At 41.4% G+C, this 230,686-nt stretch carries 190 protein-coding genes and 3 pseudogenes (2 of these 193 cut by a window edge); 73 read left to right on the plus strand and 120 right to left on the minus strand.

The window, feature by feature from the left end:
* The 6 genes from OCV50_RS20610 to OCV50_RS20635 all read right to left on the minus strand — a co-directional run.
* Window positions 1–1,308, minus strand: the 5' portion of a protein-coding gene (locus OCV50_RS20610; protein ID WP_261904484.1) for a hypothetical protein. 180 nt of this gene lie to the left of the window's left edge; only the first 1,308 of its 1,488 coding nucleotides appear in the window; its start codon is at window positions 1,306–1,308; the stop codon falls past the left edge of the window.
* 259 nt (window positions 1,309–1,567) lie between these two features.
* Window positions 1,568–1,750: a hypothetical protein gene (locus OCV50_RS20615; protein WP_261904485.1), complete on the minus strand. Its 183-nt coding sequence runs from the start codon at window positions 1,748–1,750 to the stop codon at window positions 1,568–1,570.
* Window positions 1,751–1,778: 28 nt separating this feature from the next.
* Window positions 1,779–2,393, minus strand: a complete 615-nt coding sequence (locus OCV50_RS20620) for a LysE family translocator (protein ID WP_261905247.1) — start codon at window positions 2,391–2,393, stop codon at window positions 1,779–1,781.
* A gap of 54 nt (window positions 2,394–2,447) precedes the next feature.
* Entirely contained in the window at window positions 2,448–2,744 is a 297-nt protein-coding gene (locus OCV50_RS20625; RefSeq protein WP_261904486.1) for an antibiotic biosynthesis monooxygenase family protein, read from the minus strand.
* A 183-nt stretch (window positions 2,745–2,927) separates the two neighbouring features.
* Complete coding sequence (locus OCV50_RS20630; RefSeq protein WP_261904487.1) at window positions 2,928–3,848, minus strand: alpha/beta hydrolase; 921 nt, start codon at window positions 3,846–3,848, stop codon at window positions 2,928–2,930.
* Window positions 3,849–4,080: 232 nt separating this feature from the next.
* Window positions 4,081–4,581: an opioid growth factor receptor-related protein gene (locus tag OCV50_RS20635; RefSeq protein ID WP_261904488.1), complete on the minus strand. Its 501-nt coding sequence runs from the start codon at window positions 4,579–4,581 to the stop codon at window positions 4,081–4,083.
* Between the two features lie 42 nt (window positions 4,582–4,623).
* On the opposite strand from OCV50_RS20635, the pseudogene OCV50_RS20640 reads away from it, so the two are divergent.
* Window positions 4,624–4,928 (plus strand): annotated as a pseudogene (locus OCV50_RS20640) (transposase); the annotation flags it as partial.
* 33 nt (window positions 4,929–4,961) lie between these two features.
* Here OCV50_RS20640 and OCV50_RS20645 read toward each other — a convergent pair.
* Complete coding sequence (locus OCV50_RS20645) at window positions 4,962–5,918, minus strand: hypothetical protein (protein ID WP_261904489.1); 957 nt, start codon at window positions 5,916–5,918, stop codon at window positions 4,962–4,964.
* Window positions 5,919–6,142: 224 nt separating this feature from the next.
* Complete coding sequence (locus tag OCV50_RS20655; protein WP_140071054.1) at window positions 6,143–6,610, minus strand: NUDIX domain-containing protein; 468 nt, start codon at window positions 6,608–6,610, stop codon at window positions 6,143–6,145.
* A 268-nt stretch (window positions 6,611–6,878) separates the two neighbouring features.
* Here OCV50_RS20655 and OCV50_RS20665 point away from each other — a divergent pair, with 268 nt between their 5' ends.
* A complete protein-coding gene (locus OCV50_RS20665; protein WP_261904491.1) occupies window positions 6,879–7,703 on the plus strand; it encodes a hypothetical protein in 825 nt (274 codons plus the stop codon).
* Window positions 7,704–7,936: 233 nt separating this feature from the next.
* On the opposite strand, the gene OCV50_RS20675 is transcribed toward OCV50_RS20665, so the two are convergent.
* From OCV50_RS20675 to OCV50_RS20690, 4 genes are all read right to left on the minus strand, one after another.
* Window positions 7,937–8,362 (minus strand): hypothetical protein, encoded by a 426-nt coding sequence (locus OCV50_RS20675; protein ID WP_261904492.1) that lies wholly within the window; start codon window positions 8,360–8,362, stop codon window positions 7,937–7,939.
* 779 nt (window positions 8,363–9,141) lie between these two features.
* The gene (locus tag OCV50_RS20680) at window positions 9,142–9,738 is read right to left on the minus strand and encodes a hypothetical protein (RefSeq protein WP_261904493.1); all 597 of its coding nucleotides are present in this window, start codon (window positions 9,736–9,738) and stop codon (window positions 9,142–9,144) included.
* Between the two features lie 199 nt (window positions 9,739–9,937).
* Complete coding sequence (gene rarD, locus OCV50_RS20685) at window positions 9,938–10,897, minus strand: EamA family transporter RarD (protein ID WP_261904494.1); 960 nt, start codon at window positions 10,895–10,897, stop codon at window positions 9,938–9,940.
* 348 nt (window positions 10,898–11,245) lie between these two features.
* A complete protein-coding gene (locus tag OCV50_RS20690) occupies window positions 11,246–13,810 on the minus strand; it encodes a molybdopterin oxidoreductase family protein (protein ID WP_390905160.1) in 2,565 nt (854 codons plus the stop codon).
* 527 nt (window positions 13,811–14,337) lie between these two features.
* On the opposite strand from OCV50_RS20690, the gene nirB reads away from it, so the two are divergent.
* The 4 genes from nirB (at window position 14,338) to OCV50_RS20710 (ending at window position 20,927) form a co-directional block, all read left to right on the plus strand.
* A complete protein-coding gene (gene nirB / locus OCV50_RS20695) occupies window positions 14,338–16,920 on the plus strand; it encodes a nitrite reductase large subunit NirB (protein WP_261904495.1) in 2,583 nt (860 codons plus the stop codon).
* Window positions 16,921–17,027: 107 nt separating this feature from the next.
* Window positions 17,028–17,372 (plus strand): nitrite reductase small subunit NirD, encoded by a 345-nt coding sequence (gene nirD / locus OCV50_RS20700; RefSeq protein ID WP_239840216.1) that lies wholly within the window; start codon window positions 17,028–17,030, stop codon window positions 17,370–17,372.
* 138 nt (window positions 17,373–17,510) lie between these two features.
* Complete coding sequence (locus OCV50_RS20705; protein WP_239840217.1) at window positions 17,511–18,980, plus strand: NarK family nitrate/nitrite MFS transporter; 1,470 nt, start codon at window positions 17,511–17,513, stop codon at window positions 18,978–18,980.
* Between the two features lie 138 nt (window positions 18,981–19,118).
* Window positions 19,119–20,927 (plus strand): bifunctional protein-serine/threonine kinase/phosphatase, encoded by a 1,809-nt coding sequence (locus tag OCV50_RS20710; protein WP_261904496.1) that lies wholly within the window; start codon window positions 19,119–19,121, stop codon window positions 20,925–20,927.
* Between the two features lie 90 nt (window positions 20,928–21,017).
* Here the strand turns inward: OCV50_RS20710 and cra are convergent, their stop codons facing one another.
* Window positions 21,018–22,022, minus strand: coding sequence for a catabolite repressor/activator (gene cra / locus OCV50_RS20715; protein WP_239840219.1), 1,005 nt, complete (start codon window positions 22,020–22,022; stop codon window positions 21,018–21,020).
* A gap of 384 nt (window positions 22,023–22,406) precedes the next feature.
* On the opposite strand from cra, the gene fruB reads away from it, so the two are divergent.
* From fruB to fruA, 3 genes are read left to right on the plus strand one after another with little or no spacing between them, the layout of a single operon-like run.
* Entirely contained in the window at window positions 22,407–23,540 is a 1,134-nt protein-coding gene (gene fruB, locus OCV50_RS20720; protein WP_261904497.1) for a fused PTS fructose transporter subunit IIA/HPr protein, read from the plus strand.
* A gap of 9 nt (window positions 23,541–23,549) precedes the next feature.
* Window positions 23,550–24,530, plus strand: coding sequence for a 1-phosphofructokinase (pfkB, locus tag OCV50_RS20725; protein ID WP_261904498.1), 981 nt, complete (start codon window positions 23,550–23,552; stop codon window positions 24,528–24,530).
* 14 nt (window positions 24,531–24,544) lie between these two features.
* On the plus strand, window positions 24,545–26,281 hold the full coding sequence (fruA, locus tag OCV50_RS20730; protein WP_261904499.1) for a PTS fructose transporter subunit IIBC: 1,737 nt from the start codon (window positions 24,545–24,547) through the stop codon (window positions 26,279–26,281).
* A 76-nt stretch (window positions 26,282–26,357) separates the two neighbouring features.
* Here the strand turns inward: fruA and OCV50_RS20735 are convergent, their stop codons facing one another.
* The 4 genes from OCV50_RS20735 to OCV50_RS20750 form a co-directional block, all read right to left on the minus strand.
* Entirely contained in the window at window positions 26,358–27,308 is a 951-nt protein-coding gene (locus OCV50_RS20735) for a helix-turn-helix transcriptional regulator (protein WP_261904500.1), read from the minus strand.
* Window positions 27,309–27,415: 107 nt separating this feature from the next.
* Window positions 27,416–30,517, minus strand: coding sequence for an efflux RND transporter permease subunit (locus tag OCV50_RS20740; protein ID WP_261904501.1), 3,102 nt, complete (start codon window positions 30,515–30,517; stop codon window positions 27,416–27,418).
* Window positions 30,514–31,704, minus strand: a complete 1,191-nt coding sequence (locus OCV50_RS20745; RefSeq protein ID WP_261904502.1) for an efflux RND transporter periplasmic adaptor subunit — start codon at window positions 31,702–31,704, stop codon at window positions 30,514–30,516. The genes OCV50_RS20740 and OCV50_RS20745 overlap by 4 nt, the downstream gene beginning before the upstream one ends.
* Entirely contained in the window at window positions 31,694–32,581 is an 888-nt protein-coding gene (locus OCV50_RS20750) for an ABC transporter six-transmembrane domain-containing protein (protein WP_261904503.1), read from the minus strand. The genes OCV50_RS20745 and OCV50_RS20750 overlap by 11 nt, the downstream gene beginning before the upstream one ends.
* Before the next feature lie 189 nt (window positions 32,582–32,770).
* On the opposite strand from OCV50_RS20750, the gene OCV50_RS20755 reads away from it, so the two are divergent.
* The 5 genes from OCV50_RS20755 (at window position 32,771) to OCV50_RS20775 (ending at window position 36,484) form a co-directional block, all read left to right on the plus strand.
* Window positions 32,771–33,364 (plus strand): hypothetical protein, encoded by a 594-nt coding sequence (locus tag OCV50_RS20755; protein WP_261904504.1) that lies wholly within the window; start codon window positions 32,771–32,773, stop codon window positions 33,362–33,364.
* A gap of 20 nt (window positions 33,365–33,384) precedes the next feature.
* Window positions 33,385–34,305 carry a sterol desaturase family protein gene (locus tag OCV50_RS20760; protein WP_239840228.1) on the plus strand — a complete coding sequence of 307 codons (921 nt, stop codon included), beginning with the start codon at window positions 33,385–33,387 and terminating at the stop codon, window positions 34,303–34,305.
* Entirely contained in the window at window positions 34,280–34,951 is a 672-nt protein-coding gene (locus OCV50_RS20765; protein ID WP_261904505.1) for a response regulator transcription factor, read from the plus strand. Before OCV50_RS20760 ends, OCV50_RS20765 begins: the two co-directional genes overlap by 26 nt.
* On the plus strand, window positions 34,951–36,246 hold the full coding sequence (locus OCV50_RS20770) for a sensor histidine kinase (RefSeq protein WP_261904506.1): 1,296 nt from the start codon (window positions 34,951–34,953) through the stop codon (window positions 36,244–36,246). The genes OCV50_RS20765 and OCV50_RS20770 overlap by 1 nt, the downstream gene beginning before the upstream one ends.
* An 85-nt stretch (window positions 36,247–36,331) precedes the next feature.
* A complete protein-coding gene (locus OCV50_RS20775; RefSeq protein ID WP_239840231.1) occupies window positions 36,332–36,484 on the plus strand; it encodes a hypothetical protein in 153 nt (50 codons plus the stop codon).
* Between the two features lie 154 nt (window positions 36,485–36,638).
* Here OCV50_RS20775 and OCV50_RS20780 read toward each other — a convergent pair whose 3' ends face one another.
* From OCV50_RS20780 to yghU, 3 genes are all read right to left on the minus strand, one after another.
* Window positions 36,639–36,962 carry a DOPA 4,5-dioxygenase family protein gene (locus tag OCV50_RS20780; protein ID WP_239840232.1) on the minus strand — a complete coding sequence of 108 codons (324 nt, stop codon included), beginning with the start codon at window positions 36,960–36,962 and terminating at the stop codon, window positions 36,639–36,641.
* 159 nt (window positions 36,963–37,121) lie between these two features.
* Window positions 37,122–41,555 carry an SslE/AcfD family lipoprotein zinc metalloprotease gene (locus tag OCV50_RS20785; protein WP_261904507.1) on the minus strand — a complete coding sequence of 1,478 codons (4,434 nt, stop codon included), beginning with the start codon at window positions 41,553–41,555 and terminating at the stop codon, window positions 37,122–37,124.
* A 267-nt stretch (window positions 41,556–41,822) separates the two neighbouring features.
* Entirely contained in the window at window positions 41,823–42,680 is an 858-nt protein-coding gene (yghU, locus tag OCV50_RS20790; protein ID WP_239840234.1) for a glutathione-dependent disulfide-bond oxidoreductase, read from the minus strand.
* 274 nt (window positions 42,681–42,954) lie between these two features.
* Here yghU and OCV50_RS20795 point away from each other — a divergent pair, with 274 nt between their 5' ends.
* Window positions 42,955–43,299 carry a YajD family HNH nuclease gene (locus OCV50_RS20795; protein ID WP_261904508.1) on the plus strand — a complete coding sequence of 115 codons (345 nt, stop codon included), beginning with the start codon at window positions 42,955–42,957 and terminating at the stop codon, window positions 43,297–43,299.
* Window positions 43,300–43,433: 134 nt separating this feature from the next.
* Here OCV50_RS20795 and OCV50_RS20800 read toward each other — a convergent pair whose 3' ends face one another.
* The gene (locus OCV50_RS20800) at window positions 43,434–43,814 is read right to left on the minus strand and encodes an NADH:ubiquinone oxidoreductase (protein ID WP_239840236.1); all 381 of its coding nucleotides are present in this window, start codon (window positions 43,812–43,814) and stop codon (window positions 43,434–43,436) included.
* A gap of 593 nt (window positions 43,815–44,407) precedes the next feature.
* On the opposite strand from OCV50_RS20800, the gene OCV50_RS20805 reads away from it, so the two are divergent.
* The 3 genes from OCV50_RS20805 to OCV50_RS20815 all read left to right on the plus strand — a co-directional run bounded on the left by OCV50_RS20805 (window position 44,408) and on the right by OCV50_RS20815 (window position 49,891).
* Entirely contained in the window at window positions 44,408–45,643 is a 1,236-nt protein-coding gene (locus tag OCV50_RS20805; RefSeq protein WP_032552300.1) for an L-lactate MFS transporter, read from the plus strand.
* A 136-nt stretch (window positions 45,644–45,779) separates the two neighbouring features.
* Entirely contained in the window at window positions 45,780–47,420 is a 1,641-nt protein-coding gene (locus OCV50_RS20810; RefSeq protein WP_261904509.1) for a VRR-NUC domain-containing protein, read from the plus strand.
* Between the two features lie 116 nt (window positions 47,421–47,536).
* Window positions 47,537–49,891, plus strand: a complete 2,355-nt coding sequence (locus OCV50_RS20815; RefSeq protein WP_261904510.1) for a fatty acid cis/trans isomerase — start codon at window positions 47,537–47,539, stop codon at window positions 49,889–49,891.
* Window positions 49,892–50,086: 195 nt separating this feature from the next.
* Here the strand turns inward: OCV50_RS20815 and torS are convergent, their stop codons facing one another.
* Window positions 50,087–53,050, minus strand: coding sequence for a TMAO reductase system sensor histidine kinase/response regulator TorS (torS, locus tag OCV50_RS20820; RefSeq protein WP_261904511.1), 2,964 nt, complete (start codon window positions 53,048–53,050; stop codon window positions 50,087–50,089).
* A gap of 92 nt (window positions 53,051–53,142) precedes the next feature.
* On the opposite strand from torS, the gene torT reads away from it, so the two are divergent.
* Window positions 53,143–54,192 carry a TMAO reductase system periplasmic protein TorT gene (gene torT, locus OCV50_RS20825; RefSeq protein ID WP_261904512.1) on the plus strand — a complete coding sequence of 350 codons (1,050 nt, stop codon included), beginning with the start codon at window positions 53,143–53,145 and terminating at the stop codon, window positions 54,190–54,192.
* A 65-nt stretch (window positions 54,193–54,257) separates the two neighbouring features.
* Window positions 54,258–54,713 carry a methylglyoxal synthase gene (locus OCV50_RS20830; RefSeq protein ID WP_032552293.1) on the plus strand — a complete coding sequence of 152 codons (456 nt, stop codon included), beginning with the start codon at window positions 54,258–54,260 and terminating at the stop codon, window positions 54,711–54,713.
* A gap of 123 nt (window positions 54,714–54,836) precedes the next feature.
* On the opposite strand, the gene OCV50_RS20835 is transcribed toward OCV50_RS20830, so the two are convergent.
* Entirely contained in the window at window positions 54,837–55,187 is a 351-nt protein-coding gene (locus tag OCV50_RS20835; protein WP_239840241.1) for a VOC family protein, read from the minus strand.
* Window positions 55,188–55,225: 38 nt separating this feature from the next.
* Entirely contained in the window at window positions 55,226–57,301 is a 2,076-nt protein-coding gene (gene helD / locus OCV50_RS20840) for a DNA helicase IV (protein ID WP_261904513.1), read from the minus strand.
* 176 nt (window positions 57,302–57,477) lie between these two features.
* Here helD and yccS point away from each other — a divergent pair, with 176 nt between their 5' ends.
* From yccS to OCV50_RS20870, 6 genes and pseudogenes are all read left to right on the plus strand, one after another.
* Complete coding sequence (yccS, locus tag OCV50_RS20845; RefSeq protein WP_261904514.1) at window positions 57,478–59,640, plus strand: YccS family putative transporter; 2,163 nt, start codon at window positions 57,478–57,480, stop codon at window positions 59,638–59,640.
* A 378-nt stretch (window positions 59,641–60,018) separates the two neighbouring features.
* A complete protein-coding gene (locus tag OCV50_RS20850) occupies window positions 60,019–60,192 on the plus strand; it encodes a hypothetical protein (protein WP_261904515.1) in 174 nt (57 codons plus the stop codon).
* A 289-nt stretch (window positions 60,193–60,481) separates the two neighbouring features.
* Window positions 60,482–60,802 carry a hypothetical protein gene (locus tag OCV50_RS20855; protein ID WP_261904516.1) on the plus strand — a complete coding sequence of 107 codons (321 nt, stop codon included), beginning with the start codon at window positions 60,482–60,484 and terminating at the stop codon, window positions 60,800–60,802.
* Window positions 60,803–60,968: 166 nt separating this feature from the next.
* The gene (locus tag OCV50_RS20860) at window positions 60,969–62,228 is read left to right on the plus strand and encodes a hydroxymethylglutaryl-CoA reductase (RefSeq protein WP_261904517.1); all 1,260 of its coding nucleotides are present in this window, start codon (window positions 60,969–60,971) and stop codon (window positions 62,226–62,228) included.
* Between the two features lie 33 nt (window positions 62,229–62,261).
* Window positions 62,262–63,185, plus strand: coding sequence for a LysR family transcriptional regulator (locus OCV50_RS20865; protein ID WP_261904518.1), 924 nt, complete (start codon window positions 62,262–62,264; stop codon window positions 63,183–63,185).
* Between the two features lie 234 nt (window positions 63,186–63,419).
* Window positions 63,420–63,530: pseudogene (locus tag OCV50_RS20870) on the plus strand (regulator); the annotation flags it as partial.
* Window positions 63,531–63,604: 74 nt separating this feature from the next.
* Here the strand turns inward: OCV50_RS20870 and OCV50_RS20875 are convergent.
* From OCV50_RS20875 to OCV50_RS20895, 5 genes are all read right to left on the minus strand, one after another.
* Window positions 63,605–64,009: a hypothetical protein gene (locus OCV50_RS20875; protein ID WP_261904519.1), complete on the minus strand. Its 405-nt coding sequence runs from the start codon at window positions 64,007–64,009 to the stop codon at window positions 63,605–63,607.
* Window positions 63,988–64,404 (minus strand): hypothetical protein, encoded by a 417-nt coding sequence (locus OCV50_RS20880; protein WP_261904520.1) that lies wholly within the window; start codon window positions 64,402–64,404, stop codon window positions 63,988–63,990. Before OCV50_RS20880 ends, OCV50_RS20875 begins: the two co-directional genes overlap by 22 nt.
* A gap of 339 nt (window positions 64,405–64,743) precedes the next feature.
* Window positions 64,744–65,649, minus strand: a complete 906-nt coding sequence (locus OCV50_RS20885; RefSeq protein WP_261904521.1) for a YjjW family glycine radical enzyme activase — start codon at window positions 65,647–65,649, stop codon at window positions 64,744–64,746.
* Between the two features lie 16 nt (window positions 65,650–65,665).
* Window positions 65,666–67,222 (minus strand): YjjI family glycine radical enzyme, encoded by a 1,557-nt coding sequence (locus OCV50_RS20890; RefSeq protein ID WP_261904522.1) that lies wholly within the window; start codon window positions 67,220–67,222, stop codon window positions 65,666–65,668.
* A 187-nt stretch (window positions 67,223–67,409) separates the two neighbouring features.
* Window positions 67,410–68,009, minus strand: a complete 600-nt coding sequence (locus tag OCV50_RS20895; protein WP_261904523.1) for a class I SAM-dependent DNA methyltransferase — start codon at window positions 68,007–68,009, stop codon at window positions 67,410–67,412.
* Between the two features lie 162 nt (window positions 68,010–68,171).
* Here OCV50_RS20895 and OCV50_RS20900 point away from each other — a divergent pair, with 162 nt between their 5' ends.
* Together OCV50_RS20900 and OCV50_RS20905 are read left to right on the plus strand one after the other, a co-directional pair.
* A complete protein-coding gene (locus tag OCV50_RS20900) occupies window positions 68,172–69,050 on the plus strand; it encodes a LysR family transcriptional regulator (RefSeq protein ID WP_239840253.1) in 879 nt (292 codons plus the stop codon).
* Window positions 69,051–69,380: 330 nt separating this feature from the next.
* A complete protein-coding gene (locus OCV50_RS20905) occupies window positions 69,381–70,277 on the plus strand; it encodes a cation diffusion facilitator family transporter (RefSeq protein ID WP_261904524.1) in 897 nt (298 codons plus the stop codon).
* 18 nt (window positions 70,278–70,295) lie between these two features.
* Here the strand turns inward: OCV50_RS20905 and yddG are convergent, their stop codons facing one another.
* Window positions 70,296–71,237, minus strand: coding sequence for an aromatic amino acid DMT transporter YddG (gene yddG / locus OCV50_RS20910; RefSeq protein ID WP_261904525.1), 942 nt, complete (start codon window positions 71,235–71,237; stop codon window positions 70,296–70,298).
* A gap of 156 nt (window positions 71,238–71,393) precedes the next feature.
* Between yddG and OCV50_RS20915 the strand changes: the two genes are divergently transcribed.
* On the plus strand, window positions 71,394–73,562 hold the full coding sequence (locus OCV50_RS20915; RefSeq protein ID WP_261904526.1) for a diguanylate cyclase: 2,169 nt from the start codon (window positions 71,394–71,396) through the stop codon (window positions 73,560–73,562).
* 137 nt (window positions 73,563–73,699) lie between these two features.
* On the opposite strand, the gene yjjG is transcribed toward OCV50_RS20915, so the two are convergent.
* The gene (yjjG, locus tag OCV50_RS20920) at window positions 73,700–74,374 is read right to left on the minus strand and encodes a pyrimidine 5'-nucleotidase (RefSeq protein WP_261904527.1); all 675 of its coding nucleotides are present in this window, start codon (window positions 74,372–74,374) and stop codon (window positions 73,700–73,702) included.
* Window positions 74,375–74,569: 195 nt separating this feature from the next.
* Here yjjG and OCV50_RS20925 point away from each other — a divergent pair, with 195 nt between their 5' ends.
* The 3 genes from OCV50_RS20925 (at window position 74,570) to OCV50_RS20935 (ending at window position 80,284) form a co-directional block, all read left to right on the plus strand.
* Complete coding sequence (locus tag OCV50_RS20925; protein ID WP_239840258.1) at window positions 74,570–74,731, plus strand: hypothetical protein; 162 nt, start codon at window positions 74,570–74,572, stop codon at window positions 74,729–74,731.
* Window positions 74,732–74,985: 254 nt separating this feature from the next.
* Window positions 74,986–76,134: an L-threonine dehydrogenase gene (gene yiaY / locus OCV50_RS20930; protein ID WP_261904528.1), complete on the plus strand. Its 1,149-nt coding sequence runs from the start codon at window positions 74,986–74,988 to the stop codon at window positions 76,132–76,134.
* Between the two features lie 403 nt (window positions 76,135–76,537).
* Complete coding sequence (locus OCV50_RS20935; RefSeq protein WP_261904529.1) at window positions 76,538–80,284, plus strand: hypothetical protein; 3,747 nt, start codon at window positions 76,538–76,540, stop codon at window positions 80,282–80,284.
* Between the two features lie 52 nt (window positions 80,285–80,336).
* On the opposite strand, the gene OCV50_RS20940 is transcribed toward OCV50_RS20935, so the two are convergent.
* Complete coding sequence (locus OCV50_RS20940; protein ID WP_261904530.1) at window positions 80,337–80,771, minus strand: YccF domain-containing protein; 435 nt, start codon at window positions 80,769–80,771, stop codon at window positions 80,337–80,339.
* Between the two features lie 435 nt (window positions 80,772–81,206).
* Window positions 81,207–82,283: a threonine aldolase family protein gene (locus tag OCV50_RS20945; protein ID WP_261904531.1), complete on the minus strand. Its 1,077-nt coding sequence runs from the start codon at window positions 82,281–82,283 to the stop codon at window positions 81,207–81,209.
* 283 nt (window positions 82,284–82,566) lie between these two features.
* On the opposite strand from OCV50_RS20945, the gene OCV50_RS20950 reads away from it, so the two are divergent.
* The 3 genes from OCV50_RS20950 (at window position 82,567) to OCV50_RS20960 (ending at window position 86,861) form a co-directional block, all read left to right on the plus strand.
* A complete protein-coding gene (locus OCV50_RS20950; protein WP_261904532.1) occupies window positions 82,567–83,181 on the plus strand; it encodes an NAD(P)H-dependent oxidoreductase in 615 nt (204 codons plus the stop codon).
* A gap of 3 nt (window positions 83,182–83,184) precedes the next feature.
* The gene (locus OCV50_RS20955; RefSeq protein WP_261904533.1) at window positions 83,185–85,110 is read left to right on the plus strand and encodes a monovalent cation:proton antiporter-2 (CPA2) family protein; all 1,926 of its coding nucleotides are present in this window, start codon (window positions 83,185–83,187) and stop codon (window positions 85,108–85,110) included.
* Between the two features lie 527 nt (window positions 85,111–85,637).
* The gene (locus OCV50_RS20960; RefSeq protein ID WP_261904534.1) at window positions 85,638–86,861 is read left to right on the plus strand and encodes a DUF819 family protein; all 1,224 of its coding nucleotides are present in this window, start codon (window positions 85,638–85,640) and stop codon (window positions 86,859–86,861) included.
* 260 nt (window positions 86,862–87,121) lie between these two features.
* On the opposite strand, the gene OCV50_RS20965 is transcribed toward OCV50_RS20960, so the two are convergent.
* From OCV50_RS20965 to OCV50_RS20975, 3 genes are read right to left on the minus strand one after another with little or no spacing between them, the layout of a single operon-like run.
* Window positions 87,122–89,785, minus strand: a complete 2,664-nt coding sequence (locus tag OCV50_RS20965; RefSeq protein ID WP_261904535.1) for a DEAD/DEAH box helicase — start codon at window positions 89,783–89,785, stop codon at window positions 87,122–87,124.
* Entirely contained in the window at window positions 89,772–91,775 is a 2,004-nt protein-coding gene (locus OCV50_RS20970; RefSeq protein ID WP_261904536.1) for a phospholipase D-like domain-containing protein, read from the minus strand. The genes OCV50_RS20965 and OCV50_RS20970 overlap by 14 nt, the downstream gene beginning before the upstream one ends.
* The gene (locus OCV50_RS20975; RefSeq protein ID WP_261904537.1) at window positions 91,768–93,159 is read right to left on the minus strand and encodes a hypothetical protein; all 1,392 of its coding nucleotides are present in this window, start codon (window positions 93,157–93,159) and stop codon (window positions 91,768–91,770) included. Before OCV50_RS20975 ends, OCV50_RS20970 begins: the two co-directional genes overlap by 8 nt.
* Window positions 93,160–93,423: 264 nt before the next feature.
* On the opposite strand from OCV50_RS20975, the gene OCV50_RS20980 reads away from it, so the two are divergent.
* Window positions 93,424–93,744, plus strand: coding sequence for a hypothetical protein (locus tag OCV50_RS20980; protein ID WP_261904538.1), 321 nt, complete (start codon window positions 93,424–93,426; stop codon window positions 93,742–93,744).
* The gene (locus OCV50_RS20985) at window positions 93,722–94,303 is read left to right on the plus strand and encodes a hypothetical protein (RefSeq protein ID WP_261904539.1); all 582 of its coding nucleotides are present in this window, start codon (window positions 93,722–93,724) and stop codon (window positions 94,301–94,303) included. The genes OCV50_RS20980 and OCV50_RS20985 overlap by 23 nt, the downstream gene beginning before the upstream one ends.
* Here OCV50_RS20985 and OCV50_RS20990 read toward each other — a convergent pair.
* Window positions 94,287–95,129, minus strand: a complete 843-nt coding sequence (locus tag OCV50_RS20990) for a WYL domain-containing protein (protein ID WP_261904540.1) — start codon at window positions 95,127–95,129, stop codon at window positions 94,287–94,289. The genes OCV50_RS20985 and OCV50_RS20990 overlap by 17 nt on opposite strands.
* Window positions 95,130–95,243: 114 nt before the next feature.
* Between OCV50_RS20990 and OCV50_RS20995 the strand changes: the two genes are divergently transcribed.
* From OCV50_RS20995 to OCV50_RS21010, 4 genes are all read left to right on the plus strand, one after another.
* Entirely contained in the window at window positions 95,244–96,722 is a 1,479-nt protein-coding gene (locus OCV50_RS20995) for an ADP-ribosylglycohydrolase family protein (RefSeq protein ID WP_261904541.1), read from the plus strand.
* 125 nt (window positions 96,723–96,847) lie between these two features.
* On the plus strand, window positions 96,848–97,711 hold the full coding sequence (locus OCV50_RS21000; RefSeq protein ID WP_261904542.1) for a hypothetical protein: 864 nt from the start codon (window positions 96,848–96,850) through the stop codon (window positions 97,709–97,711).
* Entirely contained in the window at window positions 97,711–98,421 is a 711-nt protein-coding gene (locus OCV50_RS21005) for a hypothetical protein (protein ID WP_261904543.1), read from the plus strand. Before OCV50_RS21000 ends, OCV50_RS21005 begins: the two co-directional genes overlap by 1 nt.
* A 196-nt stretch (window positions 98,422–98,617) precedes the next feature.
* On the plus strand, window positions 98,618–99,070 hold the full coding sequence (locus OCV50_RS21010) for a DUF4236 domain-containing protein (RefSeq protein ID WP_261904544.1): 453 nt from the start codon (window positions 98,618–98,620) through the stop codon (window positions 99,068–99,070).
* A 94-nt stretch (window positions 99,071–99,164) separates the two neighbouring features.
* Here OCV50_RS21010 and tdh read toward each other — a convergent pair whose 3' ends face one another.
* Window positions 99,165–100,196, minus strand: a complete 1,032-nt coding sequence (gene tdh, locus OCV50_RS21015) for an L-threonine 3-dehydrogenase (protein WP_032550347.1) — start codon at window positions 100,194–100,196, stop codon at window positions 99,165–99,167.
* Window positions 100,197–100,279: 83 nt separating this feature from the next.
* Window positions 100,280–101,473, minus strand: a complete 1,194-nt coding sequence (locus OCV50_RS21020; protein ID WP_032550346.1) for a glycine C-acetyltransferase — start codon at window positions 101,471–101,473, stop codon at window positions 100,280–100,282.
* Window positions 101,474–101,830: 357 nt separating this feature from the next.
* Here OCV50_RS21020 and OCV50_RS21025 point away from each other — a divergent pair, with 357 nt between their 5' ends.
* Entirely contained in the window at window positions 101,831–102,580 is a 750-nt protein-coding gene (locus OCV50_RS21025; RefSeq protein WP_261904545.1) for an EAL domain-containing protein, read from the plus strand.
* Window positions 102,581–102,593: 13 nt separating this feature from the next.
* On the opposite strand, the gene OCV50_RS21030 is transcribed toward OCV50_RS21025, so the two are convergent.
* Together OCV50_RS21030 and OCV50_RS21035 are read right to left on the minus strand one after the other, a co-directional pair.
* A complete protein-coding gene (locus OCV50_RS21030) occupies window positions 102,594–103,406 on the minus strand; it encodes a helix-turn-helix transcriptional regulator (RefSeq protein ID WP_261904546.1) in 813 nt (270 codons plus the stop codon).
* 53 nt (window positions 103,407–103,459) lie between these two features.
* Entirely contained in the window at window positions 103,460–104,704 is a 1,245-nt protein-coding gene (locus OCV50_RS21035) for an MDR family MFS transporter (protein WP_261904547.1), read from the minus strand.
* A gap of 240 nt (window positions 104,705–104,944) precedes the next feature.
* Here OCV50_RS21035 and OCV50_RS21040 point away from each other — a divergent pair, with 240 nt between their 5' ends.
* Together OCV50_RS21040 and gloA2 are read left to right on the plus strand one after the other, a co-directional pair.
* Entirely contained in the window at window positions 104,945–105,877 is a 933-nt protein-coding gene (locus OCV50_RS21040; protein ID WP_261904548.1) for a LysR family transcriptional regulator, read from the plus strand.
* Window positions 105,877–106,260: an SMU1112c/YaeR family gloxylase I-like metalloprotein gene (gloA2, locus tag OCV50_RS21045; RefSeq protein ID WP_261904549.1), complete on the plus strand. Its 384-nt coding sequence runs from the start codon at window positions 105,877–105,879 to the stop codon at window positions 106,258–106,260. Before OCV50_RS21040 ends, gloA2 begins: the two co-directional genes overlap by 1 nt.
* 99 nt (window positions 106,261–106,359) lie before the next feature.
* Here gloA2 and OCV50_RS21050 read toward each other — a convergent pair whose 3' ends face one another.
* The 4 genes from OCV50_RS21050 to OCV50_RS21065 form a co-directional block, all read right to left on the minus strand.
* Complete coding sequence (locus OCV50_RS21050; protein WP_261904550.1) at window positions 106,360–107,784, minus strand: PepSY-associated TM helix domain-containing protein; 1,425 nt, start codon at window positions 107,782–107,784, stop codon at window positions 106,360–106,362.
* Between the two features lie 114 nt (window positions 107,785–107,898).
* Window positions 107,899–108,249: a hypothetical protein gene (locus OCV50_RS21055; protein ID WP_239840272.1), complete on the minus strand. Its 351-nt coding sequence runs from the start codon at window positions 108,247–108,249 to the stop codon at window positions 107,899–107,901.
* Between the two features lie 233 nt (window positions 108,250–108,482).
* Window positions 108,483–108,878 (minus strand): cytochrome b562, encoded by a 396-nt coding sequence (locus tag OCV50_RS21060; RefSeq protein WP_261904551.1) that lies wholly within the window; start codon window positions 108,876–108,878, stop codon window positions 108,483–108,485.
* 131 nt (window positions 108,879–109,009) lie between these two features.
* On the minus strand, window positions 109,010–109,756 hold the full coding sequence (locus OCV50_RS21065; RefSeq protein ID WP_261904552.1) for a phosphatase: 747 nt from the start codon (window positions 109,754–109,756) through the stop codon (window positions 109,010–109,012).
* Between the two features lie 158 nt (window positions 109,757–109,914).
* On the opposite strand from OCV50_RS21065, the gene OCV50_RS21070 reads away from it, so the two are divergent.
* On the plus strand, window positions 109,915–112,818 hold the full coding sequence (locus OCV50_RS21070; RefSeq protein ID WP_261904553.1) for an HD domain-containing phosphohydrolase: 2,904 nt from the start codon (window positions 109,915–109,917) through the stop codon (window positions 112,816–112,818).
* On the opposite strand, the gene OCV50_RS21075 is transcribed toward OCV50_RS21070, so the two are convergent.
* Window positions 112,790–113,764 carry a DMT family transporter gene (locus tag OCV50_RS21075; protein WP_261904554.1) on the minus strand — a complete coding sequence of 325 codons (975 nt, stop codon included), beginning with the start codon at window positions 113,762–113,764 and terminating at the stop codon, window positions 112,790–112,792. The genes OCV50_RS21070 and OCV50_RS21075 overlap by 29 nt on opposite strands.
* Window positions 113,765–113,855: 91 nt before the next feature.
* On the opposite strand from OCV50_RS21075, the gene OCV50_RS21080 reads away from it, so the two are divergent.
* Window positions 113,856–114,779 carry a LysR substrate-binding domain-containing protein gene (locus OCV50_RS21080; protein ID WP_261904555.1) on the plus strand — a complete coding sequence of 308 codons (924 nt, stop codon included), beginning with the start codon at window positions 113,856–113,858 and terminating at the stop codon, window positions 114,777–114,779.
* A 158-nt stretch (window positions 114,780–114,937) separates the two neighbouring features.
* Window positions 114,938–115,135: a hypothetical protein gene (locus tag OCV50_RS21085; protein ID WP_261904556.1), complete on the plus strand. Its 198-nt coding sequence runs from the start codon at window positions 114,938–114,940 to the stop codon at window positions 115,133–115,135.
* A gap of 37 nt (window positions 115,136–115,172) precedes the next feature.
* On the opposite strand, the gene OCV50_RS21090 is transcribed toward OCV50_RS21085, so the two are convergent.
* The 5 genes from OCV50_RS21090 to OCV50_RS21110 form a co-directional block, all read right to left on the minus strand.
* Entirely contained in the window at window positions 115,173–115,793 is a 621-nt protein-coding gene (locus tag OCV50_RS21090) for a Crp/Fnr family transcriptional regulator (RefSeq protein WP_261904557.1), read from the minus strand.
* A gap of 429 nt (window positions 115,794–116,222) precedes the next feature.
* On the minus strand, window positions 116,223–117,488 hold the full coding sequence (locus tag OCV50_RS21095) for a peptidoglycan DD-metalloendopeptidase family protein (protein WP_261904558.1): 1,266 nt from the start codon (window positions 117,486–117,488) through the stop codon (window positions 116,223–116,225).
* Window positions 117,489–117,625: 137 nt separating this feature from the next.
* Window positions 117,626–118,441, minus strand: a complete 816-nt coding sequence (locus OCV50_RS21100) for a tetratricopeptide repeat protein (RefSeq protein ID WP_390905161.1) — start codon at window positions 118,439–118,441, stop codon at window positions 117,626–117,628.
* Window positions 118,442–118,668: 227 nt separating this feature from the next.
* Window positions 118,669–119,091 carry a hypothetical protein gene (locus tag OCV50_RS21105; protein ID WP_261904560.1) on the minus strand — a complete coding sequence of 141 codons (423 nt, stop codon included), beginning with the start codon at window positions 119,089–119,091 and terminating at the stop codon, window positions 118,669–118,671.
* Window positions 119,092–119,142: 51 nt separating this feature from the next.
* A complete protein-coding gene (locus OCV50_RS21110; protein WP_239840282.1) occupies window positions 119,143–119,427 on the minus strand; it encodes a hypothetical protein in 285 nt (94 codons plus the stop codon).
* A gap of 343 nt (window positions 119,428–119,770) precedes the next feature.
* On the opposite strand from OCV50_RS21110, the gene OCV50_RS21115 reads away from it, so the two are divergent.
* A complete protein-coding gene (locus OCV50_RS21115) occupies window positions 119,771–121,288 on the plus strand; it encodes an arylsulfatase (protein ID WP_239840475.1) in 1,518 nt (505 codons plus the stop codon).
* 55 nt (window positions 121,289–121,343) lie between these two features.
* Here the strand turns inward: OCV50_RS21115 and OCV50_RS21120 are convergent, their stop codons facing one another.
* The 3 genes from OCV50_RS21120 to OCV50_RS21130 all read right to left on the minus strand — a co-directional run bounded on the left by OCV50_RS21120 (window position 121,344) and on the right by OCV50_RS21130 (window position 126,103).
* On the minus strand, window positions 121,344–122,258 hold the full coding sequence (locus tag OCV50_RS21120) for a LysR family transcriptional regulator (protein WP_261904561.1): 915 nt from the start codon (window positions 122,256–122,258) through the stop codon (window positions 121,344–121,346).
* A 303-nt stretch (window positions 122,259–122,561) separates the two neighbouring features.
* Entirely contained in the window at window positions 122,562–124,346 is a 1,785-nt protein-coding gene (locus tag OCV50_RS21125; RefSeq protein ID WP_261904562.1) for an ABC transporter ATP-binding protein, read from the minus strand.
* Complete coding sequence (locus OCV50_RS21130; protein ID WP_261904563.1) at window positions 124,340–126,103, minus strand: ABC transporter ATP-binding protein; 1,764 nt, start codon at window positions 126,101–126,103, stop codon at window positions 124,340–124,342. The genes OCV50_RS21125 and OCV50_RS21130 overlap by 7 nt, the downstream gene beginning before the upstream one ends.
* 444 nt (window positions 126,104–126,547) lie before the next feature.
* Here OCV50_RS21130 and OCV50_RS21135 point away from each other — a divergent pair, with 444 nt between their 5' ends.
* The gene (locus tag OCV50_RS21135; protein WP_261904564.1) at window positions 126,548–127,597 is read left to right on the plus strand and encodes a polysaccharide lyase family 7 protein; all 1,050 of its coding nucleotides are present in this window, start codon (window positions 126,548–126,550) and stop codon (window positions 127,595–127,597) included.
* Window positions 127,598–127,673: 76 nt separating this feature from the next.
* On the opposite strand, the gene OCV50_RS21140 is transcribed toward OCV50_RS21135, so the two are convergent.
* The 4 genes from OCV50_RS21140 to OCV50_RS21155 all read right to left on the minus strand — a co-directional run bounded on the left by OCV50_RS21140 (window position 127,674) and on the right by OCV50_RS21155 (window position 130,849).
* On the minus strand, window positions 127,674–128,267 hold the full coding sequence (locus tag OCV50_RS21140; protein ID WP_261904565.1) for a glutathione S-transferase family protein: 594 nt from the start codon (window positions 128,265–128,267) through the stop codon (window positions 127,674–127,676).
* Window positions 128,268–128,351: 84 nt separating this feature from the next.
* A complete protein-coding gene (locus OCV50_RS21145; protein WP_261904566.1) occupies window positions 128,352–128,858 on the minus strand; it encodes a DUF2059 domain-containing protein in 507 nt (168 codons plus the stop codon).
* Between the two features lie 332 nt (window positions 128,859–129,190).
* Window positions 129,191–129,709, minus strand: coding sequence for an NUDIX hydrolase (locus OCV50_RS21150; RefSeq protein ID WP_261904567.1), 519 nt, complete (start codon window positions 129,707–129,709; stop codon window positions 129,191–129,193).
* A 207-nt stretch (window positions 129,710–129,916) separates the two neighbouring features.
* Window positions 129,917–130,849, minus strand: coding sequence for an exopolyphosphatase (locus tag OCV50_RS21155; protein ID WP_239840290.1), 933 nt, complete (start codon window positions 130,847–130,849; stop codon window positions 129,917–129,919).
* Window positions 130,850–131,088: 239 nt separating this feature from the next.
* Between OCV50_RS21155 and OCV50_RS21160 the strand changes: the two genes are divergently transcribed.
* Window positions 131,089–131,343, plus strand: a complete 255-nt coding sequence (locus OCV50_RS21160; RefSeq protein ID WP_261904568.1) for a putative hemolysin — start codon at window positions 131,089–131,091, stop codon at window positions 131,341–131,343.
* Window positions 131,344–131,570: 227 nt separating this feature from the next.
* Window positions 131,571–132,260 carry a hypothetical protein gene (locus tag OCV50_RS21165; RefSeq protein WP_261904569.1) on the plus strand — a complete coding sequence of 230 codons (690 nt, stop codon included), beginning with the start codon at window positions 131,571–131,573 and terminating at the stop codon, window positions 132,258–132,260.
* Window positions 132,261–132,264: 4 nt separating this feature from the next.
* On the opposite strand, the gene OCV50_RS21170 is transcribed toward OCV50_RS21165, so the two are convergent.
* Window positions 132,265–133,128, minus strand: coding sequence for an ElyC/SanA/YdcF family protein (locus tag OCV50_RS21170; RefSeq protein ID WP_261904570.1), 864 nt, complete (start codon window positions 133,126–133,128; stop codon window positions 132,265–132,267).
* Between the two features lie 253 nt (window positions 133,129–133,381).
* On the opposite strand from OCV50_RS21170, the gene OCV50_RS21175 reads away from it, so the two are divergent.
* The 3 genes from OCV50_RS21175 to OCV50_RS21185 all read left to right on the plus strand — a co-directional run bounded on the left by OCV50_RS21175 (window position 133,382) and on the right by OCV50_RS21185 (window position 137,654).
* Window positions 133,382–134,752, plus strand: a complete 1,371-nt coding sequence (locus tag OCV50_RS21175) for an L-serine ammonia-lyase (protein ID WP_261904571.1) — start codon at window positions 133,382–133,384, stop codon at window positions 134,750–134,752.
* Between the two features lie 409 nt (window positions 134,753–135,161).
* Window positions 135,162–136,640, plus strand: a complete 1,479-nt coding sequence (locus OCV50_RS21180) for a peptide MFS transporter (protein ID WP_239840295.1) — start codon at window positions 135,162–135,164, stop codon at window positions 136,638–136,640.
* A gap of 228 nt (window positions 136,641–136,868) precedes the next feature.
* The gene (locus OCV50_RS21185; protein ID WP_261904572.1) at window positions 136,869–137,654 is read left to right on the plus strand and encodes a siderophore-interacting protein; all 786 of its coding nucleotides are present in this window, start codon (window positions 136,869–136,871) and stop codon (window positions 137,652–137,654) included.
* An 82-nt stretch (window positions 137,655–137,736) separates the two neighbouring features.
* Here OCV50_RS21185 and gntR read toward each other — a convergent pair whose 3' ends face one another.
* The 10 genes from gntR to OCV50_RS21235 all read right to left on the minus strand — a co-directional run bounded on the left by gntR (window position 137,737) and on the right by OCV50_RS21235 (window position 148,820).
* Window positions 137,737–138,738, minus strand: a complete 1,002-nt coding sequence (gntR, locus tag OCV50_RS21190; protein WP_261904573.1) for a gluconate operon transcriptional repressor GntR — start codon at window positions 138,736–138,738, stop codon at window positions 137,737–137,739.
* A 146-nt stretch (window positions 138,739–138,884) separates the two neighbouring features.
* Window positions 138,885–140,423, minus strand: coding sequence for an NADP-dependent phosphogluconate dehydrogenase (gene gndA / locus OCV50_RS21195; protein ID WP_261904574.1), 1,539 nt, complete (start codon window positions 140,421–140,423; stop codon window positions 138,885–138,887).
* Window positions 140,420–140,929: a gluconokinase gene (locus OCV50_RS21200; protein WP_261904575.1), complete on the minus strand. Its 510-nt coding sequence runs from the start codon at window positions 140,927–140,929 to the stop codon at window positions 140,420–140,422. Before OCV50_RS21200 ends, gndA begins: the two co-directional genes overlap by 4 nt.
* Window positions 140,930–141,014: 85 nt before the next feature.
* On the minus strand, window positions 141,015–142,337 hold the full coding sequence (locus tag OCV50_RS21205) for a TRAP transporter large permease (protein ID WP_239840300.1): 1,323 nt from the start codon (window positions 142,335–142,337) through the stop codon (window positions 141,015–141,017).
* Window positions 142,330–142,887, minus strand: a complete 558-nt coding sequence (locus tag OCV50_RS21210; RefSeq protein WP_261904576.1) for a TRAP transporter small permease subunit — start codon at window positions 142,885–142,887, stop codon at window positions 142,330–142,332. The genes OCV50_RS21205 and OCV50_RS21210 overlap by 8 nt, the downstream gene beginning before the upstream one ends.
* An 85-nt stretch (window positions 142,888–142,972) precedes the next feature.
* Complete coding sequence (locus tag OCV50_RS21215; RefSeq protein ID WP_239840301.1) at window positions 142,973–143,989, minus strand: TRAP transporter substrate-binding protein; 1,017 nt, start codon at window positions 143,987–143,989, stop codon at window positions 142,973–142,975.
* A 202-nt stretch (window positions 143,990–144,191) separates the two neighbouring features.
* On the minus strand, window positions 144,192–145,094 hold the full coding sequence (locus OCV50_RS21220; RefSeq protein WP_261904577.1) for an EamA family transporter: 903 nt from the start codon (window positions 145,092–145,094) through the stop codon (window positions 144,192–144,194).
* A gap of 104 nt (window positions 145,095–145,198) precedes the next feature.
* On the minus strand, window positions 145,199–145,903 hold the full coding sequence (phnR, locus tag OCV50_RS21225) for a phosphonate utilization transcriptional regulator PhnR (RefSeq protein ID WP_261904578.1): 705 nt from the start codon (window positions 145,901–145,903) through the stop codon (window positions 145,199–145,201).
* A gap of 77 nt (window positions 145,904–145,980) precedes the next feature.
* Window positions 145,981–147,690 carry a putative 2-aminoethylphosphonate ABC transporter permease subunit gene (locus OCV50_RS21230; protein WP_261904579.1) on the minus strand — a complete coding sequence of 570 codons (1,710 nt, stop codon included), beginning with the start codon at window positions 147,688–147,690 and terminating at the stop codon, window positions 145,981–145,983.
* 20 nt (window positions 147,691–147,710) lie between these two features.
* The gene (locus OCV50_RS21235; protein WP_261904580.1) at window positions 147,711–148,820 is read right to left on the minus strand and encodes a putative 2-aminoethylphosphonate ABC transporter ATP-binding protein; all 1,110 of its coding nucleotides are present in this window, start codon (window positions 148,818–148,820) and stop codon (window positions 147,711–147,713) included.
* Between the two features lie 388 nt (window positions 148,821–149,208).
* Here OCV50_RS21235 and OCV50_RS21240 point away from each other — a divergent pair, with 388 nt between their 5' ends.
* Window positions 149,209–151,392: a TonB-dependent receptor domain-containing protein gene (locus OCV50_RS21240; protein ID WP_261904581.1), complete on the plus strand. Its 2,184-nt coding sequence runs from the start codon at window positions 149,209–149,211 to the stop codon at window positions 151,390–151,392.
* Between the two features lie 126 nt (window positions 151,393–151,518).
* Here the strand turns inward: OCV50_RS21240 and OCV50_RS21245 are convergent, their stop codons facing one another.
* The gene (locus OCV50_RS21245; RefSeq protein WP_261904582.1) at window positions 151,519–152,940 is read right to left on the minus strand and encodes an FAD-dependent oxidoreductase; all 1,422 of its coding nucleotides are present in this window, start codon (window positions 152,938–152,940) and stop codon (window positions 151,519–151,521) included.
* 143 nt (window positions 152,941–153,083) lie between these two features.
* On the minus strand, window positions 153,084–154,094 hold the full coding sequence (locus tag OCV50_RS21250; protein ID WP_261904583.1) for a putative 2-aminoethylphosphonate ABC transporter substrate-binding protein: 1,011 nt from the start codon (window positions 154,092–154,094) through the stop codon (window positions 153,084–153,086).
* Between the two features lie 299 nt (window positions 154,095–154,393).
* Here OCV50_RS21250 and phnW point away from each other — a divergent pair, with 299 nt between their 5' ends.
* The 4 genes from phnW to OCV50_RS21270 all read left to right on the plus strand — a co-directional run bounded on the left by phnW (window position 154,394) and on the right by OCV50_RS21270 (window position 159,266).
* Complete coding sequence (gene phnW, locus OCV50_RS21255) at window positions 154,394–155,500, plus strand: 2-aminoethylphosphonate--pyruvate transaminase (RefSeq protein WP_261904584.1); 1,107 nt, start codon at window positions 154,394–154,396, stop codon at window positions 155,498–155,500.
* Window positions 155,497–156,909 (plus strand): aspartate aminotransferase family protein, encoded by a 1,413-nt coding sequence (locus tag OCV50_RS21260; RefSeq protein ID WP_261904585.1) that lies wholly within the window; start codon window positions 155,497–155,499, stop codon window positions 156,907–156,909. Before phnW ends, OCV50_RS21260 begins: the two co-directional genes overlap by 4 nt.
* 64 nt (window positions 156,910–156,973) lie before the next feature.
* The gene (gene phnX, locus OCV50_RS21265) at window positions 156,974–157,792 is read left to right on the plus strand and encodes a phosphonoacetaldehyde hydrolase (protein WP_261904586.1); all 819 of its coding nucleotides are present in this window, start codon (window positions 156,974–156,976) and stop codon (window positions 157,790–157,792) included.
* Between the two features lie 400 nt (window positions 157,793–158,192).
* Window positions 158,193–159,266 carry an OmpA family protein gene (locus tag OCV50_RS21270; RefSeq protein WP_261904587.1) on the plus strand — a complete coding sequence of 358 codons (1,074 nt, stop codon included), beginning with the start codon at window positions 158,193–158,195 and terminating at the stop codon, window positions 159,264–159,266.
* Between the two features lie 85 nt (window positions 159,267–159,351).
* Here OCV50_RS21270 and OCV50_RS21275 read toward each other — a convergent pair whose 3' ends face one another.
* The 3 genes from OCV50_RS21275 to OCV50_RS21285 all read right to left on the minus strand — a co-directional run bounded on the left by OCV50_RS21275 (window position 159,352) and on the right by OCV50_RS21285 (window position 162,405).
* Window positions 159,352–159,747, minus strand: a complete 396-nt coding sequence (locus OCV50_RS21275; protein WP_261904588.1) for an OsmC family protein — start codon at window positions 159,745–159,747, stop codon at window positions 159,352–159,354.
* 116 nt (window positions 159,748–159,863) lie between these two features.
* Window positions 159,864–160,022, minus strand: a complete 159-nt coding sequence (locus OCV50_RS21280) for a hypothetical protein (RefSeq protein ID WP_261904589.1) — start codon at window positions 160,020–160,022, stop codon at window positions 159,864–159,866.
* Window positions 160,023–160,248: 226 nt separating this feature from the next.
* Window positions 160,249–162,405: an AAA family ATPase gene (locus OCV50_RS21285; protein WP_261904590.1), complete on the minus strand. Its 2,157-nt coding sequence runs from the start codon at window positions 162,403–162,405 to the stop codon at window positions 160,249–160,251.
* Window positions 162,406–162,571: 166 nt separating this feature from the next.
* Here OCV50_RS21285 and OCV50_RS21290 point away from each other — a divergent pair, with 166 nt between their 5' ends.
* The 3 genes from OCV50_RS21290 to OCV50_RS21300 are packed head-to-tail and all read left to right on the plus strand — an operon-like array spanning window position 162,572 to window position 168,507.
* On the plus strand, window positions 162,572–165,259 hold the full coding sequence (locus tag OCV50_RS21290; protein WP_261904591.1) for a class I SAM-dependent DNA methyltransferase: 2,688 nt from the start codon (window positions 162,572–162,574) through the stop codon (window positions 165,257–165,259).
* Between the two features lie 4 nt (window positions 165,260–165,263).
* Window positions 165,264–167,285, plus strand: a complete 2,022-nt coding sequence (locus OCV50_RS21295; RefSeq protein WP_261904592.1) for a DEAD/DEAH box helicase — start codon at window positions 165,264–165,266, stop codon at window positions 167,283–167,285.
* Complete coding sequence (locus OCV50_RS21300) at window positions 167,278–168,507, plus strand: GIY-YIG nuclease family protein (protein ID WP_224067585.1); 1,230 nt, start codon at window positions 167,278–167,280, stop codon at window positions 168,505–168,507. Before OCV50_RS21295 ends, OCV50_RS21300 begins: the two co-directional genes overlap by 8 nt.
* Window positions 168,508–168,554: 47 nt before the next feature.
* Here the strand turns inward: OCV50_RS21300 and OCV50_RS21305 are convergent, their stop codons facing one another.
* The 8 genes from OCV50_RS21305 to OCV50_RS21340 form a co-directional block, all read right to left on the minus strand.
* Window positions 168,555–169,817, minus strand: a complete 1,263-nt coding sequence (locus tag OCV50_RS21305) for a Y-family DNA polymerase (RefSeq protein ID WP_261904593.1) — start codon at window positions 169,815–169,817, stop codon at window positions 168,555–168,557.
* 1 nt (window position 169,818) lies between these two features.
* The gene (locus OCV50_RS21310; protein ID WP_224067419.1) at window positions 169,819–170,226 is read right to left on the minus strand and encodes a LexA family protein; all 408 of its coding nucleotides are present in this window, start codon (window positions 170,224–170,226) and stop codon (window positions 169,819–169,821) included.
* 168 nt (window positions 170,227–170,394) lie between these two features.
* Window positions 170,395–171,339: a BspA family leucine-rich repeat surface protein gene (locus tag OCV50_RS21315; protein WP_261904594.1), complete on the minus strand. Its 945-nt coding sequence runs from the start codon at window positions 171,337–171,339 to the stop codon at window positions 170,395–170,397.
* Window positions 171,340–171,501: 162 nt separating this feature from the next.
* Complete coding sequence (locus tag OCV50_RS21320) at window positions 171,502–172,002, minus strand: hypothetical protein (RefSeq protein WP_261904595.1); 501 nt, start codon at window positions 172,000–172,002, stop codon at window positions 171,502–171,504.
* A 9-nt stretch (window positions 172,003–172,011) separates the two neighbouring features.
* The gene (locus OCV50_RS21325) at window positions 172,012–172,344 is read right to left on the minus strand and encodes a hypothetical protein (RefSeq protein ID WP_261904596.1); all 333 of its coding nucleotides are present in this window, start codon (window positions 172,342–172,344) and stop codon (window positions 172,012–172,014) included.
* A 129-nt stretch (window positions 172,345–172,473) separates the two neighbouring features.
* Complete coding sequence (locus OCV50_RS21330) at window positions 172,474–173,238, minus strand: hypothetical protein (protein WP_261904597.1); 765 nt, start codon at window positions 173,236–173,238, stop codon at window positions 172,474–172,476.
* Window positions 173,235–173,789, minus strand: coding sequence for a hypothetical protein (locus OCV50_RS21335; RefSeq protein ID WP_261904598.1), 555 nt, complete (start codon window positions 173,787–173,789; stop codon window positions 173,235–173,237). The genes OCV50_RS21330 and OCV50_RS21335 overlap by 4 nt, the downstream gene beginning before the upstream one ends.
* Window positions 173,790–173,804: 15 nt before the next feature.
* Entirely contained in the window at window positions 173,805–174,329 is a 525-nt protein-coding gene (locus tag OCV50_RS21340; protein WP_261904599.1) for a hypothetical protein, read from the minus strand.
* Between the two features lie 257 nt (window positions 174,330–174,586).
* Here OCV50_RS21340 and OCV50_RS21345 point away from each other — a divergent pair, with 257 nt between their 5' ends.
* Complete coding sequence (locus tag OCV50_RS21345) at window positions 174,587–176,020, plus strand: hypothetical protein (RefSeq protein WP_261904600.1); 1,434 nt, start codon at window positions 174,587–174,589, stop codon at window positions 176,018–176,020.
* Between the two features lie 52 nt (window positions 176,021–176,072).
* Here OCV50_RS21345 and OCV50_RS21350 read toward each other — a convergent pair whose 3' ends face one another.
* The 6 genes from OCV50_RS21350 to OCV50_RS21375 all read right to left on the minus strand — a co-directional run bounded on the left by OCV50_RS21350 (window position 176,073) and on the right by OCV50_RS21375 (window position 186,020).
* Complete coding sequence (locus OCV50_RS21350; RefSeq protein WP_261904601.1) at window positions 176,073–176,720, minus strand: hypothetical protein; 648 nt, start codon at window positions 176,718–176,720, stop codon at window positions 176,073–176,075.
* A gap of 81 nt (window positions 176,721–176,801) precedes the next feature.
* Window positions 176,802–177,755 carry a hypothetical protein gene (locus tag OCV50_RS21355; RefSeq protein ID WP_261904602.1) on the minus strand — a complete coding sequence of 318 codons (954 nt, stop codon included), beginning with the start codon at window positions 177,753–177,755 and terminating at the stop codon, window positions 176,802–176,804.
* Between the two features lie 128 nt (window positions 177,756–177,883).
* On the minus strand, window positions 177,884–178,843 hold the full coding sequence (locus OCV50_RS21360; RefSeq protein WP_261904603.1) for a hypothetical protein: 960 nt from the start codon (window positions 178,841–178,843) through the stop codon (window positions 177,884–177,886).
* Between the two features lie 684 nt (window positions 178,844–179,527).
* Window positions 179,528–180,064 (minus strand): hypothetical protein, encoded by a 537-nt coding sequence (locus tag OCV50_RS21365; RefSeq protein WP_261904604.1) that lies wholly within the window; start codon window positions 180,062–180,064, stop codon window positions 179,528–179,530.
* A 116-nt stretch (window positions 180,065–180,180) separates the two neighbouring features.
* Window positions 180,181–182,298, minus strand: coding sequence for a hypothetical protein (locus tag OCV50_RS21370; RefSeq protein ID WP_261904605.1), 2,118 nt, complete (start codon window positions 182,296–182,298; stop codon window positions 180,181–180,183).
* Window positions 182,299–182,867: 569 nt separating this feature from the next.
* A complete protein-coding gene (locus OCV50_RS21375) occupies window positions 182,868–186,020 on the minus strand; it encodes a hypothetical protein (RefSeq protein WP_261904606.1) in 3,153 nt (1,050 codons plus the stop codon).
* A 590-nt stretch (window positions 186,021–186,610) separates the two neighbouring features.
* Here OCV50_RS21375 and OCV50_RS21380 point away from each other — a divergent pair.
* The 4 genes from OCV50_RS21380 to OCV50_RS21395 are packed head-to-tail and all read left to right on the plus strand — an operon-like array spanning window position 186,611 to window position 189,759.
* Complete coding sequence (locus OCV50_RS21380) at window positions 186,611–187,204, plus strand: hypothetical protein (RefSeq protein WP_261904607.1); 594 nt, start codon at window positions 186,611–186,613, stop codon at window positions 187,202–187,204.
* 30 nt (window positions 187,205–187,234) lie between these two features.
* Complete coding sequence (locus OCV50_RS21385) at window positions 187,235–188,362, plus strand: hypothetical protein (RefSeq protein WP_261904608.1); 1,128 nt, start codon at window positions 187,235–187,237, stop codon at window positions 188,360–188,362.
* Between the two features lie 50 nt (window positions 188,363–188,412).
* Entirely contained in the window at window positions 188,413–188,931 is a 519-nt protein-coding gene (locus OCV50_RS21390) for a hypothetical protein (protein ID WP_261904609.1), read from the plus strand.
* Between the two features lie 51 nt (window positions 188,932–188,982).
* Window positions 188,983–189,759, plus strand: a complete 777-nt coding sequence (locus OCV50_RS21395) for a hypothetical protein (RefSeq protein ID WP_261904610.1) — start codon at window positions 188,983–188,985, stop codon at window positions 189,757–189,759.
* Window positions 189,760–189,790: 31 nt separating this feature from the next.
* On the opposite strand, the gene OCV50_RS21400 is transcribed toward OCV50_RS21395, so the two are convergent.
* The 3 genes from OCV50_RS21400 to OCV50_RS21410 form a co-directional block, all read right to left on the minus strand.
* A complete protein-coding gene (locus tag OCV50_RS21400) occupies window positions 189,791–190,081 on the minus strand; it encodes a hypothetical protein (protein ID WP_261904611.1) in 291 nt (96 codons plus the stop codon).
* A 157-nt stretch (window positions 190,082–190,238) separates the two neighbouring features.
* Window positions 190,239–191,003 carry a hypothetical protein gene (locus OCV50_RS21405; RefSeq protein ID WP_261904612.1) on the minus strand — a complete coding sequence of 255 codons (765 nt, stop codon included), beginning with the start codon at window positions 191,001–191,003 and terminating at the stop codon, window positions 190,239–190,241.
* A 2-nt stretch (window positions 191,004–191,005) separates the two neighbouring features.
* On the minus strand, window positions 191,006–192,142 hold the full coding sequence (locus OCV50_RS21410; RefSeq protein ID WP_261904613.1) for a hypothetical protein: 1,137 nt from the start codon (window positions 192,140–192,142) through the stop codon (window positions 191,006–191,008).
* 242 nt (window positions 192,143–192,384) lie between these two features.
* On the opposite strand from OCV50_RS21410, the gene OCV50_RS21415 reads away from it, so the two are divergent.
* Window positions 192,385–194,775 (plus strand): hypothetical protein, encoded by a 2,391-nt coding sequence (locus OCV50_RS21415; protein ID WP_261904614.1) that lies wholly within the window; start codon window positions 192,385–192,387, stop codon window positions 194,773–194,775.
* A 32-nt stretch (window positions 194,776–194,807) separates the two neighbouring features.
* Here OCV50_RS21415 and OCV50_RS21420 read toward each other — a convergent pair whose 3' ends face one another.
* A complete protein-coding gene (locus OCV50_RS21420; protein WP_261904615.1) occupies window positions 194,808–196,130 on the minus strand; it encodes a hypothetical protein in 1,323 nt (440 codons plus the stop codon).
* Between the two features lie 99 nt (window positions 196,131–196,229).
* Between OCV50_RS21420 and OCV50_RS21425 the strand changes: the two genes are divergently transcribed.
* Both OCV50_RS21425 and OCV50_RS21430 read left to right on the plus strand, forming a co-directional pair.
* Window positions 196,230–196,625 carry a hypothetical protein gene (locus OCV50_RS21425; RefSeq protein WP_261904616.1) on the plus strand — a complete coding sequence of 132 codons (396 nt, stop codon included), beginning with the start codon at window positions 196,230–196,232 and terminating at the stop codon, window positions 196,623–196,625.
* Window positions 196,618–197,454, plus strand: coding sequence for a hypothetical protein (locus OCV50_RS21430; protein WP_261904617.1), 837 nt, complete (start codon window positions 196,618–196,620; stop codon window positions 197,452–197,454). The genes OCV50_RS21425 and OCV50_RS21430 overlap by 8 nt, the downstream gene beginning before the upstream one ends.
* A 10-nt stretch (window positions 197,455–197,464) precedes the next feature.
* On the opposite strand, the gene OCV50_RS21435 is transcribed toward OCV50_RS21430, so the two are convergent.
* Window positions 197,465–197,869, minus strand: a complete 405-nt coding sequence (locus tag OCV50_RS21435; protein WP_261904618.1) for a hypothetical protein — start codon at window positions 197,867–197,869, stop codon at window positions 197,465–197,467.
* Between the two features lie 142 nt (window positions 197,870–198,011).
* Between OCV50_RS21435 and OCV50_RS21440 the strand changes: the two genes are divergently transcribed.
* On the plus strand, window positions 198,012–199,265 hold the full coding sequence (locus OCV50_RS21440; RefSeq protein WP_261904619.1) for a zincin-like metallopeptidase domain-containing protein: 1,254 nt from the start codon (window positions 198,012–198,014) through the stop codon (window positions 199,263–199,265).
* Between the two features lie 37 nt (window positions 199,266–199,302).
* On the opposite strand, the gene OCV50_RS21445 is transcribed toward OCV50_RS21440, so the two are convergent.
* The 23 genes and pseudogenes from OCV50_RS21445 to OCV50_RS21555 form a co-directional block, all read right to left on the minus strand.
* On the minus strand, window positions 199,303–199,734 hold the full coding sequence (locus OCV50_RS21445) for a hypothetical protein (protein ID WP_261904620.1): 432 nt from the start codon (window positions 199,732–199,734) through the stop codon (window positions 199,303–199,305).
* Window positions 199,735–199,839: 105 nt separating this feature from the next.
* The gene (locus OCV50_RS21450; protein ID WP_261904621.1) at window positions 199,840–200,346 is read right to left on the minus strand and encodes a hypothetical protein; all 507 of its coding nucleotides are present in this window, start codon (window positions 200,344–200,346) and stop codon (window positions 199,840–199,842) included.
* A gap of 2 nt (window positions 200,347–200,348) precedes the next feature.
* Window positions 200,349–201,632: a hypothetical protein gene (locus tag OCV50_RS21455; RefSeq protein WP_261904622.1), complete on the minus strand. Its 1,284-nt coding sequence runs from the start codon at window positions 201,630–201,632 to the stop codon at window positions 200,349–200,351.
* Window positions 201,633–201,764: 132 nt separating this feature from the next.
* Complete coding sequence (locus OCV50_RS21460; RefSeq protein WP_261904623.1) at window positions 201,765–204,182, minus strand: hypothetical protein; 2,418 nt, start codon at window positions 204,180–204,182, stop codon at window positions 201,765–201,767.
* A gap of 112 nt (window positions 204,183–204,294) precedes the next feature.
* Window positions 204,295–207,189, minus strand: coding sequence for a hypothetical protein (locus OCV50_RS21465; RefSeq protein WP_261904624.1), 2,895 nt, complete (start codon window positions 207,187–207,189; stop codon window positions 204,295–204,297).
* Between the two features lie 185 nt (window positions 207,190–207,374).
* Window positions 207,375–207,653: a hypothetical protein gene (locus OCV50_RS21470; RefSeq protein ID WP_261904625.1), complete on the minus strand. Its 279-nt coding sequence runs from the start codon at window positions 207,651–207,653 to the stop codon at window positions 207,375–207,377.
* Window positions 207,654–208,029: 376 nt separating this feature from the next.
* Window positions 208,030–209,193 (minus strand): hypothetical protein, encoded by a 1,164-nt coding sequence (locus OCV50_RS21475; RefSeq protein ID WP_261904626.1) that lies wholly within the window; start codon window positions 209,191–209,193, stop codon window positions 208,030–208,032.
* Window positions 209,194–209,285: 92 nt separating this feature from the next.
* Window positions 209,286–210,356, minus strand: a complete 1,071-nt coding sequence (locus OCV50_RS21480; RefSeq protein WP_261904627.1) for a hypothetical protein — start codon at window positions 210,354–210,356, stop codon at window positions 209,286–209,288.
* 364 nt (window positions 210,357–210,720) lie between these two features.
* Complete coding sequence (locus OCV50_RS21485; protein WP_261904628.1) at window positions 210,721–210,978, minus strand: hypothetical protein; 258 nt, start codon at window positions 210,976–210,978, stop codon at window positions 210,721–210,723.
* The gene (locus OCV50_RS21490) at window positions 210,971–211,546 is read right to left on the minus strand and encodes a hypothetical protein (RefSeq protein WP_261904629.1); all 576 of its coding nucleotides are present in this window, start codon (window positions 211,544–211,546) and stop codon (window positions 210,971–210,973) included. The genes OCV50_RS21485 and OCV50_RS21490 overlap by 8 nt, the downstream gene beginning before the upstream one ends.
* Window positions 211,547–211,745: 199 nt before the next feature.
* Window positions 211,746–212,372, minus strand: coding sequence for a hypothetical protein (locus OCV50_RS21495; RefSeq protein WP_261904630.1), 627 nt, complete (start codon window positions 212,370–212,372; stop codon window positions 211,746–211,748).
* A 215-nt stretch (window positions 212,373–212,587) separates the two neighbouring features.
* The gene (locus OCV50_RS21500; protein ID WP_224067456.1) at window positions 212,588–212,929 is read right to left on the minus strand and encodes a hypothetical protein; all 342 of its coding nucleotides are present in this window, start codon (window positions 212,927–212,929) and stop codon (window positions 212,588–212,590) included.
* 176 nt (window positions 212,930–213,105) lie between these two features.
* Window positions 213,106–213,870, minus strand: a complete 765-nt coding sequence (locus tag OCV50_RS21505) for a hypothetical protein (protein ID WP_224067457.1) — start codon at window positions 213,868–213,870, stop codon at window positions 213,106–213,108.
* A 137-nt stretch (window positions 213,871–214,007) separates the two neighbouring features.
* Window positions 214,008–214,766 carry a hypothetical protein gene (locus tag OCV50_RS21510; RefSeq protein ID WP_261904631.1) on the minus strand — a complete coding sequence of 253 codons (759 nt, stop codon included), beginning with the start codon at window positions 214,764–214,766 and terminating at the stop codon, window positions 214,008–214,010.
* Between the two features lie 9 nt (window positions 214,767–214,775).
* The gene (locus OCV50_RS21515) at window positions 214,776–215,384 is read right to left on the minus strand and encodes a GNAT family N-acetyltransferase (RefSeq protein ID WP_261904632.1); all 609 of its coding nucleotides are present in this window, start codon (window positions 215,382–215,384) and stop codon (window positions 214,776–214,778) included.
* A 90-nt stretch (window positions 215,385–215,474) separates the two neighbouring features.
* Window positions 215,475–216,041 carry a GNAT family N-acetyltransferase gene (locus OCV50_RS21520; protein WP_261904633.1) on the minus strand — a complete coding sequence of 189 codons (567 nt, stop codon included), beginning with the start codon at window positions 216,039–216,041 and terminating at the stop codon, window positions 215,475–215,477.
* A gap of 85 nt (window positions 216,042–216,126) precedes the next feature.
* Entirely contained in the window at window positions 216,127–216,642 is a 516-nt protein-coding gene (locus tag OCV50_RS21525) for a hypothetical protein (RefSeq protein WP_261904634.1), read from the minus strand.
* A gap of 557 nt (window positions 216,643–217,199) precedes the next feature.
* A complete protein-coding gene (locus tag OCV50_RS21530; protein WP_261904635.1) occupies window positions 217,200–218,717 on the minus strand; it encodes a hypothetical protein in 1,518 nt (505 codons plus the stop codon).
* A 14-nt stretch (window positions 218,718–218,731) separates the two neighbouring features.
* Window positions 218,732–219,739, minus strand: coding sequence for an RCC1 domain-containing protein (locus OCV50_RS21535; RefSeq protein WP_261904636.1), 1,008 nt, complete (start codon window positions 219,737–219,739; stop codon window positions 218,732–218,734).
* Window positions 219,740–219,893: 154 nt separating this feature from the next.
* Window positions 219,894–221,210 carry a hypothetical protein gene (locus OCV50_RS21540; protein ID WP_261904637.1) on the minus strand — a complete coding sequence of 439 codons (1,317 nt, stop codon included), beginning with the start codon at window positions 221,208–221,210 and terminating at the stop codon, window positions 219,894–219,896.
* 186 nt (window positions 221,211–221,396) lie between these two features.
* Entirely contained in the window at window positions 221,397–222,137 is a 741-nt protein-coding gene (locus OCV50_RS21545; RefSeq protein ID WP_261904638.1) for a hypothetical protein, read from the minus strand.
* A gap of 14 nt (window positions 222,138–222,151) precedes the next feature.
* Window positions 222,152–224,119, minus strand: coding sequence for a recombinase family protein (locus OCV50_RS21550; RefSeq protein ID WP_261904639.1), 1,968 nt, complete (start codon window positions 224,117–224,119; stop codon window positions 222,152–222,154).
* 58 nt (window positions 224,120–224,177) lie between these two features.
* A pseudogene (locus OCV50_RS21555) lies at window positions 224,178–224,297 on the minus strand (OsmC family protein); the annotation flags it as partial.
* Window positions 224,298–224,515: 218 nt separating this feature from the next.
* Here OCV50_RS21555 and msrB point away from each other — a divergent pair.
* Window positions 224,516–225,658 (plus strand): peptide-methionine (R)-S-oxide reductase MsrB, encoded by a 1,143-nt coding sequence (gene msrB / locus OCV50_RS21560; RefSeq protein ID WP_261904640.1) that lies wholly within the window; start codon window positions 224,516–224,518, stop codon window positions 225,656–225,658.
* Between the two features lie 62 nt (window positions 225,659–225,720).
* Here the strand turns inward: msrB and OCV50_RS21565 are convergent, their stop codons facing one another.
* The gene (locus OCV50_RS21565) at window positions 225,721–227,088 is read right to left on the minus strand and encodes a TrkH family potassium uptake protein (protein ID WP_261904641.1); all 1,368 of its coding nucleotides are present in this window, start codon (window positions 227,086–227,088) and stop codon (window positions 225,721–225,723) included.
* A gap of 8 nt (window positions 227,089–227,096) precedes the next feature.
* Window positions 227,097–227,756 (minus strand): potassium channel family protein, encoded by a 660-nt coding sequence (locus OCV50_RS21570; protein ID WP_239840314.1) that lies wholly within the window; start codon window positions 227,754–227,756, stop codon window positions 227,097–227,099.
* 280 nt (window positions 227,757–228,036) lie between these two features.
* Between OCV50_RS21570 and OCV50_RS21575 the strand changes: the two genes are divergently transcribed.
* Complete coding sequence (locus tag OCV50_RS21575) at window positions 228,037–229,152, plus strand: mechanosensitive ion channel family protein (RefSeq protein ID WP_261904642.1); 1,116 nt, start codon at window positions 228,037–228,039, stop codon at window positions 229,150–229,152.
* Window positions 229,153–229,223: 71 nt separating this feature from the next.
* Here the strand turns inward: OCV50_RS21575 and OCV50_RS21580 are convergent, their stop codons facing one another.
* Together OCV50_RS21580 and aroG are read right to left on the minus strand one after the other, a co-directional pair.
* Window positions 229,224–229,637, minus strand: coding sequence for a hypothetical protein (locus tag OCV50_RS21580; protein ID WP_261904643.1), 414 nt, complete (start codon window positions 229,635–229,637; stop codon window positions 229,224–229,226).
* Between the two features lie 175 nt (window positions 229,638–229,812).
* Window positions 229,813–230,686, minus strand: partial view of a 3-deoxy-7-phosphoheptulonate synthase AroG gene (gene aroG / locus OCV50_RS21585; RefSeq protein ID WP_150868654.1) — the 3' portion only. It continues 179 nt past the right edge of the window; the window shows 874 of its 1,053 coding nt (coding positions 180–1,053); its start codon lies off the right edge, out of view; the stop codon is at window positions 229,813–229,815.

Raw genomic sequence — 230,686 nt, forward strand, 5'->3', positions numbered from 1 at the left:
GAATTTTTTTACCTTCATTTCGGCGTTCTCAGAGAACCTCACCATTTCTGGATGAAAGTATGCGAAGTTGAAATCAATCTCTAACTCCATCTTCGTCACCAACATTTGAGGAAGCCACAAAAACTGAGGTTCAGATAGCAGTCGGTACCGATTGGACATGTATTCATGTTTATTTGTTAGAAATATCAGCTTTTGTTTTTCTTTAATCCCCTCACTCAATTCATATATTGCCTTAATTTCATCATTGCTTTCGAGAACACGAGTGACTCTTGGTGAAAAACTTAAAGTTGTGGCAATAAAAATCAGAATGTAAAATTTGTTTTTTGAATGTATTTCATTGATAGAAAGCGCTAAAAAAACAGGAAAGAGAATCAGTAATCTATCAGAGAAAAAACCTGTAGAAAACAATCTATTAGGCATCGTAAAAAACAACATCACAGTTGCTAATGCAAACAATATATAGATATTAAAACTGGTTTTAACAATAGTTTTAGACCTAACAATAAAATACATCAATATCAGTTTTAAAAATCCTAAAACAATGTCATTTCCCATTAAGTTACCAACAAAGAAACTGGAAAACCTATAAATCAAAGGATAATAATTAAACAACTCAACTTCCGAAACTGAAGTTGCACTTATTTTAATTTGGTACATCCACACAGCAACAAACACAACAGGGAAGGATAGTTTTACAATGCCTTTTATAACATAATAGTTAATACCTTTACGTACAGAAAACAAGGTGATATATAGCATCACTATTCCCCATGCTATAGCATGCGAATAAATAATAAAAAAGGATAGAAATATATTTATGTAACTATTAGGGTTGTTATTGAAGCAAAGAAAATAATATATCCATATTATCCCAAACCCTACCGTAATCAGAAACGGTACGAACCCCCAGTTAAATGGAAAGCAATATAAAAACGGGATTGTAATTAACCTTAAGTCTACAGGCCTCCCTATTTTTTTTGCAATTAGTCCTGTAACTAAGGGGATTGAAATCAAATAAAATGTGACACCTAATTTAAGAGCGACTAAAGGAGAAAGAACAAAGGAGAAAATAAGCAAAATTAAATTACTTACAATATAAGGAGTGAACCAATTTATCTCATATAAAGCAGCGTAAAATTCATTTCCCAAAAAAATTGCCTTCAGTGCAGTCAATTGAGCAATATGTTGAGGAAAATCGACCATAGCCGGAGAGTCGCCTAACCACACAGGAAAAATAACCAACAGCAACAGGAAATAAAAAACGGCGTTGGATAAATTTAAACATGACTTACTTGAAGAACTTTCCATAATATTCCTGAAGTCAAATGGTTTAAAATGGCAAAGAATTAATCATGCCAATCAACATTGTCAGTAGTATTATGAATTATGGAACAAGACGAAAAATCTGCAAGAAACCCTACTTACTCTTCTACAAATCGACCAAGTCATTAGTGGTTTTCATGGATACTAGCAACCGTAGTTAAAGGTTAGCTTTACATCATAATTATGGAATTGAAACGAAAATGTGGGTAATGAAGTGCCCCATCATGAAGGGCACTGTAATTCATCACACTGACTCAATGACGAGGTTTACATCTGGATTAGCCGAGGAAAGCACCACATCTGAGCCCTCGCTTGTTTCCAATGTAAACTCAGCGCCAGATTCAACGTGAAAGCTCAGCTTAGTTTGATCTAATTGCACCGTGATTTCGCCAGATTCCGCACTGACATTTTTAAATGTCTTTTTCATTTCAAACTCCTTGTCATTAACAAATAAACTATTGGCGACTGATTAACAGATTCGCGCCAGACAACGCCAAAAAGGAGGCGCATGCCCTATTGAATCGTTTTGCCATTTGGGGCTTGGTGAACCATTGCCTTAAGTAAATACCGAATATGGCGTAGAGCGATATTGCCCCTAACTCCAAGACTAAAAACGTAAGCCCGAGAATCAAAAACTGCTCGTTTACATTGGCCGACACGTCGACAAACTGCGGAAGAAATGCCGTAAAGATGAGAATCGCTTTCGGGTTACCTGCTGCCAATAAAAACTCTTGTTTAGCTAACCCTAAACGGCTCTTAACACTGTCAATTTCGGATATAGGGCTTGCCTCAGAACGCCAGAGATTGAAGGCTATCCACAACAAGTACGCAGCACCTACAATTTTGATGGTAAGAAACAACGTTTGAGACGCATACAGAACCACGGCTAATCCCGATGCCGCTAATGCAATCATGACCGCGAACGCGGCAATTCGCCCAAGCCCAGCAACAAAGGCAGACTTAAAACCGTAACAGCGCGCATTGTTCATCGACAGCAGGTTGTTTGGGCCGGGCGTCATGTTCAGCGCAAAGCACGCGGGGATAAAAAATAGTAATTTCCAGATTTCCATCATGTTCCCTTCATAATATATACGACACACAATGTGTGAATGTAGGTGTTGAGGCTACTTAGTTCTGTCTTCCACTTCATCGAATGCTTCAACGGAAACACGCTCGGCGATATCACGCATCTTCTGCATTTTTTCTGGATTTCGATTTCCCCAAAATAGTTCCCAATCTTCACGATTTTTCCACTTAGCGATAGTGAGAACCTTTTCTGGGGTGTCCGACGATTGAAGCATAAAGCTACCAAGCGCACCTTCTACTGATTCATGAATCGATTCAGTCACAGAGCGCCATACATGTTGAAATTCATCCACTTTGTCAGCAGGCACACGCCACTCATAGATCACTCTAAACATACACGCTCCTGTTACTCTGTTTTGTTAAATTTGATAGACATAATGGCGAAGATCAAACGAACTTAACCGTGTTTCTTGAGCTAATAACTCGCTTTAACCTGCTGACAACAATAGCAAATATGCAACTCATTTGTATAATTTATAAATCACAAGAAACATATAAGCTTCACTCTCAAATAGGTGCTAAATCTGATTTTTTATCTGATTTGAAACTGCAGCGATACAACGTTTTGCCGAATTAGACACACCGGACAATTGAAAGAACCCATGAATGACACCCAAATAGCGTTCGCAATATGCGTCAACGCCTTGTGAGCGCATCAACTTGTATAGGAGCTCACCTTCATCGCGTAGCGGGTCAAACTCTGCTGTGATAATGGTCGTGGTAGGCAAACCGCTCAAGTCATCGCTTAAAAGGTTAAGTTCTGGTTCTGTAATGTCTTCAGAACTGCAGCTCGCGTATAACTCAAAGCCAGAAAGAAGCATATTTGCCGTAATAATGTAATCTGATCCATTTTCTCTGTAACTTTGAGTGTTACCTGTTGGATCAAGCATTGGGTAAATCAGAATCTGTTGACGAGGCAACCACTGCTCAAGCTTTTTTAACCTAAGCGTCGTAGCCAAAGCCAATTGCCCCCCAGCACTATCTCCCATAAACACGATGTGCTCTGAATCACCACCATGTTTATGCGCTTGCTCCTTAATACCAACTGCAGCTTGATATACATCGTCATGTGCTGCTGGATAAGCATGTTCAGGAGCTAACCTGTATTGTATGCAGATAACTATCGAGTTAGACAAAAGAGCAATTTGTCTTAACTGTGTATCATGAGTTTCAAAACCACCACTGATGAAACAACCTCCATGAAAATAGACGGTTACAGGTAAATTCACTTCATCTGTCGGTTTGTAGATCTTAACCGGAATACTATTAATTACATCGACGTATTCGCTTTCAATGCTAGGACTCTCGCCAGCTAACACTGTGCTACCGATATAGCCAGCCCGTCGATCCGCGATGGTTTGTGCCGAAGGGCAAGGTTTACCATTTGATTGAAATTCTTCGACTAGCTCTCTGATGCCAGCTTCTAGGTAATTGGTCATTCTATAACTCTACAACTAAAAAACCGGAGAATAATATACCAACACAAGAACATGTATATACATACAGTTAAGGTTTGTGACGGACATGAGATATCACGGCTTTTTGAAGGTGAGCCACGCAAACAAAAACCATGATCATATCGCCATAAACACAAAACCCAACGGTGGAATGAAAAATGCCATGCGTTGGGAATCATCTTAAACAGTTGATTAGTGAGCTTTCAGCGTGCGCCTAATCTTTTAGCGCATTACGCCAATACTCTACGGTTTTATCTGAAACCATGCCCGTTTCTCTGGCCGCCGCTACTAAAAAGTCACACAGATTACATGCTATCTGCTCATTACCGAGCAAATATAAACTACGAATTGCTCGGGTCAGGCGAAGTTGGTTGTGGTCATGACTTTTAAGCCAGACATGATTAATAGGGCTTAGCGTCAGTATTGAAGAAATTTCACACCCATCTCGCTGCAATCCCCAAAACTCAAGTAAAAGATCTAATGCTTTTAAGTGAGCAACACGCAATTCTTCTGAGTTAGCGAAAGCCTCTCGATCTGCTTGAGTTACCAAGGGAGCATGTTGATTGAACTTAGTACCCTCATCTATCGGGAAAAGAACTTGAATATACTTATGATCATGCTCAAGCCAGAAGTGATTATAAGCTAACAACTCCTCTATATTGCGACCAAACTTATCTGGCGCTTCGCCAGACATAAAGCTAGCAATTTCACTCATTTTAAATCCTGCTAATTGTAACTTTTATCTTTATGCACTGACGCTGCATCAATAATTAGCAACGTACCTAAGTTGGCTACATCACGAACAAACAAGCGGCACCACTGATTGGTATCGCTCCCATAACACGCGAAAGTGGTCGCTCCCAAGTGCGAACCGTTTTATACATGGCCATGATGTCAGCCATGCAATGTAACCCTATATTTAAAGCCACTTATGCTCGACTCCTAGCAGCCGGAAAACCTAAGAAAGTCGCAATAATCGCATGTGTAAGAAAGATGGTTGTGACCCTCAATTCGATGCTGAGAGATGGCGCCATGTGGGATGAGAACGCAGTCAAAAATTAATCATTGGCGCCATAGTCGTTTGTTAGGGCTCGTCTAATTGCTAGCAAATAAATCTTGCTGGGCGTCTTTTAATGCTTTTTGATGACGGTACTTTTTGCCCTGCATTGTCTCTTGAAAAACGCTTTCTTGACCGTTTTCAATTACCGTATCGACAGAATAACCAGTAACTACGACATCTCCAACCTCGTCTAGTTTTCGATGTATGTGCAAAACACACTTAATAGCAGCGCCATGAGTAAAGCTGATTTGCTCAGATAAAACATCACGCTTAAAGTTTTGATCGTTCATGGAGAAGCTAATGCTTTCGCCTTTATAAATACCTTTCCATTTGTGTCTCCCATTACGGAGAACCGGAGATATAATTTCTATGACAGCATTATCTTCGATTTGGACTGGCAATGAATTTGAGTGAAGAATAAAACGTTTAAAATCGCTACGTTGAACCATTGCTTCTTTAAAAGCTTCCTCTCCCTCTTTATCCAAGCCATTAATGCCAACCTTAGTAATTTTTGGAGTGTTATTTAATTGCTTATAAAAATTAGACTTACGGGTAACTACTTTGTAATTAGTATCAACAAGTGAAGCAACTTTCTCGACTGTATCTTGGGTAACTTTGTCTTCTTCTACTTCCTTTTGCAGCTTTGCTAAGTTTATACGACGCTCCAAAATACTGAGCTTTAGATCTTCTTTCTGAAGTTGCTCTAGTTCCGGATCAGTCGTGGGGATACGTGATATAACAATACCAGCAATGCTTACGATTACTGAAATCACGGCGGCATTTGCATTAGTAAATGCCCAGATATCTCTGAGTCCACCCTCTTTCCAAGCTTCAGCTTCAATGACTATTTGAGTGTTAAGTACTTTGGCTATTTCTTGGACTATTGCAAGAACTTCAGACTCGCATTTATTACGAGCAATTGCATCCATACTATGCGAGCCGTTCTCAAGATAGTAGTGCATTTGAAGTTTAGTTGAATGGGCGATTTGCATGGATTTACCTTATGTCTTACTCCACAAATAAAATGAGGGTAAAAATGAAAAACTCAAGAAGATAAATGCAACAAGGCTCACACTTTTGATATAGAGCCCTAACGCCTTGTTAAGGTGTGAGGCACGCAATGCCGATGCCTCCGCATACCACCTTAACCACTAAAACTAACGCATAGTAAAAATGCCACGCGTGCCGAATTACTCTTGAACAATTTGTTAGCTTTCTAGCCAACGAAGTACGCTGGATCATTTTCTGCAAATAAACAATCCAACGGGTAAGGCAGCTCAAGCCTTGGCATATTACCTTTTGAAAACCATTTAAGGCATACCGTTTCATCATCGAGTGCGGATTGAGAACAACTTTCTACTACACATTTGAACATGATAACTGTGTATTCAACTTGATCACCATTTGGGTATGTAAAACCAAAACCCTCACCGCCGAATACACCAAGTAGGCGATCTACTTTTACAGCCAAACCTGTTTCCTCGCGAACTTCCCTGATCAATGCTTGCACTGGCGACTCTTGAGGTTCAATCATTCCGGCAGGAAGGCTCCATGTGCCATCTGATTTTTGCTGAAGTAGTAGCTCTTTATTTTCATTTAAAATGACACCCGCAACGCCGGGGATAAGAAGTGGCATCGTTCCAATCTTAGAACGAACCTCTTTGATATAGTCACTTGCGCTCAATTTTCCTCCTTGAAAGCTAACGCCCTGCTAAGGGGTGAGCAACGCAATACCGATGCCTCCGCATACCACCTTAATCACTAAAATCAACGCATGATAAAAATGCCACGCGTTGCGAATCCCTCTTGAGCAGTTTGTTAGCTGAATGACTTTCATCCACCTTTCCACAACGACCTGCACAGATACGGCTCCATCATAATTCTGATATTATAGATAGAATCGAATGTGAAACACCATAAACAAAGATCATACATCAAGGTAGAAATTACATATGAAAACTCTGAAGATTCCAGAGAAGATGTCATTTGGACAAGCTAAAAAATATATTTATGAAACTTACCACTTTAACCAAGACCTAAGCATATCGGGTATAGAACGCATTAACAGTTATAAATGCAATGATATTGTTAAACTTTTAGCAAAAATGAGAACAACCACTCCACAAACGGTTATCGAGAATGTTCGTAATACCGGAGAAATCCCTCCACTTGATGTAAGACCACTTATTGGGACATATCAAGCATCTGGTTTTGATAACATTAGGACAGTTGATCCTACAACGGGTTCAGGCCCTACTATACAGGGGGATGCACTGTTAGTTGCCTCAGACTATCAAGATAAATTCAATAGCTCTGTTACTAATTTATTAAACACCGTACAAAAGCCAGAGCTGGATTCGTTACATACTGCCATTATAAAGTTATTTGCATCCTTTGATTCATATTTTAACTATAAAAGCCAGCAATTTAATCAAGGGAAAGCTCCGGGTGATCAGCTGAAAGATACAGGAAGCAACATAGTTGGTCTTGAAGATAAAATTAAAACTTGGATCCCTCTACTTTCTGACGGCAGTAGCATCAATACCAGAGGAAAAGAATATGCATCATTACTCGCATTGAAAGCAATACGAAATGATGAGGCAATACATTCAAAGCAAGCTACACCGACAATAAGCCTGAACGACTTTTTAACAGCAGTTAATCAGATTTTAGACGTATATACATTATTTTATGAAATCCATAAGATAATAGATAAACGTGCACCGCAACAAATAATTCGTGCATCATTTATCCCTGATGTAATACTTACAAGTTAAACCAACGCTCATCTAATTATGCCGTACATGCTTCACGACACTGCACGGCATTCACGAATGTAAACTACATTATAATTAGATAAACTTCAGTTATTAGACTAGGTCAGCTAACGCCTTGTTAAGGGGTCAGCAACGCAATACCAAAGCCGCCGCATACCGCCTTAAACACTAAAACCAACGCATAGTAAAAATGCCACGCGTTGCGAATCCCTCTTGAACAATTTGTTATGTGTTTACTCAAAGTAACCCTCGGAAGCAATTGCGACCGATTGAGAGAACAACCCTTCACCTTCTTCTAAGTCTGGAAGAGTTGGACGCCAGAAGGATAACTGAAGCTCTTTAAATACGTAGCTATAGCCTAACTCTGGATCAGAATGATCATAGTTACCTTCTAGCTGAATTCGTTCGAGCACATTAGTCGCTAATGTCCTATGTACGTCAAAGCCAAGCAATGTCGTTGAAAACAACTCAGAAGCAGCGGCTTCAATGAACTCAACTCTTCCTTCATTATCAAAATCTACCATGAGACCGTCTAAAAAATGATGGCGATGTCCATAGATGCAATCAGGAGCTCCGATAACATTGTTCACTTCAGTTTCTGTCATACCGAGTTTAACTGGACCGATTGAGTTTCCTAGTTTAATTTCGAAAATTTTCATTTTTATCCTAAAAACACATAACGCCTAGCTAAGTGGCTAACAAACTGACCACTCAACCTAATTGACCACCTTAAACACTGAACTCAACCAAACCAAAAATGCCAAGCGTTTGTTAGTCCGTCTTAAGCGTTTTGTTATGTGCGTGCTCAAAGTGTGAGATAGCAGCTTCCAAAGACAACTACCTCATTTTGTTTTCTTCCAAGACCTCGCACTGGTTTTCCCCGAAAGAGTAACAATGGTACTTTGATAATACTTGCCTGAACGAGCAGACGGATTATTAGTAGCGGACCACCCAGAATTTTCTTCTTCAAACTGAGCAATAAACCGTCTAACACTTTTCGTCGATTTTAATGATCGAAGCAACAGATCCCTTGCGACTAGATCTCCGTCAAGAGCTTTTCGAGCAAGGTCATTCAATACTTTAGAATTTTTTTTCATTATACTTCCGAAGCACATAACAGCTATATTAGACAGAAAAATTCTGCATTTTCTGTTTGAAACATTTCTATCTAGTTCCAGCCTTACGTAGAACACTGCTTAGTAAGTGTTTTAATAACAGTACCTTACTGGCTTCAACATTCAATAAACGTGACTAAATACAGAATTTTTCTATAAAACATCGGAAAAATATAGAAAACAAATGTGTTTGCTTATTTAATCGTCATCTTCTTGATTGATTTCTTCGCCGCAGCCTAGGCATTTCGGTTCTAAGTCTGTGGGTAGCATGATAATTAAGCCGCAGTGTGGGCATAGATCGCCTTGGTTATACATAGTCACTCCTAAGCTGCGCTGAATTCGCCGTTGTATGAGATAAGGCCAGTTTTTTTGCCTTTGAGAAGAATGGTCACGCCTTGCTCGTTTAATCCGGTGATCTGCCAGCCGAGCTTTTCTGCCTTGGCTAAGGTTGCAAGGGCTTTGGGTTTGCCTACTAGGCTCTCCATGATCGCGGTGACGTCTGTCTCTTCGCCAATCATGTCGATGAGTACTGAGTTATCGTAGTCAACTTCGGCAAGGGTTTTGCCCTGCTCGTTCACCGTTAGCGACACAATGCGAAACACCGCTTTGTCGTTGTAATCGACAATATGAGACTTTCCTGCATCATCAACGTAACCATCAATTGCGACAATGTAACCCGGTTTGCCTTGGGCAATGGTTTTGACATGTTTTGCGCGCTCTACACCGCCCGCTCTGGTTCTGCCGTCGTCGTCAGTTTCCATGCCACTACTGGCAATGTCGAACTTGTCGCCAACTTTGGTGCGATTCCATGCACGTAGGTAAACCCCTTTGGCGTTCTCACTTCCCCACGACCACACGGTGTTGTGAAGCGGTGCCTCCAGTTTTTGTTCAAAGAACTTAGAAATGGCTAATTTAGACATCAACTTACCTCTACTAAATAGAAACGCACTCATCAAATGTAAAACAAGTAAGGTATGAACCCAAACTTACAAAACATCGTACCAATTTCGAAATATAGTATGTAAACCTGATGTTTAATCAATCAGTATTTCATACTTAAAACGAAAAACGCCGACTAGAGCGTCGGCGTTTATGTTGAGAGTTGTTAAAGCTAAGTGGTTAAGAACGCGATTGTTTAGCGATCCTGCTGGCTTTCATTCGTTTGTAGCCGTCCATGACTAAAGCGATTAAGGCAAACGAAATAAACAGGTAGGTCGGGACTTCATGCAGCACAATGCTGTCGCCAATTAGTAGCCCGACAATAAAGATGAAACTCGGCTCTACGTAACCCATTAAGCCAAACAGAGACACCGGCAGCTTTGAGTAAGCGAAAAGATAGAGCAGCATTGGCGTAACCGACACTACTGCTAGCCCAAGGTAATACACGTACGACGTGGCTGGCAGGTTCATAAAATGCTCGGCTGGGTAAAGGTAGAACATCCCGAAGATAGCCAAAGGGAGCATCATAATGTGGTCAACGGCCAAGCCAATATCGGTCGGCATTGGGTTGGTTTTACGAAACATAAAATACACTGGGTAGCCAAGCGCGACGACCAATACCACCCAAGACAGGCCCGATGCCCAGACATAAGCATACAAAGTACCTGCCAACGCAAAGTAACACGCCACTTTTTGCAACTTAGAGAGGCTGTCTTTGTAATAAAAGCAGCCGATCAACACCATCACAATAGGCATGGTGAAATAGCCTAGCGCGAGGTTCAGGGTTTCTCCATTGGCCGGAGCCCAAACGAACAACCAATATTGTGGTGCGACAAGCACAGCGGAAGTCAGGTATTTCGGCCACTTACGCCACTGCTTCAATGCGTCCCACAGCAGTGGCAATCGCTTGGTGAAGAACAGTAAGATAAAGAACAGCATCGTACTCCAAACAATACGCTGCGTAGCCAGCCAGTGACTCTCGCCCCCTGCAATTAAGCTTGGCCCTATGTCCGGATGGATTTGTACATAAGCTGGAATGCAAGCAAACAGCATTGAACAAAGTATCGATGCAGCCACCCCTTTTGATTGATCAGACATCAAGTGGGTGTATTTATGAAATAAAGCCTTTAACTGACTCATGAATTCTACCTATCGTAACTGTGCTTACAGGCTACAAGACAACAACAAAAAAGCGCCGTCATGGTTTGACAGCGCTTCTCAGTATCCAATCGAAAACTCTATTGGATAACTCTGATTCTATAATTGGTTCGGCGCATTAAATATCACCGCTCATTAAAGAATGCAATCATTAGGTATCTAATTGCTTAAGATTTAGCATAGGTTGTTCACAAGATCACTACAATTAGAAGATTCCTCTACTTTTTAACTCATTAGTAAGTTATTAATCAATATTTAGCGTACTAAAAACACATTAATCATTGATTTATCATGCCAATATTACGTGCTAGAGATCATTCACCTCATCAACTATTTTGCCAATGTGCTCAAAAACTCCGCTTCAAACTCTTCATCCGCTTTTCGAGTTAAACACGCCACCAGCCAATCAATGCTGTCATTATCTAGCTTACTATTCACCACAAAGGCTTGTTTCACTCCAAATTGGTCTAGCTTCGCAGAGCCGTAGTTTTTAAATGACTTATTACCGTGATAGTGGAGCGACTTGATCGCTTCGGAGTCTGGCTCCGGTATAGATTCAAGAGTGTTGGCAAGCTGAATCACTAACTCCATTGGGTTCTTAGATGAAGAGATACGATACAAAAAACCGCCCTCCACTCTTTGGCGTACCCAATAATCAAACCCGCTGCAATCCATCACTTTGTCACTCACAAGTGCCGCCTCGCTACGATAGCCACATGACTCAACCATGACTGGGGTATGTTTGAATTCAGGCTGACCAGATGTCGCATCAGTGTGAGGTAAAATAAGATCACACGGTTTGCTGTCTTTTGCGGTTGGAGCGTTCCAGTGAATGGGCATGAAAACTTGTTCTCGGCGCATCTCTTTGGTGACCACTAAGCGAGCTTGGCACTCCCCTTGTGCGCTGCGTACTTTCACGACAGGGTTAACAGTAGCGTGGTTGAATGCGTCTAAGCCGAATTCATCCAGATCAAGTTCAGCCACCGTATCGGGGTGCATGGCAACGAACGGTTCTGGCGTGTGCTCGCCTAATCCTGCGGCTAAACCCGTTCGGCTCATGGTGTGCCATTGGTCACGGATTCGGCCAGTGTTCATGATAAGCGGGTACTCGACACTGGTATCGGCGATGGGTTTGTCGTGCTCAACCGCGACAAACTGCGCCTTGCCCGACTCGGTAAAGAACTCGCCTTTGGTAAACATGCGCTGCTCAATAATCTCTGGTTGATACTCAAGCACCGGCCACTGTTGTGGGGTGAGTTCACCGTAGCCTTTCTCATCCAATTTGGTTAATCCGATCAAACACAAATCCCGCGCTTTACCTCTCTCATTACCGAGTGCAGTCATCTCGCAGTACTCTTTAAATATCTCGCCTTCATGGCGGTAATCAAATTGGTCTTTGAATCCCATTTTTTGCGCTACTTCTTTTAGTATCCACCAGTCTGGCTTGGCTTCACCTGGGCTTGGCAATATGCGGCGCTGGCGCGAGATTCTGCGTTCAGAGTTGGTTACGGTACCAGACTTTTCGCTCCAACCTTGGGCGGGTAACACCACATCAGCCAAGCGTGTAGTTTCCGTATCGGCAATGCAGTCCGACACCACCACAAATGGGCACTTCTCTAACGCAGTTTTGATTTTCTCACTATCAGGTAGGCTCACCACGGGGTTGGTCGCCATGATCCACACCGCTTTGATTTTGCCGTCGTTCATTGCATCAAATAGATCAATGGCTTTTAACCCTGCGCGAGTGGCTAGGTTGTCTGTCTTCCAAAAATCACTCACGGTTTGGTGCGATTGTGGATCACCAAACTCAAAATGCGCTGCTAACGTATTGGCTAAGCCACCCACTTCACGGCCCCCCATCGCATTTGGTTGGCCTGTCACTGAGAATGGCCCCGTGCCCACCTTGCCGATTTTGCCTGTTGCTAAGTGGCAATTAATGATGGCATTCACCTTGTCACACCCTTGGGTAGATTGGTTTACACCTTGGGAGTAGATGGTTAGAACCTTGTCGTTAGATGCGAACAGCTTGTAGAACTGAGTCAATTGCTGCTCGGTAAGCCCTGTCAGCTCAGAAACGCTTTTATCGCCCCAACCATTATCGGTATAACGGTAACGGGTTGCGGTACGAATCGCTTCAGTAAAGCCTTGAGTGTGCTTTTCTATGTAGTCTGGGTCGAGCTTGTCATTGTCGTCGAGGTAGCCTAGCAAACCATTAAACAGCGCCACGTCTGAGCCGGATTCGAGCGCCAAATGCATATCGGCTATTTCACAGGTATCGGTGTAGCGCGGGTCAATCACCACCACTTTCATTGCGGGGTTAGCTTGTTTCGCCGCTCTCAATCGTTGAAATAATACAGGGTGACACCAAGCGAGGTTCGAGCCTGTGATCACCACCACCTCTGCTTGTTCGAGATCTTCATAACAAACAGGAACCGTATCGGTGCCGAATGCGCGCTTATGGCCGACAACGCTCGATGCCATACAAAGGCGAGAGTTACTGTCGATGTTGGCGCTACCAATAAAGCCTTTCATCAGTTTGTTGGCAACATAGTAGTCTTCTGTGAGTAATTGACCCGATACATAGAAGGCGACCGAGTCTGGCCCATGCTCTTTAATCGCTTGAGCGAACTTATCGGCCACCAGCTGTGATGCCTCGCTCCACGGAAGTAGCTGCTGTCCGCTCGCCACGCTTTTCATTGGTTGGGTTAAGCGACCTATTGGGGTCACAGTGTCGCCCAAGGCTGCGCCTTTAGTACATAACTTGCCATAATTCGATGGGTGCTCTTTGTCGCCACGCACTTCCAATTTCCCCGAAGCAGTTGGCCTTACTTCAATGCCACAACCCACGCCACAGTAAGCACACGTTGATTTGATCCAATCCTTGTTTGAACTCATCACTCTTCCCTCGTGCAGTGTTCTTTTTATTGCTTCCACCTAACGAATCAGAAAGCCGCTAATCCATCTCTTTCTGCGGTGAAAATTTCTCTTTTTTATTAAAGCAATTTACGCACCACTATTTGGCTCATTCTCACGCAATAAAAATAGTTAATAATTACAAAAACTTAAAACAAATAAAAATAGCAGAACTCATGTTAAGGGGATGAAAAAAAGCAAACATTGAGATATTTGCACCATGTTGATCAATTTTGCACCACAAAGGCTCATTTTCATAAATCTCCCACTTCAACAACCTACCACTTTAGGGGTAATTGAGTTATTTAACACTTACCTAAACAACTGAATATTAGAGATATTATTATTTTTCTCGATCTGCTTTTTTATCTGGCACCCTACTTGCTCCCTTAAATACCAACAACCCAAAATTCACAGTTTTTAAGTTCATTGGAAGAACAGCAAATTACCCACCATTGAGAGTGGTCTGTTTATAAAACGCTAGGAAGCCAGCAAAAAAGGAATTTACTATGAGCAAACAAAAGATTGTCGTCGTTGGTAATGGCATGGTTGGCCACAAATTTATCGACAACATCATTCAAGCAGATTCAGACCAATATGAGGTCATCAATTTCAGTGAGGAATCGCGTCTTGCCTACGACCGAGTTCAACTCACTGCGTACTTTAACGGTAAGTCCGCCGACGACTTAGCCTTAACCAGTGAAGCTTACTATCAAGAAAATGGCGTTAAGTATCTTATTAATGCCAAGGTCACTGAACTTGATACCGCAAGCAAGGCCGTCGTAACGGATAGCGGGCATCGCGAAAGCTACGACAAACTGATCCTTGCGACAGGCTCATTCCCGTTCGTCCCACCAATTCCTGGTAATGACCAAGAGCACTGCCATGTCTACCGCACGATTGAAGACTTAGATGCCATTGAATTGTCCAGCAAGCAAAGCAAATCAGGCGTGGTGATTGGTGGTGGCTTATTGGGCTTGGAAGCCGCAAACGCGGTGAAAAACCTCGGTTTAGAGACCCACGTTGTCGAGTTTGCCCCTCGCTTGATGGCAGTTCAGCTCGATGAAGGTGGCGGTGCGCTGCTAAGACGTAAGATTGAAGACTTGGGTGTACAAGTTCACACCGAAAAAGCGACCTCTGAGATTGTCGCAGGTGAAACGTCTCGTTATCGCATGAACTTTGCCGACGGCACTCACCTTGAGACCGATATGATTGTGTTCTCTGCAGGTATTCGACCGCAAGATGCATTAGCTCGCAGTTCTGATATCGCGATTGGTGAACGTGGCGGTATCGTGATTGACGATAACTGCCAAACCAACGTTGATGATGTCTACGCGATTGGTGAATGTGCGCTTTGGGATAACAAGATCTTCGGTTTGGTGGCTCCGGGCTACTCGATGGCAAAAGTGGCGGCTAGCCACATCCTTTCTAATGGCGAAGATGAGAGTAGCTTTACTGGCGCTGACATGAGCACCAAACTCAAGTTGCTAGGCGTAGATGTTGCCAGTATTGGTGAAGTGCATGGTAAAACCGAAGGTGCGCAATCTTACACCTACAACGATGAAATCGAACAAGTTTATAAACGTTTGATCGTCTCTGCCGATGGTAAGAAGATTGTCGGTGCGGTATTGGTTGGTGACGCTGAAGCCTATGGTTCGCTGCTTCAAATCAAGCAAAATGACATGCCGCTTCCAGAGAACCCATCGGTACTCATTCTTCCAAATCTGGCCGACGATTCTGGCAGCGCAATGGGTGTTGAAGCCTTACCAGACAGCGCGGTGATCTGTTCATGTTTTGATGTAACCAAAGGGGATATCAAAGAAGCCGTTTCCGCAGGCTGCACCACAATGGCGGCGCTTAAAGAATCGACCAACGCATCAACCGGTTGTGGTGGCTGTTCTGCCCTAGCTAAACAGGTACTTGATAGCGAACTGAGCAATCTCGGCGTCGAGGTTTCTAACGATATCTGTGAGCACTTTGCTTACTCTCGCCAAGAGCTGACCGACATTATCCGCGTCAACAAGATCAAAACCTTTGATGAGCTGCTTGAATCACACGGTCAAGGCTTAGGCTGCACTGTGTGTAAACCTGCCATCGGTTCAATTCTTGCCTCCTACTGGAACGATTACATCCTCAAAGATGAGCACATCGAGCTGCAAGACACTAACGACATCTACCTCGGCAACATGCAAAAAGATGGTACCTACTCTGTCGTTCCGCGTATCGCAGGCGGTGAGATCACACCAGACAGATTGATTGTCCTCGGCGAAGTCGCTAAAGAATACAACCTTTACACCAAGATCACGGGTGGCCAACGTGTCGACCTGTTCGGCGCACAACTTAACGAGTTGCCCGCTATTTGGAAAAAACTGATCGACGCAGGCTTTGAAACCGGCCACGCCTACGGCAAATCGGTGCGCACTGTGAAGTCTTGTGTAGGCAGCACTTGGTGTCGTTACGGCGTCAACGACAGCGTTGGTTTAGCGATTAAGTTAGAGAACCGCTACAAAGGTCTGCGTTCACCTCACAAGATAAAGTTTGCAGTGTCTGGCTGTACTCGTGAGTGTGCTGAAGCGCAATCAAAAGACATTGGCGTGATCGCCACCGACAAAGGTTGGAACCTGTATGTTTGTGGTAACGGCGGTATGCGTCCACGTCACGCTGACCTATTCGCAACCGACCTCGACGAACAGACTCTCATTCAATACATCGACCGCGTGTTGATGTTCTACACACGTACTGCAGACCGCCTACAACGTACCTCTGTTTGGATGGAGAACTTAGAGGGCGGCTTGGATTACCTCAAAGAGGTGGTGATTGAAGACAAACTCAACGTCGCGGCAGAGCTCGAAGCCGACATCGCACTCAACATTGAAAACTATCAGTGTGAATGGAAAACCACCATCGAAAACCCAGTCAAGATGAAGCGATTCCAGCACTACATCAACAGTGACGAGATGGACAACACGCTCTCTTTCATTACAGAGCGAGAACAACGCTTTCCAAAACCAACGATCAACACCGAGCACGACGCAGAACGCGCTCTCGCTTTGAATAGTTCAGAGCAAATAGAAATTACCGAAGTGTCGTAAGCCGTTTTGGCCGTTAGCAGGCCTCCGATTTTAACTCCACCTGCTAATGGCCCTCTTTACGAACTTCCCAAAAATCGACAACTCAACAATTTGACAAGGAGACTGTCATGGAAAACTGGACCACGGTTTGCTCCCAAGAGGACTTAACCCCTAACGCGGGTGTCTGTGCCAAAGTCGCTGACCATCAAGTCGCAATTTTTTACTGCAAGCGCAGTGACAAGATTTATGGTCTATCAAATTTCGACCCGATTGGTAAAGCCAATGTGATGTCACGTGGTATTATTGGCTCGTTAAGTGGAGAGCCGTACGTTGCTTCTCCTCTATACAAGCAGCATTACCATCTAGAGACAGGGGCCTGTTTGGAAGAGCCGGAACACGCTCTGATACGCTTCGAAGTACGTAGGCACGGTAACGACATTCAAGTACTGGCACCCGAAGCGCTAGCAAGCTAATCACACATTAGGTCGTATTTCAGATTCACCCATAACCATGCCTTAGCCGCCTATAATTAAGGTTCGCTACGGAGTTGGCATGTGAACGGCTAGATATTTAGAACTCTAGACACTTTCCATATTTAAAGGATTTAATACATGGATAACTCAAAATTTTCGCTGCTTTCATTTACAGGTAAGATGAAAATCTTGCACCTCAGCTGGATCGCCTTTTTCATCACCTTTGTAGTCTGGTTTAACTTCGCACCACTACTACAAATGGTAAAAACAAGCCTAGGTTTGACCACTGAAGAGATTAAAACCCTTCTGATTTTAAACGTTGCTCTGACCATTCCGGCGCGTGTCGCCATCGGTATGCTGACCGACCGTTATGGTCCAAGACTCGTCTACTCTGCCCTACTGGCGATCTGTTCGATTCCGTGTTTCATGTTCGCACTCGCTGACTCGTTCATTCAAGCAGCCATCGCGCGTTTCCTACTGGGCTTCATCGGTGCAGGCTTCGTGGTCGGTATTCGCTTGGTGTCTGAATGGTTCCCGCACAACGAACTTGGTACTGCAGAAGGCATCTACGGCGGTTGGGGTAACTTTGGTTCAGCCGCTGCGGCCTTTACTCTTCCTACACTGGCACTGGTTTTCGGTGGCGATGAAGGTTGGCGTTACGCGGTAGGTGTAACGGGCGCAATGAGCCTGCTGTTCTCCGTTGTCTTCTACAAAAACGTATCAGACACACCAAAAGGTTCTACCTACTTCAAGCCTGCGCAAGTAACCGCAATGGAAGTGACATCTAAGGGTGACTTTTTCTTTCTACTCATCATGAAGATCCCTATGTACGCGGCATTGGCTCTGCTGGCTTGGAAACTGTCACCATCAGGCATTGGCATGCTTTCAGATACAGCGGTTTATGGTGTATATGCCGTACTCGCAGCACTGTATGTGTACGAAATCACTCAAGTTTGGAAAGTGAACAAGAACGTCTTCAAAGAAGAAGTACCAGAGATTCACCAATACAAATTTAAGCAAGTGGCGGTATTGAACGTTCTGTACTTCGCAACCTTTGGTTCTGAGCTGGCTGTAGTTTCTATGCTACCTCTGTTCTTCTCTGAAACCTTCGAACTGACACCGGTTCTGGCGGGTATGGTAGCTTCGGCTTATGCCTTCATGAACTTAATGTCTCGCCCTGGTGGTGGTTGGATTTCAGATAAATTCGGTCGTAAACCGACACTACTTATCCTAACAGCAGGTCTAGCGGTAGGTTACTTTGCAATGGGCCAAGTAGACAGCACATGGCCTGTATGGCTGGCTGTCGTTGCGGCAATGGCGTGTTCGTTCTTCGTGCAAGCAGGTGAAGGTGCGGTATTCGCAACCGTTCCTCTAATTAAGCGCCGTATGACGGGTCAAATTGCTGGTATGACGGGCGCTTACGGTAACGTGGGTGCGGTGGTTTACCTAACGGTACTTTCTTTCGTGAGTTACCAAACATTCTTCCTAGTGATTGCGGCAACCGCAGTACTTGGCTTTGTTACTCTAATGTTCATGGAAGAGCCAAACGGCCAAATTGCGGAAGTGAATGATGATGGTAGCGTGACACTGATTAACGTATCGAGCTAGCCACTCATTGAATGATATCGGGAGAAGTAACCGAGACTGCAACACTCGGTTACTTCGTTCAAAAGCTCTTGTTTATGACCAGAGCTTTTGTTCTTTCCCTTCGTTTTCAAACAATGAGCAGATAGGAGCAAGGACGTTATGACTCTCTCATTTAGCCAAAGCCAAACCACAGTCGATCCAAAGACAGCGCAAGGCATTCTTCCACAAGCGAGCAATCAACTCAGACTCAACTTTGGTGGCTATTCACACCAAGGGGTAAGAAGCGAGAATCAAGATGCGATTATCGTTAAGCACCCTCAAACCCGAGCCGAACAAGAGTTCAAGGGCAGCGTGGCGTGTATTGCCGATGGTGTGAGTTGCAGTGAACAAGGGCAGAAAGCCAGTCACACTAGCGTGATGCAGTTCATTACGGATTATTACGCCACGCCTGAGAGTTGGAGCATTCAACGTTCTGCACAAAAGGTGCTTACTTCTCTCAACTCTTGGATGTTCAACGCCTCATTTTCAGAGCTGGATGATGACAAACAGCTTGCGCACAACACCATGGTGTCGACCTTTAGTGCGGTCATTCTCAAATCAAATACGGCGCATATCTTCCATGTCGGAGATAGCCGAATCTATTTAATCCGCGATGGCAAAATTAAGCAACTGACGCGCGATCATACCCGTAATAACATCGTCAACACCCATTATCTGACTCGGGCGCTCGGTATGGATAGTCAGCTGAATGTGGACTATCAAACTCTACCTATTCAAGCGAAAGACCGTTTTATCCTGACCACCGATGGCGTACATGAGTTTGTCGATGAAGAGGACCTGATTGAGGGTGCCGATAACCAAAACGATTTCGAACTGGCGACACAAGCGATCTGTAACAAGGCGCTGGCCATGCACAGTAAAGACAACGTCAGCTGCTTAATGATTGAGGTAACACAACTACCTAAGCCGTCGTTGATTGAGTTTCACGAGAAGCTGGCTACACGCGTTATTCCTCCGGTTCTCAAGCTCGGCCAGATGATTGATCAGTTTCAGGTGTTAGAGGTGCTCTATTCTGGGACACGCAGCCACGTGTATCGAGTAATACAAGCTCAAACACAAAAAGAGTTCGTGATTAAAGTCCCCTCCCTGCAATATCACGATGACCCTTCGCAATTAAAAGCATTCTACAACGAGCAGTGGGCTGGGATGCTGCTTAACAATAAACGAATTATGAAGGTCTATCCGACCGATGAGCACTCTCAGTTTCTTTATCAAGTGTGTGAGATGGTTGAGGGCGTGACGCTAAGGCAGTGGATGTACGACAACCCACAACCAAGCCTGCCAGAAGTACGTACTATTTTAGAGAAGATCATTCAGGGCATTCGAGTACTGCAGCGTGCAGATATGGTACACCGCGACCTCAAACCCGAAAACATCATGCTGCTCCCCAATGGCGATATTAAGCTCATCGACCTTGGTGCGGTTTTGATTCGTGGTATCGAAGAAGGGTTACCTGTTAAAGAAGATGCGATTCCCCTCGGCGCGGTCAACTACATTGCCCCAGAAACCATAAAGCAGAATATTGCGACCACACGTTCCGATCTATTCTCGGTGGCGGTGATCGGCTATGAAATGCTAACCGGACAACTGCCCTACCCAGAAATGACACCGCGTTCTCTGACTCAGTCTCGTCATCATCAATGGCATTATCAGCCAATCACGCAGCAGCGGACCGATCTTCCAGCTTGGTTTGATCTTGTATTGCAAAAAGCCTGTGCTGAACATCCAACAGAGCGCTATTCCGTACTGGGTGACTTTATCTCTGATCTCTATACACCTAACTCTAAGCTGGTGAAGCGCAAAACCAAACAACCTTTGTTGAACCGTAATCCAATTCAGTTTTGGAAGGTGCTGGCTTTGCTATTAGGTATTGTGGCACTGGTCGAGTTTGGCATCTTGATTCAATAAAAAAGCCTCCGCACCATTAAGGCGCCGAGGCTTCTGCAAGCAAATGAACAGTTCTGGAAGCGAATAGGTTCTTGTAGCTGTTTAGGCAAGCTAGCTTCGTTTTACTAGGCTTCGTGGCACCAGTTCAATACCTGACTGATAACGTTTTGCCGACGCATTTAGCGCCAAGGCGAAAGCGCTGTCGGCGATCACCTCAAACTGCTGAGGTAGTGAGTGTACTTTGAAGGGTAAGAAATCCAATAGTCGATTATCACCAAAGGTTGCTAACTTCACCTGGTTGACCAGCTCTGGCTTTTCGACCATCACATCCAGTACACCCTCTAGCAAGGTATAAGACATGGTCACAATCGCATCTGGAACCGTGCCCTTTGCAATCCACTCTTCAAACACTTCTCGACCTGACTCTCGGTCAAAGTGTTCGCCATAACCGACAACCGTGGGTTTGTTCTCTTGAAGCCCTGTCTGTTGAGTGTGCGCTTTGTTTGCAGCTTCGAAACCAAGGTGACGTTCGCGAGAGATGTTTAGATCAGGCAAGGCACCAATCAAACCAATGCTATGAATATTGTCATCAAGAATTGAATGGGTCAGTTCAAACGCTGCCTCAAAATCTTCACTGATGACACAAGCAAAATGCTCATCATCTAACGGACGGTCAATCGCAATCACGGGCGTACCAGAGTTTTGCAATTGCAGATAGAACTCATTGGCATCTGGCATTGAGCTCGCAACCAATAAAGCATCAATACGACGACTCACCAAAGCTTCAGCGACTTTTCGCTCGGTTTCGGCGTCATCATCTGAGCATCCAATTAAGATCTGATAACCCACTTTACGAGAGTTCTGCTCGATCAGTTTTGCTAAACGGGCGTAACTGCTGTTCTCTAGGTCTGGGATAATCAAACCAAACGAACGGCTGTTACCTGCTCTCAATGAAGATGCAGCGTGGTCTGGACGGTAGTTATGCTCGTTCACCACAGCCATCACTTTCTGCTGTGTTTTCTCGCTAATGCGGTACTTTTGAGCTTTACCATTAATCACATAACTTGCTGTGGTTTTTGATACACCCGCCAGTTTCGCTATTTCATCAAGTGTCATATCAAGGACCTGTATTTTGTGCGTAGGATCATATAACCAAAGTTCTGATCCTCGGAATAGTTGAATTATATGCTGAATCGATTCAGTATGAAAGCTGAAAGGATTCAGCAAAATCTGAAAAGTGACTCGAATCATCTTTTTTTAGCAACATTGAGATTGATGACTATCTTCTAAAGACAGCGAGACACAATAGTAGAAACAGATAACAGCAAATCAGTTTTAACAAGAGAACTGGGCTTTGCTGAATTTTTTTACTCTTTTTGCTGAACCGATTCAGCTTAACGTTCAGCAAGGTGTTCAGCACTGATTAAGCAGAACGCGAATCGGACATACAGCAACTATGAAGCGACACGCTCAAACAAAGCAATAAGCTAAAGAGGCAACATGCTTAAATTAACTAAATCTGACATTTCGCTTGGTCAATCTGCGCAAGATAAGTTCCAAGCTATTCGTAACATTGCCGGCAAACTAACTGAAAAAGGTCTGGTTGATGAAGGTTACGTAGAAGGAATGCTGAACCGTGAGAATCAAAACTCCACTTTCCTTGGAAACGGTATCGCTATTCCTCATGGCACGACTGACACCCGCGGTTTAGTAAAAGAGACTGGCGTTGCAGTACACCACTTTCCTGAAGGTATCGACTGGGCAGACGGCAACCGCGTTTATGTCGCGATCGGTATTGCGGCGAAATCAGACGAGCACTTAGGCATTCTCAAACAGCTAACCAAAGTTCTTTCTGCTGACGGCGTTGAGCAAAAGCTGCAACAAGCGAAAACAGAAGATGAAATCATCGCCCTACTTCACGGTGAAGTTCAACTTGAAGCAGATTTAGATGCTTCTTTAGTTCAACTTAAGTTCCCAGCAAGCGACATGGTGCAAATGTCTGCAGTGGCTGGCGGCCTACTGAAAAACACAGGTTGTGCAGACAACGCATTCGTTGCTGACCTAGTAACCAAAACGCCAACTCACCTTGGTCAAGGTCTATGGCTTCTTGGTAGCGACAAAGGCGTAACACGCACAGCCGTATCTTTTGTTTCTACGGCGAATGATTGCGAGTTTGAAGGTACTCAAGTGAAGGCACTGGTTGCGTTTGCCGCTTGTAATAGTGCTCACCAAAACATCCTAGCGAACCTAAGCCAACTGGTTTTCGAGGGCAAACAAAATGCGCTGATCGAATCAGACATCGAAGGCGTAATGGCTCAGCTGAAAGGCGAAGCACCGAGTACTTCTGCAGAAGGTTCAGATAACCAAGCGGTATTTAAGATTAAGAACGCTCACGGTCTGCATGCTCGTCCGGGTGCAATGTTGGTCGCAGAAGCGAAGAAGTTCGATTCGGCAATTCGAGTATCAAACCTAGATGGCGATGGCAAAGAAGTAAACGCGAAGAGCCTAATGAAAGTCATCGCGCTAGGCGTGAAACACGGCCACCAGCTTCAATTCACTGCAGAAGGTGACGACGCAGCACAAGCTATCGAAGCCATTGGTAAAGCTATCGCTTCTGGCCTTGGTGAAGGTTAAGGACTCGCTATGACTGAATTAAAGCAAATCAAAGCAGTAACCGTAACGCTGAACCCAGCTTTGGATCTAACGGGCAGCGTGAATACGCTCAATGTAGGTTCAGTGAGTTTGGTTAATACCGGCTCTCTGCATGCAGCAGGCAAAGGCGTTAACGTTGCAAAAGTGCTGTCAGAACTGGGTGCAAAAGTGACGGTAACAGGCTTCTTAGGTCGCAACAACGAAGAAGCGTTCTGCCAACTGTTCTCTGAAATGGGAGCAACCGACCGCTTCATTCGTGTCGACGGTGCAACGCGCATCAACGTAAAACTGGTTGAGAACTCAGGTCAAGTGAGCGACATCAACTTCCCGGGCGTACCCGTTGATCAAGATGCGATTGACGCGTTCGAGAAAACACTGATGGAACTGGCTGAAGACCACGATTACTTCGTGATTGCGGGCAGCCTGCCACAAGGGGTTTCCCCTGAGCAGTGTGCATCTTGGGTACAACGCCTGCATGACCTAGGCAAAAAAGTGCTATTCGACAGCAGTCGTGACGCATTAAAAGCCGGTATCGATGCTCAACCATGGCTTATCAAACCGAACGACGAAGAGCTTTCTCAGCTGTTCAACGCAGAACTGACTAACCGTGACCAATGCCAACTTGCAGGCCAAGCGCTGAGCGAGAAAGGGATTGAGAACATCGTGGTCTCATTAGGCGCTGATGGCGTGATGTGGCTCAACAACGGAGAGTGGATGCACGCTCAACCGCCACGCATGCAAGTTGTGAGCACAGTAGGCGCCGGTGACACCCTAGTGGCAGGCCTATGTTGGGGTCACATGCAACTGATGCCTAAAGCAGAACTTATTCAATTCGCTACCGCCCTTTCGGCACTTGCTGTGTCTCAAGTAGGCGTTGGTTTAACCAGCCAAGAAGAGCTGGACTCAGTACGACAAAATATCCAATTACAGGCGCTTAACACTCCAACTGGCCAGTTTGAGTCAAGCAAATAGAACAAAGGTTTACTATGAATATTACCATTATCACAGCATGCCCGAGTGGCGTTGCAAACAGCATCATCGCAGCAGGTCTACTTGAGAAGGCAGCTAAGGAACTAGGTTGGAGCGCAAACATCGAGTGCCAATCAACCGTTCTTCCAAGTGAAGCAGTTTCTGAGGAAGTGATCGCGAGCAGTGATGCCATTGTTATTGCGGCAAACACGGACGTAGACACACAGCGCTTTGTCGGCAAAAAAGTCTACCAAGCGCCAATCTCTGAGTGCACTGCAGACGCAAAAGCATTTCTAGAGAATGCGGTTGCGAACGCGAAAGAGCTAGACGCTTCACAAGTCACCACCGCGACAACAGAAGTTAAAGCAAGTGGTGCGAAGAAGATTGTCGCTATCACCGCTTGCCCGACAGGTGTTGCACACACCTTCATGGCCGCTGAAGCGCTAGAGAATGAAGGTCAACGTCTTGGTCACCAAATCAAGGTTGAAACGCGTGGTTCAGTGGGTGCGAAAAACCAACTGACTGACCAAGAAATTGCAGAAGCAGACCTAGTCATCATCGCCGCAGACATCGACGTTCCACTTGATCGTTTCAACGGCAAGCCGCTATACAAAACAACGACGGGTCCTGCACTTAAGAAAACGACTCAAGAATTTGAAAAAGCGTTCGCAGAAGCAACGCCATACCAACACACGGCATCGTCTTCACAAGCAGCACCTGCTGACGAGAAAAAAGGCGTATACAAGCACCTAATGACCGGTGTGTCTCACATGCTTCCAGTCGTGGTTGCGGGTGGTTTGATCATCGCACTCTCTTTCGTATTCGGTATCGAAGCGTTTAAAGAAGAAGGCACACTAGCAGCGGCACTGATGACCATTGGTGGTGGTTCGGCATTCGCTCTGATGATTCCGGTTCTCGCTGGTTTCATTGCATTCTCAATTGCTGACCGTCCGGGTCTGGCTCCGGGTCTGATCGGCGGTATGTTGGCGAGCTCAACAGGCGCAGGTTTCCTAGGTGGTATCGCAGCAGGTTTCATCGCAGGTTACTCAGCCAAGTTCATTGCTGACAAGGTTCAACTTCCACAATCTATGGAAGCCCTTAAACCGATTCTTATCATTCCATTTATCGCGAGCTTATTTACTGGCTTGGTAATGGTGTACATCGTAGGTGGTCCGGTTTCTGGCGTAATGAGCGCGATGACTGACTTCCTAAACAACATGGGTACGTCTAATGCGATTCTTCTTGGTGTGATTCTAGGCGCAATGATGTGTTTCGACCTTGGTGGCCCAGTAAACAAAGCGGCTTACACATTCGGTGTTGGTCTACTAGCTTCACAAACTTACGCACCAATGGCGGCTATCATGGCAGCGGGTATGGTTCCTGCTCTAGGTATGGGCCTTGCAACTTTCCTAGTGAAAGACAAGTTTGAAGCAGGCGAGCGTGAAGCGGGTAAAGCATCATTCGTACTTGGCTTATGTTTCATCTCTGAAGGTGCGATTCCATTCGCAGCGAAAGATCCAATGCGTGTTATCCCTGCATGTATGGCTGGTGGCGCACTGACTGGTGCTCTATCAATGCTGTTCGGCGCACAACTGATGGCTCCTCACGGTGGTCTGTTCGTACTATTGATTCCAGGTGCAATCTCTCCTGTGCTGATGTACCTAGTGGCGATTGCAGCAGGTACGGCGGTTACCGGTTTCGGTTACGCTGCTCTGAAAAAGATGAGCGACTCAAAAGTAACAGCAGAAGCTTAATCCCCCTATTCTGCTCAGCTCCGATAAAGTGACTTTATAAGCAAAGGCTCCTCAATTGAGGAGCCTTTTTGTTTCTTTAATTTGTAGCCGATTCGAGATCATCGACAATCACTGGTAACTGAAATGAGAAAGTCACACCTTCAACATCCGTTGTATCAATTTGACGAATCATCTCCACTAAGTGCCCTTGAGTATCGAGTCGGAGCTTTTGTTGCTCAGCACTTTGAAACAATGACTCCAACGCAGCGCTGTATGCTACATCTGATACCAAATAAACCTCACTACATAAGTAGTAACCCTCAGCAATGATCACATCATGCTGGCTAGGGTCCGCCTGCCAATTGCCGATACAGAGATCGATCTCATCCCATGTTTTGCGCATCTGCTTTAATGGTGTGGTGCTCATTAACTTAGTCGATTTTCTACCATACAACTCAAATACAGTGTCCCAATCAGGGTCATCTAGCTTTAAATTTTTCATGCTTCGTTGTGGGTACCAGACCAATTCGGTTGGAATCGACTGAGCAAGATGGCTCTCTATCGATCCACTTCCTGTCGGGTGTGCAAGCCGTTTAAGGAAATCTGCGGTTTCTCGTGGCGTCGCTTCGTATCCCATTTTACGAATTTGTTTGGCAGTCACGCCGAGGTCTCTTTTCAATGCTTTACCAAGCGCTTGAGACGAAGAGAAGCCGCAATATTGGGCTATCTCCATTGCACTCCACGGCTCATCGTTCAATAACAAACTCACCGCCACTTGTAGCCGGATTCGACCTAGGTATTGACCCGGTGTCTCATGGAACAATTCAGCAAACTGGCGATGAAAATGATACGGAGATATCGCAGCAGCAGTCGCGATCTCTTCCCAAGTACGTCGCTCTGCCCACTCTTCATGCATCATGGTGAGAGCTTGAGTGAAACGCTTCTTTTGATGATCCGGAAGGGATTTCAACAACGCCACCTCCGGCACCAATTGAAATGCCGGTCTAGGTTCCGACTTAGGTTGGTTCTTCTCGTCCTTGTTACTCATGCTCTTTCCAATATGGGTCAAACGATGCCCGAGTTCTAATGTAATATCCGTCACTATGCGTTCTCTATAAGCCATTCGTAATCTAAAGGCTATGCGTAATCTAAAGGCTATGCGTAATCTAAAGAAAGCGACGTTTGCTCGATTTTCGGCGCTTTGCGACAAAATAAACCGAGCAGCACCGGAATCAAAATTAAGGTGACCGCCGTAGCAAACAGTTCACCAAACACCAGCGAGACTGCGGCAGGTTTTAAGTACTGCGCCTGCTCTGCCGTTTCACTGAGCAGCGGTAACAAGCCACACACAGTAGTGATGGTCGTCAGGAATATTGCTCGTAGACGACTGGTTCCTGCAATCACCAACGCTTTCTGCAGCGGCACCCCACTTCGATACTCCGAGTTAAATCGAGTGATGAGAACCAATGAATCATTGATAACAATACCTGTCATCGCCATCATCCCAAACATAGAGAGCAAACTGATTGGCAGGTCCATGATGTAGTGGCCGAAGATCGCGCCGGCAAAGCCGAACGGAATCACCGCCATAATAATAAAGGGTTGCCAGTAAGATTTAAGCGGCACTGCCAACAAAATGTAAATCAGCAACAGAGTGAGGATCATGGCGGTTTTAAAGCCTGACGACACCTCGCCAATCTCTTCAAATTCGCCCCCTGCTCTTATCGTGACGTCAGGATATTGAGCTTCCAGTTCTGTAATGGTCTCATCCAGCTGCGCCATAGTTTGCTCTGGCGATTGAATATCACGATTCTGCTTCCAGTATAGGTTAAGCACTTGCTCGCGATTACGACGGTACACGACTTGTGGCTCCTGTTCGTATTGAAGGCTCGCAACATCGCCGAGTAACACCGAACCACCATCAGGCAGACGAATCATGGCTTGTTCTAACTGAGACAGTGTCTGACGGTGCTCTCTTGCATATTGCAGTAAAACCTTGGTCTCTTGCCCTTTTTCGAGCAGGCGATGTATTTCTCGCTCACCATAAGCCTCACCAACCAGTTTTGCGAGCTTCTCTTGTGTTAGCCCCAATTGTTCACCAAATCGATTTACCACAATACGCACCTGCGGCGAACCGGCTTGTCCATCGTCATACACATCTGAAACGCCGTTCAAGCTGGCAAGTTTTTCAGACAATAATTGGCTCACTTGTTTAGCCAGTGCCCTGTCATTTGCTGATACGGTAATGAAGGTACCACCTGCAGGTTCTTCTGCCGCACTAAACTGAGTCGAATACGCCCCTTCCACGGCTCCCGTGGCATCACGCCAACGGTCAATCAATAGATTACTTGGTAAAGTGCTGAGTGATTCAGTTGTTAGCTCCGCTGTTACTTCAATCTCACCAAAACCGTCTGACCACGCTAGTAGGTTAATCACTGGGGCTTCGCTTAAAGGAAAATCATCCATCAAGCTCTGCTCAACCTTCGCCATTGCTAACTCAACTTGTGACAGTGCTTGTTGCTGTAATGGTAGTGGCGCACCGTCTTCCAGTTCGATTTTTGCGGTAACGTAACGCCCTGGGATCTCAGGGAACAGTGCGCTACGGATCGCGCCATTCGACCACATTCCATAACCCAAGGTGATCATGGCAACAAACCCCAATAACGACGCGAACTTATAGTTCAACGCATGCTCCAGCACGGGCTTATAAACTCGCAGGTTAAACGCCTGAAGCATCTGCTGAGCCTTACCTTGGATTCGCGTAATGATGTTTCGACGCGGTTTAGATTCAATCTGCGCAAGGTGCGAAGGCAGGATGAACTTGCTCTCCACCAGCGAGAAGATCAATGCGAAGATCACCACTGCAGAGAAGCCCGCCAACACCTTAGCCAATTCATTGTTGATCCACAGCATCGGTGAAAAGGCAGCAATGGTAGTAAGCACCCCAAATACAGTTGCAACCGACACCGAGTGAACACCTTGCCACGCTGCAAGCTTGGGATCGATCGCCTTTCCCGCTGGCGATGGCGTCCGCTTTTCGTGGATTGCCTCCCCTACAACCACCGCATCATCCACTAAGATCCCGAGCACCAAAATGAAGCCAAACAGAGTTATATCATTAACGCTGTAATTCGTTAGCTGCATTGAAACCAACGTGCCTGCGAGCGCAACCGGAATGCCGACCGCGACCCAGAATGCCAGCTTGAGTTCAAGAAACAGCCCCAACAAGACAATAACAATCAATAGCCCTTGCCATGCGTTGTCACCTAAGCGAAATAGTTGTTCTTCGATGTAAGGTGCCATATCCGCCATGGTATCCAGCGAAATATCAGACGGCAGCTGTGCACGCTGCTCTTTAAGCACTTGTTGAACCGCCTCACTCACCTTAAGTAAGTTATCGGTTTGGCTCGTGCTGATCAAAAGGGCAATTGCATTCGAACCGTTATTTCGGACGATGGAACCGCTCTGTTCATAGCCTCGGCTAAGCTCGGCAATATCACTCAGTCGCACCTTGCCGTTTGCATTTGCGATCACAACCAAATCATTGAGCTTCTGCAAGTCATCAGCATAGCCGTCACCACGAATGATCACGCGGCCTTTACTGCTAAGAAGCTCACCAGTTCGAGACTCAAACGAGCGTTGCTCAATCAACTGTGCAAGCTCTTCTAACGTAATGCCCAAATTCTCAAGTTCTTGCGGCTTTGGTTCGATGATCAACTGAGGATTTCGAGAACCCCAATTCGATACCTTGGATATCTGAGCGTGCTTTTTTAATGCTTGCTCAACTTGCCTCGCGATCGGTTGAAGCTCTGCATCACTGCGATCTCCAGACACAATCACGAAAGCCGCTAGATTGGTAAACTCGTTGCGAACTACCTGTGGCTTTTCTGCCTGTACGGGAAACCCATTTATCGCATTGACTTGGTTGCGTACATCATCCAACAGCTTGTCTAAATCGGTTGAGCTGGTTTTGCGTACCACCACTCGCGACATACCTGCGCTTGATTGGCTGGTGATCTGCTTAATGCCTGCGATACCACTGATCGACTCTTCAATGCGCTGCGTGACACTTTCGTCAATCTGCTGCGCTGTACCTCCTGGGTACGCCACATTAATTACCACCGACGACGGTGCGATCTGAGGAAAAGACTCAACCCTAAGGTGCCCAAACGAGAGCACACCACTGACCACAATCGCCATCATCAGTAAGTTGGCAGCAACTGGATTATGGATAAACCACTTGGTTAACCAATTCATGGAGTCACCTCTTCCGATTGCGTTGCTTTAGAGGCGATAGCTGTGGTTAATTCAAGCTCCTCAACCGTGCGAATCGGGGCAACTTGCTTACCCGCTAACATTGAAGACAAAGGATACTTAACCACTGAGCGAGTTTTTTGTTGATGGTCAGAGAACTTCACATGCACTTGCTCTTGAGTCTCCTCTACCAGTGTCACTCGCTCTTTTTGCAATTGATCGTGACTATCTAACGTCCAGACATAGCCGTCGCGCGTTAAACTGCTCATCGGAAGCGAACTCACGTCAGTTTGTTCACCAAGGTTCACCTTCACCTCAACCTGTTGATTTGGGAACAAGCGTGGAACCTGATAAGGGTTTTGAACCGAGAGCACGACTTGTCGTTGGCGAGTAACCGGATCAACGTTTGGCGAAACATAGCGCACTGCGGCTGACCAACGCTGTCCAGAGCGGGCAACCACGGTTATCTCTGGCTGAGAAGCTTCTTGCCCTTTAAGTACCGCTTGCTGAACTCTTGCCCAATGTAACTCAGATACGGGTAGCGCAACGTCAATCGAATCGCTAGCAGCCAGATCAAATATGGCTTGTCCCGCTTCTATCCACTCTCCTGGACTCACATGACGATTCAAAATCACTGCATCAAAGGGAGCAACGATGGTGGCTTCTTTAAGTAATTTTGTCGCACTCTGATAAGCCTGTTTTGCTTGAGTTAACTCGGCTTTGGCCGCTGCAACCTGTGGTTCTTTGCGGGCAAACGCGGAACTTTTACTTGGATTGAGCATTTTGAGTGCCACGGTTTGTTCATGTTCTATTTGCTTTAGATTCAGTTCCGCTTGTTTAACCTGGCTCAGAGCCATCGCAACGTTGGAGCGCAGTGCACTGTTATCTAACTTAGCCAATACGTCGCCTTCTTTTATTAATGTTCCCGGCTCCATTGCCAAGTTAACCCAAGCTAGCTCGGCACTGCTTGATGCCTTGAGTTGAATTGGCCAGCGTGACTGTGTGACGGCCAACAAATTCAAAGAGGCTTCATAGGTAGTTGGCGTCACTTCAATTACAGACACAGGTGCAAGAACGGCCTCTTTCTCTTCCAGTGTGACCGGATCGGGTTCGAGTTCATCGACAAGAATTAAGGCAGCGAGAATCGCCACGCAGCCGAGGGCAATGGAAAGCGGCTTTTTAAACTTCATAAGGCTTCTCCTTCATAACCGGTTGTTTGTTTTTTTGATTAAGACGCTGGCTGATTTCACCAAGTCGAGAGAGGGTTTGTAGGGTAATCGGTAGTAGTACCGCTGTTTCAACGAACTCCAATGAGTAAGTCACAATCGAAAAGACCTGGCCCGGCGTCGGTGAATCCATGTAACTCACTAGCCATAAGTTACTCAGCACCGCAGAAAACAGCAGCGTGAAGATAAATCCATACACAATGGCTTCAGTGTCGGAAAGTTTCACTTCACACTGTTTGAGACGTTCAAAGTGATGTCGAATAGCAGACAATTTGGCCGCGCCGAGCAACCAGACTTGCTGTTCAACTTGATCATTAAATTCGCCATTCAAACGAGTAAAGGTGTGATGAAACAACCCATAGATGATCAGCATTGCAATGCCCGCACCCAACATGGAGAACGCCAGTGAATAATCGAAGGTTGCCAAGATCACCACAGTAGCAATCAGTTGAACTACCGCCGTCATCAAGGAAGGCAGGTCGTCTTCAAGGAAATCGACCAGTTCACGAGACATGGTCAAGCGCGCATCTTTGGCTGATAGCTCTAAACCTCGTAGGTTTCTCTCGACCAAATTCGCTAGCTTAACTCTAATAGAGCCATAAACACGGGTGTCGTAGAAACGACGAACAACGCTAACAATCACCAGTACAAACAAGCACAAGGCCAGCATCAATAAGGGTTGCAGATCCTGCTGTAGCACACCGTCTATTGCGAAACCGATAAACAGAGGCAATAGAATCAGCATAATGTTTTCGATAAGTACCATCAGCCACGTCAAGAGAACCTTCCAAAGATTCAAACGGATGATGGTGAACAGTGAGATGGGCTGTTTGAAGTTCATTATTGACCCCACAAATAATAATGGCGTCAGTATTACTAATTCGACGTTGGAAAAAGTGTCCCAAATTGCTGTATTGAGGCTTTTATCTTTGGTTACCTTTTGATTACCTCTCTCCCGTTATCTTGTTTAGCAACACGAGAATGCACACTCGCTATTCTCAATATCCAATAACCAACAGGGAGAGTGACAATGAAACTGTTCGCTTCAATACTCACAACAACGGCCATTACCGGCGCGATTTGGGCAGCTCTACATACCCAACCTGCGATTGCAGACGCAAAGACTCAAACCAATGCCGACGCCAGTAAAAACACTAACGCCAACGCGGCACTCGTTACAGCGTCTAACGACAAGACCGATATGACAAAATCAGGTTCTATTATTGGGGTAACCAAGACGGTTGCGCTCGATTCGGTCCCGCAAGTCTGGGCGCTCTTTTATGAGCAGGTTGAATCCAACAATAATCCGAACTTAAGTACGCCGAATGTTGTAGGCAATGAAGTGATTGTTCTTTACCAAGATATCACCAAAGATTTCAGCGAAGCTAAAGTCACCGTCGGCTTTGTACAAAACGCGACGTCTGATGACAAGCCTAATGCGAATTTTCCAAGCATCAAACAAGCCGTAACACTGCTTAATAAAGGGCAACATGACGATACGGAGCTAACAAACGCTTGGGAGATGATAGATTTTCGACGCGAAGTGAAGGCCGTACTCGAACGCCACTATCTAAATCAGCACGGGCTGCCTGATTCCAGTGAACTCTATGTCTACTATAAATAGAACCAACAAGGATAATCGTCATGGAATTTCTGTCTCAGATCTTTAGTGAAGGCCAAATCATATTCACCGAAACTTGGGTCGATGATAACTTTGTCATCGTTGCTCTAGCGTTGTTTATATTTGAATTGATTCGGTATGCATTCAAAAAGAAACTCTCTTGGAACATGTTAGGTGACAGCCTGACTAACTTCGTCACTCTATTTTTCTTATTAGTGATCGTGTTTTTCATAGGCCTTGCCTACGTAGGTGCCTTTGTTTTCGCTTATGAAAACTTCAGTTTGACTCAGCTACCCATTACCGGCTGGACGATTTTAGGTTGTTTGATCTTGGCGGATCTTGCCTATTACTGGGAGCATCGCTTCCTGCACAGCAATGGGTTCGCGTGGGGAACACACTCGGTGCACCACAGTTCACCCTACTTTAATATCTCTGTGGCATATCGTTTTGGGCCACTGGATTGGTTTTTCCCATTCTTCTTCCACTTGCCGTTGATTCTACTTGGATTCAACCCGTTTGTTGTGTTGATGTGTGAAACGTTTGTTCAGCTTTATCAAACGCTACTTCACACAGAGACAGTGAAGAAGTTGCCACGACCTATCGAAGCAGTGTTCAATACGCCCTCTCACCACAGGGTTCACCATGCGACCAACAAGCAATACCTCGACAAAAACTACGCAGGTATCTTGATCATCTGGGATCGCATGTTTGGTACCTTTGCGAGAGAAGAAGAAACCGTAAGTTATGGCGTTTTCCCAAGAATCAATTCGGTGAACCCATTAAAAGTATACTTCCACGGTTACGGAAAACTCCTCAGCCAAATGTGGCACGCACCCAATTGGACGTACCGCTTACAACTCTTGGTACAACCACCAATATGGGCTTGGAGAAGGGAACGAGAATCAAGAAAGGAAACCCATGACCATTCACGCACTTTTGATTGAAGATGACAGTGATCTTGCTGAAGCCATTGCTGATTACATGGAACTCGATGGCTTCGAGTTCGACTTTGCTTACAACGGAATGGCAGGGTTGAATCTCGCGCTAAGCGGTAGCTACGACTTGATTCTCACCGACATTAATATGCCGAAAATGGACGGGCTTGATGTATGCCAATCATTGAGAGCACAAGGGGTCACGACACCGATCTTAATGTTGACAGCCAGAGACACCTTAGAAGACAAAATCGCGGGCTTCGATGTGGGTTCTGATGACTATCTCGTCAAGCCTTTTGCGATGGAAGAACTCAAGGTACGTTTAATGGCGTTAGTACGCCGCTCACAAGGGGTGGTCTCTACCCTTTGTGCCGCTGACGTTGAGGTGAACCTTAATACCCATCAAGCCACTCGCAGTGGAGAGCCATTAAAGCTCTCCCCTGTGTGCTGGCGTATGCTGGTAACGCTAGTCAAAAATAGCCCCAATGTGGTGGCTCGTGCAAAATTAGAAGAGGCTTGGGAGGACGAACTCCCTACCCCAGACAGCTTTAAGGCCCAACTATTTAAGCTAAGACAAGTGGTTGACGCCCCTTTTGATTCGAAGCTGATTCATACTGTGCATGGCGTCGGAGTGGCATTGCGAGAGGAAGCATAATGAAACGCGTCAGCATCAAGAGAGACATCTATCTTTATCTGTTTGGTCTTTTACTGCTACTCACGGCAGCTTACGGTTTAATGGTTTCTCAGAGTTATCATATTGGTATCAACGAAAGCGCCAAATACGGCTTCCTGTATGAGTTAAAAGCAGCAGAGCAACACTACCTCACCACAGGGGAAGCGCCTCGTAGTGACAATCCAACCTTTCAGGTATTCCTTGAACCCTCTCAAATCCCAGCCAAGTTTCAGCAAGCATTCTCGTGGCAGGATTTTCAAGCCGACGAAATCTATGAAGCCTACATAAACCCGACTTCCAACTCAAATCAAGATTATGGGAAGTATCTTTATGCGGCCAAGCACCCTGTACCCGGTAGTGATCAGATCCTCTACATCGTTTCTGAATACGATGAAGCGCTGTATCTGGCGCTATTTGAGTTAAGCCCACCAGAATCAGTCACTCAGTTTAACTCAGCGTTTTTGGTGATTGGTGGTTTGTTGCTATTGGTGTTCTTGTCGATTCGAGTGCTCGTTTACCGCCTAACGAAACCAATCCTGACGCTATCAACTTGGTCAAAGACGCTCGATCTTGATGACGTCAGCCACCTAGAGAAGTTTCGTTACAGTGAGATTCAGACCTTAGCCGAGCAGTTAATTCGTAGTGTTGAAGGAGAACGCAGCGCTAATGATCGTGAGCGCTTCTTCCTGCGTGCAGCCAGTCATGAACTGCGTACCCCAATCACTACCATTTCTGCCAGTGGCGATATGCTAGAACGCCTTGCTGAACATATCCCAAACAGTGGCCAGCGCGCGGTTGCTCGTATTCAGCGATCTGTTCAAAGCATGCAGAGTCTTGTGATCACCCTTTTGTGGATGAGCCGCAATAGTAACCTTGAGACCCAGTATGAATCGATCCCTACAAAACCTTTGTTAACGCAGATCGTGAATAGTCAGCAATACCTACTCTCCCAAAAACAAGTCGAGGTAGATACACAAGTCAGCTGTGATGAGATCCACCAGCCCAAAGAGCTTCTCGAAGTCGTGCTGACCAATCTTGTCCGAAATGCATTTCAACATGGTGGTCACGGTAAAGTCACGATGAGATTAAATGACCAAGAATTTGAGATCAGTAACACCTCACCCGACCCAACTTTGGCTGCAGACAGTAACCGAGACACCTCTTTCGGTATAGGTTTAGAATTGGTTGAACGTGTCTGTAACAGCCAGGGGTGGCAGTTGGCACATAGGCAGCACCAAGAGGCCTTTATCGTCACGGTTCGCTTCAATAACTTGTAATTCGAGTGAATGAATCTGGCTGGTTACCAAGTGGTTACCTTTGTATCGGTATGCTACACCTATACACAGATAGAGGAGCCGACTCATGGGCACTTGGATACTAGAAACCTTATTATGGGCTATCGTCACTGTTGCAGTTTGCGTGGCAATTTGGGGATTAAACCTGACCAATATATTGATCGCACTAGGCGCATCAGTTGCGGTATCTCTGCTGTTAGGCAACAGTTGGCGCAGTTAGGCTTTCATAGCCACATAAAGCAACATTAATCATCACAATACGTCTAACGACACTGGCAAACCTAAAGATGCAGAATAATTAGAGTACTCAAAAGAAAACCCCGATGATCAATGACCATCGGGGTTTTGTGTTTGTTACGTATGTTGTATGCAGGCTAGCTTGATAATGTCTCTTCAAAGACACCTAACTCTCGACCAAGCCAAATCGCTCGCACAGTGTGATCAAGCGTCTCTTCCCCACCGGTTACTGGGTGAATCAGCACAGACATATCACCACGCTCTTGATCCAACCACTCCACAATGCCTGACTCTTTGTTAGCAAAGTGGATTTCAAACATTGGCATTTTATGAGGGCCAACGAGGCGCTGAACCAACGGGAAAACCTCCATCACATCGTTACGCTCCGAGAGGATTTTTTGACGTAAAGTTTCAGCTTGCTCTGCAAATCGCAGAGGAAAATAAACATGACCGTGGTACATATCACCGTCCTTTAGAATTATGATGAGGGCAGTGTAACCTGCTTTGTTGAACAATAACAGCTCACCTAATCTTCTTATTTAAATACAAAGTGTTATGCAATCACAACACCAATTTAAGCAAAGACTGCCCTCATAGTTCCTAGATAATCGTCAACACCTTCAATAGATTGAATCAATCTCTAATGGGCCTTTTTCTGGCTTATCTAGATTTAATTGCTCAACGACACGTAATGCATTGGCACTGATTCCACCGCTATACGATTTGGAGCCATCCGGATTTGTCATTGATGTTTCACCGATATTCCAAGCAACAAAGAAGTCACTCAAATCATAATTCGATACATATGAACTGCACACCATCATGAGATCTCCACCAGTAAGACCAGTTTCTGCACTACTACAATAGTTGCGAACCTCATCCCCAAAGTCATCACCTCGAGCTTTTCGGTGCATCAACTTAAACATATTCCAGCCTTCGTCTTCACCATAAACACTTGATTGGTTGGCGCCTTTTGCATACCAGTCGTCAATAGCAAAATGCGTTTTTGCCCAAATCTTCAACTGTCCAAACATCACCAAGCGTATCCCCGCATCACCATTCGCCCATGCATGCTGGTCATTCATCTCTAACCATTTCGGGGCTTTCTTGATATCCGTCTTGATACGATCCATCTCTGGTTTGTCGTTTCGTCCCTCTAACTCTTGCATGTACAGAGCCAATAAGTTGTTTGTAACTTCCGTACTGCCTTCAGCCAAGAATGGTGCAGATGCTAAGTTATGCCCAACTTCGTGCCACAATAGCCAATCATTGATTGGATTGGTCGGGATGGTGGTTCGGTCCGGATTAAAACTCGAGTTCATCACAGGGTAACCGGAGTGAGCTGCACCAATCGAGATCTGAACATCATTCACGAAACGATGTCGAAATGCTTCAAGATCAGCATACGTAAATCGGCGATGTAACCCGCCTACTTGCTCTTCATCTCGACCATAAAAATCACTAGCAGCATCAGCAAAGCGATTCATCTCTTTCGCGAATCTTTGTAGATCCGTTGACTGTAGATTTTTAACCGGTGTGGTGTAGATAAACGAACCCGTATCGACTTCTGCTATCGGAGCCTGAGCATTTTCAACGGAATTAAGCCACTTACCCTCTTTCCACCAAGCGGCTTTGATTACGCCCGAAACGTTAAATTGGGCCTCTCCACCATTATTATCTTTAGGTTGAATGTAGATCAGACCACCGTATGGCGATTTGAAGGTCAAGCTCGATCCATCATATGCATAAGTGGTTTGCATTCTCGGCGGGCGCTTTAAACTTGTTTCGTGATTTTGCTTACCGGTTAAATCGTCTGCCATCATCACAGTGATCCTCGCTGGAACACCATCACTGATGGTCACTTCCTGCAACTGCGGTGCCCATAAGCCAGTTGATTGGTTGTTTCCTGCTGAATAGGTCACCGCTTGACCCGTTGTTACAACCGGAACCGTCTCAGTTGTCGATGCAGCCATAGTTCGACCTGGATACAACGTCGTGTCTACAACAATGTCATGATCCCAATACGAACGACCCAACATGATACGCGTTAATGGTTTTTCCATATAATTCAATGGATAGCTAGGGTTCAATTGACCTGCTAACTCCCCTTCACTATGAATCATCTCATTTGCGACAAGTGACGCTTTAAGGTCAACGGGACACTGCGCCTCTTCCGTATCGGCTTGATGTTTGCCATCGGTGTAGCAGTTTAAGAACTGCACAGCTTGCTTGAAGCCTAATTCATCTTGCACACCTGACTCAAAACGGTATGCGTTGTCATTCCACATCCATACCGACAGGTTATCGAAACTCTGATTCAACTCACTGTTAGATAGGCGTTTTCCTGACTTACCCTGAGTTCGATAATAGATCTCGTGCTCGTAAAGAGAAGTGAAGTTTGAACCAAGGTTTGCAGCTTTGACCATGCTTTCAACCACACTTTTGCTCACATCGTAGCGATCAAAGTCTGCACGTTGGTAGGCACCACGTACTGTCACTCCATGCCCAGATCGTGTTTCGATACAGTTGAACTCGTATTCGTAATCATTGCGACAAAGAGGAGTACCGGTAAAGGCTGTTTGCAGTTCCTTAATCGCTTTAGCACGCTCTTCGTCCGTCTCGACAAATATCCGCGCCTGCTTAGTCACCATTATTGGTGATCCAGACTCATCAACTAACGGCTTACGTTCTGCATCTAGCTTCACTACTTCATAAGTTGGGATTTCAAACTTAATTTTGGACTCATCTTTAATCCACTCGACCGTACCATCTTGATTAATGGTAAACGGAGGCTCACCTTGGTTGTCTTGGAAACGCTCCAAAACCACCATCTCTTTCTGACTCTTCACATGCAGGTTTGGATAAGGAGCTTGGCAGTAATACGAGCTACCACAGAAAGCTTGATTCGTCGGTGTTACGTTTTCACCACCCACAGAAACACCAGCGGCATCGGCTAGACGCCCGATAGGTTCAGGGTTCGTAGTTTGAATTGCGTCCATAAACAGGATGTTACCGCCGTTATTTACGTAGTTAATAAGCGCAGTAATATCCTCTTGACTCAAATTAGGGTTGTCTAAGTCAGAAACAAACTGGTTAGTCATACCGTCTTGAATCAGCTTAGGTGGGTATGCCTGAAGAATCATAATTGGTGTTGTAGTCACATCAAGCCCATCAAACTCACCAGAACCCCGCTTTTCAACTGATGCAAAACCATATTGCGGACTCACAAAAAAGGTGTACTGCTTACCCATTGTAGAGTGGTGATACGCCGAATAAGCTTGGTCAATATTGGTAACGGCATTCAACCCAGCAATCGACGAACCGTTATTGAACCATTCAAATAAGTTCGAGAAAAACAGCCTCATACTGCCTTGATCATCATGCTGTAGGTTTTCGATCTCCGAAACGGTACACAGCTGCTTGTTACTATCGATATGCAGTGATCTATTGGCCCAATAGTTTTCTGGACACGACAAAATACTTGGGTATAAACCGTTGCCCATGAACACGACTTTACCTTTACCTATCTCCCCTGCGGTTACAAAAGGAAAACCGTAAGTTGCATTGTCTTCAGAAACCAGAGGGATTGGTAACATATCAATGTGAGGGTGCTCGGCAATGTAAGGTCTTCCTTCACGTGTCCAAGCTTGCTGTTCTCCAAAAGAGAGCTCTCGGTTGGTATCGGTTCTCGGCATCATCACAGGAAAAGCTCGGTTTGAGATGTTGAGTGCCCGCATACCACGCGTGTATCCCGAAGCGCCGTAAAAGCTGCCGTTATCATTAAACACATGGAAGGTGTTTACGTTGTGGAATATTTGTTGAAGCGACTCGGTAACATAATGACCTGAGTCCATAGATAAGGTCACAGGTTGGCGAACATAATCCATAAACAACGGCGTTTGTCGCAACTCTTCATCGATTTCTGCTGTCAATCCTTGATTAAATTGATCAGTAAATTCATTCGGGATCTCGAAACCTGAACCTTCAATCGCCCCACCATTCGGAAGCGTCAAATTGATCAACTCATTAATCACGTTCGGGTACTGTGAGAAAGTGCGCTGTACCTCTTCTGAAATCTCAAAGTGAGATGCATGTTCTACAGCGTAACGCTCAATGAGAGACTGAATATTGGCTTTAATCACCACATTGTCGGTCACATCAGAGAGCTTATAAGAGATTTGGTTGCCGTTAATGTGGCCAAATTCAAACGTATCAATACCAAATGTCAGCTTGTCTCCCCATAAGTACTCAAAGTGCCCCTGTTCATCAGTAATGCCCGTCGCGTTGGCTGAAAAGAAATGCATACCAGAGATGGCTTTACCGTTAGCGTCTGTCAATTTACTTTGAGTGAAGACCTTACCTTCAAGACTTGGTTTGTAGGCATAACTGGATTCTGCGTCGGCAGAAACAAAATCTGAGTTGAGGTTGTTATTAGCACTTGGATCCACAGCTGGAACAATGGTTGTATCCACATGAGAGCTTGGCGCTTTACCAACAGCATCGGTTGCTTCTTCTTCCTTAGTCGCTAAATAGGCTTCTACGGCTGCTAAATCATCCAGTTGGGAATACACTGCTTCAATGTCAAACGCATCCAATTCGTTGAGACAAATCGCGCTTTCCGTTGCACAAGCATCAATGGATTGAAGAACCTTAGTGACATTGACTCCATGCTGATGGGTCAAATCAAATGAAACGGTCAATTCACTGTTTGAAATCGCTTTTTCCGATGGTTCAGGGAAGGGAGCAGTAAAGTCACCCAAGTTGAGGTGTCCCAAATGACAGCCAAAGCTCACACCCTGCTTGATTTCAAACGTACCATTTTCTAGCTGAACACCATTGCAATACACGTCTCCCTTTACCAATGAGCCACTTGATAACAAAGAGGCGATATACGTAGCGGGCGGAATAATATCAGTCGGTGGAATGATGTCCGTAGGAGGCAAAATATCAGTTGGTGGAATTGTATCAGGACTCTCATTGTGACTTGTAGAGTCGTCATTACAACCAGAAAGGAACGCAGACAGTATCGCCAGCGCGAGCAAGTTTTTTTTCATTGAGTATGATTAACGGTAGTTTTAATTAGAGCGCTATTTTAGAGATTTACTCCGTCTTGATGACTATAGTTTTTTATCCTAACCACAACCCTATTTAGTCATAAATATATGAATTAAAGAGATTTAATCACCTTACTTTGTTGTGCCATTTTCAATTCATTGGTTTGATGACGCTAAAACACAAAACGCCATACCGCTTTCACGATATGGCGTTCAAATTGATGCGATGATTTAACTCAAAGCTTCATATTTACACTGCAGTAAAGGTTACGGCTTCAAGTTAAGCACAGCATCAATATCTTCTGCAGAGTGGCGCTCTGGTACTTGCTCCCACTCTTCTCCCCATGAGCGGTTTACAATACGCCCACGTTGGAAACCTTCGCGTGCTTCAAGCTGCTTCGCCCAGCGTACAACATGAGTGTACGACTCCACTTGTAAGAACTCTGCAGCATCGTACAGATTGCCAAGTACTAAGTTGCCATACCAAGGCCAAATCGCGATATCAGCAATTGTCAGCTCGTCACCTGAAACAAACTCGTTATTTGCTAATTGTTTATCAAGAACATCCAACTGACGCTTTGCTTCCATCGCAAAACGGTTAATTGGGTACTCTTGCTTTTCATCCGCGTATGCGTAGAAGTGGCCAAAGCCACCACCAAGGAATGGTGCTGAGCCTTGTGCCCAGAACAACCAGTTGATCGCTTGAGTGCGTGCTGCTCCCTCTTTTGGTAGGAAGTGACCGAACTTTTCAGCAAGGTGCATTAAAATTGAAGCCGACTCGAATACATTGACCTCTTCGTCACCAGACTTATCAACCAACGCTGGGATCTTTGAATTCGGGTTAACCCCAACAAAACCAGAAGAGAACTGATCCGACTCACCGATATTGATCAGGTAAGCATCGTACTCGGCTTCTTTCACGCCTTGTGCAAGCAACTCTTCCAGCATAATCGTAACTTTTTGACCATTCGGAGTGCCTAGCGAGTAAAGTTGCAGATCGTGTTTGCCAACAGGCAACTCACGTTCAAACCTCGCGCCAGATTCAGGGCTATTGATGTTTGCCCATTTATTTCCACCAGCAGTATCGTTAACCCAAACTTTCGGCGGAGTGTATTGTTCTGACATAGTATTTCCTTATTGATATTGGGTCTCACTCACTGATATTAGGTCACACACTCTCGGTTAAAACCCCTCAATACGATTTATTTTCAAACTGTTAAGCATGGCTTATTCCAGAATGACATAACTCGATTAAGGGTACAGTTGATGGCGAAAATCTGTCCCTAATCAAACTTCATTCAAATCTTGATCGATAGAGTCATGATTTCGCTATCACTCACCTATCGCTCGCGACAAGCTGTGATAACATCGCTTCAATACAAGAAATAGGAAACAAGCAATGTCGTCTGATTACAACGGTTCAAGTGCAGCGTATGCACGAAAAGAGAGTGGCTACCGCGAGAAAGCGCTCAAACTCTATCCTTGGGTTTGTGGTAAGTGTGCGCGTGAGTTTGTTTATTCAAACCTTCGTGAGCTAACCGTCCACCACGTCGACCACGACCACACCAACAATCCTGAAGATGGCAGCAACTGGGAACTTCTGTGCCTTTATTGTCACGACCATGAGCACTCAAAATACACCGACCATGAACGTTATGGGGTTGATGCTAAAGCTCAGCTAGATGATCACCAACACGCGACACATAACCCATTTGCGGATCTCGCAAAGATGATGAAGAAGTAATACGTTCTTCAAGCTTCAGTCGCAACAAACCCCTGTATGTCGCCATACTGGGGTTTGTTTTATCTAGTGCCACTATAAATAATGGCGAGATCAAAAAAGCCTTCCGAAGAAGGCTTTTTAAAGAAGAATCTGATTTACGCTGCTGCTTGTTTGCGAGCCTCTTCAATCTGCTTCTCACGTTTCTTTAGTGTTAGCTTATCGCGGTAAGAGAACCATACGTAAGACACAACCACTAAGAAGAACAGGTAAGACAACGAGAAGATAAACGGTGACTGGATAATGTCGTTCGAGATGCCCCAAGAGACACCGATAACCGTTACCGCAATTTTCGCGAAGAAGCCACATAGCAATAGTACCAGAGCCAGTTGTGGGAAACGCGTGCTGCGAAATGCCAACCAGTAGCAACTACCTACAGCTAGTGCCGCAATGTAGAAGCCGAACAAGAAAGAATGAATATGATCAGCAGCTGCAACACCACCAGTAATCGACATCAATAGAATTAAAAATAGTTTCATAATACTCGCCTCATGTAGACTAGAAACGCATCCTTTCAAATTTGGAATCTCAGTTTGCGTACTATTTTCCCACTTTTTTCGCACAAAACAAGCCCAAAAACTGAACAAATTGTAACCAAAATGGTCTGCAAACACCTGTGTTAACAACTGGTTAACATTAAGCTTTTCAAGAAACTAAGTCCCCTCTGGCCTTATGGCCAATATTGGTTAAATTGATTTATTTTGTTACACAAAATTAACCATCGAAATAAATTAAAATTAATTGCAATGATGTGATGGTCGCACGCTTTGTAGGGGTACTGTAGAAATGGCTTCGGTTAACGCTATGAATAGTGAAGGCTGAATGACCGTTTTGTACAAAAAAGAAAGGTGTTCACAACAACTACAACACCAAGAAAAAACAGTTCTTTAACAACTCAAGTTTTATTTTGATAAAAGGGTAAAAAGAGATTCCAATCACATTTTTATTGGTTATAATCCGCGCTCTTTTGCGCTATCTGTTGATAAACGCAAACTAATTTTGAATAAACCATCACAATAACCCGTTTTCTTTTGAGTTACCCGCTCAATGGATGACAGAAACGAGAATAAAAATGAGCAAGATTGATAAAGCTACACGTATCCTGCTAGCAGGCTTCTGTATCAACCTTTGTCTTGGCATCCTGTATGCTTGGAGTGTATTTAACAAAGCCCTACAAGGTGAAGGATGGTCTGCAGCTGAAGCATCAGCACCATACGCGACTGCAACAATCACATTCTCTATCTGTCTTCTGGTTGCTGGTATCCTGCAAGACCGCATGGGTCCACGTAAGATCCTTATCCTTGGTACTGCACTAACTGGCCTTGGTATGATCGCATCTGGCTTTGCGACTTCTCCACTGATGCTGAACATCACATTTGGTGTTGTAGCGGGTGCTGGTATCGGCTTCGGTTACGCTTGTCTATCTCCTTCTGCAATGAAATGGTTCCACCCTTCTAAGAAAGGTATGGTTAACGGTCTTATCGCGGCAGGTTTCGGTCTAGCAGCTATCTACCTAGCTCCTGTAACTGCAGCTCTTATCGAGAGCATGGGTATTCAAACAAGCTTTAAGATTCTTGGTGCAGGTGTACTAGCGATTGCAGTACCTCTAGCAGCAACAATCAACAACCCACCAGCGGGCTACTCTCCAGCTGAACCAAAAGTAAAAGCTGGTCAAGCTCCAAAAGCAGTTAAGAAGAGCGAAGACCTATCTTGGAAAGTAATGCTGAAGACTCCTCAATTCTACTCTCTATGGATCATGTACGCATTCGCAGCTTCTGTTGGTCTAATGATCATCGGTAACATCACAAGTATCGCAAGCGCGCAAGCAAACCTACCAAACGCGGTTTATCTTGCTTCTATCCTTGCTGTATTTAACTCAGGCGGTCGTGTTGCTGCTGGTATGCTTGCTGACAAAATCGGTGGCGTTCGTACTCTTCTACTTGCATTCATCCTGCAAGGCGCAAACATGGCACTATTCGCTACGTTTAACACTGAGTTCACGCTAATCATCGGTACAGCGGTTGCAGCGGTTGGTTACGGTACTCTACTTGCAGTATTCCCAACTCTAACTGCAGAGTTCTACGGCCTTAAGAACTACGGTACAAACTACGGCGTGCTATACACAGCATGGGGTATCGGTGGTGCAATCGGTACAGCGGTTGTTGGTTACTCAATGACTAACGGCGACAGCTACGGCCTTGCTTACACTATCTCTGCAGCAATGATGGCAGTGTGTATTGTTCTAGCAATCATCACTAAGCCAATGTCTGAAGCTAAAGTTGCTGAGCTAAAGGCATCTCAAGCTTAATCTGATAAAAGATTGAATTTGAAAAGAAAGAGCTTAACCTTAGGGTTAGGCTCTTTTTGTATCTGCTCCATTCACATTGATGGTAATGCAATTTAAAGGAAAGCCTTTTCAGATAACGGATTGATGAGACAAAACCTTGCTAGACAACACACCAGTACTACCACCTACTTATTATCTCGTTAACTTTCAACGCCTTATCGACCATGCTCAGCAGTGGTATTTCGATCTTCTCAATCCCCAAGAACAAGAATGGCTTGAGCGCTTCACAGCATTGCCCGCTCCCGCTCGTTGTGCACTCGTGAGAATGTTTAGCCGTAAGGGACACTGGTTTCGAAGCGACAAACTTAATTATCAAGAGATCGAAGATTTTGACCTTCAGTTAGAACGACTGAGCAAACACGGTTTTATTCGTTCGAGTAACGGCAACAAAAGCAACTGCCCTCAACTTACATGCGTCGAGCTGGCAAATGAGTTGCTCACTAAGCCTGAGATCATTCAAATCTTTCCTGAGCTAACCAAGCATCGCTCTGCCCGCAAAGACATCCTGCTTGGCATACTCCCTGAAGAAACCTTCACCGCTTTCGACCAGCTTCCATTTACCTGTGTTGAATTGCTGCACCCTGAGCTCATCGAGCTCCTACTCGTGCTATTTTTTGGCAATACCCACCAAGATCTTAGCCAATTTGTATTGAGTGATTTAGGTTTAAATACCTTTGAACCCGTCAATATTTCTCTTGAATCTCGATTCTTTCAAAACCGTAAGCAAGTCGATGAGCTGTTAGCGCTGCATAAGATTCAACATCAATATTATGAACTCACAACCAAAGACTCGGAATCTCTCACTACTCTGCTAAGTGACATTCCCACCAATAGCGACCACACTGCGTTAGTTCGTCGCCGTTCAAAACTGATCAACTTGATTGCCAGAGATCTTGAACGATTAGAAGAGTATCAACTCGCACTGCACTTTTTTGCTCAATCACACCTACCGCCAAGTCGTGAACGACAAGCTCGTATTCATGACAAGCTAAACCAAATCGAGACAATGAGTGACGTTGTCACTGAGATAGTTCAACATCCGATTGATATTGCTGAGTTGGAAGTCGCGCACAAGTTAGAACAGAGAGTGCAAAGGCTGCAAGGTCATAAAGTCCCACGTTCTAAAAAACCCAACTGTGTCAACGAACACATTGAACTCGACCTCAGCAAAATGCGTGTTGAAGAGGCAGTACGTACACATATGGAAGCACAGGGTTGGCATTGTTATTTCAGTGAGAACACCTTTTTGAACGGTTTGTTTGGTTTAGCATTTTGGAATGTAATATTTGCTGAAGTTGACGGTGCCTTTATTAACCAATATCAATACCGCCCTCTCGACCTGTACCACGACGACTTTGCTAGCAAAAGACAAGGCATGATCGAGCAAACCTTCAACGAGCTAAATCACAAAGGAATGCAGATCCTATTGGATACATTTGAAGACAAACAAGGTATTGCTAACCCATTTGTTCAATGGGCGTACTTTTCCAAAGAGCTTTTAGAGCAAGCGATTAAACATATTCCTCTGTCTGTTCTCTGTGAGCTGTTTAGAGTGTTACTCAAAGACCTCAAACTTTACCGAACCGGAATGCCTGACCTTATCGCTTTCAATGAACAAGGCTTTCGCTGGATAGAAGTGAAAGGGCCGGGAGATAAGCTCCAAGACAATCAATGGCGCTGGATTAAAGAGTTTGAAAGGTTACAGATCCCATTCTCCGTCTGTTGGGTCAACCACTAATCGACTCGATTGGTTTGGTGTTTTTCGAACCATTTCTATTCATCAAATCGCTAGAACATGAACATTTTCAATCATTTTCGATATACTTAAGAAAAATGATAAAACTATAAGTCTCTATGAATCTAAAAAGAATATGGATTGTCGCACTGGTCAGTCTCTTTTCTGGCTGTGCAATGTACGCTGGCTTAAACTTCGATGACCTATTTGGGGAACCCGAAGTGCGTGACCGCCAAGCACCTGTGGTCTCTGCTCAAGCACAACATTTCATCAATGAAGTCAAACCGATCATCGACAATCGATGCGTGGTTTGCCACGCCTGTTATGATGCCCCTTGTCAGCTAAAAATGTCCTCAGTGGAAGGAATAGACAGAGGTGCAAGTAAGGCATTGGTTTATCAAGGCACTCGATTAACCGCAACAGCACCGACCCGCTTGTTTGAAGACGCCCTGACCACTCAAGAGTGGCGTGAGGCTGACTTCCACCCTGTATTGAACGAGCGTATGCAAAATTCGACGGCCAACTTAGACGCTGGTTTAGTCGCTCGTATGTTGATTCAAAAAGAGAACCACCCTCTTCCCGATCAAAAACAGTTAGAAGGCTTTGATTTCGCTGTCGATCGCAATCAACAATGTCCAACCATTGAAGAGTACGCCCAATACGAAAAAGACTACCCTACTTGGGGAATGCCTTATGGGATGCCGAACCTCGACAAAGGTGAATATGCGACCTTGATGAGCTGGCTAGAAAACGGCGCGATTATGAACGCTCACATCCCTTTGACTGAAGGTGAGCAAGCGTTGGTTAACACCTACGAAAACTTCTTAAACAAAAGCTCGCGTAAGAGTCAGCTATCTGCTCGCTACATCTACGAGCACTTGTTCCTCTCTCACCTCTACTTTTCAGAGTTAGAGGGGCCAACTCGCTTCTTTACCTTAGTTCGCTCTGCAACGCCACCAGGCCAACCCGTTAAACGTATTACAACACGTCGCCCTTACGATGATCCTGAGGTGCCACGTGTCTACTACCGCATCATTCCTGAGCAAGGCACGATTGTAGATAAAACGCACATGCCGTTTGCGCTCAATAATCAGCGACTACAAGACTGGACAACCTGGTTCGTCAATACACCATACACGGTGAAAGAGCTGCCTAGCTACGAGGTAGATGTTGCTGCCAACCCGATGACAGCGTTTGAAGCCTTACCGGTGAATTCGCGCTTTAAGTTCATGCTCGACAATGCTCAGAACACCATCATGGCGTATATCAAAGGTCCCGTATGTCGTGGACAATTGGCATTAAACGTTATTAATGACCGCTTTTGGGTCGTCTTTGTCGACCCAGATAAAGCCGACCTTCCAGAGATCAACGACTTCTACGCCAGCCAAAAAGATAACCTTAAACTCCCTGGTGAGCTTGAAAGTAACACTCTGCCCGTCACCAACTGGGTTAAATATTCGAAGCAGCAAGCTCGTTATTTAGATGGTAAGTCAGAGTTCACCAACAAGTGGTTCAAAAACGGTGAAAACCTCACCATGAACGTTATTTGGGATGGTGGCGGTACGAACCCTAATGCTGCACTAACGGTGTTTAGACACTTCGACAGCGCCTCTGTGGTGCAAGGTTTGGTGGGCACACAACCAAAGACAGCATGGGTGCTTGATTACGCGCTCTTAGAGCGTATCCATTACCTGTTAGTGGCAGGCTTTGATGTCTATGGTAACTTTGGCCACCAGCTAATGACTCGCATGTTTATGGACTTCTTACGTTTAGAAGGTGAAAGTAACTTCCTGACCCTACTACCAAAAGATGTTCGCCACGAGGAGCACTCAAGCTGGTACCAAAACCAAAATACTCAGCTCAGTGACTTCTTGCAGCGCAATATCGCGCCATTCGATCAGCCGTCTAGTGTCGTCTACAAAACCGATAACCCGAAGGCGGAGTTGTTCGATATGCTCGAAGAGAAGCTAAAACCTATCCTCAATGATCGTTATAAGATCGTTGATACTGGGTTTGCACCAAAACATGAAGCATTGTTGCGACAGGTCGACTCGATCAAAGGTGAGGGGCTACAGTATGTTCCGCAACTCGTTATGATGATGATTAAAGCGCAAAGCGGTGAAGAGCAGTTGTTTACTATGATTCACAACAATTCTCACACCAACATCTCTAGCCTGTTTAACGAAGAGAGCAATCGTGACTACGAGAACGATGACCTAACACTGGTTAGAGGCGTTGTTGGTAGCTACCCTGCCGCGTTCCTAGATCTAGATGAAGAACAAATCCCTCAACTAGTTTCGATGTTACAAGCAATTGAAACTGAAGAGGACTATGTCGCTTTACTTGATAAGTTTGCGGTACGTAGAAGCTCAAGTGACTTTTGGCCGTTCAGTGACCGCGTTCACCGGTGGTATCAACAAAACCAACCTATTGAGTTTGGTCTATTGGACTACAATCGCTTTGAAAACCGTTAACTTTGAACACCATTAGCTATAAAAACCATGAGCTTTAAAACCCGTTAGCTTTAAAATTCATGGTATTTGTAAAGCAATTTGAACCACTCAAGTTCGATTGCGTTAAAACTAAAAATCCTCTGCCAGTGCAGAGGATTTTTTGTCGGTAAATTGGCAATTTGGTTGAACGCTTGATTGGTAACTTGAATATCGTTTCTAAAAGTAAGCTTTCAGAGCCTGATTTGATTCTTCTACTGTCTCAATCAATGAGCTTACGGTGTTTTCATATTCCGTCAAAGGCTCAGCTGCAGCTTCAATCGCTAAACAAACCTGATGTAACTTACCTAAACCCAAACTACCTGCCGAGCCTTTCAGTTTATGCGCCAGCGATTTTACTTCTCGTGAATTCTTCGCCTCGCTTGCCATCGCCATCTCATCGAGAATCACTTGAGAGCTCTCTTCAAATAGTCCGACAATCGACTGCATTTTTTCTTTACCAAGAATCGCCAAGTCACCCTCGATAACCTTAGGATCTATGATCAACACATCCACCTCCTGCTGTTGATTAATTGTTTCATCAACGTCATTGACTGAATCAACTTCGCCTTTTTGAGCACTGCACATGCGATCAGATGGGTCTGGTTGCGGTAATAACAGTCGACGCCCCGTCAACTGGGTAACAATCAGTCTCGCTAGTGCCTCTTTCTCAAGAGGTTTAGGCAAGAATCCATCAAAGCCGGAGGCTAAGTACTCTTCAACTTCTTCATTGAATACATGGGCTGACACCGCAATCATCGGCGGTTCAGTTCTTTGTTCTACTGCATGGCTATTAAGAGCTTTAAGATCATTTTTCAGCTCTTGAATAAGCTCCGTGCCGTCACAATCAGGAAGATTGATGTCTACCAGCGCTATATCGAAATCTTGCTCTTTAAACAACTCACGCGCTTGTGCGCCTGTGGTAGCAATGGCGACTTGATGCCCAAGATTATTCAAGAAACCCTCTGCGACAATACAGTTAACAGGGTTGTCTTCAATCAACAGCACTTTGGCTTTAACACATGTCTCTACCGCCTGAGTTTGAGCTTCGACTTTTTCACCAAGCTCAAGTGGAACAGAGAACCAGAACTGGCTGCCTTCGCCCTCTTCTGAGTGTACGCCAATATCGCCATTCATCGCGGTTAAAATGCTCTTACTGATCGCAAGGCCTAATCCTGTGCCGCCTTTCTTGTTGCGACCACTCTCGGTTTGGCTAAACGCATCAAACAAGCATTGCTGCTCTTCCGCTTTAATTCCTGCCCCCGTATCCGCGACCTCAAACATGACGCGATTTGGATCTTCGATATCCAAACTAATGTAGATATCAACAGAGCCGGTGTCGGTGAACTTAATGGCGTTGCCAACAAGATTATTTAAGATCTGGCTGAGACGCGTTACGTCACCGCGCCAGTAAGTCTGTACATCACTTTCAATGTTGAAGCTGAAATCGATTTTCTTTTCTGACGCTCTTCCTTCCATCAATTGATACGTATCTTCAACCATTTGATGAAGATTGAAAGAAGCAACGCGGATCTCTAAATGCCCAGCTTCGATTTTCGAGTAATCCAATACATCATTGAGTATCGCCAGTAAGTTCTTACCGCTGCGGTTGATGATGTCAGCATATCCCGATTGCAGTGGGTTAAGACCAGTGTCCTTTAACAACCTCGCCGTACCGAGCACACCATTCATTGGCGTACGAATCTCGTGACTCATCGTGGCTAGAAACGCAGATTTAGCTCGGCTTGCCTGCTCTGCAGCACGACGTGCTTTAGCGTGGTTCACTACCTCTACGTTTAACTTCTGGTTGGTTTGTTGCAACTGATAAGTCCGCTCAGTAATCAACTCTTCGAGGTGTTCTTTGTGCTCTTCAAGCTCTCGTTTGGCCTTCGCCTCGCCCACAGCCACTACTTGTAGCGCTTGAGCCGTGTTTCGAGCCGTGATGATCGCTTGTCCCATATGAGCGAGCTCATCGTTACCTTTAACCGATATATCTATATTCAAGCGACCTTGGGCAATCGACATCAAAGCAACGGAATATTCCGCAAGCCTTTTCACTACAGAGACATACACGACGCGCCATACAATAAAGGCCGCGATAAACAGACCAATCACCGAGATGACCGATAACGTCCATTGGGCATAATTCAGCGTCGTTGTCAGCTCATCAACCGCCTCTTTGGTACTAGCGTTGGAATCGTCGACTAGCACAGTGACTGTGGTATTCAGCTGGGAAAACAGCTCCAATGTTTTCTGCATTAAGAATTCTGACTTCTTAGCGTTTTCTGACTTCTCTAACGCTATTTCAAAAACGACTTGTCGACGTCTCAGCTCTTCTAGTAATTGCGACATCTGTTCTGAGCGAGTTGGGTCTTCCACCGCTTTTACGCGGCGAGCCATGATTTTTAGGTTGGATTCAAACTCACTCTGGATCTGGTTGATACGATCCACATCTGTGACGGTCGGTGTCTCTTCAATTTGATTAAGCATCTTAAAGGCAAGCAGGTGTAACTCGTGCAAGCGTTCAGAGAGATCCAAATCCACTTCTACCAATGCATCAAGCGCTTTGTATGCTCGATCCGTCTGCTGCTTTTCTAGAAGATCATAGATGTGGGTTACGTTGGCTACGGCAATGGTTGCGGTGTTCAATACTTGGGTACGGGTGAGTTGTTCAAGCTCTTCAGCCAATAAGCGCATCTCTTCCACGCGAGAGCCTAGCTCTTTAGTTAGCCACAACTTCCGCTCTACCGATACTCCGAGCTCAGCTAAGGTATTGATAACACTTTGAACGTTGTTTTCTAAGTTACTCAATAGTTCAGAGTCAAAACTGTCTGATCCAAGCTCTTTAATATGACGCAGCAAAGACTCCAATAATTCAAATAGCTCGGAACCAGCCTCTTTGCGTTGCTCTTCATTGCGTGCATTACTCAGGGTCTGAACTGAAGCAATGATGCGATTACTCAATTCTGAAACCTGACGTGCTTCAATCATGGCAGGTAGTGCCGAGTCGACAACGTTTCGTTCTGTTTTTGCCACGAAGCTAAAGCCTGACACACCAATCAAAGCCGACAAGACTACCAATAAGGCCATCACCAAAAATGCGGCGAGCAGCTTTCTACCTATACTTGCTGTGGCTAACAACATAAACCCATAACCCTAAAACGTTCTTCTTTACCCATGCAGAATACGCTATATTTTGCAGTGTTTCTTATCCAAAGCCAATAAACTGACAATTCATGCTATCTAAACGTTTAGTTTCAACTCTAGTTTCCTGTTTACTGAGTGCAACCAGCTACTCTGTAATCGCAAACGACCTGACAGTAAGCAATCAAACCGCTGTCGAACACCAGAGCTCTTCTGCTGTGCAAGAGAAAGAGAAAGTGTGCGCCATCTACCCACACCTAAAAGACTCCTACTGGTTGTCCGTTAATTACGGCATGATTTCAGAAGCAAAAGAGCAGAAGATTGAGCTGCGAGTGCTTGAAGCTGGCGGTTACCCAAACATTGGCAAACAAGCGTCACAGCTTGAGTTGTGTAACCAGTGGGGTGCTGATGCCATCATCTTGGGGACAGTTTCTCCCGATGCATTCTATGACAGTTTGACCAAATGGGTCGGCTCAACGCCGGTGTTCGCCACCGTAAACGAGCTGAACTTGAGTGAAACCCAAAAAGAGAAAGTGCTCAAAGGCACAGTCGGTGTCGATTGGTGGCAGATGGGTTACGAAGTTGGTGAATTCCTCAAGGCAAGACACCCTAAAGGTTCAGGAAATACGGATATTGCGTTGCTACTTGGCCCACAGGCAAGTGGTGGCACCAAGCCTGTCGCTATCGGTTTTTATGACGCAATCAAATCCAGTGATATTAATATTGCTGTAAGTTATTGGGCGGATAATGACAAAGAACTGCAGAGAAACCTCGTTCAGCAGGTGATCGATTTGCCGAATATCAAATACATCGTTGGCAGCGCTGTCGCAATTGAAGCCGCCATCAGTGAGGTAAGAGCTGCTAATAAAGAGAAAGAGATTGGGTTAGTTTCTAGTTACTTAAGTCATGGAGTGTATCGTGGATTACTTCGTAACAAGGTTCTATTTGCTCCAACAGATAAGATGGTTGAACAAGGGCGTCTGTCCGTGAACCAAGCGACACACTACCTGAGAAAACAGCCTTACGAGTTCCATCAAGTGCCTAAAATTGAGGCATTAACGCCTTCATCTCTCAAAAAAGAGGTGATTGCCGATTCGTTGTCACCTTCTGAGTTTCGTCCGGTATTCAGTGTCACACCTTAGTGATATATTGATAATTAGAAATTGAAAAAAATCAAAAATATAAGCCAATAATTTAGGAAACATTCATGCAAAAAACAACACGTACGATGCCTGCTCATAAGCACATCGCTTTAGTGGCACACGATAACTTTAAGCCAGAATTGCTGCGTTGGGTTAAAGAACATAAAGAAAAACTACAAGGGCACTTTCTGTACGCGACGGGAACAACAGGACACCTGCTAAGCAAAGAGACTGGCTTAGCGATTAAGAGCATGATCAGTGGCCCAATGGGTGGCGACCAACAACTTGGTGCGCTGATTTCTGAAGGTAAGATCGACATGATGATCTTCTTCTGGGATCCACTCAATGCGGTACCACACGACCCAGATGTGAAAGCACTGCTGCGTATTGCAAGTGTATGGAATATCCCAGTGGCAACTAACCGTGCGACTGCGAACTTCCTGTTCAACTCTTCAATGCTTGAAGAAGAGGTATCTATCGAGATCCCAGATTACGAAGCGTACCTAGCAGACCGCACTTAATTAAGCTTTTCAATACAGATACAAAAACAGCCTGCAGACTTGAACTTGCAGGCTGTTTTATTTGAGCGTTAGTGGATAGCGTTTATCGGATTTGATGCGCACAAACTTATCTAGATTTGCAAGCTACTTATCACTCCACACCGCCATCTCGTTGCCACTCGGTTCGCAGAAATGGAAACGTCGACCACCTGGAAAGGCGAAAATGTCACGCTTAATCATGCCACCCGCTTCCACAATATCTTGCTCGGTTTGTTCTAAACCTTGGCTATAAAACACCATCAGAGCTCCACCGGTATTGGCATCACAGGTCAAATCAGACTGATAAAAACCACCCATCAGGCCTTTCGCGGTAAAGGCCGTATATTCTGGTCCATAGTCTTCAAACTGCCACTGAAATACGGACTCGAAGAACGCTTTTGTCTTGTCTAAATCTTTTGCTGCAAACTCAATGTAATTGATTGAACCATGTTCCATTTCGGCCTCCTTACCAAAAATGTTGGCTTGGCTATGGGTTACTTTCTACGGACAACCGGATAATCCGATTGATGCAATTCTTGAACAAAGCCTGAACCATCTCCACTGTGAGTGATCCATACTTTTTCCTTCGCTCGTGTCATCGCGACATAAAACAGCCTTCTCTCTTCAGCATAAGGGAAAGTGTCTGATGACTCTGTTAACGCACCATCAATATGCAGCTGTTTTTTCTTCGCTGGAAATTGACCTTCATCTACACAAAGAATGATCACAAAGTCAGCTTCTTTACCCTTACTTGCGTGACAAGTCATAAAACTCATGTCCAGCGATGTGTAAATCTTCTGCCAATCAGCCAACAATTCGGGCTTATGATAATGGTTCCGACCAAGTAGCAATACTGACTTGGTACCCTTGCCTTTTACTTGTCGATTCAACTGATCGAGGATCTTCTCCACGTCTTTACTCGGAGCTGTGTAAACCGCCTTCTGCTTCTGTTGTTTAAAGCTATTGAGCTCTTTTGGCAGCTGAATCGGGTTTTCTTGCACAAACCGATTCGCTACTGCGCCCAATTGGTTATTAAAGCGATAAGTTGTGTTTAAATGATGAATCGTCGAACTTTCGAATCGGTCTTTAAAGCCCGTCGTTAAGTCAACATCTGCACCAGCGAATTGGTAAATAGATTGCCAATCATCTCCTACCGCGAAGATGGAAGCTTGATGCTCTGCTTTCGTTTGATTACACAAGGCTTCAACCAAAGCTAAGCGGTCGGGAGAGATATCTTGGTATTCATCGATCATGATGAACTTCCAAGGTGAAATAAATCGCCCCTTCTCGACGTATTGTGTCGCACGACTGATCATCATAGAAAAATCGATTTGATTCTGCTCTTTCAGATTCTTCTGCCAAGCGGTTACACACGGCCAGCACAGAGCCAACTCGCTGTTCAATCGAGTATAGTCAGGGTGATCGATAAGCTGCTGCTGAACCTCTTTCTTGGTTAAGCCTGAGCTATTGAGCTGTTCTAATTGCTTCTCTAACCATCCAATGAGCTTGAGGTTAGATACATGACTACCTAGCTCCTCATCGCCCTTTAAGTAAGCAATAGGCCATTTAGAGAGGTGCTTTTGCCAACGCTTAAAGTTGGTCGGGGTCATCCAATGCTTTTTCAACCAGTCGATACACCACGCTTGGCGCTGATTATTGTCCAATGCCAGTGGAGAGATGGTCACCGGCTCATTTTCAACGTGATTAAGAATTTTTAGCCCTAACTGGTGGAAAGTCTTCACCTGCACTTTCTCAGCCGAGAGACCAATCTTACTGTCTAGACGCTGTTTCATCTCATCTGCAGCCTCACGTCCAAACGCCAGCAATAGCATTTCTTCCGCTTGTGCTTGATGACTCTGCAGCAGATACGCAACTCGAGCAGTCAGAACACTGGTTTTACCCGACCCAGCTCCAGCTAAGATCAAGTTATGATCGTCGTTCATCAACACCGCATATTGCTGAGAGAGATTAAGCGGCGAAGATTCACATTGAGCAAATAGCACTTCCCAGTTTTGGCGCTCGCGATCAAGCCATAATCGGTTGCGCTCAGCTTGTTGATCTTCAGTATCAAGCAACCATGGAGACAGGCGTGCAATTCGCTTAGGCATACGCTGTGCAGCTTCATCAAGAGTCATCACCATCGACTCTAGGCCTTGATTGACCTTTTTAACCCACTGATCGACCTGGGAGTGTGGCAAGAATGCGGGTAATTGTTCGAGGCGAGTCAATTCCGCTTCCCAATCAGGCACATGCTCTGCTAATTGTTCGCATTGAGTGTCATGCCACTGTTGATAAGCATTCACAGCACTACGAGCAAATTGGCGGCATTCATCCCACGGCAAACCTTGAACCAACCAGCTACGTTGTTGACCTTCATGAGCATTGGCAAAAAACTGCAACGATCCCCAAAATAAACCACGCTTTATAGCGACTTTACCGCTCCATATCGTGAACGGGATACGTTCCTCACTACCGACAGATGAGAGAAGTAAACGTGAGCCATCCAGCTCAACTTGATGGTATTCATTTTGGATAAAAAACTGTGCAGTCTTATTTGCGCTTAGCTGCATTGGGCTTGCTCTTAAATGGGAGATAGTGAATTTATATCATGATGCAATAAGAAATAATAATATCCCATTTCTTATCGCCGTTTTCATGACCACCTGGGGTTAATTATGAATTAGTATCAAATTCTTGTGCTTGATTTCTGTTAGGATTACGTTTTTAGCTTGAATAGCGAGCGACTGTGAACTTTTCCAATAATTTACGCCTCTACTGGGCGAACAAAACCATAAATTACAGCGTCCTCATTCTGATCACCCTATTGGGTGTCGTGGTGCCCGCTTGGTACTACGAACAAAACACGTTAATCACCCCTCTGATTCTTGGCGTTATCGCTGCTGCACTGGCAGAAAGTGACGATAGCTTTACTGGGCGGCTCAAAGCCCTGACATTAACTTTTATCTGTTTTGCGATTGCCGCTTTTTCAATCGAACTGCTTTTTGATACGCCTTGGCTATTCGCGATTGGATTATTCACATCGACTTTCGCCTTCATCATGCTTGGAGCCATTGGTCCTAAGTACGCCAGTATCGCTTTTGGCTCATTGCTTGTCGCTATTTACACCATGCTTGGTGCCCACGAAAGCACCAATTTGTGGTTCCAACCGTTACTCCTTTTGACGGGTGCGGCTTGGTACTACTTTATGTCGATGATTTGGCAAATATTTTGGCCAATGCAGCCGGTACAACAGAACCTTGCGACCGTATTTGACCAGATAGGCAACTACATGGAGTCCAAGGCCGAGCTATTCTACCCCGTCACTGACCTAATTCCTCAACCGCACCGCATTATTGAAGCGAAACTGAACGCAAGCACGGTAAATGCGCTCAACATGTGTAAGGCGACGCTATTAAATCGTTCTAAACGTGGGCACATTGATGGCCCAAGTGACCGTTTTCTCAATACCTATTTCATCGCTCAAGATATTCATGAGCGAGTCAGTTCAACCCACTATCGCTACCAAGAACTTGCTAAGCACTTTGAGCGCTCAGATGTGTTGTTCCGTTTTAAGTACTTACTTGAAGCACAAGCGAAAGCCTGTCATGAAATCGCGAGTTCTTTGAAGGTGGGCGCAGAGTATCAACATAGTGATAGATCAGTACTTGCTTTGGATGAGCTGATGTCTTCTTTAAGTCACCTACATCAGCAAAACCGTCCAGAATGGAAACCGCTGCTTAGTCAGCTCGACTTTCTATTTAACAACTTAGCGACGGTAGAAAAACAGCTATCGAACATCAACAACCCTGACGCTGAGAAGCTTGAAGAAGATGTGTTGGATGACACCAACCCTCATACTTTGAAGGCGATGTGGCATAAGATCCGCGCTAACCTTAACAAGGACTCGATGCTATTTCGCCACGCTATACGCATGGCGGTGACGCTGACACTCGGTTACGGAATCATCCAAGGCTTTGAGATTGAACGTGGGTACTGGATCTTATTGACGACCCTGTTTGTGTGTCAGCCAAACTACAGTGCAACTCGACAGAAACTCACTGCACGTGTGATTGGTACAGTCGCTGGCCTACTGATTGGTGTCCCACTGCTGACCTTCTTCCCATCACAAGAGAGCCAGTTGGTGTTTATCGTGATCAGCGGTGTGATGTTCTTTGCGTTCCGTATTAATAACTACGGGTTTGCGACCGGCTTCATTACCCTATTAGTACTGTTCTGCTTCAACCAACTTGGCGAAGGTTATGCCGTAGTACTGCCTCGTCTTGCGGATACCTTTATTGGCTGTGCACTGGCCGTATTAGCGGTTATGTACCTATTCCCAGACTGGCAGTCGAAACGCTTACATAAGGTGATGGCCGATGCGCTCGATGCTAATAAATCCTATTTGGCGCAGATCATTGGTCAGTATCGTATTGGTAAGAAAGACAGTTTGAGTTATCGAATCGCTCGTCGCAGCGCGCACAACAACGACGCTAACTTAACGGTAGCGATCAGTAGCATGTTAGTTGAGCCTGGCAAATATCGAACTTCAGTCGATGAGAGCTTCCGTTTTCTGACTCTTAACCATGCTTTACTCAGTTACATTTCTGCGCTAGGTGCTCATAGAACGCGTATCGACGATGAAGCGACTCATAAGCTGGTATTGGATGCACATCGCGTTATTCACGAGCACCTAGACGCGTTGTACTCACAGCTACATAGCCATAGTGAGCAGTGTGAAATCAAAAATAGTTACGATCCAGAATTGGACAATCGCTTGAGTGAATGGCGAGAAGAAGACGAAAGTTCTGTCAGAATGGTCTTGCAGCAACTCCATTTGATCTACCGAATGCTACCTGAATTGCATACCTTGGCGACGAAATTCGCCGTTAAAGTAACGTTCAACAAATAGCTTCAATCGACAGCAAAAAACATACAAAAATTAAGTGGATAACAAACAAAAAGATAGCTCAAAACACCTTTCTTTTTTGGGCTATCTTAAGAGCGCCAACGCCATACTAAATAAATCAACCACTTACATAAAAAACCGATAGAGCCCCGCCATTACTAGCCTCATCATAAATTTACATTGCCAAAATTCTCTGACTTTGATTGACCAAGTGTTAACTTTGCCTGACATTTCTCGGACAAAATATAAACGCATAGACCTATAGTTGTCTTATAAATTGGAATCACGAATTATTTAGTGATTTTCCTATCATTTGACTGGATTTATGCTACTAACACACTATGCTCTTAGTAGCGTAATAGGATGACGCGAGGATGTTTCATGAACGCACTACAGTTTGAAGCTCTAAAACAGCAGATTCATCTATTGAGCAATCAACAGCTTATTGCTCTACAAGGTGAAATCGATGAGACGATCGACAACAAGGTCGATAATAAGCAAGATCCCTTGTTAACGGACGAAGAAATGAAAGCACTAAGCGAGTTGTTTAGTTAATGTATTAATCGACCAAACGGCTCCTCTTCTTTTTGTTGGTGCCTTGTTATCCACTTAACTGCCTATCCATATACTAGCCCAACTCTTGCCCTACACAAATCCAACTCTGTAATCTTGTTTATCTACGCAATGGATGCGTTTATAACACTGATGATCGAGCACTCCATTTTGTACCGTCTCTCTAGAGATAAGCTCGCTCCCATTAACCAGCTCAAAAATCACACATTTCTTCTTGCGTTCAATATTTAGCCAACCTAAACTCAGGTTAGGAATCAATTGAGGTCAATGAATGTCCATTTCAGGTATACATTCGGGTTACGCAATCATGCAGCAGTCTGCCAACATGGCGGAAGAAGCGGCTATGGAGCTCAATCAGCTCGCTCAGAATGAACCTCAATTAGAACAAGAAATGGAACCGAAAAGCGATCTCAGCTTTAATCAACTCCCTACAGCAGACCCACTTCAAAAAGAGACCGTTAGCGAGCCAATGCCTTCTCACACTGATGCTCTAGTTAAGCTTACACAAAGCGCGAGCTATAACCGTGTTGGTGCTTCTGTTGTTGAGCGCCAAAATGAAGCCATCGGAAGCCTGTTAGATATTCACATCTAATATGGTGATTAACAGCACGATCATAACCGCCCAACAAAGCGTGCCTTATATTTGCCGATTGCGGCACAAACTGTAACTCATTATATCTGGCGCTTGTTTCTCACTCATTACTCGGTAGAATCAGCGCAAAATATCTCTTGCTGTTCCAACTGTACCAATAATAATTATGCCAAAACTCAACCTGCACCGTCGCGACTATGTTTCAATCTTAGGTGGCGATATCACCGCAGAAGAATTAGAACAAAAGCTTCAACCTCATTTCGAAAAGCCGAGTAAAAAGCTGACACCTAGCCCTTACTTGACTGAGAAAAACCTGACCCGCCGTTGGACAGCACTTGATAACGCAGAGAGCCAAGCTCAATTGCTTGACGCTCACACCCTAGAACAATTTTCTGCCTACGAAAAAAACATCGAACACTTTATTGGCACCGTAAAAGTACCCGTTGGTATTTCAGGTCCACTTCGTGTCAATGGCCTGTTTGCCGAAGGCGATTATTTGGTACCATTGGCGACTACAGAAGCCGCTCTAGTCGCTTCATACAATCGTGGCTCTAAGCTCATCTCGGCCTGTGGTGGCGCAAGCGCCATGCTGCTTAATGAAGGCGTTACTCGTACCCCAGGGTTTGCTTTCGAGAACTTGGCACAAGCGGGACAGTTTGTTGCTTGGGTAGTGACACAATACGACCACTTTAAAGCACTAGCAGAATCTACGACATCGCACGGCAAACTCACTGACATCAGTTGCAACATCGAAGGCAACCACGTTTACCTCGTATTTGAATTTCTGACTGGCGATGCTTCTGGTCAAAACATGGTGACTATTGCGACAAATGCAGTGTTCGAATACATCATGGAACATACGCCAGTGAAGCCTGACCATGCGTTTCTCGATGGCAACCTATCTGGTGACAAGAAAGCCAATACACAGACACTGCGCAGTGTACGCGGCAAAAAAGTGACCGCAGAAGTGAATATCCCTGCGGAATTAGTTGAAAAGTACCTGCACACCACGCCTGAGAAAATGGTTCAATTTGGTCAAATGACCACTGTTGGCGGTGCGCTAAGTGGCACAATTGGCATCAACGCCCATTATGCAAATGCATTAGCTGCCCTCTATATCGCGTGTGGACAAGATGCGGCGTGTGTGGCTGAATCTGCGATTGGTATGACTCGTATGGAACTCAACAAGGAAGGCGGCTTATATGCAAGTGTAACCCTTCCAAACCTGATGCTCGGTACTGTGGGTGGCGGTACAGGTTTGCCTAGCCAAAAAGCGTGTCTGGACTTGTTAGGGCTGCATGGCAATGGTAACTCACAAGCTTTAGCAGAAGTGTGTGCTGCGCTCTGTCTGGCCGGAGAGCTTTCTATTGTCGGTGCATTCTGTGCTGGTCACTTTTCTCGTGCTCATCATAAGCTAGCACGTTAGAATCCAGTTTCATTATTTGATTCTGGAGTTGAGATGGATTATCTCCACCTATCGCGCGTTAGCCTTAAACACCTTACTGTTCTTCACGTTATGCTCAATACTCATAGCGTGACCCAAACTGCGGAACAGTTGTATGTAACGCCATCCAGCGTCAGTAAAACGCTCTCTCAACTTAGGGAAATCATTGATGATGAGCTTTTCTACCGTGACGGTACTAAGCTCATCCCTACTCCATTTGCGCTTCAAATCGCGCCAACCGTACACGCCATTCTATCGAGCATGAACGGTCTTCTACATCAAAAGACCTTCGTTCCAGAGACTTACAAAGGCAGTTTCACCTTATCGATGCGCGAAAGTACCTTTGAGGTGTTTTCGCCAACCATCAGTCAGATAACCACTCAGTTAGCTCCTAACGCAGCGCTAAAGGTGTACTCGAAGCAACAGTTCGGCTTTGACTCGCTTTTGAGCGGTAAAGTGAATGCCATTTTATTGCCACACGATATTTCTCAGCCGCCGACAGAAAACAAAGAGTTGGTTTGGAAGACAATATTGGCGGATGAGATGGTGTGTTTGATGGGAGCGGATCACCCACTCGCTGACGCGACGCTGACTATTGAAGACTACTTAAGCTATAAACACATCGGGATCTTTGATAATGAACTGTCTCAACCTTTCTTTGAGCAGAATTTAGCCCAATGCCACAAACCACGTGACGTCGCTATTTCGGTTGCTGACTTTGGCTCAGCCGCCGTGCTTTGCCATCAAACGCCATACTTGTTTACCTGTTCAAAGTTATGGTCACAGAAAGCCCTACAAGCCAAAGGGCTCATCGCGAAGCCATTGCCTTTCGATTATGGGAAAGTCGCGTACAGCTTGGTATGGAATCGACCAAACATGAATGACCAAGCAATGAAATGGCTATGTGATCAGTTCATCACGCCAGAGAAACCGCTTTGAACGTCGGTGGACAACTAAGATTGAAACTTTTGGGGAGTATGTACTGCTCCTGATGAAACAGGTTTTTGGACAAAAGCTTGTCAGTAGATTTCCTAAATTAGCAATTAATTACTTTTTATAAGGCAAATTTGCCAATTAGTAATTCTTCGCACAGTGCGCACTTTGTCTGATTGTGTTTAATGGTGCGTATTTTATAAAACTAAACATAATCTCTTATATTTAGAGGTTTTATCATTGCAGTGTCGCGAAATGAGTAAGAATTCCATTTTTCGAGAGTTATAGTGCCAAATGACCAAGGAAGAGGTTACTGAACTCTGTTTCAAACCTGTGAGAACTATCACAGGTTAGGATGAGGGAAATCTAATACCGCCAGAGTGTAAAAGGCTCCCAAAGGAGCCTTGTTTTTACTAGAATAAAGGTTATTGCATACGATAGATATACACATCATCAATGAAATGACCATTGATAGTGTTTTTAGAAAACCTTATACCGTTAATTGAATTATCAGTTCTTATCATAGTAGACAGTAGTTGAACTATTGGCTGTTCTGCTGTTGAAACACCGATGTCACTAATCGATACCTTAAGTGCAGTTTGAGGTAGGGACTTGTTCGCATCGATTATTCGTTTGTAATACTTACGAGGGCCTTCAGAAGCAACTTTGTTAGATACAAAAATGAGCTTCCAAACATTCTCTTCTGACATGTAGAACCAAAATGCACATTTAACATCAGCGCGATTTTTATCCATGCTTTCTACTAACTGAGCACCAGAATTGATCATGGCTTCAGAAAGAGTTTCATTTACCAGTAATTCTTTAACCATTTCAATACACCTGATTCTTCGTTTGTAATTGCCTCATAAAGATCATTTGCCTTAATTTGATCTATATCCGTCTCATACCTTGTTGTTTCAGACCAGTCTTTAGCAACTGCCCAATTCAACTTAAATTCTTCGTCAGCGTTTTCTTGCTCTGTTAACTTTTGTTTTAAACCAGCAACACCAATTAGTTCTTTTAGGTTATGAGTATGGCACGCAAGTGCTAATTTTTTATCTGGAAAATCATTTTCTCTAACTTGCTGACAAATTGAAGCCTTGAGGGCTGACTCCAACGCGTAGCCAGAAAGGTAATACGCGCCTTGGGGACATTGGTTGTCAAGCAAAAGCTTTGCTTCGGTAATCCTTATACCTACTAGATCTTCAAAATCCTGCTTATTCATAAATTTAGTTCCATGACTTAACTTACTGAGATTCTAAAATAAAAATAGAAACTACGTTGCGGTATTCTACAGCATAACATCAAATAGCATCACTATTCTTAAATAGCAACCATAGTCCTGAATGAGTTGATTTGTGTTGAATTTACCCCCGTTATACTACACGCGGTTTAACGACGAACAGCATTAGAAGAATGGATAACTTCTAGTAGGGCAAAAACCCATAACAGGATGTGAATGAGTAAAAGATCTATCCCACAATGGAGCAAAAGTGAGTTTCGAACTTTGTTGTCCACCCACTTAAAGAGAAACCAGGTTGTTAGGGTACTGAATCAAGTGAGTTTAGGTATAGACTTGCGGCGTCAGCATTGGTCGCTGGACATAAGCAAATAACTGGTCATGAAACTCATTCATTTGCTGCTTAGTGCATTTTGACCACTCCAAGGCTTCCCCTATCACACCATGATGCTGAAACGCATTAAGACGAATCGCAACGCTTTCTGGCAATGAGTTAAGGTAACGCCCTACCTGTTCGACTTCTGTATCTAAATCGCTTTTGCCAGGGATATGCAGTAAGCGAACTTCATGCAGCTTTTGGTGTTCCGCTAAGAAGCTAATTGAAGAGAGCACGCGATGATTCTCGCGGCCAACTAACCACTGGTGGGTTTCATTTTGCCATGACTTAAGATCGATCATTGCACCATCAAGGTATGGTAGCACTTTGTTCCAACCTTCTTGAGAAAGTGATCCATTGCTATCAATGAAACAGGTTAAGTAGCACAGCTCTGGGTCTGCCTTGATCGCTTTGAAAAGTTCGATAATAAACGGCAGCTGCATTGTCGCTTCACCGCCTGAGATGGTGATTCCACTCAAGAAGAACTGATTATCTCTCGCGATTTCAAGAACATCAGACACTGTCATCAGTGATATCTTCGGACTCGACTTATGACTACACACATCAATACACTTATCACAATGGGTGCACTTTTCAGGGTGCCAAGTCACCAATCCAGAGTCGCTATTTTTTGTTAACGCCTCACTTGGGCATTCAGGAACACAATCACCACAATGGTTGCAGTGATTAATCGTGTGAGGGTTGTGACAGGTAATGCAGTCAAAGTTGCAACCCTGTAGAAACAGAACCAAGCGATTTCCTGGCCCATCAACACAAGAGAAGGTCAGCACACGGCTGACCTTCGCTTGTTTTTCTGCCTTTATATTTTTATTAACCCTAGCCATTTGAGTCATTAGATCAGAAAACTTATTATTCGTAGGTTGGCGACATTTCTAGGCTTGCCACGCGTGGTTTACGCTCCAAAATACCGGTATTTTTTGCCGCTTCTGCGCCCAAGAAAGTGGTATTAGTGCGAGAACCCTCATCGTCATATTTCGCAATGTCAGACAGCTTAATCATGTAACCCGTTACACGAACCAAGTCGTTGGATGCCACGTTAGCAGTAAACTCGCGATAACCGGCTTGAATCGCACCTTTACATAGGTTGAACATAGCTTCTGGGTTCGATTTTACTGTTTCATCAATCGTTAAAATATCGCTAATACCCGATGTATAGAACTTATGATGACCTGCGGTTGCTCGTACGTAAGAGACCGGATCCGGCTCAGTTCCGTAAGGAATACGAACACCTGGGGTTACATCTTTATCAAGACTAATACCGCCTTGTGCGTGCAGCAGTGCTTTGCCATTTAATCCATATTGAACTGGTGAGGATTCAACGATCTCTGCGAGCTTTTCAGAGATGGTGTGACCGAGTGTGTTGGCTGCTTCATCGTGTCCGTACTTAGCTTCAGCACCCTCTTTCTCCATCAGGATATTGACGGCTTCTGCCATGCCATAGATACCAAACATAGGCGCAAAGCGTGCTTCTTCAATCAAGCCCTCTTTCGTCAAGAAGCCTTCGAAGAAATTCGACTCTTCATGAAGAAAACGACTACGCGCATCCATCAGTTCAACCATTATGCTCGCGTATGTTGGTAGCACTTGCTGCAGAAAATCAGAGCTGTCTTTAGACTTCAACGCCACCTCTTTTAAGTTCATACGTACTAAGGTGTTTGAACCACCAGCAAGCGGCAGAGAGTTATAGCAGCTTACAATACCAAAACGCTTGTCACCGTATGCACTGGCGTGTGCTGGATAGTTTGCGATATGAGGCTTACTGCACTCACAGATGTTACTCGCGGCCTGACGCAATAGGTCGTCTGGAGTCACAACTGGGTCGTACATAAAGGTCAAATTCGGAGCGATTTGCTTAAGTTCAGCGTCTACTCGCAAGATAGTGCGACAAATGATGTTATCTGCAGGGCCGATATTTACATGCATGAACGCATCTGGAAGCGTGCGATCCAGCATAATCCAGAACAGTTTTAATTTTTGATAGATTTGTTCGTCTGTTAAATCGCCAACAAATGGCATCAATACATCGTCTAGTTGACCAAGGTATACAGGGATAGAGGTCACTGATGGCACATGGTGATAGATGATCGTCAACATGTTGAGCGCTTCATCAAGATTAGTCGCCGCGCTGAGCTCTAAATACTCTGAGCCTTGATGTAAGTATTTAGAATAATCTGGCAAGACGTAGCGCGGCTTAAACGGCGCATGGCCTTCAAACATGTCACACAGGACCCCGTCTTTAAGTGCTTGTTCAGCGACTTGGCTGATTGGCATATACGGTAGGCTTGCTTCTGCTTCTAGCGCTAAATAGCTCGACTTCTGCTTAGGTGATAAGTTTGCATCCGAAATAATATTATGGAAACGTTGCTGAAGTTCAGGCATTGGTGATGACGTTGTTTGTTGGCTCATGATAAAACCCTTTGTATTTATATGGTCTTATTCTAAAAGAGTTATTACTTTTCCACTATTGAAATATAATCAATTAAACATTTCCATTATGGAAATAACAATCATCATGTTGTAGCCAAAAGAAAACCCACACTGCAAAACAGTGTGGGTTTATTCTATCTATTGAATATCAATACGTTAGCGTAACTTAGTACGGGTGGTAAGACTGCTTACGACCGACGCCCATTAATACTTTCAGTTCACCCTGAGGAGTATCAATCGAGAATGGTACTGACACTTCTACGTTTGAGAAACCTGCTGCAGTTAACACATTCTCTGAGCGACTCAGTGTTAAGCCGGACGTTTCTTCGTTGCTCTCTACACACCAATCCCAGTGAACAAACAGCCCTTCTTCTTCTAAAAGCGTGTAAATCAAACTCACCGTATCTTGTAGATTCGGAATAAAGCCACACACAGAAGACGCGACTACGACATCAAATTGCTTTCGAAATGCAGGGTGTTGAGCTGCTAAGCCACGAGAAAGAATATCAACAACGGGCTCTACATTGGGTAGCTCTTTTTTGTCGAGTTCTTCAATCATGGCTTCAGAGAAATCTAAAGCAATTATCTCTTTTGCAAAAGGGGACACTTTTTGGCTAAGCAGACCTGTGCCACAACCAAAATCAAGGACACGGGTTCCGTCTAGATCAACGAGCTGGCTTAACTGGTCAAATACGGCTTTTGCGAATTCAGCCGTTGCGGGTTCTTTATCCCAGTCTTTTGCGTACTCGTCCCATTGTTTCGCCATCATGGCCTCCATCTTTACTTCTTGTACGTTCGGAACCCTCTCAGATTAAACTAAATTAATCCATTCGTCATAGAGTTATCATGCAATGATGGACTATTTCTAAGAGAATCAGCACAATATTCACATATAAACCTTACGATTCTCGCTCATTCTGGAAAATCTATGAACTTGTCTCAAATCCAAGCTTTTTGTTCCGTTGCAGACCTCGGTTCGGTCTCAGAAGCTGCGCGCCAGCTCGAATGCAACCGAACTAAGCTCAGTATGTCGATCAAAGCTCTTGAGAAAGAACTGGATGTCGAACTGTTTATTCGTAGTGGTAATCACGTTGAATTGTCGGAAGCGGGAAAAGCGATCTACAAGGATTGCGAAGGCATGTTGGTGACGGCAGCTCGTATCAAACAAACCTGTCTACATGTTTCTGGTGAGTTTAACGCCGAAATTTGGATAGCACGCGACGACTCGCTGCCCGATGAAATGTGGCAAGATCTATCGCATAAACTGAACAACCGCTACCCTTCCACCTCATTCAACATTGTGCTGGCTTCCAGTGGTGATTTAGCCAACCTTGTGGAAACTCAGCAAGTCGACTTCGCCTTTGGGGTTGATTACGAGCGTGTCGATGACCCAAGAATCCTCTACAACCCACTTGGTAAAATCCGCATGATGTCTGTGTGCCAAAAAGGGCATGCTCTAAGCGAAATGCGTCGAGTGTCAGATGAAGTTTTACGTAATTCCATGCAAGCGACCATGGTTTATCTTAACGAGAAAGATAATCCTGTTCTCGACCCATTCTCGCGCCGCTATATTGGCTTTTCGAGCTTCGACTACATGCTCGATACCATCATGCGTGAAGACGCCTGGGGTGTAATGCCAGAGCCCTTAATTCGTCATCTACTCCGCGAACAGAAACTATCAGTTATCAAACACACCTACGGCTTGACCCAAGAAGATTACTGTATGTTTACGGCTGCTGGTATGGCGGAACACCCGGGAATGAACTGGTTGGCGGACAAGATCAGTGATTATCTATTTGATTTTTAGATATAAATTTTTATCTCGCTTCTCTAGAGTTCACTCATCCCCTCTCTAATTTCGATGAGCATTACTCCGTATTAATGCTCATCCAATTTAACAGTATTACGACTCTAACTACTGAGCGTATTTGTTATTTCAGACGCACTTCTCTCAAGTTTTCCTCATCGTTATCAGTCAGTGTCAAAAAAAATGACAGGTAAAATAACAACTAACTCAATGATTTAATTAAACAATTAATAAATCCTACAATTTTACCTTTACACCAAGACAGATTTAGTTTGTAAAACTTGCTCAGTATTAGAACAATGAAGGTATCGAAGACACTAGGATATCATTATGTGTGACAGGACAAACCAAAACGAAAATCGAGTATTAATGTTCTCAGCCCTTCTTGCATCTGGCTTTGCATTAGGTGGCTTGGCACTAGGCTTAATTGTTGGTTCCCTCGTCATCGTATTCGACGGTGTTTATTCGCTGATCAGTTTACTGTTAACTTTATTGTCACTAGCGGCATCGAAGTACATTAATCGCCCGTCAGATTCTAACTTCCCTTTTGGTCGAGCAATCATCGAGCCTATCGTTATTGCATTTAAAGCCACGGTTATTCTTATCGTTGTCGGTTACTCATTATATTCAGCAGTGGGTGCATTGATGACTGGTGGTCGAGAGGTTGACGCCTCTATCGCAACCATCTTTGGTGCTCTGAACGTACTAGGTTGTGGTTACGCTTGGTGGTACATCGCCAATAAGAGTAAGTCATTCTCTTCTGGTCTGATTGAAGCTGAATCGAAGCAGTGGCAGATGGATACATTGTTGAGTGTGGCGGTGACTGCAGGTTTCGTCGCAGCATGGTTCATCACCTTGTCACCATACGCTGAGTTTGCTGTTTATGCTGACCCTATGATGATGGTTCTGATGTCGTTCTACTTCATTAAAGTCCCATTCGATATGCTGAAACAAGCAATGCGTGAACTGTTAATGATGTCGGCAAACAAAGAGATTTGTGAAAAGGTTGATGAGAACGTCATCGCAGTCGATAAGGAAGCGCAACAAGATCTAGAACTGAAAGGTGTGACTAAAGTGGGTCAAGAGCTTCGTATTAACGTGGACATTCACACCAACGATCAAGCAACCATTGCAGTCAATGATATTGAAAAAACGCGCCGCCTACTCAAGCGACGCCTTTCTAAAATGCCTTATGAGCTGAAACTCAATTTGAGTATTGCAAGCTAAAGGGTAACCGATTAGCGACTAGGTGTTCGCTTGCTCGATATCACCACTTTCTGATTTAGCCGACGCTTTTTGTGTCGGCTTTTCTCTTGTTACCCACCAGCACGCCAGTGAGCCAATCGTCACCATGCACACACCTTGTAAGAAGGTCACAGTGAGTGAAAGGCCGAGCAGCATTGAAGAGAATAGAGTTGCGAAGATTGGCGTAAAGTATGACATGGTTGCAAGAAACACCATGTTGCCACCTAATATCGCAGTATTCCACAACGCATAACCCGCTCCCATCGCCGCCCCCGCCAACACAAGATCGATAGCAGCGCTCGTTGTCATGACCATCGCCGGTTCATCACTCAGCGCGTATTTAATCCAAAGGGTCACCGCAGTCGCAATAAAGAACAGCACAATTGCATTCTGACCTTTCGCCACACGCTGTGTGTAATTACAATACACAGCCCAGATGATCGCACCAAAGAAAGCCATGGAATAAGTTAGCGGGTTAGTCGCCACGTTTGCGGCAATCTGCTGTACCGAAAGACCTTGATCGCCACTGATACTCCATGCCACGCCGAAGAACGCCAGTACGATACTTGGGTAAACCAGTAAGTTGGTTGTCTTTTTACTGAGTAACACGGCAAACAGCACCGTTAATGCTGGCCAAAGATAGTTGATAACCGCCATTTCAATCGCTTGATGACGGCTGTTGGCCATACCAAGTGCAAGGGCCAAAAATATCTCATAGCAAACAAAAAGCGAGCCACCAATCAGAAGATATGACTTAGAGAAACGCGAAATTTTCGGTAAACCCATGGTAAACACCAGTAGGATCGAGCTCACCGTATAGAGACTGGCTGCCCCTCCAATCGGTCCTAACTGTTCAGATACGCTGCGTGAGAGTGCGATTAAGCAGCTCCACAATAGAATGGCCATTACGCCATAACAACTATAACGATGAGTCTTTAACACTTGATTACCTTTTTACAAAGCCAACTTAAGCAAATTCCTAAAAGGCGAGCATAAACCAGAAACTTGGCCAAATGATAGAAAAAACAAAATAAGACTTCCTAAAATAAACAACACTTCGTACAATATAATTATATTTATTTCATCATTGTTACCTTAATGAACTATACCGATAGCTTTACTCATTACCTAGATCTGCAACTAAAAGAAGTCATCGCTTCTCAAAGCGCAGAGGCTATCGGCCATGTCAAAAAAGCGATGGACGCCGAAGCCGTTCGATTAGATAAAACCATCCCAAGTTCTATAAAGTTATTTGTCGACGGTTTCTGTGTATTGAGAAAAGGTAAAGTAAAACAGGCTCTTGTTTATCTTAGTCAAGCTCTAAATAAAGCCGACGCTTCACCTTCTTTGATCCTCAAATACTACATCGAGTATGGTTTAGGTATCGCCATGATTCGCTCAGGCAACTTCACTGAAGCCATTGTCGAATTAACCAAGGCTTCGGAATGTAAACACATTGATAGCCCATACTTGCTTGCACGAATCTACGCGAATTTAGGTTATATATTTCTCGAGGCTGAAGACTTTCATAAAGCCCACTACTACTGTGAATTAGCCTGGGAAACCAGTACTCAGACACCTGAGCAGATGGTGATCTCACCTGTACTCACCAACCTTGCATTTACCAATAGTAAGCTGGGTCGGTTCGATATTGCTGTCCAACAGTTTGACCAGTACAGAGAGACGCTCACGTTACACGCAAGTCCACTTGGGGAGTTCTTCTATCACAACGCCTTTGGCGCCCATTTAGAGCTGCTAGGAGAATCTGAGCACGCACTCAAGCACTTTTGTAACGCGATTCAATGTGCAGAACAGCTGTCAGACGATTTCTATCTATTAGATGCCCTTCTTGAGTATTGCCGTTGTGCTATCGAGAACCAACATATTGCTCACCTCGATACTCATATTCAAAAAGCGCTGACTCTCGTTGAAGCATTCGGTAGTGCTAAGATGTTGGAGGCTTTCGCCACTATCTTGCATCAAGAGTCGAAGTTTAATAACAACGCCACACTAAAGAATGAACGCCTAGAACAAGCCTTCAATTTGCAGGCAAAGGCACTCAAGCTACATAGCGAAAGTAACAGTGAGTCCATCTCGCAACTGTATCAACTCCATTCTGAACGTCCTCAGTTAGAGAACGCGCAGTCGTTGGCAAAAAACTTGGAGTTAATCTCTTCGTTTGGCGAGTACCTTGGATCACACAACGATCTCACAGACATGGTATTTCGTCTGTATAACGACCTTTCAAAGCTCATGTCTGTCGACTGTCTGGCTTTGGGCTTGTATGACGAAGCGACTGAGAAATTGCATTACGAGCAGTTTATCGACCTTGGTAATCTACTACCGCCATTCACTATCGATTGTCGTGGTGAGTCGACATTAAGTACGTATTGCATCAAGAACAATCTGTCGTTCATGCACGGCAGTTTTTCTCCTGAGGTACTACAAAAGCTTGTTAATCAAGACCCAACCGCACACGCGTTTGTCGGTACGACGCAAGAGGACTACCCGTCCGTTATCATGATTCCGTTAACGCTCGATCATAAGACTCTAGGTGTGTTGACGATACAGACCCACCAGCCGCATGCTTACCAAGACTACCATATGTCTTTGATTAAGCACCTTGGCTCGTACATTGCGGTGGACTTGCAAAACAAGCAACACAAGAAACAGCTCGAAGCTCAAAAGAAAGAGCTTAACCGCTTGGTGAACTTAGACCCTTTAACAGGTCTCTATAATCGCGTCTCTCTTGGCTCCTCGATTCAAAAGCTACAAAAGTGTGCACGAGCGGCGAACAAGATCTCGGTGCTGCTCGTTGATGTGGATTACTACAAGCAGTACAACGACAGTTATGGTCACGTAAAAGGGGATGGCGTGTTAAAGGAGATCGCCAATCTACTCCGAATCCACTTTACTAATGAGCACTGTAAAGTATTCCGATTTGGAGGCGATGAGTTTCTTATTTTGACCGAATGCATGATGAAGTCTGAACTTGAGAAGAAGGCTCGTGACTTTATGTCAGATCTTCATCAGCATAACATCGAACATATCTCTTCTCCGTGCAGTGACAGGATCACCGTATCCATTGGTGGGGCGATATTTGACCACAGCACTAAGAGCCTGTTGCTCGATTTTGAGTTGATTCAAAAAGCGGATGAAGCTTTGTACACCATCAAGGACAAGGGTAGAAATGGCTCTCTCATCGTTAATGCCGAACACGTTAACAACCCCGAGCCTAGCGACGCTTTCCCGCTACCTTTTATGTAGTGCTCTCACTCAGATCAATAACTGCCAATTAAAAAGGTACCCAACATCTGTTTTAGGTACCTTCTCAATCAACTGTCTTTTGTCCAGCCAACGGCTGTTAACACGAAACTGCTGTTAACAGGAAACTATGGCCAACATCAAGCGAGAAGCAGTGCCTTTAACTCACTCAAAGACGCGACTTGATAGTGAGGTTCAATGCCACTTGGCTTTGGTTTACCTTCAACATTCAGCCAACATGTTTCGATACCAAAATCGATGCCGCCCAAAATATCTGAATGCGGGTTATCACCTACCATCAACATACGATCTTTAGCCGGTTCGCCAATGATGCGGTGTGTGTGATCAAAGATCGCAATGTCTGGTTTAGCCACGCCCACCTCTTCAGAGATCACCACATGGTCGAAGTAATCTGTCATCCCTGTGCGCTCCAAACGAATAGATTGCAGCTCGGTAAAGCCGTTGGTGATGATGCCCATTTTTACCTTACCTTGTAGTGCTTCCATCAACTCTTTTGCGCCCGGCAATAAGGTACAGATGTCTGCCATTGCGGTTAGGAAAGCGCTATTCAATACGGCGGTTGTGGTATCTAGCTTTTCCGCCCAGGACTCAAAGCGGGTGTGCTTTAATTGATCCGCAGTAATACGGCCATCTTGATAATCAACCCAAAGCGGTAAATTGACTTGTTGGTATGCCGCGTAGTCTTGCTCGTTAAACTCAACGCCGAAGCGAGAGAACATCAGCTTCATTCCTTTAAACGAGTCAAAGTGAAACAGCGTTTCATCCGCATCAAAAAATATCCAGTCGTACTTCATTACCTATCCTACTTGGGTTCGATCGTTCTAGAGAGGCTATGCCTCATGTCTTTTGCACACTTTCTACACAACTGTGAGCTCGTAGAAAGTTCTGACCTTTTATATAAATCACGCATCAACTTATGATGTATCGCAAATTTTGCCACATATTAAACTAATAACATACAAGAAACACATTTCAATACCGGAGGTATTATGAAGCACTTCTTACCGTCGTCTGTCATGCTTACACCGTTTCTTGTCAAAAACTACGACGCTTTTGTCGGCGACCAATCCGAACCAAAAACAGAGCAAGAAATGGTCTCTGGTGATGAATCCAAACAAGAGGCTATCGATATAGAAGAGACAAAAAGTTAATAAAATTAGAACTTTATGTAGATCTTTTTCATCAACACTATTTATTCTCATATGGATGGCGTACTGCTCACGCTACCTATTATTATTTAAATTATCATTAGAATCGAGCTAACCGTTTGCTTCATGAAGCACGTCACAATCCCTAACCAGAAAGTGGTAGTTAGGCGCGAAAATTGTCCCAGATCAATTGTTCCACAGACCTTTATCGCCAACATAGAGCTCAAGCAAAAATCATAATTTAACTGGAGCAACTCATGGCTAGTGCATTTTACATCCCTACAATTAACTTCATGGGCACAGGCTGTTTAAAAGACGCCGCTGACAGCATTCAATCACAAGGTTTCAAAAAAGGTTTGATCGTTACAGATAAAATCTTGAACCAAATCGGTGTTGTAAAACAAGTACAAAACCTACTAGAAGAGCGTGGTGTTAACACCGTTGTGTTCGACGGCACTCAACCAAACCCAACAACCTCTAACGTGACAGACGGCCTAGAACTACTAACAAACAACGAGTGTGACTTCGTTGTTTCTCTAGGCGGTGGTTCACCACACGACTGTGCGAAAGGTATTGCGCTGGTTGCTGCAAACGGCGGTAAGATTGGCGACTACGAAGGCGTAGACCAGTCTGAAAAACCAATGATGCCACTGATCGCTATCAACACGACTGCGGGTACGGCTTCTGAGATGACTCGTTTCTGTATCATCACTGACGAAGCTCGTCACATTAAAATGGCAATCGTAGATAAGCACACTACGCCACTTATCTCTGTGAACGATCCTGAGCTAATGCTTGCTAAGCCTGCATCACTAACTGCAGCGACAGGTATGGATGCACTGACTCACGCAATCGAAGCTTACGTATCTATCGCGGCAACGCCGATTACTGATGCAGTAGCAATCAAAGCAATTGAGCTTATCCAAGCACACCTACGCACTGCAGTAAGCAATGGCGACGACATTGAAGCTCGTGAACAAATGGCTTACGCACAGTTCATGGCTGGTATGGCGTTCAACAACGCATCTCTAGGCTACGTGCACGCTATGGCGCACCAGCTAGGTGGTTTCTACGACCTTCCACACGGTGTATGTAACGCGATTCTTCTTCCACACGTACAACGTTACAATGCTCAAGTATGTCCTGAGCGTCTCCGTGATGTGGCGAAAGCAATGGGTGTAAATGTTGAAGAGATGACAGCAGAGCAAGGTGCAGAAGCAGCTATCGCTTCTATCGTGGCTCTAGCTGCTGATGTGGGTATCCCAGCTGGTATCGCTCAACTAGGTGCAAAACTAGAAGACATCCCTACTCTGTCTGACAACGCACTGAAAGACGCTTGTGGTTTCACTAACCCGAAACAAGCGACTCACGAAGAAATTTCTGCGATTTTTGAAGCGGCAATGTAGTTCTTCAATTTATAAAACACCAAACTTTATATATTAGTTTGAAAGCGGGCTTGCCATAGGTGAGCCCGCTTTTTTATCGAGCAAAGTCACAATAATTGACAAGACGGAACCATATGTGTGCAGTGAAATAGATCACATATTAAAACAATGGTTATTTTTTATTTTGAAGCCAAAGCGAGTCTCTGCGAACAATGCAGCATAACCTAAAGAACACAATGCCATATATTATTCCTTATTTGCCTTAGTGTTACCAACACTAGAAATCATAAACCAGACAAATAAATGCCAAGTATAACTATTCATTTGGTCAAAAGTGCATTTTTATGCACCTTGCGCAAACCCAGTTCATTTCCTAGCTTTCTTATGCAACATAATCTATGCAACGTCAGTTTAGGATGAACTAATGAAAAAGAACCCACTCACTATTGTGCTAGGGTTAACTGCTAGTGTGGGTCTGGTCGGTTGTCTTGACGACTCCGATTCAGACTCGTCTAACGGTTCCGCGTCCAGCACATCTTATAGCGTAACGGCCATTGATGGATACTTGAATGGTGCCCAAGTTTGGTTAGACCTTAATGCTAACTTCCAGTTAGATTCTAACGAACCTTCTGCCACAACAGGAGAAGGAGGTAAAGCTAGCCTAGATATTACTGGTATTGATAATCCAGAAACCTACCCTCTTGTCGTTAGGTCGATAAAAGGTCAAACCGTTGATGAAGACACGGGCAATACCGTCGCATCCGACTACGTAATGTCCGCTCCTGCCGGAGAAAGAGACGTCACACCACTCTCCACTTTAGTACATGTCCAACTTGAATCAGGGCAAGCAGCCAGCAAAGAAGAAGCAATCACAAATGTTGCGACAGAAATGGGATTAGAAGAAGGTGAAGTTCTTGGTGATTACAAAGAAAACAATAACGAAAAAGCGGCCTTTGGTGCGAGAAGCCTAGTTGCATCAGGGAACTTACCAGAGAGCCCTGAAGAATTGTACACTGCTGCCAACGATGACGACGGCAGTAATGATCTGTTAGCTGCTATCAGTGTTGTAAACTCAAAAATCAAAGAAATTGTTGAAGACAACGAAGCAGATTTAGATTCCATTGTCTTCAACAAATCAGGTGTGGCAGACAAGGATACAGATAGAGATGGTGTCGCAGATGAAGACGATGCCTTTCCAAGCGACAGCAGTGAATGGCTAGATAGTGACAATGATGAAATTGGTGACAATGCCGATACTGATGACGATGGCGACGGCGTTTCTGATACAGAAGATGAAATGCCGTTAGACCCGAATGAAACTAAAGACTCAGATTCTGATGGCAAAGGTGATAATGCCGATCTAGATGACGATAATGACGGAGTTCCAGACACCGAAGACGCATTCGACTTCGACCCAACAGAGACACTAGACACTGATAATGATGGTATCGGCAATAATACTGATGAAGATGATGATGGCGATGAAGTCAATGACGAAGAAGACGCATTTCCACTTGACTCATCAGAGAGTGTTGACACCGACGAAGATAATATAGGAAACAACGCCGATACCGATGATGATGGTGATGGTGTTTCCGACGAAGAAGATGACTTCCCATTAGATAAAGACGAATCTCTCGACACCGATAAGGATGGAATCGGCAATAACGCAGATACCGATGACGATGGTGATGAAGTTAGTGACGAAGACGATGCGTTCCCACTAGACAGCTCCGAAACGGTTGATACTGACAAGGATAACATAGGCAACAATGCAGATACTGATGATGATGGTGACGGCGTTTCCGATGAAGAAGATGACTTTCCATTAGATAAGGACGAATCTGTCGACACCGACAAGGATGGCATTGGTAATAATGCAGACCCCGATGACGACAATGACGGAATCGACGATGAAAACGACCTCGATCCGACCGATCCAGATGTAGGTTTATCGGACACGGCAAAGGCAATCGAATTCATCAAATCAGAAGGCGCTATTTACTCTCTTTGGGAGGAAGATTACGACAAAATCACCCAACTCTTTGTCGACACCTTTACTCCAAATGGTGATGTTGCCCCATTAACCCAAATTCAGCGAATTAAATCTGACGGAACGTTAATCACAGTACCAAACGATTATGAGTCAGACACCCAACTCACTGAGCAAGGTTGGACATCAATCCCCGAAGAATATGTACTGGATATCAGCGATAGTAAAATAATGGCTTACCCAGTAGATCACCCGACGTTAACTTACAGTGCAACGGCAATATATAAAGATCTATCGGGCGTCTCTATTTCCTCTTACAACCTAGATTTAGACTTGTTGGAAGACAGTCAGGGTAGCTACCCTGATGGCTCAACGGCTGTAGTTCTTAACTTCACGCCAGTTAACGATGCGTACTATCTTTGGACTAACTGGACGCCATGGGTTTTTGATGGTCACAATGGCAAAGACAATGCAACATTGGACGAACTGATCGTAGACACAAGTGCAGGTGAAGTTGGCCAGACATCGATGTACTACGGTGTATCAATTGGATGGGATGTTAGTGCCGAACTAGTCTCTGACAATACAGTCAACTTTTATTCTTTAAATTGGAATGATGGAGAAGCTGTAAGGGTATCGTCAGCCACTTGGACTCGCTCAACGATGAACAATGAAGACATTATTATGTTTACTGTTCCCGAGGAAGCGATCGCAGAGTGGGGCGAAAGCTTCGATCAAGACTCTCCGCATGTCTTATTTAGCGTTGTTGACGGCCAACTCCATCAAGGTTCACTTGAAAAGGCAGGAGAACCAGAAGTTGATGAAAGCATCTACATCAATGCTATTGCTAGAGATGCTGCTTTAAACATTGTCGATGTACCTGTTTCTACATGTAGTACTGGAGACGACGAAGACGACACCGCAACAACACAAGAGTTTGAAGCCGCTGTTACAGCTTGTGGTGGTAGAATCACAATCACGGAACAGATGATCGTCGACCAAAATTTCCATCGTGTTAAGGGCAATGGTGACACCCGTGACTACTTCTTTAACGCAGATGGGACGGTAGACGTTTCTAAAAATGGTGAATACGGATATACAGACAATTGGAGCATAAACAATGGTCAAGTGGTTATATCATTCTCTGAGCCTGACTATGAATATGCTTGGACCTGGGCATTAGTCGAGCAATCAGATTCCGTATGGTCACTAAAATTTTATGAGTCTGAAGTTGACGGCGGACAAGAAAAGCAATGGATTTGGTCGGACACTGTGGAACTCATAGAAGGCAATGTCATTTGTAGCTTCCCCGAAAATTCTAACGCGTCATTAGATAGCTTTAAAAATGACCTCTCAGAATATTCAGATTGTGCTGGCGAGCCACTAACCTCTGAACTATCGGGGTTACAGCTTGGTAGAGTAAAAAGTAATGGGGAAACTCGTGGATATCAATTTAACGACGATGGCACGGCCATTAATTACCGTAACGGAATCCCTAGATATTGGGTATGGGAGTTCGACACAGATAACAACATGTATGTTGTTTACTATGACGAGGAAAAAACGGTGTTAGCTGAGTATATTACTGTTTTGTACAACAGAGAAGGCTCCGTGAGTCTCGCTTTCTACGAACCAGAAGCCTCTGAATCTTGGGCTTCAACCTACGAAGACCTATCGACTAGCAATGGCATTCTCTATTGTGATACAGGCAATACTGATTGGAATGACGAAGACAACGTGCCAAATTATGGCTCTTTCCAAGACTACAAAGATAGCGTGGAATCTTGTATAGAACTAAGTGACTCCAACGCAGCATTTAGTGCGGACTACTTCGACAGAAAAATCAGCTTCACAAGCAACTCAGATGAAAACGGTGAATTCGAAACTTTCGTATTTGAAGAAGATGGCACTGGCACCTATATAGTTTCACATGTAGATGACGGTGACCAAGAAAACTTAACCATGACTTGGTCTGTTAACGATGAAACAAACCTAGTAGACGTACTTATCGATGCTGGAGAAATCACAGCAAGAGATACTCTAGCTATTATTGACAGTAATAGTATCGAGTTTTACATCAAAGGCTTCTCAAGGGGAAGCGACTGGGATGGCGTGGGAGATGACGACGGAGGTGATATTTGGTCCCGAGTTTTCACTGCAGATCAACCCGATGACTAATTAACGATACTCATCCAGCAATCAATGCCCCCTTTATTGGGGGCATTTCTTTCTAGCCTTTATAGTTTCTCACACGTGCCGCTTCAGCTTCGCGCTTGTCAACGACCGTTTTGCCGATAGGTGCCAATGAAATCACAGCTAATTTAAGGTGCTGAATAGCAAATGGGATACCGATGATGGTCACGAAGCAGGCTACTGCTGATAAGATGTGGCCAATTGCAAGCCATACCCCTGCAAATACGAACCAGATAATATTGCCTATCATACCTAATGGACTGGTACCGATATCACCCTCGTTGGTTAGCTCATCACGCGCAATCGCTTCTTGACCAAACGGGAAGAATGAGAAATTACCCATAACAAAACAAGCTCGTCCCCAAGGAATACCGATAATGGTAATGAATGCCAACAGTCCGAAGAACCACCACGCTAATCCCATAAATACACCGCCGAACAAAAACCAAATGATATTGCCGATTGTTTTCATTGAGTGTTCTCCATAAATCTAAAGTGCAGCATTACAGATTGTAAGCCGTTGATAGGGTTATTATTCCAAAACAAATATGAACCGCCAATGAACCTTTTAAAATAAGGATCATTTGATACTCGCCACGATTCTCACACACAAATCCTAGCAAGTGTAAGCTTCTTTGTTACTATAGCCACAAGTTAGTCAACGAATAGACTGTTTAGGTATCACACCTAGTAAACAGCAAGATTAAAGGTCGGGCTTTATGAGCAACAACGAACAACCAAAAAAGAAGATGAAAAATTGGGTACCTATTGTTTTTTTCGCCGTACTCAGCACCATTCCGGTATTCATGTTTTTAGTTGATGTCTACATCAATCAATACATGTAGACACACGATACAAATAGAAAGGCAGTGGCTCAAACCACTGCCTTTTTACTGTCTACTCACTTCTAGTTTAACTCAGCAACCAGCATATCCAGTATGTCGATAAGTTCGTGATCGGGCAGGTTCAATAAATTGTCACCGACATACCATTCAATCTTACATTGATGCGATAACTCACAAGGACTTGGGTTCCCAATCCAAATCTTATCGCGCGCAGCAATCTTATCTCTTAACTCAATGCCTTCTTCAACACTTACAGGTAGGTACAGGTGCAGCATGTTGCTCTGTGGCTGCTTGGGATTAACGATAAACTGTGGGTAGTCCTGTAGAATTTGATAGACGTGTTTCGTTCGTTCAAACAGGGCTGGCATTTGAGCTAGGCGTTCATCAAATTGCATGGCTGCGGACACAATAAATGGCGTTCTACGGTAAACATTACCACCTTGTCGTTTCATCCATAATGATGCTTTCTTTATAAATGCCTTATTCCCTAGTAGCAACGAACCACCTAAGCCATTTAGTCCTTTGTAAAGAGAGACATAAGCAGAGTCAAAGCCATTGGCAATCTCTTGATAGTTTTTCTGGTAATAAGCTCCACATTCCCACAAACGCGCACCATCCATATGTAGATGAATGCCGTTGGTTTGACAGTAATCTTTGATCGATTCCAACTCATCCCACTCTGGAAGCTGACCACCAATTTCACGCATCGGTAATTCATAAAGCGCTGCCGCAATTTCATCTGGCCACGCCTTCAAATCATCGACATTCCAAGTGCGATGTACATTGCCCAGCGGCAACACATTGAACCGATTTTGAACCTGATAGCCTTGGCTTTCATGACGCATGATGTGGCTAGACTCGTGCATTGCAACGTTATGGCAACGCTTCTCATCACAAACGATCTGCAAAGCCGTAGGTTGGTTCATTGTCCCAGTAATAACAAACACCGCCGCTTCAAAACCCAACAGGTCTGCGACTTTCTGTTCAAACTCTTGAATAAACTCACCATCACCATACGTATCATGGGTTACACCACGCTCTTCAGACCATTGCGCCATTTGTGAAAAGAGTTGTGCCGGTGTTGGTTCGAAATGACCAGATAGAAAAAGTTTGCACTGCTGACGAAGATCCTTAGCCATAGGGTGTTTCCTTTATTGGGAGTTCAAATGATGTCGTCTTTGCGACTCTGTTTTCGTAGTAAAGGTAACATGAAATGATTCGATATTTTTCTACCTATTCACGCATATTTAGTTTTCTATTTCACAAGTCTTCGAGCTAAAACTCATAAAATCGCAAACGTTTCCACATCTATCAAATACTCGGACGTTATATCAATCAAACTCAAGCTAATTCATTGTTCTTCAACTACTCTTCTATTATTGTAACAAGTAGATGTTGTTCGAATTATATAAAGAGGGCCATATGTCGAAAAATCGAGTTCTGGTGTTGTTTGCACACCCATCTCAGCACCGCTCCGAAGCGAACAAACCGCTGTTTGACCAAGCAAAGAAAATTGAAAACGTCACGTGTGTCGATCTTTACGCTGAATATCCAACATTCAAAATCAACATTGACCGCGAACAGAAACGTCTTCTTGAGCACGACATTATCATCTTTCAGTTTCCACTCTATTGGTATTCCACCCCTGCCATTCTCAAAGAGTGGCAAGATTTGGTTCTAGAATATGGTTTTGCTTATGGCACGGATGGCCATGAGTTAGAAGGGAAAAAGTTCCTCTGCAGTATTACCGCGGGTGGTAAGGAAGATGCTTATCAAACCGATGGCTATAACCACTTTACTATTCGAGAACTGCTCCACCCTCTTGAGCAAACCGCGTCTTTATGTGGCATGGAATACTTAGCCCCTTATGCCCTTTTTGGCTCGCGTACCGCATTGGAAGAGAACCGTATCGTTGGGCACGTTGAGCGATACAAATTCTTATTAGAGTCACTGGTTGATGGAAACATTAATTATAAGAAGGCGAAAAAAGTCGCAAAGCTAAACCACTACCTCGATGAAATCATGAACAAGGACTAAAGAATGACGGGATATTTTCTACAAGCCTTTATCTACTTAGTCGCCGCAGTTATCGCGGTACCTATTGCTAAGCGCCTTGGTTTGGGCTCCGTACTAGGTTACCTAATCGCTGGTGTGGTTATTGGCCCTATCATCGGTCTGGTTGGTGAAGAAACAACGACCATCCAACACTTTGCCGAGTTTGGCGTGGTTATGATGCTGTTCTTGGTGGGCTTAGAGCTCGAACCGAAAATGCTGTGGGCAATGCGAAATCGTCTTATGGGCTTAGGCGGCTTGCAGGTCGGCGGTACTGCAGCGATTGTGATGGGAATTGCACTCGTATTTGAGCAACCATGGACTATCGCTTTGACCATCGGTCTTATCTTTGCGTTATCTTCTACAGCAATTGTTCTTCAAACCTTTAACGAAAAAGGGTTGTCAAAGACAGAAGGCGGCCAAAATGCCTTCTCTGTATTGCTATTCCAAGATATCGCAGTTATCCCAATGCTGGCATTTATCCCACTATTGGCATTACCGGAACTGGTGGAAGCAGCGCAAAACGCAGTATCAGCTGCGGCTGATCACCATGACGAGCTAAGTTTGGTTGCGGGATTACCGGGCTGGGCATACGGCCTTGTGATTACCGCTTCCATCGCGTTGGTCGTCGTTGGCGGTCACTTCTTAAGTCGCCCACTTTTCCGATTCGTAGCAAGCTCTGGACTGCGTGAGATCTTTACCGCGACTGCACTCATGCTGGTTATCGGCATCGCCGCGTTGATGAGTCTAGTGGGTCTATCTCCTGCCCTTGGGACGTTCCTTGCTGGTGTGGTACTTGCCAACAGTGAATTCCGCCATGAACTTGAATCCAACATCGACCCATTTAAAGGGCTTCTGCTTGGACTTTTCTTTATTACGGTTGGTGCAGGAATCAACTTCGATGTTCTATTCAATGATTTCGGTCTAATCATCGGATTAACACTAGGTGTGATGCTACTAAAAGCAGCTGTTCTATTTATCTTGGCGCTGATTTTCAAAATCAAAAATAGCGACCGTTGGCTATTTACATTGAGCTTGGCGCAAGCCGGTGAATTTGGTTTTGTACTTCTAAGCTTCTCTGCTCAGAACCACGTGTTGCCATCTGATGTTGTTCAAACTCTATCTCTTGTGGTTGCTCTATCAATGTTCTTAACACCGGGACTCTTCATTTTATTCGATAAAGTGATTCTTCCTCGTTACGAACAAAAATCTAACGACAGAGAAGAAGATACGATCGAAGAAAAAGGCACAGTGATCATCGCGGGTATTGGTCGTTTCGGTCAAATCGTTAACCGTCTGCTGGTATCTAACGGTGTGAACACTGTCGTACTTGATCACCAAGCCAACCAAGTTGACGTTCTTCGCTCAATCAATATCAAGTCATACTTTGGCGATGCAACTCGCCCCGATTTGCTACACACGGCAGGCATTGAAGATGCTGCGCTGTTTGTTGTCGCGATTGATAACCAAGACTCAAGCGTCGAACTGGTCAAGTATGTGAAACACACTTATCCAAAAGTGAAAATATTAGCTCGCGCCTTCGACCGTGGACACAGCTACCGACTAAGAGAAGCGGGAGCCGACTTTATCGAATCAGAGACATATCACTCAGCACTGGAGATGGGAGCAGAAGCCCTACGCTCTCTCGGCCATCATCCATTCTTTGTTGAGCAACAGAAATCGACCTATATGCGTGTTGAGAGTCGTAAGTCTGAAAAACTCTATCAAGCTTGGGCTGCAGCCGAGGATAACCCGCGTTATGACAACAACTATCGTCAAATCTTCATTCACCTAGAAGAAGCAATGAAAGAGGACATGAAGAAAGATCGCTCGGACAAGCATACTCGCTCTGAACGAGGCTGGACGCCACCACCGAAAGGATATGCGGACGATTTCGAGGAAGAAGAAGCATAAATTCTTTATAATTCGGTCTAAAACGCGGCTGAACAAGCCGCGTTTTTTGTATCTCAAGCGTTAGAAACACACAATCAAGCTCAATTTGAACAATAAAAGCCTCTCGACCACTCCTTACAATTCGACATTAATGTGATCTACATTTGATTTTCTATTTCGGACGAAATTGGTCTTCTTATGCATCTGTTTACATTTATGAAACATATCGTCGAGCATTCTCTTTGGCGAATTTATGCGCCCCTTTCTCAAACCAACAGAACACTGTCCGCATAAATCATTCTCAAGCGCCCATTTCATTGGCTTTGAATAACATTGCATACATCTTTATGCATAAATAATTAGCTACTAGAAAACATTCACACGCCCAATCTTTTGACCATCAAAATCACACGTAAAACCCATTAAATTTAACAAAAATATTTCAAAGTATTTCTATTGTTACAATTTGTAACGATTACAGCTTATGGGTATAGTCCTGCACTTCAAAAAGTGAGGCGTTTGCCATCACCTAAAGGAGGAAAACAATAATGATTACTAATGATGCTGTAATAATGGGCATGTTAGCCGTTATTCTTGGCGGTGTATTTATCACGGAAAGTAGCCAAAATAGCGCACTTAAAAAATTCTACTCGTTCGTTCCGGGTTTATTGCTCTGTTACTTCGTACCTTCACTACTTAACAGTTTTGGCATCATCGACGCTTCTAATTCAAAGCTTTACTTTGTAGCAAGCCGATACCTACTTCCAAGCGCACTTGTATTGCTGATCATTTCAGCAGACCTACGCAAAATCTTCGGGCTTGGCTCAAAAGCTGTGATCATGTTCCTTACCGGTACACTTGGCATCATCATTGGTGGTCCCGTTGCGATTCTGATTATCGATCAGGTTAACCCTGACCTCGTTTCTGGTGATGTATGGCGTGGACTCACGACAGTAGCCGGCTCTTGGATTGGCGGCGGCGCTAACCAAGCGGCAATGAAAGAAGTGTTTGATGTTGACGATCAACTCTTCTCAGCAATGATTACCGTTGACGTTATCTGTGCCAATATCTGGATGGCAGTGCTTCTGATTATGGCTGGCCGTCAGAAGAAAATTGACGCATGGTTAAAAGCCGATACGTCATCTATCGAAGAGCTAAAAGAGACCGTATCTAAATACCAAGAAGAGAACGCTCGCCCTACGACAACGACCGACCTAATGAAAATTGCAGCTATTGCCTTTGGTTTAACCGGTCTTGCGCACTTCTTTAGCGACATCATTGCACCATGGATTTCTACCAACGCACCTGAGCTTGCAAAATACAGCCTAACTTCAGGCTTCTTCTGGCTTATTGTAATGGTGACGACATTTGCACTGATTGCTTCATGCTTTAAGTCGACACGCAGCCTAGAGCACACTGGCGCATCTAAAATCGGTTCTGCATTTATCTACATTCTAGTTGCTACCATCGGTATGCAAATGGATGTAACGGCAATCTTCGATAACCCAGGTTACTTCTTCATTGGTATCACTTGGTTGTCTATCCACGCAATTCTTATGATTGTGATGGCAAAACTGATTCGTGCACCGCTATTCTTCATGGCGGTCGGTTCTCAAGCAAACGTCGGTGGCGCCGCTTCTGCCCCTGTGGTTGCTGCAGCATTCCACCCTGCTCTAGCACCTGTAGGTATCCTGATGGCCGTTCTAGGTTACGCACTGGGTACTTACGGCGCATACATTTGTGGATTGATTATGCAGGCTGCTGCGGGTTAATTTCAGACAAAAACATAGACCATACAAAGCCAGCAACTGAACATGCTGGCTTTGTGCTTACTACTAACAAAAAAGCGACAGCTTTCACCGTCGCCTTTCTAAATATTATCAATTAGTTAAGATTACTCACAATCAAGAATAACCTGCCAGACATACCAGTTCACATCATGTCGAAGCCGGCTTGGAAGTCATCCACTTTGTAGTGGTGAATCATCATGAACAAGTGAATCGACTAAATCCAATGGCGTCGCCATGATTATCTATGTTTTAGTAAACTTGGCTGGATATGGGTCTTGGACTTGGCTGTGCTCATCAAACTCTGGCTGTTTCAAATATTGTTGCCAATTAACTGCTTTCCCAGTACTAACTTGTGAATCATCACTATCTAGCAAACATTTATCCAATTTACTCTCCGCTTTAACCTTACGCTCTAGGAACGAAGCTAGCTGGTCCTCATCAAATGAATGCTCCAAATATGGAAAGCTGATCGTCAGTTCCGCTTGCTGACCATTTTGATATTGGCGATTCACCTTACTGAAGAGTCTATCCAATCGCCCAACTCGCTGCTCATGATCACCTGGGTTACCGGCAATGCCATAATGATGAACCTGATTACATTGTAAATGTAAGTTCACACCTTCCTGAAACACCGATGTCGCCACCAGCACGTTAGGATAAAATGGCGAGTTAAAGCTCAACTGTAAGCTGTCTCTATTTGAGGTCTCACCGCTTGCAAAAGCTGCAGGCGATGTATGGCCTTTCAGCACTCGCCACTCATTCGTATAGCCCCCTATCTCCACTCGCGCGATCTTCTTACATACATCCTCAAACGTATTGAGCGCAGCCTTGAAGTACCATAACAGCATTGACTGCGGCAGCTTTGGTAAAGTGTACTCAATAAAATGGATATACCTTGAATGGGCATTTGCTGTAGTGTGCGGCTGCTTATTAAATTCATAAAACCAGCAAAATAGTTCAACCATGACGGGGCTCGCAAACAGTGCCCCAGCTTTGAAGTAAGTGGCAAAGTTTTCTTTAGCCGCTGCGCTCCATTGAGATAGCTTACTTTGCTCAGTGTCATCAAGCAGATCTAATAAATGTTTCCAGATGGTCGGCAGAACTTCGCCTACTCGATGTTCATCAGACACATCGAGTTTATCAAGTTGGTGGGTTTGTACACGTTGATGCTGCGCAGCAGTGGAATATAACGCACGCTTACGTTCACCCGATTGATGCTCAAAATGGTAGCCATAGTCTTGATCAACATAATCTAGTGCTGGCTCAAGAAACATAGAAAAGATACTTTCAGGTTTTCTAAAGCGCAGGGCGACATTAGTACATTCGGTGTTGCGTGTTTCATCAATCGCAGACGGTATACGCTTTTTAACTACAAACAACTCCGTGATACGAGAGCGTAGATGATTTTCATCTCCATCAGACTCGTCTTGCTCTTCCTGATCATCCAGATCTAGAGTCTCTTCCGTGTCATTAAGGTAACGGTTCAACCACGCTCTGCTCCAATGGCTTTTCTGCCATGAATCTTGCTCTTGATCATTCAATTTAAGGGTACGAGAAATTTGCGAACCAAGCGCGTTGTCATAACGTGTATTCACCCGTTTTGTTAACTCTCGAACCGATGGTATCCGGCGCACAAACACAAGATGCTTAATATCATCTAGGTCGCTTGATGCAAACTCGCTTGGAACGAATTGATCAACCAATGCCTTATATTTAGGGTGCTCAGGAAACTGACCAAAGCAGCCGTAATACTCTTGGCTTAAACAGTGTAGCAGCTCTGTATCAGGCGCTTTACTAAATGCGTCTTTACCATGTTCAGAACCTTGATCAGAGCTCTGTTGCTCTTGGCTGATTTGATGCTCTTGTTCGCCAAAAGACTCAAAGCCTTCAAGATAACCGTACAAAAACTGTCTGTTTGAGGCCTTAGCTTGATGCTGTTTCACCAATTCACGTTGATATAACCCGAAGAACAGCTCTGCATTTTGATTTTCAGAAAATGAGACCGCATGTGCCACTTCCTTTCGATAATGCTGTTTTGCATAGTGTGCACCATTCACCCCTTGCAACAAGCGCAGGCGTCTTAGTCCATATTTCGTCAACAGCTCTGCGGCATCATATGATCTTTCCGTATCGCTATTTTTCAGTTCACTCGATGGCGCAAAATATTTGAGGATGTTCTCAACATCTCTGACTGACGAGTGGGTTGGTGTTGCCGTCATTAGCAAGACTCTCTTGGCCAATGGAGTATCTCCCTCACCAAAGAATGCTTTTGCCGCCTCGACTTTTTGAGAGCCTCCATCACGAGTGCGTAGGTAGTGCGCCTCATCAATAACCAACAAATCAAACCCTTGCTGATCAAGATACCCCATCACCTGCTCTTTCAATTCAAGCGCATTTTCACGAGCAAGATCTGCCTTATTGCTAGCTTCGCTGTCTTTGGTTAACCCACTTAGCGCGTGAATTGTCGTAAAGTAGACGTTATGGTTTCGCTGCTTAACGTTGGCGATCATTGCTTCTAATTTGGACTCAGGAGCCGCGACTGATAGTGAACCACTAAAACAACCGTGCCAGTGATCTTGTTCAAACGCGCCAAACTCTCCCTTCCATTGCGAGCAGATGTTCTTGTTAGGTGCAATAACCAGCACTTTTGCGTCCGGCTTTATCTGTTGCAATAAACGAATGATACCAATCGCTTGGAAGGTTTTACCCATGCCCACTTCATCAGCCAAAAGTGCCAAGCGATGCTGAGCAAGCAGTCGGCATAGGTATGCGACCCCTTCAGCTTGCTTTGCTGCCATTGAGTTTGCGTTATCAGCTTGGTAGCGCCAATCCATGTCACCTTCAACAAACGTCATCTGCTGAGATACCGCTTCAGGTGTCAATGTAAGCCAATCAGATAGAGACATACTTGCACTTCTCTTTAATTAATTTGCGGTACTCACTACTACCGATTTTATTTTGAAGACCTTGTGTACGGATGACACTGTCTGAGCTCTTAAAGCGCAATCCACTTAAGCGCGACTTCAATTCGCTATCCTTTGATTGCTTTTTCGCGACATCAACCAACAAGTTAAACTCTTGTTTCATATACCAATTAAATACATTGGCATTTTCTTGTAGCTCGCTGCGAATCTTTTCCCCAATCTCCACAAGGCAGCCCGGTATCACAAACGCATATTGCTCGATAAGCGCATCAGATTTTAGTTTGGTGATGCGCTGCTCTAGGTTATCCATCGCTTGGAACATTCGGAAATAGCTGAGTGTTGGAGACTGCTCTTTTTCAGAGATTGAACCTGCATCTTGCTCGTATAACCAATCTTGATCATCTCCTAAGATTTCGTTTCTCAGAGCTGAGTTAGCGTTGTTTTCAAGCGAACGACCATCAATCAAACTGCTGAAAATATCATCCAGAGAGTCGAACTGTTCAACGCGGCGCATTAAACTGTTGCGTTCTACAATAAAACCACGATGCTGTGAACCATCACTAAAATTCAGCTTATAGGCATGATCCACCAACAACTCTTTAGGTTCATCTGTCAGCGGATGCTCAAAAATCCACACAGAGTCTTTTCCTAGGTTGTTATTACTAATTGACTGCGCAAGGTCTGGCAATTGCAAATCAAACTCAGGCCACTCCCCGTTAACATCACATAGGCTTATTTCTACGTGGTAGGTTAATGTGCGCCAATCAAACACGACGTTTACATCAAGTGGTAGTAGTTCTGACACTTCTAAAGCATGTTCTTCAAGCTCTTTGCTCTGCATGAAGTTCGCTTCAGCAATATCTAACGGCTGATTAAACACCTTTTCAACTTGCTGCTTATTTTCAACAACAATACCCGCTTCAATGTTCACTTGACCGTCAATCTTATCTTCCAACAACACATTTGAGCCGGGTGTTGTAAAGTTCCACGAACCAATTGCCAATTTAGAATGAGTCATCCATACCTTGGCATGACACAAATCACTTCGCTCATCTTTTGCTATCGGATTGCGGTAAAAACTCACGCTTCCATCAGCCAATAAAGGCAATAATGCCGATGACCACTGAGTACGCAGCTTTTGGTTGTCAACTAGATCAGGAATGATGTGCAGCCTTAAATCATCGCGCTGGCTTACGCTTTTCAAACGCTGAATAAACCCCGCAAGATCGGCAGGAAAATATGGTGACCAAACCACAAGGTCATTCGTGTCTTCTGTTAAGTTGCCAAACATATGACTCAGTAATGTTTGGTGTTTACCATCACGACTGTTTTTGACAAACGTATGCACGAAACTCCAATCGCTTGGCTTGATTTCCGCTCGGAACCTGCGAGGAGTAAGGATCGCTTGAGGGTCAAGTTTGTGCGCTTCAAATAACGGTTTGAAGAAATTCTTTATCGCTTCGGCGTGATGCTTGCATTCCACCTTTTGAAAAGTAAATACCTCTTGGTTCGATGACCAACCACTTAGAGTTAGGTTCGCGCTACCTGCACCTAGAACTGCGTTGCCATTCACATCTTGTAGAAAGATAACCTTTGGGTGGAACAGCGAGTTAGTATCTAACTGCTTTTTACGTCCACCATTCAGTAGAGCCGGGTTGACACCGTAGATTTCAATTGCGGTTCGCTTAATATCGCTAGCTTGATACATGCGTTGGTCGGCAAACACTTTCACGTCAATATCTAACGTCACATCCCCTTTAGTGTTATTTTTGATTGAGCCGTTCAGCTTTTGCTGCATCAACTCAAAATCAACACGACTACGAGGATTGTCCATTTGCAACAAAGTCGACAGGACATGACGCTCAAAAAAATCGACATTAAGGTTAAAGCTGGTAAACCAAGCGTGTTGAAGCGGACCAAGTGATTGAACCTGTTTACTGAGAGCTTCTGCTAGTTTGAATGATTTAGTCATTGCTCTTGCCCTCCAAACCATGAATTAGATTCTTAAATTGGTCTAGGTAATAGCCATTAAACCAGGTCTTATATGGTCTTTGCTCTACCGTCGGCAAATTGCGCAATTTAACATGACAGCGATTCACCCCTTGGCTATCACACTCCACCCAAGGGCTTTGCCCGCGTTGATTCATGATGGTGCGATGATATTTAAGCAGCGCTTCAATCAACGCTGTCATATTCTCAAGAGACTCGGTGCTGTCTAACTTGCCAAACGCGAGCAAGGCTTCATAACGTGATTTAACAACGCCAACCTGGAACTTTTCTTTGATTCCAACTTCCACTTCCAGATCACGCGCGAGTTGAATGATAGAGCTAACGTTGCGCTCTAATTTCAGATAGCGTTGATACACTTCTTCATTGGATTGAAATCGTTGACTCATTAGCACAGTCAAAAGTAGCTCACACTCAGCAAGTAACGGCTCAACACGGCAAATGTCCTGCATCTTTCTTTTTTCGAGTTCGCTCTCTTCGCGTGCAATGGCCTGCTCAAAAAGAGATTGTGCAGATTCATTCTCTTGGGTGTTATTACTGATCACCTTATAAAGTGAGCCTGCGGCATTTTCATCAAGGTTGGTTGCGTTCAACCAAAACGCTTTGCTCTGTTTACCCACACATGCCGGTGTAGCAAAGTTCTGAGCATAAGCCAGCTTTATAACATCAGGAATGTCATGCCATTCAATTTGCGGCAACTTATTGTCTTGCGAGATGACCTTCGAGATATGCTCAACCAATTGTTGAACCAGTTCGCTAAACCTATGACAGCTTTGAATAAAGTTCTGTGCGCTACTCCATTGCTGCGCGCTTGTGGGTAGATGGTAGCGATATTCTTTGTCAAAAAAGGCCATTTCGGTAAATGGTGTTTTATATCGACCACTTGCCCCTAATGTAAGCTGTCTAACAAGTAATTGCCCAGATTGTTTATTGGTGAATTGGAGACTCGGCTTGCCTCTAGCGAGCAGTTGTCTCGCTTTAGATGTACCAAGAACACCTTGTGTTTGAACCTTAACTCGCTCTGTTTCTTCCGCCTCTAGCATGGAAAATACAAAAATATTCTCCATGTAAATCAAACACGCTTGCTTAAATGCCAACGTATCAACATGCCCAAACACCCCATGTAAGCTTCGGCTAAGTTCGATTTGACTATCAACTAACTGCTTAATCACATAATGGTGAACCAGATTCAGGGTGTAGTTACGCACGTCATTGGAGATAGAGCTAACGCGGTTATGAAAAATATCTTGGCCTAACCGAGACCAAATCATGGTCATTCCCAAAGGGTCGGTATTCAACGATTGAGTAAGAGTATCGTCGTATGTTGTAAAGAACTGGCTGAGGTGCATAGTTATATACTTATTAAACTGACGTGAAATCAATGAACAACTTTTTTGCTACAAATGTCTTGGGTTACATCCATACCAAGTGCTAAAACGTTGCGGCTTCTTTTAGTAATCCATATCAAAAACCATACTTGCAACACACGGAATATCATACCATAAATTTCCATTAAGAAACTGTCGTTTTATTCTACATGTTAACTAACTACGACTAGTGCTAGCGTGTTCTTGTTTTCGGAAGAGTCATCATTTCAAATATAAGGAGGACAAATGTGGGCCAAGAAAAAACAGAATAGAATACTACGTAATAGTGTTTCAGATAGAGATTCACCTATTCACCAACAACACTCAAACCTGTTCCCTGAAGAATACGATTGTATGTATGACTCAACTAGTGAGGCGAAAGCCAGGCGTCGTGGCATTAACCCCATGCGAGAAAGCTACCAAAAAGAGGTGAATCTGAGACGTCTTAAATTAGGAGTGGAGCCATACATGGGAAACGTGGGCGTGGAAAATATAGACACATCGAGCCTGATGACAAGCTTGGAGTATTGTAAAAAGGTTGAGCATGAGAAGAAAACTAACAAGTAAGAACAAAAAGAAGTTCACTCAGCGTAGGCAGCAAGCCATCAAGTTGGGTATGCCCACAAACCTAATGATGACAGGGCGACTTAAACTGGTGGTGGATTACTATCAGTACCTTCGAAATGCTCTTAATGCTAGTGCTTACGAGAAAAAATATATGGAAATTAGTTTTGGTGAGAGATTTAAAGAGAAACAAATATTGAGCGCGATCTTTCAAGATCTTCATCGCTGGCGTGCTGAGTCGCAAAATGCTCCCAGCGAAGTGCTTAAGTGTGGCCTTATCCAGTCACTAGCTAGACTCTTCCCTTCAATCAATTGCACTCCTGAGTTAGATAACATCGACTTAGGAACAACACTATGTAACGACATAAGGCATGCGACTGGGGATTACTCTCTCAATCGCATCGCGCACCCGCCTTATCAGCGATCATGCGATTTAGATTGCAGTGAGGATGACATTCCCTCGGCAGAGCTCTGCGAAATATGGGAGCAGTTTACTCGTAGAGCAGAAAATTATGATGAGATTCGTGAGCTACTTACATCCCCAATCAAACCAGATGTTTAAACACTTCATCTCTGTTTAATACAATCAATTGCTGACGACCCACCGGCGTATCTTCATATTCTAGGAATACATTCAGCGCAAACAAAGTGTAACGAACCAAAGCCGAGCGGCAGGCGATGACAAACTTCCCATCAGTCATATCATACTCATAACGAATCATATTTTGCTGTTCTTGAGAAAGGCGTGGGTCAGGTGCAAATTCTATATCAACAATATCATGCCATTTTGCATCTTGATCTTGTGTCTTGTCGGAGTTGCACAGCACCTCCAGTTCACCTTCAAATCGGCTCAATAAAAAGTCTCTAAACTCACCATTTTTCTCACAATATGCTCTAACGTGCCAGCGCAATGGGGTGCAAACAATTGAATGTGGGACAATCACCCTTCCCTCTGATTCCGGCTGACTCATGGAGCGATATCCAATATCTAAACGAGACTGGCTTTTTGCAGCGAGTAAAATTTTCCGTACATGCTCAGGATTCACATGTCGAGTAGGAATTGGCAATGAACATGCCGTACCCCCTGTAAACTCCATTGGAGAAAAGATGTTACTGTTAGATTCTTGGCTTGCCAGCAAGTTAAGGAACTCTTGAGCTTCTCCAGTGATGAAATGCGGCTTAAAAGAACTTGAAGGTACATACCCCTTGAGACTCTTATCGTATTCAAGGTTCGTTTGCGAGATATGTTGAATGTAGAAGTTAATATCCTTAGACGCTTGCTGACGGCCAATACCAAAGCTTTCACATAGGTGGTTAGTCGTTAACCTTCCCTCCCAGTATGCGATAAGTTCGATAAGTCTGAATCTCTGGTGTTGGTCCCACTTCACGGTAATGCCCTCTTTAACGCATAAGATGTGTCGCTTTTTACAACATATCATTTCACAAAGCCGTAATTTACCATAATTACGTACTGAAACACTGGTTTAATTGAGGGTTCATTTTTGACTGAAACTGAAGCATTTGTAAATCGCGCGCAGGGGGCACTTGTTGGACTGGCTCTAGGTGATGCATTAGGCACAACCCTAGAGTTTATTCCCAAGCATGCTGTAAATCCGATCTCTGATATCTGTGGTGGCGGCCCATTCGACCTAAAGGCGGGTCAATGGACAGACGATACCTCAATGGCTTTATGCCTAGCCGACTCTCTACTTGAATGTGGTAAACACAATGCAAAAGATCAGGTAGAGCGCTACCTCGATTGGCGTACACATGGTTGCAACGCGGTAAATGGTTACTGTTTTGATATTGGCTTTACCGTTTCTTCAGCGCTAAATGCTTATCTGAGAACGGGTGACCCAGAGTCGGGAGGCACGGAATCAAATTCCGCAGGAAATGGTAGCATCATGCGTCTTGCCCCTGTCGCGATATTCTATGCTCAGTCGAAAGGCCACACCGAGCATGATGTCCAGCATTACAGCGCTCAAAGCTCATTAACTACCCACAGAGAACCTAGATGTGTCGAAGCTTGCAAAATGCTTGGCCATTTACTCAGCCAAGCCATGCTTGGTCCTCAAACCAAAGCATCGTTAATTGAAAACCTAGTCGAAGAATTTACTCAGACTAATCCAAGCGAAGCCATACAAACTCTGCTTAATGCCATAAGCATCGCTGCAGACCCTACTACAAGTCGCGACGATATTTTCGGCCGAGGTTACGTTGTTGACTCACTTCAAGCGGCAATATGGTGCTTTCTACAGTCAGCTAGCTTCGAACAAGGCGCACTATTGGCAGCAAACTTAGGTGATGATGCGGATACGACCTGTGCTGTTTATGGGCAGATCGCAGGGGCTTATTATGGGTATGATGGCTTGCCTAAAAAGTGGCTTTCTAAATTAGCTTGGCAGGAAAAAATACGTGATAAGGCAACGGAACTCGCGTTATACAAACAAAACCCAGTTAAACTAGAGAACCGCTTTTATTTCAAACTTAAAAAACCAGAGCAGGTTCTTGGATTGGAGCATCTAGAACTCTCAGAAACTAAGCAAAAAAGTCTGACTTCAAAGTGCCCTACACTGGATATTACCAAGCTGCAAAGCCGTGCATCGTTATTGGAACACATTCAAAACTTTTTTCGATATTCATTTGATATGCCTGAACTGGTTATCAATGAATCAATGCACCTCTATGACGAACTGGAAAGGGTCTACTACGCCAAAATTGATGGTGTTGCTGTCTCTGATGTTAGCTACGGTAAAATATTTTGCGATCGAGAAGGAAATGGCGGCGTTTCAGATCGTGGGCTTGCCCTCTACTTCACTATATGTGAAGACCTACCCGATACGTTAGGTATTGATGGCTCTAATTCCCCATTTGAGGGATATGATTTCACCTTAGATAACTTTGAAATGGAATGGCAAACCATCGGTGACTTTATTAATGACTGCTTACGCATCACTGAGAGGACCCAAGACAAGTTGTAAGACCTCTATATATTCTCCGTTCTTTTACAGCATCAATCCTTCTGATAGCTAGTTTATGAAGAAAGTGCTGGCTATTTTTATTGCGTACGATAAAATCAACCAAAACCCGGAACGTCGTACTATATATGAACGAAATCTCTCAAGCTCTTGATCAACCACATCGCAACAAGCCTTCAAGTATTTCAAAACAGGCCTATTCCATCCTAATTATTACACTCGTAGCTTTAGCTTGTTCGACAATATTGGACCACGCAGCTCATGATGCAGTAAACGAATCACTGAGCTCAGCGCTAATTACTTTCGGCAGTGCATCGCTATTGGATTCTGTCGTTTCAATGTTCAAGAGCTTTGAAGTGTCTGTGGGTGTTGCATCATTTGATTTAGGCCAAATGCTTAACTCGATCAGTGACATGTTGGATCTTTTCAAACATACAATGGCACTCGCTTTAGCATCACTAAGCCTTCAAAAGTTTTTACTTATCACGATGTCGAGTAAGCTGTTCAATACACTTGTGCTTCTCTCTGGTGTTGGGCTACTCGCGACTATTTGGACGGGTAAGCTTGCTCCTTTCAAAGTGAGAGCGACTAAAGTTTTCAAAACACTGCTGATTGTTCGATTCGCTGTGATTGCATCAGTTTCTCTATCTCTTGCCGCCGATCACCTTTTCATCAACGAATCTGTTAAAGAAAATGAAGCACAAGCGACCGAACTTTCTCAATCAATCTCAAAGAAAGTAGAAAGCATCGCTTCACTGCAAACTAATGTGGAACAAGAAGACAAAGGATTCATTGACGGTATGTCCGATAAGTGGGACTCAATGAAAGCGAGTGTCATGACTCCGAAGGACATCATCGTAAACATTATGGAATCGATCGATAATGCAATGGTCAAGTTTATCAACCTTATGATGTTGTTTGTCTTGAAAACCATCATCCTTCCAATTTTGTTCTTGCTTGCATTTAAAAAGTTCGTTGTCGAGGTCTTCTAATGAGTAAAGGGACCGATTTTCTCTACACTCTATTGTTTGGGTGCATTGCCATATTCTTTATCACTGTAGTGATGCCAATATTAGCAAGTATTGTTGGAACTATGTTTGCTATAAATGCCTTTACTTATAGTCTATTACCAAAAGCAGATTTACCTAGAACAAACAAAGGGCTGTTTGTTGTAACGGCGGATAACTATGCAAATTGGCATACAATGGCAAGAATAGAAACTTCAAACGCAGAGTCAGCGCTACTGAAAGGAGACTATGTCGTTCGAGTATTTCCGGAAGTAAATTCAAGCTGCCATAAAGTAAAAAACTGTCAAAACTATGAGTCAAAATTTGTAAAACTAAGTTACAAAGACGCTGCCGTATATTTTATCAAGAAAACCGACGATACCTTGTTCACCAACGCAGTCACAGTATTAAAATCACGAGTACAGGCACACAATGAAAGGCTGAAGGGAAATTTTGATCTAAACATTACCTTTGAAGCCCCCTACGAACTCGATCAACTTGAAGATCAATTAACGTTCTTAGAGGAAGTAGATACCTTCTCCGCCCCTAAAGATCAGGAAAAAATAGCTCACAACAATACGGTCAACTTTGCGAGGAACAACTGTAAAAACAACGGTATAGGTTGTAAAGCAAATGCAACCATAATCTATGACTATTCCGTTTTTGGCGGACCAGAGCTTTTGTTAGTGAGGTAATTCAATGATAATTATTTTTAATACAGTACCTTGGCTTTTTTTCTGTTTTTTATTTTTTACTCAGGTTCTAGGGTTTGAGCAAGTCAATCGACCACCAAATACACCTCTGGAATGGACAAACCTCATACTAGTCAGCTTGTTAGCGCTTATTCCCGTTTTCCGCTTTGTGCTCAGAAGAATTTTATAAGGTTTAGTCATGGGATTAAGATTTCGCAAACGCGTAAAAGTAGCGCCAGGACTCACCTTCAACTTAAGTTGGTCCGAAAAGAAGGGGGTTACGACAAGCTCAACCGTGGGCGTTCCGGGAGCAAATATTAATGTTGGAACCAAGAAAAATGGATCTCTTGGGGTTAAGCGTGGCACCTTAGGAATTCCAGGTAGCGGGCTGTCATATCATGAAAATCTAGATGACTCAGTGTCAAAAAGAAGCTCATCTCAAAAAAACGATAGCTCTGGCGGTTCAGAGAATGAAGCTAATCTCCTATCCACCAACGAAAAAGGTGAGCTTGAAAGCTGCGAGTATTCACAGGAAAACCAAAAAGAACATAATTGTGATGTGACAATCCTAGATTGTTTCGCCTATAGCAAGACGATTAATTGGATCATTAACCTCATCATCTTAGGCAGCTTGTTATATCTAAATAATTGACGGGTATATAAAAAGTTTAACTCTACTAGGGTTAATCTTATGGGTTAAATACAAAAAACGCTCCTTTTGGAGCGTTTTATTAATCAGCGAAAGCTTATTCCCAATCTAGGATTACTTTACCAGACATACCAGAGCGCATCATGTCGAAGCCTGCTTGGAAGTCGTCCACTTTGTAGTGGTGAGTAATGATTGGTGTTAGATCTAGGCCAGATTGAATCAAGCTTGCCATCTTGTACCAAGTTTCGAACATCTCGCGACCGTAGATACCTTTGATTACCAAGCCCTTAAAGATTACTTGGTTCCAGTCTACTGCCATGTCTGATGGTGGAATACCTAGTAGAGAGATCTTACCGCCGTGGTTCATGTTAGTTAGCATGCTGTTGAACGCAGATGGTACACCAGACATTTCAAGACCTACGTCGAAGCCTTCTGTCATGCCTAGATCAGCCATAACATCTTCAAGCTTCTCTTCCATCACGTTTACAGCGCGTGTTACGCCCATCTTCTTAGCAAGGTCTAGGCGGTATTCGTTTACGTCAGTGATAACAACGTGACGCGCACCTACGTGCTTAGCAACCGCAGCCGCCATGATACCGATTGGACCAGCACCAGTGATTAGTACGTCTTCGCCTACTAGGTCGAAAGAAAGCGCTGTGTGTACTGCGTTACCAAACGGGTCGAAGATAGACGCTAGATCGTCAGAGATCTCTGCAGGGATCTTAAATGCGTTGAACGCAGGAATCACAAGGTATTCAGAGAATGCACCAGTGCGGTTAACACCAACACCTGTTGTGTTGCGACAAAGGTGAGTACGGCCGCCACGACAGTTACGACAGTGACCACATGTGATGTGACCTTCGCCAGATACACGGTCGCCGATTTCAAAACCACGAACTTCTTGGCCGATGCCAACAACTTCACCTACGTACTCGTGACCCACAACCATAGGTACTGGAATTGTGTTTTGTGACCACTCATCCCAGTTGTAGATGTGTACGTCTGTACCACAGATTGCGGTTTTCTTAATACGGATAAGAAGATCATTATGACCCATTTCAGGTTTCTCAACCTCGGTCATCCAAATGCCTTCTTCAGGCTTAAGCTTAGAAAGTGCTTTAATTTTCATAATGTTACCTAGTTCATCTCGCCTAACTATAAGGCGAGAATCAAAAATATTGCGTTATCTATATTCTGAGTAAAGCGTCAGAATTAGATGATTTCCATCTCTTTACCCACTTCGATGAATGCATCGATAGCGCGGTCTAGTTGCTCACGAGAGTGTGCAGCAGACATTTGAGTACGGATACGTGCTTGGCCTTTTGGTACTACTGGGAAAGAGAAACCTACAACGTAGATCCCTTTCTCTAGAGCGCGCTCTGCGAATTCAGCCGCTACTTTTGCATCGCCTAGCATGATTGGAATGATTGCGTGATCAGCACCACCCATAGTGAAACCAGCGTCTTCCATGCGAGTACGGAAGTGTGCAGCGTTTTCCCATAGACGGTCGCGAAGCTCACCGCTCTCTTTAAGTAGGTCAAGGACGCGGATAGATGCGTTAACGATCGCTGGAGCAACTGAGTTAGAGAATAGGTATGGACGAGAACGCTGACGTAGCCAGTCGATCACTTCTTTCTTACCAGATGTGTAACCGCCTGAAGCGCCGCCCATTGCTTTACCTAGCGTACCTGTGATGATGTCGATACGGTCAACAACGTTGTGGAACTCGTGAGTACCCGCGCCGTTTTCGCCCATGAAGCCCACAGCGTGAGAATCATCAACCATTACTAGTGCGCCGTATTTATCTGCTAGGTCACAGATAGCTGGGAGGTTTGCTACTACGCCGTCCATAGAGAATACGCCGTCAGTAACGATTAGCGTGTGACGAGCACCTGCTTCTTTAGCAGCGATAAGTTGTTGCTCTAGCTCTTCCATGTTGTTGTTCGCGTAACGGAAGCGCATTGCTTTACATAGACGAACACCATCGATGATTGAAGCGTGGTTTAGAGCATCAGAGATGATTGCATCTTCTTTGCCTAGGATAGTTTCGAAAAGACCTGCGTTCGCATCGAAACAAGATGTGTAAAGAATCGTGTCTTCTTTACCAAGGAATGTAGACAGTTTGTCTTCTAGCTCTTTGTGGATGTCTTGAGTACCACAGATGAAACGTACAGACGCCATACCAAAGCCGTGTTGATCCATACCCGCTTTACCAGCTTCGATAAGTTCAGGGTGGTTAGCTAGACCTAAGTAGTTGTTTGCACAGAAGTTAAGCACTTCTTCGCCTGTTGAAATTTTAACAGCCGCTTGCTGCTGAGAAGTGATTACACGCTCAGACTTGTAAAGACCTTCAGCCTTTACTTCTTCAATTTGTTTTTCAATCTGTTGGTAGAATGCAGAAGACATTGTCTAATTCCTTCCTAGTTATTATTCACAGCGTGCTGGCTGCTTATTTATAGGGGGAGTATAAACGGTGACGTGAGCGCCATTTACACTGTAAAACTTATGCCTACATTCTAGTAGAACATCTCGATTTCGATTATCCCTCTAGTTGGAAAAACATTAATGAACCTGAGGCACGAATCAAATACCTTAACTATGAAGGCAGTCACAATTCACTGTCCAACCTGATTAGAAAAAGAACTCACAAACACTAATAGTTCGATTTATGTCGAATTAAAAAATTTTCCCGCAAAACGATATAGTGACTAAACGCATATCCCCCCACAATGCGCCTCCTTTAATGAATGAGCGCACTGACCAATGAACTTATCTGACCAATTGATCAAGGAAGCTTTCGCCAATGAGTGGCACACATGCTTTTACCAACCAAAAGTAAAAACGGACTCTAGCGTCGGCTGTGACAATACGGATGTGATTGGAGTAGAAGCGCTTTTCCGACTGGATATCCCTGAACACGGTATCTTCGCACCCGGAACATTCATTGACCGTGCGTTTGCACTTGGCTATGAAGAAACCATCTTCTTTAACGTCTTAGAGCAAGCGCTCACAGAAATACGCGCCGTTTCTCCGTCTTTAAACTTGGCGGTAAACATCAGTAAACAAGTGTTGGCCAACCCAGATAATGTGGCGAGAGTCAGAGAAATGCTTTGGAACAGCTCTTTTCCCGCTAAGCAACTAACATTTGAGCTAAGTGAAAATGATGAGCTCAGCTCTTTGTTAGCGCGTCAGATGGAGAGCTACAAAGCACTTGGTATTAAATTTAGTGTCGATGATTTTGGTATCGGCTATTCAGATATCGATAAGATTCAAAAACTTAGTATTGATGAGGTTAAATTCGATCGCTCTTTGATTAACAAACCTGTAAGCGAAGCATCACAGCTGATCGAAACGGTGATTGAATACTGCCGAAATAGAGGGATTTCGACAGTGGCAGAGGGTGTAGAAGACCACACCACTCGAAACCGAGTTCAACAACTGGGATTTGATAGCTACCAAGGCTTTTTATACAGCCAACCAGTTGCTCTACCCGACCTGATGCTTCTAATGTAGGAGCAGGTAAGAGTTAAGTGAGTACAAACTCGACGCTTCTCTTTTTCTGTTTAAGATCTTGATATCTTAAATATTTGAAATAAACATCGTGCTTGTTTTGAATGGTTTGCGAAAACGGGTTACTCACTACTTTGGTGATCTCAGCCTTGAAGAACACCATGCCCATTTTAGTGGTGTAAGGTTCAAAATAGAGGTCATAGAGAAACTGGCACATTGCCGGGTCTATCGTTGGGAATCGAAACTCGGTACCTTTAAAGCGATTAGCGAGATCATCGAAGATTTTGCGTCGGATAGTGACACTGACCGCAGCCAAACTACATAACATTTTAGAAGCACCATCATAGATAACATGCCCAATAATGACACCGTTATATAGGAAACAGAGTGCTTTCATGTTGGCAAGTTCAATCCCAAGCTGACTCGAAACCTTGATAAAGTCTTGCCCGTACAGCTTTTGATGCATGTTCTTAATCGAGCTCAAACGCTCGTCAGACAACGCGCTGACGTCTGTCGATTCTACGCTAGTGATGTGATAGTCGTAACCAATATCAATATTAAAACGCGTATCCATCAGCTTAGAGGCACCTTTCACATGCACCATCTCATCTACCGAGAATTCATACTCTCGCTGAAAAAAACTGGCGATACCCAAACGACGAACGAAGCTTGGGAGTGTTTTACCTCGCTCCCACTGGCTAACCATCACTTGGTTAATCCCTGAAAAGGCTCGATGAGACGTCGATAAAATGTCAGCCAGCTCTTCTTGTGAAAGTGCTTTATCTTCACGCAGGCGCTTTAACTCTTGTGCAAAATTCGATTTATCCATAGCTCACGTTGCCTTAGTTATTATCTGTCGCTTAACACCCAAGGCTGCGCTCGTTAGCTCTGGGTAATCGGCTCTCTGTCGACACTGTCTTCTGTATGCTCTGCCAACCAGTACAACCAGATCATCACCAAACATAGAATGAAACAGAGCACAAATAGCCAGTAGGCGCTCAACATCTCTATCACTACACCACCAAGTAGAGGCGCAATAGCAAAGCCAAGAGAATAAAGCGCAGCCGCGCCAAAATAGGAACCTCTTAGATGTGGCGGTGCCATTCTATCGATTTGTACATTAAGGGTTGGGAAAGCAATCACTTCCCCTAAACTTAATATAAAACAAGCAATTCCCCAACCTAATGGCCAATCATTGGGTGTAAAAAGAAAACCAATTTGCGCAATCGCCATCAAAATCATACCAATGCGAGTTCTCACAAACAGCGGCACGTGCTCTAACCATTTCAGCATCGGAAATTGGAAAACTATAATGGTTAGGGTGTTGACTAACACCAACCCAGCAATGAGCTGTGCCGCATCAGTAATTGAAGAGCGCACAATGACTTGAGGAATCGATGACTCTACCTGCGCGTAGACAAACATCATGATAAAGTTGGCGACCATCAACTTAACGAAAATATTGTCTTTACGAATCACATTAAGCGTCGCAGCAAAATTAGGCAGTTGGGATGGGTCTGGCTTGGTGAAAGTGCCTTTACGCTCAATACCGAGCAACAGCCAAAAACCGTATACGACATAGGTCCCACCAGCGACAAAGAACAGGTTTTGTGGCTGAGAAAGAGCCAAAGTGATACCAATCAGTGGGCCTAGAGCACCACCCAAATTAAGTAAGAAATAACGAATATTGAGTGCTAATTCTCTGTCTTTCAAGTCACTGAGGTTATCACCTATCACCGCTTTAGCTGGCGCTTCGATCATCGGGCGCATCAAACCTGTCATCATGATCAGCACATAGAACTGCCACACTTCACTGGCCAATGCTATGCCGGTATAGGATACAGAGGCAATCCAACTACCCAGCACCATGACCCATTTACGCCCCAGCTTATCCGACAAGTAACCCGAGTAGAGCCCAGTTCCAGCTCCAACAACCGCAGATACCGCCAACATGGAGCCGACTTCAATCGCAGATGCACCATAATCTTCATAGAGAAAGACGATCAGAAAAGGCCATGCCATAAAGTAGCTTGTTCGGGCGAGTAACGTTCCAGTCAACACTGTCCATACTGAAAAGTTAAACCGTTTTATGCGCTGCTTTTGAAATAAGCTCTCCGATCTATCCATGAATACCGCTCCCTTAACCAACTGATTTAATTATGACTATTCAGCCAGTATATGTATTTGATTGAATAAATACATAGGCGAAAATTGTTTTTATAAAACACGGAATCTTCTGCTTAATTCGCCAGCATAATGTGACGCAAGCCACACAAAACACTGCGCTTAATATTGAATGGAGTTTGACGTATGATGCTGATTGTCGATTTCTAGAAATATCAGCCCACTGGCCGAGTACCCAACGTTATGATCAACCCAAAACTGATAGCCCTACTTCCTGATCTTGCCTCCTTTATTTTGGTGGTTAATGAGGGCAGCTTTACCGCCGCAGCCAAGCAGCTTGGTGTAACGCCATCAGCACTGAGTAAGCTCATCACCCGTTTGGAAAAAGCGCTGTCAGTGAAACTATTCGAGCGTACTACCCGAAGTCTGATCATTACGCAGGCAGGCCAGCTAGTGTACGACCAGAGCGTAGTGATGATTAATGCGGCACAACAGGCGGTTGAGCTATCAACGTCTGATCATACTGAGCCCTCTGGCTCTCTGATCGTGGCGGCTCCAGAAGCTTTTCTAAACTCTGTCTTGCAGCCCTTTGTTGTCCCTTTCCTTAACCAGTACCCAGAGATTCAACTCAAACTACGTGCTGCCGATGGAGACATCGATATTTTGCGTCAGGGGATTGATATCGCGTTTCGCCTTACCGATAAGCCCGATGAGAGCTTGGTACTGAAGGAGCTTGGCAAAACCAATCTAGTCTTGTGTGCAAGTCCAGATTATCTAGCGAATAAGGGAACGCCTTCACATCCCACAGATCTTAGCCAGCATGACTGTTTGTACCTTGCTGAGACAGACAAAGACCACATCTGGGATTTTCTCAAAGACGATGAATTCCACACGGTCTCAGTCAGTGGTCGCTACGCTGTAAACCACTCGCAAATGCGCTTAAAAGGGGTACAAGAAGGATTGGGAATCGGTATTTTCCACGACTTCGTGATTCAAGATGCTTTAGCTGAAGGGAGCGTAGTTCAAGTTCTCAATGATTGGACAATCAAAAGTAACTATCACGGTGCTATCGCAATGCAATTTGCTCAGACGAAATACATGCCAGCGCGTCTGCGTGTTTTCATTGACTACGCTATGGAGCATTTAAGCGACAAACTTGCAGGAGAGACAAGATAGTGCTGAAAGGAATCCACCATGCAGCAATCATCTGCTCCGATTATCAAGTCTCGAAACGCTTTTATACCGAGATTCTAAAACTGGAAATTGTTGCTGAAAACTATCGTGAAGCTCGTCAATCTTACAAGCTCGATTTAGCGCTACCCAATGGTGCTCAAATTGAACTATTTAGCTTCCCTAATGCACCAGAAAGACCAAGCTTTCCAGAAGCTCAAGGATTAAGACATTTAGCCTTGTGTGTCGATGATGTTCAACAAATGAAAGGCTACTTAGAAAGTAAAGGCGTGGAAGTCGAACCCATTCGAGTGGATGAGTTCACTGGTCGAGAGTTTACCTTTTTCGCAGACCCTGATGGGTTGCCACTGGAGCTTTATCAGGCGTAAAAACCATCGAATACATAGCATTAGTCGTTTAAATCAATATACCGCCTCTCGATGAGTAATACGCATCGAGGGGCGGCGTTCCATCTAGCTCAAAGTTATCTAGCTCAGCGCCATCTTCAATCTTTCAACGCGTGAGAACAATAGCCAGTCCAGTAGCATCGCGATGGCAATGGTCGCTCCGGCTAACGGGAACAGCACAGAGATTAAGACTACAGTCACCAAGCCCGCTTTCCAGATGCCTGAATCTTCAAACTTAGGTGGTACTCCTAACTTCCCTTTGCCAGTAGGGCGGCGCACCCACCACATGACTCCGCCAGTGATTGATACAACAATAAAGGCTAAGCAGAACAAAACGTTAAGGATTTTGTTCACCACGCTGATGTCCCCTTGGTGTAAAGAGATACCGACAGCCAGGGTTTTAGCCATCACATTGTAATCGTTCCATGTTACCTCACCGAGGATACGGCCTGAGTATTGGTCTAGATGGGTTGTTCTGTCTTTTCTCGGATCAACAATATCACCACCCATGGTATTAGCTGTGATGGTATAGACCCCTGTTTCAGAACGCGGAAAATTGACTCGATAGTAGGTGAAGCCCAATCTAGACGCGGTTTGAATGACTTCCTCAAGCGAAATGCTCTGTGCAGACACATCATGGTGACTATGCTCATCTGCCATTGTCGAATGGTCGTGCGATTCCGGTAGTGGCGTTTGCTCCAAGTTCCAAGGTAACTCCTCTTCGGAGCCATGATTTAAAGAAGCATGCGTTTTATCAGACAATGGTACATCATCCCACATTTGTGCAGGAAAGCTGCTCCAAGCCTGAACCATTTTCCCGCCCCAGAAACCAGCCCAAGCAAGACCAGATAGCAGGAACAGCAACAGAACCAGAGACAGAGTACCACCAAGATTCGCGTGTAAATCGCGCATCAAAATACGCGTTCCCGATGAGAAGCGAATCTTTAAGAATCCAGCTTTGGTTGCATTATCACGTGGCAGCCATAAATAGATACCTGAGACCAAAAGAAGGATAGAGAGACTGGTCGCCACTTCGATCAAATAGTCTCCCCAATCCCCTACTAGCAAGGTGCCGTGAATGTCATTGGCTAACTGATACCAACTCTCGCTGCGCGGGATCTCACCTACGACCTCACCCGAGAAAGGATCAACGGTAGCAAAAACCGAACGGCCATCAGATAGGTTGACCGAGAAACGATTCGGCAAGCTTTCCGACTTCGCGGTAATGAATTGAGTAACAGTCCCTTCGGGGTACAGAGCTTTAACCGCATTTAACTGTTCGCTAATCGATACTCTAGTGTCTGTTACGCCGCTTTGAACGATTAATGCTTCTGGATAAAGTGCGCTTTCTAGCTCGTCATCAAGTAGCATCACCAGCCCGGTTACACTGAGCATCAACATAAATGGGATAACGAACAGGCCTGCGTAGAAGTGCCATCGCCAAGTGAGAAAATAGAGGGTTTTACTTTGAGCCGGAGCGGCAGGTTGAGATGCAATTCTCGACATTGATATTTCCTTTTTGCACGCACCAAAACACCTTCTGAGGTCATCAGAAAGTGGGAAAAGGTGTGAGCAGATTAACTTTACTTATGTATGTTGTTTTATTTGTTGTTATTTAGGTTAGGAAATAGCTTGAGGCGGACCTCTAGGAGAGTGTCTCTTAAAAGCCTCGCTTAGAGCCAAAAAAGCGTAGCCGTCTGAGACAATCGAACTCAGTCGAGTTGTTAGTAGTGCAGTTGGAATTTCATCATGATGGAAGCTAGAAAAATGGCTGAAGGGACACGGTTTACCGTTGTGTGTTTGTGGCTCCCCTTCTTCAACTTGTACTAGCTCAAACCCATTTACGGTACAAAGCGTCGCCCACACGCCAGCGCTGTTACCATGAGCATTGATAACAGGCATCAGTGTAATGAGCGCCCAGCTTAAAGCGGTAGCCCATAACATGGAGTAATTGAACGACGTTTGACGCATCTAGTACGAATCTATAAATAGGGTTTATAAATTCCCAACATTATGAATCAGCTAAACAGTCGTTTAAACGGATTAATTAACATTATGTTAAAAACCTAAGCTAACGCACATTATTGATATCATTCACATAGTCAGTTTGTTCGAAATAAAAACGCCACACCAACAAAAGCCGGTGTGGCGTTTAGAATTCTCTATGTGCAATAGGATACTCTTAGGCTAGAGCATCGATAAGGTTAGCCGAATAGCTTGCTCCAGATACTCGGGTTACGCTTCTCGTGGTATTGCTCACGTAGGCCGTCGATCGTGCGTAGCTCCTGCTTCGCTTCTTCAAATTGACCTTGTTCTAGCTTCTGCTCAATTGAATCAATTGATGCTTGGATCTTAGAGAAACCTTCCATAAAGTTTTGCTCTTTCTCTGCAGGGTAAGAACCCGTTTTCAGCTCTGCAACCAAAGTGTCTAGACGTACCATTGGCTTTTGCATCTCTTCAATGCTTTGAGCTTCTGCAGCTTGTTTGAACGCAAGCTTCATTTCCTGCATGTTTTTCTTGAGATCTACGTTTGCAAACGCTGATGCCGACATCACCGAGGCCGCAATCAGGCCAGATAAAAGAATTGAGCGAGTTTTCATTGTTTCTCCAGTTGAAGACACACCTTTTTGTTTACGGTGCTTATGACTTTATTAGTGGTTGCTAGTTTATACAAAAATGCCGCACTCTCAAAAAAATGATTGTGACGAAATGCAAACCCGCCGACATTCTCTTAAACAAGATTTGAATATTCTGGGATTGCATTACGACCACGCAGTGCTAAAAAGCGCAGAAACTGGCTTGGCGAATGGGTAATGACTTTCTCTGATGGTATACCGACTTCATCAAGCAGTTGAGAAACGAGGTCTAAGCCCCCGACATCCGCACAGAAGTGTGCATCACTGCCAGTTGTGATGTATGCCCCTTTTGCCTTGGCAATTTTAGCAATTTCATAACAGCGCTCGACACTGCCTATGCGGCTATTGCCTTTCAGCGTGGTGTTATTAATCTCAATAGCCACATTATGCTCAACAGCGCAATCAATCACCGCCTCAAAATCAAAGTCAAAGTTTGGATTACCCAAATGCCCAAGCGCATCTGCGCGCCCTGCCTTGATTACGTTTATCAACGCCAATGTATGAGCGGCTTTGTCTGCAGGGCGAAAAACAGGTTCATGAAAGCTTGCGATAGCCCAATCGAGGTTTTTATCGACACTCGGGTGCACGTCAATCTCACCATCAGTATTCATGATATTGGATTCAACACCACGGATAATCGCCACACCTTCAATAAAACGAGGAAGAATGCGTTGGTTGCTGAAGAACCAGTAGTGAGGCGCACCCGGCATAGATTCTGAATGATCCGTCGTACAAAACATCGCAAGACCTCGCTCACTGGCCGCTTTGGCATTCTCAATTAAGGTGCTGTATGCGTGACCACTGGCGTAAGTATGGGTATGGGTATCAACTTGTAATTTCATCTGTGCGCTTTCACTCCGCTCTCTGCTCTGGATGCTTCAATCAGTCTATCAGCTCAAAATGACAATTAGCATACCGAGAATGCCTAAGTTGAGTCATTTTTTTGCAACCTTATCAGCTTCAACAATACTTAAACCAGTCACTTGATTGGTAAATAATAATGAGAAAAAAACGTTACCCCTTAAGCATACACATCACAACACTGTTTTTAATCATGACCAGCATTGTTGGAACTGTGCTGATTATGATGAGCTACAAGCACTCTCAACAACTGCTGTTAGGCACCATTGAAGAGGTCAGCCAGGAGCACAGCGATAAGCTTGAATTGGTGTTTAAGCAGTCAGTCGCCCCTGTGGTCACGGCTCTCAATGTATTAGCCGTTAGTCCCTTCATTAACGATGAAAGCACGCAGAACAAGTATCATGCTTGGTTGTCGTCATTAGACCTTATATTCCAACAAAGCCCGAGCCTCGTTGCACTATTCTACGGCTCTGAGAATGGTGACTTTAAGCTCTTCAGGCCCATTAAAACCAACAAACAGCGCCAGGAACACAGCGCACCCTCGAAAGCAACCATGATGGTCACGGAAACCTCGACCGATGGGCTAACACGAATCACTTTCCTTGATGGCGCGCATCAAGTCATCAGCCAACGAGAACAGGGGCAAGATCTTTTTGATCCAAGAACACGGCCTTGGTTTCTCAACGCTAAGAGAGACGGTTCGATTCAGCTATCAGAGCCTTACCAATTCTATTTTCTCAAAACTCCAGGGATTACGTTATCTCGCCGCTCTAGTGACCAGCAATATGTGTTAGGTGCAGATTTTACGCTCAACTCCCTATCTACTCAGATTGGCGATCTAGCTTTCTCTCCACAAAGCCGCTTGGCGCTGTTCGATCGTCATTTGAACCTACTTGGCCATCATCAACTCGACCTTGATGCCACTACTTCTATTACCAACTCCATGCGCATGAATTCACGAGAAGCCAACAATGCGCTTCAAGAGTCGGTTCTGGCTCCACTCTTACTCGGTAACAAAGCATCAAAGCAGAGTATTCAGAGTGTTGAGTACAACCTTAATGCTTGGGCTCTAACTTTGACACCGGTGCAGTTAACGGCCAACGTCACTCTATTTCTTGCGGAAGCGACACCTCATACCGACCTACTCTCGGATTTAATATCGATGAGGGATAGGCAAGTCACCGTTGCTGTTATTCTTCTGTTCATCTGTTTTGGGTTAGTGTGGCTTGTAGCCAATCGACTTTCTATGCCGCTTCAAAAACTGATGGAGTTAACTCACAACATCGCTCGCTTTGATTTTAAGCGCACTCACTACCCTAAGAGCATGATCAATGAAGTGGCCAACTTGGCACATTCCATTGAGCTTATGGAGCATACACTGCACGACCTAATTGCCCTACTGCGTGATACCGCAGGCAATCAGGACTTCTCGGTATTGGCTAAAACCATTGCTCACCAGAGCTACCTAATCACTAAAGCGGAAACCATCTTGTTGTATGCCTATGACAACAAACAAAAGCAGTTTGAGATTGCCGCCAACCACGCCATCATCCCATTTAAAGCCGATCTCAACGAATTTGTTAAAGATACACCTTGGTTACTCGCAAAATTGAAAATGGGAGAAGTGGTTCATTTAGACAGAAGTGAAAATGCACTGAACCAATACCACGATACGATTTTCAATTCAGATCTGTACTTCTTTCCGCTTCTTAACAGGGAGAAGCAACTCGTCGGAATTGTGATTATTGGCTATGAACGTGCGATATCAAAAATGCAATCGGACAAACACGCTTTTCTACGCGAACTGTTGAGTTTTGCCGAAATCGCCAAAGACAACATCGATCAAATGCAGCAGCAAAAAGAGATGCTCAACGCCTTTATTGAGCTGATTGCGTCCGCTATTGATACCAAATCACCATACACAGGAGGGCACTGTCAGCGCGTTCCAGAACTCACGCAATGGCTGACCGAAGCAGCAGTTAAAGATGATCGCTACTATCCACTGTTTTCGCTAGACAAAAAGCAGTGGGAAGCATTGAGCTTGGCTTCTTGGTTGCATGACTGCGGTAAAGTAACAACGCCTGAGTACGTGGTCGATAAAGCCACCAAACTCGAAACCCTTTATGACCGCATTCACGAGATAAGAATGCGTTTTGAGCTTCTTAAACAACAAGCCGAAACGGACTATTGGAAAGCGATCGCCAATGGCTCACTGCAAGAAAAAGAACTCGAGAAACTGAAAAGTAAACATCAACAACTCGACGACGACTTTGCTTTTGTCGCTCAATGCAACATCGGTTCAGAGCGAATGGAAGAAGAGAATCAAGCTCGCCTTGATGAAATCGCCAAATATCAATGGAAGCGAACACTTAGCGATCAAATCGGTATCGCTTGGACAGAAAAGATACGCTTTGAAGAAGAATCAGAGCTACCTATCATGGAGCCTCTACTCGCAGACAAACCTCAGCATTGTGTGCCGTGGGAGAAAGGTTTAAGCCCACAAGATTTATGGCAAGAAGACTATGTACTCAAGCCTGGAGAGCTAAAATACAACCGTGGGGAGCTTTACAACCTTAAGGTGCGTAGCGGTACGTTAACTCCTGAAGAGCGCTTTATGATTAACGATCATATTATCCAGACCTCGGTGATGCTCAATAAGCTTCCCTACCCTGAACACCTTAAAGAGATACCGAAAATCGCCAGTTATCACCATGAACGAATCGATGGTAAAGGCTACCCATTTGGGTTGGATGATGACGAACTCTCTATCCAAGCCAAAGTGGTTGCGATTGCTGATGTGTTCGAGGCATTAACGTCCAGTGATCGCCCATATAAACATGGAAAAAACCTAGAAGAGTCTTTAAACATTATGACTCGTATGGCAACCACTGGGCATATCGACCCTAAGCTCTATTTACTGTTCTTAGAGAAAGACATTTACAAACGCTATGCCGATGCTTTTCTTGAGCCTGAGCAACACAGTGACGTTGATACACCACAGCATATAGAGAAAGTTAAGGCCTACATTCGCTCACTGTTTTAGGGCTTTCCGTGTCTAACTTGGTAGCAAGCTTGTTTTTTCGATGAGACAGAAAAGTGTTGACCATACTGGCAAGAATAATCAGCCCGATGCCAAATAGTTTTTGATTCGAGAATGTGTCATCAAACAACAGAGCTTGCCAAATCGCACTAAACAAGAGTGTGGTGAAAATCAATGGAGCCAATTGAGAGCCGCTGCTGACGAGTCGGTAAGCTTTGGCACGACAGATTTGTGTATTGATGGTAAACGCCGCAAATATTGCCAACATCAACCCAACCCAATAAAAACTCGATAGCGTATGCCCTTCACCCACATTAGTAATGAGCACCTGGTCGAGTACCACAATATCGATCACGCTGTAAATCATAATCGGTAAAGCCAATAGAGCGGCGATCAAGAAAGTCCAAGCGTTCATCTCTGCTGCTGACAATTCGCCTTTTGATGCTCGGTATAAACTCACTTGTGAACCAGAGTTAAAGAAACCAGCCATCAAGCCAATTAAGATCGCCGACTTAAAGTCAAACTCAGATAGATTCCCCGCCATCAGTACAACACCGGTAAACGTCATTCCTAAACAAACTAAAATCCTTGGGTTGAATTTCACACCAAATATTAATTTTTCTAACACTGGGATAAACAAAGGACCAGTGCTAAACAGAACAATACTCTCAACTAAGGTTAAGCTCTGTAGCGATGATAAAAAACAGAGCTGACAAGCTGTCATGCATAAAGCTCGAGACACAATAGGTTTGAGTAGCGTACGGCTCGGTTTACGCAATCGAACGAAAACTAAGATCGACAGTAAAATCAAACCAGGAAAGAAGAATCTAGAAAAAACGAGCAAGGTTACTGGCATGATTTCAGCGAGATATTTCGCGGCAAGCCCGCCGACTGACAGGCTAAATGTAGACACCACCATAAACAGGGTGGCCTTGGTAATATCAGACATAATTATCACCTCCTATGCGCTTTATTCTAGAAGGCTGACACAACAAAAAATAGCGAGTAATATTAACCAGAACTGTAAGGAAAACTTACTTATGAAGAAACTGGTTCCATTAAAGTCAATCTACGCTTTTGTCGCGGTCGCTGAGACAGGCAGCATGACCGAAGCCGCTAAGGCACTGTTTGTTAGCCACTCCGCCGTGAGCCAAGCGATCAAATCTTTAGAGCAGCAAGTCAATAAGCCCCTATTCCAACGTGTGGGGCGACGCGTGGTTCTTAATGCCGATGGTAAGCGCTACTATCGCAAAGTCGCTCCTGCTCTAGAACAAATAGTCGACGCGACCGATCAATTAGCCAATACACCGAAAGAGAACCGTTTGACCGTCAATATGGTCAACTCTCTAGCGCTGCATTGGTGGATACCTCGAGTTCCTATGTTGCAACAAGACTCACCTAGCTTAGATATCCGACTCTCGAACCGCATCGGTTACTTCGACCTCGATCAAGAGGGTGTCGACATTGCGTTGGTACATGGAAAGCCGAGAGAGTGGCAAAATTACTACTGTGAAAAGCTTGGTGATGACGAGTTAGTTCTAGTCGCAAGCCCAAATTTAGTCAGTGAACGGGGCTCACAATCCATGGAAGAGCTACTCAAGACCTACCCCGTCATTGGCGTTTTCAACCCGCGTAGAGAGCACGATTGGCAAGTGTGGTGTGATGCACATCAGCTACCTATGCCCTTTTTCAGCACCAACCTCTCCTTTGATGTCTCTATTCAGGCGGTACAAGCGGCGACACGCTCTCTTGGCATACTTGTCACCCATCGGCTGTTTGTTCGTGACGACATAAAACACGGAGCTTTGGTCGAAATTAGCAACCCCGTTTCGAATCCGCATCAAGACTATTATTTTGTCTGTTCAGATAACAAACTCAAAAATGAAAGTGTGCTAAAACTAAGAGCATGGTTACGGGCGCAATTTGCTTCTAATTACACAAGCAAACGAATTGCAAAGCCCTGACTTATCCACAAGTGGAACTACATTTTCCCTCAATTAATATTTCATAAGAGGGAAATTCGTACTATGGCGTATATATAGTTTTTCAATAGATACTGTTCTTCAAAGAACATAGTTTTTTTACTTATGTATATATAATTGAAAAAAAGTAGAGGTTAGCCATGAAAACAGAAAAATACTCCTATTTAGAAGTCGCCGCTAGTGTTTTAAACCTACCTAAATATCAGAAAATTAAGCTAATGAAAGAGTTAGAGTGTGATATCTATAAGGTGGAAACATCTAAGTTAGACCAAGAAGAGCTTGATTTGCTTTTGTCACTTTTCGGTGAAGAAGCATCAGACAGATTAAAAATAAAATAGATACGACAAGTAAATACAATTAAAACCAATCAAACAGCTATATAATAGTTTCTTTGTGATCTATTTTGACCATTGAAAGATTCATACTATCTACCTTGTCTGACAAAGCCCTCATATTAGATAGATATATTTTCCCCCTCTCCAAACTAATAAGTTCATCTAGTTCTAAGCATTTCAATACTTCATTTAATCTCGGACGTGACAAACCAACTATCAACCCTAGTTGGTGTTGAGATATTTGGATACAAGCAACAGAACCGCTGATTCTATTCTGACGATTTGAAAGTTCAACCAAGGTAAATATCACTCTAGATTCTTTGGTATACAATGAGGATAGATAAGATTTAAACCAAATCCGGTGTGCTATTTTGCAACACTCGAATAGCCAGTGAAATACACTAGGCTCCTCTTCAGAAAGGCTCAATATAAGCTTGTGAGGGAAAATGATCATCTCCAGTTCTTCAATTTCCTCGGAGAACACGAAGTGCGTTGTCTCTTCACCTATATTTAGAGCTCCTAACCAATCTCCTTTGCCAATAATTCCCCCCATTATTGACGTCTTCTCTAGTGTTGAAAAGAAAACAGCAGCAGCCCCCTTTATTATATAAACTACGCCCGGGACTTGACTATAACGACGAGTCAGCTCTAATTCAGACACACCTTTCTTATAGATACAGTTTGACAACAACTTTCTTATAGATACAGTTTGACAACAACTTTCTCTTAATTCGACTTGATAAATCACAAGGCCAATCAATATCTTCCCAGTTAACTTCACGCTGCATGCAAATCCTTTTGGAGAAATATATCACTAAGAATATATAACTCACCATCAATTCTATAAATTTTCACTAAACTTATATTTCTGAAATAGGAAATTATAGTTTCTTGTATAATTATTATCCCATCATTATGTGATATCAGTTCAACATTGTATGTTCCTTTGGGAACACAAAAGCATTTTAAAGATTAGTTTTTTACTCCAAATTTATCTATAAACCTGACAACAAAAAGCCCTTGAATATACCTATTCAAGGGCTTTTATTTGATATGTTGGCACAGAGACTGCTTATACAATTAATGTGTGTTAGGTTATTTGATCTCTCAAAGCACTCACCCATTTATCAAACTCAGAAATTCGCGCATAAAAGGCACTCTTTTCTTCTTTAGAGATTGAGCTTGCCATTGGTAAGTTTGCTTTCATCGGATCAACTGCGCGGTCGCGAACTAACACTTCAAAGTGTAAGTGTGGGCCAGTAATACGTCCTGTTGCTCCGGCAAGAGCGATCTTCTGACCTCGTTTCACTTGCTGCCCTTTCTTCACTAAGAATCGGTGTAAGTGTAGGTAACGAGTTTTGTAAACGCTGTTGTGCTCAATAACCAGGTACTTGCCTGCATATGGGTGGTTTCGTATTGCTATGACTTTACCATCACCCGTCGAATAAATAGGCGCGCCAACCGGAGTCGCGAAGTCTGTCCCGTTATGTGGAGTAATGCGCCCTGTCACGGGGTGTTTTCGCTTAGGGTTAAATACCGAAGTAATTCGGCGATACTGGCGATCTACCGGGTAGCGATCGAATGCTTGCTCTAGGCTGTTGCCTTCACGGTCGTAAAAGCGGCCATCGTCGGCAAGAAATGCAGCAACTTCTCGACCTCTAAGCTGAATTGAAACCCCTTGAACTTCTGTCTTGCCAGTTAAGTGATCATCAGCATACTGCTCGCTCACTAACACACTGAAACGGTCACCAGCCCGTAGATCTCGAGCAAAATTGATCTTATCTTTCAAGGTGCGTGTGATATTGGCAATTTGGCGGCTCGATAAGCCAATTTTATGCGCAGATAAAGAGAAGCTGCCATTGACTTCACCGGTATACATCTTCTCTTTCCACTCACCCGGCATTTCGATGAACTGATAGTCAAAACTGCCATCGTCATTAAGAGAGTAGACAGAACGCTCAATCAAACTTTCATGATACGTAAGCTCCACTAAACGGCGTGTCTCTTTATCCACCAGCAATTCTAGGTGGTCACCCGGCTTAATCGTATCTAACTTCAGCGTTTCTAAATCCGCTTCAAGAATCTTATGAGCCGTTTCGTATGGTAGTTGCCACGAAGAAAATATATTACTGAGGGTATCCCCGACTTTAACAAAGTAGTGCACCTTTACGAGATTGCTATTCGATTCAGAAACTTCTGTTGGTTGAGGTGGGACAGCCTCGCTCTTTACCAACTCTTGATAAGGTGTAATTTTGATTTCAATTTCTTGAGGGGGCTCAGGTTCAATAGAGAGGATGGCAGCTAGCGAAAAGGCAACAATAGCGATGGCCACTAGCCCTAGGCGAATAAACTTCATAGGTCGAATTGAGTTTGCAGAGGTAAAAACTCCAATTGTTATAACATAACAATTGGAGCTAATAAACCAGTGTTTCTAAGAATCTAATGAAGCTATATCTCAGCCCTATCGGTTACTGGCTAGGCTATGTTGCAGGCCTATTGCTCCTCACGTAACGCTTCAAAACCCTCTAAACCTCTTAACATTTCGAAGTCGGTTTCATCAGAGATAAGGTCACGCATTGAGGCGCTCGCCTCTATTGAGCGTTTCAGATCTTCAATCGCTTGAGATTCCGAACCTAAACGTGCGTAGGCACAAGCGCGTTGATAAAGGGCGTGCGCGTTTTGATCATCAACTTCTAATACACGGTTACACAAACTCATTGCCCAGTGGAATTCTTGCATCTCCATAGCCGCATCCGCTTTGTAAGTCAGTGCTTCCAAGTCACCCGGACGAATCTTGAGGATCTCATCATAAATCTCTAGCTTCTGCTCTGGCGTTTGTTGGTTTTGAGCTCTCAGCCAAAGATTGTGTACTTCGTTGATGATCTCAATCTCACGATTGTTTTCCGAGATAATACGAGTTTTACGCTTTAGATCTCGCTCTAACGCAACAAACTTCTTCTCGTATTCTTGAGCGATCTTATCCAACCGTTGATCGGCCATCTCTTTAGTGTTGTGTTTAATTTCTTTGAGCGATTGCCAACCAATCAGTGCGATCAAAGAAGCCACACCCGCGATGATGTAAAAGAAGTAAGTGACGGTGACATTCGCGTAGTTAAGCGACTTATCCGCGACGTCTAGCTCACGGTCAGTGATTTGAACGATCATTCTGCGTTCCAGATCTTGCTGATCAGTTCGCAGAGACTTGAGTTCATCCAAGATGTAACGTTCCATTAATGGCCTATCTAGATATTCTTGCTCAGAATATCGTGTCTCCTCAGATGCAACACTCATCATAGGTAACACTGCCATTATTACTAACCAAACCACTCTTAGCATCGTATATTCCTTATACATCTTGATATTAGGTCACTCTATATTGAAATTACGCAATTCGCCAGTCGAGAAACCGAGTCTAAATCATGTTGGAGTGTGCCTTAAAGTCGAGGTGAAAATAAACCCGCTTTAGGTTCTAGATACAAAAAAACCACGGCTGTCACCGTGGTTTCCTTAAATTTTAATTAGGCTTGCAAACCGAGTTAAGAGAGTTTTTTCAACCAAACGTCACACTTGGTGATAAATTCAGACAGGTAAAGCTCAGGATTGCCTAGCTTCTCTCCGCCTTTTACATCGGCACCAGTTGCACGCCAGTAATTACGCGAGATGAGATTACGATTGAACACGAAATCGCTCACTTCTTGTTTCGCTAACGGAATTTTACTGCCAAACACTTGATAGTAAAGGTCAAGAATCAATGACAGCTCATTGCTGTTTCCTTTCAAAAAGGTATCGATATTCAGCTCGATTGCTTGACGTTCATGTACATTGCTATCAGTGGAAACCAATTGAGCAATGACTGTGTAAAGTGAGAACTCAACCTTTTGCGCCGCAAGCAATGCTGCGCCTAATAACGCATGCTCGTTAGACAATTGTTCAGTTGATGAAGCGGTAGCTGTTGTCACTGTATTAACCTCAAATAATGATAAAAGTCGTGCTTTACCTTTTGAACAGGCTTAAGCACTCTTACTCCAATTGACTGCACCTTCTGACTCGGCACGATCAGCATCAAACACAATATAATCAGATGCACCTTCTGCCTTCACAATCTCGACTTTACCTTTAAAGCCAACTTGCGAGAGCTTCTTGATCAAATGCTCAGGAGCGGTATCAAACACCACCTTCATAAACGGCAGTTGCTCAGCATGAACAAAGCCATGCTCATTAAACAGGTCCATTGCTTGAACTAAATGGTCTGAATCGGTTAACTCAATAATTTCTACAACTTCTTCCAACAACATTTTTTATTCCATACTCGCCAGAAAGTGACTGACACGAGCATCGTGCTGTTGCTCGCATACATTTCGGTGCTAAAAAGCACCCCTTTAGTAGTATCGAGAGGATAACATATTTCCCGAAGTAAAATATGTTTATTTTGGCTATTCTCCAGATAAAAAACTGCGTACTTTTATCTTATTTATCAATGACAACTCGATCGGTGAACAGCCATCAACTCCGTGATTTAACCATAATTTATACCCTGTAGTCCTCTAGGTTAATTGCATTTTGTTACTTTCTTCTCAACCAAATTCAGAACAACGAGAGGACTCGACCTTGACTACCTTCACCAAATCCGTACTTGCAATGAGCGCTCTAACTGTCGCTCAGGGTGTTGCGGCAGCAGAGCAACCAAACATTCTCGCTATCTGGGCAGATGACCTAGGCTATTACAACACCAGTGCTTACAACCGTGGCATGATGGGCTACGAGACTCCAAACATCGATCGTATTGCACACGACGGCGCTATTTTCACAGACATGTATGCGCAGCAATCGTGTACCGCAGGCCGAGCAGCATTTATTACCGGTCAACACCCTTTTCGTACCGGTCTTTTGACCATTGGTATGCCGGGTTCTGACCACGGTATTCCAGACTGGGCACCAACCATCGGTGATGCCCTTAAACAAGAGGGTTATGCGACAGCACAGTTTGGCAAGAACCACTTAGGTGACCAAGACAAACACCTTCCGACAAAACACGGCTTTGACGAATTCTTTGGCAACCTGTATCACCTCAATGCAGAAGAAGAGCCAGAAACTTACTTCTATCCAAAAGACCCTGAATTTAAAAAGCAATACGGCCCACGCGGTGTGATTAAAGCGACGGCGGATGGCAAGATTGAAGACACGGGTCCATTGACTCGCGCTCGTATGGAGACCATTGACGAAGATTTCACTGAAGCAGCGATCACCTTCATGGAGAAATCAGTGAAGGCAGACAAACCATTCTTCGTTTGGTACAACTCAACACGAATGCACGTATGGACTCGCTTGAACGACCATTACGATGGCATTACAGGTCAAGGCATCTACGCTGATGGTATGCGACAACTGGATGATAATGTCGGTGCTCTGTTGGATACGCTCGATCGCCTAAAAGTTGCAGACAATACCATCGTGATTCTTTCAACCGATAACGGTGCAGAGAAATTTACTTGGCCTGATGGTGGTACATCTCCTTTCCACGGTGAAAAAGGCACCACTTACGAAGGTGGTATGCGTGTACCACAAATCGTGAAATGGCCAGGCGTTATCGAGCCAGGATCTGCGGTTAATGCTTTGATGTCTCAAGAAGACTGGCTACCGACACTCGCAGCGGCAGCGGGCAATGACAACATCGTCGATGAGCTGAAAGAAGGAGTGACACTGAACGACAAAGAGTGGCGAGTTCACTTAGATGGCTCGAACTTCAAGCCATTCTTTGAAGGTAAAACGGATAAAGGTCCTCGTGAAACAATTCTATACTTCTCAGCGAACGGTGAGCTGAATGCACTGCGTTGGAATGACTGGAAAGCAAGCTTTGCGATGATGGAAGGTGACATGCAGTCTGCAGTGCGTCAAGCTCCAGCTTGGGCATCTATCACCAACCTACGTATGGATCCATTCGAAACTGCCGCTAAAGAATCTGGCATGTACACACGTTGGATGATCGACAACATGTGGTTGTTTGTCCCAATGTCTCAAGAAGTGGCGAAGTTTATGGGCTCTCTCGAAGGTTACCCAATGCAAGCGGGCCAAGGCTTTAGTGCAGCGAACATCAACTACAATACCTTGAAACTACAAAAGCTTGTTCAAAAGATGCAACAACAAGGCGCGAACTAATTCAGCGTAACTAATTCAGATTAGCGAATTGAAAGTTACAACGCCCGGTTGAATCCTAATTAAAGCCCCACTGGGGCTTTTTTTGTGAGGCATCAATTATCTTATTGCGAAACCATGCGTGCGCCATATCTGAATTGCGGCTCTTGTGCCACACCAGATACTCGATGCCTAAGTCCGACTCAAATGGCAATGGTGACACTTGAAACTCTTGTGCCAATCCAAACTTTTCGATCACGGACTCTTGGCTAATACAGACCAAGTCAGTGCCTTTGACCATATCTAACATCTCAAACGGCCCAGGGGCTTTACGCGCGACTTTTCTCTTTTGGGCGTACTTACTGTTTTTCATCAGCGGTGAATCTTCCGTGTTCCACATACTGTGCACCACGTGCTTCTCCGCTAGATACTCTTGCAGTGTAATACTCTCCCCTAAACGAGGATGGCTCTTATCGTAAACCACCACCATACGCTCGCTAGCCAAAGGCACACATTCCAATGCAGGATCATTAGTCGGCACATGTGCGATGCAGAGATCGTATCGATGCTGGCGTAAATCCAATGCGATATCGCCTGTGTACAAAGGGTCGATGTTGATTCCAATATCGGGCGTCTCTTTGTAGAGCATGTCTGAGACTCGCTTCATAACCGAGTAAATCGCTCCGCTAATACATGCGACATTGAATGATCGATCAATTTTGCTTGGGTCGAACTTGCGTTTGCTTGGAAATGTCGATTCAAAGGCATCATAAGCTTGCTTGATTTGCGGGTAGATGTCGTAACAGAAACGGCTTGGTCGATAACCCTCTTTGGTTTTCACAAACAAAGGATCATCGTAGGTTTCTTTGAGTCGACCTAGTGCTTTACTGACAGCTGGCTGGGAAACGCCAAAGCGCTTGGCGGTGTTTGAGATAGAAAGCTCTTCCATCATCACAACAAAATAGGGGATTAAACTAAAGTCTGTATTTTTCATGCTCAGTTTCACATGCTCTGTTTCAAGAACGTTGGGTTGACCTGATACCTCACACCTCGATAGTCCATTACTGAGATTGAAAGCACTCACAAAATATTCTCTAACGTTAACAAGGTAGAATTCCCATCACCCCTATCAATATCAAACAATGGCTAAGTTATATCGAGTATAACTCGTGGTTATGCTGCCACCTACTTACCCATTTGAAGAGGTGAAATGACCATTCCACCTCAACTAAAACAAAAAGCCCCAGCTAAAATAACTGAGGCTTTCGATCTGCATTTTAAGCGTGTTTTAGGCCTATCACGCCCCAACCGCTTGTGGATCACAGGTCTCTACAATGGACTCGTTAAGTAACCCAGCATACACACCGTTGTGGTCAACCAATTGTCTGTGATTACCGCGTTCAACGATTTCACCCTTCTCTAGTACCAAGATCATGTCGGAGTGACGAACGGTACTCAAGCGATGAGCAATGGCGATAACGGTCTTCTCTTTGAACAGCTTTTGCATCGCCTTTTGAATCAAATCTTCAGTAATTGAATCCACTGAACTGGTCGCCTCATCCAACATCATCACTTGACCACCTTGCGCCACCGCTCGAGCGAAGGAGAGCAATTGAGTCTGACCCACAGACAGATTCGAGCCATTCTTATCTAAATGAAAGTCATAGCCATTTGGTAACTGTTGAACAAATTGGTCAGCGTAAACATAACGTGCAGCTTGCTCTACATGCTCACGTGAAACGTGCTCTTTACCGAGTGCGATATTAAAATGAACGCTCTCTTCGAATAGATGAACATCTTGCATCATTAGCGAGAAGAGATGCGCTGAATCTTCCATTGAAATATCCGACAGCTCGATGCCATTGAGCAAAATACTGCCCTCATAATTCTGATAGGTTTTCGAAATCAAGCGCATAATCGTCGACTTACCTGAGCCAGTTGAACCTACCAAGGCAATCTGATGACCTTTCTCTAAAACAAACGAGACATCTTTAAGTACATAGGGTGCATCCGGCTTGTAACGGAAGCTGACATTCTTGAATTCCAAACTCACAAAGTCACATAACTGATCTTCTACCTGATGTGACGGCAACAGTTTTCGCCCTTGCTCCTCCGTCGGCTCTATAAATAGCTCTTCAATATGGTCAAAGGCGGCAAACGAGCTCTGAATAGAGGCTATCTGCGAGGTAAAATCACGGATCGGAACAAAGACTTTCTCTAAGGTATTGATGAAAGCAATCAATACACCCAAGGTTAAGCTGCCTTGTAACACTTGTTCTGAGCCAAACCAGATCATTAATGCGATGGTTATCGAGGTGACACCGGAGATCACCGAAAACAGAATCGCATCGTACTTATTGATCTTCTTCTGTGCTTTTAAAAACTCATCGGTATAACCCTTGAATCTTTTCTCTACTGCCTCTTCGGCACGATAAAGCTGAACGGTTTTCATGCCCAGCAAGGCTTCTTGTAAAAAGCCAATTCCACGCGCCAGTGACGAGCGTGTAATCAGGTGCATCTGACGCAGCTTATTTCGGACCAACACAGTCAAATAGGTCACCGGCGGCATCACCACTAACACGATCAGGGTGAGCTTCCAGTCGATGTAAAACATCATCCCAATCAGAGCGAGCGTATTAAGTGTGTCTTTTACCAAACCAACTACAGATTGAATAAAAGTCTCGCCAATCGTTTCCAGGTCGCTGGTTAGACGTGACAGCGTAATACCAATCGGCGTGTTATCAAAGTAACTGCGTGGCAGTTTCAGTACACGAGCAAACAGAACCGAGCGCATATCGGTGATAGTCAGCTGTCCTGTCTTTCTGAGGTTATAAGCGTAAGTCGTATCAACCACGTAGCTCACAATTAAAACCACAACCAAATAAAACACATACTCCAACAGGCCATCGATATTGCCATGACTCAATTGAACGTCGATGACTTGAATGATCAACCACGGAAACAACAAACTTGTCAGAATGGTGAGCGGTAGCATCGCAATACCAATAAATGCGGTGCGTTTGTACTTCTTAGCAAATTGAAGGAAGTGTTTGAGATATTGAATATCAACGCCTTTTAACATGCTGCTGCCTCCGCTTCATTTTGCTGTAATTGCCACGTCTCGTAGTAGTAAGGGCAAGTTTTAAGCAGAGTCTTGTGATCGCCTTTAGCAATCACTTTTCCTTGGTTTAAGACGATGATCTCGTCCATATACTCTAGTGCGTTGACACGATGTGACACCACCAGCACCGACTGGTTTTTCAAGCGTTTAAATAACCCTTCTAGAATCTTTCTTTCGGTTTCATAATCGACAGCTGAGAGGACGTTATCCATGATGATCAGATCCGCAGGCTCTAATAGTGCTCGTGCAATACTCAAACGTTGCTTTTGCCCACCAGATAGCATGATACCTTTCTCTCCCACCAAAGTTTGGTCTCCCAACTCGAGACGTGCCACATCGCTAGCGAGCTGACTGAGGTTAAGCACTTCGTCGACTTGCTCTTTAGCAATATCAGCCTTAGTGCTACCAAATCGAATGTTCTCTTCCACCGTTGCGGAAAACAGGTATGGATCTTGAGTCACGGTCTTAACATAGCGGCGCAAGTCGTTACGCGAAAACTCTGTGATATCTTTATCACCCAGAAATACACTTCCTGCTGCCACGTCTAAATGATGATTCAAGCAGTTGACCAGTGTCGTTTTGCCAGAGCCAATACTGCCGAGCACCCCTACCATTTTACCCGAAGGAATATCAAAGCTGATGTCATCCAACACCAAGCGCTCTTCACCTTGATACTGATAGCTGAGGTTTCTTACCGACAAAGTTTGGCCTTTCAACTCTTCAACTTCATCGGTAGTTAACGTCGTTTCATCTAGCTCTGACACCTTCGCATTCAAAATGGTTTGTGCACTGGTGATGCCGACAATGCCACGCTGATAGATAGTCGCGATACGCCCGAGCTGCATCAGTGGCATGGCCAACAACACCGAATATGTTAAGAAGGCCGTAATTTCACCTAGCGTAAGCTCTTGATTAACCAACATGTAGCCACCCAAACCAAGAATCAGGATCTTCATTAGGTCATTGGCATAGTCTAGAACGGGCATAAAGAACACTTGGATGCGTGTGATCTTGATTCTGCACTGCAACAACATCTGATTCAGCTTCTCAGTCTCTGATCTAACCCACGGTGACATTTGTTGGCTCTTTATCAAATCGATACCCGATAGGTAACTCATCAACTGTGCAGACAAGTTCTGTAATCGCTTCATATGCTCCATATGCAGCGACTTCATTCTTACAAAGCCAACACGGAAGATGACGAATGCAATGATAATTGGAATCACCGAGTACATGGTGAGTTCGGGCGAAATGCGCCACATCCACAACGGCGTTAAAGAGAGCGCTAACAACGCGTTGAAAAACTGCAAAAATCCAACACCAAACAACAAACGTACGCCTTGCAAGTCATTGTTAATGATTGAAATCAAACGTCCTGATGCAAACTGAGAGTGGAAGCTGTTTGGTAATCGGTTGAGCTTTTCCAACAGCGTATTTTTGAGAGAGGCTTCGGTTATACGCCCCGGATTCAGCGCATAGATACGCGACCAGATCCGTACAACGATCATCGACACCGACATCACCACGATGATCGCGATATACGTTTTCAGCTGATCATGACCCGCCACCGACGCGTCATCGATAAGATCAATCGCCAACTGAATGTAGCGAGGGATCTCTACCTGCAGCCAGTTAACGAGAAATATGAAAACAATCGCAAGCAGGTAAGACTTACGATTCAAGCGCAGATAATGCGCGAAAAACTGAGACTTAGTCATATAGGTCTTTCTTTGAGCCTTTGGGGAGCGTTATCAACCAGTGTCGATGAGGGTCAACGTTTACAGTACAAAGGTAACTCAAAAGCAACTAGTTGACAAGGTCAACTATAATCAAAATCCCAAAACGGCTTAGGATGATCCAAGGTCTGATTTTTGTCGCTACCTAATCGTCAATGACGTTAAACACGGGTCAGCAAACATCGAACTCATATAAAACCCAATGTTGTTTTACAACTCATTGAGCTTATTTATTGATTAACTCATTAAGGAGTGCCGGTGAGCATAGTAAGTTGTTAGCACAATGTATTAAGACAGTCCTCACAACGACCAATTAAAAACGGCTGAAAAATGTGATCTTATTTACACATAGTGCGATCCGCCCTTTTTCTTGTTTCAGTGGTAACTATTATGTATGACAATATTACATAATAAGAGTAACCAATAATGAACAAAAGAACCCTGATTGCTGCCTCTATTTTATTGTCTGTACCTTTAGCGAGCATGGCGGAAGTCATCAACAATGGCGTCTCACATCCAGTGCCTGCGGATAAGTTTGATATGCGGAATTGGAAAATCACGATTCCTTCTGACATCAATGAAGATGGACGTATCGATGAGATCGAAGGCGTTGCAATGATGAGCTACTCGCATGAAGACTTCTTCTTCCTCAACGAAGATGGTCACCTAGTCTTTGAAGTGCATAACAAAGCAATCACCACCAAAAACTCCAAGAATGCACGCTCTGAACTGCGCCAAATGCCACGCGGTGCCAACTTCGACAACATTCTTACCGATGGCAAACTCAATCAATGGTCACTTTCTAGTCACCCAGAAGCAGAAAAATACAGCGCTGTCGGTGGTACGTTAGAAGCGACACTAAAGGTCGACCACGTATCGGTAAATGCTAAGCATCCTGAGAAATACCCTGCACACTCAGTGGTAGTGGGTCAGATCCACGCAAAGAAACACAATGAACTCATTAAAGCGAAAACAGGCTACGGTCACGGTAACGAACCACTTAAAATCTTCTACAAGAAGTTTCCAGGACATGAGTACGGCTCGGTATTCTGGAACTATGAGCGTAACCTAGCGAAGAAAGATCCTAACCGTGCTGATATTGCGTACCCTGTTTGGGGCAATACTTGGGAAAACCACCAAGAGCCGGGTAAAGCAGGCATCAAGCTGGGAGAAGAATTTAGCTACCGTGTCGAAGTAAAAGAAACCATGATGTATCTAACGTTTGAAACCGCACGTCATGACACCGTGAAGTATGAAATCGACCTAAGCAAAGGTATTGATGAGAAAGACTTCCCAACGGGTTACGCAGAAGATGATTTCTATTTCAAAGCTGGTGCATATGGTCAATGTAGCGTCAACGACTCCCATCCTATTTGGGGGCCTGGCTGTGCTGGTACGGGTGACTTCGCAACCGACAAGAAGAATGGCGACTACAACAGCGTGACTTTCTCAGCGTTGAAGTTGAACGGCAAATAACCCTCTACTTTCAAACAAAAACGACCTTCAGACTTAATGTATGAAGGTCGTTTATTATATCGATAATTGCTCTTAACTATGGCTCCGCATCCGCAATGTGTTCAATACTTCTTAAATTATTCAAATGAGAGTCATAAAAAGGGATAGGCGCAGAGCCGTGTTGCAGCGCTTTTTTATAGATAGAAGCAATGAAAATATCCGCCAGAGTGAATTGATGGCCAATCGCAAAACTTGAGTCTAGGCAGATCGACGGTCTCAGCTTTTCAAGACTTCGAGTGATCCACTCCCCCCGCATTGCTCGTTTCGACGCTTCTTCAAGGTCAGGCCTTAAGAAACCTAACACAGTCCGATTTTGTGGGGAGTGTATAGTCGAGTTAACGAATTCACATACCCTACGTACATCAGCTCTAATCTGCGGTTCGTTTCCCAACAACGAGAAGCCGGTAAAAACCTCTTCGACGTACTCTACAATAGCCATAGATTCGGAAAGTACCACCCCATCGACAGACAAAGAAGGTACATATCCGAATGGATTGATCGCCAAATAGCTTGTTTGCAGCTCTTGAGAGGTCACTTCTACCCGATTGTATGAAATTCCTTTGTAATTCAGTGCCCACTCCACCCGTTCGGAGCTGTTCGAGCCAATGGCACTATAGAGAACCAAATCCATATGACCTCCTAGCTATTTCTGACCTAGTTGCGGTGCCCACCAAAAGGTTTTGCTCTCTCGGCGATCAAATCAACGCTGGAAATATTATTGCTTCTGACTTTCCTGCTTGCGGTGCTCTTTCAGTTTTCTGTCAAACTCTTCGGTGAGCGCTTGAACCTCAGGCATTAACCTTTGGGCCATTGCCTGGCTTGTGACCATCGACTCTTGCATCACAACAGGCATTTTACTCAGGATACTTTGACCCGTTTCTGAACGATAGAACTCTAACATTGCTGTGATTTCTTCTTCCGTAAAATGCTTGTTGTAGATGTCGAGCATCATTGGCTCAAACTGCTTCCAACTTAATTGTTCTTGCATCACTGCACCAACTTTTTGGTAATACTCATCGAACAAAGGGCGCTCGGACTCCGTAATCTCTAGGTTCTGGTGCAAATTGTTCATCATATTCTGAATCTGGATATGCATAGCATCTACCATTTCATCCAGATTCATCACTTCTACTAACGCATCCACTTTTTCTTGTTTAGAGGACTCGGCTGCTGATAAATGCAAAGGCAATAACAACATCAACGCAATAACAACTTTCTTCATTATTTTCTCTCTCAATATACTGCAACGCATAAATTTGACGGTACAAACCAAAATTTCTTTATGAAAAACATCCATAGTTACCGGATAATTCCCACTTAATTCATTGACACAAAAGGCAATATTGAGAACATATATCATTTAGCATTATAAAATCGAGCAAATATCGCTAAACATTACAAATATGCGACATGACGAATAATGAAACAAAAATTTGAAGGGGCTCAGGAGAAAAATGGCAAGTCGACGACACGAGGCTGGAGACCGTAAGAAGAGTTGTGAAACATGATATGTGGGGCAGTACTGAACCTAACTACCCCATATGCGCTTGTAAATTACAGCATCTCTTTGGCAATCAAATGCAGTAGGAAGGTCTCTCGCTCAATGCTCATGCCCTTTTTAGGACTCTCAGCCATGGTCTTCTCGTTATGAGCAATGGCCTCATGAATGTTAATCCAGGCCGGTTTCATACCGTTCTTTACTTCATAATCTTCATACGCGGTGTCACCCAGTTCGGTATCGATTTTACAGGTGTAACAGTAGGAGATCATGTGCATGATATCGGCGTCATCTTTATACCAAGGACGGAACTCTTCAAAAATGCCAAATGGCTTAATACCATGAATATTCTGGGCCCCTGTCTCTTCTTGCAGTTCACGAACCATACCTGCAATAACGTCTTCACCCTCGTCTAAACCACCACCAGGAATGGTGTAATCATGGTATCGCTCTGTATATAGCATCAGAATATTCTCACCATCCAACACAATCGCACGAGCTGCGTTGCGCTTGTATACAGTTTGGTTATCTAGGTGTTCTATATCTGGATGGATACTTGTTTTTAGGTGTCTCATTATCGTTATAGCTCTACAAAATTTGGCGGCATCATATCACAATCATGTATGGATTGAATTCCGTCTCGTATCTGATGGTTTGAATCTAAACTGACATCCAATCCATCAAAAGCTCAATACACAAAAAGCCTTACACGCATCTTCATGTAAAGATGCCTATAAGGCTTTGATACTAAGTATAAAATTCAGGTTATCGGATAGTTCAGCTTAACCGTCTGCTGTAATTACTTCGATGAGTGCTTGTTGAACCTGCGCAGCTTCATCAACCGCTATTTGGCAAGTACCGGCCGCGATGTGACCTCCGCCACCATATTGCAACATCAATTCACCAACGTTCGTTTTAGAGCTGCGATCAAAGATAGATTTACCAGTCGCAAATACGATGTTTTGTTTCTGGAAACCCCACATCTTATGAATCGAGATATTGCACTCTGGAAACAGTGCATAGATCATAAAGCGGTTGCCCGCATAGATAGTCTCTTCATCTGTAAGGTCAAGGAAAACTAAATTCTGATGGACCTGTGCACAGCGTGTAACCTGCTCCTTAAACTTCTGCTCATGTTCACGATAAAGATCGATACGTTCTTTTACATCAGGCAGCTCGAGGATTTGATCGATTGTATGATTTTTACAATAGTCAATTAAGTCCATCATTAGAGCATAGTTAGAAATTCTAAATTCACGGAAACGACCAAGACCAGTACGAGCGTCCATCAGGAAGTTAAGCAAGTTCCAACCCTGTGCATCCAGTACTTCATCTTTGTTGAACTGTGCTGAGTCCCCTTTATCAACCGCTTCCATCATCTCCTGCCACTCTGCAGGGAATGTTGCAAGGCCGCCATAATGATCCCAAACCACACGCGCAGCAGAAGGCGCATCTGGATCGATAATATGGTTAGTGCGCTCACCCGTGTTTCGAATAGTTTCAGACAGGTGATGATCGAACGTCAGGTATGATGAAGGGACGTAAGGCAAATTGGTTACAATGTCATTCTCCGTTATCTCAATGATGCCATCTTGCATATCTTTTGGGTGAACAAACTTAATGTCATCAATGAGGTCTTGTTGTTTTAACAATACAGCACACACAAGGCCATCGAAATCACTGCGCGTAACGAGTCGGTATTTTTGGTCTGACATCTTCATTCCTTTGTCATCAAACATTTCAAGCTAAGATAACCGCACAGAATATCTATAATCAAGACATTCACTTACCCCATATGCAAGCAATATAAGTAAGCTTGATCCAACACTCAAAATCCGCCTAAATCTGAGGGATTATTACACTAATTCAACCTGTTGCTTAAATTATCACGGATTTTTCCTGATTCTAAAATATACTCTTTAGAAGAGCTTCCTAACCTTGCTAAGGAGATAGCATGAAAACAATTGGCTTGATGGCAATGTTCACTTTGGTTTTAGGGGGTTGTGCGAACGAGTACGACCAATACAGTGAGTCTGAACGTGTTTCAATGGCAAACCCGGCTGCCGTTTACTGTGTTCAACAGGGTGCAGAGTTAGAGACAGTGACAGAAAATGAACAGCGCACCACTTATTGTGTCTTTGAAAACGGTGAGCGCGTTGAGCAATGGGAGTATTACCGCCAACACCACGAGCAAAAAGCAGAAAACTAACGCCTCTATTTCAAGTGGCCGAAGCGCCACTTGAACACTTCACCTTATCCTCTTGATAAATAATTACTATTTTTTAGCCCGTTGTTACTTTTGTCGTCGCTAGGCTTCTCTTTTTACAGTACGCGCCGCAAATGAACAGTGTTTTATTCCTGACATTCCTCTGACATTAGGCCATCTTCGACCTATAAAATGTACGCTGTGTTACACTTATTTACAGATTGTTCTTTATGAAAAGCCAAGCGAAAAACAGCGACCAAAGCTCGATGTCTTTAGAGATCCCTGAATTCAACATCTCTCAATCGACGTCTCAAGTCATCTTCAAGCGCTGCCAAACTGCGCTTATCGTTCTTGCCATCGGTATCATCGTCAACCTAGCACTGCGCATCGACTTTGTTTTTCTGGGTGGCTCAATCAACGAAACATCTATAACCGAGATGTTGGAGCAGTTTCTGCTACTTGTGGCTTCTGGCGCATTCGCCTACTTAGCCAAACAAAGAAATGAAATAAAGCATGCGGCAGTTTTAATAAGTGCATTTTTTGCGGTTCTGTTCATTCGAGAACTCGACTTTTGGTTTGACCAAATATCACATGGCTCTTGGGTTTACCCAGCGATTCTAGTCGCGGGCAGCGCTATATTCTACGCAATTAAGAACGGTAAACGCAGCCTAGATCAACTCGCTTATATTTTAGCTTCACCACACATGAATTTGCTTATTACAGGTTTAATGTTACTGCTTGTCTTTTCTCGTTTATTTGGTATGGGCAGTTTTTGGCAAAATGTGATGGGTGAATTTTATATCCGTGAAGTAAAAAATATCGCCGAGGAAGGAACTGAACTGCTCGCTTACTGTTTGATTGGCTTTGCTAGCGTTAAAACCGTCAACGGCTTTAGAAAAAAGGCAAAGCAATCATCTTAATCGCTCAGCGCCACCAGCGTGTATCCAGTTCTTGCTCCGGATCTAGATAGCGATTGAGCAAAGTCAGGTTAGTGTCCAGCAATGCGAGATACTCCCTGACTTTTTCTTTGTCTGCATCCACGGGAGTTTCTTCAATACAGGTTTGTAACAGAGGCAGTAGCGAATCTAACAAACTCAATTGAGCCTCCACCGACAGTTTTTTCGCTTTATTGATTGCCTCTATCGCTAATTCAGCAGGTACCTTTCTAGTCTGCACTTCTTGCCCAACAAAGCGTCCAGCCACCGTGCCTTCAAGATAAACACGATATGTCGTTAAGCTATCAATCAATAGAAAGAGCTCTCCTTGCACTGTCATATGTGGGTATGGCACCACAACATGCTGCTCAATATCTCGTTCAATATTCAGAGACACTCCCAATTGCTGACAACGCTCTTCAAGTACTCTAAGTAACCCCTGCGCGTCCATTAACGATTGAATCTCAAAAATACGCTGTAGGTGATAGTCATTCGATACAAATGTCACATTCAACGGCTGACCGTGTTCAAACAGACCGCTGTCGATAAGTTCCGACGCCAGATTATGAATATTCTCTATGGTGTTGGTTGATTGTTTCTCTAATAGTCTCGCTTGAAGGTCTAAAGGAGATTCAAGTTGACTCTCAAGCTGCAAGAAATACTCATACATCACCTCTGCTTCAGACAAAGTTTGTCCCGGTGTGACACCACCACAAAATGCAACCGCCAATTTGTTGTATGAACGGCCTGCCAGATAATCAATGGCAGCTTCAACTCTGCCCCTTCCTTCTGCAGTCAATTCATTCTTATTTAGCCGCTTACCCAGCACAACCAGCAGGTTTTTAATGCTCATTTAATGTACAAGTCTCGTTTTCGCAATTAGATAGAGTGAATTATGTATACAATACTTGTTAACAAAAGTATTTTTAAATTCTCATGAGTTGCTCGCAATAACGCTCACTATTGATGACAACTTTATAGGTAGTAAATGCCCATGAGTATAAAACATAACAATATCATTCATACACTATGCTCATAAGAAGCGAGGTATGTAAAAACAGTTACACCAGAGTTCGTACGAAGCGAACCCTTCACAGGAAGTTATTATGCTGTCTATTTTTGATATCTATAAGATTGGCGTTGGACCATCAAGCTCACATACCAATGGACCAATGATCGCAGGGTTTCAGTTTACTCAAAAAATTGCCCCTAAATTGGAAGAAGTGGCGAGAGTGCAAATTGACCTTTATGGGTCTCTTTCTCTAACGGGTAAAGGACACCACACTGACCGTGCTACGATTTTGGGTTTACTCGGTAATAAACCGGACACCATTAAAATCAGCAGTGCCAATCAAGCGATGCAAAAAGCCATTGAAGATAAGAGCCTTGCTGTTAGCGGTCATCATAACGTTCATTTCGACGTTGAGACCGACATGCTATTCCATAGCACCAACCTACCCCTGCATGAAAATGGCATGACTATCTCTGTATTCAATGCAGAGGGCGTACTGCTTGATATGGAAACCTATTACTCGATAGGTGGCGGCTTCATCGCGACAGAAGATGAGCTCCAAAATGGTAAACAAGAGCAAGAAACCCAAGTTGAATTTCCTTTTAGCTCTGCCGATGAATTGCTCGCGCTTGCAGACAAAAATGGCCTCAGTTTAGGTGGCTTAGTTCTGCGTAATGAAACCTCATTCCAAGATATGGAAGCGATCAACCAGCGTACTGAACAGATCTGGAAAGTGATGTCACTCTGTATGCAACGTGGCTTTGAGACCGAAGGGATTCTTGACGGTGGTCTAGAAGTGACTCGACGCGCTCCTGCTCTGCTGAAAAAGCTAGAAGCCAACGCAGCCATTGAAAACGATCCGATGGAGATCATGGATTGGATTAACCTGTTTGCTTTCGCGGTAAGTGAAGAGAATGCAGCTGGTGGCCAAGTGGTGACCTCGCCAACAAACGGCGCAGCAGGCGTAATCCCAGCAGTACTAATGTACTACCACCGTTTTATCAAAGAGCTTGATACTAAACAGCTTAAGGACTTCCTTGCTGTATCAGGCGCGATTGGCATCTTGTATAAAACCAACGCTTCGATTTCAGGTGCTGAAGTAGGCTGCCAAGGCGAAGTCGGTGTATCTTCCTCAATGGCGGCAGCTGGTCTTACTGCGCTGCGTGGTGGCAGTAATGAGCAAATCTGTATCGCCGCTGAAATCGCCATGGAGCACTCACTAGGCATGACTTGTGACCCAATTGGCGGCCTGGTTCAAGTGCCTTGTATTGAACGTAATGCAATGGGGGCGATGAAAGCCATCAACGCCTCTCGAATGGCACTGAAGCGCACCAGCAAGTGTTTGATCTCTTTGGACAAGGTGATTGAAACTATGTACCAAACAGGTAAAGACATGAACAAAAAGTATCGTGAAACGTCTTTGGGCGGCCTAGCGGTGATTCATATGGCCCCACCGTGTGAATAAATAACTTTGATGGTCAGCCTCATTAACTTGAATTGAAGCTACACCTCACAACGGTAAACTAAGTTTCCAAATTTAAAACAAAGCCAGCCTTAGCGCTGGCTTTTTGTTCGCTTGGGAACACCTTTTATAAATCACCGTCATTGTTTGTGAATTTCATGCGATTAATCCTTAACCAAATTCCCTTTATTAACTGGGGACTTAGATTAAAACCGCTCACAACTCATGAGACATCGCCCTGCGCAATCTTATCTTGCAATTTTCATTCATGAAAAAAATCAATGCCAACATAAGAAAAGATACGGCGAGTTAAAACTCTAATGAGACAAATGTTTCATTTTATGTCTTGCTAGTAATGATATTATAATTAGGTGATTACACTATATCTTAATATAAACGTGAGAAGAAAATAATGTGGAATAGATTAAATAAATCAATGATGTTCTGCCAAATGATGTTTGGATTATCATTCTATGGCGTACTCGTTAGCTTAACCCGTTTCTTCCTTGAAGACCTAAACTACAACGAAGCAGATACCATGATGATCGTGGGTGCCTTTTCCGCGATTGGTCCTCTCTTTGCTATCGCTGGTGGCTTCATTGCCGATAAATTCCTTGGTGCTTACCGCTCTCTTACTATCAGTTTCTTAGCATTCGCGTCTGGTTACGCTCTTTTAGTTCTAGGCGCATCGGCAACCAACGTTCCACTTTCTATGTGTGGTATCGCACTAGCAAGTTACGGTCGTGGTTTGATGTCTCCTTCTTACCCGAGCCTATACAAGCGCACTTTCAATTCTCAAGAAGACTTTGAGAAAGGCTACCCAATCAACTACTCAATCAACAATGTGGGTGCTTTCTTAGGGCAATATCTATTCCCAATGATTGTGCTGGTTATTGGCTTCCACGGTGGTTTCGCTATCTCAGGCATCATGGCAGCAGCGGCGCTAGGTATGCTTATTATGAGCCGTAAAGGCCTTGTTGAAGTCGGTGCAGAGTTAGACCAAAAAGCAGTTCCGGCAAAAAACTGGGCAATGTTTGGTGCACTTTCAGTCGCGATGATCGGTCTTGTATTCTTCATGTTCTCTAACATGGATGTCGGCCAAAACATCGTTTACGCCATTGGCGGTGCAGCCATCCTTTACTTCGTGTCTCTGATGTTCAAAGCGAGCAAAGCTGAGTCTCTGAAGATGGGGACTATCTTAATCATCACTTTCCTAACTACATGTTTCTTCGTTTACTACGGTCAGATGATGACCTCGATGAACATGGTAGCGATCAACACGCTGAAAGGTTCTCTATTTGGCTTCATTCCGCTAGAACCTGAAGCGGCAATGGCGATGAACCCGCTATGGTGTATGGTTGGTGGCCCTATCGTTGCTGGCTTCTTCGGCATGCTAGAGAAACGCGATGTTCACCTATCTACAGCAACCAAAGTAGCATTGGCGTTCGTACTGACTGCAATTGCATTTGGTATCCTAACGTTTGCTGTAACAACGGTTGGCGAAGACGTGATTATCCGTCCAGAGATCTTCCTAGCGATTCACTTCTTCCAAGCAATTGCTGAAGTTATCGTAGGCTCAATGGTTGTTGCCTTCATCCTATCTGTAGCGCCTAAGCACATTGAGAACTTCTCTGTAAGTCTATTCTCTGTTGCTATCGCTCTGTCGGGTATCGTGGGTGCCGTATTCTCTACGTCAATCGCGTTGGAGAAAGGTCAAGAGATCACTCAAGAGATCGTTCAAACGGTGTATGGCGACTACTTCCAGCTTCTAACAGTGTTAGCAGTAGTGATGGTTGTTATCGCTATGGCGGCATCGTTCGTGATTCGTAAGATGCTAGATGCAGCAAAAAATGCAGAGCAAGCGGTTGAGCTAGAAGAAGCGAAAAGCTAACTCCAGTCACCAGCCTGCACAGTAATTACAGTATGTAATTACGCCACTAACGCCCTAATACCTGATTAGGGCGTTTTTTTATCTCCCCCCATTATTCACGCCTCTTTATTCTCAAAAAGTTTATGCCAAAACTGCATGGCGTAAATTCATGTAAATGATAACCATTTCTATTGAGTCATTTAATGAAGGCTACTATGATAGTTAGCTTATAAAGAAAGAGAGTCCACTATGAGTAAGCCAAGTCCTATCCAAGTTACTGTTACAAGTACCCAAACCATCACTCCAAATATGCAGCGCATCACCTTAAGCGGTGATGGCCTAAGTCGCTTCCCGAATGACTGTGAAGGTGGTTACATTAAGCTATTGTTTAACGAGATAGGTGGCACAGACTTAACAACTCTCGATGAAGGGCAACGTCCAACCATGCGTACCTACACGATTCGTGAGTTCAACCCAGAGGTGCCTTCAATTGACGTCGACTTTGTTCGTCACAACACCGTGGATTTACAGTGTGGTTTTGCTGCTCGCTGGGCGATGAATGTACAGGAAGGTGAAACCATTACCATTGGTGGCCCAGGACTCATTCAAGGATTAAACAAAGACGCTGATTGGTTCTTCTTAGCTGCGGATATGACTTCTCTGCCTGCTCTTTCGGCAAAAGTAAAAAGCCTACCGCGTGATGCAAAAGGTTACGCTGTTATTCAAATCACCTCAGAGCAAGATAAACAGCCATTGGACGCACCAAGTCATCTTGAGATCATCTGGTTGGTAGAGTCGGATCAAACGCCATCGCTGTCCGATAAAGTTCAAGAACTCACTTGGCTTGAAGGCACTGCTGCTGTCTGGACAGCATGTGAATTCGAGAACATGCGAGCACTGCGCCAATACTTCCGTAACGAGAAGGAAGTGGCTAAAGAGAATATCTACATCAGCAGCTATTGGAAACGTGGCGTTAGCGAAGATGGTCACAAGGTTCTAAAAATGGAAGATGCTAAAGAGCAAGCAGACGCTTAAGCCAACGACTAACCTGACGAATAAATAAAACGCCCTTAACCGAGAACGGTAAGGGCGTTTTTTTAATGATTAGAATAAGCAGCTAGATACTTTCACCAAGCTCAATCGCGTAACCTAAATCCAACTTAGCCGTCCAATCCGTTCTACCTTGCAAACGCGAAACGATTTGCTCAGCAGCGACCTTACCTATCTGCTCCCTTGGGGTAATCACCGTTGCTAAACGTGGGGTCATGGTCATCGTGATATCGTGACCATGGAAACCCGCTATCGCCATCTGTTCAGGTACCTGAATGCCGCGTCGCACGCACTCATAGAAGGCACCGATTGCCAAGTCATCGTTAGTACAGAAGATGCCGTTAGCCTCAGGGTGTGTGTCTAGCAATTCACCAAGCAGCTTTGCACCTAGCGTAAACGATGAGGCATCTTCAGTTTGAATCGTCAATGGCGTGAGTGCGTGCTCCTCCATAGCGTGTTCATAGCCCGCCATCTTTAATCGTGTGCGCTCATCCATTCGAGCTGCAAGGTACGCAATATTTTGACGGCCTCGAGTGATCATCACTTTGGTCATTTCTCTCGCGGCATCGAAGTTATCAAAACCGACTGCTTGCTCGATACGTGGCGAAACCGAGTCCATGATCTCGATAACAGGAATCGACGCAGTTTGAAGCATCTTGCGAGCTCGCTCAGTATGAACATTTTCAGAGAGGATGATTGCGTCTACATTGTAAGACAGCAGTGATGCAATACTCTGCTCTTCAAGCTCTTCACTATAACCATAGTGAGCAATCATGGTTTGATAACCTGCAGGCGCAGTAACCTGCTCTATCCCACGAATCACTTCTGCAAAAACTTGGTTTGTTAACGACGGAACCAGCACGCCAATGGCGTTACTTTTTGCGTTTGAAAGGATATCAGGGGCGCGGTTTGGGATGTAACCCAGCTCTTCAACCGCTGAATTAATTTTGTCTCGTAGTGCTTCAGAGACTTGCGAAGGGTCTCGTAAACAGCGACTTACGGTCATTTTGGTGACGCCAACTAAATTGGCAACATCTTGTAAAGTAGGACGTTTTTTCTTATTTGACATAGTAAGTTAGTTATTATTGTTATTGATTATGTTACTGGTAACAGTGTATCCAACTGAATTAGGATTTGAAGCCTTATCTCGCGAAATGTTGATGTAATACCACAAACAAAAACGTCCCCATAATGAGGACGTTTAAAAGGTAGGCACTAAGCTTCAATCTCTGTGCGTGGAGTTTCACTCCACGTTATATGAAACTTCTGTTGTTCGTCTCTATCGATGCGCGAGTAAGTATGCGAACCAAAATAGTCGCGTTGTGCTTGCAGTAAGTTAGCAGGTAATACTTCACAGCGAAGTGAATCGAAGTAACCCAAAGCGGAACTGATGGCCGGCATTGGAACACCTGTTAACGCTGAGTTTGCGACGACTGCTCGCCATCCAAAAGAGCGTTCATGAACCTCTTCAACAAAACGATTCGCAAACAACAAGTTACTCAATTCGGCATCACTTTGGTACGCCTTGGTGATGTCTTGCAAGAAAACAGCTCGAATAATACAACCTGCACGCCAAATCTTAGCAATATGGGCAAAATCGAGATCCCAACCCTCTTTGATTGAGGTTGCTTTCATTAAGTCAAAGCCTTGAGCGTATACCGAAAGCTTAGCGCAGTACAATGCATCATGTAGCTCTTCGATGGTCTCTTGTTTGGCCTTACCGCAACTTGGTTGGACGTGCGTTCGCAACACCTTCGCACCTTGTACTCGTACCGCTTTCTGGCTACTTTGAGCGCGAGCGAATACCGCTTGAGCAATGGTTGGTGCTGGCGCCCCTTCTTGAAGACTATTCACTGCCGTCCAAAGGCCAGTACCTTTCTGCCCAGCTTTATCAAGCACCACTTCCACAAACGGTTTCTGTGTCGTTGGATCTAACGTCTGCAAGATATTAGCGCTGATCTCCATCAGATAGCTGTTCAGTACACCTTGGTTCCAATGCTCGAAGACCTCACCAATCTCTTGTGCTGACATAGCCAAAACGTCAGACATAAAATGGTAAACCTCACAAATGAGCTGCATGTCCGCATATTCAATGCCGTTATGCACCATTTTCACATAGTGACCAGCACCGGCCGGGCCCAGGTATGCCGCGCAAGGTTCGCCCTTGTCAAATTGACCAACGGGCAAGCCATTTTCGTCAACCTTAGCTGAAATAGCTTCCCACATTGGTTGAACGTAATCCCAAGCCTCTTTGTCACCGCTAGCCATCAATGCAGGGCCTGTACGAGCCCCTACTTCGCCGCCAGACACCGCCGTTGAGAAGAAGCGTAGTTTGCCTCGATATTTCAGCTCACGCGCTTCAGTATCAGTCCAAAGGCTATTACCAGTATCGATAACAATATCGTCTTGCTCAAGACCCGCCACTAATAGGTCATCAATTACAGATTCAACAATATTGCCAGCAGGGACTGATAATGCAATCACGCGCGGCTTAACCAGTGAGTCGAGAACTTGTTTGAGGTCAGTGGCTTTGAAAAAGCTCCCTTTATCAACTTGTTGCGCTAGTTCTTTTGCTTCTGATTCAGCATGCTCACGATGTGCTTCACTGATATCAAAGCCTGTCACGTTGAAGCCTTGATCGAGTAGATTCAAAGCAAGGCTTTTGCCCATAACACCTAGGCCAATCATCGCAATATTGAACTGAGATACGCTTGGTTGAGAGCTGTTTGATTGAGAACGAGTTGAAGTGCTCATGACTCCTTCTCCTCAAATTGTTTAATCGCGTGTAGCGCATCAGCAACAACACCTTCCACACCTTGTGCAATATCGACAAACAATGCTTCATCTTGTTGTGGTTCAACCAATGCTTCAAACTGGCTTTTTAACATTGCTTCACCGTTGAAGTAGTGATTTTCACGGGATTTATGACGATTCCAAATCGTGTCAAACGAACCTTGTAAGTAGACAATCACTAATTCTCGGTTATTGTTCCTCAGAATGTCACGGTACGATGGTTTTAGTGCTGAACAGGCAATCACCGCCGCTTCATTCTCAACGTAAACCCTGTTTAAGGTTTCCAACCAACCTTGGCGGTCATCGTCGTTTAGAGGAGTACCTTCTGCCATCTTGTCCACATTTGATTGTGGGTGGTAATCATCACCATCATGAAAAGGCAGATTTAGAGCGTGAGCAATTTCGCTACCAATCAAGCTTTTACCGCAGCCTGAAACGCCCATTACTAAAATTTTTTTCGCTTTCATTGGACAATACTATCCTTAGCCTCCAACTCACACTGGAGGCTGTCTATATAATCTGGGGATTCTTTAGGTCTTTAAAAGGTGGGGATTATTTCCACCACATCGCGAGCTCAGGGAATGCAATCACCATCCCGAGTACCAGAACCTGTAGGCCGATGAATGGCAGTAGTGAACTGAAGATCTCGCCCAAGCTGATGTCTTTCGGTGCCACCGATTTCAGGTAGAAGGCTGCTGGGCCAAACGGAGGTGATAGGAATGACACCTGCATGTTTAGACAGAACACCACACCGAACCATACTGGGTCGTAACCAAGACTTGTGATGATTGGTACGAATATAGGCATCGTTAGAAGCGCTACACCAACCCAGTCAAGGAACATACCTAGAACCAATAGAATAACCATCATGATAAGCAGTGTTGCAAGCGGGCTACCGCCACTTAGGCTTAGAATCACCTCTTCAACAAAGTCGATACCGCCCATTAGGTTGTAGATACCAACCAGCGCGCTTGCACCGATACCGATCCACATGATCATGCCGCAGGTACGCATAGTTGCGATGGCACTCTCCTTGAGCATATTGAAGTTAAGCTCACCACGAATCGCTGCGGAAATCATGATACCCACAACGCCCAGAGCAGACGCTTCTGTTACTGACGCGATACCTGTGTAGATACTGCCCAGAACCGTTGCTACTGAAAGCAGTGGGAAGAACAGTGCTTTGAAGTAGCTTGGCTGATTTTCCATGTCTTCCGCGATCTCTTCATCACTTGGAATCGGAGCCAGAGATGGATTCAACTTACAACGAATCAGTACATAACCGATGTAGCAGCCCGCTAGGATGAATGCTGGTAGGAACGATGCTTTAAACAGGTCACCAATCGACACACTCGCTGTCATACCGTAGATGATAAGTACGATAGATGGAGGAAGCATGGTACCTAGCGCGCCACCCGCACAAGTTGTACCGATTGCTAGCTTGCGGTCGTAACCAAGACGCAGCATTTGTGGCAGAGCAAGAATACCCAGCAGCACAGTCTCACCACCGATAACACCAGACATTGAAGCAAGCAGTACCGCAACCAATAGGGTCTGTACGGCAACGCCACCACGAACTCTTCGGCCTACTGATTTCATCGCATCAAACAGGTCTCGAGCAATACCTGATCGGTCAAGCAGCGCCGCCATTAATACAAACATCGGAACCGCTAGGAAAACGTAACCTGATGCAAAGCTGTAAGTACGGCTAGCGATTAAAGGCAATGCGTCTGGACCAAACCAAAACAGTGTGAAAAAGATGGCTACGAAACCTGTTACGAATGCCAGCTGCATACCTGTCAGTAGCAAGCCGATCATCATAACCAGCATGAGGACACTGCCCCATGCGATGCCAATAGAAGATAAATCAAACATCGTCTTTCTTCCCTAGCCCTACAATCTCTTGGATTAGGTGCAATACAAACTGGACAACAAGAATACAAAGACAAACAAAGATGATGCCTTTAAGAAGTGCTGGGTACGGAGCGTTCAGTACCGAGCCTGACGTTTCAAGACGAAGGTCACCCCACGGTGTAAACCAAGACTCTTGAACCATAAAATAAGAGGCATAAGCCAACATACCGGCAAACGCTAAACCTACTACGTGGTGAACTAGGTTTAGGTATTTTCGAGTTTGAGAAGAAACTGAATCGTAAATAAGAACAACTCGAACGTGTTTGTTAGCAGCGAAGGCGTAAATACCGCCTACGATAAATAGCGAGCCACCAACGAAAGATGCGGTTTCATGTACCCATGTTGTTGGGGCATTAAACGCGTAACGCATCACCACTTCGTAAAAAGAGATAAGTACAGTGAAGATGAACAAGCCACTTAGAACATTACTGACCTTGATGATAGCGCGGTCGAGAATGTTTCTTGGTTGCTCTTCTTGCTCTTGGGGCGCATGAGACGTTTTATCTGTCATAACGTATTACTCAAAAAAAACGGAGGGCAAATGCCCTCCAAAAGAGAAGCTAAAATAGGTATTTAGCCTGGATAATCGTTGTGAATTAAAGTAGACCGTTGGTCTCTAGGAAGCCAGTTACAGAGTCATAGACTTTCTGTGCATTTGGAGAACGTTCAGCAAATACTTTCCATTGGCCTTTCGCGATTTCACGGAACTTCTTACGCTCTTCGTCTGACCAATTGTGAATCGTAATTTCTGGATTTGCTTGCGCTTCTTTCACTGCAGCTTGATCAGCCATTTTCAGTTGAGTTGTCATGTCGTACGAGAAGTCACGAACCGATGTTTGCAGAATGATCTGTAGATCTTCAGGCATTTTGTCCCACTTCTTCTGAGAGATAGAGATGTCGATCAGAGGAAGAGAGTGGAAACCCGGTTGCACTGGGTGGGTCGCGATGTCGTTCATACCTGCTTTTTGGTTCGTAGAGAATACGGTGTAGTCAGCCGCATCAATAACGCCCTTGCTTAGGCCAGTAAATACTTCAGAACCCGGTAAGTTAACTGGCGTTGCGCCTGCTGCTGCGAATACTTGCTGTACTAGACCTTCAGGAGCACGCAGCTTTAGACCTTTAAGGTCATCAACGCCGTCGACTGGTACTTTTGAGATGAACGACTCAACACCCGTAGTCGAAGCACCAACGAACTTAACGCCGTATGGAGCGTAAAGCTCAGTCATAAGCTCGTTACCACCGCCGTAGTTCATGTATTGCAGCAGTTGTGTTGTATCAGACCACGCACCAACCATGTTACCGATAAGGCCAAATGCTGGATCTTTACCAGAGAAGTAACCTGTCGCTGTTACTTGGCCATCAAGGATACCCATTTTGATCGCGCCTAGCGTTTCTGTGTGCTTAACCACAGCACCCACAGGTAGAAGGTCAATGTCGATACGGCCGTTAGACATAGTCTCTACACGCTCAGCCCAATTCTGTTGAACTTTGAAGTTCAGATCACCAGATGGATCTGAAGATTGAATTTTCAATTTGAAGTCTGCAGCCATTGCAGAAGTCGCGAATAGACCTGTTAGGGAAGCAGCAATCAGCGTTTTAGTCATAGCTTTCATTCGGGGTATCCTTATGGGTTTCACTTAATCCGGTTTGTTATTTTATGTTACCGGTAATGTTGAGTGCGATGTTACCGGTAACTTTACCGAACTGTCTATGAGAGAGATCACATCTTTAACAACAGTAAAACGTTTGCTATCAATAAGGGAATTGCGTGCGAAAAGTCACACTTCAAGAATGAGGAACTATATAATAGTTATTTTAAAACAATGAGATAACCAAGCCGAAGATAATAAAAAGCACACCTACACCACGAGTCACGTGCCACTTTTCCTTTAAAAAGTAGATCCCCATCACAACACCGAAGATGATGCTCACCTGCCTCAACGCGACAACCAAGCTGACATTTTCAGTCATGGTCATTGCAAACAGTACTAATCCATATGTGGCAGCCATCATCACACCGGCTGTTGCTGCTTGTTTTCGAATGCGCCACGCGTTTACAAACTCAATACTTTGATTGGAAACCAATAGCCAAATACTGAGAGGTAAAGCTATCGCCCAGAACTGCATTCCCAAATAAAAGACCGATGCATCTCTATTTGTGACAGTGCTAGCGTCGATATTACCGAGCAACAACAAGGCTTCTTTATCAATGATCGAATAACCAGTGGTACCTATTGCTGCGATTAACGCCCAAAGCACACCTAGATTTAAATAAGCTCGTGGCCTTAGATCTTTAAAGCTCTTAAGCGGAACCACTAGGCAACCTAGAGTGATCAGCGCAAACCCAAACCATTGGTTGTAAGCCAATGAATACCCTAAAACCCAGGTGCCTAACCCCACCATCAATACAGGCAATGCGCGAGCCATCGGGTATATCACGCCAATATCCGCCTGTTTGTAAGCGACACCTAACCCCACTAAATAAACCACCTGACAGATTCCACTCAGCAGTAATAGGTGCCAAAAAGGTAGACCGATACTAGAGAAACCGACGGTATTGATGTACCAAACTAGGTAAGGGGTGAGTAAGGTGGCAGCAGAAAAGCTAGACGCTAAGAAGAAGGCCGAACCAGAGCTTTGATTTGATTTTCCAAGCACATTCCAGCCAGCATGCAACAGAGCTGAAATAATCACTAAAACAATGGCAGACAGTTCCATGTTCTTCCCAATTTTGATGATAAAAAAGGTCTCTAATTTAGAGACCTAGATAGTATTTGATATGCCTATCAGACGAGCTTATATGTGTTCAATCATCTAGTCATTTATCGTTCAAGATGAGCGACCGATTCAATACTGATGGCATCGTGTCGCCAGTATTCAATATCGCAGTCAATTAGCTCACCATCTTGGTTGTAGTTGATCCTTTCAACCACCATCGCCGGTGATCCAGATGTCGCCCGAAGTGCCTGAGCCGTCTCGCCCAGCAACGAGGTTGTACTTACTCGATAACGAATCGTTTGATATACAACACCAAAATGCTCTCGGTAAATATCTGTTAGTGATTTAGAGAGATCATGTTCAAGCAGGTTCGGGAACAACTCAGGGCGAATATAGTTAGTGACATACACCACCGGCCTATCTTCAAGATAACGAACTCGATCAACTCGGTATACATCAGAGAATGGTGCCAGCTTTAGCAAGCGTGTCGCCTCTTTCGTCGCCAATATTCCTTTGGCAGCAACCAACTCCGTCTTCGGCTGACGGTTTTGAGCCAGTGCCATATTGGTGAAGTTGAGTGTTTGCGTTGGGTCGTAACGAAGTGGCTCCGGTGAAATAAACCAACCCCTGCGATCTTCGCGGTAAATGCGCCCTTCCGCTTCCAACGAAGACAAAGCTTCGCGCAAAGTAACGCGAGTCGTATCGAACGACTCCGCCAGTTTTCGCTCCGCTGGCAGCTTTTGTCTTGGAGAAAGCATCCCCGACTCAATCTGCTCAACGATGACATCTTTAATTTTTACGTACTGCACCAATTTTCCTTTTAATTGTTCTTTTTGGTAGCCACTCCATGGCCACTCATATTAATTCTGATTCGCCAAGCCGCGAATTATCGCTTACGCCACGCTTGTGTGCGTTTCTCAAACAGTTTATTGACAATTAAGTGCACAACTTTCGCACTTGCTGCTGCGAGCATAATCATCACTGCCATCGCGGCAGCGGCCCCTGTTTGACCGGCATCATCCATATTAAGTACCGAGACCGACGCAGGAATAGTGTCCGTTGAATATAAGAATACTACCGCAGAAGTCGTGGTAAGTGCATTAATAAACAAGTAGGTCGCAATATCTAATATCGCGGGTAAGCATACCGGTACCGTCACCTTAAAGAACAATTTGTACTGTGGCAGATTGACCGAAGCCGCCGTTGCTTCAATTTCTGCTGGAAGTTGCTTTAATGCAGTAAGAGCAGTCATGTGACCAACCGTGTAATAATGCACCACCGTATTAATCACGAGGAATGTCATCGTGCCATAAAGAAAGTTCAGCGGATTGTTCAAGTCATTGAAGTAGAAAATGTACCCCAAACCTAGCACCATACCTGGAACGGCCATTGGTACAACGCTCAGCATCTGCATCACTTGGCGAATCGGCGCAAACGCACGTCCTTTCTCGATGCCGTATGCTCCGAGGAAAATCAATACGGTACCGATAATCGCCGCCCATGCACCTAGTGTCAGCGAGTTATAAAACGGAGTCCAACCATACGTACTCATTTCAGCGAAGTTGTAATTATTGAGTGTAAGCGCTTTGTTCCAAGGCCAAAACGTTACCATTGAGCCGTAGATCGCCATCCCCAAAACAACCACCACTGCAGCAGAAATCGTCAAGCAATAGATAAAGCAGACACTGTCTCGAATCACACTAGGCTGAGGTTGATAGGCGACCGAGCGTGTATCAAAGAGGCTTTTCTGCTTCTTTTGAACCCAACGATCCACGCCAAATGCCAAAGCGGCGGGTAGTAATAACAAAATACTGGTGACAGCACCCATAGAGAAGTTCTGCTGACCAACCACCTGCTTAAAAATATCAGTAGAAAGAACGTTGTAACTCCCGCCGATTACTTTCGGTACACCAAAATCACACACCACCAGCGTAAATACGACGATCAATGTGCTGATCAAACCATATTTCGCAGCTGGCAAAGTAACGACAAAGAACGTTTTAATCGGTGATGTGTTGAGAGCACGTGCGGCTTCATACAAGCGCGCATCGGACGTTCTAAGAGAAGTGGTCAGAATCATGAGAGCATGTGGAAATGTCCAAAAAATCAAACCCAACGAGATGCCAATCAAGCCATAGACTGAGTGCCCACCGAGCACTTCTTTAGCGATACCCTGATTACCAAACAGAAAGATTAAGCTTATCGCAGGGAGCAGTGAAGGCGCTAATATCGGTGCAGAACCAAGTACTTGGAATAACCCTTTCATCGGCATACAAGAGCGCGTTAAGGCATAAGCATAACCAAACGCGAGTACACCTACGACAACTGTCACCAGTAACCCAAGAGTAAATGTGTTACCCACCGACTGCCAAAGACTTGCTGAAGAGAAATAAGTCGCGAAATTTTGTAGGCCGACAAACTCCCCTTCACCGTTCTGGACACTTTTCTTAAGCATCGCCCACAATGGCATCAAAATGAACAGTACCATCACCACAGACAAGGACGCCAACAAGCTGAATAGGATGACGTTATCTTTACTTACTCGTGCGAGAAGCGGTGTCACGCGCTGCTGAATTCGTTGCTTAGATTGCATCATTTGTGTCGATTCCATGACAATTACGCCGCCTCATCTTTAGATACAAGACGTTCATTGCTCGAGTATGCGCGCAACCCTTCTTGATCGAGCGCCACATAACGAATGTCTCCACGACGCAGTTTCATGTCATTAAAGGTTTTTACCGGCACATCGACCACAATCTGCTTCGCTCTTGGGTCGTGCTGAAGTTCACACTCAACCCGGTAGAATGCCCCCAGGAATTCACTCGAAACGATACGAACAGGAAGAGACTCACTAAAGCGATCAACAAACTGGATCTGCTCCGGTCGCACAGCAATATCAAAGCGGTCACCAACGTTCGCATCCAAGTTATCTAACTCTGGCAAAGTTAGGATGGATTCCGCGATGCGCATTTTTGAATCGGCAATCACTGACGTTTCAATGAAGTTCATGCAACCAACAAACTCTGCAACAAATCTTGTGGCTGGCTTTTGATAGATCTCTTGCGGCGCTCCTACTTGTTCAATCACACCATGATTCATCACCACAATGCGGTCAGCCATCGTCAAAGCTTCATCTTGATCGTGTGTCACCATGATAGTAGTGATCCCAAGCTTTCGTTGCAGTTGGCAAATTTCATCACGTAAATGGGTTCTTACTTTGGCATCCAACGCAGAAAGCGGTTCATCAAGTAGTAAAAGCCCCGGTGAAAGTGCTAATGCGCGAGCAAGAGCAACTCGCTGTTGTTGACCACCTGATAGTTGGTTCGGGTACTTCTGTCCAGAGCCCGGCAAGCCAATGGTTTCAAGCCAACTCTCAACCGCTTCAAGCGCCTCTTTGTTCGACATGCCCTGATTTTTCAAACCAATTGCGATGTTCTCTTCCACAGTCAGGTTAGGAAAGAGCGCATAAGACTGGAATACAATGCCAAAATCACGCTTTTCTGGTGGTAGAAAAGTGGTATCAACTTGGTTCTGTTCAATGCGTCCAGAAGTAGGAAGGTCTAATCCCGCAATCGCACGCAGAAGGGTTGTTTTTCCGCAGCCAGACGGCCCTAAGAAACAGACAAACTCCCCTTTCTCGATAGACAGGGAGATGTTTTTTAACGCCGTAAACTGACCAAACTGTTTTACAACGTTTTCTATATTCAGATAGGTTGAATTGCTCATTTTCTGCAGCACTCTTTAAATGGTATATACCAAATTTAAACTCTGAATATTTCAGTTGAGTGACAAATTTATAGAAGCTAAATGACAGTTATATTGCGTTTGTATAACGGTTCGGTTTCGTATTCAAAAAGTGCTTAAAATTGGCATCATTCATGTGTCGAAGCTGAGTACCAATACTCAGATTCCCCTATGCACGCCGTGTCTCTCACCCAAGAACGCTAGATTTATCATCTTCATACAAACCACACGATTAGATCATACATCCAAAAAACAACACAATAATAGTGATAACAACCAAACATTAATGATAATAAATATCATTAATGTTTGTATAACTTATAAATATTCATATAATCCTCCCTCCAAATAACTACTATAAGTCATTGTTATGAGTATTTACTCAAACCCCACTTTCAAGTTAAGCCTGCTCTCCATCGCTCTCTTTCAATCTTTTTCCGCAGTTTCGTCTGAAGTCACGGATGAATCTGTCGAGGTCATCGGTGTTCAATATGCCAAACCTATTACCGTATCCGAACCCGGTCAAACCACCATCGATTGGCAAGAAGTGGAAGAACAACAGTATTCCAACTTTGCGTCCCTGATTGACTCTGTACCTGGCGCACACCTCGATGGTGGTGCTCGTTCAGGTGGTGAGCGTATCAATATCCGCGGTTTTTCTGACCCAAGTGACATCGCAGTGTTCGTTGATGGTGCACCGATCGGTTTTCAACAATACCGCTACGGCACATTTTTCTTTGATCCTTTCTTAATCGGCGAAGCGGAAATTATTAAAGGCGCGCATGATTATCGAGCGCTTAACGGCAAGTTTGGCGGCACTATCCATATCAAAACGAAGACCGTAGATGACTTGCTTGCGCCGGGAGAAAACTTCGGCTTCCGTGCAAATCAAAGATACAATACCAACGGCGACTCTATGGCATACAACCTAAGCGTCTATGGTAAAAGTGATACAGGGTTTTACTATATCGCCAACGGGTCAGTGACGGACTCTGACGATATCCATGTCGGTGGCTCAGATAATGGTCTAGATTATTCTGGATATGAGCAAGAAAACATGCTGTTTAGAGTAGGTTATGAAAACGACCATCACCAATTTGAAATAAGCCACACTCGCTACAAAGATGAAGGTCGTAAGCCGTGGGCTAACCGACGCGGAGAGATGCCCGACATTACAGAGTGGACCATAAAAAAATATGGCTCACTAGAAGCTGCAAAATACGCATACACGGTTTACAACGAATACACCGATAACACGACAACTGCTTCATATCATTACATGCCGTCTAGTCCTTACATTGATTTCAACATTAAGGCTGCACGCTCTGAAAATGATCGTCACTGGGTTCGTCCAGATATTGCATTTGAAAAAATGTGGGTGTCAGTGGGTAGTTATGGGCATGAATCATGGCTTAGCTACAAGCGAGATTTTGTTGATATCTACAACCAAGCGATACTTGGTAACCACACTTTAGTCGCGGGGCTTCAGTATCAAAGAACTGAACGCGATTCGTTGGTGTTCAATGCGTCATACGATAGCAAAGCAGAGAAAAATTACGGCTGGTACACGCCCTACTACGAGCCTTCTGGTACGCAAAAAACCTATGCGGCTTATATTGCAGACCACTTCCAAGCGACACCTAACTTTATGATTACTCCGTCGGTAAGATACGAGTATGTGGTCAGTGAGGGTAAAGGGAATGCTGCACCAGATTATAACGATCCAGCTGCGGGTCACGACTATAGTGAAACAACACATGAAGGTTTTAGCCCACGCATCGACCTTGATTACGAAGCGACGGATAACACACGCTTGAACTTCTCGTACGCGTACGCGTTGAAAACACCAACCATCGATAATTTGTATTCCGTTCAATACGCTCGTGCAACTGCCACGGCGACCGCTCGCGACCTTGAGGTATCACGAATTCACGCTTACCAAGCCAGTATTATCAACATCACCGACGGATTATTTAGCGATAGTGATTCTATCGGTACTGAGCTCACTGTTTTCTACAATGATGTGAGTGACCACGTCCACAACCGAGTGGGTGCGAACCTAGACAAAGAGACAAGTGAGAATCAAAGTTGGAACACTAATCTAGATGGCTACAAGAATCACGGTTTCGAGCTAATCAGCCAGTATCGTATCGCTGATTTCTTTAGTGATTTTTCTGTAGCCTACGTTCGCGGCAAATATAAAGGCAGCCTTGCGGACTCAACAGGCAGTGATGAAGATTTCCCTAATACACCACCACTCAACATTAACCTTGGTTTGGGCTATGAGTGGAGCGAAGGTTTGACGACGGGTTGGAAACTTCGCTGGTACGACGCTCAAACCAAAACAGGTGAAGACAAAACCTACAGCAACCAACCTAGTGAACAATATACTCTGCAAGACATCTATGCGACATGGGAAGTTCAGCAAGTTAAAGGGCTTTCGTTTGGTGCCGTTGTCACTAACTTAACGGATCGTTACTACGAAGCGTACCTATCTAACGGTGTGGCTTCACCGGGTCGAGAAGTTAAGCTAAGTGCCGCTTATCAATTCTAAAAAGCACTGAGTTCGTATAAGACAACGATGATTCTCGCTAATCGCATGCCGATTAGTTCGAGCTCGACAAAGGTAACCAAACGAATTTTGGTTACCTTTTATTTTGTAAACTCTTCTGAAGTATTGCTAACCAGATATTTTATCCGCTTTACTCGCAGCGCCTGCCAGCTTGGCCAGTTGTTTGTCTATCCACATCGGCTTTTGATTGGCGTCTTCTGCGTTTTCTTTGCGACGCACCGCATCACGCACCATCATTGCCCCTAACCAGCGAAAAGGTTCAGGGGGAAAGTGACCAAGTGGCCCTTTTGTCATGCCACTTCTTGTCCATTCGTTATCTAATTCCAAGACCATAGACGAGAGAATTTTGCCGCCCATACGGGTTTGTGCGACACCGTTACCTGAGTAGCCAAGCCCATAAAAGATGTTCGATTGATTCTCAATGTTACCGAAGAAAGGTAGCCCGGTAACGGAACGGTCAGAACCACCAGACCAGCTGTAAGAAAAATCTTGCTGTTCTAGCTTTGGAAACAAGGTTTGAAATGAGTTTTTAAGCAGTGGTAGATACTGTGTCTGCCGGTTGAACATGCTATCGACATGATTAGCAAACGAAAACTTGTTCCCACCTTTGCCTAGCATTAACCTGCCGTCTCGCGTATCACGGTAATAGTGAACAAAGATCCTTGAGTCAACCACAGTCGCCCCTTTTTCTGGGCCATGCGCAACCAATTTATCTGGAATTGGGTTGGTAATTATCATGTCCGAAGAGACAACAACAATGCTTCGTTTGAAAGCTTTAAAGTGGTCGAGCATCCATGCATTGAGTGCCAATACCACTTTATCAGCCGTAACAGTTGCCGCTGATGTTAGGATTTTAGCCGGCTCACCGTAATTCAACTCAAGCATTGGGGTATTTTCGTAAACTTCTACTCCTAACTCAATAGCGACTCGGCGGAGGCCTCTTGCTAATAGCGCCGGTTGTACACTGCCAGCGGCTTCAGAATAGTAACCCTCAATGTGACGTTCAGATCCAGCCTGACGGCTCAGGTTGTCGCCACACTCTTGCCAACTGTTAATACCGAGCTTTTCTAACTCACGAATAACTGGCGCCATGCCTCCTTTTTGAGCTTGATTCGTTGCTGTGTAATAGGTACCACTGCGATAGAGGTGAGCGTCAATATTATGCTCTTGGCAAAAGGCTTCAATTTCAAAAATGACCTTTTCAGATTCCTCCACCAACCATTTGGCTTGTTGCTCTCCATAAAGACGCTTCAACGTTGGATATTTAGTAGACCAAGTCAGCATACAGCCACCGTTGGCACCCGACGCACCACTACCGCACAAATCTTTTTCAATAACCACAACACGTTTTTCTGGCTGCTGTTGTTTAATCAAAATAGCAGTCCATAAACCTGTGTAGCCTCCACCAACGATAGCAATATCTGTTTCAATATCTTGTGTCAGTGATTGACCGGCATCAATCGGTAGAGTGTCTTGACCAAATTCCTGTTGCAGCGCTTGTTTGAACCAATATGAATAGTGTTTTGACATAAAAAACTTACCTAACGAAGTCGACACCAAGCTGTCTGGCGTCATTGATATTGAAAGTTGTTAAATAGAGTGGGCATTGCAAAGCCACCCTTACTGATCAAAAAAGGAAGACCTAAGCCTTCCTTTGTTGTTCAGTTTTATGATTAAGATTTTGGTTCAGACTTCGCGTCAAATTTATCAGACCAAGTTTTCAATACGTCTGCACGCTCACTGCCCATACGAGCAAAGTCCATCTTCGCCATATTCTTCTCAACATTTGGGAAGTTTTTCACTGTCGCAGTTACGTCTTTATGGCCAACGACTGGGTACATCTCAATGTAGAGTTCATTTGCTGCTTTAGAAATCGACCAGTCAACAACACGTTTCGCTGCTTCTGATGATTTAACAAGACCAACCGCTTCAGATTCCCAACCGATACCTGCTGGAGTGATTACTGCCAATGGAGCACCTTGCGTTTTCAGCTTGGCACCACGGCTTGCCATAGAGATACCGATCGCGACTTCCCCCATACCGGCTTGGACACATGGCTTCGATCCAGAATGCGTGTAATGCGCAATGTTCTTATCCAACTTTTGCATATAATTCCATGCTTGGTCTTCACCCATGTTTTGCAGCCACGCCGAAACTTGCATGTAACCTGTACCAGAAGACGCTGGGTTTGGCATTGCAATGTGGCCTTTATAGATAGGTTTGGTGAGATCTTCCCACGACTGAGGAGCCGGCAGGTTCAACTGTCTTGCGACTGCTTCGTTAAAACACACTGCATTAAAAAAGGCGTCGTTACCGTACCAAGCCTGAGAAGATTGCGGATCATTCAGATTTGCGCGAAGTGCATCTACCCCTTGAGGTGTATACGGCTGCAGGATTCCCTCTTCTTTTAAAAGCGCCATAGATGAGCCAGCAAGCCCCCACACTACTTCAGCTCGTGGGTTATTTTTCTCAGCTAATAGTTTAGCCGTCATAATGCCCGTTGAATCACGCACCCATTTGATGCGAATGTCTGGGTTTTCGCTCTCAAATGCATTTTTGTACTTCGCCAAAATATCTGTTTCAAACGCTGTATAAACCGTCACTTCCTCGGCCGCAAATGCGTTGGTAGCCAGTAGTGACACAAGTGCAGCAAGTGATCCTTTCATAAAACGGTTATTCATCATGTTCTCCAGTTGAACTGTCTAGCAAGATTAGATGCAGCCGATTCGACTTACATTCTTTCATTTCCATTAGTGAGTACACACCTTATTGGTATGTACCAGATGACAAATATTAACCTATTCGAGTTTTATGACGATTAAATGAACAAAAAATGGCATTTTAAAGATCTCTACCCACAAAATGATCACCAAGAATTTTGAATGTGAAGCTTTTGTGAATCTACTCCTTTTAGTCTTTACCTCTATCGAATCTGATTGATAAAGTATCGCTGAATATTGGTATAGTCCAAATGGAAATGAACATGAAAAACGAATACTTGCTATTAACCCCTGGTCCTCTCTCTACTTCTGAGTCCGTTCGCCAAGCGATGCTAAAAGACTGGTGCACTTGGGATGACGAATACAACAAAGACATCGTACAAGTCATACGCCATAAGTTGGTCAACCTTGCGACTCAACACTCAGGCTATACAAGTGTGTTAATGCAAGGTAGTGGTACAGCTTCGGTAGAAGCAACGATAGGTAGTGTCATTGGTGCAGAAGGCAAACTGCTTGTGGTCGATAATGGAGCTTATGGCGCTCGCATCTCACAAATTGCACAGTATTTGAACATTCCATGCCATGTGGTTTCACCAGGCGAGACATCACAACCTGACTTGAACGAAATGGAAACGTTAATGGCTATGGATCCAAGCATTACCCATGTAGCAATTGTCCATTGCGAGACCACAACAGGCATGTTGAATCCAATTAAAGAGATTGCTCAACTCGCGAAGCAACAAGACAAAGTCGTTATTCTAGATGCCATGTCGAGTTTCGGTGGTATCCCAATGGACATCGCTGAGCTCGGTATCGACTTTATGATTAGCTCGGCGAATAAATGTATTCAAGGTGTGCCGGGCTTTGGTTTTGTTATTGCTAAGCAGGATGAACTTGAGAAGTGCAAAGGACAAGCTCGCTCACTGAGTTTAGACCTTTACGATCAGTGGTATTGCATGGAAGCTAACCACGGTAAGTGGCGCTTTACTTCACCAACACACACCGTGCGCGCGTTCTATCAAGCGCTCATTGAGCTTGAGCAAGAAGGTGGTATTGCCGCGCGATTCCAACGTTATTCGACCAACCAGAAGACACTGGTGGCTGGAATGCGTTCTCTGGGTTTCCAGCCGTTACTGAATGACGATCTTCACTCTCCAATTATCACCTCTTTCTATTCTCCTACTCACAGCGACTACCAATTCAAAGAGTTCTACGAGCGCCTCAAACAACAAGGCTTCGTTATCTATCCGGGTAAAGTCTCTAATGCTGACTGTTTTCGCATTGGCAACATTGGTGAGGTTTACCCTACTGACATAGAACGTCTCATCGGTGCGATCAGCAAAGCAAAATACTGGGAAGTAACAGCATGATGCAGTGCGAATCAAAAGAGAACCTCTCTCACACTCACTTTCGTAGTGAAGGAGATGTAAACACAACGCCTGCGCGACAGGAGTGGAACGCTTCTTTAGAAGATCAAACAACACAGGCATTGCTCAAGAGAGATTCAGACGTGTTTCTTCATCAGGCGATGTCTACGCCCTGTTTAGATACTTTGCAACATGCAGAAGGCATCTACATTGAAGATACAACGGGTAAAAAGTACATGGATTTTCATGGAAATAACGTTCATCAATTGGGATATGGCCATTCAGAAGTCGTCAAAAAAGTAACCGAACAAATGGCGTCGCTACCGTTTTCTCCGCGACGCTTTACTAACAAGACCGCTATAGAGTGTGCAGAAAAACTCACGCAAATCTGTGGTGGCGAGCTCAACCGTGTGTTGTTCGCACCCGGTGGCACCTCTGTGATAGGTATGGCTCTTAAACTCGCGAGACATGTCACCAACAACTCCAAAGTCGTGTCACTTTGGGACTCTTTCCACGGCGCGTCTTTAGACGCGATATCGGTAGGTGGAGAAGCCTGTTTCCGAGAAGGGATGGGACCACTCATGGCCGGCGTAGAGCGTATCCCTCCGGCTGTATCTTATCGCGGAGCGTTTCCACTGCGCGACGGCGACCAACACTCTGACGTCCATTACGCCGATTACCTTGAGTATGTTATTGAAAAAGAGGGAGGCATTGGTGCTTTTATCGCAGAGGCTGTGCGTAATACTGACGTTCAAGTACCAAGCAAGGCCTACTGGAAACGCATCAGAGAGATCTGTGACAAACACAATGTCTTATTGATCATCGACGATATCCCCAACGGCATGGGGCGCAGCGGTGAATGGTTTACTCATCAAGCTTATGACATCGAGCCAGATATTCTCTGTATCGGAAAAGGCTTTGGCGGTGGTTTAGTTCCGATCGCAGCAATGATAACCAAAGACAAATACAACACAGCAGCACAAGTATCTCTAGGCCACTATACACACGAAAAAAGTCCAATTGGCTGTGCAGCAGCGCTGGCAACCATGCAGGTCATCGAACAACAGAACCTTTTACAAAAGGTGAAAAGCGACAGTCAATTTGTGAAACAGCGTCTACTCGAGATGAAAAGACGTTACTCAATTATCGGTGATGTTCGCGGTATCGGCCTGCTTTGGGGAGTTGAACTGGTCTCAGACCTTATCGCAAAAACACGCGCCTACGACGAAGCAGAAGCCCTGCTCTATCAATGCCTAAACCAAGGCTTAAGCTTCAAAGTTTCTCAAGGCAACGTCGCTCAACTCAGTCCCCCGCTAATTATTGCTCGAAGCGACCTTAGCGCTGCCCTAGATATCTTTGAAACTGCCATTTCCAAGATATGCCAAGACTTTGGTTACCAAACGTTAACCTAACTCGCACCAACAAATTAACCACAGCCTTGATTCTTATCTCAAGGCTTATATAGGACACAGAATCATGACACATTCATCCGCAATCCAAGCTGTAATTTTTGACTGGGCCGGCACCATCGTAGACTTCGGTTCATTCGCCCCAACCAGTATCTTTGTCGAAGCTTTCAAGCAAGGGTTCGATTTTCATATCTCCCTTGAAGAGGCGCGTGAGCCTATGGGACTCGGTAAATGGGATCATATCCAAGCCGTTGGTCAGTTACCTTCGGTAAAGGCTCGCTGGCAGAACCAGTTCGGCAGAGACATGAACTCCGAAGATATTGATGCAATATACGCGGCATTCATGCCATTACAGAAAGCGAAAGTCGCTGACCACGCCACACCAATCATGAATGCAATCGAAGTTGTGAATAACCTGAAAGCGCAAGGTGTAAAAATAGGCTCATGTTCAGGTTACCCACGCCAAGTGATGGACGTGCTCGTCCCTGTAGCCGCAGACTACGGTTATCACCCTGATTGTGTTGTCGCTACTGACGATCTTCCACAAGGTGGTCGCCCTGCTCCATTCATGGCTCTGAAAAATGTCATAGATTTAGGCGTCACGAATGTTGCGGCATGTATTAAAGTTGATGATGCAGCCCCAGGAATCGATGAAGGGCATAACGCTGGTATGTGGACTGTGGGTCTTCTGCTGTCTGGCAATGAAGCTGGACTCACCTTTGATGAGTACCAACAAGCGGACGAAGCGACACTTATCGCTGCTCGAAACAAGGCGAAACAGAAACTTGGAAAGTCGAAACCACATTATCTGATTGATACCATTGATGATCTACCTGGCGTTATCAAACAAATCGAAGCTCGTATCTTACGTGGAGAACGCCCTTAGCTTCACGCCGCACACCCTATAATTGCTTTTCAACGATTCATTCCCGGTGTCAATTTCTTGGCATCGGGTTTTGTTCGTTTTATAAGCATGAAGTAGCGCAAGATTTTGAACTCTTTTCGAGAATAAAATTTGTAAAATCAAAACCTTGAGCTATATCTTTATATATTCACATCCGCTGTTGATAACTTAACAATTACAAATAAGTTAAATGCATAATTTTTAACAATTTTGTTGACTCTCATATGCAATAGGATTAACAATAGAATTACCGCTCATATAGATAGATTCCAGCTGGATCAGCGCCTCCAGTTATCGTCTGAAAGCAGTGAGTTACATACAGTCGATGACCATTTAATGGCAGATTCAGGTAAGAATAAAAATTAATCACAAGGATAAGATTATGAAAAGACTGTCAAAAATTATGTGTGCACTTATCGCAACCTCTGGTCTTGCAGCAGCACCGTCTATCGCAGCTACAACTTACGTTGGTGCTAAAGTTGGGCTTGGTTGGCTAGACAGCGCATGTGTAGACGGCTTTAAGTGTGATGATGATGCAGTTGGAGCCGGCATTTACTCTGGTTACAACTTCACCGACCGTATTGGGTTTGAACTAAGCTCAGATTTCCTTGGCGATTACAAAACAAGCTTTGCTAGTGGTAGCACTGCGGCACAGTTTAGCGACCCACTTATCGCTATTTCTCTAACCCCAATGTACCGCTTCCCTGTAGAGCAAGAGTTCGACTTCTTTGTTAAGGGTGGTCCAGCTTACATCTCACACGGTGGTGAAGATGACTTTGTACTATCGCTTGGTGCTGGTGTAGAGAAGCAATTTTCGGATACTTGGGCTGTAAGAGTTGAATATCAATACTTTGATGACTTTGACGACAAATACGTTCAAGACCTAAACGCAAATCTTTTCTCTATCGGTGTTAGCTATAACTTCGGTACAGGGGCAACAACAGCTTCTGCGGCAGCAGCCGCCGCGGCCACTACGGCAGCCGTTACACAAGCGCCTTCTGAACCAATCGTTGAAGAGATTGTGATGGAAGAGAAAACAACCGTTGTGGTCACTAAAGAACAAACGGAAAGTTTCTCTCAAGAGATGTTCGCAACGAACAGCACTGAGCTATCAGCAGACGGTAAGGCAGCGCTTGGTCCTCTGATTGCTGTACTTCAGGCTCACCCAGAATCTAGTGTTCAAGTTGTTGGTCACACTGACTCAACGGGTTCTGCTGAGTACAATATGACAGTATCGAAGAAACGTGCAGCAGCCGTTGCAGCGTACATCGAAGAGCAAGGCATTGATGCTAGCCGTATTACTGCAACAGGTGAAGGTGAAGAAAACCCTGTCGCAACCAATGATACAGCGGAAGGTCGTGCAATGAACCGACGCGTAGAAGCGACCATTCCAGGCTTTGAATACACTGAAGAAGTTCAGGTTGAAAAAGTAATGGTTGAAGAGACTGCTCAATAATTGACTACTTTACAGCTTAAACCAGCTGTATAACTATCAACTCGAACGAAGGCCACGTATGACAAATACGTGGCCTTTCTTTTTGTTAGACGATTTCCCAGCTGTGCGTCATTTCCACACCCGCGCCTAGCATCAAACACACTGAGCAGTATTTTTCTAAAGAATCCGCACATACTTTCGCAACAAGCTCTTTATCTAGGTTGTCACCAGACACTTCAAAGTGAATATTGATTGCAGTGAAGATCTTTGGCGCTGTTTCACGACGCTCTGTCTCAAGCTTTGCATTGCAGCCGGTAATCGCTTGTCCAGCTTCTTTTAGGCCGTCAACGACGTCAACAGAGCTACAACCACCTGCAGCCATTAACACCATCTCCATTGGTGAGAAATAAGTGCAGTCACCACTTGCCATTGTAATTCCTTGATTTTTATCAGTTTTACCAACAAACTTTAAATCTTCAATCCATTTTACTTCTGCTTTCATTTCGGTCTAATCCTATAAATGCTTAACCTATCTCTGCTAATTATATCTTTATATTGCAGATAAGAAAAAGCCACTCAATCGAGTGGCTTTTAATGCTCTTGAATGATTTTTGTACGTCATGCAGCTTCCTTAACGACTGTTAGATCAGTCAAAATGTCACTGTCATTCATACCCAACTTACGAAGTTCGACTAATCTGTGATACTCAATTAAGTAGCAAATCTTTTTACCATTAACTGTCATAAACACTGGAACTTTGTACTGTACCTTACTCATGATATTTCCTCATTCGTTCTAACGGTACAAGAACAATTTTTTAGTGTCTGTCGTGATCCCTTCATACAGAAATTGGCAGTCCTACCAATAGCACTTGTCGTTAGACAAAAGGTTCTGTCGGACAAACCACAAGAGCAAGGAGATTGTTCCATAATACAAAACGTAAGAAAAGTTTTATGATTAATTTCTGCGATTTTGTAAGCCACTAATGAGTGGCTTTAAGCTGTTAGATCTTTGACATTTTATTATAGTGTGCAGAGTAACCCATTTTTTCAAAAACTAATCTTAATCCATCTTTGAACGAAGCATAATCAAACTCTTTAAAGTCTATTATATTTTGCCCTAAAGAGTGTGATTCACGATTGATGTAACGAATGAATGCTTGATATCTAACTTCTTGAAGTTTTTTATCTTGCATAACATTGCTGAGATCTGACTTTTGAACAAAGTTGAAAAAATACTCTATGACATTACGCATACAGTTGGCTATCAATGCTGGCGGTTGATTTTCGTCATTAATTACAGACCAATATGACTGATAATCGTTCTGAACTTCCTCATACTTCATCGAATCAATCGTTGTGCCTTTTGTGTTTTTTGAAAGCCTAAAAAGCAACTGTTCTTCTTTTCTTTTTTTATGGTTAGAATCTACAAGTTCATAAAAAAAGTACAAACTATGTGTTAAAACAAACACTTGTTCAACATTTGCAGCTTCAAAAAAATCATTCTTGATGATACGACCAATGTTATAAACATAAATGTGAGACAAGCTTGAGACAGGATCATCAATCACAGCAATTTTTTTTACGTTACCTTCGTCTGCAGTCTGCTTACCTTTAAACAATTCACGAAAGTACAAAAAGCTAATAATCATCTTCTCCCCTTCGGAAAGAGATGAGAAAATTTGACCGTTTGACCCTGTTCTTACAAGTTTGTAAAGGTCATCTTCATATTTTTCGATGTAAAAATCAGTAATACCAATATCTGTAAGTCCTTTATTGATATTAACAATTGATTCTTCAATATTAACAGTCTGTTTTTGCGCCTGTTTCCGTTTTTTATCGAGGGCTGCAATATCAGTATCTACCTCTTTTTTATCACCTTCGAGCTTGTTTTTTTTCGCTGTACTTTCTTTTGAAAATGACTCATACGCCTTGATTGTTTGGTCGTACTCCCATCGAACTAACTGCCAAAACTGCTTTTTGATTTTCTTTTTTTCATCAGCTGAGTTATTAACTTTTTGGTTATGGACACCAATTTTTTCATTTGCTGTATACACATATTCATTAAACTTTTGAACATGTTCAACAAGTCCATCTAACTCAACTTGCAAGCTTGGTGTGTTCTTTTTTTGTTCAATTTTTTGTAGGTTAGATTTCAACGTAGAACGAATCAAACCATAGCTTTCTGTCATTTCAGCAAGAAAATCAGCACAAAATTGAGATGTTTTGTAGGATTCAAAATCTGTTAATGACTCAACAATTGCTTTGTATGTTGTAACTATCTCTGCGATTTTTGTCTTACTTTCTTCATATGATTCGTCAAAATAGTCTTTGATCTGGGCGATTAACTCAGGAGTAACAGTCTTAGATTGACAGAACGGACAAGTAGCATCTTCAATCTCATCAAGGTACTCCAAACCATTACTAACCCAATCAGAGTTTTGTAACTGATTAATCAGTTTTGAAATTGGGCTATCTTCATTGCCTATAACTATTTCTTTAAGTAATGCAACTTCTTCTAAGGAAAGCTCTGATAGCGAGATCTTAGGCAAAATTGAAAATGTGGTGGCAGTTTCTCCATCTATTGCGGTAACTTCTTCTTTGAGATTTTCAATCGTTTTTGTTGGTTTTACATCTGGTAAAGGAACGGATACGAGGTGGTCAAATAGAACCTTCTTGTTTCCCATCAAGCGGTCAAGACAAAATTTCAGAACACGATCACCACCTGAGTAATCCGTTTTTATTTCCCAAACTTTTTTTTCAGCTTTTTCTTTTGCTTTGTTTAATGCTTCGACTTCTTTATCAATATCAGATTGAAAACCATCGCTCTTCACTTTGAGTTGGTCAATCTCCTCCCCAAGCTGCTCTACTCTTAATTTTGCTTTCTTGTTTTCTTGTGAAAGGCTGAAAATACCATCAATTGAGTCTTTTTCATAAAAGACATCTTGGATAAACTTTTGATTGTAAACGAGAATTTTGCAGTCACCCTTCACATGAGAGCAATTCTTATAGTCTTCATGTTCTGGCGAGTAGAAGTAGTTCGAGAATGTACTCTTACCTGTACCGTTCAAGCCGTAAATGATGTTTACTTTTTTATCACTGTTAAGTGATGTTTTTCCTTTGTAGCTTGCTACATTCTCTAAACTTATTTGTGAAATCAAACCTGCCCCCAACCTTACGGCTTAAAAGTAATTTAACCGCATAGAGTGATTAAAAACCAACCAATCGATTCAAAAGAATGCTGTATGACAAACATATTCTTTATATGAAACAGATTTTATCCTGATTTATTGTACAATACACTGAAATACATCAGGTTTTGACGATATGACTAAGATCACGTACACAGAAGTTTTTGATAATCTTGAAGCGTTATCAACGAACATTACTCCAAGCTCTTTCATCTACGATTTTTTGTCTTGCTTTGATACCCCTAAGTCGACAATTACTCGATTAAAAAAAACACACCAAGATACCAGTGAAGTTATTGTTAATGGTGAATTGCTTTTCCAAGAAACAGATCAAGACTTATCGATTGAGATGGCAAAAGCTCTTCAGAGGAAAAACCTGAAAAAGAATAAGATACGATTTGTCATAATTACTGATTACAGAACGTTGATGGCATATGATCTAAAAGCTAATGACACTGTACATTTAGACATAATCGACCTTCATAAAGAGTTTCAATTTTTTGCACCAATAGCAGGGTTTGAAAGGGCAACATTAGCCACTGAGTCTTTAGCTGATGCTAAAGCAGCAGAGAAAATGGCGAAGCTGTTTGATTTATTGAAGTTTGAGAACTCTGTTGAGACAGCAGAACAAATCCGCACAATGAATGTATTCCTGTCAAGAATACTTTTCTGTTTTTTCGCAGAAGATACAGGAATCTTTGAAAAAAACTTATTCACAAAAACAGTTGGTGACGGCTCATCTGTGGATGGTTCTGATACACATATAGTTATAAGTCAGCTATTTAAACTTCTCAATTCAAAGCATCCTACCGAGCTATCTCAAAAATTTAAGGATTTCCCATACGTAAACGGTGGTCTGTTTGCGGAGGAAATTGATGTACCAAGATTCAACATCCGTTCAAGAGAAGCCTTGATCCAGTGTGGCTCATTAGATTGGTCTTCTATTAACCCTGATATTTTTGGTTCAATGTTCCAAGCAGTTGTCGATGTAGACAAGCGTTCTGATATGGGAATGCACTACACTTCAGTCCCAAACATTTTAAAAGTTCTACAACCGTTATTTTTAGATTCCCTCAAACAAGAATATCACCGAATTGATGAGAGCGATGTAAAAGATACAACAAAGATCAAGAACTTAAAGTCACTATGTTCTCGTTTATCAAGTATAAAAGTCGGAGATATGGCTTGTGGCTCAGGCAACTTCTTAATCATTGCTTATAGAGAGCTTCGTCTACTTGAAATTGAAATACTTCGCTCAATTAGAACACTTGAGGGTTCTGATAACCAAATCTTGTTGGGGTTGGGTGCTCCACAATCAGGTATATCTTTAGAGCAGTTTTATGGCATTGAATATGATGACTTTGCTTGTGGTATAGCGGTTCTTTCTCTGTGGCTGGTTGAGCACCAGATGAATCAACAGTTCAATAAGGAATTTGATGCAAGTGAAGCGACTCTACCTTTAAAATCCTTCAATAACATTATTCACGATAATGCTTTACGTGTGGATTGGGAATCTCTTATGCCAAATAAAGGTGAAGTCTATATCGTTGGCAACCCTCCTTTTATCGGGGCGAGAAAGAAAAAAGAGCATCATACCTCTGACTTAAGTGTGGTTTGTAAGGATATCAAGAAGTTCAAGAACTTAGATTATGTTTCTGGCTGGTTCGTTAAAGGACAACAGTACATATCAAGTAACGACCAAGCTAAGTGTGCGCTCGTTGCAACTAACTCAATTTGCCAAGGTGATTCTGTAGGAATTTTGTGGAGCTATTTACTCGATAATACAAATATTGAAATAGACTTTGCCTACTCATCATTCAATTGGTCCAACAATGCCAAGGGCAAGGCAGCAGTTACATGTATAGTTGTTGCAATGAGAAACAAGTCTTCTTCTGAAAAATATTTATTTGACGGTGAAGTTAAAAAGAGAGCGAAAAACATCAATGCATACCTCATAGATGCTCCTGATGTTTTTGTCTATTCTGAACGTGCTCCCTTACATAGTTACCCGAAAATGGTTTTTGGGAGTATGCCAAATGATGACGGCAACTTGATTCTATCGAGTGAAGATAAACAGACTCTACTGAACACTCACCCTGAGTCAGCTCCTTTAATTCGCAAATTACTTGGGTCAAAGGAACTCATCAACTCTTTAGAAAGATATTGCTTATGGATTACAGATGACAATTTAGAATTAGCTAATTCTATTCCACCGATCAAAGAAAGAATTGATAACGTTCGTACATACCGAGAAAACTCAACAAGAGCTGCAACACAGAAGCTTTCTGTTATTCCACATCGCTTTGGTGAAGTACGTCACCTTGAAGAGAATTCAATCTTATTCCCTTCAATTTCATCTGAAAATCGTGACTATATACCATGTGATTTTTTTGATAAGTCAGTTATAACCAACAATAAAAACTTCGCTATATATGGTGGGGATAATGTTTTATTTGCGTTGTTATCATCAAAACACAACATGCTTTGGGCGAAAGCTGTTGCAGGAAGAACACGAAATGATATCTGTTATTCAAACACAATTTGCTATAACACATTACCATTACCACACCTCAATGATGCTCAAAGAGATAGACTTTCAGAGTTTGCAAAAGAAATCATGAAGTGCCGAATCATAGAAGGCGGTTCTCTTGCTTCTATGTATGGCTCTAACAAGATGCCAGCATCATTAAAGTCTATTCATGAAGATCTTGATAGCTTCGTAGACAGTCTTTATCAAAAATCTTCTGGAAAAAGTAACCCAATCAAAAATGATAATGAAAGACTTGCTGTTTTATTCAAGCTCTATTCAGAGCTGAAAGGATAACAAAATGACAACTAACTTTGTTGAAGTTCAATATGAACGAAACGCTAATAGCGTTAATACGAACGCTATGGGTATGCGAGAAATGCAAGCAAGGGCTTTTGATTCACGCATGTCGCAATATTTGCTTTTAAAATCACCGCCAGCATCTGGTAAGTCTCGAGCACTCATGTTCATTGCTTTAGACAAAATGATCAATCAATCTGTTAAGAAAACCATCATTGCTGTACCTGAAAAATCTATCGGTGGTTCATTCTCTAATACTGACCTATCGACCTACGGTTTTTTTTCTGATTGGAACGTAAAAGACGAGAACAATCTTTGCATTGACTCGAGCAATCCAAAAGAAGCATTTATTAGATTTATCAACTCAGAAGATAAGATCCTAATCTGTACTCATTCGACTTTAAGAAATTCTATTAAAGAAATTGATATATCTCAGTTAAACGATTGTTTATTGGCAATTGACGAGTTTCATCATGTGTCAAGTAACGACAGGAATAAGCTTGGTCAAAATCTCCAAGAGATTATGGATTCTACGTCATGTCATATTGTTGCTATGACAGGATCTTACTTCCGTGGTGACTCTGAAGCTATCCTACTACCTGAATATGAAAGTCGCTTCGATACTGTTACTTACAACTACTATGAACAGCTAAATGGATATAAGTATCTAAAAACATTAGGAATTGGATATCATTTCTATCAAGGTAATTATATTGACCAGATACTCGATGTATTAGACACAAACAAGAAGACCATTCTTCACATACCAAATGTGATGAGTAGAGAGTCATCAGGTAAAAAATACAGAGAAGTGGACTTGATTTTAGAAAAAATAGGTAAGCTTGTTGATATAGACCCTAAAACGCACATTTACTACGTGCAAGAGCATGGTAGTGAAAAAATTATTAAAGTCGCTAACTTGGTTGATGATACAGAGAACAGTAAAAAAAGATCAAAGACCCAAGCATACTTGAGAGACATAAAAAAAGCAGATGATGTTGACCTAATTATTGCACTCAACACTGCTAAAGAAGGTTTTGACTGGCAATTTTGTGAACATTCATTAACCATTGGGTACAGAGGCTCACTTGTTGAAATCATTCAAATCATCGGTAGATGTACTCGAGATTCAGAGAATAAAACACACGCTCAATTTACTAACCTCATCGTAAACCCTGATGTTAGTGATGCTTTAGTTAAAGATTCAGTAAACAATATGCTAAAAGCTATTACTTGTTCATTGTTGATGGAGCAGATCTTAGAGCCTCGACTCAATTTTAGATCAGAGAAAAAGTCTGAACCGAAAGAACAGGATTTTGACGATGATTACAAAGGCGAAAAAGATAAAGTTGGCGACCTAAAGAAAAAGACTGGCACAGTAACCATTAAAGGATTCAAGGAGCCGAGTACAGATAAGGTACGCAAAATAATAAAAGATGACATGACAGAACTTCAAGCTGCTGTCTTACAAGATAACGCAATGCAGAAGGCAATGGCAGATTGTAGCGACCAGAATGCTGCTAATGAAGTCCACCTTACCCGAATTATTCAAGAAAAATTCAAAGGACTTGGATTGTCAGACCAGGAAGTAGAAGAAATCAGACATCACTTTATGGCTGAAACTTTGATAAAGCCATCGAGAATTAAAGAGAAAACTAATGCTGATGGATCTAAATCACGTTTCATAGAAATGGCTAACAACCATTTTGACTTAGACAACCTAAGCATTGACTTGATTAACTCCTGCAACATATACAAAACGGCGTTCGATGTACTTTCTAAGCATATTGATGCTCCAATTTTAAAAGCAATTAAAAATGAAATCGCTTCTCAAAAAATCACTATGACTAAGGAAGAAGCGTTAGTCTTATTTAGAGAGCATAAAATTGAAGAATTCATGCAAAGAACAGGTAGACCACCTTCGATTGATTCATTAGACCCTATGGAACGCAGGCTTGCGGAAGCGGTTCTTTTTGCCGAACAGATTAGAAATAAAAGAAGATTAAGTGAACAAAATGGATGATGCTGAATTTTTAGACGCAATACTTAAAGCCGATAAGTATGGGTGGATTTCAGAACCGAAGGATAAGGTTATATCCGTTAAATCCACAGAGTTCGATACATTTTCGACTATCAACGATTTCTTCAGAGAGCATGGAAGGCCACCTGAAGAGTCAGGTGATATGGTTGAGTTTAAGCTATACCATCAACTACAGAAGCTAAAAGACCAACCAGCACTATGTGACGAACTATCTGAACATGATGAATTTAACCTTTTAAGTCAAAAGACAAACTTTGAAGATTTTGACTCATTTGACGATATTCTAAACTCAGATTTACTGGAACGCTTATCTCCGAGTGATTCTGTTTCTAATGATATTTTTTCAATTAAAAATGTTACCAAGCCAGAAGTTATCAAAGAAAGGAAAAAAGCTGATCAAATTGGTAAGACGCTGCCATGCCCTAACTTTGACACCTTTAAGCCACTCTTTGAAAATGTTCACTACGGAATATCATCAGGTTTAAAAGGACTTGAAACGGTCTCTGAATCTGAACTTTCAGTATTTGAGTTTAAGGAAGGTAACTTTTATCTACTTAAAGGTATGTTGCTATTCATAGATTATATGTCTGATATCTTTAGAGGAACTGATAGAGAGGATAGAAGACTTTTAATCATCTTTGAAAATGGCACTCAATCTACGATGTTACTTCGCTCCCTTACGAAACGCATTCGTGAAGATCTTGGTGCAAAACGGGTTACTAATAGTGATGGAACCGCATTTAATGCTAAGCGGATTAAATCCGAAGAAGAGTTAGATCCTAACCTTCAGGTTTACAAGAAAACAAAAGCTACTGGATATATATACATAGCGAAAACACTACGTGAAGACCTTCGCTCCGAGTATCGCCATTTGTATAAAATTGGATTAACGAAACGAGACGTAAAAGAAAGATTTAAAGAAGCACCTAATGATCCTGCTTTCTTAATGTCTCCTGCGGAAGAAGTGAAAATCATCCCCCTTAAAGGATTAGATTTAAACTCAGTAGAAGCAGCAATTCACTCACTTTTTGATACTGTCAGACTTGAAATTGAAGTCATTGGTAATGATGGACGTTCATACAAAGCCAAGGAATGGTTTATTGTTCCTATAACAGCTATAGAAGAAACGGTTTCACTAATTCAAGACTTAACCATTCATATGTATCGTTATGATAGTGAAACTCAGCAATTAATTATGCGGTAATATCTGAAGGGAAGCATTTTTGCTTCCCTTTTGAGAAAGGGTATCTTTTAGCACTTTATTCTTGGTATATCACTCCATTTTGTCGTGTACTGCTTAGTCAGAAAATTTCGTTTCATCGACCATTCTTGCTTAATCCCCTGCCCTGCAATGAAAATTGAATCAGTGCCAAAACGACTGTTTAACGTATCAAAAACCTTGTTGAGTCTTATGTCGTCTGGTTTCTCATTAAACATATCAAACTGTTCATTATCAGAACTTACAAGGTCTAACAGCCCAACTCCAATTTTGTAATATCGAACACCTTCATGAAAAAGCTCATCACCAGCTTTTGATGCAATTTTAGAGATGTTTTTGACATCATCTGTGGAAAAGCTAAATCTATGAATTGTCTTGAAGCTTTTAGGATTTTGGTCAAAAGGTGAAGACGCAGCAAAGCACATCATCACTTTAGTTTTACTGCCTTGCGATCTCAATTTCCTCGAAGCTATTGAAGCATGTTTGACAAGAGCTTGTTTAAGATTATCTTTATCAAGAATTCTCTCACCAACTGATCGAGTCGAAAAAATCTGTTGCTTTGATGCTTTAACCAAATCAAATGATTTTGCTCGTTCCCCTCTCAGTTCAAGTGCCGTTCTCTGCACTTCAACGTTAAAGTCTTTTTTTAGTAAACCAATAGGATAAACAGCCAAATCATAGGCTGTTTTTACCCCCTGAAACATCAATCGCTTAGAAAGCTTTGAGCCTATACCCCAGACTTCCCCAATCTCAACCTGTTTTAAAATGTCTAATGTTTTATGGTCATCATCGAGCAAGCAAACACCATTCATTTCCTTTTGATTTTTTGCTAAAAAGTTAGCGATTTTGCAGAGAGTCATCGTCTTAGCAATACCAACGCAAGTAGGTAGTCGTGTTTCTTTCCAAACCGCTTTGCGAAGAGTTTCGCCATGCTTTTTCAAGCATGGAATTGCTGGAAAATGATTCTCGAAAGTTAAAAAACATTCATCTATGGAATAAACGAATTGATGTGGAGCAGCAAATCGAGAAATGACGTTCATCATTTTTTCAGAAAGATCAGCGTAGAGTTCATAATTTGAACTACAAACTATGACTTTTTTTGCTTCAAGCTCATCTTTGATTTTGAAGTATGGAACGAATTTTTTAATCCCTTTCTCTTTAGCTTTTCTGTTTAACGCTACAATTGTTCCATCGTTGTTGCTAAGAACAGCAATTGGTTTGTCCCTCCACTGAGGATTAAAAACAGCTTCACAACTCGCATAGAATGAGTTCGCATCAACTAAGGCATAAAACATATCAGAATCCCAATAAAGCTCTTGGTTTAAGCATTCGTATGCTATTGATAACGACACCTTCAATTGTGAACACATCACTTTCAGAGATGAAGACAGGTCGATACTTAGGATTACCTGAAATCAGACAGCGATTCTTTGTATCTAACACTTTACAAGTGAACTCACCATTTAGATTACAGACAATGACAGAGTTTTGTCCTGTAGGTTTTTCAGAGCGATCTACGATTAATAAATCACCATCAAAGATTCCATAAGTTTGCATAGAATCACCTTCTGCTAAACCGATAAAAGTTGAAGAGGGATGTTCTATAAGTAAAGAATCCAAGTTTAGAGAATTTTGTTCATAGTCTTGTGCTGGCGAAGGAAAGCCACTGATGCCGAGCGATGCTTTTAAAGGGATAACTCTCATTTTGTACCAATACTGTGTATTTATACAGTAAGTATGAAATAAGGCATCTGAATGTTCAAGAGTTTGAGAATTCGATTGGTGATTTTGAAAACAGAAATGTAAAAAAAGAGATTAGTTTTAGAGACTTACAAACGAAAGAAAACCACTCAAACGAGTGGTTTCTACTTTTTATTGAAAACTTAATGGTATGTGTTTGTGCTGTAAAATAGCTCCAAGTCTAAAGTTGTTGTAGTAGTAAGGATCAGTCACTTTCGAGGTATCCCAACCGCTTATATCTTGGTCAAAACCTTGATTCCACGAAAACATGATCATAAAGTTTGTACCTGAAGATACATCCCAACCACTAATATCTTGATTAAATGAATCTGCGCTGGAGAACATACCTTCAAAAGTAGTTCCGTTTGATACATCCCAACCACCTATATCAACATTGAAAGTTGAGTTGTTTGAAAATAATCTACTAAAATCAGTTATTTGAGATACATTAGCAAATTGGATTTCTCTGTCTTTTGTTTGTGGATCTGCTATCAATGCATCTAAATTACTTCTATCAATAGGAGCTTGGATTTTGTCATTATGAAATGCTGCTGGCACATCAGACATATCCATTTTTGATAAAGATAAGCTTATAAAATCCTGCCAGTTGTTTGCACTTGAAGTATCCCAACCACTTAAATCATGTTGATAATCTACGTGAGTTAAAAACATGTAGGAAAAGTTTTGAACGGAAGACGTATCCCAACCACTTAAATCATGATTAAAGGTACTTGGCAAAGCCATAGGTTGCATGAACATACCTTCCATACTAATGACGTTTGAAGTGTCCCAACCACTGATATCTTGGTTAAAATTCTCATGTTCAGTGAATAAATAAGACATGTCTGTGATTTTGCCAGTACAAACTTTTGTTACATCATCACCATTATCTATCATTGCATCTAAATCAGACCTTGTTAAATCTGGACCTACACATGCAGGATTTACAGGTGGATTAGGATTTCCTTTTGTAAACTCGATATTTTCAGATGAAATTAAAGCGACAAAATCAGCAGCACTCGCATAAACACTTGTTAAACCTGATAATGCTAAAACAGCAATTTTAAAATTATTCATATAAACTCCTTTTTTGATTGAATATATAATTTAAATACCACATCAAAATCGAAGAGCAAGATTTCTCAAAATCAGTTAATCATTTATACATTAGATAAATGAAAAATAATTTTTAAAGCATATGAAAAAAGAAGCCGAAGCTTCTTTTTTATTTTCTGGAAGTTAAAGACGGAAATATCTCTTAAAATTCTCATCACTTCTGTATTTTCTATAAAGTTTCTCTAAAAGAAAAACATTAATGTATGCATTGCCATTCTCATACTTCAAAAGTTCTTTTGAGTTTAATCTGTTTAAAAGTTTTGCATTTCTAATTCTTGAACATTTCAACAGCACATAAGAATCATTTACGTCATGAGTTTTAACTAAATAATCTAAGTAACCTTTCACATTTTCTAAGAACAAGTTTAAGTGAACTTCTGATGAACTAACAAAACGACTCTCTAAAACTGGCTTTTCGTAATGTCTACTAACTTTTCTCATAACCTCTTTGTAGTGCTTTTCGTAAATGCAAAGTCTTTGACCACGCTTAAAAATCACATTGTGTTTAAGCAAAAATGCTTTAAAACAAAATAATTTCGTTCTCGAAAAAGTGATGACATTATCACTTTCACTACACTCAACACTGTTTACAGCATTAAGGATTCTTTTTTGAATATCATACATAGAACCCCCTTACTTCACTGGTAGCTGTGTTGGACAGCCATTCAAATCTTTATCGGTGGTAATCCAAGATTGGGTAAGATTGTTGTAAGGAGTCCCATTGCCATTCCAGCATTTATAGTAGTATTTTGATGTGGTTTTTCTACCAGAGTGATCAACAATTTTTGTATTGATTTTCAACCAGTAAACTTTTCCAGTTTTATGAATTGTCTGTATTCGCTTAATCGTGACATTCTCTTTCAACATGTATGTAGAATCTGATGTGTTATACATATCGCTTGCAAAAAGATTGCTTGAAAACAATAAAGACACAGCACTCAGTATTATTGTATTTTTTAGCTTCATTTAAAATTCCTCCGTTTTATTTTTTATATAGCATGGAGAAAAATTAAAGCAAAAAGAGAAAGTAATATTTCATTTAACTAAACAACAAAAAAATAAAAAAGAGGTGATATTTCACCTCTTTCTTGAAAATTAAAGTTTTGTAGCTAAGTCTTCAAAAGTCTGACAGTCATAAGCATGGCATACTCTTTTTATGTATTCGATACCTCTAAATTGTTGAGCATAACCATCTCTCTGAACATGCGAATGAGTACCAAAGCGACCTCCATTGTAAACTTCAAATAAGCGATATTTTTTAAAGTCTGACTTCCACCATTTTCCACGCAGTTTGATTGAGAAGTCGCAAACTTTGTTTAACGCATTTGAAATATCATCCTCACTCAATGCAATTTCAAGTTCGTCAACTGGCTTATGAGCTTTTTGCTCATAGCGTTCGTCTGCTCGTTCTTCTGCTCTAAGGAACGTATGGACATTTTTAGAGTAATCTTTGTCGTATTCAACACTGTTTTTAACAGACATCTCTTTACGAACCTTGCTGATGATATGACTGCATGATGTATACCAACAAACATCAATACCATCAAACTGCATTTTGTTACGCTTGCAAAAACCAGATAATGCAGATGATGTGTGAATCTCGAATCTCCATTTCTCAATATTAAACTTGAAAGTAGCATCAACTTGCTTTTCAGGTTCGACCTCTGAGAAAGTGTATTTCTTAAATCTTGGTAAGCTACCTTTAAAAGCTTTTTGAGGTACTGGTACTAAGTAACCTTCTACCGTAGAACCAACTTCAAAAGACTCTGTAAGCTTATCGATTACTAAATCTGCCTCTACTTTTTCTACTTTGATTCTAAAATTTGCTCTGTTTTTTTTGACGATCTCTATTTTTTTCATAATTCATATTCCTCTTTGTTGTTTGATTTGGTTTGTGTAAAAAATAACTCTTTAAATATTTCATCTTTGATCAACTCTTTTTCGATAAAATGTTTTAAATCAACGCTAATAAAACTCTTGTTTTTGTTTTTTGGATCAACAGTGGTAAATCCATTGCTAATAAGAAACTGACTTAATTTTCTTGATGAGAAACTAATATCATTCAAATAAGTCAATCCTCTATTATCTGTAAAGTTTTGTGATCTTATAAGCCTTGCAATTTTTGAATTCACATATTCAGTATTCAAATGTTGTATGCTTTTACAATTAAGAGATTTTGAATGATTTTGTAGTTCTTCATACAAAGCTTGCGAAAAGCCTTTGTGGATGTATCTATTAGTTGGTTTAGTCTTATGCAATGCTGTTGTGTAACCAAGCTTGGTTAGGACATTTCTCATAGGTTTAAGATTGGTATGTGAGACTAAAACATAATCATTTATATTTTTTTGTTTTAGCTCCTTTTTAAATCTACTTGATACCTCTCTTATAATTTCTATTGTACTTTTTTCCATAAATCCCCTTTTTATTTAAAAAACTAATGTAGTTTGTTTATTATCTAAATCCTTAAAAATCACATATGTATCTTCTTCATTTACAACACGAATACTGAAATCAATTTTGAAATATTCTAAAATATCTATAAAAGGCTTAACTGGCAATCTTGATAGTGGCGTTGATAGTGTCGGATAATCTCTAAAAGACGAAAGATACATAGATTGCGAAATATGGTATCTATTCACCCCATCATCTCTATGATTATCGCTGTAACGAACCATATATATCGCATCTCTAAGATTCTTATCATAGTCTACAATCAAGTCATTTAATGCTAACTGATGATCGATTTCTCTTTCATAAGACTCACAATACAAGTCGTAAACTTCTTCATTTTGCATCAATGTATCTGAGTCTATGTCTAATTCACCTTCGCTAAAACCTAAACTAATCAAATCATCATCCAACCTACAATCAATCTCTATATATGATATAGCTTCAATTTTCTTTTCTTTTTCTGTTGTTATCTCACCATAGTTGTAAAATATACTTTTCATAATAATTCCTTAATATTTAATTTTTGTTTCTATAATAATTTATATCATGTAATTTAATTAATTCAAGTTAATTAATTCAAATAAATTAAATTATTTCGAAAAATCCCAATTGCATCACATTATTTCAGCATTAAAATATTTAATTAATTTTTAAATTAACGAATTTTAAAATAAAAACACTTTTAATTTTTGCAAAAAATAATTGAAGTGATAAATATTATAGTATCACTCACTTAAAAAATATGGAGGAAATAAAGATGAGTTATTACTTGAATTATTATGTTGATTTAAAAAATGCAAAAGTTGATGATGAAATTGCAATTTTGAGAACTGAGTTCAGAGATATGCTTTTAAATTATGGTGAAGACAACATTTATGAGGTCTACAAAGTTCTTAAATCGATTATGTTTGATGAGATGTTTTTGTTAGTTCACAACGAGCATAGCAACAACTTCAAAAACTTAAACGAGTACCAGTTTGATGACTTGGTTGATGATGATGTTGCAAAAGTGTTGAAGAAAATGAATATCGATTATTGTGTCGATTCTAAACCGCTTCAACATTTCTCTGATCAACAACTAAGAGAAGAGTTGTACAAGCGCAATACTAATGGAACTGATGAAGAGTTGGAACTGATTGACTCTGAGCCTTTATTTGATTTGGACTTAGATTTAAATCTTGATGATGAAGAAGAAGAAAAAGTTTCTGATGAATTGAATTTAGATGATTTAATTTTAGATTTAGAAGATGGTTTAAACTTAGACCTTGATGAAGATGAAGATGAAGATGATGATGAAGATCTTGATTTGGATTTTGGCGAAGAGGATTATGATTCTGAGATAGGTTTAGAGACACCAGATAGAATGTCTTTAAAAGCAAAAATATTAGAGTTCCTTGCTGAACACTGTAAACCGCTTGGAAGTTATGTCACTACTGCTAAGTTCTCAGAGGTCTTTGACTGCTCTACATACAAATACAAACCATTTTTAGATGAGTTAATTGAGAAAGAGCTTGTTATTATGTCAGAACCAATGCACAACCACTGTCGCATCAATTGCTACTCAGTAACAGCAAAAGGGTATCAGACGCTTTCTGAGATATATCTTTTAGATGAGAGTGGTAAAACTGATTATTACAACAAAACTGCTGCTCTGCTAAGAAAGTACAACTCAGACATCCAAACATCAGAAAGACTTGTTGATCTGTTTTTCACGCATGAAGATAGAGTGAGATTCGACAACTTAGAAGTCGTACAGGTTGTAGAAGATTTTGAAGAATTGCTTAAAAAACTTGATAAACCTGTTGATGAAAACGATATCGCTATCCACTATAAAAACAAGTGGCACTCTTTCAAATACACAGATCTGAGAATCTTTGCAAGCATCTTTAAACGATTAGAATCATACTCCTGTAATGATGAGTATGTTGAAGTGATAGAAGCTCTTAGAAGTGCTTATGTGGACGATACCAGAACTTTGATGAAGTATATGAGAGTCATTTCTTTAAACCACAAAAACAGATTGAATACGTGGTTTAAACAAAAAACTTCTCGCTGTATTGATTCATTTGTAGGTGATTCTTCATTAGTTCATGAAGATGGATTAGAAGCATTGGTTACTAATGGCTGGCTTGAGCAAAATGACACTGGTGATTTATATAGAGTTACTGAACTTGGCAAAACGTATCTTTAAGAATGTGAAAAGAGAAGCAAAAGCTTCTCTTTTTTAATCTGAATGTTGAGTATTATTCTGCAACTTTTTCTTCTGTTTTTTCAATCTTAAAGTGAGAACGAACAACGTCAGCACTTAGCTTTTTACCATCTTTATCTTTAAGAGTGATAGAACCTGATTCAACCAGAGAAACTAAACGCTCTTGATGATCAGCAACTACGTACATCCACTTATCATTTAGCACATGATCAGCATTCACTTTCTGAATAGCTACAAGAATCGCTGATTGGTCGCCTTGACCACCCATGCCTTTGTTCTGAAATTTTGTTCCACCAATATCTAAATCAAACTTTTTATTCTCGTTTGAGTTAGATGATTTGGTCTTAGTTTCAGTACCTTTTTTACCAGCAGTGAGCGACATAATTGATTTCAGTGCATCTTCAAATGAAACCTCAAATCCTTGTTCAGTCATAGTCGCTTGTAGTTTCTGAGCAGATTTATGAAGAGTTGCTTCCTTCTGCTTCTCTTCTTTTTCAGCGACAAGACGAACAATTGATTTCTCGAACTTCTCAAAGTCGTTCAGATATTTATAGTATTCTCTAATATTTACTTTACTGCTCAAAACCTTTTCAACTATAAAGTGACGTTCATCTGCTGATAGTTTGTTGAACTTTTCTTCAAGCAGCTTTTCTTCTGTTTCTTTGTAAATGTTCTCTGACATGAGCTAAATCCCTGTTTTCGTAATGAGATAATTTTGACTAATTGAAATTAAGCGATTTTTTTTAAAAATGCAACTTAGCAATTATTCTGGTTTGTCATTTTGTGTAAAAGTTTTGCTATTGCCTACAAATGATTCCGAAACCAGAATCCAGCGACTCCCTTTCTCCATTTTCTCAAAATCACCTTTATAAAATTTTTCATGCTGAAGATTTCGGAAGTGTGCTGAACGAATGTGCTCAGAAACCTTAGCTGATGGTTCATAGGCGAAGTGTGAAGCTGTCCAGTAATCTCTTGTTGTACTCGTAGGTAAACGGAACTTAGAGGCTGTTGGAAAGCCTTCAAGGAGATACTTGTTATCTGTTGCATTGTTAAAGATCAGAAGTTGAATAGCTATCTTCATTAGAGTGTTAGTTGTGAGCTGTTCTATATCGTTTAATCGCTGATCTATAAGCGAAGATAACTCACCTGATTCTGCAACTCCTTGATCAAGCTTTGATATGATTTCAGAGATATCGACACAACTTCTATACGTTACGTCTTTGATTTTATAACTAACTGTAATAGAGATGTTTATGTCTGGATTACGTTGAATATTCATGCCAGTCAGATTGCCAAAAGGGACATGAACCTCTTGATACATCTCTTCTTCTGATAAGACTGTGATTTGACATGGATAAAGCTTGATTGTTTGACCATTAACCTTGATGTAAGTGTCTTTTTCAAAACATAAAGCAAATGTCTCAAATCCTTTAGGTGGTTTGATTGTCGCATTCAAGTTTGAAGTGAATTTCGCACGATTAAGCATTTCAACAATGGATTTATTCACAAAGACAAGCTTTCTGCTTTTCTCGAAGAAAAGCTCTTCTGCGTTGGTGTTTATGCCTAATGTGTCGTCCAACTGGTTAGCTAAAAGACTATCTTCAATCAAAAACTCTTCAAAGCTTGGCACATGACCAAACATTGACTTTAGCATTTTCATTGTTTTTTTGTCAGAAAGTACAGTTTGATATTTAGTTTTAAAAATGTCGTATTTCATTTTTAGCTACCATTTTTTCGATTTGATAGAAAAATGATAAAAGGACCTTTCTCTGAATACAATAATCAATTTAAAAAATAATTTCACAAAAAGTAGATTTTTTAGATTAATCACCTGGTAATTTTCAATTAACCATGAGTCTTAGCAATAATTGCATCAAAATGAGCAAGTAGTTCTTCATCTACTAAATCATCAGTTTTTGAAGTTGTAGGAGTGCTAATTACTTCCTCTTCATCGTCAAACTGAATCTCTTCAAACATTGCAAAATATGGTGTTGCTGGCGTTTGCTTAATGACTGGTTTTACAACGTCTTTAACGACATTCGACACTTTCTTTTTAACTGCTTTAAAGACTGATTTAACAGCGTTTTTGATGTTTTGGTACAACTCAGTTAAGTTAAACGTCTTCTCGCCAGTATCCTGTAATTCTTGTAGAGCTTTTTTATAAGCAATGGTTTCTTTAGTTAAGTTGTACGTAAAGCAATCTTTCTCACTGTTCCACTTAACAGAAGAAGAATCTACTGTAAAACAAGACTTTAATTGTCTTTTGATGGTAGCTTTAAATGCACGCTTTCTATCACGATAATCAGTGATAGATGTAGTTTCTTTAAGGTTTTGATCTGCTACTGCTTTGTTACGATAAGTGAAGTTGCCAGAGTTCTTAGCTACATAAAGATTTACAAGCTCTTGGTACATGATAGCCATACTTCTTGTGTTGATATAAGTCAGCTTTACTTGCAATGTAGCATTAGCAAAATCTTCAAAATATGCAGGATTTACACGCACTTCAATGTGATCTTCTTTATCGCAGATCGAGAAATAAGCATCTTTGAAAGTAGCGATTAAGTTCTGGATTGTGGTTTTGTCTTTGAAAGGAAAGTCGCATGACTTTGATTTTCTTGTCTTCTTGTTTACTAAAATGATTTTTGAATCTGGATTCATAGCCATTTCAGAAAGTAAGTAATTGCGGAATTTCAAACCAGTTTCGTTTAGATCGTAGTTGAAAAAACGTGTTTTTGCTTTACCAGATTCTAAAACTCTTCTGTTTATTGAATAAAAGTTATTGTTGTATTGATTTTCGTATGACATAAAAAAGACTCCATTTAGTTAATAAGCATTATCTATTACATAAAATAATATTCATTAAACTATTTGGAGTTTATACCTTGACATATTTCTAAAAAATATTACAATCTTTAATAACGATAAAAATTGTTTCCTACGCAAAATTAAATCGTTTGATTATTCTTAGTTAGTGAATATTAAAAAGTGCTATTTCGATAGTGCTTTTTTTGTTTTCTATACTTAAATAAATTATCACACCTTTTTTATTAGTCAATAAAACCACTTTAAAAAGTCTAAAGGGATCACAATAATATTCAATTTTTAAATATAAAACCGAACACAAAACATTATAATATTTTTAATCATCATTTTAATGAGGCACATCTGTTTCACAATTAAAGGGACACATCTGTATCACATAAACAAGGCACAAGTATTTCACCATATAATATATAGAACTTTTATAATCTAAAGAAACTTATTCTTAATATAGATGTGAAATACGATTTCACGATTTTTAAAAAAAGAAATTTTCAACATCTACGATGTTTTAGTCGTGGCAGTGCTACGCCCTGCTTTTCTGGAAAAGAAATACGAGAATCTTTTAACCAGATAAGAAAAGTGACGAAGGAGCTTTTCAGATATAAAAAAAGAGAAGTTCAAAAACCTCTCTCATTCTTTCTCTCTTCAATAATTCATTCATAATGACTATTCACTACACTTCAATGTCTTAACACGTTCTAAACTCTCATCAGTAGCTTTATAACGAATTGGCATAGACTTATCTTCACCTTCTATCAGATTTTTACCCATATCCTTATCAAAGATGTACTTCAAAGACCTTGCACCACCCTCTGTTCGTGCTTTGTAAAACGATACGTCATAGTCAGTCTCAGACACTTTCTCAACTATCACTTGATAAGTTCTACCCTTGTAATACTCACCCATGTTTTCACGTTCAGCATAGCGATTGTAGTTGTTCTTAAACTTCAACACTGAACCATCTTCTTCCACTTCATACATGCGTATCTGTTTTTGACCCACGATCTGCATTGATTCATTATAAAAATCAGAGAATTTTAACTGTGGATACCCTATTGTTCTTTTATCAACGGATTCAAGCGTTAATCCATTTAAAAATGACTTTCCATATTCATTTTGCTTTTCCTGAACTTTCTCACAAGTTTCTGCGAATGCTGTTGATGTTGATAGTCCTGCGATGATCGCTAATAATTTAAGTTTCATGTTTCCTCCATAATTTAAAACCTATATTTTCAGATTATCATTAAACAAAAATCGTTCAAGAGCACAAAAAAGGCTGGCATTAAACAACCAACCTTTTTTCATTTAAGTTATACAATTTAATATCTTAATTTATTTAGATTACTTTTAATCTGATTATGATTTATCGCTGTTGAATCTTCTTGGTAATGATTCATTTGAAGTTTCTGCTGTCTATAAGAATCCACAATTCTATAAATCATTTCTATCATCACTACAAACGAGATCAAGAAGACGATTAACCATGCCATTGAACTACCTACATCTACAACTTCATTTGAGTAATATTCAGCAATTACTATATCAACTTGATAATCGTATGCAACTGTCAAAAACACATTTGATAATATGACTGTTAAAAACAACACAACAATTGGCAAAAACATATCTAAGATTAAATCAATAAAGTTAGTAATGACTTTTGATGTATCTGTTTTTGTGATTAAAAAGTATTGCATAGACGTAGTAAAGATAAATGATTTTGTTGAAATCCTAATGTAGTGGTTTATTGCAAAGCCAATCACGAATCTGCACATCAAGTAGAAAGCTACAACACAAAAACTAATCAATAGTATGTCACTCATCTTGTTAGCTTTCACAGCAATTGATTTAGTTGTATCACTGCCTATAGCCATTGCATAGGATGATGATGTTTTAACAGAAATCAGTATCTTTAAAATCTCAGGATGGTGCTGAACCATCTTCTTAAAAGCCAGCAAATCAAACTCAAAACAACCTTTATCACCAGTACATGTATCACCAAACTTCGGTTTTACATAAGAACCAACAATCAACTTTGGATCGTAAAGGACGTTTAAGAAGCTTTTAGACGACTCATAAGCAATAGAATCACTGTCATGTAAATTTTCGATTTTATTTATCAATAGCAAAGCTAAGTCATCTTGGCTATCAACCCCCTGATGATCGTTCAAGTTGTTGTAAAAGTGGACATTCCATCCATTGTTTAAGAGTGTCGAACCACCTTCCGAATAGTCAATTGTGCTTAAGTAGCCAGAAACCTTCTCTATCACTTCACCATCATGCGAATCTGTAAAAAACAAGTTGTACAGGTTCTTTGACATACCAAAAAGTGGTTGTTCAGACAGGTTTTCTTCATTATCGATAGACCTTGCAAGGGCATCAATTAACTCATGAGTTTGTAAAGACACTTGTTTCACAATCAACGAATCAAGTTCTTGTTCAACAATATCTGTGTTAAGAATCTCAAACTCGGACCCATTCCAGTTTCGACATAGGTACTCTGATTTTTGATGACTAAGCTCTTTTTGTGCAACAGATTTGCAGTAGACCTTTTTCATAGATTCACTTGCACTGATTATGTTAGGTGCAGTTATATTTAGAGTAGAGACAACTTCAATTGGAGTGTCATTAAAGACAACTGAACCACAATCATAATCAACGTTGTGATGTTTAACAGAACAGATTTTAACTGCGTAATTCAATGGAGAGCGACCATGCATGTTAAACACGCCAGCGTTAGTCTTTTCTTCTTTAATACACTTTAAGAACTCATCTTCTTCATAAATATCAGAGTCAGAAAAATCGTAATCGTAAGACGATGTAATGTATTTGTTCACATAATTGAAAGCACAGACCTCACTCGACATTACACTCTCTGAGAATGTCTTGGACAAGCTTGAAACCTCATCTGAATTGGCTTCTATGCTCTTCTTTTTCTCAATAATGTTGTCTGACAAGATCTTGTTTTGACTCACTAAAATCGTTTGATTTGTAATTATAAAGTTATCGAAAATCCATCTAACAGCAAAAGCACTACTACTCAACACTAACGTAGTTGTTGTAACAGTCGCCAACATCAACATCACTGCCTCAGCCGGGTCATTTTTAATCCTCTCTGTCAAACCTTGCTTAAAGAGCATACTCAATGCACCAATTATAAATGAGTATAAGAATATTGTTTTAAAGAATTCTGTATGTGACTCAAAAAGAGCAGCATTAGCATCTTCTAAACGATTTTCTTGATAAACGTGGAATGATTTTGAATCTACACGTTTTTCTACTAAACAATCTCTGACTTTCCTGAAACTTTGTACAACCACTTCATTTTCAAAGTTCACTTTACAATCACTAATTTTCTCTTCAACAGAATTATCTACGGTGTAAGCAACTGCTGGAATTGATATAAAGACTGACAATAAAATAAATAATTTTTTCATAAAACCTCCTTTTATTTATATTTAACCACATCTTTTTTTATCAGCAATTTTAAGAGAAACGAGATTTTTATTTTTCATTTAACTAATGTAATTATTATTTCTGATGGACTGATTTTTTAAACTACCCTCAATCTCATCCACTACCTGAAAATTACAAAATGTAATTTTGAGTTACTGAAAATATTGACTTGAGTTTTTAAAGGATATATAATATTAATTGAAGATTAATTATTTTTTAGGAGATTTAATATATGAGTTTATTATATCAATTTTTTACATTGCCATGCTTTCGTGCAATATTGCCAATACCAATTGAAGGTCATGCACCAAACTTTTTTACATGCCTATGTTCAATCTGGTTTTATGTCAGTATATTTAGTTCTGACGCTTATGGAGTTTTAGGAGCATGGTTTATTTCTACAGTCTGGTCTGCATTGACTTGGGTTCGTCATGGTCATGAGTTTTCATAGATAAGGATTTACTTATGTATAATAAAATTTAAAAGAGACATCATTTTTTGGTGGCTCTTTTTCTCGTATAAAAAAACACTCTTTCGAGTGCTTTTAAAATTATTTTTTATTCTCAGTCCTTTGTCCTGATTGATTCAGAGATTGCTCATTCGCTTTCTTTTTATTGATTCTATCCATTGCAACTTTATTAACACCAGTCTTCGTTAACTGACCTGTCGTGTGTTGAACTTGCCTTACGGTGTCCTTAGTTTCATTCAAACCTTGATTTAAAGCTATTGCTTGAACGCCTGAGACAAATTGTGATTGTCCTGTAAAGAATCCTTCTCCCTTAACGTTAAACGCTGATGCTGTATCTGACTCCCAAGTTTTAATCGAGTTTATAATTACTGGTACAAATCCAAACATAACGCCGTTAGACACTATCACCATCAACATCTGAGATAACACACCATCACCGAACATTGACGCTATTGTGTCATAAACAATCCCACCGAACGTTGAATCATGCATTATGTATAAAAAGACATACATCGAGATTGGTACTACTAACAGATAAAAAATCATTGTTTTCAGCGACCCAATCGTTGCGTCAAACTTAACCAAGCTTTGGTTTGGGTTTGAACTAAATGGTGCTACAACACTATTCCTTGTCGATTCGTAAGGAAAAAATATTGAAGTCGTTATAAACAAAGTAGGAATCGTTCTAACAAAAAAGATGACAACTAACACAATTATAAATGCTGTAGCGTTTGATGCTAAAAAGCCTAAGATTGCTGAAAAGACTGATAAGACTATTCCCAAATCCATAAAGCCTCCTAAACCAGCATTCATTGCTATTGCACCGTTACAACCTACCGTAGCTAAACCTTCGATAAGAGCAGCCGGTCCCGCAATAAGAGCTTTTGGATCAAAGTTAGCACCATCACCAGCTAAACACATTGCAGTAATACCAGAAAGTGTTGCTCTCATCACAGCTATATCACTCGTAACTTCTAATGCAGCCAAAGTCCCTAAATGAGATTGTTGCGTCAGTGACGTTTCACAATTACCATCTTTATCTTTGATTGGACATAGAGAAAAGTCGTTGAAAATTCTCTTTGCTATTCCTGTTGGTGAAAACTGGTCAAACCAACTGTCATTTACTTCCGCAAAGTTTTTAGATGATTCTCTATTGGTACTGATCAAGTATTCAGAGTAGTCATACTTCTTCAACCCATAAACAACAGCCCTACTATCTTTTTCTTCATCATCTAAGTCATCATCTGTAAATCTTGAGAAGTTGAAGTAATAGCTTGGCTCATTCGTTTTGTTGTCGCTATTCACATAGTTAAACGTCATTACATTCTCTTGAATGTTTGAAGTTTTACTTAAACCAGAATACATATCGATTTGAGCTATTTTGAATGCTCGTAAGTCATAAGGGTTAGGTTTGTATGTGTTTATCAATTCTAAAATCTGATCGTCATGATTCGACTGATTTGAATTGATAATGTTTAACGCTGCTTCATCATGAGCTTCTAACCATAGAGCCAAAGCATTCACACCATCATCTACTTTTTCTTTGTACTCATCTTTTTGGTTAGGATTACCAACAGCAGTAAGAGTGTTGTCTTCATTCACTACAAAACAATCCAGATCACCTCTTGCACCAAAAGACTTTAAGAAATATGCAGGTTCACCTGTTGCAGCATTAAAATCTTCTGCATATTTCACATAGTTCACAAACTCTGTGTCAGATAGACGTTGAGAGCATAGATAAGCATTTCTATTGTTTACGATATCTACTATGTATGGCTTTAAGTAGTACATACCATTTAGATCTTCATACGTTAATTCATCTTGCCCTAAAGGGTGGCCGAACAACTTACTGAACTTGAATTGACCAGCTTGAATGATTCTGAATGCGTCAGCCTCATCTACTGTTAAATTGTCATTCTTTTCATAGCTTAAAGAGTTTTCCATCGTTCTCTGAATTGCACTAACTAACTGCTTATAACTCTTTGTAGATTTACGACTAACGTTTGACTTACGAGCTTCAATTGATGCATTCTTTGCAAACGCAAACTCACTTTCGATCATTCGAGCTGAATTACTTCCATCAATATCAGCAACATCCGCTTTTTGAATCAGATACTTCACCAACTCATTAAACAATCCAGCAAAGTCATCAACAACGTTTGTGTCGTTTGCCATATTTTGAACATTGGTATTCAAAGCAAAGTTTTTGATCACATTTGCAGTTGAGATTTTTACAGAAGAGATTAGACCTTTTTCTTTACCAAAATCTGAATTCTCACACTCCCATTCATCAGTTTCACCGCCATACATAAACATACCTTCGTGAGCCAAGTTAACTCCAATCTCACCATCTAACAGTTCATCAACTGAAGGTATGAAAATCACAATGTCAGTATCAACTTCAACACGGTTACGGTCAGTACACTGCTTAACGATTGATAATTTTTGATCGATACTTGGACGCTTTAAGTTATAAACAGAACCGTTAGGATCATACTCAGCTCTTATGTTCGCAAAACTATTACTGTAAATGAACTTCTTAGTGTTCTCTTCCTGAATCGTTTGCTCTAAAAGAAACGAAACCATTTTGTCGTTTTGTTCACTCAGCTCTTCACTACTTCTCAACGCTGCAGCGTTAGTGTTTGCATCTTCAAGTACACCTTCAACATCAGCTACTTTGTCATGGAAATGGTTAATCGTACCAAACGTGAAATAGAACACTTTAACGTGCAAAGTTGTTGAGCTAAGAGCAACACTTAACAGAATGACAAAAGGAATGATAATCCCTAAGACTTTACCCATAGAGAAGTTCGTAGAGAATGAGGATATTACAACTGCTGATAAATAGACTGGCACAGCAAAAGCCATTAGGTAAGTAACGACAAGTAATACATCTTTTACAAAGTTTTTATCATCGTAGTAATCTATAATTCCATCTACATTAATTCCTTTGCTTGATAGAAACTCTCTACTATTTTCTATATCAGATTTATCCAAAAAGAATTTTGTAACAAAAATGAATGCTTTGTCTTTTTGTTGTAAATAAAAGCCACATGCTTTTTTCCATTTTACTGAACTTTGATTTCCCAATTCTTTTGAAAATTGTGTCGGTGATCTACATTCTTCTCCATCTTTATTTACATCATAGTTTGCAAATGAAATTGATGAAAAACTTAGTGAAAAAATCACAAACAGATAACAAAAGATATTTTTAAAATTAATTTTATTTATCATAAAAACTTCCTTGTTTGATTTTGTTTTTCTCTTTTTAGTAATCCACAAAATGAACAAAAGTCAATATTATAATGTGCATTAAAAAAACATCTTTAAATCAATTTAACAGACAAATAAAATTAAATACTTTTAGTTACTAAATAAATCGCATCTCTTTTAATAATACATCACAGAAAAGTCGAACAAAGTGAGACAACAACAATCAGTAAAAATACAAAATAAAAACGACAACCAATCTCGATAACAGATCAAAAAATCACAACAACAAATGACAAGTTAAGTTCTCAGAATCAATATGTTAAGCAATTTAAGATTCAGATACTTTTCATGAAAAAAAGTTTCAAAAAACAAAAAATGAAAACATTTAAATATGAGGACTAATAAGATAAGCAAGACAAGACCTTTTACGCATACGCCTATTTTCAAGCGCATAAATGCAGTTTCAATAGTTGTTATGGTTAAAGGTGGCGGCAATTTTTACGATTGCTGAACTCCTGACAGTCGTTTTTTAAAGAGATAATTATTTGACGTATTATTATACTATGATAATTATTATTAATATAAACCATTCATTACATAAGGATTAGAATATGGACAATAAAACATTAGATATAAAATTAAAAAATACAATTAAAGCATACATCGAAATTGAAAATAAAAAATCATTAATCGATACTGTAAGTGCATTTCAAAATGAAGTTAAAAGAACATTACTAAAACTATTAGTAGAAGTTCACAACGAAAATGACGCACAAGAAAATCAATATCAGTTCGAGAATTTTGAGAAAAGAACTTTAACTGATTCTGATTATGTTTTTATAAACAAAATCTACTTTGATTTTAAAGAGAAGCATATTGAAACTCACAAACATTCAATAGCTTTTATAAAGAGCTTCATTACTCATCTACAACAAACAGTTGGTAGTCGTGATTCGATTCAAGCTGAACTACAAGACTCTGAATTGGTTAAGGTAATCGATCAAGTTTTAGAAGCTAAAAAGCAAGAGATTCTTTCTACTTTAAGTTCTGAACAAGAGCTTACAAGAGCAGTAAAGAGTATCAACAACATCAATGTAGCTTCGATTGCTAAACCACAGAAGCGCAGAGCAGCAAAAGCACAAACTAAACAACAAACACCATCTGTTAATTCAGTATCAAGAGCATCAACACAGGAGAATAACTAAGGGCATGACTGCCCTTTCTGGAGGTTTTAAATGAACAGCAAATACTTAACTTATAGGAGTAATCCAAAGCTAAACAACTACATCAAACATCTGACAATTGATGTTCTAAGAGATCCAAAATATCGCAAAGGAACGTCTGTCAACAAGACCATCCTTTTTGACTCGATACTGACTCAAAAACCGCTTCAACTTCAATCAACAATAGATAATGAAATCAAGCGTAACGAGATAGCTTTGTTTAGAGCTAACATGTCTCAAGTTAAAGCACTTCACAGCGATTTGATGAGCTATAAACAAATCATCAAAGAGCAAAAAGAAGAGCTTGAAAACTATGACTCGTTTGACTTTAAAAGCCTTGCTGATTCAATCAAAGGTTTGGTTGTCATGGCACAAGATTCTGTTGATGTAATCGACTATCTAATTGGGTTGTGCTTTCACATTAGAAATAGCCATTACGTGAATCAGGTCCAAGTTATTGAGGTACAAAAGTCTGATGAGTTTTACTTAAATCATCACAACAAATTGAAAGAACTCTCGCTTGAAACTGGTTTGAAAAATCAGACTCTAACAACATCACATTCAGAGCTTTACGATCAGCAAAGACTTGCATTCCAAAGCACTGTTGAGGGTTGTAGTGTTGAAGAAAAAAAGCATTTAGATTTACTGGATAGTCTACAAGACTTTATCTCATCTCAAATCGAAACAGGTTCGTTTCAAAGTGATATTGCAAAGCCGATTCAAGTAGAACTTTCAAATCTAATGAATGGTTTAACGACAAGCAAAGTTGCTGTTAAAAAATCAGAGTATGTTAAGTCTAACAACAAACATAGAACGTCAAATTACAACTTCATATTACACTTACTTTCAGAGCTAAAAGTTGAGAGGTTGGACGTTGATGAAAAGGCACTTGATGCGTGTAAACGCTTTGATGAAGAACTGGTTAACTTCAACAATGATTTACGAATAGCGCATTTATCAATTAATGATTATGTTGAAAAGTTCAACTCATCAAAATCAAAAGCTGATAGAACAAAATACAAAAATAAAGAACTTACAGAAAAAGCTAAAATCATTACACGATATTTAAACTTGTCGGTTACACTTTCAAAAATCATTTTAGATTCTGTACCACAATCAGAAATCGATTTTTTGACTTAAGCATTTCCAATTTTTATAATAATCTTCAAATCGAAATTTGGAGATTTTTTATGTCTGATGCTAAGAAGATGGTTAAAGCTATGCTGAATCAATTAAAAGAGCATGAGTATGTTAAACAACTCGCTTTACTCTCTTATCAAGACTCAAAACTTGCTGTATCAGTCATAGACATTACAACGGACTTTCATAAGCTTTACCACGCTTTATGTAGTGAGAAGGTTTTTGGTAAGTACACAGTTAACGAACACTTCTCAGAGCTACTTTACTATAAGCTGTTTAAGCCTGGACTTTATCAAATCCATAAAGAAGAATACCTACAAGCTTTATCAGTATCATTTCAACAAGACGTACATTACTTGCCACAGCATGTAATGACGGAGATTGATCGTATTTCAGAACACTTTCAACCTCTTGAAGCTCCTGATTTTGTTGAGATTCTACACTACCAAAACCCAGCTCTTTTAAGCCAAATCAATGATGATTTAGAGAGTGATTTTGACAGTGTAAGAGTGATTCAAAAGTATCTGAATAAAGACTTATCACAACCATCTATCTCGATGCACAAATAATTACAAAATGTAATTATCAGGTTCTCTCACTTTTCAAAGCACAGAGGTTCTATGACTGTCCTAAAACTCAACCCATTCGTTAAGACACACAGCAGTTATGTAGATCTTGATTCGTTCTATCATTCGCTACAAATCATAGAGGATTCGTACAACCTCAGTATCGACCAAACAACTAATCTTCCTGAATCTGAGTTCATGTCAGAAGACATAGAAAAAGAAACCTCTACACTACTTCTCAGAGGTCTTTTCTACTTTGTGAGTGCTGTTGATTACTGTAAACAAATGAGAGTGCTTTCATGTGATTCAGAAGATATCTCTGATGCCCTAAATGACATTTTCCACTTGATAAACATTGTGAAAAACCTGCATTTCATTTCATTAGATTTTCAGCGATTTGATGAAGATGTTATTAACTATGGATTTGAAGAAAGTACATTTGATAAAGCTGGCACAATGGCACTAATACAGTCATATCATTTTGGTGGACTATCATTTGATGAAAGGTTTTGGTTCTTGGGTAAGAGCGTTGTTGAAGCTGACATTTCAAAGTATCTCAGATTGTGTGGAGATACAGAAAGATGGTTTAAAAAGGTTCGCAAATCAGTAGATAGAGTGTTTAGAGCGTTGTCTATCCAACACTTAGAAATGCATGGAAAGAGCTTTGATGAAGATTATCTGACTGAAAAAGCGTTCGACAATTCGCTACGCTATACAGTGTCGATTCTCAACAATGTTGTTAAAGGTAAAGATGTATCAATTGATGAGCTTGAAAAAATGTATTCTAAAATTCTTGATACAAAAATTGATAAGGTGATTCAGTTAGTATAAAAAAACAATCCAGTAATGGATTGTCATTCAATTAAAAATCATCTTTCCCTGCTTTGTGAGTTTTGACAAAATGATGATAGATTGGTTTTTCATGAAACTTGGCTAAAAGCATATCAAAATCATACTCTTCGATCTCTTCACCATTCGACTTTTTTGAAATGATTTCGTTGTTGCTATCATCGAATAAAACACACTCATCATTTCTCATCAAAACGTATCTCTTACTCTCATACTCAAAGTGATACTCACGATCACTCGAACCTTCCTCTATCCCTTTTAGTTCGACCTTTGCATTTTCAAGGAACACTTTATAACCAATCATACACACCTCCATTTTCTTATGATTCATATAAGACATTGAAGCATATGTAAAAAATCTTTCAAGAGGTACTGAAAATTACAAAATGTAAGGAATTGATAGTACAGCCAAAAATGGCTGATAATCAGGTATAAAAAAAGTAGCGAATAGCTACTTTTTTCTATTTCTTATACACAACTCTCGTTGAATCTGGTTTGAAGTTCATAAACTCAGCATAGTCTAAAACTCGCTTTTGAGAATCTGGTAGGTTTAGAGTTACCAATTTATTATGTATATCAATATCTAATTGCTCAGAGAACTCGTTCAGTTTAGTAACAAAGTTGACTTTTGCTGTTAAACCAAGCTTTCCTTCTTTCAACCTTTTGACTTGAGCAGTGTTGATTTTGACACTTTTTGTTAGCTCTAATTCATTTTCACACAAACAACACGTTAGTAATTTTAAAGCTTTACAGATAACCTCATCATCACCTACCTCGACCTTTACCTTGTCATTTTTTCCAGTTAAAAATGATTTTACAAGTTCATTAATGTAATCACTGAAAATATTTTTATTCAATATCTGTTGCTTAAACATTTCAGTTAAAAATGACTCATGCTTAGTTGTAAACTTGATATTACTTATCTGCTTATTTTTAACTCCATTTCTGTTGTGGCAGTAGTCAAAACTAAACTTCTTATCGATAATGTCATTCAGAATTAGTTCAAGAGAACGATTCTTTTGTTTTGTTTTTGCATAGTAAATTGAATCTCTGATTAACTTTTCAACTTCATCTGTAAGCATTATCTTACTTAAATTTGCAAAATCAGGAATCGAGATTGTACTAAGACTCTTTACCTCTTCATTAACCAGAACCTCTTCAACAACAGGAGTTGAAGAAGCTGGCGTTGCTTTGCTGAAAAAATCAGATAAATTATTGTTCTTCATTTTTAAACTCCAATCACTTCAACAAGTTCTTTCATGAAGTCGATCATGTCATGTCGCTCTTCAATACACTTAACATTGTTTAAGTAAAGACCATCAACACCTCTTACAGTTCGCTTGTAAGCTTTCCATTGCTCAGTAGGAATAGTTGGGTTTATGTTTAGCTTTCTGAATGTATCAAGTGGGAAATAAGGGACTTCAATCAGGTTTACATCTTCAAGATACTCAGAACAAATTGATTGGATTCTGTACCTAACGTCATTCATGATACTGATATAACTTTGCTTGTTTGTGTTGTTGCTTATTAAAACTGTATGAACTGTTTTTTGAGCAGCTTTATAAGCGATGATTTGTTCATCAGTACCAGCAAATCCTTGCTCTTCTAACATAGCTAAAACCTCTTCATGTTGACGTTTAAGCTTTTGTTTTAAAGTGATTAATGCATTGTCTATGCTTTCACTTTCAGCCATTTTACAAGTGATTAGAACTTTATCAGCTTTATCAGTTTCAAGTTCATTAGTACCTGCAGCAAGATCCCAGATAGAGAAGTCTAATTTTGTGTACTCTTCTTCATTATCATTACCCTTCTTCTCTATGAAGTAGGTGTTTTCACTCTCGCTATCAATACCATACTTCTTGCGGTTTTGAGGTGAGATTTTTGAAGCTGGTACAAGCTTATCTCTAACGTCAGTGTTGATTTGATACATAGACTTATCACTACTTTCATCATCACCATATTCAACGCCAATGAAGTGATTTTTCATTGATGAAGAGAAGTGATTTTGAAGATAAGTTTCTGTGTATCTACGAACTAAACCCTCATTTCTGTCAGCAGTAACTATTCCAACGTTCAAAGGGTTATCGAATGTAAAATCAGGGTTTTGAGAAGAGTAAGCGATTAGGTTTAGGCTATATGTAACAAGCTCATTACCAGTCGTTTTTGACGAACCGCCTTTTGGATTACATACATGAATGGTGATAGTAGATTCTGGTCTTTTTATTGACCCCAGTTCAATTTTCGATTTTGAAAAATCGATAGGATTTTTAATAAAATACTCGTTTGTTAGATATCTTTGTTGAATAGCATCAACAACAGGTTTTACTTTTTGATTATCGCTTGGTTTTGCTAAAATTTTTGCCATGACATTTTTCCTTGTTTTTTGTTTTTTTGTTTTTTGACTTGATATTTATAGTTATATCAGGACCATTCGCTTTTTCAATACCAATTCCTTACATTTTGTAATTTTCAGTTAATCTAATTTTATTTACCCTTAAAAAACGCAGTAACTAAATGATTTTTCAAAAAGGATAAAATCACAAAAAATCCAATAATTTGAGTTTTTTGCAAAAAATGGTAGAACGGTAAAAAACAAGGAGAGTTAAAATGAATACAAAAATATCAATAATCCCATTTTCAAAAAAAAGGGTATCATTCAAAATCTGGTATCTGATAAGCAAGGATGGTCGTGTCGAGTTTTGTCCAGAACGATTCAATTTAGATACTGATTCTGTTGAAGCTTATGCAATTGCAGAGATCTTTAAATTGAAAGGCTCACGCATGTCAAAATCCGAAGCGATGCTACACATCAACAAGTTTGTAGATGAGTGGTTTGAGCTTCAAAACGATAAATATATCTCTAAATCGAACAAGAAAAGCTTTCTGGTTGATGGTGAATGTCATACTTACTCAGCTCAAGGTGATGGATCAAGACCCAACATTGGAATGCTGGATTTCTCTGTCAATTTCAGTGAATACGACATAAACAACATACGAAAAGAAGCTTTGAAAAATCGCTCAAAGTACACTGATGATTGGTTAATTGGTCAGGGTATCGACCCTCAAAACAAAGTCGAGTATGTAAACTGGTATGTTAAAGATTATTGTAAGCATAAAGCTAAACACACATTAGTCTCTGTGTATAACATCTCTAAGAAGAACCGCAAACAAACAGCCAAAACTAAAATCAAAACGGTTTTGAAGGACATTGAGAATCTACTGAATCCCCACGTTGATAGCTATGATGAAGATGGTTATATCACTGACTGCCACGTACACGGTTTAGCTTCAATGTTTGACCCAAAAACAGGGCTTTACCTTAGTGCAAAAAACTACGGTGACTTATTCCAAGAAGCAAATCTTAGAGTAGAACAGAAGTTTAAAGACGTACTGCAACAAGGCGTTGCACTTGGTTTTCATCAAACTAATGGCGCAAACAGTGTTGATGAATTGAGGCAGCTTTATTCAGATAAAGATGGTGATACTGAACAACAAGTCAAAGACCATTTAAAGAGTTTAGGACGTTCTATCGCTCAGGTATTAGAGCAAGATGGATCATTAGAACAAAAAGTCGCTATGCTGAACGTCTTAGGAATAGATATGTCTCTTGATACTATTCGTCAAACACAATCACGTTCTGGAAAATTCGGCAAAGACGCAGAGCAAATCTTCAATTTCAAAGATAAAAAGACAGGAATTACGTTTAACAATTACTCTTTCGCAGGTAAAGATAAATACGCAATTTCTGCTTTTGCAAAAAAGTTGGTAAGTCGTCAAAAGAAACAGAACGAAGCTAAGAAACAGAAAAATCCTTTTGATCTGGATAAAGTTGAAGCTGTTATTCAAGATAGATTAAAAAGAACTCGTAGATTCATTAAATCAGAAATAGAAACTCGACAAATCGAGTTTCAAGACACTGACTCAGCAGATCTTAGAGCTGATAAAGAAAAGTTCTTAAAAGAGCTGAAGCTTGAAGCGTTTAAGCGATTCTCTGATTCACTTGTAGAGGTTGGGATTGTGATCGAGGTGAACTATCAAGGGCATTTGGTTTACTGGAAAAACAACCCTTCTGATTTAACGAAATACCACGATTACAAGTCATCTCTTTTTGGTAAGGATTTACTTGGTAAAAACATCGTTCAGGAGTTCGACTTGAGCCGTGATGATCTTATTGATTATGGCAAAACGGAATACATGGCCATCTTCCAAAACCATAAATACTCTAAACACATTAAGTATCTGGAGATTGGTGAATCACAGTCAAAGACGCTTGATGAATATTATACGTTGTGGAGCTTAAACAAAGCCAAATCCAACACGTATGACTATCTCTATGATGGTAAGACGTTAAGTATCTTGTCTAAAAAGAGTCAAAGACCACTGATTCAAGCGACACAGATTGATGATAAGACTATCGAGTATTCAAGTAATACCCACTACCCTGAGCAAGCAGCGAGAGCGATTTTTAATCACGGATTAGACGATATTCGTAATGCAGAGAAAGGAACAAGTTTCACTTATGGTATGAGTAACCCAAACCAACCTTTATCAGAAGAGATGAAGCACTTGCATGTAATGATTATCTTCTCAAAAGATAAGCTGGCGAGAGAACGTTTGAAAGTCGATACATCGAATGCTACTGGCTTAAATGAGCTAATTGAGAAAGAAATGGATAAGCAACTTGGCTTTGCTGAAAAGGCTTTTGAAAAGAATTTAGCGAAAGCAATCAAGGATAAGAAGTACAGCTTTACTAACAGTAATGCCCTACTTCATTTAATCGATAATCCTGACATACCATTCACTCAACAAGAACGTGCAAGAGAGCTTTTAAACAAGCAAATCAGTACGTTGTTAGCAAATGATGTCGTAAACCTTAAGTCGAACTACGTCAATTTAGACAACTATATCTCTATAAACCATAAAGCAATAAATGACAAAGCTAACCTGGTCCGAAAAGAGAAAGCCACACAACACAAAACCACTATGAAACATCATTAAGAAAAAGCACTTACTCATGTAAGTGCTTCTTTTTAATTGGCATTTTTACGATTAGCATCAATAGTATTAAAATGCTGTACATAGCTATAAAAATCACATTTCATGACATACTCGTTGAGTAGTTCTGTCAAAGCGTCATACAAATCTTTGTTGAAACTCATTAAGCGTTGTCTTGTTTGAAGTTCAGAGAGTCTATCGTTATCAATTAGAACTAAATCACTAACAGAGTATCTATCATCAAAAACAATGTTGCTCAGTGTTTTAACTACAACTTCTCTGTTGCGATTCAACCTCTTCATTTTTGGCAAAACGTGCTGGATATGTTGGCATTCACTCTGAGATTTATCTTTCATCAGTTGTTGTTCTGGTAGGAAAGCAAAATTAGTGTTTGCAACTTCTGTTAGGTTTTCAATAAATGCTTTTGAGATGATATCGCTGTATGTCTGACCGTCCATTTTCCCAAACGTGCCTGAAATAACACTCAACCTATGCTTCTTAAAAACTGCTGTGAACTTAGGATTTATGGCAAGTCGTAAGATTGCCGAATTACCAACGTTATTGCCCTCGAACATTAGCCTTTTCAACATCTCAGGAATCTCAGTTTCAGGTAAGTAAAAATTCTTGAAGAAATGTCTGTTTATGTAATTGATTAATGAAAGCTTGGTCTTATACGACAAGCCAGCATCTATCAACTGCCCTTCATGTTCAACCTCAAAACTTTTAACAACACCAACTTCACTTTTAATGACGAGGTACGTGTGATCTAAAGGTTTAAGATCTGATACAGCAACCTGTAGGTCAACACTATTCATGACATTACGCATGTAAGTAAATAGCTTATCTCTGATCAAAACTTTAACTGTATGATGGAATAGCTTAGGTTTTGCTGGATCTTCCTCTGGAATAAAAATCACAGGACTTAACTGGTCGATAAGAGGTACAGGTTTGACTTCTTCTATAACCTCCACCTCCACTTCTTCATCAGGTAGTTCAACAACATCATCATCAAAAACAATGTCATCAAACGAATTTTCTTGTTCGCTTACCTCTTTCTCTATACGTTCGGTCGCTACCCTTTTTAGTGCTTTGACTTTGAAGTGAACAAGAAGAATCCCTTGAACTTCTAAATCTTCTAAGAAATCTCTGATGAACCTTTCAACTTTACCTAACGCAATACTTGTTTCAACACCATCAACCAGTGAATCTTTTGACAGTGGTAATGCTGTTAAATACATCTTTTTATTTACTATAGAAAACTTAATTCCAAAAAAAGCACTGCTTTCCAATTTATGATGTTTCGCTGAAAAAGCTAACAATTTTTTTGCAACATCTTTTTTCGTTAATTTATTACTCATAAAACCTCCATATCGTAGTAATACTCACAGTATTCCATTTATTTTTAATTTTACAAATCGCTGAAGTGTGATATTAAAAAAAGCATGGAGGAATTAATTATGAATGACGACATTAGAGGAATAATCAACAATCATGACTTAGTATTGGAATATTTTTTAAATAAAGAAAATACTGAGATTGCTGATAAGTTCAAGAACAGCAAAAACACAAAAATCAAAAGCATTTTAACAAAAATACTTTTCGACCAAAAAATTACGTTAGAGGAATTTAACGAACATTTTTTCAATCATGTATACCAAGTGAATGTTGTGAGGAGTTTCCACTTTCTAAACATATTGAGAAATGCAAAATTATCAATACATCAAGCAAACAACATTTATCTTCAGAGATTGGAAAAGGAAATTGAACTTCACATTCAAGATTTAAGACTTGAAGATGAAGGGTTAAAAAGCTTACTACACAATTTAATCAATAAGGAAAATAACAATGAATAAAATAAACTACACTGAATTACGAGAAAACATACAGTATCAACCGACACCAACACCACCTTTCAAAGCATACTTTGACAGTGAAATTGAATCTGAAAAACTAAGCTATTTGTCTGAAATTATGAACTACTTTCACTTTGTAGCTCAGATTTATGAGTTTCCTGTTGAGGTAATTAAATCTGATTTTAGTAAGATATGTCAGTTAAGAGTTATGTCACAACAAGCTTATGATTCTGGTAATGAAGAAAAAGTTGAGGCACTTCACGACAAACAGATTCAGGTGATAAATCAGTTTAACAACAAGTACATTAAGCGACTTGGTTTTGATATGACAAACAGCTATTCGAGTTTTGAAATGCATAGAGTTGTGTCAAAAACCGCTACAAGAAAGAACTTCATCAAAAACTACTACATACATCAAATCGTCAAAGCAAAGAATATCATGGTGAAAGATGAGTACCTTTTGAAGCTGTTTAGACAATCTTGTGAAGAGCGTGGAGTGTCATTCAACACAATCAAAGAGTGGTTCAATGCGTTTAAGTGTATCAGTTTAGAAAGATTTGATGAGACAAGCTTTAAAAATGGTTATGTAAAAGCTTATAGGCAGTTAGAGCGTGAAGTGATTTCAATGTATGACACTGATAACCACTACTCTAACTCAAAAGATAAGCTGTTTGTTTGCATAAGAGATAACTATGCTGCGATGTTCAGAAACAAAGTCGAATCAGGCTTTAACCTTGATAAGTTAGAGTTTTTACCAGACGTATATTTCATAAAAGGTTGTATGTCTGTTGCTTTGAATCAGTACCAAAAAGAACTATCTTCAGAATAAAAAAGGAAGCTTACGCTTCCTCTTTTTTTATCAATTTCACATGCTTTGAATCGATTTCAACTATGTCATAAAAATCTAAAAAACCACTTGGCTTTTTCTTTAAAAAATTCTTGTAAAACATAAGTAACCTGAACTTTTCGTTTAACTCATCAATAATCACTCTATCTTTGTAACATTGCTTTTTGTTTATCTCATAGGTTTCCAACAATTCAATCGATTCATTTTTGTAATATAGATTATAGTCATAACAATTCTGATTGTATTCAGCTTTCCCCACTACTTTGTTTAAAAAATAGTTTGTTGCTCGCTTTCCAGTGTTGCGACTCACTACGACTCCATCACACAATTTTGAGTGGTATTTCTCAAAATAATCTTTTGTATTCATACTCAATAAATCTTCAAAATTAACAATCATATAAACCTCCATTAAATCAACAATTGCCCTATTTAAAGTAATTATCACATTGCAAATAAAATGCAAGATTTCACGCTTCTATGAAAATATTATATCTATGATATAACTTTTATATAAACCATAAAAAAAGGAGGAATTATTTATGGCAAAAGTAAAATCAACATGGAGTAAAAATACTGGCAAATCAAAATACACAAATCCTGAACGTCAGAAAAAAGCAGAGAAAGAATACAAACAAACATTTTCAGATGAGTTTTTAAGATTTTTTGAAGAAGATTTGGATGCAAAGTTTGATCCTTACATCCATCCAAGCCTAAAGTCTATGCGACCTCGAATAGTGACTGTTAAAGATGACAAAGTGCATATTAAAAAATGTTCTTTTAACCAATCCATTCAATTCAAGAATCTGGATTGTGATAAAAAACCAAAAGTACCTGTTTATTTGACCTATGCTGAATTGATGAATCTTATCATTAAGTATAAAAAAGAGATTAAAGAAGAACACAATCTTGAATTCAAACTGCCTAAAGAATTATCGAAAGGTATAAAAAGTAAAATATCATTAATCAATACCTTAGCAAAATACTATGATAAAGAAGAAAAAAAGGAGTATTGGGGTGATTCGATAGGTACTCACAAAGAGGAATTAGCAAAAAAACTTTCAAAAGAACAGATCGATGAGCGATTTTATTTTATTGGTTATCAGTACAAGAAAAAAGCGTATTTTGCTTTGGAAGATTTTAAACATTGTTTACCTAAAAAGCTTTTTGACAGCATTCCTCAGTTCCAGCTTGTCGATAAAGTGATGAGTCCACAAGAGATTCATATTGAAAGTAAAGTTGTGGGTGATGTAATGCAAGAAGCTTTAACAAGAGATTACTCTAATAAAATCTCTTTTGAAAACAACGCTGATATAGATGTAGCCCATGCAAAAATCTGGGAAGGTAAGAATGTATCGCAGGTCGTAATGGCAAATCATTTTAGATTTACAGATCATACAAGGTACACAGAAACCTTATTTCATGAAGCGACACACTCTGCTGTTGTCTTAAACCCTCATACTTCTGTTAAAAGCTATGCTGTTGAAGAAGGTATTGCTCAAATCGGTACTGTCATGCTATGTGATGAAAATGAAGTGGATTATGACCCATCTAACTCTGTTGCATACCTTCGTTCTTGGGGAGTAAAGGATGTTAAAGACATTGGTAACATCTTATCTAAAACAAAAGAAAGGATTAAACCAATTATCGAATCAATGAAAAAACACGATTCACAAGAGCTTAGACAACATTTCAGAGAAATACTTGAAGAAGAGATTAAACAGCAATATGACCTTTCTAACGAGCAAGTGGAAGAGCTTAAAGCAAAAAGTAAACGTACAACGGCAAGACCATAAAAAATAAAACACTCCAATTCAGGAGTGTTTTTGATGCTTAGTTTAAACGCTGTAAAGCGACATTCTCTAACTCATAACCATTCATCACTTCTCTTTGCTTTGAGTTAAAAAACACGTTATAGCTGGTGATTCTTTGATTTAAAATACAGTCTGCAACCAACTGAACCCTATCATGATTCTCATACAGCGTTAGATTATCGAAGTTATCTATAAACACTCTTCTTTGTCGTTTAACGTTACGAGAATATGATCTATCTGATACAACCCTACTACCCTCAGAAAAGCTATGTTCAAGTGCTTCCAGAACAAACTCAGCCTCATGTAGAGAGTCATATTTTAAAATCTGAAAATCGAACTCATCATGACCTTTTGAAAAAATTGAAAGTTCAGTAGATTTTTCACGTTCTGTCAAAATCAGAGACAAAGGAATTTTGTTGTTTAACTCAGAGAAAAGATGATTTAAGAACATTCTGATAACCTTTTTGAATATCGATTTATTGTTAAATTATCAGGACCTTTAAAATTTTCAACACCAAAAATCAAAAAAATCACCTCTACGAGATGATTTTAAAAATTACACTTTACTGTCTGATTTGTGCTTAATGCCTTTTTTGAGTTCTTTTTTATATTGTTTATACTCATCATAAAAATGATGTTTAACAATGTCTTTCAGAGTCAAAAAAAGAGGTTTGGTGTGATCGTGCTGTTTTACATACTCTAAAACTTCAAAAACATTGTCTCTATCAGATTTTGGTAAATCTTCAGTTAAACAAAATGTCGTTGAATCTTGTAACTTTGAAGCTTCAAACAACGCATGAATCAAGACAGGTTTAACCACGTTTATCACGTTCCCTTTTAAAGACATTTCTCTGTCTTTACGCTGAAACACCTCATCAAGAAAAGTGTTCATGTGAGAAGCGCAATCAAACGCTTCAAACATTATCTCTTTTTCTCTATTAGCAATTCTACAATCAGCGTAGAAATCATCAGCGAAGTTCGTTCTCTTGGGTAAGTTAAACTTCTTAACAAAGAGAGGTTGAAAGATTGCGATAGTCTGTAAATCAACATTGTCGTAGTCCATACTTACCTCCTCATTTTTTTGTTTCTCGCTTTGTTTAGAAGACCTTTATTCTGATTTGAATTGCTTTGTTCAGTCTCTTTTTTCAGATCTTGAAGTTGCTCATCGTCTGAGTTCTCAGGCTTAGACGATTCTGGCTTTTCAGTTTCAACAGTTTGTTTGTTACCTGTTTCATTGTGCAGCTCTTGAAGCTGCTCATCATCACCTACCTCAACTTTTTGTTCAGATTTATTTTCATTACGTTGTGCATTATCAGGTTCATCTATACCCACTTCTAAGGTTTGTTCGTTTTTGGCTTTAAGCTTCATTTCAGCTAAAACATCATGAAAACGCTTATCGACTTTTTTACCAACACGAAACTCTTCAATAGATTCACCGTTTTCCAAACGTTTTTCTAACATACCCTTGAAAGCATTGAAGTTTTTATCTGTGTTAGGAGCATTAGACAAGATACGATGTGACTTAGGCAACACTGCAAAAGTGTTATATAAATTATCAACATTCGCATCATGAACAACACCACGTTTATAACCACCAGTGACAGATTTATGTAACTCAACAGCTAACTTGTCACCGCTATACAGCTTATTACCATCCATGCGATAAACACCATCATCTAAAAGCTTTTGTAAGAACTTCTGTTCCATCGAAATTTTGTCTTTCGTATTTTCAGAAGGTTGATGAGGTTCGATTTTGTTTGACTCAGGTTTTACTTCTTCTGCACTCTCAGGTTCAGGTTCGTCAAACGTAGTCTCTTGTTTTTGTTCAAGAGTCTGCTCTTGCTCTTGAACCTGGTCCTGTTCAGGCTCATCTTTCTTTACATCAGGCAAAACAAAGTCATTGTTGAACTCTTCGATTTGCGTATCACCAATAGCCATTCCATTCTCTGGGACTAACTTCTCATCGTACAAGTTGTCTATATCGTTTGCTGAATCAGGATTTAACATCACTGACTTTTTCGTACCGTCATTGTATTTCGCTGGTATCTCTTCCCAACCTTCATTTTGAGCAACAATGAATAACTTTTGCTCAGAGATTTGGTAGTCGTGAAGAGCTTCGTTATACGAACTTCTTTGTTCTGGATTCATTGGTAAACCTTGATTCAACACCATAAAAAATTCTGGTCTGATATCGTTTATGTGACACTGTTTTATCATTTCCAAACCATACAAATTATCATCTTTATATTCATTCATATGGCTTACCACGTTTGTTATTGATTCTTTTTTCTCAACAGAAATAGCTTTAGTTTTATCAATCATAGATTTTGTATATTCACTCTGATTCATTTTTCACTCCTTAAAAAAATAATATAAATGACTCAAATATACATATACCATATATAAAAAAATTGACAAAAATACAGAAAATAAAAAAGAGCAACAATTTGCTCTTTTTTCAATAAATAATAGATTTTACTATTAAACGATTTTCAATGTTTTATCGAAAAAGTTATCAAGAACTTGATTCAAAATATACACCATAATCAAGAATGAAAAACATAGATTCAAACCATTCATCAACAGATCTGTCATGCTATTTACTTCAATCATGAAAATATCCATTACAGAGACAACAAGAAAACCAAGATTCAGATTTAGCATTGGTTCTAAATTTTGCATGAATGACACTGATAAAAACATTAGTAAAACTGTTTTGTAGTTTTCTTCGATGTACATTCCAATACCATCAAGCAAACCAAAATCTTTGATTAAAAGCGGTATTCTAATGCAAGGGAAAACCACAAGATTTAAAAACAATTGAACGCTGTATGTAACGAATGCTTTGATGACTAACCAAATTGGCATGATTCCATAGAACGCCATAATCAGTGCTGGCATAATCAATGACATTGCGTAGATATGAATAAAGCTTGTATCAAGACCTATTGCATACCCCACTGTCTTCACAATCATAGTCCCAACAAAAGTATCAGTCTCATAATTACTAAACACATCAGTCACAGAATAATCAGTAAAGTAAGTGCTTAGAGCGATACCAACACCTGTTAAACCAAGCATCTTTTTGCTCATTTTAGTACCTACTTCAACATCAGCTTGCTTCGCTTTGTTTTTTGGACTGAAAAGAGAGTCAAAAAGTTGTGATGCAATGATTATTTTTATTCCTTCTTGCAGTCCATCAATACTGAACTTTGTCATTTCTGTGTGGCGTTGAAGACAGCGATAACCATTTCTAATTTGATCTGGATAACGCATACAAGTTGTAAATCGGTCTATCCACATTAACGGCTTTGAGCCAATCCCCATTTTAACCACTTCTTCAAAATCAGTGGGTATATCAAGATCTTGAATATCTGTCATAGCGAAATCAATGTACTTACTGAAATTGGTAGGTAATGTGTTGAAATCGACTCTCGAGACAGATTCAGTCACAGCATCTAAGATCGTAGCTTCTTTTATTTCATCAGTTTTAGCGTCTGACACTTCAAACGTTCTACTTGATAACAATCCAGAAGTTTTGAATGAGATGTCAAAGAAGTCAGCTATGTGTTTAGTGAATGGAGTTGCTAAACCTAACTTTGTGTTGGATTTTACGTATTCATTTGAAACAAAATCAACTGCCTCTTCACAAGCCAAAAATCCCTCTTTGCACAGCTCTTTTGTCTCTGAAATCATCTCTTCAATGGACATACTTTGATTTTCCAAGCCGAAGTGCATAGCGTAGTTTGTGTTTAAGTCTGTCATTCCACTCGTAGTATCAAGATAACTCCAATACGGGTTATCATAAGCCTTAGTCAGAAAGTCTTTTGAAGCGCACTTTGCTGATAGGAAAATCAGAGAATTGAATTCAGATTTAGACATAGAATCATGAGGTTCATAAATCGAATCACAGTAAGTTTCATATGACTTGTTGAACTGCTTTTTGCCTCGTTTTGAAACGTAAGTCGTGTAGATTGAATTGCCATAAATCTGAGTGTTTTGAACTGATTTTTTTAACTTGTATGCATGTGTCGCTAACGCATTCATATAGTCGTTAATGAACTTCCATTCATACTGCTTAATGTCAAAACCAAGTTCTTCTGCTCTCTTATGTTTATCAAGATCCTTATTGAACTTGTACGTGTAGTAGTTCGGACCCATCTGAAACTCTACTTTATAAAGCCTCTCAGTCTCAACAATGTTGAAATGGCTTGAACCTTCACTGCTATTCTGAAGATAAGCTGTTGAGAAATCTCTAAAATCAGTTTCAAGGTAAGTCTTCTTCTTTACTTCAAAATCTTTAACCAGATGCTCTACTTCAACATTTGATTCAGCAAACTTTTCTGTCGATTCTATGACTGACAAAAAGATTGATTCACCAATCGTCTGATAGATTGGTTTATAAACAATTGCTCCATTAGACAGTTTATGTTCAGTCGATGTGTATGGACTTGGAATTGTTGAAAAGAAAAAAAATACAAGACCTAAGAATTTCAGACTTTGACTCTCTGCAAGAGACTGCAATTGTTTTGCTTCATTACCTTTTTTGTAAGCTACTGCTGCTGTATTTAAGCCAGCTTTAAGACCAAAATAGCAGAATAGTATCAATGAGATATAGCAAGACATCATTACAACATACTGAATTAGAACTAATAGCATGTCGCTTGTCATTGTTGATACTGATGAATGACTTATGCCTGTTTCATTCCCCAATAGCTTTGAAAAGCTAAGATAAAGGTTGTGAGCCGAACTTGTATCAGTTGAGTCTGCAAGCCCGATCTTTGACCACAGTAAAGGACATAACAGCATAAATAAGAAAATAGCAGTTCTTTTAGCCATTTTAAGATTAAATCTCAATACTTTTTTAAGTAGCTTTTTTAAACCTCCAATTATATTCATAATGTTTCTCCATGTTTTTTTTGGTTATAGTATTTTAATACCACATCAAAAAATAAGAGCAAGAAAAGAGAAAAAGCACTTATCAAAGTGCTTTTATTTAAATGAAAAAATATTATTTATCCTTGTTTTTTTCGTCCTTTGGCTTTGTTGCATTTTGGAATGCTTTTGAAATGCCGTTCAGACCTTTTGTATAGAAACCTAATGCAATACCAGTTGTGTTAGTTTTCACAACGTTATTAACTGAGTTAGCACCTTCATCCACTTGCGTTTTTATACCACCTGTTTCATCTAAACTATCAGATAAATTAAGAATCGTTGTCATCAAATACACTGGAAAAAATACTAATAGTATCAACATCATGATTATGTAAAAGCCAATTTGCAAATAAGATGTTGGAGAATCAAAATCTAAAAGGAGTGGCATTATGTTTAAAAAGTAAATAAACACTACAACGAAAATCACTGTGCAACCTAAAAACAATGGAATGTTTTTCGTATATGAAAAAGTCAAATGAAATATTTTCGTCATACCAATTTCTTCAGCACCATTCTTGTGAATAGACATCAGTGACATCAACAACACGACAATCATAATCTCATCAAAGTGCATAAAGAATGTGCTGACAGTCAATTGCTGATAAACAGCTAAGAACTCAGGAATCTTAACAGCGACTTCTTGCAGGGAAGCTAATGTGTAAAGTGCAGTACCAACGAAAAATAACATACCTTCAATCATTGCAGCACCAGCCACAAACCCATCAGCTAATGAGAATTTTGATTTTTTCGGTTTCTTTTTCTCTTTACCAATTTCAATAGTGTCTTTGTCTTTATCACCCGAAGCCGAACGGCTACCAATCATAAAGACCATTTTCACACCTTTAAAAGCAAAGGAACTTGTCACGGCTGTAATACCCAAGACTTTTGAATCTTCAACAGCTTTCACAACACGTTCATGTCCAGCCCCGTCCAATGACGTTTGTATACATTCAGCAGTATCGAAACCAATTTTTGAAGACTTACATAGAGTATGTTCAAAATTCTCGTAAACATTACCAACTTTGTTTTGCATCACATCAATCACATCACCAAAACCTATATCATCGCTTGTTGATTTTAGAGACTGATTGCCATACTGATTCGTCAATAGCACAGTGGCTATATCACCAGATTGGATTAATGAATCTAAGTTGTCTGAACTCATGATTACTGGTTTTGCAGCTTTAACGTCTGCAACAGTATAGAAATTGTATAACGCCTCTTCTTTACTCATTGTTGCGAAATACGGCATCGCTTTTTGAGTATCGAAAGTCATTACACTAACAACTTCATTAAACATCTCTTTGTAACCAAATGAGCTTTGAGTTAAGTGAGATAAAAGCTTTGGCATAGAGTAAAAACCCTCATTCCATAGCCTCACTACTTTCTCTTCAAGATTATAAGCTTCTTGTACGTTTGCGATGAACGCTTCATCGATCTCTTTGTATTGATAAGCTAAATCATCAACAAGAGAAGTGTAGATTTGTTGAGCTTCAACAATAACTTCATCAAATGCGACTTCTTGATCAACGTTCTCATCAAGGGCATAGACTCTGTTATGAATTGGTTCTACTTCTCCTTCATCTTTGAAGTTCATGCAGTAGTAAAAACTCATATAATTTGTAGTCTCGAAATCGTTATGTTTATAGATGTCTAACGTCTTTCTCATCACTCCCGTATTATTAATGCAAACTGATTCATTTAGCTTGTCATACCAACTTTCAAGAGAGTTCATCTTAGTCTTCATGTTTGTAAAATCAGAGATGTCTCTATCTGGGACACCAAAAGTATCTGTACCAACAAATCCAAACGTTAACCCCTTTTTAAACTCAATCGTGTAAGCGACAAGTAACTGCTTTTTCATGTTGTCATAAGCATCGTTTTGACCGTAAAGAGTCATAAAAGTCTCTTCTAAAACGCCAGCGTTGCGATTGCTAATTGCATAAGCTTTATCAAAATCTTTAAGCAACTTTTCCCAACCAGATTGATAATCGTTGCTTGATAGAGCAGTGTTTAAAATTCGAGAAAAATTGATATGTCTCATCACGTTAGACAAATCTTTTGAAAAATCTTTTGTGATTAAGTCTATGCTTCCACATCCAGCAAAATTGACCTTTTTAAGCGTTGTATAGCCGTTAACTCTCGACACTACATACTGGATTTTGTTTAGCTCCATATCTTCATACTGCGAAAAATAAGGCTCGTTCTTTAATGCATAAAAATCAGTCAAATCCTTATGACTCTGAAAGTTTCTTGTATCACCTTCTAAAAGCGAGATGTGATACTTCTGATTGTTTGACATGCAAGTTGCTATGTCTGACAATTTATCAATTTCGTTATTAGCGACATAAAATGACGAATCTAAAAGTTTGTCGATGTTTGTTGTCATGTCGTTTAGAAAGGGTTTGGTCAAAGCTCTACCAGTAAAGTTACCAACTTCATTAGTGGCTCTTTTGACACTACGAGATATTTCATTCGTATCTCTGATAATCAGTAACAACAACAAGATAATGACAACATAGATTGTTTTTTTCAAACCAACTTCAAAAGTCATTTTGTGATATACAACGTTTATGACAATCATAGTAGTCACATACAGAATCATAGAAAAAGAGACTATGTAAAAAAATAATGCTTGTTTTGTTTTATTCTTTTTCTGTTCAGCTTTATACAGTTGCTTTTGCTGATCATTCTTTGTCTTAGCTTGCGATTCATTGATGTATTTATTTGCTTTAAATAACTCTACATTTGAATCTTTGCTGTCAAACACCTGTGTCGTAGAAATGAACTTATCTAACGACTTACAGACATTGTTATAGTCTTTGTAGCTTACATTTTTAAGCTCTTGTATTGTCGTAGCTTCAACACATTGAACATCTGTTGGTTCACTCCTTGTAAATAAAAAAGTAGTTATTATTGTAAAGGCAAAAATAAAAACCAAAACATGACCTACTTGTATAAGATTTTTCATAAATAAAATTCCTCCATAGTATTTTAATATCATGGATAAGAACTAATTCAACATTTTACAAAATGAGTTGTTTATATTGCTTTTATTTAAAAGGGATTTTTTTGAGTGAGTGATGATTTTTCGAGAGATACAGAAAATTACATTTTGTAATTTTGCGGGCATAAAAAAAGATAGCTTCTGCTATCTTATTTAAAATCGTTTACAGGTTCAGTATGATAACTTTCCCCAAGTATTTTTCTTATATTTTTTAAATCAAAGATTAATCCACGTTTATCATAATCCACATGCTCCAAATCCTTGATGTAGGACATATCACATAACAATGACAAATCTAACAGCGACATATTTTTTGATTCAATTAAATTCATAATAGTATCAATGTGCTGTCTAACGTAAAAATGACAATCAAACTTTTCATTTGCTTTTGAGTAAGTAACAACTTCTCTTATTTTATAATCTAACATAATCACCTCCATTATAATTTTATGTCTATTAATATTAATCCACAAAAAAATCGATATGACAAGTTATACTGAAAATCATATAGCTTTATTGTCATAATATCGTTTAGGTAAAGGAATAAAAAATATAGACAGACAAGAAAAAAGAAAGCATATAGCTTTCTTAATTCTAATTAAAACATGGAGGTTTTAATTACACCAAATCAACAAGAAATATCATTCAGAAATCCTTTTCAACCTTGATATCAAAGGTAATACATTCCTTTTTGTCTTTTCAATGAAAATGTCATTTATTTCTAATTATAATAATAAGGATGTATTATATTAAATACCATGCAATTTTTATTTTGTAAATAGATAATACAAAAATAATATAAATTTATTTTGGTCTGTAATTCTTAAATCCATTATTCAAACGGCTATCCTTTATTTTTTCTAACATACAGTCATTATCAATTTTTAAGTTGTCTAACTCATACTTAAATCTTGAATTGATAAGTTCAATCGCTTCTTCTTCTGTAATACCTAAACGATAGGGATTCATTACTTTTAACTCAGAAGATTCAATGTCGATAACCAGAGATTCTTCACTTTCAACTGGCACTTCTCCACTCAGAGAAAGTTCAATAGCAAGTACATCATACTTAAATAAACCAAGCTTTTTTTCTGCTACATCTGCATAGCCAAGATTTGATACTTGATGGTCAATCTCTATCAATTCCATATCATTCAGATCAGTTAAAGTGTATCTCTGCAGATCCTCAAAGAGTTGCTGTTTAAGCTCATTAACTACTTCATCAACGATGTTGTTATGAGAGTTATTTATCAAAGATACGAAGTCGTTTAACTCATTCTCCTGAAAGCCGAAAGCTTTGATATTGTCTAACTTGTAATAGACTTGGTGTTTACTTTGCGTCCCTTTTAACTCAACCTCTAAGCGCATGTTGGGTACAGGAAAAGATGGTAGATACAAGTCAATCTCCACCCTTTTCTCATCATCAGAAAAAGCATTGAAATGAGGTTCAATTAACTCAGAACGGACGACATGAGCATTCTCAATCAACGTTGTTGAAAGGAATGGTTCACGATTCTCTATCAGCTCACCATATCGCCTTACATCAGCTACAAAGCTCTTATTTTCAGTGTCAGTGAAGTAGTTTGTTAAATGATCTACTTTATCAGTCAATTCACTACAATAAAAAACATCAGAACCAGCTATCGCAAGATAGCCATAACGCTTTATGTCTCTGTAAAAATTCTCCGTAAGGTTGTAGTGATGTGCAAAACCACTCATCAACGTTCTTGTATTTGGCAGTTGATAAAGCTCTATATCTTTATCAAAAGCCTTTTTCAAAGCTTTTGATGTACCTTCTGAAATATTGGAAGTAAGAGCTATCGTGTTAGTTAAAATTGGATTTAACTGATAAAGATAATCAAAATATTCATTCTGATCTTCATCTTTAAAAAATTGATTTGCTTGTATCAATCGTTTTACTTGATGATTTTCCTTTCTGTTCTTAAGAAAGTTCTGTATTTCTTGCATATTAAAATCCTCCATATATATTTCTCATTATATCAGGACCTTGAAAAATGCAAATCGAGGCATAAAAAATGACTTCTTTTGAAGTCATTCCACTATCTTCTGAATGAAGACCTTTTCTTTTTGTTTTTTGATTCTACTGACATTTCATCATCTGGTTTGTCTACTTGCTCTTCATCTGATTTATTTTTTAGATAAGAAAGACAATCCATCATATCTTTATCATTCTGACGTTCTTCTTTTGCTTTTAAATGTGGTTTTGGATCATCATAAAACTCAACAAAATCTGATACAAACATATCTATATCAACAGGTTGTGATTCTTCAACAAAATCATCCAACTCAAAAGGAATGTAATCCCTGTATAAAATTGAATTTTCCCTTTTTTGCATTTCTTGTTTTAGTGACTCTGTAAAGTCATTCTCATCGTTTATATTTTCAATTGACAGTTCAATGTGCTCATTCCTGTCATGAGATAAAAACCACTTTTCGTTTGCACATGTTATCAATAGCTTTTCATGCAAACAGTCATTCATATTTTTTGAAATAAGATAATCATAAAAATATTCTGCCATTAAGTTTGTTCCCATTGATTTTTGTAGGGCATCAAAATTAAGCACACCTACTTCAACTAATGAATTGCTTGGTAGTTTGTTCATATGCGAATATTCTTTATAAGGTAATGCCACCCCCCTTTCGTTCAACGAATCTATTCGATTCTTTGGTTTATCATAGAAATGAACTAACGCTTCAATGTCTTCAAGATTTTCAACATATAAATGCTCTCCTTTGTCATTTGACATAAAATACAAACTTTCTTCATTTTCAAACAAATCATGTTGCGTAATTTTAGTTAAGTGGCAAACAGATTGTTCTCTTACAAACTCGTTGAAACCACTCACTGAATCCAAGTGATTCAACATCAATAAATCCATATCTAATTCACCTATTTCCAATGCATCTTCTCTTTCACCATATATCTTTTTGTAACGAAATAATGTTTCTGGTGGAAAAAAACCCCAATCAATTTTTTTTGTTTCATTAATATGGGCGTAGTCGTAATACAAACCAGTAGATTCGTACCATTCATCATTTTTGGCTTTCCTATTTTTAATTTCAATAATTGTTCCATCATGAAATTCAATTTCTTTATATACCACTCTCATTGTCTACCTCCATGTTTTCATTTGGTATAATATTTTTATATCAAATATTTAATACTTTTCAAGAAAAGTGCATAAATGAAAAATAAAACGTGAGATTGAATCTTATTTTTTAAGTCGTGTATTCACTCGAAAAGATTTACGCTGGCGTTCATTAAACACCTTCACTAAGGCATTTTGACGGTAGCAAGTGAAAAATTAAAGATACGACAACAATATATGTATTATTCTCTTTCTTTCATCAATAAAGACGATAATTTAGGGAAAACCAACGATTGCACGTTGTGAGTTTGCGTGAAATGTGTGGGGAATTATGCGGAATCTTTAACACAAAAAAACGATAAGCATTTAGCTCATCGTGAATTTTTTATTTTTGTATATGTTCAATCTCTGTTGTGGATCTTGGTTCGTCAAATGCAAGATTCAAAAAGAAGAAAGACTGAAATAGTGAGATCATAAACATCAACACTACCATTAACTTTAACTGCTTAACCTCGAACTCTCTGTCATCTTGTCGATTGGCGATGTGTTGCATATCATTGTAAATCTGCTTCTCTGATTCGTCTTTGAAACCTTGTTCTTCCTTCTCTATCTGCTCAGATAAAAGGTCATGATTACTACTCATTTTGACCTCCTTTCTGACGTTCTTTAAACTCTTCAAGTGTCAATAAGTCAGTCTGAATCTCAGTGTTTTTTTCGTATTGAGGCAATTTTTCTGCAAAATTTTGCATAAACAAAAGCGCACCAATCACTGAAATACACAAGATACTAAATCCTACTACACCACTTATAACGTAAGGGTTTGCATTACTCGACATAGCCTTGCTCTTTATCGCTTTAAAGTTGATACTTTCATATGGAATTAGCAATAAAAGTGAATAAATCACACCAAAAGCAGTCAATTTGTAATCAGCCCAATCACCATAAACAAATGATGAGAATAAGTGTATAGATACTATCAATTTAAAGATAACGCTGTAGTTATCAAGCTTATCTACATGCTTTTCATTCACAACATTGAAGCAATGCACTCTGATTAGAGTTAACAGCATTGTATTGAATACAAACAATATAATCGCTAAGATCTCATACTCTTTGTAAAAAACCTGATTTAAAGAATAAAAACACATTACTGCACCAAAAAAATATGCTGGCAATAATGTTATCCCTCTGAACTTATCGTAAGTCATCATATTAAACCCTCCATTAATTAATATTATTATGATACTTACATTAAATCATTTTAAAAAATGATTGCAAAAAACTGACGAACCAACTATCGATTTTTCATTTATTTAAATGAAAATAATTTCAATAAGACACAAAAAAACACTCGTTAAGAGTGTTCTTTTGTTTGAGCACAAACAAGAAATAAAAATGCTCAAATAAAATTCAAAAGTGAAACAAACATAGAACTACTATCAAAAAGCTAAGAACCGTTATAATCCTTTTCCTCTGCTTTGACTGTCCATCTTTCATGCCATTTATCAGATAATCTCTTGCTTCGAAATTGTAGAGATACTTCATTTCAACTTGCTTAATCAACCTCGCATTGTCATCTGGGTTTTCTCTAAGTCGTTTTAGTTCTGACAAGCTTTGTTCGATTTGGTTGTTGAAGTCTTTTATTTGGCTTTTATTGTTTAATGCATTGACAGTAGACTTACCTAAAAGAACCCTCTTAAAGCCTCCATTTCGATTAGATGTCATGCTTTTTTCAGAGATCTCTTTTAGCATACCTACTTCATCAACTAACTCATTCATCTTATCAACCAGTACATCTAACGCATCTATGAGCTTCTGACGCTCTTCAATACAGATTTGTATTGATACCTTTGCTTGCAGTTCTTCATCACCATTTGAAGCTTTAAGATAGTCTTTGAAAAAGCTTTGAATCATTGTGTTGAAACGCTTGATTTCAATCTTAATCTCTAACGCTTGTTGCTTTCCATCTTCCAACGTTTTGCTGTTCAAATGATCGACAAAAGCGTTACCTGTTATGTTTATTTTGTCTAATTCCATTGTAATTCCTCCATATTTTCATTAAAGCATTACAAAGAAAATAGTCAAAGAATCAGCAGTTTATAGATGATGACAGTTGTTGAAATGTCATATAGATAAAGGGATTTCCTTTCTGTAATCGCCTGGTCGAGTACCTGAAAATTACAAAATGTAATTTTGAGTATCTTGTGTAGACATGACTTGAAACTTACAAAATGTAAGGATTAGATAGTCGCCTACAAATCAGCTTGTTTTAGAGCTTCTTGTTTCGCTCTCTCACAGCCCTTTAAAGCAGAATCAGTGTTAAGCCATGCTTGGCTTTTGTTTTTTATAGGATCGTAGGGATAGCCGTTGAAACACTTGTATGATGTAGGTATGGACCCTCTGCCAGATACATAAGAAAAACTCTGTTTTAAAAACCAGATTCCTGTAGATGAGTAATGAATCGTCTGATAAACCTTTGCCACTTTCACAGTGTTTTGTTCATCAGAGTAGGTGTAGAACGTCCTATTATATTCAGAGCAATGAGCGTGAACGCTCATCATCACTGATACAACAACTATGATTTTCTTAAACATAAATACCTCCGAATTTTCTGTATGATTCTCTTACACAGATAACATAGAAAAGGCATTAGGCAAGCCGAGAGAGGTTGTATCACCTAATCCTTACAGTTTGTAAGAATTAGGTCTTTTGGAAGTGAGATACTGAAAATTACATTTTGTAATTTTGAGGTACTGAACGTTAAAAACGCTTATGCTGCGGATTTTATTTCAGGTGTTGTTAGTTTCTTATTGAATGCTTGAATCGTAAACATAGAGCGAATGAGTAATGCAGATTCAATGTGTTCTTGCGAACCAAACGTTTTTCTAATCTCTTGATTTGTTATCAATGCTGGAACATCACAGCCCATGATTTTAGTCCTCTTGGTTATGCCCTTTAACGCAAAATGTTCATATTCAAGCAAGGCATCATGGTTGTAAACAAGATAGGAGATTGGAAAATTGATATGTAGATAGTTGTTGTACTCGATTTGGATGACGACCACTTTACATGCAAATGAATCCAGATCATTCAAAACAAGTGCAACTTCTTTAGACTGTCTCTTTTGTTTAAACTCTTTTAGCTTTGAGAGTACAAGCGCACCTGTCCCACAGGCAATATCACTAACATATGAGATATCCTTTACGTCAGTATCAACATCCATCATTTGGCTTACTGCATAACTCAATGGTGTGGGTGTTAAGTGCTGACAATGCTTATCTCTTCTGCCGTTTTTCAATACGTTTATATGAGCCATTAATTCACCTAACGTATCTCTGAATGGTTTTCGTTTGATTTCGTTAAGATAAACAGTTGTTAACTCACCGACAGACCGAGCATAGCTATCGTATTTCGCATTAGATATTCCTCTGATGACATACATGTATTGCATATCGACAAAAATTTCAAACATACGTTGAACATTGATTTTATGATGCTTTGCATGTTTCTCTAATGCTTTGTGTAATTTTTTCATAGTCTATCTCCAATTTATTTTTAAATTTTATTTTTTATAGAGATAAACTGAATTGTTTATCTCATATTTTTGAAATGATGCATTTCATTTTTCATAACTCTTTTAGTTAATAAACGAGTGTATTTATCTCACATACATTAACCAGAAATGTAGTTGATTTTTATTTTCGTGTTGCAACATTCACATTCAAAAAATTGTTTAGAGCTGTCTACATCAGACTCAAACAAATCAGGCAAAAGTTCATAGTTAGGATTATCACAACAATGAAAATCAGGCATTTCATGATTTACATTACCTATACCAATTGAAGTTATAACGATGTCACTTTCTGAACTAACGACAGTCCAAGATTCAAAGTCATATTCAATGCTATGTTTTTTCTCACATTTATCACAAATGTAAGTGCTTTTGACAAACTCAAAGTAAACATCATCTTCTGATTCATGATTCCATTCATCATGACAACATTCACACTTAGAACTTTCGTTAAAACTTGATTCGTAGTCCTCTTGCATAGCTTCAATCCATTCATCTAATGCAGTTGTATTAAACGTTTTTGCTCTTTTTCTGATTGCCATACCAGTGATTTCAGTATCAAGTGAAGCTTCTAAAACGTTGAGAAGTGTGGTTCTTATAAAAACACCTAACATCGTCTGTTTAAAATCGATTCCCATGTTGTGGTAAACAACACTTACAACTGCGTACATCGCTTTTATGTCTGATGTTGTGATGGTTTTTTCATAGTCGATTAGCTGTATAAAACCGTTAGTAACAATTCGTTGCTGTACTGTAAGACAGTTAAGCTCCTCAAAGCATCCCAATGCTTCTCTGAACTGAATCAGATCCTCTTGTGATTCAATTACTTCACTTAAGGTTTTGGTTTGATTTAATTTCATAATTTACTCCTACGCTGCTTTCTTCTGTTGATCCATCATCATGCATACAGCTTTCATCATGTCTGCGGTCATATCTTCTTCTGCTATACCAGAAAATGCACATAACTCTTCTCTTGTATAACTACTATCTTCTCCTGCAAGTTCATTAAGTTTTTGCAGATCTTCTTCTGAAACAAGATGATTATTGTTTGGTGTTAATCCTGTCACTAATCGATTAAAACCGAATTGTTCATAGAAGTATCTAATGTCATGATCTTGATTTTTATCAATTTCAATCAGAATTGGTTTATTTTGTTTTTTCGCATAATCCAAATACTTTTTAATCAATGCTTTAGCGATACCTAATCCTCGTTTAGTTTGTTTGACATACAAACCACTAATTATAATTGCTTGGTCAGTATTTTGTGCTAAAAGCCCATAAACCAACTTTCCTCTTGCATCCTTTTTAATAATTGTCTCACTATCATAACGTGCTGTTTTTCTTGCTTCCTCAAATTGCTTTTGAAGAGCGTTTTGATAATGCTTAATCTCATTTTCTGTCATGCCTTCACAAAACTCTCTTGAAATTAATTTTTGAGCAAAAACGTTGTTTACTTGAATGTTTTCTTTGATTTTCATAATTACCTCTTTTTGGAATTTAAATTGTTAAGTTTTAGTTATCCCTGCCCTTTTTCAGACATAGATTTTAATTTTTATATTATTTGAATATTAAGCAGCTAAAAGATGTGCTGCTTTAATGTTTGATACTGTGTTTGGGTAAACCATTGCGTTTTCAGCATTTTGATTATCTTCAATTCTTGACAAAGATTTTTCATCACACATAAATAACGAATCACCACCACCATCAACATTATCAAAAACTAATCCATAACCAACGCTGTTATAAAAATTAGAGACATCAGCAGCTTCATTACGATTTACAAGAACAAAACTTGGTTTACCAGTCATTGACTCTATGTGTCTGACTTGACGAGCCATTATTGTACCAAGACCCTGATTTTGATATTTTCCCGTCACAACCATATAGTTGATTTTGAATGCATCATCATATTCTTTTAGTACAAAACCACCAATAAAACTCCCATCCATAAAAACACTATGCGTATAAAAATCACAATTACGCAGTATGTTTTCTTTACAAAGAAATGCCAGATTTTCTACCACTTGCTCTTCAACGTTTCCTTCAAAACCAGTTTGAACGAGATACTCACTGATAACTTTTTCTGCAGCTTCATAATCATTTTCTGTAAAAGTAGTAGTTAGTTCTTCAATCATAATTTTTTTCCTCTTATTGATTTTTGATTACACGAACCCCTGTCTTATCTCAGACATAGATTCATTTTTATTTTATGTGATTGGTTTAGCTGGCTTTTTGAAGCTCAACTTTTTCAGAAATTAGCTGTTCAAGATTCAGCAACATCATTACCAAGCAGACACGTTGAATCTCTTCAAATAAGCCAAATCGCTCATTACCTACAAAGTAGTTTTTGTGTTGGTTGACGAATGCAGCAAGGACACCGAACAACACTAAGTCAGTGTGTTCTTCTATATCAGATAAGCCTCGATACTTCGCTACACACGCACCAGATAGAGCTGGCTGCAGTATTCTTGCTGAAATGATGTGTTGAGACATAGCTTGCCTAACCATGTCTTCACAAAAAGGCATGATTTCGTCATTAGAGATGACAAGGTTTTTGATAACTTCAACCGATTGTTTGAAATTGTTGTGAAACACGATATTTGTATAGCTCTTCAACAACTCGGAAGTTGATGAAATTAAATATGTGTATTTTGAATCACTCTCTACATGTGATTGCATGAGAGTGTTGATGTCAGTCGTTAGTTGACCAATAGTTTTAGTTTTGTGTTGATTCATATCTCTTTCCTCCTATTAGTTATTTAGAGAGAAAGAGCAATATTCCTGTAGTGATAGTTAATGACGTTTTTTCTTATTCTTATATGAGTAAGTAATTTTGTTATTAATCTGTTTCCGTATTAATTGCTCGTTTTCATTCAACGAGGAAAATAATATCACTAATTAAAATTCTTAGTCAACGTGATGATACAGCAAACCAACTCAACAATCAAACTTACAATTAAAATAAAAACCAATGTTTTATCTTATTGATTTTAATAGAAAAACAACAAAATCAATGCACTTTACAGCATATAAAATAAATAATGGATTTTTAAATTAAGAATTAAATTCTACAAATTAGTTTATCATTATTGTATATAAGAATAAAAAACTGAGATATTTTTAACTTCAGGACCATCACCTGGTTTTTTTATCAAAAAAAAACCCTCTGGCTATTTTTTAGTCAGTAAATATAAGGAATTCTACGTGATCTAAATCACATTGTGCCTTTCGGCAAGTTTAATCAGATACAAAAAAACACTCATTAAGAGTGCTTTTCTTATTCTTTCTATTCATCAACAAGCTTTTACTTCATGTTCAAACACTAAATCGATTCCATCAAAAGACTGTTTTACTTGATTGATACAGCCACTCACACCACTTTCAATGCCAGCCGTTGATCTAATTAATACAGAACCGTGTGATTGTCCGTTTTTAAGCTCTTGATTAATCGTAAATCCTTGGTGTTTTGTAGAGTTACTTCTAAACGAATCTAAGTGAACCTCTCCACCATCAACATTAATAATGTGTTGGACGTTGGCTGTGTTGCTCATCGTGAACGTGTTGCCACTGTTAGACGTTGTGAATTCCCCCTTTACATCAACAATGTTTGAGCCACTACTCATAGCGTTATAGATTGTTAAACTGCCATTACTCATGTGTACAGAAGAACCAGAATCAATCTCTATAATCGTATCGCCTTTGCTACTTGCTGTTTTTTCCTTGATATCAGCATTCACAAGCAGCTCAGAGCCGATAAGATTGAACATAGAATTAAAACTATTACTGACATTAAATTGAAGCTTATCAGACAAGTTCAAGCGACTATTCAGAAGGTTTATGTGATTGGCAAAGTAGACGTTTGTAAATGTGTCATCTAAATAAACCTCGCTATTATTTGCAGTAAAACCACCAAATGAGATGTTTTTGAAACGAACATCACTATTGTTTACTTCAAAATGTGTCGCTTTTGTATTCATTCTCAGTGATGATGAGTAAACATCTAAATCAACATTTTCAAGTTCAAGTGTTTGATTAGATAATAAATTCCCATTTAGATTTATAATAATTTTTGTTCGACCATTCTTACTAATTAAGTAATCACTTGTTAAAGTTAGATCATCAGTTAGGTTTAAAAGATATCCTCTGTTTGTTTTATCATTTTCTAATAGAGTAAAAATTGTTGAAGCAGTTGCATTGTCAACATTCAAGCTTAACGTAGTATCAGATAAATCTAATGTGTTATGCGTTTCAATTTCATCTTTTGTAATAGCTTTAACCTTTGCATTGGTTAAGTAGAAAGCCCCAACATCAGAATCATATTTAACGTCATTACAGCTTACTACTGACTCTTCAAACTTAGAGATGATAAACGCTGATACTTCTGGTGCTCCTGCATTTACAGGTGGTAAATCACTTCTGGTTGCGTAATCAACACCATCAATCTCTGTTGTTAAAACTTCATAAGAACTACCATCATTTTGCTGTACTGTTTCAGTTTTGGTTGTTCCATCGTTCAACCCATAAGGACAATACTGATAGTAATGACCTCTCACGTTTCTTAGAGCAATACCAAAATCATTAGGTAATCTATGCTCATTGGTCATAGGTGTACCGAACGGCAATGCAAATTCATTTTGGTGTAAGATTGGTATAGCTGATTTGATAAGTTTCTTTTTGATAATCTCTAATTCTTGATCAATGCTATCCATCTCAGATGAGACAGATAGATTGTGATTCACCATCAACATGTTATAGCTAATGATTGTAAAGAATCCCAAGAAAATCATTATCATAACTATAATAGCAATCATAATGACCTCCCCTCTTATTCTGGATTATTTACGGTTAAAGTTGAGCCACCAAAAACACCATGCCCCTTCACATACAAATCATTTCCATCATCAGCTAAAAGTGTTGTATCTGAAATTGGCTCATGAGCCAGATTTACAAAATCACCTGATTCTTCCAACGTACATGACCTACCACAGAAATAAACATCACCATCTTTTAAACCTCTCCATGACTCAGCAGCCATTACAACCTGATCATATTGTCCTGAAACCGCTAACCTTTCTGTTCCATCATTCCTTACTTCGTAGACTCCATCACTCTTAACAAGATAATGACCTACTAAATCCTCACCGCCTGATACCCAGCCTTTATGCCATGTTCCGTAATTGTCTCTATAATAAAGTTCGCCTGACGTATCGATGTAAAAGATATTGTCACTATCGTAAGCCGAAATGTCTTTTACATTGGATGCAATAACTGTCCAAGAGTTGCTTTGTACAGCCCAAAGATTATTTGATGAATCAATTGCGAAGAACTCTCCATTACCAGCTTCTACCTGTTTGAAACTTCCTGATTGAACAACTTTCCAAGTATGGAAATCATTTTCAGTACCATCACCTAAACGTCCACCCCAATTTGCTCCTGTTGCAAGTAAATCTCCTGTTGAATTTATTAGTATTGAGCCACCACCGCTTGCAGCTACATCAACATAATCACCAGTTGCGACTTTTGACCAATCGTTTAACTTTGCGGTTGAACCATTACCAAAATTACCCATTTGGTTATCACCGATAGCCCATAAATCACCGTTTTTATCTATTGCAAATGCACCATCATAAACACCGTATATGTCTTTATATCTTGCCGTACCTGATGGATCTGGTTGTGGTGGTGTACCACCATCAATTTCACCAATAACGATACTCTCTGGTGGATTTGCTTCACTTCCTACACTTCCATCTATAACTGATACAAATCCTGCATTTACTGATAAACTTGTTGTTGCTGCGACAATTGATAATGTAATTAATTTAATATTCATTTTAATACTCCTTGTTTATTTTATTCATACTATTTATTTAACATGGAGATAAATGATTGCAAATTATTCAAAAATGACTTTGTGTTTTTGCCATTACTTAAATGAAAAATATTTTTTTGTACGCATAAAAAAACACTCGTTAGAGTGTTTAATTTTATGGTCTTCTTTTTCTTCTGGATTTTGCTTCTTTTCGTAGCTCACCTAAATTATAACCTTTATCTTCAAGTGAATCTCTTAACTCGTAATCCAGTTCTGACACATCAATCGATTCATATTTATTATTCGATTTTTTGTAGAATCGACAATCTTCATTATTTCGATTTTGAACAACTAACAAATTGCCGTTTAGCTCATGTTTATAGCCAAATGCTCTTAAAACATGCTCTACTTTTTCTGCAGACATTTTAGTTAAATGGTTCTCTTTTCTCTGGCCATCTACATTGTAGTGTTGCTCTCTCATGTCTTCATGGTAGTGGTTGAATGAGACTAACGAACCAACAACATCACTGTCCTGAATCTCTGTCATTGGACAAACATATACTGGTATTCCTTGTGATGATACTCGACAAGCGACATCACCATGTTTAAGAGATTCTTCTTGGATTTTTACTAATGACAACTCTCTAACCTTGTCTAACACCTCTGCTTCTAAAAGCTTTAAATCATCATGACTAAAATTCAAACGTTCAAACTCAGGGGAAGGTTTAAATTCACCCATAATTTGATCATAGTAAATTGCAGCAACACCACTTTCACCATCTTCATCAGCATTAAAATACTGAACATGGATTTGAACAGTTTCACCTCCATTCTCCATTACTTCTCTTGTGATCTCATCAATACAAAGATACTCATGCTTAAAATTAAGGGTATAATCTGATTCAAATATGTCTAAATCTTCAATCTCATCAATGCTCTTTATAGCAATTCCAGTAGGTTTTGAAATGTAAGCTTTATCATCAGCAAAAACTATGTATTCAGCCTCAGAACTAATTCCAGCTTTTTCAATAGAAGTTTTATCACGGTCTGATAACTTGTAACTTCTATTGGTTTGTAATTTTTCCATCACTTCTACTGTTTTTTCGATGTTTTTGTTAAAAATCAATGCTGACGAGATATCATGGTAAAGTTCAGTCATAATTTCATTTTGAACCTCATACTCAACAGTTGTCTTAACTTTTGATTCGTTAAACAATAAAGTGCCAAACGCCATACCTTCGCCTAAATTCAGATCTTGATAAACTGAATCTATCAATCCTGAATCTTCTACAAGAGATTGATATGTCATTTCTGGATTCTTTATTTTCATTTTAACTAAATCATCAATTGTCTCGTTAAACTTAAATAAAAACCTACTATTTTTAGAGATTTCATTTGCCAGATCTGGAATTGATGTGGATTTAATTAAATTTTTAACAATATTTTTCTTGCACTTTTCAAGATTGTTGATTTGATTTTCATTTTGAATCATTACTAAACTCCTTTTTTGATTTGATTATAAATATTTTACCATATTTACAATTATCAAAAAGAAAACCACCGTTAAGTGATTTTGGAGAGTGTAATTTTTCCTTTTACTTAATGGATATTCACTAATAACATTTTTTCATCAGACATAAAAAAACCAGTGAAGCACTGGTTTTTAAAATCATTATTTCTATCTACTATAACCAGATAACCTTGCTATCTCATCATCTTTTTCTCGTATCAAGTTTTCTAAGCGTTTCATATAAAAGTGGTATAGCGATTCGTTGTAAAGAATCACATCGCTGGACATTTTAATATCATTATTATCAACAAATGATTTTGCTTCTACAACAGACGAAAAGCGTAAAGCTTTGCTTATTTTTTCATTCCAGCCAGTATCTTTACTGAAAAATGAGAAGTCTTTTTTAGACATATCACAGATAACAATTTCACTATCACTCAGAGCTTGATTCATATCTCTAACATTACCTAACTTTCTGGTAAATGCATGATACTCTGAACGTGCTTTTTTCAATGCTTCTTTATCATCTACCGCCAAATCTTGAACGACAGACAACCAATCATCTTTTAGTTCTACCAGACCACTTGCTGTTTCAATAACAGCAGAATCAACACGCTTCATCAGAATTGTTAGCTCATCGAGATTGTCTAACTCATCGATGTCACGCTTATAAACCTCTTCAAAAGGTTCGTCATAGTTGATGAGTAAGCAAGTATCTGAGAATGAATCTAACTCAATTTCGCTTTTTGAGATTAAGTCTGAAACTTGTTCCAGATCTCTTAAAAGTGACTGTTTACCATTGGCTTTACGCTTAACAACCACAATATCTTTTTCAGTAAAGTTCTGAATGTAGTTTTGAAACTCTAAACTTAGGTTTTCTGATTCTTTAAAAACAATAATTTGTGTCATATTTTTCATCACCTTTAAGTATGAATCTCATCTGCTTCGTCAAGTTGATGTTTAATCTTAAGATACTTTGCTGGATTCTCTTGATAGTATTTAGCCATATCTTCAAGTTTAGGGTATCTTCCACTCTCTAACCCATCGATATAATCAGGTGGAAGTATAACTGTTTCAGAAAAATCAACTGAATCGATTTTCACGGTATCTTGATATGGCAAAATGTTATAAATTTTATCTGTTAGTTTTTCATGTACTGGTATTAACCTATGAACTCCATCCAAAAATTGGATAGAAATCATGTGATAACCAAATGGATTTTCTTCTGTATCCCTATAAACAACAGTCATGTGTTTAACTATTTTGTTTAATTCTACATTAAATCTTTGTCTTATTTCATCATCAGCATTTTCATCTAAGGTTAACTCAATCAATTCCTTTAATGAATTATCACCAGTTGACATCGAAATCTGATTTTGCAATTTCATTGTAGATGTTTCTATCAAATCTAATTCTTGAAAGATCTTTTTCAGTTCATTTTCTTTTGCAAGATAATCTTCCTGAACTTTTTCCAGAAGTGAAGGGATTTTTATGCTACCTATATTAGTCACCAATTGAGCAATTTCAGCTTCGAGTTCAGATTTTTGAACTTGCAAAGGTATCTTTTTTTTCTCTAAGTCATTCAACGAACTTTCAAGCGCACTATCATTGTTCTGATTAGAGATGATTTTATTGATATTTAACCCCTTGCAAAATTGAAGTAAGTTATGTTCAAACACGCCATGTTTAATCACTTTCGCTTTACACAGTCCCTCTCTTGAAAGATTACATCTTAGGTAGACGTTTTTTCTGTCTTTTGCCTTGATATATGTACTGTTGCAATGAGGGCATCTTAGAATGCCTTGTGCGAGGTTTTTAATCCCTTTATTCGGTTTAATACCTTTTGAACGCCTTTCACCCATCAAACTACGAATATAAGCAGCTTGGCTTTCAGTCATGAGTGCTGGATAGTAATTCTTTAAAACAGCAATTTCTTTACGCACACGCTTTCCAAGATGCTTCTCAGGGTATTTACCTTGTTCAACATCATCTTCAGTTGGGTAGTACGATTCCGTTAAAAGATAATCACCTTTAACTGTTGAGATCTCAGAGTTAAACAAACCACTGTAAGCTGCTGCTCTAAAGTGTCTTGTTTTTCGATTTGCCTTTTTAAGCTTTGGTTTAAGCGTTCCTTTATCAATTTCATCATTTAAAAGACGCACAGATCTGGTCATTCCGTTACCGTCTAATAGCTTTTCTATCAGAAAATCCATAACCTTTTTATTTTCAGGAATGAAATCGTAGCCACGACCATCTTTCTTAGCTGTTAACCAGAACGGACACATTGCAGTTGCATTTTTGGGACGTTCCAAACCTTCTCTTTCTTCTTCTGGTAAAGTGAAGTAATTAAGCAAATCTTCACGTTTTTTTTCCCATGATTTACGTGAACGGTACTCTTTCATAAGAGATTCGGAGTGAGAACGTTGTAAGCTTATCAAAGCCATGAAGAGGTCCATCATCCCATGTGTCGAGTCGATAGATTTTTTTGAATAGATTTTCTTTTCACCATCAGCCAAAACCACAATGTTTGTGTATTCGAGTAATTCAGTGAAGATTTGTGTTGATTTGAAAGGTCCTGTACGAGTTATACGGTCTAAGCTTTCAACGATAAGATAGGTGTTTATCTCACCATCTTCATTGAACTTTTTCTTAATCTCACCCGATTTGAATTTTTTGATGGTTTGGCTGAAAGAGCCAAGTGTGAGGTTCAATCCTCGGTAAGCACTTACACCCAAGTCTTTCAGTGAAATGACTTCATTTAAGTCAACTTCATGTTCTGCACAAAACTTCTCTACGAACTTTCTGTTGATCTCACTTTGTCGATATTCTGATAGACCTTCCGCTTGTTGTTTACTGGAATATCGTAGATAAGTAATGATGGTTGGCTTCACTGAAATACTCGCTAAGTCGCTGTGTTTTCAGTATTTTAGCTTACTGCACTTATATTGCAACCATCTCCATTGGACTTGGAGCTGTGGCACCGCCGCTACCGTCCATTACGATAGAATGACCAGATTGAGATTGACCCAGAAACTTAAAACCTTCTACCCATTTAACTTCTGCTTTCATGTTTTTCCTTAATCGAGCGACAAGCACTCATCATGGTTATACAACTACATAAGCGCCACCCTACTACTGGTCGTTTTGAAGAGCAAGTTGTGCTGTATAAACGCGTTCAATTTAATTACGAAATATTTTTTTAGTGAATAGTGTAATTTTTTCCATCGAACTCCTGTCTCTATTCGTACATTCAGCATCGAATGAGTAAACGTCAAGATGAGGTATCTATGAAGAAATTATCTAAAATATTGGTTTCACTCGTGGTTGCATTACCACTGGTTTCACTATTTGTTAGCCAAACAGGCACAGCCAATACAATGGATAAAGCGGCACACTCAGGTAAAACCGAAGTTGCAACTTTAGCTGGCGGTTGCTTCTGGTGTACCGAGTCCGATCTTGAAAAGCTCAATGGGGTGATTGATGTTGTTTCGGGTTACTCAGGAGGGAAACTGGAAAACCCAACATACAAGCAAGTGGCGTCAGGCAAAACTGAACACATTGAGGTAATCAAAGTTGTCTATGACCCTAGTGTGGTTAACTATGAGCAAGTGCTTGACCAATTCTTTCGCCATATCGACCCGACCGACGACAAAGGTTCGTTCGTAGATCGTGGTCCTCAATATCGTCCAGCTGTTTTCTATCATGATGCTGAACAGAAAGAGATTGCTCAAAACTTCATGAATGAGATTGAAGAAGCAAACCTATTTGGTGCTCCTCTAAAAACTGAGTTGATTGAGTTTAAAAAATTCTGGCCAGCGGAAGATTACCACCAGGATTATTACAAAAAGAGCAAAGTTCGCTATAACTACTACCGCTATGCATCAGGCCGTGATCAATACCTAGACAAAATATTTGGTGATGATCGCCAAGAAAACCCACAAACGATTCGCCAAATATTAGATGGCAAAAACCAAGCTGCAAACGTGAAAGTTTACACTAAGCCTTCACAAGATGAGATCAAACAAAAGCTGACATCGCTGCAATACAATGTGACTCAAAAAGATGCAACTGAGCGCCCTTTCAATAATGAGTATTGGGATAACAAAGAAGAAGGCATCTATGTTGATATAGTAACAGGCGAGCCGCTTTTCTCGTCAAAAGACAAATATAAGTCAGGTACAGGTTGGCCGAGTTTCACGCAACCGATCAACGACAACTACATCGTAACAACAACCGATTACAAATTGCTTTATCCACGTACCGAAGTACGTAGCCGCTTTGGTGATTCACACCTTGGTCATGTGTTCAAAGATGGTCCAAAGCCCACAGGATTACGTTACTGCATGAACTCAGCCGCTATGCGATTCATTCCGGTCGAGAAGCTCGCTGAAGAGGGTTACGAAGAGTATTTAGAGATGTTTGAAGGGTAACCACCAGGCGCAAACAAAAGCCAGCGGAGACGCTGGCTTTTTCACCTTTATGCTTTCACTAGTTAACCCGTTAAAACGGTATCTTCTGGGTATTTCACTAATGAAGGCTCTGGTCGAGCTAACATGTAGGCTAAAGTTAATGGTCCTATTCGGCCAATGACCATCACAATGACCATAATGTACTTACCCGGTTCAGAAAGATTAGCCGTCAGCCCTGCGGTCAGACCAACAGTTGCAAAGGCTGATATCACTTCAAACATCACGCGATCAAACGCCGCTTTCTCCGTTAACATCAGCAAAAACATCGCTGTCGTCAACATGGCTCCACTGACCACGATAATTGCGAGTGATTTAGTCACCGCTTGCCAAGAAACGGTGCGCTTAAACATCACCACGTGTTTTTTCTGACGCAAGAAACTCCACGTCGCCACAAACGCCACTGCAAACGTCGATACCTTGATCCCTCCCCCGGTTGACGTTGAACCGGCACCGATTAGCATCAATACAATCATGACAAGCAGAGCGGGCTGAGTATAGTGAGTAAGGTCAACACTATTAAAACCTGCAGTACGAGCACTGGCTGATTGAAAGAATGCTGCCAGCCATTGACCGTTCGTTGTAAGTCCTTGCATCGTTTCACTATTATCGCGTTCTAATAACCAGAACAATACAGTTCCGACTAAAAGTAGCGTCGGAGTCGCTGTTAACATGATTTTGGTATGAAGATGCAGGTGATTAAAGCCACGACGCCAGTTCGAGGTGAGATCACCAATGACAGTAAACCCCAAGCCTCCAAAGATGAACAATCCAGCCAGGGTAAAAATAACCAGAGGGTCATCAACGAACGTCATCATGCTATCTGAAAACAGTGCAAAACCCGCATTGTTAAAAGCTGAAATAGCATGGAACAGAGCGTAAAAACTCCCTGTTGCCCATCCATATTCCGGAACCCAACGGAAACATAGAAGAGCAAAACCAATCAATTCAGCGATGAGTGCAAAGGCAATGATCTTTTTGACTAAGCTTCTGAGGTTCACACGTTTATCTTGCCCTAACGCCTCTTTGGCAAGTGCTTGCTGCTTCAAGCTGAGTCTCACACCAAACATATACAGCAGGACAGCAGACAAAGTCATTTGCCCGAGTCCACCAACCTGCATCAGAAACATTAATAAGATTTTTCCAGACAGGGTAAAGTGCGTTCCTGTATCTACCACACCTAACCCTGTAACACTAATGGCCGATGTGGCAGTGAAAAGCGCATCGGTGAATGATAGACCTGTAACGGAGAATACAGGCAGAGTAAGGAGCAGAGCCGAAGGAATAAGGACACCAAGAAAGCTAGTAAGGATAATCTTGGGCTCCGATCCCTTCTTAGGCTTATTGTCTGGCTTTAAGGTGTAGAACAGCCCTTTTCTATGAACTGAGTGCATAATCCGCCTTATGACAACGATTTAAGTCGATTAGCCAATAACTCTTTAGGCCCTGCAATGATAACCACGTCACCGATCTCTAAACTAATATCCAACTCTGGCGCTTTGACTAAGTTAGGGCCACGTTTGAAACCTAATACGTGAACCTCATTCTGCTGACAAAGCTTGAGATCAGAGAGTGGCCGCCCTAGCAGGTTGTGCCCAATAACGATTTCAGTCAGAGCAAGCTCACTACCTAGATCGATAAACTCTAGCACTCGTCTATCGAGCATCTTCCTCGCAACTCGGATACCCATATCTCGCTCGGGAAGAATGACATGGTCAGCCCCAATCTTGGCTAGGATCTTAGCGTGAAACTTATCGTTCGCCTTTACCCACACGGTTTTGGAGCCTGCCTCTTTCACAACGAGTGTAGTTAGAATGCTCGCATTCACATCCGACCCAATTGAAACCATGATCATGTCATATTCGTCCAATCGTAACTCTTTCACGGTTTGTTCACTGGTACAATTCGCCACAATACCTTGTGAAACAAAGGCTGCCGCTTCTTTAACTCGCTCTTCGTTAATATCCACCGCTAACACTTGCGCTCCAGAATCTTGAAGCTCTCTACATACTGCAAGCCCAAAACGTCCTAAACCAATCACAGCAAACTGTTTATCCGTCATAATTTCCTCTATCCTCATTGGTGAGGCGAAATAACAAATCATCAATAGCAACGCTAAGTAAATACCAATACTCAGCGTCTCATTCGGATTTTTTCCTAATCTCTTGATTTTAAAGGTAGAGAACAAATTCGATTTCTGCTAATTTCGGCCACATTATTTTTCTGTCATAGCAAGTAATTGCATAAAACTGCCGAGGAAAACGGTGGTGATACCTTTCGCCGAGCTTCTTGCTCACAGAACTTGCTAAGACACCCGTGTTATCACCGAGTGAACTCAAATCATGAACGACTTTTTTCAACAAGTTCAGACTTACATAAGTGCGAACCACCATGAGTGGAGTAGCAGCGTTCTATTCATCACCATTGCCAGCTTCTTCGCATGGGTCGCATGGCGAATTCTTCATAGTCGATTGGAAATTCTGGCCAAGAAAACCGCTTTCCATTGGGATGACTTGCTGCTCGATGCTTTGAAAACACCGATCAGCACCGTGTTGTGGTGTTGGCCTGGCACTGTTTCTTTGGGGTTAATACTTCAAGGGGAGTTTGGAGGTGAAATCAATTGGCTTAGAACCCTAAAGCACATCTTAATCATCTGTACCTTTGTTTGGTTCACTCTCAGAATGATCTCTAACAGCGAGGAGTACATCCTAGCTCAGAAGAAACGAGATGAAACGACAGTACAGGCCATCGCGAAAGTATTCCGTCTATTCTTTATGGTGATGGGTGCACTCACCATCATGCAAACCTTTGGGTTGAGTCTGTCAGGCCTTCTTACTTTTGGTGGTGTAGGTGGTTTAATCGTCGGTTTGGCGGCGAAGGACTTATTATCTAACTTCTTTGGCGGCATGATGATCTACTTCGATCGTCCATTCAAAGTCGGTGACTGGATTCGCTCTCCTGACCGTAAAATTGAAGGCACTGTAGAACGTATTGGATGGCGTATGACCATTATCAGAACCTTCGACAAACGCCCGATCTACGTGCCGAACTCTGTCTTCAGTAATATCGTTGTGGAAAACCCTTCACGCATGCTTAATCGTCGTATCAACGAAACCATCGGCCTGCGTTACGAAGACGCCGATAAAATGCAAGCGATTGTGGATGACGTAAAAACGATGCTAGAGAACCATCCAGATATTGATGCCAAGCAAACGCTCATCGTCAACTTTGACAAGTTTGGCCCTTCATCTCTGAATTTCTTTATCTACACCTTCACGAAAACGGTTAATTGGATTCGTTTTCACGAAGTTAAACAGGATGTGTTACTTAAAGTGCTTGAGATTGTGCACGCGCATAAAGCTGACGTCGCATTCCCAACACAAACCCTACACCTGCAGCAGGGAGTCGCCCATATTCCTGAACACGACGCGCCAAGCACGCCTGAAAGCAGTCTTTAAAGCAAAAGAGCCATACTATTACGTATGGCTCTTTGCTATTTGATGTTCTTCATCACTCGTTAGCTACCGAGCTATTTTAGTTGAATACTTGAGAAGGTTTCGTTAATCAATCCACTACCTGAGCGTTTCTTCATCGTGACTTTCACAGAACGCTTTGAATCCGCAACATCATAGCGTATTGCTTGTCCTAGAAACTTATCATTGCGTTTAAGTTCACGAGCTTCCAGCTTTACCGTTTGGTTTCCGCGATTGACCTTACAGCGGTAATCCCAATCGTTCTTGCCATCTTTTACGCTTAGTAGAATGCGTTGATTTGCATTGCCTGAAGTGGCTTTGATCCCGCGGGGTTTCTTATCAATTGCCAAAGCAAGGCCTGCTTTACACAGCTGCTCCGCAGTAAAACCCTGCGCCGCTTCTGCTGTAGATACGTTGAACGCAGCCAAAGCCACTAAAGCAATACGCGGAAGCACGAATTTTGTTTTCATTGATCAAACCCTTCAAGTTATCGAACATCATTTTATTTAACCATCACCAATACGGTAAGTCAACGGTTTATGGTATACCTATATTTTAAAAAAAGCGGTTCTCGACTTTTCTAGGTCAGAAAACAAAAAAACCTTGCTGCGAGACAGCAAGGTTTTTGTTATTCAGCCAACAATATTACTTGTTACGACGACTCTCAACTGCATCCGCCAGCTGACGCAAAACAGTTTCTGTGTCTTCCCAACCAATACAAGCATCAGTGATTGATTGACCGTAAGTTTCTACCTTGCCATCAACAAGATCTTGGCGACCTTCAACTAGGTGTGACTCAATCATCACACCGAATACAGCAGCATCACCGCCAGCGATTTGTGCGCTAACGTCGTCTGAAACATTCAATTGACGCTTAAATTGCTTAGAACTGTTTGCGTGGCTGAAATCAATCATCACTTTTTGTGGCAGACCTGATGCTTCAAGTTCTTGTTTGATCTTAGCTACGTGCTCTGCGCTGTAGTTTGGCTCTTTACCTCCACGCAGAATAATATGACAGTCTGGATTACCTGCAGTTTCTACGATAGCAGAGTGACCGTATTTAGTTACAGATAAGAAGTGGTGAGATGAGCTCGCAGAACGAATAGCGTCGGTCGCGATCTTGATGTTGCCATCAGTGCCATTCTTAAAGCCAACTGGGCAAGAAAGACCAGATGCTAGCTCACGGTGAACTTGTGATTCCGTTGTTCGAGCGCCAATTGCACCCCAGCTGATCAAATCCGCTACGTATTGTGGCGTGATCATATCTAGGAATTCACTTGCGGTTGGCATACCCATGTCTGTTAGGTCTAGCAGAAGTTTACGGCCCATACGCAAGCCGTCATTTAGCTTAAACGTGTCATCCATGTATGGGTCGTTGATTAGGCCTTTCCAACCGACTGTAGTACGTGGCTTCTCAAAGTAAACACGCATTACGATTTCTAGACGATCACCCAGCTCATCACGCAGTACTTTCAAACGCTTGCCATACTCAAGTGCCGCTTCTGGATCGTGAATAGAA

Origin of the sequence: Vibrio fortis (genome assembly GCF_024347475.1) — a bacterium.
GTDB lineage: Bacteria > Pseudomonadota > Gammaproteobacteria > Enterobacterales > Vibrionaceae > Vibrio > Vibrio fortis.

Coding starts and splice junctions, on each gene's coding strand:
- OCV50_RS20615 (WP_261904485.1), bottom strand. CDS start 1,750: ATGAAAAAGACATTTAAAAATGTCAGTGCGGAATCTGGCGAAATCACG.
- OCV50_RS20620 (WP_261905247.1), bottom strand. CDS start 2,393: ATGGAAATCTGGAAATTACTATTTTTTATCCCCGCGTGCTTTGCGCTG.
- OCV50_RS20625 (WP_261904486.1), bottom strand. CDS start 2,744: ATGTTTAGAGTGATCTATGAGTGGCGTGTGCCTGCTGACAAAGTGGAT.
- OCV50_RS20630 (WP_261904487.1), bottom strand. CDS start 3,848: ATGACCAATTACCTAGAAGCTGGCATCAGAGAGCTAGTCGAAGAATTT.
- OCV50_RS20635 (WP_261904488.1), bottom strand. CDS start 4,581: ATGAGTGAAATTGCTAGCTTTATGTCTGGCGAAGCGCCAGATAAGTTT.
- OCV50_RS20645 (WP_261904489.1), bottom strand. CDS start 5,918: ATGCAAATCGCCCATTCAACTAAACTTCAAATGCACTACTATCTTGAG.
- OCV50_RS20665 (WP_261904491.1), top strand. CDS start 6,879: ATGAAAACTCTGAAGATTCCAGAGAAGATGTCATTTGGACAAGCTAAA.
- OCV50_RS20675 (WP_261904492.1), bottom strand. CDS start 8,362: ATGAAAATTTTCGAAATTAAACTAGGAAACTCAATCGGTCCAGTTAAA.
- OCV50_RS20680 (WP_261904493.1), bottom strand. CDS start 9,738: ATGTCTAAATTAGCCATTTCTAAGTTCTTTGAACAAAAACTGGAGGCA.
- rarD (WP_261904494.1), bottom strand. CDS start 10,897: ATGAGTCAGTTAAAGGCTTTATTTCATAAATACACCCACTTGATGTCT.
- OCV50_RS20690 (WP_390905160.1), bottom strand. CDS start 13,810: ATGAGTTCAAACAAGGATTGGATCAAATCAACGTGTGCTTACTGTGGC.
- nirB (WP_261904495.1), top strand. CDS start 14,338: ATGAGCAAACAAAAGATTGTCGTCGTTGGTAATGGCATGGTTGGCCAC.
- nirD (WP_239840216.1), top strand. CDS start 17,028: ATGGAAAACTGGACCACGGTTTGCTCCCAAGAGGACTTAACCCCTAAC.
- OCV50_RS20705 (WP_239840217.1), top strand. CDS start 17,511: ATGGATAACTCAAAATTTTCGCTGCTTTCATTTACAGGTAAGATGAAA.
- OCV50_RS20710 (WP_261904496.1), top strand. CDS start 19,119: ATGACTCTCTCATTTAGCCAAAGCCAAACCACAGTCGATCCAAAGACA.
- cra (WP_239840219.1), bottom strand. CDS start 22,022: ATGACACTTGATGAAATAGCGAAACTGGCGGGTGTATCAAAAACCACA.
- fruB (WP_261904497.1), top strand. CDS start 22,407: ATGCTTAAATTAACTAAATCTGACATTTCGCTTGGTCAATCTGCGCAA.
- pfkB (WP_261904498.1), top strand. CDS start 23,550: ATGACTGAATTAAAGCAAATCAAAGCAGTAACCGTAACGCTGAACCCA.
- fruA (WP_261904499.1), top strand. CDS start 24,545: ATGAATATTACCATTATCACAGCATGCCCGAGTGGCGTTGCAAACAGC.
- OCV50_RS20735 (WP_261904500.1), bottom strand. CDS start 27,308: ATGAGTAACAAGGACGAGAAGAACCAACCTAAGTCGGAACCTAGACCG.
- OCV50_RS20740 (WP_261904501.1), bottom strand. CDS start 30,517: ATGAATTGGTTAACCAAGTGGTTTATCCATAATCCAGTTGCTGCCAAC.
- OCV50_RS20745 (WP_261904502.1), bottom strand. CDS start 31,704: ATGAAGTTTAAAAAGCCGCTTTCCATTGCCCTCGGCTGCGTGGCGATT.
- OCV50_RS20750 (WP_261904503.1), bottom strand. CDS start 32,581: ATGAACTTCAAACAGCCCATCTCACTGTTCACCATCATCCGTTTGAAT.
- OCV50_RS20755 (WP_261904504.1), top strand. CDS start 32,771: ATGAAACTGTTCGCTTCAATACTCACAACAACGGCCATTACCGGCGCG.
- OCV50_RS20760 (WP_239840228.1), top strand. CDS start 33,385: ATGGAATTTCTGTCTCAGATCTTTAGTGAAGGCCAAATCATATTCACC.
- OCV50_RS20765 (WP_261904505.1), top strand. CDS start 34,280: ATGACCATTCACGCACTTTTGATTGAAGATGACAGTGATCTTGCTGAA.
- OCV50_RS20770 (WP_261904506.1), top strand. CDS start 34,951: ATGAAACGCGTCAGCATCAAGAGAGACATCTATCTTTATCTGTTTGGT.
- OCV50_RS20775 (WP_239840231.1), top strand. CDS start 36,332: ATGGGCACTTGGATACTAGAAACCTTATTATGGGCTATCGTCACTGTT.
- OCV50_RS20780 (WP_239840232.1), bottom strand. CDS start 36,962: ATGTACCACGGTCATGTTTATTTTCCTCTGCGATTTGCAGAGCAAGCT.
- OCV50_RS20785 (WP_261904507.1), bottom strand. CDS start 41,555: ATGAAAAAAAACTTGCTCGCGCTGGCGATACTGTCTGCGTTCCTTTCT.
- yghU (WP_239840234.1), bottom strand. CDS start 42,680: ATGTCAGAACAATACACTCCGCCGAAAGTTTGGGTTAACGATACTGCT.
- OCV50_RS20795 (WP_261904508.1), top strand. CDS start 42,955: ATGTCGTCTGATTACAACGGTTCAAGTGCAGCGTATGCACGAAAAGAG.
- OCV50_RS20800 (WP_239840236.1), bottom strand. CDS start 43,814: ATGAAACTATTTTTAATTCTATTGATGTCGATTACTGGTGGTGTTGCA.
- OCV50_RS20805 (WP_032552300.1), top strand. CDS start 44,408: ATGAGCAAGATTGATAAAGCTACACGTATCCTGCTAGCAGGCTTCTGT.
- OCV50_RS20815 (WP_261904510.1), top strand. CDS start 47,537: ATGAATCTAAAAAGAATATGGATTGTCGCACTGGTCAGTCTCTTTTCT.
- torS (WP_261904511.1), bottom strand. CDS start 53,050: ATGTTGTTAGCCACAGCAAGTATAGGTAGAAAGCTGCTCGCCGCATTT.
- torT (WP_261904512.1), top strand. CDS start 53,143: ATGCTATCTAAACGTTTAGTTTCAACTCTAGTTTCCTGTTTACTGAGT.
- OCV50_RS20830 (WP_032552293.1), top strand. CDS start 54,258: ATGCAAAAAACAACACGTACGATGCCTGCTCATAAGCACATCGCTTTA.
- OCV50_RS20835 (WP_239840241.1), bottom strand. CDS start 55,187: ATGGAACATGGTTCAATCAATTACATTGAGTTTGCAGCAAAAGATTTA.
- helD (WP_261904513.1), bottom strand. CDS start 57,301: ATGCAGCTAAGCGCAAATAAGACTGCACAGTTTTTTATCCAAAATGAA.
- OCV50_RS20850 (WP_261904515.1), top strand. CDS start 60,019: ATGAACGCACTACAGTTTGAAGCTCTAAAACAGCAGATTCATCTATTG.
- OCV50_RS20855 (WP_261904516.1), top strand. CDS start 60,482: ATGTCCATTTCAGGTATACATTCGGGTTACGCAATCATGCAGCAGTCT.
- OCV50_RS20860 (WP_261904517.1), top strand. CDS start 60,969: ATGCCAAAACTCAACCTGCACCGTCGCGACTATGTTTCAATCTTAGGT.
- OCV50_RS20865 (WP_261904518.1), top strand. CDS start 62,262: ATGGATTATCTCCACCTATCGCGCGTTAGCCTTAAACACCTTACTGTT.
- OCV50_RS20875 (WP_261904519.1), bottom strand. CDS start 64,009: ATGGTTAAAGAATTACTGGTAAATGAAACTCTTTCTGAAGCCATGATC.
- OCV50_RS20880 (WP_261904520.1), bottom strand. CDS start 64,404: ATGAATAAGCAGGATTTTGAAGATCTAGTAGGTATAAGGATTACCGAA.
- OCV50_RS20885 (WP_261904521.1), bottom strand. CDS start 65,649: ATGACTCAAATGGCTAGGGTTAATAAAAATATAAAGGCAGAAAAACAA.
- OCV50_RS20890 (WP_261904522.1), bottom strand. CDS start 67,222: ATGAGCCAACAAACAACGTCATCACCAATGCCTGAACTTCAGCAACGT.
- OCV50_RS20895 (WP_261904523.1), bottom strand. CDS start 68,009: ATGGCGAAACAATGGGACGAGTACGCAAAAGACTGGGATAAAGAACCC.
- OCV50_RS20900 (WP_239840253.1), top strand. CDS start 68,172: ATGAACTTGTCTCAAATCCAAGCTTTTTGTTCCGTTGCAGACCTCGGT.
- OCV50_RS20905 (WP_261904524.1), top strand. CDS start 69,381: ATGTGTGACAGGACAAACCAAAACGAAAATCGAGTATTAATGTTCTCA.
- OCV50_RS20915 (WP_261904526.1), top strand. CDS start 71,394: ATGAACTATACCGATAGCTTTACTCATTACCTAGATCTGCAACTAAAA.
- yjjG (WP_261904527.1), bottom strand. CDS start 74,374: ATGAAGTACGACTGGATATTTTTTGATGCGGATGAAACGCTGTTTCAC.
- OCV50_RS20925 (WP_239840258.1), top strand. CDS start 74,570: ATGAAGCACTTCTTACCGTCGTCTGTCATGCTTACACCGTTTCTTGTC.
- yiaY (WP_261904528.1), top strand. CDS start 74,986: ATGGCTAGTGCATTTTACATCCCTACAATTAACTTCATGGGCACAGGC.
- OCV50_RS20935 (WP_261904529.1), top strand. CDS start 76,538: ATGAAAAAGAACCCACTCACTATTGTGCTAGGGTTAACTGCTAGTGTG.
- OCV50_RS20940 (WP_261904530.1), bottom strand. CDS start 80,771: ATGAAAACAATCGGCAATATCATTTGGTTTTTGTTCGGCGGTGTATTT.
- OCV50_RS20945 (WP_261904531.1), bottom strand. CDS start 82,283: ATGGCTAAGGATCTTCGTCAGCAGTGCAAACTTTTTCTATCTGGTCAT.
- OCV50_RS20950 (WP_261904532.1), top strand. CDS start 82,567: ATGTCGAAAAATCGAGTTCTGGTGTTGTTTGCACACCCATCTCAGCAC.
- OCV50_RS20955 (WP_261904533.1), top strand. CDS start 83,185: ATGACGGGATATTTTCTACAAGCCTTTATCTACTTAGTCGCCGCAGTT.
- OCV50_RS20960 (WP_261904534.1), top strand. CDS start 85,638: ATGATTACTAATGATGCTGTAATAATGGGCATGTTAGCCGTTATTCTT.
- OCV50_RS20965 (WP_261904535.1), bottom strand. CDS start 89,785: ATGTCTCTATCTGATTGGCTTACATTGACACCTGAAGCGGTATCTCAG.
- OCV50_RS20970 (WP_261904536.1), bottom strand. CDS start 91,775: ATGACTAAATCATTCAAACTAGCAGAAGCTCTCAGTAAACAGGTTCAA.
- OCV50_RS20975 (WP_261904537.1), bottom strand. CDS start 93,159: ATGCACCTCAGCCAGTTCTTTACAACATACGACGATACTCTTACTCAA.
- OCV50_RS20980 (WP_261904538.1), top strand. CDS start 93,424: ATGTGGGCCAAGAAAAAACAGAATAGAATACTACGTAATAGTGTTTCA.
- OCV50_RS20985 (WP_261904539.1), top strand. CDS start 93,722: ATGAGAAGAAAACTAACAAGTAAGAACAAAAAGAAGTTCACTCAGCGT.
- OCV50_RS21000 (WP_261904542.1), top strand. CDS start 96,848: ATGAACGAAATCTCTCAAGCTCTTGATCAACCACATCGCAACAAGCCT.
- OCV50_RS21005 (WP_261904543.1), top strand. CDS start 97,711: ATGAGTAAAGGGACCGATTTTCTCTACACTCTATTGTTTGGGTGCATT.
- OCV50_RS21010 (WP_261904544.1), top strand. CDS start 98,618: ATGGGATTAAGATTTCGCAAACGCGTAAAAGTAGCGCCAGGACTCACC.
- tdh (WP_032550347.1), bottom strand. CDS start 100,196: ATGAAAATTAAAGCACTTTCTAAGCTTAAGCCTGAAGAAGGCATTTGG.
- OCV50_RS21020 (WP_032550346.1), bottom strand. CDS start 101,473: ATGTCTTCTGCATTCTACCAACAGATTGAAAAACAAATTGAAGAAGTA.
- OCV50_RS21025 (WP_261904545.1), top strand. CDS start 101,831: ATGAACTTATCTGACCAATTGATCAAGGAAGCTTTCGCCAATGAGTGG.
- OCV50_RS21030 (WP_261904546.1), bottom strand. CDS start 103,406: ATGGATAAATCGAATTTTGCACAAGAGTTAAAGCGCCTGCGTGAAGAT.
- OCV50_RS21035 (WP_261904547.1), bottom strand. CDS start 104,704: ATGGATAGATCGGAGAGCTTATTTCAAAAGCAGCGCATAAAACGGTTT.
- OCV50_RS21040 (WP_261904548.1), top strand. CDS start 104,945: ATGATCAACCCAAAACTGATAGCCCTACTTCCTGATCTTGCCTCCTTT.
- OCV50_RS21050 (WP_261904550.1), bottom strand. CDS start 107,784: ATGTCGAGAATTGCATCTCAACCTGCCGCTCCGGCTCAAAGTAAAACC.
- OCV50_RS21055 (WP_239840272.1), bottom strand. CDS start 108,249: ATGCGTCAAACGTCGTTCAATTACTCCATGTTATGGGCTACCGCTTTA.
- OCV50_RS21060 (WP_261904551.1), bottom strand. CDS start 108,878: ATGAAAACTCGCTCAATTCTTTTATCTGGCCTGATTGCGGCCTCGGTG.
- OCV50_RS21065 (WP_261904552.1), bottom strand. CDS start 109,756: ATGAAATTACAAGTTGATACCCATACCCATACTTACGCCAGTGGTCAC.
- OCV50_RS21070 (WP_261904553.1), top strand. CDS start 109,915: ATGAGAAAAAAACGTTACCCCTTAAGCATACACATCACAACACTGTTT.
- OCV50_RS21075 (WP_261904554.1), bottom strand. CDS start 113,764: ATGTCTGATATTACCAAGGCCACCCTGTTTATGGTGGTGTCTACATTT.
- OCV50_RS21080 (WP_261904555.1), top strand. CDS start 113,856: ATGAAGAAACTGGTTCCATTAAAGTCAATCTACGCTTTTGTCGCGGTC.
- OCV50_RS21085 (WP_261904556.1), top strand. CDS start 114,938: ATGAAAACAGAAAAATACTCCTATTTAGAAGTCGCCGCTAGTGTTTTA.
- OCV50_RS21095 (WP_261904558.1), bottom strand. CDS start 117,488: ATGAAGTTTATTCGCCTAGGGCTAGTGGCCATCGCTATTGTTGCCTTT.
- OCV50_RS21100 (WP_390905161.1), bottom strand. CDS start 118,441: ATGGCAGTGTTACCTATGATGAGTGTTGCATCTGAGGAGACACGATAT.
- OCV50_RS21110 (WP_239840282.1), bottom strand. CDS start 119,427: ATGTTGTTGGAAGAAGTTGTAGAAATTATTGAGTTAACCGATTCAGAC.
- OCV50_RS21115 (WP_239840475.1), top strand. CDS start 119,771: ATGAGCGCTCTAACTGTCGCTCAGGGTGTTGCGGCAGCAGAGCAACCA.
- OCV50_RS21120 (WP_261904561.1), bottom strand. CDS start 122,258: ATGAAAAATACAGACTTTAGTTTAATCCCCTATTTTGTTGTGATGATG.
- OCV50_RS21125 (WP_261904562.1), bottom strand. CDS start 124,346: ATGTTAAAAGGCGTTGATATTCAATATCTCAAACACTTCCTTCAATTT.
- OCV50_RS21130 (WP_261904563.1), bottom strand. CDS start 126,103: ATGACTAAGTCTCAGTTTTTCGCGCATTATCTGCGCTTGAATCGTAAG.
- OCV50_RS21135 (WP_261904564.1), top strand. CDS start 126,548: ATGAACAAAAGAACCCTGATTGCTGCCTCTATTTTATTGTCTGTACCT.
- OCV50_RS21140 (WP_261904565.1), bottom strand. CDS start 128,267: ATGGATTTGGTTCTCTATAGTGCCATTGGCTCGAACAGCTCCGAACGG.
- OCV50_RS21145 (WP_261904566.1), bottom strand. CDS start 128,858: ATGAAGAAAGTTGTTATTGCGTTGATGTTGTTATTGCCTTTGCATTTA.
- OCV50_RS21150 (WP_261904567.1), bottom strand. CDS start 129,709: ATGAGACACCTAAAAACAAGTATCCATCCAGATATAGAACACCTAGAT.
- OCV50_RS21155 (WP_239840290.1), bottom strand. CDS start 130,849: ATGTCAGACCAAAAATACCGACTCGTTACGCGCAGTGATTTCGATGGC.
- OCV50_RS21160 (WP_261904568.1), top strand. CDS start 131,089: ATGAAAACAATTGGCTTGATGGCAATGTTCACTTTGGTTTTAGGGGGT.
- OCV50_RS21165 (WP_261904569.1), top strand. CDS start 131,571: ATGAAAAGCCAAGCGAAAAACAGCGACCAAAGCTCGATGTCTTTAGAG.
- OCV50_RS21170 (WP_261904570.1), bottom strand. CDS start 133,128: ATGAGCATTAAAAACCTGCTGGTTGTGCTGGGTAAGCGGCTAAATAAG.
- OCV50_RS21175 (WP_261904571.1), top strand. CDS start 133,382: ATGCTGTCTATTTTTGATATCTATAAGATTGGCGTTGGACCATCAAGC.
- OCV50_RS21180 (WP_239840295.1), top strand. CDS start 135,162: ATGTGGAATAGATTAAATAAATCAATGATGTTCTGCCAAATGATGTTT.
- OCV50_RS21185 (WP_261904572.1), top strand. CDS start 136,869: ATGAGTAAGCCAAGTCCTATCCAAGTTACTGTTACAAGTACCCAAACC.
- gntR (WP_261904573.1), bottom strand. CDS start 138,738: ATGTCAAATAAGAAAAAACGTCCTACTTTACAAGATGTTGCCAATTTA.
- gndA (WP_261904574.1), bottom strand. CDS start 140,423: ATGAGCACTTCAACTCGTTCTCAATCAAACAGCTCTCAACCAAGCGTA.
- OCV50_RS21200 (WP_261904575.1), bottom strand. CDS start 140,929: ATGAAAGCGAAAAAAATTTTAGTAATGGGCGTTTCAGGCTGCGGTAAA.
- OCV50_RS21205 (WP_239840300.1), bottom strand. CDS start 142,337: ATGTTTGATTTATCTTCTATTGGCATCGCATGGGGCAGTGTCCTCATG.
- OCV50_RS21210 (WP_261904576.1), bottom strand. CDS start 142,887: ATGACAGATAAAACGTCTCATGCGCCCCAAGAGCAAGAAGAGCAACCA.
- OCV50_RS21215 (WP_239840301.1), bottom strand. CDS start 143,989: ATGAAAGCTATGACTAAAACGCTGATTGCTGCTTCCCTAACAGGTCTA.
- OCV50_RS21220 (WP_261904577.1), bottom strand. CDS start 145,094: ATGGAACTGTCTGCCATTGTTTTAGTGATTATTTCAGCTCTGTTGCAT.
- OCV50_RS21230 (WP_261904579.1), bottom strand. CDS start 147,690: ATGATGCAATCTAAGCAACGAATTCAGCAGCGCGTGACACCGCTTCTC.
- OCV50_RS21235 (WP_261904580.1), bottom strand. CDS start 148,820: ATGAGCAATTCAACCTATCTGAATATAGAAAACGTTGTAAAACAGTTT.
- OCV50_RS21240 (WP_261904581.1), top strand. CDS start 149,209: ATGAGTATTTACTCAAACCCCACTTTCAAGTTAAGCCTGCTCTCCATC.
- OCV50_RS21245 (WP_261904582.1), bottom strand. CDS start 152,940: ATGTCAAAACACTATTCATATTGGTTCAAACAAGCGCTGCAACAGGAA.
- OCV50_RS21250 (WP_261904583.1), bottom strand. CDS start 154,094: ATGATGAATAACCGTTTTATGAAAGGATCACTTGCTGCACTTGTGTCA.
- phnW (WP_261904584.1), top strand. CDS start 154,394: ATGAAAAACGAATACTTGCTATTAACCCCTGGTCCTCTCTCTACTTCT.
- OCV50_RS21260 (WP_261904585.1), top strand. CDS start 155,497: ATGATGCAGTGCGAATCAAAAGAGAACCTCTCTCACACTCACTTTCGT.
- phnX (WP_261904586.1), top strand. CDS start 156,974: ATGACACATTCATCCGCAATCCAAGCTGTAATTTTTGACTGGGCCGGC.
- OCV50_RS21270 (WP_261904587.1), top strand. CDS start 158,193: ATGAAAAGACTGTCAAAAATTATGTGTGCACTTATCGCAACCTCTGGT.
- OCV50_RS21275 (WP_261904588.1), bottom strand. CDS start 159,747: ATGAAAGCAGAAGTAAAATGGATTGAAGATTTAAAGTTTGTTGGTAAA.
- OCV50_RS21280 (WP_261904589.1), bottom strand. CDS start 160,022: ATGAGTAAGGTACAGTACAAAGTTCCAGTGTTTATGACAGTTAATGGT.
- OCV50_RS21290 (WP_261904591.1), top strand. CDS start 162,572: ATGACTAAGATCACGTACACAGAAGTTTTTGATAATCTTGAAGCGTTA.
- OCV50_RS21295 (WP_261904592.1), top strand. CDS start 165,264: ATGACAACTAACTTTGTTGAAGTTCAATATGAACGAAACGCTAATAGC.
- OCV50_RS21300 (WP_224067585.1), top strand. CDS start 167,278: ATGGATGATGCTGAATTTTTAGACGCAATACTTAAAGCCGATAAGTAT.
- OCV50_RS21305 (WP_261904593.1), bottom strand. CDS start 169,817: ATGTTTTATGCCTTAGTTGATGCGAACTCATTCTATGCGAGTTGTGAA.
- OCV50_RS21310 (WP_224067419.1), bottom strand. CDS start 170,226: ATGAGAGTTATCCCTTTAAAAGCATCGCTCGGCATCAGTGGCTTTCCT.
- OCV50_RS21315 (WP_261904594.1), bottom strand. CDS start 171,339: ATGAATAATTTTAAAATTGCTGTTTTAGCATTATCAGGTTTAACAAGT.
- OCV50_RS21320 (WP_261904595.1), bottom strand. CDS start 172,002: ATGTATGATATTCAAAAAAGAATCCTTAATGCTGTAAACAGTGTTGAG.
- OCV50_RS21325 (WP_261904596.1), bottom strand. CDS start 172,344: ATGAAGCTAAAAAATACAATAATACTGAGTGCTGTGTCTTTATTGTTT.
- OCV50_RS21330 (WP_261904597.1), bottom strand. CDS start 173,238: ATGAAAAAAATAGAGATCGTCAAAAAAAACAGAGCAAATTTTAGAATC.
- OCV50_RS21335 (WP_261904598.1), bottom strand. CDS start 173,789: ATGGAAAAAAGTACAATAGAAATTATAAGAGAGGTATCAAGTAGATTT.
- OCV50_RS21340 (WP_261904599.1), bottom strand. CDS start 174,329: ATGAAAAGTATATTTTACAACTATGGTGAGATAACAACAGAAAAAGAA.
- OCV50_RS21345 (WP_261904600.1), top strand. CDS start 174,587: ATGAGTTATTACTTGAATTATTATGTTGATTTAAAAAATGCAAAAGTT.
- OCV50_RS21350 (WP_261904601.1), bottom strand. CDS start 176,720: ATGTCAGAGAACATTTACAAAGAAACAGAAGAAAAGCTGCTTGAAGAA.
- OCV50_RS21355 (WP_261904602.1), bottom strand. CDS start 177,755: ATGAAATACGACATTTTTAAAACTAAATATCAAACTGTACTTTCTGAC.
- OCV50_RS21360 (WP_261904603.1), bottom strand. CDS start 178,843: ATGTCATACGAAAATCAATACAACAATAACTTTTATTCAATAAACAGA.
- OCV50_RS21365 (WP_261904604.1), bottom strand. CDS start 180,064: ATGAAACTTAAATTATTAGCGATCATCGCAGGACTATCAACATCAACA.
- OCV50_RS21370 (WP_261904605.1), bottom strand. CDS start 182,298: ATGAAAAAATTATTTATTTTATTGTCAGTCTTTATATCAATTCCAGCA.
- OCV50_RS21375 (WP_261904606.1), bottom strand. CDS start 186,020: ATGATAAATAAAATTAATTTTAAAAATATCTTTTGTTATCTGTTTGTG.
- OCV50_RS21380 (WP_261904607.1), top strand. CDS start 186,611: ATGGACAATAAAACATTAGATATAAAATTAAAAAATACAATTAAAGCA.
- OCV50_RS21385 (WP_261904608.1), top strand. CDS start 187,235: ATGAACAGCAAATACTTAACTTATAGGAGTAATCCAAAGCTAAACAAC.
- OCV50_RS21390 (WP_261904609.1), top strand. CDS start 188,413: ATGTCTGATGCTAAGAAGATGGTTAAAGCTATGCTGAATCAATTAAAA.
- OCV50_RS21395 (WP_261904610.1), top strand. CDS start 188,983: ATGACTGTCCTAAAACTCAACCCATTCGTTAAGACACACAGCAGTTAT.
- OCV50_RS21400 (WP_261904611.1), bottom strand. CDS start 190,081: ATGATTGGTTATAAAGTGTTCCTTGAAAATGCAAAGGTCGAACTAAAA.
- OCV50_RS21405 (WP_261904612.1), bottom strand. CDS start 191,003: ATGAAGAACAATAATTTATCTGATTTTTTCAGCAAAGCAACGCCAGCT.
- OCV50_RS21410 (WP_261904613.1), bottom strand. CDS start 192,142: ATGGCAAAAATTTTAGCAAAACCAAGCGATAATCAAAAAGTAAAACCT.
- OCV50_RS21415 (WP_261904614.1), top strand. CDS start 192,385: ATGAATACAAAAATATCAATAATCCCATTTTCAAAAAAAAGGGTATCA.
- OCV50_RS21420 (WP_261904615.1), bottom strand. CDS start 196,130: ATGAGTAATAAATTAACGAAAAAAGATGTTGCAAAAAAATTGTTAGCT.
- OCV50_RS21425 (WP_261904616.1), top strand. CDS start 196,230: ATGAATGACGACATTAGAGGAATAATCAACAATCATGACTTAGTATTG.
- OCV50_RS21430 (WP_261904617.1), top strand. CDS start 196,618: ATGAATAAAATAAACTACACTGAATTACGAGAAAACATACAGTATCAA.
- OCV50_RS21435 (WP_261904618.1), bottom strand. CDS start 197,869: ATGATTGTTAATTTTGAAGATTTATTGAGTATGAATACAAAAGATTAT.
- OCV50_RS21440 (WP_261904619.1), top strand. CDS start 198,012: ATGGCAAAAGTAAAATCAACATGGAGTAAAAATACTGGCAAATCAAAA.
- OCV50_RS21445 (WP_261904620.1), bottom strand. CDS start 199,734: ATGTTCTTAAATCATCTTTTCTCTGAGTTAAACAACAAAATTCCTTTG.
- OCV50_RS21450 (WP_261904621.1), bottom strand. CDS start 200,346: ATGGACTACGACAATGTTGATTTACAGACTATCGCAATCTTTCAACCT.
- OCV50_RS21455 (WP_261904622.1), bottom strand. CDS start 201,632: ATGAATCAGAGTGAATATACAAAATCTATGATTGATAAAACTAAAGCT.
- OCV50_RS21460 (WP_261904623.1), bottom strand. CDS start 204,182: ATGAATATAATTGGAGGTTTAAAAAAGCTACTTAAAAAAGTATTGAGA.
- OCV50_RS21465 (WP_261904624.1), bottom strand. CDS start 207,189: ATGAAAAATCTTATACAAGTAGGTCATGTTTTGGTTTTTATTTTTGCC.
- OCV50_RS21470 (WP_261904625.1), bottom strand. CDS start 207,653: ATGTTAGATTATAAAATAAGAGAAGTTGTTACTTACTCAAAAGCAAAT.
- OCV50_RS21475 (WP_261904626.1), bottom strand. CDS start 209,193: ATGCAAGAAATACAGAACTTTCTTAAGAACAGAAAGGAAAATCATCAA.
- OCV50_RS21480 (WP_261904627.1), bottom strand. CDS start 210,356: ATGAGAGTGGTATATAAAGAAATTGAATTTCATGATGGAACAATTATT.
- OCV50_RS21485 (WP_261904628.1), bottom strand. CDS start 210,978: ATGAGTAGTAATCATGACCTTTTATCTGAGCAGATAGAGAAGGAAGAA.
- OCV50_RS21490 (WP_261904629.1), bottom strand. CDS start 211,546: ATGATGACTTACGATAAGTTCAGAGGGATAACATTATTGCCAGCATAT.
- OCV50_RS21495 (WP_261904630.1), bottom strand. CDS start 212,372: ATGGAATTAGACAAAATAAACATAACAGGTAACGCTTTTGTCGATCAT.
- OCV50_RS21500 (WP_224067456.1), bottom strand. CDS start 212,929: ATGTTTAAGAAAATCATAGTTGTTGTATCAGTGATGATGAGCGTTCAC.
- OCV50_RS21505 (WP_224067457.1), bottom strand. CDS start 213,870: ATGAAAAAATTACACAAAGCATTAGAGAAACATGCAAAGCATCATAAA.
- OCV50_RS21510 (WP_261904631.1), bottom strand. CDS start 214,766: ATGAAATTAAATCAAACCAAAACCTTAAGTGAAGTAATTGAATCACAA.
- OCV50_RS21515 (WP_261904632.1), bottom strand. CDS start 215,384: ATGAAAATCAAAGAAAACATTCAAGTAAACAACGTTTTTGCTCAAAAA.
- OCV50_RS21520 (WP_261904633.1), bottom strand. CDS start 216,041: ATGATTGAAGAACTAACTACTACTTTTACAGAAAATGATTATGAAGCT.
- OCV50_RS21525 (WP_261904634.1), bottom strand. CDS start 216,642: ATGAATCAACACAAAACTAAAACTATTGGTCAACTAACGACTGACATC.
- OCV50_RS21530 (WP_261904635.1), bottom strand. CDS start 218,717: ATGATTGCTATTATAGTTATGATAATGATTTTCTTGGGATTCTTTACA.
- OCV50_RS21535 (WP_261904636.1), bottom strand. CDS start 219,739: ATGAATATTAAATTAATTACATTATCAATTGTCGCAGCAACAACAAGT.
- OCV50_RS21540 (WP_261904637.1), bottom strand. CDS start 221,210: ATGATTCAAAATGAAAATCAAATCAACAATCTTGAAAAGTGCAAGAAA.
- OCV50_RS21545 (WP_261904638.1), bottom strand. CDS start 222,137: ATGACACAAATTATTGTTTTTAAAGAATCAGAAAACCTAAGTTTAGAG.
- msrB (WP_261904640.1), top strand. CDS start 224,516: ATGAAGAAATTATCTAAAATATTGGTTTCACTCGTGGTTGCATTACCA.
- OCV50_RS21565 (WP_261904641.1), bottom strand. CDS start 227,088: ATGCACTCAGTTCATAGAAAAGGGCTGTTCTACACCTTAAAGCCAGAC.
- OCV50_RS21570 (WP_239840314.1), bottom strand. CDS start 227,756: ATGACGGATAAACAGTTTGCTGTGATTGGTTTAGGACGTTTTGGGCTT.
- OCV50_RS21575 (WP_261904642.1), top strand. CDS start 228,037: ATGAACGACTTTTTTCAACAAGTTCAGACTTACATAAGTGCGAACCAC.
- OCV50_RS21580 (WP_261904643.1), bottom strand. CDS start 229,637: ATGAAAACAAAATTCGTGCTTCCGCGTATTGCTTTAGTGGCTTTGGCT.